The 228,681-nt window shown below is 46.0% G+C and carries 236 protein-coding genes, 11 pseudogenes, 6 riboswitches and 1 other annotated feature (2 of these 254 running past the window's edge); of the genes and pseudogenes, 190 read left to right on the top strand and 57 right to left on the bottom strand.

Annotation, left to right across the window (positions count from 1 at the left end; all coding sequences use genetic code 11):
- The 3 genes from M654_RS08930 to M654_RS08940 form a co-directional block, all read right to left on the bottom strand.
- A protein-coding gene (locus M654_RS08930; RefSeq protein WP_026586572.1) for an MDR family MFS transporter crosses the window boundary here: on the bottom strand, positions 1–942 show its 5' portion. Its footprint begins 486 nt before the window's first position; the window shows 942 of its 1,428 coding nt (coding positions 1–942); it begins with the start codon at positions 940–942; its stop codon lies beyond the left edge, outside the window.
- A gap of 18 nt (positions 943–960) precedes the next feature.
- On the bottom strand, positions 961–1,536 hold the full coding sequence (locus M654_RS08935; RefSeq protein ID WP_026586573.1) for a TetR/AcrR family transcriptional regulator: 576 nt from the start codon (positions 1,534–1,536) through the stop codon (positions 961–963).
- A gap of 239 nt (positions 1,537–1,775) precedes the next feature.
- Positions 1,776–2,183, bottom strand: coding sequence for a regulatory YrvL family protein (locus tag M654_RS08940; protein WP_236251221.1), 408 nt, complete (start codon positions 2,181–2,183; stop codon positions 1,776–1,778).
- Between the two features lie 122 nt (positions 2,184–2,305).
- Between M654_RS08940 and M654_RS08945 the strand changes: the two genes are divergently transcribed.
- Complete coding sequence (locus M654_RS08945) at positions 2,306–2,935, top strand: poly-gamma-glutamate hydrolase family protein (RefSeq protein WP_026586575.1); 630 nt, start codon at positions 2,306–2,308, stop codon at positions 2,933–2,935.
- Between the two features lie 33 nt (positions 2,936–2,968).
- Here the strand turns inward: M654_RS08945 and M654_RS08950 are convergent, their stop codons facing one another.
- Both M654_RS08950 and xre read right to left on the bottom strand, forming a co-directional pair.
- Positions 2,969–3,577 (bottom strand): ImmA/IrrE family metallo-endopeptidase, encoded by a 609-nt coding sequence (locus M654_RS08950; RefSeq protein ID WP_409444773.1) that lies wholly within the window; start codon positions 3,575–3,577, stop codon positions 2,969–2,971.
- A 227-nt stretch (positions 3,578–3,804) separates the two neighbouring features.
- On the bottom strand, positions 3,805–4,161 hold the full coding sequence (xre, locus tag M654_RS08955) for an HTH-type transcriptional regulator Xre (RefSeq protein ID WP_026586577.1): 357 nt from the start codon (positions 4,159–4,161) through the stop codon (positions 3,805–3,807).
- A gap of 229 nt (positions 4,162–4,390) precedes the next feature.
- Here xre and M654_RS08960 point away from each other — a divergent pair, with 229 nt between their 5' ends.
- From M654_RS08960 to M654_RS09175, 45 genes are all read left to right on the top strand, one after another.
- The gene (locus tag M654_RS08960; RefSeq protein ID WP_236251222.1) at positions 4,391–4,558 is read left to right on the top strand and encodes a helix-turn-helix domain-containing protein; all 168 of its coding nucleotides are present in this window, start codon (positions 4,391–4,393) and stop codon (positions 4,556–4,558) included.
- A gap of 28 nt (positions 4,559–4,586) precedes the next feature.
- Positions 4,587–4,892 (top strand): hypothetical protein, encoded by a 306-nt coding sequence (locus M654_RS24195; RefSeq protein WP_077737006.1) that lies wholly within the window; start codon positions 4,587–4,589, stop codon positions 4,890–4,892.
- Positions 4,889–5,695, top strand: a complete 807-nt coding sequence (locus M654_RS08970) for an ArsR family transcriptional regulator (RefSeq protein WP_026586579.1) — start codon at positions 4,889–4,891, stop codon at positions 5,693–5,695. Before M654_RS24195 ends, M654_RS08970 begins: the two co-directional genes overlap by 4 nt.
- On the top strand, positions 5,595–6,395 hold the full coding sequence (locus M654_RS08975; RefSeq protein ID WP_035428014.1) for an ATP-binding protein: 801 nt from the start codon (positions 5,595–5,597) through the stop codon (positions 6,393–6,395). The genes M654_RS08970 and M654_RS08975 overlap by 101 nt, the downstream gene beginning before the upstream one ends.
- Positions 6,395–6,565, top strand: a complete 171-nt coding sequence (locus tag M654_RS23540; RefSeq protein WP_201278492.1) for a hypothetical protein — start codon at positions 6,395–6,397, stop codon at positions 6,563–6,565. The genes M654_RS08975 and M654_RS23540 overlap by 1 nt, the downstream gene beginning before the upstream one ends.
- Positions 6,566–6,658: 93 nt before the next feature.
- Positions 6,659–7,003, top strand: coding sequence for a hypothetical protein (locus M654_RS08980; protein WP_026586581.1), 345 nt, complete (start codon positions 6,659–6,661; stop codon positions 7,001–7,003).
- Complete coding sequence (locus M654_RS08985; RefSeq protein WP_026586582.1) at positions 7,000–7,203, top strand: XtrA/YqaO family protein; 204 nt, start codon at positions 7,000–7,002, stop codon at positions 7,201–7,203. The genes M654_RS08980 and M654_RS08985 overlap by 4 nt, the downstream gene beginning before the upstream one ends.
- 114 nt (positions 7,204–7,317) lie before the next feature.
- A complete protein-coding gene (locus tag M654_RS08990) occupies positions 7,318–7,821 on the top strand; it encodes a sigma-70 family RNA polymerase sigma factor (protein WP_026586583.1) in 504 nt (167 codons plus the stop codon).
- 116 nt (positions 7,822–7,937) lie between these two features.
- Positions 7,938–8,744 (top strand): terminase small subunit, encoded by an 807-nt coding sequence (locus M654_RS08995; protein WP_026586584.1) that lies wholly within the window; start codon positions 7,938–7,940, stop codon positions 8,742–8,744.
- Entirely contained in the window at positions 8,741–10,036 is a 1,296-nt protein-coding gene (locus tag M654_RS09000) for a PBSX family phage terminase large subunit (RefSeq protein WP_026586585.1), read from the top strand. The genes M654_RS08995 and M654_RS09000 overlap by 4 nt, the downstream gene beginning before the upstream one ends.
- A 3-nt stretch (positions 10,037–10,039) precedes the next feature.
- Entirely contained in the window at positions 10,040–11,551 is a 1,512-nt protein-coding gene (locus M654_RS09005; RefSeq protein WP_026586586.1) for a phage portal protein, read from the top strand.
- Positions 11,552–11,558: 7 nt separating this feature from the next.
- The gene (locus tag M654_RS09010) at positions 11,559–12,407 is read left to right on the top strand and encodes an XkdF-like putative serine protease domain-containing protein (protein WP_026586587.1); all 849 of its coding nucleotides are present in this window, start codon (positions 11,559–11,561) and stop codon (positions 12,405–12,407) included.
- A 17-nt stretch (positions 12,408–12,424) separates the two neighbouring features.
- The gene (locus M654_RS09015; RefSeq protein WP_026586588.1) at positions 12,425–13,360 is read left to right on the top strand and encodes a phage major capsid protein; all 936 of its coding nucleotides are present in this window, start codon (positions 12,425–12,427) and stop codon (positions 13,358–13,360) included.
- A gap of 5 nt (positions 13,361–13,365) precedes the next feature.
- A complete protein-coding gene (locus M654_RS24330) occupies positions 13,366–13,542 on the top strand; it encodes a YqbF domain-containing protein (protein WP_142246132.1) in 177 nt (58 codons plus the stop codon).
- A complete protein-coding gene (gene yqbG, locus M654_RS09025) occupies positions 13,536–13,910 on the top strand; it encodes a protein YqbG (RefSeq protein WP_026586589.1) in 375 nt (124 codons plus the stop codon). The genes M654_RS24330 and yqbG overlap by 7 nt, the downstream gene beginning before the upstream one ends.
- Entirely contained in the window at positions 13,907–14,263 is a 357-nt protein-coding gene (locus M654_RS09030) for a DUF3599 family protein (RefSeq protein WP_026586590.1), read from the top strand. The genes yqbG and M654_RS09030 overlap by 4 nt, the downstream gene beginning before the upstream one ends.
- Positions 14,260–14,748: an HK97 gp10 family phage protein gene (locus M654_RS09035; RefSeq protein ID WP_026586591.1), complete on the top strand. Its 489-nt coding sequence runs from the start codon at positions 14,260–14,262 to the stop codon at positions 14,746–14,748. Before M654_RS09030 ends, M654_RS09035 begins: the two co-directional genes overlap by 4 nt.
- Before the next feature lie 12 nt (positions 14,749–14,760).
- Positions 14,761–15,201 (top strand): hypothetical protein, encoded by a 441-nt coding sequence (locus M654_RS09040; protein ID WP_026586592.1) that lies wholly within the window; start codon positions 14,761–14,763, stop codon positions 15,199–15,201.
- Entirely contained in the window at positions 15,202–15,417 is a 216-nt protein-coding gene (locus M654_RS09045) for a YqzN/YkzM domain-containing protein (protein WP_026586593.1), read from the top strand. It abuts the gene before it with no gap.
- Positions 15,417–16,763, top strand: coding sequence for a phage tail sheath family protein (locus tag M654_RS09050; protein WP_026586594.1), 1,347 nt, complete (start codon positions 15,417–15,419; stop codon positions 16,761–16,763). The genes M654_RS09045 and M654_RS09050 overlap by 1 nt, the downstream gene beginning before the upstream one ends.
- Before the next feature lies 1 nt (position 16,764).
- Positions 16,765–17,208, top strand: coding sequence for a phage tail tube protein (locus M654_RS09055; RefSeq protein WP_026586595.1), 444 nt, complete (start codon positions 16,765–16,767; stop codon positions 17,206–17,208).
- A gap of 158 nt (positions 17,209–17,366) precedes the next feature.
- Positions 17,367–17,816 (top strand): phage tail assembly chaperone, encoded by a 450-nt coding sequence (locus tag M654_RS09060; RefSeq protein WP_026586596.1) that lies wholly within the window; start codon positions 17,367–17,369, stop codon positions 17,814–17,816.
- 41 nt (positions 17,817–17,857) lie between these two features.
- A complete protein-coding gene (locus tag M654_RS09065; protein ID WP_142246159.1) occupies positions 17,858–17,995 on the top strand; it encodes a hypothetical protein in 138 nt (45 codons plus the stop codon).
- Between the two features lie 3 nt (positions 17,996–17,998).
- A complete protein-coding gene (locus tag M654_RS09070; RefSeq protein WP_035428017.1) occupies positions 17,999–21,922 on the top strand; it encodes a transglycosylase SLT domain-containing protein in 3,924 nt (1,307 codons plus the stop codon).
- Positions 21,915–22,571 carry a LysM peptidoglycan-binding domain-containing protein gene (locus tag M654_RS09075; RefSeq protein WP_026586598.1) on the top strand — a complete coding sequence of 219 codons (657 nt, stop codon included), beginning with the start codon at positions 21,915–21,917 and terminating at the stop codon, positions 22,569–22,571. The genes M654_RS09070 and M654_RS09075 overlap by 8 nt, the downstream gene beginning before the upstream one ends.
- A gap of 55 nt (positions 22,572–22,626) precedes the next feature.
- Positions 22,627–23,607: an XkdQ/YqbQ family protein gene (locus M654_RS09080; protein WP_026586599.1), complete on the top strand. Its 981-nt coding sequence runs from the start codon at positions 22,627–22,629 to the stop codon at positions 23,605–23,607.
- Positions 23,604–23,912, top strand: a complete 309-nt coding sequence (locus M654_RS09085) for a DUF2577 domain-containing protein (RefSeq protein WP_026586600.1) — start codon at positions 23,604–23,606, stop codon at positions 23,910–23,912. The genes M654_RS09080 and M654_RS09085 overlap by 4 nt, the downstream gene beginning before the upstream one ends.
- A gap of 13 nt (positions 23,913–23,925) precedes the next feature.
- Entirely contained in the window at positions 23,926–24,351 is a 426-nt protein-coding gene (locus M654_RS09090; protein ID WP_026586601.1) for a DUF2634 domain-containing protein, read from the top strand.
- Positions 24,344–25,387, top strand: coding sequence for a baseplate J/gp47 family protein (locus M654_RS09095; protein WP_026586602.1), 1,044 nt, complete (start codon positions 24,344–24,346; stop codon positions 25,385–25,387). The genes M654_RS09090 and M654_RS09095 overlap by 8 nt, the downstream gene beginning before the upstream one ends.
- A gap of 4 nt (positions 25,388–25,391) precedes the next feature.
- A complete protein-coding gene (locus M654_RS24335) occupies positions 25,392–26,294 on the top strand; it encodes a YmfQ family protein (protein WP_410206957.1) in 903 nt (300 codons plus the stop codon).
- 13 nt (positions 26,295–26,307) lie between these two features.
- The gene (locus M654_RS09105) at positions 26,308–26,694 is read left to right on the top strand and encodes a phage tail-collar fiber domain-containing protein (protein ID WP_026586604.1); all 387 of its coding nucleotides are present in this window, start codon (positions 26,308–26,310) and stop codon (positions 26,692–26,694) included.
- Between the two features lie 14 nt (positions 26,695–26,708).
- Positions 26,709–27,974, top strand: a complete 1,266-nt coding sequence (locus M654_RS09110) for a complement C1q domain-containing protein (RefSeq protein WP_051290357.1) — start codon at positions 26,709–26,711, stop codon at positions 27,972–27,974.
- A 25-nt stretch (positions 27,975–27,999) separates the two neighbouring features.
- Positions 28,000–29,010, top strand: coding sequence for a phage tail tape measure protein (locus tag M654_RS09115; RefSeq protein WP_026586605.1), 1,011 nt, complete (start codon positions 28,000–28,002; stop codon positions 29,008–29,010).
- Positions 29,011–29,071: 61 nt separating this feature from the next.
- A complete protein-coding gene (locus M654_RS09120) occupies positions 29,072–29,902 on the top strand; it encodes a glycerophosphodiester phosphodiesterase family protein (protein WP_026586606.1) in 831 nt (276 codons plus the stop codon).
- Positions 29,903–30,104: 202 nt separating this feature from the next.
- Positions 30,105–31,283, top strand: coding sequence for a hypothetical protein (locus M654_RS09125; protein ID WP_026586607.1), 1,179 nt, complete (start codon positions 30,105–30,107; stop codon positions 31,281–31,283).
- A gap of 34 nt (positions 31,284–31,317) precedes the next feature.
- A complete protein-coding gene (locus M654_RS09130) occupies positions 31,318–31,587 on the top strand; it encodes a hemolysin XhlA family protein (RefSeq protein WP_026586608.1) in 270 nt (89 codons plus the stop codon).
- Between the two features lie 14 nt (positions 31,588–31,601).
- Complete coding sequence (locus M654_RS09135; protein WP_026586609.1) at positions 31,602–31,865, top strand: phage holin; 264 nt, start codon at positions 31,602–31,604, stop codon at positions 31,863–31,865.
- A 46-nt stretch (positions 31,866–31,911) separates the two neighbouring features.
- The gene (locus M654_RS09140; RefSeq protein WP_026586610.1) at positions 31,912–32,991 is read left to right on the top strand and encodes a peptidoglycan recognition protein family protein; all 1,080 of its coding nucleotides are present in this window, start codon (positions 31,912–31,914) and stop codon (positions 32,989–32,991) included.
- 499 nt (positions 32,992–33,490) lie between these two features.
- Positions 33,491–34,168, top strand: a complete 678-nt coding sequence (locus tag M654_RS09145; protein ID WP_026586611.1) for a GntR family transcriptional regulator — start codon at positions 33,491–33,493, stop codon at positions 34,166–34,168.
- 11 nt (positions 34,169–34,179) lie between these two features.
- Complete coding sequence (locus M654_RS09150; protein WP_026586612.1) at positions 34,180–35,196, top strand: zinc-binding alcohol dehydrogenase family protein; 1,017 nt, start codon at positions 34,180–34,182, stop codon at positions 35,194–35,196.
- Between the two features lie 21 nt (positions 35,197–35,217).
- Entirely contained in the window at positions 35,218–36,315 is a 1,098-nt protein-coding gene (uxuA, locus tag M654_RS09155) for a mannonate dehydratase (protein ID WP_026586613.1), read from the top strand.
- Complete coding sequence (locus M654_RS09160; protein WP_026588403.1) at positions 36,291–37,139, top strand: SDR family oxidoreductase; 849 nt, start codon at positions 36,291–36,293, stop codon at positions 37,137–37,139. Before uxuA ends, M654_RS09160 begins: the two co-directional genes overlap by 25 nt.
- Before the next feature lie 21 nt (positions 37,140–37,160).
- Entirely contained in the window at positions 37,161–38,174 is a 1,014-nt protein-coding gene (locus M654_RS09165) for a zinc-binding alcohol dehydrogenase family protein (RefSeq protein ID WP_026586614.1), read from the top strand.
- A 53-nt stretch (positions 38,175–38,227) separates the two neighbouring features.
- On the top strand, positions 38,228–39,499 hold the full coding sequence (locus tag M654_RS09170) for an MFS transporter (protein ID WP_026586615.1): 1,272 nt from the start codon (positions 38,228–38,230) through the stop codon (positions 39,497–39,499).
- Between the two features lie 16 nt (positions 39,500–39,515).
- Complete coding sequence (locus tag M654_RS09175) at positions 39,516–39,896, top strand: hypothetical protein (protein WP_163170555.1); 381 nt, start codon at positions 39,516–39,518, stop codon at positions 39,894–39,896.
- 76 nt (positions 39,897–39,972) lie between these two features.
- On the opposite strand, the gene M654_RS09180 is transcribed toward M654_RS09175, so the two are convergent.
- From M654_RS09180 to M654_RS09195, 4 genes are all read right to left on the bottom strand, one after another.
- Positions 39,973–40,137, bottom strand: a complete 165-nt coding sequence (locus tag M654_RS09180) for a type II toxin-antitoxin system SpoIISB family antitoxin (protein ID WP_026586616.1) — start codon at positions 40,135–40,137, stop codon at positions 39,973–39,975.
- 1 nt (position 40,138) lies between these two features.
- Positions 40,139–40,885 (bottom strand): type II toxin-antitoxin system SpoIISA family toxin, encoded by a 747-nt coding sequence (locus tag M654_RS09185; protein WP_026586617.1) that lies wholly within the window; start codon positions 40,883–40,885, stop codon positions 40,139–40,141.
- Between the two features lie 109 nt (positions 40,886–40,994).
- Entirely contained in the window at positions 40,995–41,993 is a 999-nt protein-coding gene (locus tag M654_RS09190) for an inorganic phosphate transporter (protein ID WP_026586618.1), read from the bottom strand.
- A 12-nt stretch (positions 41,994–42,005) separates the two neighbouring features.
- Positions 42,006–42,623, bottom strand: coding sequence for a DUF47 domain-containing protein (locus M654_RS09195; RefSeq protein WP_026586619.1), 618 nt, complete (start codon positions 42,621–42,623; stop codon positions 42,006–42,008).
- Positions 42,624–42,955: 332 nt separating this feature from the next.
- On the opposite strand from M654_RS09195, the gene ggt reads away from it, so the two are divergent.
- The 22 genes from ggt to M654_RS09305 all read left to right on the top strand — a co-directional run bounded on the left by ggt (position 42,956) and on the right by M654_RS09305 (position 72,617).
- A complete protein-coding gene (gene ggt, locus M654_RS09200) occupies positions 42,956–44,707 on the top strand; it encodes a gamma-glutamyltransferase (protein ID WP_026586620.1) in 1,752 nt (583 codons plus the stop codon).
- 135 nt (positions 44,708–44,842) lie between these two features.
- Positions 44,843–45,487 carry a YesL family protein gene (locus tag M654_RS09205; RefSeq protein ID WP_026586621.1) on the top strand — a complete coding sequence of 215 codons (645 nt, stop codon included), beginning with the start codon at positions 44,843–44,845 and terminating at the stop codon, positions 45,485–45,487.
- Positions 45,488–45,501: 14 nt separating this feature from the next.
- Positions 45,502–47,238: a cache domain-containing sensor histidine kinase gene (locus M654_RS09210; protein WP_081692825.1), complete on the top strand. Its 1,737-nt coding sequence runs from the start codon at positions 45,502–45,504 to the stop codon at positions 47,236–47,238.
- A gap of 2 nt (positions 47,239–47,240) precedes the next feature.
- Positions 47,241–48,413 carry a response regulator transcription factor gene (locus M654_RS09215; RefSeq protein WP_026586623.1) on the top strand — a complete coding sequence of 391 codons (1,173 nt, stop codon included), beginning with the start codon at positions 47,241–47,243 and terminating at the stop codon, positions 48,411–48,413.
- A gap of 141 nt (positions 48,414–48,554) precedes the next feature.
- A complete protein-coding gene (locus tag M654_RS09220; RefSeq protein ID WP_026586624.1) occupies positions 48,555–49,853 on the top strand; it encodes an ABC transporter substrate-binding protein in 1,299 nt (432 codons plus the stop codon).
- A gap of 22 nt (positions 49,854–49,875) precedes the next feature.
- Positions 49,876–50,778, top strand: a complete 903-nt coding sequence (locus M654_RS09225) for a carbohydrate ABC transporter permease (RefSeq protein ID WP_026586625.1) — start codon at positions 49,876–49,878, stop codon at positions 50,776–50,778.
- A complete protein-coding gene (locus M654_RS09230; RefSeq protein ID WP_026586626.1) occupies positions 50,778–51,659 on the top strand; it encodes a carbohydrate ABC transporter permease in 882 nt (293 codons plus the stop codon). The genes M654_RS09225 and M654_RS09230 overlap by 1 nt, the downstream gene beginning before the upstream one ends.
- 17 nt (positions 51,660–51,676) lie before the next feature.
- Entirely contained in the window at positions 51,677–52,711 is a 1,035-nt protein-coding gene (locus M654_RS09235; RefSeq protein WP_026586627.1) for a glycoside hydrolase family 88/105 protein, read from the top strand.
- 46 nt (positions 52,712–52,757) lie between these two features.
- Positions 52,758–55,043, top strand: coding sequence for a helix-turn-helix transcriptional regulator (locus M654_RS09240; protein WP_026586628.1), 2,286 nt, complete (start codon positions 52,758–52,760; stop codon positions 55,041–55,043).
- 15 nt (positions 55,044–55,058) lie between these two features.
- Entirely contained in the window at positions 55,059–55,766 is a 708-nt protein-coding gene (locus tag M654_RS09245; RefSeq protein ID WP_026586629.1) for a rhamnogalacturonan acetylesterase, read from the top strand.
- Positions 55,753–56,445 carry a YesU family protein gene (locus M654_RS09250; protein WP_026586630.1) on the top strand — a complete coding sequence of 231 codons (693 nt, stop codon included), beginning with the start codon at positions 55,753–55,755 and terminating at the stop codon, positions 56,443–56,445. Before M654_RS09245 ends, M654_RS09250 begins: the two co-directional genes overlap by 14 nt.
- 14 nt (positions 56,446–56,459) lie before the next feature.
- Positions 56,460–57,071, top strand: a complete 612-nt coding sequence (locus M654_RS09255; RefSeq protein ID WP_026586631.1) for a YesL family protein — start codon at positions 56,460–56,462, stop codon at positions 57,069–57,071.
- A 164-nt stretch (positions 57,072–57,235) separates the two neighbouring features.
- On the top strand, positions 57,236–59,104 hold the full coding sequence (locus M654_RS09260) for a rhamnogalacturonan lyase (RefSeq protein WP_026586632.1): 1,869 nt from the start codon (positions 57,236–57,238) through the stop codon (positions 59,102–59,104).
- 19 nt (positions 59,105–59,123) lie between these two features.
- On the top strand, positions 59,124–60,758 hold the full coding sequence (locus M654_RS09265; protein WP_236251223.1) for a rhamnogalacturonan acetylesterase: 1,635 nt from the start codon (positions 59,124–59,126) through the stop codon (positions 60,756–60,758).
- A gap of 72 nt (positions 60,759–60,830) precedes the next feature.
- The gene (locus tag M654_RS09270; protein ID WP_051290404.1) at positions 60,831–62,660 is read left to right on the top strand and encodes a rhamnogalacturonan lyase; all 1,830 of its coding nucleotides are present in this window, start codon (positions 60,831–60,833) and stop codon (positions 62,658–62,660) included.
- A 125-nt stretch (positions 62,661–62,785) separates the two neighbouring features.
- The gene (locus tag M654_RS09275; RefSeq protein ID WP_026586635.1) at positions 62,786–63,520 is read left to right on the top strand and encodes an MBL fold metallo-hydrolase; all 735 of its coding nucleotides are present in this window, start codon (positions 62,786–62,788) and stop codon (positions 63,518–63,520) included.
- Positions 63,521–63,699: 179 nt separating this feature from the next.
- Positions 63,700–64,344, top strand: a complete 645-nt coding sequence (locus tag M654_RS09280) for a rhamnogalacturonan acetylesterase (RefSeq protein ID WP_026586636.1) — start codon at positions 63,700–63,702, stop codon at positions 64,342–64,344.
- A gap of 2 nt (positions 64,345–64,346) precedes the next feature.
- Positions 64,347–66,335 carry a beta-galactosidase gene (locus tag M654_RS09285; RefSeq protein ID WP_026586637.1) on the top strand — a complete coding sequence of 663 codons (1,989 nt, stop codon included), beginning with the start codon at positions 64,347–64,349 and terminating at the stop codon, positions 66,333–66,335.
- Positions 66,336–66,531: 196 nt separating this feature from the next.
- The gene (locus M654_RS09290; RefSeq protein WP_026586638.1) at positions 66,532–69,135 is read left to right on the top strand and encodes an exo-rhamnogalacturonan lyase family protein; all 2,604 of its coding nucleotides are present in this window, start codon (positions 66,532–66,534) and stop codon (positions 69,133–69,135) included.
- 61 nt (positions 69,136–69,196) lie between these two features.
- The gene (locus tag M654_RS09295) at positions 69,197–70,720 is read left to right on the top strand and encodes an extracellular solute-binding protein (RefSeq protein WP_035428021.1); all 1,524 of its coding nucleotides are present in this window, start codon (positions 69,197–69,199) and stop codon (positions 70,718–70,720) included.
- Positions 70,721–70,758: 38 nt separating this feature from the next.
- The gene (locus tag M654_RS09300) at positions 70,759–71,712 is read left to right on the top strand and encodes an ABC transporter permease (protein WP_026586640.1); all 954 of its coding nucleotides are present in this window, start codon (positions 70,759–70,761) and stop codon (positions 71,710–71,712) included.
- Positions 71,713–71,729: 17 nt separating this feature from the next.
- Positions 71,730–72,617, top strand: coding sequence for a carbohydrate ABC transporter permease (locus M654_RS09305; RefSeq protein ID WP_026586641.1), 888 nt, complete (start codon positions 71,730–71,732; stop codon positions 72,615–72,617).
- Between the two features lie 37 nt (positions 72,618–72,654).
- Here the strand turns inward: M654_RS09305 and M654_RS09310 are convergent, their stop codons facing one another.
- Entirely contained in the window at positions 72,655–73,980 is a 1,326-nt protein-coding gene (locus tag M654_RS09310) for an APC family permease (protein ID WP_026586642.1), read from the bottom strand.
- Between the two features lie 327 nt (positions 73,981–74,307).
- Here M654_RS09310 and M654_RS09315 point away from each other — a divergent pair, with 327 nt between their 5' ends.
- A complete protein-coding gene (locus tag M654_RS09315; RefSeq protein WP_026586643.1) occupies positions 74,308–75,261 on the top strand; it encodes a ring-cleaving dioxygenase in 954 nt (317 codons plus the stop codon).
- Between the two features lie 58 nt (positions 75,262–75,319).
- On the opposite strand, the gene M654_RS09320 is transcribed toward M654_RS09315, so the two are convergent.
- Complete coding sequence (locus M654_RS09320; RefSeq protein ID WP_026586644.1) at positions 75,320–76,624, bottom strand: S1C family serine protease; 1,305 nt, start codon at positions 76,622–76,624, stop codon at positions 75,320–75,322.
- A 304-nt stretch (positions 76,625–76,928) separates the two neighbouring features.
- Positions 76,929–77,261, bottom strand: a complete 333-nt coding sequence (locus M654_RS09325) for a tyrosine-type recombinase/integrase (protein WP_236251254.1) — start codon at positions 77,259–77,261, stop codon at positions 76,929–76,931.
- A gap of 194 nt (positions 77,262–77,455) precedes the next feature.
- On the opposite strand from M654_RS09325, the pseudogene M654_RS09330 reads away from it, so the two are divergent.
- The 10 genes and pseudogenes from M654_RS09330 to M654_RS24350 all read left to right on the top strand — a co-directional run.
- Positions 77,456–77,557, top strand: a pseudogene (locus M654_RS09330) (recombinase RecT); the annotation flags it as partial.
- A gap of 265 nt (positions 77,558–77,822) precedes the next feature.
- Positions 77,823–78,497 (top strand): hypothetical protein, encoded by a 675-nt coding sequence (locus tag M654_RS09335; protein WP_051290358.1) that lies wholly within the window; start codon positions 77,823–77,825, stop codon positions 78,495–78,497.
- A 131-nt stretch (positions 78,498–78,628) separates the two neighbouring features.
- Entirely contained in the window at positions 78,629–78,751 is a 123-nt protein-coding gene (locus M654_RS24105) for a hypothetical protein (RefSeq protein ID WP_268884425.1), read from the top strand.
- Positions 78,752–78,770: 19 nt separating this feature from the next.
- Positions 78,771–79,280 (top strand): hypothetical protein, encoded by a 510-nt coding sequence (locus M654_RS09340; protein ID WP_051290359.1) that lies wholly within the window; start codon positions 78,771–78,773, stop codon positions 79,278–79,280.
- Between the two features lie 166 nt (positions 79,281–79,446).
- Positions 79,447–80,361, top strand: coding sequence for a hypothetical protein (locus tag M654_RS09345; RefSeq protein WP_026586648.1), 915 nt, complete (start codon positions 79,447–79,449; stop codon positions 80,359–80,361).
- A gap of 207 nt (positions 80,362–80,568) precedes the next feature.
- Positions 80,569–80,967: a hypothetical protein gene (locus M654_RS09350; RefSeq protein WP_026586649.1), complete on the top strand. Its 399-nt coding sequence runs from the start codon at positions 80,569–80,571 to the stop codon at positions 80,965–80,967.
- A 137-nt stretch (positions 80,968–81,104) separates the two neighbouring features.
- A pseudogene (gene terS, locus M654_RS24340) lies at positions 81,105–81,815 on the top strand (phage terminase small subunit).
- Positions 81,815–82,140 (top strand): annotated as a pseudogene (locus tag M654_RS09360) (phage terminase large subunit); the annotation flags it as partial. The pseudogenes terS and M654_RS09360, both read left to right, overlap by 1 nt.
- A gap of 65 nt (positions 82,141–82,205) precedes the next feature.
- A pseudogene (locus M654_RS24345) lies at positions 82,206–82,289 on the top strand (hypothetical protein); the annotation flags it as partial.
- A 96-nt stretch (positions 82,290–82,385) separates the two neighbouring features.
- Positions 82,386–82,657: pseudogene (locus M654_RS24350) on the top strand (peptidoglycan-binding domain-containing protein); the annotation flags it as partial.
- A 40-nt stretch (positions 82,658–82,697) separates the two neighbouring features.
- Here the strand turns inward: M654_RS24350 and M654_RS09375 are convergent.
- Together M654_RS09375 and M654_RS09380 are read right to left on the bottom strand one after the other, a co-directional pair.
- Complete coding sequence (locus M654_RS09375; RefSeq protein WP_051290360.1) at positions 82,698–83,216, bottom strand: barstar family protein; 519 nt, start codon at positions 83,214–83,216, stop codon at positions 82,698–82,700.
- Positions 83,217–83,233: 17 nt separating this feature from the next.
- Positions 83,234–84,861: pseudogene (locus M654_RS09380) on the bottom strand (T7SS effector LXG polymorphic toxin).
- Positions 84,862–85,240: 379 nt separating this feature from the next.
- Between M654_RS09380 and M654_RS09385 the strand changes: the two are divergent.
- From M654_RS09385 to M654_RS09435, 11 genes are all read left to right on the top strand, one after another.
- Complete coding sequence (locus tag M654_RS09385; protein WP_026586654.1) at positions 85,241–85,534, top strand: DUF5316 domain-containing protein; 294 nt, start codon at positions 85,241–85,243, stop codon at positions 85,532–85,534.
- A 922-nt stretch (positions 85,535–86,456) separates the two neighbouring features.
- Positions 86,457–87,281, top strand: coding sequence for a M55 family metallopeptidase (locus M654_RS09390; protein ID WP_026586655.1), 825 nt, complete (start codon positions 86,457–86,459; stop codon positions 87,279–87,281).
- Between the two features lie 15 nt (positions 87,282–87,296).
- The gene (locus tag M654_RS09395; protein ID WP_026586656.1) at positions 87,297–88,223 is read left to right on the top strand and encodes an ABC transporter permease; all 927 of its coding nucleotides are present in this window, start codon (positions 87,297–87,299) and stop codon (positions 88,221–88,223) included.
- A 5-nt stretch (positions 88,224–88,228) separates the two neighbouring features.
- A complete protein-coding gene (locus M654_RS09400) occupies positions 88,229–89,188 on the top strand; it encodes an ABC transporter permease (RefSeq protein WP_026586657.1) in 960 nt (319 codons plus the stop codon).
- Positions 89,189–89,195: 7 nt separating this feature from the next.
- On the top strand, positions 89,196–90,188 hold the full coding sequence (locus tag M654_RS09405) for an ABC transporter ATP-binding protein (protein ID WP_026586658.1): 993 nt from the start codon (positions 89,196–89,198) through the stop codon (positions 90,186–90,188).
- Between the two features lie 10 nt (positions 90,189–90,198).
- A complete protein-coding gene (locus M654_RS09410; protein WP_026586659.1) occupies positions 90,199–91,839 on the top strand; it encodes a peptide ABC transporter substrate-binding protein in 1,641 nt (546 codons plus the stop codon).
- A 110-nt stretch (positions 91,840–91,949) separates the two neighbouring features.
- A complete protein-coding gene (locus M654_RS09415; protein ID WP_236251255.1) occupies positions 91,950–92,837 on the top strand; it encodes a S66 peptidase family protein in 888 nt (295 codons plus the stop codon).
- Between the two features lie 24 nt (positions 92,838–92,861).
- On the top strand, positions 92,862–93,956 hold the full coding sequence (locus M654_RS09420) for a mandelate racemase/muconate lactonizing enzyme family protein (protein WP_026586661.1): 1,095 nt from the start codon (positions 92,862–92,864) through the stop codon (positions 93,954–93,956).
- Positions 93,956–94,843 (top strand): C40 family peptidase, encoded by an 888-nt coding sequence (locus M654_RS09425; protein ID WP_026586662.1) that lies wholly within the window; start codon positions 93,956–93,958, stop codon positions 94,841–94,843. Before M654_RS09420 ends, M654_RS09425 begins: the two co-directional genes overlap by 1 nt.
- A 23-nt stretch (positions 94,844–94,866) precedes the next feature.
- Entirely contained in the window at positions 94,867–95,886 is a 1,020-nt protein-coding gene (locus tag M654_RS09430; RefSeq protein WP_026586663.1) for an ABC transporter ATP-binding protein, read from the top strand.
- 62 nt (positions 95,887–95,948) lie between these two features.
- Complete coding sequence (locus M654_RS09435) at positions 95,949–97,682, top strand: patatin-like phospholipase family protein (RefSeq protein ID WP_026586664.1); 1,734 nt, start codon at positions 95,949–95,951, stop codon at positions 97,680–97,682.
- Between the two features lie 7 nt (positions 97,683–97,689).
- On the opposite strand, the gene M654_RS09440 is transcribed toward M654_RS09435, so the two are convergent.
- Complete coding sequence (locus tag M654_RS09440) at positions 97,690–98,556, bottom strand: dimethylarginine dimethylaminohydrolase family protein (protein ID WP_026586665.1); 867 nt, start codon at positions 98,554–98,556, stop codon at positions 97,690–97,692.
- A gap of 181 nt (positions 98,557–98,737) precedes the next feature.
- Between M654_RS09440 and M654_RS09445 the strand changes: the two genes are divergently transcribed.
- The 11 genes from M654_RS09445 (at position 98,738) to M654_RS09495 (ending at position 107,821) form a co-directional block, all read left to right on the top strand.
- Positions 98,738–99,256, top strand: a complete 519-nt coding sequence (locus M654_RS09445) for an acyl-CoA thioesterase (RefSeq protein ID WP_026586666.1) — start codon at positions 98,738–98,740, stop codon at positions 99,254–99,256.
- 405 nt (positions 99,257–99,661) lie between these two features.
- Positions 99,662–100,933: a pectate lyase family protein gene (locus M654_RS09450; RefSeq protein WP_051290405.1), complete on the top strand. Its 1,272-nt coding sequence runs from the start codon at positions 99,662–99,664 to the stop codon at positions 100,931–100,933.
- Between the two features lie 117 nt (positions 100,934–101,050).
- Positions 101,051–101,383: a PadR family transcriptional regulator gene (locus M654_RS09455; RefSeq protein WP_026586668.1), complete on the top strand. Its 333-nt coding sequence runs from the start codon at positions 101,051–101,053 to the stop codon at positions 101,381–101,383.
- 42 nt (positions 101,384–101,425) lie between these two features.
- Positions 101,426–102,133, top strand: coding sequence for an HAAS domain-containing protein (locus tag M654_RS09460; protein WP_236251224.1), 708 nt, complete (start codon positions 101,426–101,428; stop codon positions 102,131–102,133).
- Positions 102,134–102,193: 60 nt separating this feature from the next.
- Positions 102,194–102,715, top strand: coding sequence for a DinB family protein (locus M654_RS09465; protein ID WP_035428028.1), 522 nt, complete (start codon positions 102,194–102,196; stop codon positions 102,713–102,715).
- Between the two features lie 49 nt (positions 102,716–102,764).
- Positions 102,765–102,868: riboswitch (guanidine-I (ykkC/yxkD leader) on the top strand.
- A 60-nt stretch (positions 102,869–102,928) separates the two neighbouring features.
- A complete protein-coding gene (locus tag M654_RS09470; RefSeq protein ID WP_026586671.1) occupies positions 102,929–103,258 on the top strand; it encodes a DMT family transporter in 330 nt (109 codons plus the stop codon).
- Entirely contained in the window at positions 103,258–103,572 is a 315-nt protein-coding gene (locus M654_RS09475; RefSeq protein ID WP_026586672.1) for a DMT family transporter, read from the top strand. The genes M654_RS09470 and M654_RS09475 overlap by 1 nt, the downstream gene beginning before the upstream one ends.
- A 109-nt stretch (positions 103,573–103,681) precedes the next feature.
- Entirely contained in the window at positions 103,682–104,584 is a 903-nt protein-coding gene (gene purU, locus M654_RS09480; RefSeq protein WP_026586673.1) for a formyltetrahydrofolate deformylase, read from the top strand.
- Positions 104,585–104,644: 60 nt separating this feature from the next.
- Positions 104,645–104,863 (top strand) — a binding site (T-box leader).
- A gap of 62 nt (positions 104,864–104,925) precedes the next feature.
- Positions 104,926–106,023, top strand: coding sequence for a glutamate 5-kinase (gene proB / locus M654_RS09485; RefSeq protein ID WP_026586674.1), 1,098 nt, complete (start codon positions 104,926–104,928; stop codon positions 106,021–106,023).
- Between the two features lie 14 nt (positions 106,024–106,037).
- Positions 106,038–107,285, top strand: coding sequence for a glutamate-5-semialdehyde dehydrogenase (locus tag M654_RS09490; RefSeq protein WP_026586675.1), 1,248 nt, complete (start codon positions 106,038–106,040; stop codon positions 107,283–107,285).
- Between the two features lie 110 nt (positions 107,286–107,395).
- Entirely contained in the window at positions 107,396–107,821 is a 426-nt protein-coding gene (locus M654_RS09495; RefSeq protein ID WP_026586676.1) for an organic hydroperoxide resistance protein, read from the top strand.
- 29 nt (positions 107,822–107,850) lie between these two features.
- Here M654_RS09495 and M654_RS09500 read toward each other — a convergent pair whose 3' ends face one another.
- Positions 107,851–108,294, bottom strand: coding sequence for a MarR family winged helix-turn-helix transcriptional regulator (locus tag M654_RS09500; RefSeq protein ID WP_026586677.1), 444 nt, complete (start codon positions 108,292–108,294; stop codon positions 107,851–107,853).
- A 149-nt stretch (positions 108,295–108,443) separates the two neighbouring features.
- Between M654_RS09500 and M654_RS09505 the strand changes: the two genes are divergently transcribed.
- Positions 108,444–108,857, top strand: coding sequence for an organic hydroperoxide resistance protein OhrB (locus M654_RS09505; RefSeq protein WP_026586678.1), 414 nt, complete (start codon positions 108,444–108,446; stop codon positions 108,855–108,857).
- A gap of 86 nt (positions 108,858–108,943) precedes the next feature.
- Complete coding sequence (locus tag M654_RS09510) at positions 108,944–109,594, top strand: hypothetical protein (RefSeq protein WP_026586679.1); 651 nt, start codon at positions 108,944–108,946, stop codon at positions 109,592–109,594.
- 46 nt (positions 109,595–109,640) lie between these two features.
- On the opposite strand, the gene M654_RS09515 is transcribed toward M654_RS09510, so the two are convergent.
- On the bottom strand, positions 109,641–110,111 hold the full coding sequence (locus M654_RS09515; protein ID WP_026586680.1) for a guanine deaminase: 471 nt from the start codon (positions 110,109–110,111) through the stop codon (positions 109,641–109,643).
- 148 nt (positions 110,112–110,259) lie between these two features.
- Between M654_RS09515 and M654_RS09520 the strand changes: the two genes are divergently transcribed.
- A complete protein-coding gene (locus M654_RS09520) occupies positions 110,260–110,889 on the top strand; it encodes a histidine phosphatase family protein (RefSeq protein WP_026586681.1) in 630 nt (209 codons plus the stop codon).
- Between the two features lie 27 nt (positions 110,890–110,916).
- On the opposite strand, the gene M654_RS09525 is transcribed toward M654_RS09520, so the two are convergent.
- The 4 genes from M654_RS09525 to M654_RS09540 all read right to left on the bottom strand — a co-directional run bounded on the left by M654_RS09525 (position 110,917) and on the right by M654_RS09540 (position 115,883).
- Positions 110,917–111,666, bottom strand: a complete 750-nt coding sequence (locus tag M654_RS09525; protein WP_051290361.1) for a hypothetical protein — start codon at positions 111,664–111,666, stop codon at positions 110,917–110,919.
- Positions 111,663–111,977 (bottom strand): hypothetical protein, encoded by a 315-nt coding sequence (locus M654_RS09530; protein WP_026586682.1) that lies wholly within the window; start codon positions 111,975–111,977, stop codon positions 111,663–111,665. Before M654_RS09530 ends, M654_RS09525 begins: the two co-directional genes overlap by 4 nt.
- Positions 111,978–112,186: 209 nt before the next feature.
- A complete protein-coding gene (metE, locus tag M654_RS09535) occupies positions 112,187–114,475 on the bottom strand; it encodes a 5-methyltetrahydropteroyltriglutamate--homocysteine S-methyltransferase (RefSeq protein ID WP_026586683.1) in 2,289 nt (762 codons plus the stop codon).
- Positions 114,476–114,625: 150 nt separating this feature from the next.
- Positions 114,626–114,815: riboswitch (cobalamin riboswitch) on the bottom strand.
- A 123-nt stretch (positions 114,816–114,938) separates the two neighbouring features.
- Positions 114,939–115,883 carry a S8 family peptidase gene (locus tag M654_RS09540; RefSeq protein WP_026586684.1) on the bottom strand — a complete coding sequence of 315 codons (945 nt, stop codon included), beginning with the start codon at positions 115,881–115,883 and terminating at the stop codon, positions 114,939–114,941.
- A 281-nt stretch (positions 115,884–116,164) separates the two neighbouring features.
- Between M654_RS09540 and M654_RS09545 the strand changes: the two genes are divergently transcribed.
- The 3 genes from M654_RS09545 to M654_RS09555 all read left to right on the top strand — a co-directional run bounded on the left by M654_RS09545 (position 116,165) and on the right by M654_RS09555 (position 118,707).
- The gene (locus M654_RS09545) at positions 116,165–116,320 is read left to right on the top strand and encodes a transcriptional regulator SplA domain-containing protein (RefSeq protein WP_142246129.1); all 156 of its coding nucleotides are present in this window, start codon (positions 116,165–116,167) and stop codon (positions 116,318–116,320) included.
- A 139-nt stretch (positions 116,321–116,459) separates the two neighbouring features.
- Positions 116,460–116,625, top strand: a riboswitch (M-box (ykoK) riboswitch).
- A 253-nt stretch (positions 116,626–116,878) separates the two neighbouring features.
- Positions 116,879–118,234: a magnesium transporter gene (mgtE, locus tag M654_RS09550; RefSeq protein WP_026586685.1), complete on the top strand. Its 1,356-nt coding sequence runs from the start codon at positions 116,879–116,881 to the stop codon at positions 118,232–118,234.
- Positions 118,235–118,323: 89 nt separating this feature from the next.
- Positions 118,324–118,707 carry a hypothetical protein gene (locus tag M654_RS09555; RefSeq protein ID WP_026586686.1) on the top strand — a complete coding sequence of 128 codons (384 nt, stop codon included), beginning with the start codon at positions 118,324–118,326 and terminating at the stop codon, positions 118,705–118,707.
- 38 nt (positions 118,708–118,745) lie between these two features.
- On the opposite strand, the gene M654_RS09560 is transcribed toward M654_RS09555, so the two are convergent.
- A complete protein-coding gene (locus tag M654_RS09560; protein ID WP_026586687.1) occupies positions 118,746–119,078 on the bottom strand; it encodes a MerR family transcriptional regulator in 333 nt (110 codons plus the stop codon).
- Between the two features lie 192 nt (positions 119,079–119,270).
- On the opposite strand from M654_RS09560, the gene M654_RS23550 reads away from it, so the two are divergent.
- The 3 genes from M654_RS23550 to M654_RS09570 all read left to right on the top strand — a co-directional run bounded on the left by M654_RS23550 (position 119,271) and on the right by M654_RS09570 (position 120,345).
- Positions 119,271–119,426: a hypothetical protein gene (locus tag M654_RS23550; protein ID WP_201278493.1), complete on the top strand. Its 156-nt coding sequence runs from the start codon at positions 119,271–119,273 to the stop codon at positions 119,424–119,426.
- A gap of 101 nt (positions 119,427–119,527) precedes the next feature.
- Positions 119,528–119,701 carry a Fur-regulated basic protein FbpA gene (locus M654_RS09565; RefSeq protein ID WP_026586688.1) on the top strand — a complete coding sequence of 58 codons (174 nt, stop codon included), beginning with the start codon at positions 119,528–119,530 and terminating at the stop codon, positions 119,699–119,701.
- A 182-nt stretch (positions 119,702–119,883) separates the two neighbouring features.
- Entirely contained in the window at positions 119,884–120,345 is a 462-nt protein-coding gene (locus M654_RS09570) for a MarR family winged helix-turn-helix transcriptional regulator (RefSeq protein ID WP_026586689.1), read from the top strand.
- Positions 120,346–120,353: 8 nt separating this feature from the next.
- On the opposite strand, the gene M654_RS09575 is transcribed toward M654_RS09570, so the two are convergent.
- From M654_RS09575 to M654_RS09585, 3 genes are all read right to left on the bottom strand, one after another.
- Positions 120,354–122,198, bottom strand: a complete 1,845-nt coding sequence (locus tag M654_RS09575) for a DNA ligase D (RefSeq protein ID WP_026586690.1) — start codon at positions 122,196–122,198, stop codon at positions 120,354–120,356.
- Positions 122,199–122,201: 3 nt separating this feature from the next.
- Positions 122,202–123,080 carry a non-homologous end joining protein Ku gene (gene ku, locus M654_RS09580; RefSeq protein ID WP_026586691.1) on the bottom strand — a complete coding sequence of 293 codons (879 nt, stop codon included), beginning with the start codon at positions 123,078–123,080 and terminating at the stop codon, positions 122,202–122,204.
- Between the two features lie 130 nt (positions 123,081–123,210).
- Positions 123,211–124,854 carry a diguanylate cyclase domain-containing protein gene (locus tag M654_RS09585; RefSeq protein WP_026586692.1) on the bottom strand — a complete coding sequence of 548 codons (1,644 nt, stop codon included), beginning with the start codon at positions 124,852–124,854 and terminating at the stop codon, positions 123,211–123,213.
- A 289-nt stretch (positions 124,855–125,143) separates the two neighbouring features.
- Here M654_RS09585 and M654_RS09590 point away from each other — a divergent pair, with 289 nt between their 5' ends.
- The 4 genes from M654_RS09590 to M654_RS09605 all read left to right on the top strand — a co-directional run bounded on the left by M654_RS09590 (position 125,144) and on the right by M654_RS09605 (position 128,909).
- Positions 125,144–125,755, top strand: a complete 612-nt coding sequence (locus tag M654_RS09590; protein WP_142246158.1) for a DedA family protein — start codon at positions 125,144–125,146, stop codon at positions 125,753–125,755.
- Between the two features lie 270 nt (positions 125,756–126,025).
- A complete protein-coding gene (locus M654_RS09595) occupies positions 126,026–126,793 on the top strand; it encodes a TerC family protein (RefSeq protein WP_026586694.1) in 768 nt (255 codons plus the stop codon).
- Positions 126,794–127,086: 293 nt separating this feature from the next.
- The gene (sigI, locus tag M654_RS09600; protein ID WP_026586695.1) at positions 127,087–127,842 is read left to right on the top strand and encodes an RNA polymerase sigma factor SigI; all 756 of its coding nucleotides are present in this window, start codon (positions 127,087–127,089) and stop codon (positions 127,840–127,842) included.
- Complete coding sequence (locus tag M654_RS09605; RefSeq protein WP_026586696.1) at positions 127,839–128,909, top strand: anti-sigma-I factor RsgI family protein; 1,071 nt, start codon at positions 127,839–127,841, stop codon at positions 128,907–128,909. The genes sigI and M654_RS09605 overlap by 4 nt, the downstream gene beginning before the upstream one ends.
- Positions 128,910–128,922: 13 nt before the next feature.
- Here the strand turns inward: M654_RS09605 and M654_RS09610 are convergent, their stop codons facing one another.
- Entirely contained in the window at positions 128,923–129,123 is a 201-nt protein-coding gene (locus tag M654_RS09610; RefSeq protein ID WP_026586697.1) for an alpha/beta-type small acid-soluble spore protein, read from the bottom strand.
- 127 nt (positions 129,124–129,250) lie between these two features.
- Positions 129,251–129,970, bottom strand: a complete 720-nt coding sequence (locus M654_RS09615) for a DUF1836 domain-containing protein (protein ID WP_026586698.1) — start codon at positions 129,968–129,970, stop codon at positions 129,251–129,253.
- A gap of 145 nt (positions 129,971–130,115) precedes the next feature.
- On the opposite strand from M654_RS09615, the gene htpX reads away from it, so the two are divergent.
- From htpX to M654_RS24355, 5 genes and pseudogenes are all read left to right on the top strand, one after another.
- On the top strand, positions 130,116–131,009 hold the full coding sequence (gene htpX / locus M654_RS09620) for a protease HtpX (RefSeq protein WP_026586699.1): 894 nt from the start codon (positions 130,116–130,118) through the stop codon (positions 131,007–131,009).
- Between the two features lie 157 nt (positions 131,010–131,166).
- On the top strand, positions 131,167–132,516 hold the full coding sequence (locus tag M654_RS09625) for a TrkH family potassium uptake protein (RefSeq protein ID WP_026586700.1): 1,350 nt from the start codon (positions 131,167–131,169) through the stop codon (positions 132,514–132,516).
- Positions 132,517–132,627: 111 nt separating this feature from the next.
- Positions 132,628–134,625, top strand: coding sequence for a penicillin-binding transpeptidase domain-containing protein (locus tag M654_RS09630; RefSeq protein ID WP_026586701.1), 1,998 nt, complete (start codon positions 132,628–132,630; stop codon positions 134,623–134,625).
- Between the two features lie 102 nt (positions 134,626–134,727).
- Positions 134,728–134,889: a hypothetical protein gene (locus M654_RS23555; RefSeq protein WP_164470268.1), complete on the top strand. Its 162-nt coding sequence runs from the start codon at positions 134,728–134,730 to the stop codon at positions 134,887–134,889.
- A pseudogene (locus M654_RS24355) lies at positions 134,886–135,032 on the top strand (hypothetical protein); the annotation flags it as partial. The gene M654_RS23555 and the pseudogene M654_RS24355, both read left to right, overlap by 4 nt.
- Positions 135,033–135,116: 84 nt before the next feature.
- Here the strand turns inward: M654_RS24355 and M654_RS09640 are convergent.
- Positions 135,117–136,142, bottom strand: coding sequence for an acyltransferase family protein (locus tag M654_RS09640; RefSeq protein WP_026586702.1), 1,026 nt, complete (start codon positions 136,140–136,142; stop codon positions 135,117–135,119).
- Between the two features lie 284 nt (positions 136,143–136,426).
- On the opposite strand from M654_RS09640, the gene M654_RS09645 reads away from it, so the two are divergent.
- Both M654_RS09645 and M654_RS09650 read left to right on the top strand, forming a co-directional pair.
- On the top strand, positions 136,427–138,637 hold the full coding sequence (locus M654_RS09645) for a PAS domain-containing sensor histidine kinase (protein WP_026586703.1): 2,211 nt from the start codon (positions 136,427–136,429) through the stop codon (positions 138,635–138,637).
- Between the two features lie 4 nt (positions 138,638–138,641).
- On the top strand, positions 138,642–139,139 hold the full coding sequence (locus M654_RS09650; RefSeq protein WP_026586704.1) for a methylated-DNA--[protein]-cysteine S-methyltransferase: 498 nt from the start codon (positions 138,642–138,644) through the stop codon (positions 139,137–139,139).
- 209 nt (positions 139,140–139,348) lie between these two features.
- Here the strand turns inward: M654_RS09650 and mtnA are convergent, their stop codons facing one another.
- The 3 genes from mtnA to M654_RS09665 form a co-directional block, all read right to left on the bottom strand.
- Positions 139,349–140,410: an S-methyl-5-thioribose-1-phosphate isomerase gene (gene mtnA / locus M654_RS09655; protein WP_026586705.1), complete on the bottom strand. Its 1,062-nt coding sequence runs from the start codon at positions 140,408–140,410 to the stop codon at positions 139,349–139,351.
- A gap of 12 nt (positions 140,411–140,422) precedes the next feature.
- Complete coding sequence (gene mtnK / locus M654_RS09660; RefSeq protein WP_026586706.1) at positions 140,423–141,610, bottom strand: S-methyl-5-thioribose kinase; 1,188 nt, start codon at positions 141,608–141,610, stop codon at positions 140,423–140,425.
- Between the two features lie 83 nt (positions 141,611–141,693).
- A riboswitch (SAM riboswitch) is annotated at positions 141,694–141,837 on the bottom strand.
- Positions 141,838–141,919: 82 nt separating this feature from the next.
- Positions 141,920–142,699: a carbon-nitrogen family hydrolase gene (locus tag M654_RS09665; protein WP_026586707.1), complete on the bottom strand. Its 780-nt coding sequence runs from the start codon at positions 142,697–142,699 to the stop codon at positions 141,920–141,922.
- Positions 142,700–142,793: 94 nt separating this feature from the next.
- Between M654_RS09665 and M654_RS09670 the strand changes: the two genes are divergently transcribed.
- From M654_RS09670 to M654_RS09690, 5 genes are all read left to right on the top strand, one after another.
- A complete protein-coding gene (locus M654_RS09670; RefSeq protein WP_026586708.1) occupies positions 142,794–143,984 on the top strand; it encodes a pyridoxal phosphate-dependent aminotransferase in 1,191 nt (396 codons plus the stop codon).
- Between the two features lie 50 nt (positions 143,985–144,034).
- Positions 144,035–144,134, top strand: a riboswitch (SAM riboswitch).
- A gap of 88 nt (positions 144,135–144,222) precedes the next feature.
- Complete coding sequence (gene mtnW, locus M654_RS09675) at positions 144,223–145,440, top strand: 2,3-diketo-5-methylthiopentyl-1-phosphate enolase (protein ID WP_081692830.1); 1,218 nt, start codon at positions 144,223–144,225, stop codon at positions 145,438–145,440.
- Entirely contained in the window at positions 145,437–146,138 is a 702-nt protein-coding gene (gene mtnX / locus M654_RS09680; protein WP_026586710.1) for a 2-hydroxy-3-keto-5-methylthiopentenyl-1-phosphate phosphatase, read from the top strand. The genes mtnW and mtnX overlap by 4 nt, the downstream gene beginning before the upstream one ends.
- Entirely contained in the window at positions 146,096–146,722 is a 627-nt protein-coding gene (locus M654_RS09685; protein WP_026586711.1) for a methylthioribulose 1-phosphate dehydratase, read from the top strand. The genes mtnX and M654_RS09685 overlap by 43 nt, the downstream gene beginning before the upstream one ends.
- Before the next feature lie 19 nt (positions 146,723–146,741).
- On the top strand, positions 146,742–147,281 hold the full coding sequence (locus M654_RS09690; protein WP_026586712.1) for a 1,2-dihydroxy-3-keto-5-methylthiopentene dioxygenase: 540 nt from the start codon (positions 146,742–146,744) through the stop codon (positions 147,279–147,281).
- Between the two features lie 26 nt (positions 147,282–147,307).
- Here the strand turns inward: M654_RS09690 and fosB are convergent, their stop codons facing one another.
- Positions 147,308–147,760: a metallothiol transferase FosB gene (gene fosB, locus M654_RS09695; protein WP_026586713.1), complete on the bottom strand. Its 453-nt coding sequence runs from the start codon at positions 147,758–147,760 to the stop codon at positions 147,308–147,310.
- Entirely contained in the window at positions 147,757–148,065 is a 309-nt protein-coding gene (locus M654_RS09700; protein ID WP_236251225.1) for a YkvA family protein, read from the bottom strand. The genes fosB and M654_RS09700 overlap by 4 nt, the downstream gene beginning before the upstream one ends.
- Before the next feature lie 203 nt (positions 148,066–148,268).
- Here M654_RS09700 and M654_RS09705 point away from each other — a divergent pair, with 203 nt between their 5' ends.
- Positions 148,269–148,514, top strand: a complete 246-nt coding sequence (locus M654_RS09705; RefSeq protein WP_026586715.1) for an aspartyl-phosphate phosphatase Spo0E family protein — start codon at positions 148,269–148,271, stop codon at positions 148,512–148,514.
- A 60-nt stretch (positions 148,515–148,574) separates the two neighbouring features.
- On the opposite strand, the pseudogene M654_RS09710 reads toward M654_RS09705, so the two are convergent.
- Positions 148,575–150,085, bottom strand: a pseudogene (locus M654_RS09710) (ATP-binding protein).
- A 235-nt stretch (positions 150,086–150,320) separates the two neighbouring features.
- On the opposite strand from M654_RS09710, the gene M654_RS09715 reads away from it, so the two are divergent.
- Entirely contained in the window at positions 150,321–150,776 is a 456-nt protein-coding gene (locus M654_RS09715; protein WP_026586716.1) for a MarR family transcriptional regulator MhqR, read from the top strand.
- 24 nt (positions 150,777–150,800) lie between these two features.
- On the opposite strand, the gene motB is transcribed toward M654_RS09715, so the two are convergent.
- From motB to M654_RS09730, 3 genes are all read right to left on the bottom strand, one after another.
- Positions 150,801–151,577: a flagellar motor protein MotB gene (motB, locus tag M654_RS09720; RefSeq protein WP_026586717.1), complete on the bottom strand. Its 777-nt coding sequence runs from the start codon at positions 151,575–151,577 to the stop codon at positions 150,801–150,803.
- Positions 151,570–152,373 (bottom strand): flagellar motor stator protein MotA, encoded by an 804-nt coding sequence (gene motA, locus M654_RS09725; RefSeq protein ID WP_026586718.1) that lies wholly within the window; start codon positions 152,371–152,373, stop codon positions 151,570–151,572. The genes motB and motA overlap by 8 nt, the downstream gene beginning before the upstream one ends.
- Before the next feature lie 196 nt (positions 152,374–152,569).
- A complete protein-coding gene (locus M654_RS09730; protein ID WP_026586719.1) occupies positions 152,570–154,660 on the bottom strand; it encodes an ATP-dependent Clp protease ATP-binding subunit in 2,091 nt (696 codons plus the stop codon).
- Between the two features lie 222 nt (positions 154,661–154,882).
- On the opposite strand from M654_RS09730, the gene M654_RS09735 reads away from it, so the two are divergent.
- The 5 genes from M654_RS09735 to queF all read left to right on the top strand — a co-directional run bounded on the left by M654_RS09735 (position 154,883) and on the right by queF (position 158,523).
- Entirely contained in the window at positions 154,883–155,917 is a 1,035-nt protein-coding gene (locus M654_RS09735) for a YkvI family membrane protein (protein WP_026586720.1), read from the top strand.
- Positions 155,918–156,000: 83 nt separating this feature from the next.
- A riboswitch (PreQ1 riboswitch) is annotated at positions 156,001–156,045 on the top strand.
- Positions 156,046–156,182: 137 nt separating this feature from the next.
- On the top strand, positions 156,183–156,842 hold the full coding sequence (gene queC, locus M654_RS09740; protein ID WP_026586721.1) for a 7-cyano-7-deazaguanine synthase QueC: 660 nt from the start codon (positions 156,183–156,185) through the stop codon (positions 156,840–156,842).
- A 1-nt stretch (position 156,843) separates the two neighbouring features.
- Positions 156,844–157,284 (top strand): 6-carboxytetrahydropterin synthase QueD, encoded by a 441-nt coding sequence (gene queD, locus M654_RS09745; RefSeq protein ID WP_026586722.1) that lies wholly within the window; start codon positions 156,844–156,846, stop codon positions 157,282–157,284.
- Positions 157,277–158,008, top strand: a complete 732-nt coding sequence (gene queE, locus M654_RS09750; RefSeq protein ID WP_026586723.1) for a 7-carboxy-7-deazaguanine synthase QueE — start codon at positions 157,277–157,279, stop codon at positions 158,006–158,008. The genes queD and queE overlap by 8 nt, the downstream gene beginning before the upstream one ends.
- 17 nt (positions 158,009–158,025) lie before the next feature.
- Positions 158,026–158,523: a preQ(1) synthase gene (gene queF / locus M654_RS09755; RefSeq protein WP_026586724.1), complete on the top strand. Its 498-nt coding sequence runs from the start codon at positions 158,026–158,028 to the stop codon at positions 158,521–158,523.
- Positions 158,524–159,310: 787 nt separating this feature from the next.
- Here queF and M654_RS09765 read toward each other — a convergent pair.
- From M654_RS09765 to M654_RS09780, 3 genes and pseudogenes are all read right to left on the bottom strand, one after another.
- Positions 159,311–159,589, bottom strand: coding sequence for a hypothetical protein (locus tag M654_RS09765; RefSeq protein WP_051290362.1), 279 nt, complete (start codon positions 159,587–159,589; stop codon positions 159,311–159,313).
- 218 nt (positions 159,590–159,807) lie between these two features.
- Positions 159,808–160,113 (bottom strand): barstar family protein, encoded by a 306-nt coding sequence (locus M654_RS09770; protein WP_026586725.1) that lies wholly within the window; start codon positions 160,111–160,113, stop codon positions 159,808–159,810.
- Between the two features lie 268 nt (positions 160,114–160,381).
- Positions 160,382–160,585: pseudogene (locus M654_RS09780) on the bottom strand (T7SS effector LXG polymorphic toxin); the annotation flags it as partial.
- A 278-nt stretch (positions 160,586–160,863) separates the two neighbouring features.
- On the opposite strand from M654_RS09780, the gene M654_RS09785 reads away from it, so the two are divergent.
- Positions 160,864–161,985, top strand: a complete 1,122-nt coding sequence (locus M654_RS09785; RefSeq protein WP_026586726.1) for a Rap family tetratricopeptide repeat protein — start codon at positions 160,864–160,866, stop codon at positions 161,983–161,985.
- Between the two features lie 333 nt (positions 161,986–162,318).
- On the opposite strand, the gene M654_RS09790 is transcribed toward M654_RS09785, so the two are convergent.
- The 5 genes from M654_RS09790 to M654_RS09810 all read right to left on the bottom strand — a co-directional run bounded on the left by M654_RS09790 (position 162,319) and on the right by M654_RS09810 (position 165,174).
- Complete coding sequence (locus M654_RS09790; RefSeq protein ID WP_236251226.1) at positions 162,319–162,489, bottom strand: XRE family transcriptional regulator; 171 nt, start codon at positions 162,487–162,489, stop codon at positions 162,319–162,321.
- Between the two features lie 360 nt (positions 162,490–162,849).
- A complete protein-coding gene (locus M654_RS09795; RefSeq protein ID WP_026586727.1) occupies positions 162,850–163,341 on the bottom strand; it encodes a DinB family protein in 492 nt (163 codons plus the stop codon).
- Positions 163,342–163,562: 221 nt separating this feature from the next.
- Entirely contained in the window at positions 163,563–164,354 is a 792-nt protein-coding gene (locus M654_RS09800) for a DUF817 domain-containing protein (protein WP_026586728.1), read from the bottom strand.
- A gap of 102 nt (positions 164,355–164,456) precedes the next feature.
- Positions 164,457–164,681 (bottom strand): helix-turn-helix domain-containing protein, encoded by a 225-nt coding sequence (locus M654_RS09805; RefSeq protein ID WP_026586729.1) that lies wholly within the window; start codon positions 164,679–164,681, stop codon positions 164,457–164,459.
- 10 nt (positions 164,682–164,691) lie between these two features.
- Positions 164,692–165,174, bottom strand: a complete 483-nt coding sequence (locus M654_RS09810; RefSeq protein WP_026586730.1) for a DUF2975 domain-containing protein — start codon at positions 165,172–165,174, stop codon at positions 164,692–164,694.
- 760 nt (positions 165,175–165,934) lie between these two features.
- Here M654_RS09810 and M654_RS09820 point away from each other — a divergent pair.
- The 3 genes from M654_RS09820 (at position 165,935) to M654_RS09830 (ending at position 169,925) form a co-directional block, all read left to right on the top strand.
- Positions 165,935–166,369, top strand: coding sequence for a hypothetical protein (locus M654_RS09820; RefSeq protein ID WP_026586731.1), 435 nt, complete (start codon positions 165,935–165,937; stop codon positions 166,367–166,369).
- A 505-nt stretch (positions 166,370–166,874) separates the two neighbouring features.
- The gene (locus M654_RS09825; protein ID WP_026586732.1) at positions 166,875–167,807 is read left to right on the top strand and encodes a DUF1672 family protein; all 933 of its coding nucleotides are present in this window, start codon (positions 166,875–166,877) and stop codon (positions 167,805–167,807) included.
- 15 nt (positions 167,808–167,822) lie between these two features.
- Positions 167,823–169,925, top strand: coding sequence for an SA1320 family protein (locus tag M654_RS09830; RefSeq protein WP_026586733.1), 2,103 nt, complete (start codon positions 167,823–167,825; stop codon positions 169,923–169,925).
- Positions 169,926–170,028: 103 nt separating this feature from the next.
- Here the strand turns inward: M654_RS09830 and M654_RS09835 are convergent, their stop codons facing one another.
- Positions 170,029–170,217, bottom strand: a complete 189-nt coding sequence (locus M654_RS09835; RefSeq protein WP_026586734.1) for a YkvS family protein — start codon at positions 170,215–170,217, stop codon at positions 170,029–170,031.
- Positions 170,218–170,386: 169 nt separating this feature from the next.
- On the opposite strand from M654_RS09835, the gene M654_RS09840 reads away from it, so the two are divergent.
- The 8 genes from M654_RS09840 to M654_RS23885 all read left to right on the top strand — a co-directional run bounded on the left by M654_RS09840 (position 170,387) and on the right by M654_RS23885 (position 177,310).
- Entirely contained in the window at positions 170,387–170,581 is a 195-nt protein-coding gene (locus M654_RS09840; RefSeq protein ID WP_026586735.1) for a hypothetical protein, read from the top strand.
- A 226-nt stretch (positions 170,582–170,807) separates the two neighbouring features.
- Positions 170,808–171,407, top strand: a complete 600-nt coding sequence (locus M654_RS09845; RefSeq protein WP_026586736.1) for a cell wall hydrolase — start codon at positions 170,808–170,810, stop codon at positions 171,405–171,407.
- A 151-nt stretch (positions 171,408–171,558) separates the two neighbouring features.
- Positions 171,559–172,899, top strand: a complete 1,341-nt coding sequence (locus M654_RS09850) for a polysaccharide biosynthesis protein (protein WP_026586737.1) — start codon at positions 171,559–171,561, stop codon at positions 172,897–172,899.
- A gap of 59 nt (positions 172,900–172,958) precedes the next feature.
- Positions 172,959–173,450 (top strand): endospore biogenesis thiol-disulfide oxidoreductase StoA, encoded by a 492-nt coding sequence (stoA, locus tag M654_RS09855; protein WP_026586738.1) that lies wholly within the window; start codon positions 172,959–172,961, stop codon positions 173,448–173,450.
- A 235-nt stretch (positions 173,451–173,685) separates the two neighbouring features.
- On the top strand, positions 173,686–175,593 hold the full coding sequence (locus M654_RS09860; RefSeq protein WP_026586739.1) for a heavy metal translocating P-type ATPase: 1,908 nt from the start codon (positions 173,686–173,688) through the stop codon (positions 175,591–175,593).
- Positions 175,594–175,752: 159 nt separating this feature from the next.
- Complete coding sequence (locus M654_RS09865) at positions 175,753–176,847, top strand: M24 family metallopeptidase (RefSeq protein ID WP_026586740.1); 1,095 nt, start codon at positions 175,753–175,755, stop codon at positions 176,845–176,847.
- A gap of 109 nt (positions 176,848–176,956) precedes the next feature.
- Positions 176,957–177,133, top strand: a complete 177-nt coding sequence (locus tag M654_RS23880; RefSeq protein ID WP_236251227.1) for a hypothetical protein — start codon at positions 176,957–176,959, stop codon at positions 177,131–177,133.
- A 21-nt stretch (positions 177,134–177,154) separates the two neighbouring features.
- Entirely contained in the window at positions 177,155–177,310 is a 156-nt protein-coding gene (locus tag M654_RS23885; RefSeq protein WP_236251228.1) for a GNAT family N-acetyltransferase, read from the top strand.
- 147 nt (positions 177,311–177,457) lie between these two features.
- Here the strand turns inward: M654_RS23885 and M654_RS24110 are convergent, their stop codons facing one another.
- The gene (locus M654_RS24110; RefSeq protein ID WP_256860431.1) at positions 177,458–177,592 is read right to left on the bottom strand and encodes a hypothetical protein; all 135 of its coding nucleotides are present in this window, start codon (positions 177,590–177,592) and stop codon (positions 177,458–177,460) included.
- A gap of 107 nt (positions 177,593–177,699) precedes the next feature.
- On the opposite strand from M654_RS24110, the gene M654_RS09875 reads away from it, so the two are divergent.
- From M654_RS09875 to splB, 7 genes are all read left to right on the top strand, one after another.
- Positions 177,700–178,671, top strand: a complete 972-nt coding sequence (locus tag M654_RS09875) for a LacI family DNA-binding transcriptional regulator (RefSeq protein WP_026586741.1) — start codon at positions 177,700–177,702, stop codon at positions 178,669–178,671.
- Between the two features lie 113 nt (positions 178,672–178,784).
- Entirely contained in the window at positions 178,785–179,630 is an 846-nt protein-coding gene (glcT, locus tag M654_RS09880) for a glucose PTS transporter transcription antiterminator GlcT (protein WP_026586742.1), read from the top strand.
- Positions 179,631–179,853: 223 nt separating this feature from the next.
- Complete coding sequence (gene ptsG / locus M654_RS09885) at positions 179,854–181,950, top strand: glucose-specific PTS transporter subunit IIBC (RefSeq protein ID WP_026586743.1); 2,097 nt, start codon at positions 179,854–179,856, stop codon at positions 181,948–181,950.
- 98 nt (positions 181,951–182,048) lie between these two features.
- A complete protein-coding gene (locus M654_RS09890) occupies positions 182,049–182,315 on the top strand; it encodes a phosphocarrier protein HPr (RefSeq protein WP_026586744.1) in 267 nt (88 codons plus the stop codon).
- Entirely contained in the window at positions 182,315–184,033 is a 1,719-nt protein-coding gene (gene ptsP, locus M654_RS09895; protein WP_026586745.1) for a phosphoenolpyruvate--protein phosphotransferase, read from the top strand. Before M654_RS09890 ends, ptsP begins: the two co-directional genes overlap by 1 nt.
- 117 nt (positions 184,034–184,150) lie before the next feature.
- Positions 184,151–184,384, top strand: a complete 234-nt coding sequence (locus tag M654_RS09900) for a transcriptional regulator SplA domain-containing protein (RefSeq protein WP_026586746.1) — start codon at positions 184,151–184,153, stop codon at positions 184,382–184,384.
- Between the two features lie 72 nt (positions 184,385–184,456).
- Positions 184,457–185,485 carry a spore photoproduct lyase gene (gene splB / locus M654_RS09905; protein ID WP_026586747.1) on the top strand — a complete coding sequence of 343 codons (1,029 nt, stop codon included), beginning with the start codon at positions 184,457–184,459 and terminating at the stop codon, positions 185,483–185,485.
- 59 nt (positions 185,486–185,544) lie between these two features.
- Here the strand turns inward: splB and M654_RS09910 are convergent, their stop codons facing one another.
- The gene (locus M654_RS09910) at positions 185,545–186,123 is read right to left on the bottom strand and encodes a GNAT family N-acetyltransferase (RefSeq protein WP_081692832.1); all 579 of its coding nucleotides are present in this window, start codon (positions 186,121–186,123) and stop codon (positions 185,545–185,547) included.
- A 307-nt stretch (positions 186,124–186,430) separates the two neighbouring features.
- On the opposite strand from M654_RS09910, the pseudogene M654_RS24360 reads away from it, so the two are divergent.
- The 4 genes and pseudogenes from M654_RS24360 to M654_RS09925 all read left to right on the top strand — a co-directional run.
- Positions 186,431–187,354, top strand: a pseudogene (locus M654_RS24360) (cache domain-containing protein); the annotation flags it as partial.
- 15 nt (positions 187,355–187,369) lie between these two features.
- Positions 187,370–188,296, top strand: coding sequence for a methyl-accepting chemotaxis protein (locus M654_RS24365; RefSeq protein WP_409446670.1), 927 nt, complete (start codon positions 187,370–187,372; stop codon positions 188,294–188,296).
- Positions 188,297–188,393: 97 nt separating this feature from the next.
- A complete protein-coding gene (locus M654_RS09920; RefSeq protein WP_026586750.1) occupies positions 188,394–189,179 on the top strand; it encodes an SDR family oxidoreductase in 786 nt (261 codons plus the stop codon).
- 13 nt (positions 189,180–189,192) lie between these two features.
- Positions 189,193–190,065 carry an NAD(P)-dependent oxidoreductase gene (locus M654_RS09925; RefSeq protein WP_026586751.1) on the top strand — a complete coding sequence of 291 codons (873 nt, stop codon included), beginning with the start codon at positions 189,193–189,195 and terminating at the stop codon, positions 190,063–190,065.
- Positions 190,066–190,116: 51 nt separating this feature from the next.
- Here the strand turns inward: M654_RS09925 and M654_RS09930 are convergent, their stop codons facing one another.
- A complete protein-coding gene (locus tag M654_RS09930; RefSeq protein ID WP_026586752.1) occupies positions 190,117–190,911 on the bottom strand; it encodes a CAP domain-containing protein in 795 nt (264 codons plus the stop codon).
- Between the two features lie 342 nt (positions 190,912–191,253).
- Here M654_RS09930 and M654_RS09935 point away from each other — a divergent pair, with 342 nt between their 5' ends.
- Complete coding sequence (locus M654_RS09935; RefSeq protein ID WP_026586753.1) at positions 191,254–193,365, top strand: peptidoglycan D,D-transpeptidase FtsI family protein; 2,112 nt, start codon at positions 191,254–191,256, stop codon at positions 193,363–193,365.
- A 159-nt stretch (positions 193,366–193,524) separates the two neighbouring features.
- Positions 193,525–195,336 carry a PAS domain-containing protein gene (locus tag M654_RS09940; RefSeq protein WP_026586754.1) on the top strand — a complete coding sequence of 604 codons (1,812 nt, stop codon included), beginning with the start codon at positions 193,525–193,527 and terminating at the stop codon, positions 195,334–195,336.
- On the opposite strand, the pseudogene M654_RS09945 reads toward M654_RS09940, so the two are convergent.
- A pseudogene (locus M654_RS09945) lies at positions 195,317–196,536 on the bottom strand (aminotransferase A). The gene M654_RS09940 and the pseudogene M654_RS09945 overlap by 20 nt on opposite strands.
- 197 nt (positions 196,537–196,733) lie before the next feature.
- Positions 196,734–196,886 (bottom strand): hypothetical protein, encoded by a 153-nt coding sequence (locus M654_RS09950; RefSeq protein ID WP_201278494.1) that lies wholly within the window; start codon positions 196,884–196,886, stop codon positions 196,734–196,736.
- Between the two features lie 171 nt (positions 196,887–197,057).
- Here M654_RS09950 and M654_RS09955 point away from each other — a divergent pair, with 171 nt between their 5' ends.
- The 3 genes from M654_RS09955 (at position 197,058) to M654_RS09965 (ending at position 199,970) form a co-directional block, all read left to right on the top strand.
- On the top strand, positions 197,058–197,585 hold the full coding sequence (locus tag M654_RS09955; protein WP_026586756.1) for an RDD family protein: 528 nt from the start codon (positions 197,058–197,060) through the stop codon (positions 197,583–197,585).
- Between the two features lie 76 nt (positions 197,586–197,661).
- Positions 197,662–198,981: an MFS transporter gene (locus M654_RS09960; RefSeq protein WP_026586757.1), complete on the top strand. Its 1,320-nt coding sequence runs from the start codon at positions 197,662–197,664 to the stop codon at positions 198,979–198,981.
- Between the two features lie 74 nt (positions 198,982–199,055).
- The gene (locus M654_RS09965) at positions 199,056–199,970 is read left to right on the top strand and encodes a chemotaxis protein (RefSeq protein ID WP_026586758.1); all 915 of its coding nucleotides are present in this window, start codon (positions 199,056–199,058) and stop codon (positions 199,968–199,970) included.
- 38 nt (positions 199,971–200,008) lie between these two features.
- Here M654_RS09965 and M654_RS09970 read toward each other — a convergent pair whose 3' ends face one another.
- From M654_RS09970 to M654_RS09985, 4 genes are all read right to left on the bottom strand, one after another.
- Complete coding sequence (locus M654_RS09970; RefSeq protein ID WP_026586759.1) at positions 200,009–200,470, bottom strand: YkyB family protein; 462 nt, start codon at positions 200,468–200,470, stop codon at positions 200,009–200,011.
- A 140-nt stretch (positions 200,471–200,610) separates the two neighbouring features.
- Positions 200,611–201,912, bottom strand: a complete 1,302-nt coding sequence (locus M654_RS09975; RefSeq protein WP_026586760.1) for an MFS transporter — start codon at positions 201,910–201,912, stop codon at positions 200,611–200,613.
- Between the two features lie 86 nt (positions 201,913–201,998).
- Positions 201,999–202,496, bottom strand: coding sequence for a L,D-transpeptidase family protein (locus tag M654_RS09980; protein ID WP_026586761.1), 498 nt, complete (start codon positions 202,494–202,496; stop codon positions 201,999–202,001).
- 187 nt (positions 202,497–202,683) lie between these two features.
- Positions 202,684–203,541: a metallophosphoesterase gene (locus M654_RS09985; protein ID WP_026586762.1), complete on the bottom strand. Its 858-nt coding sequence runs from the start codon at positions 203,539–203,541 to the stop codon at positions 202,684–202,686.
- A 147-nt stretch (positions 203,542–203,688) separates the two neighbouring features.
- On the opposite strand from M654_RS09985, the gene fadH reads away from it, so the two are divergent.
- The 17 genes from fadH (at position 203,689) to rok (ending at position 215,999) form a co-directional block, all read left to right on the top strand.
- Positions 203,689–204,453, top strand: coding sequence for a 2,4-dienoyl-CoA reductase (fadH, locus tag M654_RS09990; protein ID WP_026586763.1), 765 nt, complete (start codon positions 203,689–203,691; stop codon positions 204,451–204,453).
- 62 nt (positions 204,454–204,515) lie between these two features.
- Positions 204,516–205,736 carry an EAL domain-containing protein gene (locus M654_RS09995; RefSeq protein ID WP_026586764.1) on the top strand — a complete coding sequence of 407 codons (1,221 nt, stop codon included), beginning with the start codon at positions 204,516–204,518 and terminating at the stop codon, positions 205,734–205,736.
- 502 nt (positions 205,737–206,238) lie between these two features.
- Entirely contained in the window at positions 206,239–206,481 is a 243-nt protein-coding gene (locus tag M654_RS10000; RefSeq protein WP_026586765.1) for a YkuJ family protein, read from the top strand.
- Between the two features lie 11 nt (positions 206,482–206,492).
- A complete protein-coding gene (locus tag M654_RS23560; RefSeq protein WP_179115733.1) occupies positions 206,493–206,639 on the top strand; it encodes a hypothetical protein in 147 nt (48 codons plus the stop codon).
- A 53-nt stretch (positions 206,640–206,692) separates the two neighbouring features.
- Entirely contained in the window at positions 206,693–207,211 is a 519-nt protein-coding gene (locus tag M654_RS10005; protein WP_026586766.1) for a ribonuclease H-like YkuK family protein, read from the top strand.
- Positions 207,212–207,349: 138 nt separating this feature from the next.
- Positions 207,350–207,529, top strand: a complete 180-nt coding sequence (gene abbA / locus M654_RS10010) for an antirepressor AbbA (protein ID WP_026586767.1) — start codon at positions 207,350–207,352, stop codon at positions 207,527–207,529.
- Positions 207,530–207,709: 180 nt separating this feature from the next.
- Positions 207,710–208,153: a cyclic-di-AMP-binding protein CbpB gene (gene cbpB / locus M654_RS10015; RefSeq protein WP_026586768.1), complete on the top strand. Its 444-nt coding sequence runs from the start codon at positions 207,710–207,712 to the stop codon at positions 208,151–208,153.
- A gap of 155 nt (positions 208,154–208,308) precedes the next feature.
- The gene (locus M654_RS10020; protein ID WP_026586769.1) at positions 208,309–209,184 is read left to right on the top strand and encodes a transcriptional regulator CcpC; all 876 of its coding nucleotides are present in this window, start codon (positions 208,309–208,311) and stop codon (positions 209,182–209,184) included.
- Between the two features lie 134 nt (positions 209,185–209,318).
- The gene (locus tag M654_RS10025) at positions 209,319–209,798 is read left to right on the top strand and encodes a flavodoxin (RefSeq protein ID WP_026586770.1); all 480 of its coding nucleotides are present in this window, start codon (positions 209,319–209,321) and stop codon (positions 209,796–209,798) included.
- On the top strand, positions 209,788–210,681 hold the full coding sequence (locus tag M654_RS10030; protein WP_026586771.1) for a WD40/YVTN/BNR-like repeat-containing protein: 894 nt from the start codon (positions 209,788–209,790) through the stop codon (positions 210,679–210,681). Before M654_RS10025 ends, M654_RS10030 begins: the two co-directional genes overlap by 11 nt.
- 31 nt (positions 210,682–210,712) lie before the next feature.
- On the top strand, positions 210,713–211,165 hold the full coding sequence (locus M654_RS10035; protein WP_026586772.1) for a flavodoxin: 453 nt from the start codon (positions 210,713–210,715) through the stop codon (positions 211,163–211,165).
- Positions 211,166–211,268: 103 nt separating this feature from the next.
- Positions 211,269–211,979 carry a 2,3,4,5-tetrahydropyridine-2,6-dicarboxylate N-acetyltransferase gene (gene dapD, locus M654_RS10040; protein ID WP_026586773.1) on the top strand — a complete coding sequence of 237 codons (711 nt, stop codon included), beginning with the start codon at positions 211,269–211,271 and terminating at the stop codon, positions 211,977–211,979.
- A gap of 67 nt (positions 211,980–212,046) precedes the next feature.
- Entirely contained in the window at positions 212,047–213,171 is a 1,125-nt protein-coding gene (locus M654_RS10045; RefSeq protein ID WP_026586774.1) for an N-acetyldiaminopimelate deacetylase, read from the top strand.
- 62 nt (positions 213,172–213,233) lie between these two features.
- On the top strand, positions 213,234–213,479 hold the full coding sequence (locus M654_RS10050) for a YkuS family protein (RefSeq protein ID WP_026586775.1): 246 nt from the start codon (positions 213,234–213,236) through the stop codon (positions 213,477–213,479).
- Between the two features lie 291 nt (positions 213,480–213,770).
- Positions 213,771–214,313, top strand: coding sequence for a biofilm-specific peroxidase AhpA (ahpA, locus tag M654_RS10055; protein ID WP_026586776.1), 543 nt, complete (start codon positions 213,771–213,773; stop codon positions 214,311–214,313).
- Between the two features lie 89 nt (positions 214,314–214,402).
- Positions 214,403–214,861 carry a TlpA family protein disulfide reductase gene (locus M654_RS10060; protein WP_026586777.1) on the top strand — a complete coding sequence of 153 codons (459 nt, stop codon included), beginning with the start codon at positions 214,403–214,405 and terminating at the stop codon, positions 214,859–214,861.
- 547 nt (positions 214,862–215,408) lie between these two features.
- Positions 215,409–215,999 carry a transcriptional regulator Rok gene (rok, locus tag M654_RS10065; protein ID WP_026586778.1) on the top strand — a complete coding sequence of 197 codons (591 nt, stop codon included), beginning with the start codon at positions 215,409–215,411 and terminating at the stop codon, positions 215,997–215,999.
- Positions 216,000–216,144: 145 nt separating this feature from the next.
- On the opposite strand, the gene M654_RS10070 is transcribed toward rok, so the two are convergent.
- Positions 216,145–217,107: a coiled-coil domain-containing protein gene (locus tag M654_RS10070; RefSeq protein WP_026586779.1), complete on the bottom strand. Its 963-nt coding sequence runs from the start codon at positions 217,105–217,107 to the stop codon at positions 216,145–216,147.
- Positions 217,108–217,268: 161 nt separating this feature from the next.
- Here M654_RS10070 and mobA point away from each other — a divergent pair, with 161 nt between their 5' ends.
- From mobA to moaD, 6 genes are all read left to right on the top strand, one after another.
- A complete protein-coding gene (gene mobA / locus M654_RS10075; RefSeq protein WP_026586780.1) occupies positions 217,269–217,856 on the top strand; it encodes a molybdenum cofactor guanylyltransferase in 588 nt (195 codons plus the stop codon).
- Positions 217,857–217,960: 104 nt separating this feature from the next.
- On the top strand, positions 217,961–218,974 hold the full coding sequence (locus M654_RS10080; protein ID WP_026586781.1) for a MoeB/ThiF family adenylyltransferase: 1,014 nt from the start codon (positions 217,961–217,963) through the stop codon (positions 218,972–218,974).
- 18 nt (positions 218,975–218,992) lie between these two features.
- Positions 218,993–220,285: a molybdopterin molybdotransferase MoeA gene (locus tag M654_RS10085; protein ID WP_026586782.1), complete on the top strand. Its 1,293-nt coding sequence runs from the start codon at positions 218,993–218,995 to the stop codon at positions 220,283–220,285.
- Positions 220,252–220,806, top strand: coding sequence for a molybdopterin-guanine dinucleotide biosynthesis protein B (gene mobB / locus M654_RS10090; protein ID WP_026586783.1), 555 nt, complete (start codon positions 220,252–220,254; stop codon positions 220,804–220,806). The genes M654_RS10085 and mobB overlap by 34 nt, the downstream gene beginning before the upstream one ends.
- A complete protein-coding gene (locus tag M654_RS10095) occupies positions 220,767–221,264 on the top strand; it encodes a molybdenum cofactor biosynthesis protein MoaE (RefSeq protein ID WP_026586784.1) in 498 nt (165 codons plus the stop codon). Before mobB ends, M654_RS10095 begins: the two co-directional genes overlap by 40 nt.
- On the top strand, positions 221,257–221,490 hold the full coding sequence (gene moaD, locus M654_RS10100; protein ID WP_026586785.1) for a molybdopterin converting factor subunit 1: 234 nt from the start codon (positions 221,257–221,259) through the stop codon (positions 221,488–221,490). The genes M654_RS10095 and moaD overlap by 8 nt, the downstream gene beginning before the upstream one ends.
- Before the next feature lie 28 nt (positions 221,491–221,518).
- Here moaD and M654_RS10105 read toward each other — a convergent pair whose 3' ends face one another.
- Positions 221,519–221,899 carry a Rok-like winged helix domain-containing protein gene (locus M654_RS10105; protein WP_026586786.1) on the bottom strand — a complete coding sequence of 127 codons (381 nt, stop codon included), beginning with the start codon at positions 221,897–221,899 and terminating at the stop codon, positions 221,519–221,521.
- 256 nt (positions 221,900–222,155) lie between these two features.
- Here M654_RS10105 and M654_RS10110 point away from each other — a divergent pair, with 256 nt between their 5' ends.
- The 6 genes from M654_RS10110 to M654_RS10135 all read left to right on the top strand — a co-directional run.
- On the top strand, positions 222,156–223,913 hold the full coding sequence (locus M654_RS10110) for an ABC transporter ATP-binding protein (RefSeq protein ID WP_026586787.1): 1,758 nt from the start codon (positions 222,156–222,158) through the stop codon (positions 223,911–223,913).
- Between the two features lie 12 nt (positions 223,914–223,925).
- On the top strand, positions 223,926–225,734 hold the full coding sequence (locus tag M654_RS10115) for an ABC transporter ATP-binding protein (RefSeq protein WP_026586788.1): 1,809 nt from the start codon (positions 223,926–223,928) through the stop codon (positions 225,732–225,734).
- A gap of 94 nt (positions 225,735–225,828) precedes the next feature.
- Positions 225,829–226,506 (top strand): YknW family membrane protein, encoded by a 678-nt coding sequence (locus M654_RS10120; RefSeq protein ID WP_026586789.1) that lies wholly within the window; start codon positions 225,829–225,831, stop codon positions 226,504–226,506.
- A 4-nt stretch (positions 226,507–226,510) separates the two neighbouring features.
- A complete protein-coding gene (locus M654_RS10125; RefSeq protein ID WP_026586790.1) occupies positions 226,511–227,653 on the top strand; it encodes an efflux RND transporter periplasmic adaptor subunit in 1,143 nt (380 codons plus the stop codon).
- On the top strand, positions 227,654–228,343 hold the full coding sequence (locus M654_RS10130) for an ABC transporter ATP-binding protein (protein ID WP_026586791.1): 690 nt from the start codon (positions 227,654–227,656) through the stop codon (positions 228,341–228,343). It abuts the gene before it with no gap.
- Positions 228,340–228,681: the 5' portion of an ABC transporter permease gene (locus tag M654_RS10135; protein ID WP_026586792.1), read on the top strand. 852 nt of this gene lie beyond the right edge of the window; only the first 342 of its 1,194 coding nucleotides appear in the window; its start codon is at positions 228,340–228,342; the stop codon falls past the right edge of the window. Before M654_RS10130 ends, M654_RS10135 begins: the two co-directional genes overlap by 4 nt.

Genomic DNA, 228,681 nt, shown 5'->3' on the forward strand with positions numbered 1-228,681 from the left:
CATGGCCAGTACCAAGCCTCCCGGCAGCATCAAAAGCCCTGTATCCATCGGGGAGAGCTGGAGCGCCATTTGAAAGTACAGCGGCAAAATCAGCATCATGGAAAATTGCAGCATCATGACGATCCACATCAGGACGACTGCCGCGGAAAAGATTTTGGAGCGGAAAGGCCTCATGTCAAGCATCGGCACTTTCATGTTCAGCTGGCGGCGGACAAACAGCAGTAAACCGATGATGCCGGCCGCAAGTCCGATAATCACCTTCGGGTTGCTCCAGCCCGCTTCTTCTCCGGCGTTGCTGAAGCCAAAAACGATCCCTCCAAATCCGACGGTCGATAAGATGATCGACAATATGTCGATATTCGGATAGGTGAGTTCGGTGACGTTTTTTAATTTGAAAACGGCAAAGACGATCATAAAAAGCGCGACAGGGAGCATCATGAAAAAGACGATGCGCCATGAATAATGCTCAACAATATAGCCGGAAATCACCGGACCGATCGCCGGGGCAAATAAAATGACAAGGGTCAGCATCCCCGTGACCGTTCCGCGTTTTTTTGGGGGAACCAATGTCAAAATGACAGTCATCACCAAGGGCAGAATCAGTCCGGTTCCGGAGCCCTGGATGATTCGCCCTGCGAGGACGAGGGGAAAAACGGGAGCCGCCCCCGCCAAAAAAGTCCCTGCTGTAAATAAGACCATGGCGGAAATGAACAGCTGCCTTGTCGTAAACCGCTGCATTAAAAACGCAGTCACAGGTACGGCGATTCCGATCATGAGCATATATCCGGTAGACAGCCATTGAGCCGTATTTGCAGATATGCGGAAGTCGTCGATGATCTTCGGCAATGCCACATTCATGACCGTTTCATTAATCAAAGCAAGGAAGTTGCCGACGATTAAGATTGCGATGATCATGATGGATCCTTTTTTTGTATGTTCCATTTGATTTCCCACCTTTGATTATTGTTGAAGCATATATGGAATTTGTTGAGCAGCCGCGCTCAGCGGCCGGCCGTTTTTTTTCGTCACGGAGAGTACATAAGCGCCTTCTATCATCGCCTGAATTGCAATGCTCAAACAAGCCGCTTTTTCTTTGGAAAAGCCTGATTGTGTCAGTTTTTCCAGATAGACAAGCTGCCAATCTTGATAAACTTGATCACACGTTTTCCGCAGCGTCTCGCTGAAAGACCACGTTTCTGAAGCGACTGAGACAATCGGGATATCATCGTTTTCTTCCATCATGTGCGCTTTTACGCCGTCAGCCATCGATTGCATGTATGTTTGAAACGCTTTTACAGGGTCCGCTTCCCGGCTGAGAGTTGATGATATATAGGTTTTGATCCGTTCACCCGTTAATTTGATGGCTTCGGCGGCAAGCTCTTCTTTGCCTCCGGGGAAGTAGTAATAAATCGATCCTCTTGGGGCTCCGCTTTCTGCCGTTATCTGCGCCAATCCAGTCGCATGGTAGCCCTGTTTGCGGAACAGCCTGGAAGCCGTGCGCAGGATTTTGTCGCGGCTTTTTGTTTGCTCCGTCATTTTATCATTTCCTTTGTATTTATACTGATCGGTCAACATCATGTATTGTAACGAAAAAAAAGGCCCTTCATAAAGGCCTTTTTTCGAAATGGTGTCAAAGGACTATTTTAACGATGATACCACCGATCCATTTGACACACACCATCATAGAATCGGAAATCATGGATAAACCATAAAATGAATCCGATCTCCGCTCCCATGTTCTCATTTTTCGAAAGCGCTGCAAATCTTTTTCCTGCTCAGTCATCAGATCTGCTCCTTTCTTTATTTTCATCAAAGGCCAGCTGGATCACAAATAAAAACAAGCAGGCGATGATTTCAACATCGATCGGGATATTGATCCCGTCCATCATTTCATCGGCTAAATGGATCGCCAGCCAAGTGAAGAAGCAATCAATTGTAAAAGTGACGGCTTTACGTCTGATCAAAAGTCTTAAAAATCTTTCGGGAATTTCAAAGACGACGCCGAGGACAAAGCTCAGGAGAATAAACCAAAGCAGTGAGGCCGGTGATTCATAGGTTACACCGAAAATGGCGAAAAAACCGGCGGTCCCGAAAAAATAAGATCCGAATAAGAGTGCGAAGACAAAGAGGATCAAAAGAAAGATTAAGGTGACTGCGACCATGTTTCCTAGTGTTTTTTTCATTAAGCATTCATTCCTAATCATGCGGTATACATCTGATCATATCAAAAAAATATCCAATTGTAATTTACAAACTTAGTGACTGCGGGTAAACTACTTGAAAAACAGACATTCCGGGGAGAACGATGAAACACAGATTGACAGACCAATACGCCAGTTTTACAGAGCTGTCGAAAAATAAACAGAAGGGGATCGATTATACGGTCTTTTCAAGGGTATCAGAAAGCGGTCTGCTTGTGATGGCTCCGCACGGAGGGGGGATTGAGCCGGGGATCAGTGAAATCGTCCGCTGTTTGGCCGCGGATTTTTCCGTTTATCTGCTTGAGGGGCTGAAAAGATCCGGCAACAAAGAGCTTCACGTTACAAGCGCCCATTTTGATGACCCGCTTGCCGTGCAAATGGCCGAGAGACACCATTACATTTTGGCTTTGCACGGCTATGAAGAACCCTCTCTTTGCCGGACGCTGGTCGGCGGGACTGATCACAAACGGGCCCGTATTTTTGCCGAAGCATTACACAACCACGGGTTTTCCGCTGAACTCCTGGCGGCAGACGCCCATCTGTCGGGGACGAATCCTGCGAGCATCAACAATCGGTGCAAAACAGGTTTAAGCGTGCAATTAGAAATCAGCACAGCCCAGCGAAAGGCGATGTTCGGGCGTTTCAGTTTAAAGGGAAGGGAAGCGTCTAAGAACGAGGTGTTTTTCCGTTATATAGCAGCGATAAAAGAGGGGATTGAAAAAGTGTATCGATGATCCGCAAGCCGGCATTTCTGCCGGCTTTCTCCGTCACTTTTTCAGCATATATGCTGTCTGCCTTTCAGCCGCAAGCAGCTTTTCAGCGCTTTTTCGGGCGGCGTATGGGCGCCTGGTTTCCCGTTTATAGCGTGTCAATTCATCTTCTTGATCCCGTCCTTCAGCATGCTCTCCTGCGATTTGCAGGCTGTCCGTCCACGCTTTGTGGAACTCGATTCCGGTCTGGCGTTTTTCAAATAGTTCGATTCGTTTGGCGGCAAATTCGTCTGTTACATTGAACAGGTCGGCAACCATTTTCACGGCATTGCAGCGCAGTTCGGGAAAATCCAATTTCAAGAGCATGAAAGTAGGCACGCAAAAATGATACATAAATTGATTGGCTTGAAATTCTTGAAGCTCCCTGAACATTTTGTTCATGTTTAATTGATTTCCCGCATGCTTTAAAACGTGGCACAGCTCGTGTGCGAAGTCCTCCCACTGCTTTTGTCTTGAGAGCTTGCTGTTAAGAATGATGCTGTACATTCCGTCATGCTTGATCATCATGCTGTCCATATTTTCATAGTGAATCCAAATATTAAGCCCCGCTGCGACTCTGTTCATATCGATGTGCTGCGGTTCGAAAAAACCAAACTTTAGATACATATTTTTGACGTATTCTTCAAGATGGGTTAAATAAAATTCCAATGCGAGACACCCCTTCGAACGAATGTTCTGTTTTAAGCGGGAAAGAAAAGCCCGGCTAAGGGGCTTTAATACACATGCAGATTATACTATATATCATGAGAAACCGCCTGAGCAAATCTTTCCCTTTTGATGCAGGTCTTATTCATTAAATCGGCGCTCATCAGGGAATGTTTAATAAAAATACCTTATTTATCCGTTTGTTTGTCTTCAGGCTGCCGTTTTTTTTCTTTTTCCTTCAAATATTGAATGAACTCAATCGCCTGCTGTCTGCTTTCAGGGGAAAATTCCCGCATGTCCCGATAGGCAATTTGAAGATCGGGGTCATCAAGGCTGTCTTGAAGCGGCTCCTTTTTTTCCGCACCTGTCAGCAAATAATCGATTGTCACTTTATAGTAATCGGCCAGTTTTTTCAATGTTTCGTAGTCTGGCTCGCTTCTTCCGTTTTCATAATGGGAATAGCGCGCTCGTGATACGCCAATCTGTTTCGCAACTTCTTCCTGTGTCCGTTTTCCTCTTAAGGTTTTCAGTCTGCCGCCCAGCATAGAATGACCTCGCTTCCTTCACTTCGTCATTATAATACCCATTATAGATACAAAATGTATCGAATGAAATAAATGATAAAAAAAGTATCAAAAAAGTATTGATGATAATAAATGTATCAATTATAATCATAGACATACAGATACGAATTGTATCAAAACAGCGGGGTGAAAACATTTGCGAAAACGTTTAATGGAAGAACGCTTAAGGCGGAGATAGACTCGGAAGCAAGTGGCCGAACGATTGGGAATATCTGAGGTCTATGTTCGCAAAATCGAAAATGGGGCACGAAATCCGGGCAGAGAAACGATGCTGAAGTTTGAAAAACTCTATGCTGTTTCGGATCGTGAGCTTTTTCCCGATCTTTTTCAGGTTATTCTCGATACAAAATGTATCTAATGAACACATGAGGAAAGAAGGCGATGTGATGAATCTCGAACATCCTATGATTACACAAATCCGGGCCTATGGTTATCCGCGGGAGGCTGTCGTTCGGCAGCCGGTATGGAAGGCGAAAGCAGGGGCCGTAGAAGGGGGATACAGCATGGAGGCGATTGCCATTCCATACAGCAATGACCGGTTTGACCAATGGAGACTTGGAGAAGCCGGCGGATCGATCTCATTTACAAAGGACGGAACGCCGGTGTTTCAATTTGAAACGAAAGACCAATATGAGCGATATGTGATGCTCAAGCGAGAGAGTGCCTCTACAGCGGAAAGAGGCGGCCGATGACTGAAAAAAGTTACCCGTTCCCGATTTATTCAGGCATTTTAAACCGGAAGCATTACGACAAAATCGGCAGCGCCATCTGGCTGTTTTTATGGTGCATCAGTTCAACGACGAAAGAAATTGAAAAAGAAGACATCACATGGGGAATTGTGCTCGGAAATAAGCCGCTGAAAGCGTCGGAGCTCGCCGCCGTATTCGGTGTGAATGAAAAAACGATCAGAAGGTGGCTTTCCCAGCTCGAACAGAGCGGTTACATTGCTGTGACGCGGGCTCCTTACGGTTTGATTCTGTCTGTCAGACATTCGAAAAAATGGCTGGCCCGAAATGTCCGTTCACAGTCTGCGGAACGGACAAATGAGTCTAGTGATACCGGCAAACCTGTCCGATCTAATCAAGATGTTATACAGATGAAAACAAAACAAAAGCAAATTCAGGCGGTTGCTGAACGTTTCGCAGCTCTCAGGTCTTTGCAGGAAGGAAGGGATGTCCGGCCTGCACAGAGGGATTATGAAGCCATCGCCCGGATTGTCGCCCGCGGTGTCTCATTGCCGCAAACAATCAAATGGCTTGAACAATGCTTTCTCGAGTATGAAAAACGGAGAAAAAGCAAACAGGAAACGATCAAAGTCTTCAGCTACTGTGAAAAATATATCCTGGATCGACTGCAAGAGTCAGGCGCCGGGACAAGGTCAAGGAGGGAAAATAATGGGCAGACGCACGATCGACGATGTCATGAAAGAACTGAGAAAAAAAAGCCGTTCATTACAGGCGGCCAAACCGGACGAATTCGCCGGCAAACGGTTTGACTGCCCCATGTGCAAAGACGAACTCGGGTTTATCGAGCGGCGCGGAGATACGGAAGTATGGGTGGCATGCCCCTGCAGAGAACGGCGCAGGGCGCAAAGGCTTTTAAAGTCCAGTGAGATTACCGAAGCATTTAAAACCCTCAGTTTTGAACATTTTAAGACCGAAGGCAAGCATCCGTCTGTACAAGACGCTTATGATTGTGCCCTTGAATATGGACAAGCTTATCCGGAGATTCGAACAAGCCGGAGAAACAGCATCGCGCTTTTAGGACGTCCGGGATCGGGAAAAACCCATTTGCTTACGGCGGCAGCCAATCATCTGATGCAGAAGCTTTATGTGCCGGTCCTTTATTTCCCTTTTGTCGAAGGATTCAACGATTTAAAACGGGACTTTGCATTGCTTGAGGATAAGCTAAACAGGATGAAGCGAGTTGAAGTTCTGTTTCTCGATGATTTGTTCAAGCCTGCCGGCGGTAAGCCCAGGGCAACGGAATGGCAGATTGAACAAACCTATGCGGTCGTCAATTACAGATATTTGAACCACAAGCCGATTTTGCTTTCAAGCGAGCTTGATATAGAAGAAATCATCGCGATTGATGAAGCGCTCGGTACAAGGCTTGTAGAAATGTGCCGGGACTTTCTCGTCATCCTGAAAGGGAACGCTTTCGACATCAATCATAGACTGGAGGGAATGCTTTAATGTGCCGACTATGTGAAGGAAGAAAAACAGTGCACAGGCAGATCGGCTCCGCTACAATGTTCGCCGCCTGTCCGAACTGCCGGGACAAACGCGGCGATCTGACGGAGACAATCAACAAGCTTGAAGCATTGATGCTCAAAATGAAAGCAAGGGTGAAACAGAGTGCTTAAATGTTTATATGCGCTGATTGTCATTTTTCTGACAGCAGCGAAAAAAGAGGCGCAAATTGAAAAATGGCTTCAGGAAGACGGAAGGTGAAAAAAGTGAAACAAGAAGCTCAAGTTTACAGTCCGCCGCCATGGCGCATCGTCAGAACGAGCTCGGATTTATACATTTATTCAGCATACAGTCAGCAGGAGAAACAGCGCTTCCCGTATTCAAACGGGAGGCTCATCGCCCAAATCGCAGATTACACCGCATTTTCTCAACAAAAAAATGCTCATTTAATCGCCGCGGCACCAGAGCTGTTGACTGCATCAAAACTGGCTCTTGCCTATTTGCGGAGCAAAGGTCCGGCCGCCCCCGAGTCGATCGAGGGTAAGCTGATCCATGTTTTAAATAAAGTCATTTCAAAAGCGGAAACACAACATGAGGAGGAATCAGAATGAAACACCCGACACAAATCCGTTCCTTAGAGGAGACATCTCTCGCAAGCCGCATCACAAAGGGGAAGGTGACGGTGATCGTCCTTGACGGAGTCAAAGGAACGGCATGGCAGACTGAAGCCCCGGAGCACGGAAAAACGGTTGTGGAAACGCGAAAAGGAGACCTGGCCAGGGTCGATTTTGAAATCGGATATAAACTTTAGCAGATTCGAAAATGGAAGATGTCCAAGACGGAAAGCCTGCGGACACTGATCAGAATGCACTGGTTGCAGCTGATTGGTGTCCTTTTTTATTTCGAAAAACGGAGGGAACCGAACATGGAAGATTTACTTTTTCAATATAAAAGAACATTGAAGGCGACAAAAAAATTGTATCAGCCATTACAAGATGAACATGAATTGACGGCTGAACAGCTGAAAGATAAGAAGCTGATCAGAAACATGATCACGGATTTGGAGTATGTGATCGCCTGGCTTGAGAACGGCAGAGAGCCTGGGATCAGACGGGCCATTGACAGGCGGGATTCTTATAAACGAATGCTGATCAAGGACCCGCAAATCATCGATACTTTTTCAGAACGGATGACATTCCAGCCGGCTCAGGAGCTTTCACCGTTTGACAAAGCCCGGATTGAAGCGGCTCTTTCCGTTCTGACGGCAAGGGAAAAGGAAATCTTCATCTTACATAAAGTAGAGCGATTTTCCTATGAGCGGATTGCCGCGATGCTCGGCATCAAAAAGTCAACCGTGCAAACCAATGTGAAACGGGCGCAAACAAAAATGGCAAAGCGAATTGAACAACCGCTGGATGATTTGGCATAAAAACATTCACACTTGTCATACGTTTGCCACCTATAAGTGAAAGAAGGAAACAAACGTTCGCACGAATGGAAGATCAAATATAACAGGCTACAAAAGAAAGGCGGTGAAGACCTGCGATGCCAAGGCCAAGAGACCCGAAAAGAGACGAGGCATTCGAGCTTTTTAAAAAATATGAAGGAAACATTGCAAATCGGGCGATCGCTGATGAGCTTGGGGTTTCAAACCAAAAGATCAGCACCTGGAAAAGCCGCGACCGCTGGAAGGAAGCGTTAAACAGCGGACAGAAACGCAAGGGAAAAGATGCCGGCCTGATTCACAGTGAAGGGCTGAATGAGCGCCAGCGGCTGTTTTGCATTTACTATGTCAAAAGCTTCAACGCCACTCAAGCCGCCGTTAAAGCGGGATACTCGCCTGCGAGCGCTCATGTGACAGGCTGCCGTCTTCTTAAAAACGAAAAGGTTGCCGAAGAAATCAGGCGCATCAAAAAAGACATGGTGGGCGAGATTTTCGTCGAGGCGATGGATGTCCTTCACGTCTATGTAAAAATCGCGTTTGCAGATATAACGGATTATGTAACATTCGGCAAGAAAGAAGTGCAGGCTGTCGGAAAAGCAGGGCCGATCTTTGATGAAGAAAACAATCCCGTCATGAAAGAGGTCAGCTTTGTCGATGTCAAACACTCCGATTTCATCGACGGTACAGTGGTTACAGAAGCGAAGCTCGGAAAAGAGGGAATCAAGATCAAGCTGGCCGACAAGATGAAGGCGCTGGACAAGCTGTCTCAATACTTTGACCTGTTCCCGGATTCGTTTAAACGGAAAATCGAAAAAGAAAAGCTGAAGCTTGCCAGACAAAAAGCGGAAAAAGACGCTGAAGACGGTACGGTTGAAGTGCTGATCACTCGAAAAGGTGATTCGGTTTGATCAGGAAGGAAATCAATCCCCATTTTGAAGATTATGTATTCAACTGGGAGCAGACCTTTCAGTTCCTTGTCGGCGGCTACGGTTCATCAAAAAGCTATCACACCGCATTAAAAATCATGTTAAAGCTCTTGCAGGAAAAGCGAACCGCGTTGGTTGTGCGAGAGGTGTTTGAAACACACCGCGATTCCACCTTTTCATTATGTTCAACGATTATTGAGGAGCTGGGGGCGCAAAAAGCGGTACAAGCGGTTTCTTCACCGATGCACATCAGGTTTGCCAATGGGAGCCGGATCATTTTTAAAGGCATGGACAATCCGTCTAAATTGAAATCGATCAATAATATATCGCTGATCTGGATTGAGGAATGTTCGGAAGTGAAGTATGAAGGCTTTAAAGAACTGATCGGCCGGCTGCGCCACCCTTTTTTGAAGCTCCATATGATCTTGACGACAAACCCTGTCAGCAAAGGCAGCTGGACGTACAGACACTTTTTTAAAGATGAGCTGAAGAAACGGTTTATTTTGGACGACGAAGCCTTATATAAAAAGCGGATTGTCACCGTGGGTGATACGTATTACCACCATTCCACGGCAGAGGACAATTTGTTTCTGCCGAAAAGCTACATCAGGCAGCTTGACGATATGAAGGAATATGATCCGGATCTTTACCGGATTGCCCGGAAAGGCCGCTTTGGAGTGAACGGCACAAGGGTTTTGCCGCAGTTTGAAGTGATGAAGCATGAAACGGTCATGAAACAAATCGACCGCATTTCAAATCCTTTAAAGCGAACCGGAATGGACTTTGGGTTTGAAGAATCCTACAATGCCGTCATTCGTGCGGTGATCGATCCCGAGCAAAAATACCTTTATATTTACTGGGAGTATTACAAAAACAAGCTGACAGACGATATGACGGCGAAGGACCTTGATGAGCTCCGCGGCAAACAGGAGCTCATTAAAGCCGATCCGGCCGAGCCGAAAAGCATCCAGTATTTCAGGCAAAACGGTTTTAATATGATAGGCGCCCGCAAATTCCAGGGGTCCCGCCTCCAATATACGAAAAAAATCAAACGGTTTAAAAAAATCTTTTGCTCCGACCGCTGCATCCATACGATCTATGAATTACAGCCCCTGACCTATGCCGCGGATAAAGACGGACACCTGAAAGAGGACCGGTTCACGATTGACCCGCACACTCTTTCCGCTTTATGGTACGCGCTCGATGACTATGAAGTCACAGATTTAAAAGCGGAACCGGATGTGAAACAACGTCCGAACAGGAAAAGGAGGTAACACATGACTTCTCAGCAAATGGTAAGAGCAAAGGTCATGAAATCCCAGTATCGGGGACCTGTGACAAAACAAATTTATGAAGATCAATTTTCGGAGATTTACGGCGATGACATTCTCGCGCCTCCATACAATCTCAAGGAGCTGAAAATGATCGCCGAATATTCTTCCATTCTCCAGCAATGTATTGATGCCTATAAGACAAATATTGCCGGATTCGGGCTTTCAGCCGAATACGCATTTGATTTTAACGGAGCGGATGTAACACCTGAGCAAAAAGCAGCGGCTGAAGCTGATTGGAGCAAGCTTGAGGAATTTTGCCGCCATCTTCATTTCGATGAATCGGCTGAAACGGTGTTGGGCTATATGATAGAAGACCGGGAAAAAACGGGGAACGGCTTTTTGGAAGTGTTAAGGAACGGCGCGGGGCAGCCGGCGGGAATTGAGTATCTTGATGTGAAAAACATGCGCGTCTGCGGATTGACAGAGCCGGTCGAGATCGAGTTTGCCTATTTAGAAAACGGAACCGTGAAAAAAATGAAAAGGCAGAAAAAATTCCGCAAATATGTTCAGATGATCGACGGAAGAAAGGTGTACTTCAAAGAGTACGGCGACCCGCGCATCATGGATATGACAACAGGCGAATTTAACCGGAAGACGCCTGTTGAAGAAAGGGCGAATGAAGCGGTTCATTTTAAAATCGGCAGCGGTGTTTACGGTGTTCCCCGATGGATCGGAAATATCGTCAATCTCTACGGAGCGAGGAAGGCGGAAGAACTGAACTACATGTATTTCAGACAGGGGCGGCATGTGCCGGCTGTGATCACGGTCGAAAACGGCATGCTTTCAGAGACTTCCTACAGAGAGCTGCAGGAATATATGAATGATTTGGAAGGTGTCGAAAATGCGCATAAGTTTCTTTTGATCGAAGCGGAAGGCATTTCTCAAGAAAAAGATATCCACGGGACGCAAGATATTACCCCGGTGAAAGTGGAGATCAAATCGCTGGCTGAAATCTTGCAGGAAGATGCGCTGTTTCTTGAATATGACGAAAAAAGCCGCAATAAAATCCGTTCATCCTTCAGGCTTCCGCCGCTTTACACTGGAGACGCCCATGAATATAACAGGGCAACGGCTGATACCGCGCGCAAAATAACCGAGGAACAGGTTTTTGAGCCGGAGCGGAAAATCCTGATCGGCAAGCTGAATACGCTGTTTCTGCGCGACTTGCGGATTCATCATGCCCGGCTGCAGTTAAAAGGACCAGACTTTCGCGACCCGCTGGAGATCGCAAAAGTGCTTGGTCCTTTTATTCAGGCGGGAGCGGTTTCCGCGAACGATCTGCGGGATCTGGCGGGAAGGGTGCTCGGCAAAACGCTTGACGAATGGCCTGAAGAAGCTTACAACCGTCCGGCAGCCGGACAGGCCCAGACTCAGGGAGCTTCTGAAATCGCAAGCCTCCTGCCCGAATTAAAAGCGATGATCGAGTCGTTCAACAACAGCCCTGAAAGGAGGTGAACACTGCGTGCCGAGAGAGCTGAAAAATGCAAAAATCAATTTCGTCAGTTATGTCGACAAGGCAGCCAACCAAAAGAGATTCTTTTTAACCAAATCAAAGCAAACGCCGACCTTTCAAAAGGAAGTCAAGCTGATCGCAAAAGCGGAGGATGAAAAAAAGCTCGTCTACGGTGTGGTCTATGAACCGAATGTCATCGATGCCCACCAAGATTTCATGACGGCTGAGGAAATCCAAAAAGCGGCTCACGGTTTTCTGAAAGACGCCCGCAAGATTGACAAAGACCACAATTTTCAGGGCGGTGTCGGCGAAGTTGTCGAATCCTATATCGCTCCGGCCGATTTTGAAGTGAACGGCGAAACGATTGCCAAAGGCTCTTGGGTTCTGGTCACAAAAGCGTGTGATGAAGTCTGGGAGCAGATCAAAAAAGGAGAAATAACAGGCTACAGCATGGCCGGCACCGCTGAAACGCTTGACCATCAATCAGCACCCGGCGAAAAAAACGATGAGGCGGGCAGCTTCATTCAGATGTTTAAGCATATTTTCGCAGGAAATAAACAAAAAACGGGAGAGGAAGAAAAAGAAATGAAACGAGCAGAAGTCCAGGGAACGATCGAATCTGTCTTGGCCCCGCTTCTTAAGCGCCTTGACGCATTGGAAGAACAGACGGAAGCAAACGAAAATCAAGAGCAATCAGACATTGACAAACATGTGAAAGACATCGTCCAAAAAATGCTCGAACCCCTTATTGCACGCATTGAAGCACTGGAGAAGACGAGAGGCGCTTCAAAGCAGACGGCAGATGAAAAAGGCGAAGCAGAAGAAGTGAAAAAATCGATTTGGAGCGGACTGCTTTAATTAAGAGGAGGAAAACAATGAGAAACCAAGATATTATTCAGAAAGCTGAAATGTCGCTTGCATCGCTGAAAAGCGGAGGATTGATGAATCCGGCGCAGGCTTCCGCATTTATTCGCATGGTGCAAAATACGCCGACGATTTTCAATGAATCACGCGTCATCCAAATGGAGAGCGATTCACAGAAATTTGAAAAAATCGGATTCGGCCAGCGAATTTTAAGGGCAGCCGATGAAGGAAAAACACTGACTGATGATCAATTAACCGTTCCTGTGACAAGCACCGTTCAGCTGAACACGAAAGAAGTCATCGCAGAAGTCAATATTACGTATGACACGCTTGAAAACAACATCGAAAAAGACGGTCTTACAAATACGCTGATGCAAATGCTGGCCGAACGGGCTGCCGTCGATATCGAAGAACTGATTGTCAACGGTGATGTCACATCGTCCGATCCGTATCTCGCCCAGCTTGACGGCATCAGGAAGCAGTCCGTTTCCCACATCGTCGATGCCGGAGGCGAACAAATCAGCCGCCAGCTTTTTAAACAGGGGCTCACAGCAGTACCTGCGAAATACATGCGCGTTCCCCAAGAATTCAGGTTCTATACATCGATCGGTCAGGAAGTGGAATGGAAGGACCGCGTCGCAGACCGGCAGACCAATCTCGGGGATGCGGCCGTTCAAGGCGGGCTGTCAACCGCATTCGGCGTGCCTGTAAAAGGGGTATCAAACATTCAGCCGTATACCTATGGGGAAGGGGATGCAGCAGGAGAAGCTTCGGACATCATTTTGACGCATCCGAAAAATATTATTCTCGGTTTCTCGCGGAATATCAGAATCGAAGTTGATAAAGACATTCGCGCCCGCAAATTTATCATCGTCCTGACTGCAAAACTGGACAGCAAATTCGAAGAAGAAGATGCCGTGGCAAAAATCATGAATGTGAAAGAGTAGCAGCAATGTATAGCGCAAGACTCGTAAAAGGCAAAACATATGATGTGAAAGGCATAAGGTTCAGCTTTCAAGAAGAACAGCCCATTTCCAGAGATCTTTACAGGTATTTAAAAGGAAACCCATGCTTTGAAGTGAAGGAAACGCGCCGGAGGATGGCGGGAAAGGATGAACGAAAATGCTGATCACACCTGATGATATCATCCAGTATTCCGTGTTTGAGGCTGTGAAAAAACGTTCTCCCGAGTTGCTGCGCCAGGATATTCTCGAAGCCGAAGCAGATGTCAGACAGATCACGGGCCACCTTTTCACTGATGAGACATATCAGCCGCTGCCGGACAAAGCAAGGCTCGCGTTGCTGAAGCTGGCGCAGTATCATGCGTTAAAAAACGGTGATGAGTCATTCATGAAGGGCTATCAATCCGAGAAGTTAGGAGACTATTCTTATACCCTCTCCGGCGGCGGGGGCATGGTGAAGCCGGATGTTTACAAACTTCTTGAAGAATATATTTCCGATTACGAATCCGCCCGCTTCAAGGTGCGTGCGATATGAGCTACCGGCATTTATTGAGCGACCGCTGTGATATCTATCACGTCAAAAAAGAACAGGCGCCGGAAACGAAATACGGCGTTCCGGCGGCGGACCTTCAGCCGCTTCGCACATACGGAGAAACCCCTGATCACGTCGATGTTCCCTGCTATTTTGCAGAAAAAAATCAGTCGCTTGTGCAAAAGGATCCGGAACAGGTCATTTATCATTCTTATTTGGTGCATTTTCCGCGGGATGCGGATGTCCGTCTGCATGATCAAGTCGTCTGGAACGGTATCGGCTACACACTGCAAAAACCGCGAAACATCAAAGATCATCATTGGGAAGTGCTCGCAGTAAGGGATGAAAAACTATGAAAATCACAGGCTTGAAACAGCTGTCAGAAGCGCTTGACGAAGCGGCAAGCGGAGGCTTTCAGAAACAGGCGGCCGCCTGGCTGGAACAGGCCGGACTCGATTTTTTAGAGCTCATCAGCCGGGAAATCATTCAGGCGGAATCTGTTGATACCGGCCGGCTGCTGCGCTCATTCCGGCGGGGAGCCGAGGAAAATATTTGGATAGTAGAAAGCGGCGGGCTGTCGCTTGAACTAGGCACTGAATTGGAGTATGCCTCATTTGTAAATGACGGCCATTGGACAGGAGCAAAGGACGGAATCAGGTGGATTCCCGGAAGGTGGCAGGGCGGCCGCTTTTTCTATGATCCCGGATCAACGGCCGGTATGGCCTTGAAACGCAAATGGGTGGAAGGGACAGGCTATTGGGAGCACGCGTTTTCGATATTTGCGCGTTTATTTGAAGAACGCCTGTCTGAAAGGCTGGAAACTTGGCTCGATTCCTTGTAAGGAGGTGATGATGTGAACGATGAAACGGGATCTGTCATGAATTTCTTTTATCAAACATTTCCTGCGGTATGCTATGAAAAAGAAGTTCCCGATCATTTTCAAATCCCGTCGCTTTATTTTCCGCCTCCTCGTGTCTTTGATGAAAATGATACAGTCTCAACGTTCAAGAAGGTGTTCACCTTGAATGTCAGACTGTTTCATCATGACTCACAAGCGGCCCTCGATCAAGCGGAACGGATCGCAGACGCCGTAAGAGAGGCACGTCATATGATCCCGCTGATTGATCAGTCGGGCGCCGGCACCGGGGAAAGCTTGAGAATCAACAGAATCGAGACAAGGATCGGGGATCGCGGGACGGCCTCCATTATTGTGCAATGGAACAGCCGCTACTGGTATAAAAGAGAGGCTCAGCCTTCACTTGAAACAATTGATGTGACAAACGGGGTGAAATAATTGACAGTCAGCAAAAAGACGAAATCAGCAGCAAAAAAGGCGCCACAGGAAGCGCTTTTTTACATTGAGGATCTGCGGGAGCACGCGAAAGAGCTTTTCGGTGTAAAGCCGGAAGTGCTTGACGGTGCTCTTTTTCATGTGAAAGAAAGACAGATTGCAAAAACCGAAGCAAGTCAGCTTATCCAAACATTTTTAGCCAAGGAGGTCATCAATTAATGAACGGCGGAACATTCACACCAGGCAAAGAAAAAGAGCGTGCCGGCATTTACTTTAATTTCAAAACGACAGCAGAGGAACGGGTCTCTCTCGGAAACCGCGGCACTGTGGCGCTTCCTCTTGTCACCAGCTGGGGAGAGCCGAAAACATTCGCAGCCATTTCAAGCATCGAGGATTTAAACAAAAAAGTGGGATTGAACATTGATGATCCGTCTCTTCTGTTATTACGCGAAGCGAAGAAAAACGCGGAGACGGTCCTTTTATACCGATTAAATACAGGTGTTCCAGCCAAAGCTCAAATTGGCGAAACACTGACGGTCACTGCAAAATACGGCGGTGAAAAAGGGAATAACATATCCATCCGCATTTCCGAGAATGTTCTCGATCCAAAAAAATATGATGTGACGACGTTTGTCGGTACAGATGAAGCAGACCGCCAGACCGTTACGACAGGTGCAGAGCTCACGGCAAATGCTTATGTCATTTTTCAAGGTGAAGGCGCACTTGAGCTGACAGCCGGCACGGCGCTGTCCGGCGGTGAAAACGGTACAGCAAGCGTCGCGGATTACACGGCTTTTTTGGATGCTGCCGAAAAAGAATATTTTCATACGATCGCTTTGCCTGTCGCTGACAACGAGCAGCTGAAAGCGACATTTGCAGCTTTCATTAAGCGTCTGCGCGACAAACAAGGCCAAAAAGTTCAAGGTGTTGTCGCCAATTATGCCGCTGATCATGAAGGCATCATAAATGTGACAGGAGGCGTCGTCCTTGAAGACGGCACGGAAATCACTCCTGACAAAGCAACGGCATGGGTGGCCGGAGCCAGCGCGGGCGCGACTTTTAATCAGTCATTAACCTTTGTCGAATACGAAGGTGCTGTTGACGTTCTTGACCGCCTGGACGAAGACCAGGTGATTGAGCGCCTCAAAAAAGGCGAGTTCTTATTTACCTTTGACGCCCGCGATCAATCGGTCAGCGTCGAAAAAGACATCAACTCTTTAACAAGCTTTACGGCGGAAAAGAACAAGAAATTTTCGAAAAACAAAATCATCCGCGTCCTCGACGGGGTGAACAACGACTTGACCCGTGAATTGAAGACTTTAATCAAAGCCCGTAAAGCAAGCGGCAGCGACATTCCTGCTTCCGAGGACGGATTGCAGTATGTCAAAACATTGATCATCCAATACATGACGGCGCTTCAGGAAGCGGGCGGCATTTCCGGTTTTGATTCGGAAAACGACATTGCCATTGCACTGAACGAAGACCGCGACGGATTTTTAATCGATGCAGCCATTCAGCCGGTTGATGCAGCAGAAAAATTCTACTTTAATGTGGAGGTAAAATAATATGGCATTAAAAGCGCAAAACACGATTTCAGGAAAAGAAGGACGCCTTTTTCTTGACGGTGAGGAAATGGCGCACATTAAAACATTTGAGGCGAATGTTGAAAAAAATAAAGCGGAAGTCAACATCATGGGACGCCGGATGACCGGCCATAAAACAACAGGCGCAAATGGTACAGGAACGGCGACCTTCTATAAAGTAACGTCTCAATTCGTCACTTTAATGATGAACTATGTGAAAAAAGGCGATGATCCGTATTTTACTCTTCAAGCCGTCCTTGACGACCAGTCGTCAGGCCGCGGAACAGAACGCGTCACCTTGTATGACGTGAACTTCGACTCCGCCAAAATCGCCAGCCTTGATGTCGATTCAGAGGCGCTTGAAGAAGAAGTTCCGTTCACATTTGAAGATTTTGATGTGCCGGAAAAGCTGAAAGACACCTTTTAAATAAAAACAGGCTTAAAGGTGCTGGTCGCACCTAATGAAGCACGTTCGCCGGTCCTGCCATAGAAACAGATCGGCAGGAATATTTAACCAAGTGCTCTCGCTCATCCGAGGGCGCTTTTTATTGTGCAGAAATGAAAATTCAGGAGGAGCAATCAACCATGAGCGAAAAACAAGAAGAAAAAGTATACGATCTTTCCTTTTTTATGCCTGGCCAAACCGTTGAAGCCGAGGAAATAAAAGTGCCGATTTCAAAGCGGTTCGCTGATAAAAAGGGCAATGTCATTCCGTTTGTGTTCAAGCCGATTACAACAGAGCGAATCGATGAGCTGGAAAAAGAAAATACAACATATAAAAACATCAAAGGCAGAGGCCGTGTCAAAGACCTCGACACCCAGCGTTTTTATGCGAGAATTGCGATCGAATCCACCATCTATCCTGATTTCCGTTCAAAAGAATTAAGAGACGCATATCAAACAGCCGATCCTGTCGAAGTCGCCAAACGCGTTCTCTCCGTCGGCGGAGAATACGCAAACTGGCTCAATAAGGCGATTGAAATCAACGGCTTTGAAGACGATCTCGAAGACCTGGAAGAAGAAGCAAAAAACTGATCAAGGATGGGAATAAAGAAGCGGTGTATCTCTATTTTGCGATGCATGACCTTCATTATTCTCCATCCGAGCTTCTCGAGCTTTATGAGGCGCCAAAACCTTTTAAAGCTTTATTGTACGGCTTGATCAGCTACAAGCTTGACATCTTGGAAAAAGAAGCACGGAAAGGAGGTACATAATCCATGGCTAAACTGACTGCACGTTTTGAGCTGGAAGACCGGGTGTCGAAGAAGCTGCGGCGGATTCAAAAGGGTTTTAAGAATTTAGAGAAAAGACGAAAAATGCTCAGCCGTCCACTGACTGTTAAGGTCAGGGCTGACAAGGCCGCGAAAACATTGAACAAACTTCATCTTACATTAAAAGCAAATCTGAGCTCATGGCAGCTGAAGATATCGGCTGTTGACCTGGCAAGCAGCACCATTCAAAACATCTCGGATCAGCTCCAAAAGAACCTTCCCGAGAGGTTTCAATTCACGATCTCTGTTCATGACCAGGCGACAGCGGGCATTCGTAAAATTAAAAACATGCTTTCCGCTCTCGCATCTCATGAATATACGATCACCACAGCCGTCAATGACCGAGTGACCGGAGCCGTGCAAAAAATCACCGGTTACATGAAGGCGACATTGCAAAAAGGATTTACCGCAACCCTGTATGTGATCGATAAAGTAACAAAAACAGTCAGCCGGATCTCATCATTTATCAGCAGCCATTTTGCAAAGGAACATCAAGCGACCCTCACACTTAATGACCAGGCAACAGGCAAACTCCAAGCTCTTCGGAAAAAACTGAATGACATAGAGGCGAAGAAAACGATTGAAGTCAATGCAAAAGTGGAAAAGCCGGGCGGTGAATCCTCAGAGGGAAAAGAAGAAGCGATATGGACGGCAATCCTAAATGCAGGTAAAGATAAGTTTGTAAAATGGGTAGAGGGTCTTCCCGAAAAGATTATGGATAAGTCGTTTGATGCAGTGCTCGGAAAGTTCTTCAAGGGAGAAGATGGTGGCGGTGGCTGCTGCTGTGAAGGCGGCGGTTCTCTGATCAATGAACCGGCGACAAGCAGCAGGCCTGGAAGTGAAGAAAGCTCTCCTGCAGGAGGGAGAGGTTCCGGGAGAAATCCTTCTGGAAATGGTTCCGGAGGCAGATGGAAGAGAGGCCTTAAAGCATTGGGGAAGGGGGCAGGAAAACTTCTCCCTTATGCAGGGGTTGCATTATCTGCTACTGAATTAATGGACATGAACAGCGAAAATGCAGGTCAAAAAATCGGTTCTGCAGGCGGTGGAATTGGAGGCGGGCTAGCCGGTGCAGCTGCGGGAGCGGCACTCGGAACAGCCATTCTTCCAGTAGGCGGGACGGCAATTGGAGGCGCTATCGGCGGCATCGTCGGCAGCATGGGCGGCTCAAGTCTCGGTGAATATTTTGGGAAGATGTTAGACGACAACGGCGGCGTCATGAAGACATGGGATTCCATTGTGAAAAAATCAGAAAAAACATGGGGTAAAATTCAAAAAACATGGGAGAAGGTGTCTGACTGGTTCACAGATAATGTGTCAGATCCAATCTCTAAAGCTTTTGATGATGCCCTCACTTGGATCCAGGACACATGGTCAAGCATAACAACTTGGTTTCAGGACAACGTTTGGACTCCTTTGATCGAACCCGTCGTTGATTTTGCTATTAAGGTCTGGGAATGGTTTGTTCAAGCGTGGAATTGGATTCAAAATACTTGGAATACCGTATCAACATGGTTTAATGATAACGTTTGGATTCCCTTCTACAATATTGCAGTAAGAGTGATAAACAATGTCGTCGGTTTCTTTGCAGTTGCCTGGTCCGTCATCCAGTTGGTATGGGGGGTAGCCTCATCTTGGTTCATGGAGTATGTGTGGAACCCGATTCTTGGACCGGCGGTTCAAACGGCAATCAGCATCTGGAATTGGCTTGTTAAAGCATGGAACTGGATTTCTGAAACGTGGTCCACCGTTTCAACTTGGTTCGTCGAAAACGTTTGGGACCCAATTCTTGTTCCGGCCATACACACGGCAACCGCCATTTGGGACTGGCTTGTTAAAGCATGGAATTGGATTCAGGAAACATGGAACACCGTATCAACATGGTTTATTGAATATGTTTGGGATCCCATTTTAAAACCTGTCATCAAACTTGCAATGGATATCTGGAACAAGTTTGAAGAGGCTATAGAAAATATTAAAGAAACGTGGAAGGGAATAGATAAGTGGTTTCATAAGCTTTTAGATCCCGTTTTAGACCTCGCCAAAGAAATCGGTACGGCATTTAAAAATGCATTTGGTTGGGCCGGAGACCTCTGGAAAAAAGCACAAGATTTTGGAGGGTCTGTAAAAGATGGCTGGAACAATCTTATATATGGTGACAATGAAACAGCCTTTGAAAAAATCGGTAAAGAAAAGACTGGTTTCGAGCGGAAGAAGAAACCAGATACAAAGGCTACGGGCGGCTATATCACCAAACCAACCATCTCCTGGATCGGGGAAGCCGGAAACGAATTTGTCATTCCAACTCAAAACAACCGCGGGCGCGGAAAAATGTTGTTGGCACAGGCAGCAACTCAGCTTGGCATGCAGGTTGTCGATGATATTGGTTCGGCATCCGCTGATGCAGGAACTGTAACACCTATTTCAAGTGCGGCTTCTTATTCTGCCTCTGTCTCACCATCGATGAATACGGGCGGCGATGTTACGAATCAAGCATCGTCATTTGGTCAGCAATTCACAGATGGTTTTGATGAAGGATTAAATTCAAACGTTGTTTCTATGGCAGAATGGAAGCAGAAAAATATTCAGACGCCATTTAATAGTTTGAGTGCCTTATCTCCATCCTTCGGGAAAAATGTGGTGACTGGATATGCTACAGGGCAAAATGCGACTGCGACCGGTACGGATGGCTTCCTGCAGTCCAAAGTCAAAGCGCCATTTCAAAATACGGTTAATTCAGCATCTTCTTGGGGTGTGAATACTGTCAAAGGATTCGCGGCTGGCCAGAATTCTACGCCTACAGGTACAAACCAATTTGTCAGCACTCATATCAATAAGCCATTCCTTGATGCGAAACAGTCATCAACCGGCTGGGGAAATGGCATGATTGGCAACTTTATAACGGGTATGAATTCAAAGGGCAGTGAAGTGAAAGAAGCTGCCAAAGAGCTGGCCAAGAAAGTGGAACAAGCCTTCCGCGATGAATTGGATATTCATTCTCCATCCCGAGTCATGATGAGTCTCGGGCGTTTTGCGTCTGTCGGTATTGTGAAAGGGCTAAGCTCTGTCGATGTGAAGAGCTTCGCCGAAAAACAAGCCGGCTCTCTAGCTGCAGCATTCGCAGGGATGGGAGCAGTCGGCGGAAACGTAAAAGATTGGCTACTCAAAGCCCTTATGATTACAGGCACGCCGATGAGTTGGCTTGGTCCATTATCTCAAATGGCTATGCATGAATCAGGTGGAAACCCGCGGGCTGTTAACTTGTGGGATAGCAATGCCCAACGTGGCACGCCATCCAAAGGGTTAATGCAAACGATTGATCCAACCTTTAACGCCTATAAGATGAAAGGGTTAAATGATATCTGGAATCCGATTCATAATGCTGTGGCGGCCATTAATTACATTAAAGCTCGTTACGGTTCAGTTTTTAACACGCCGGGAATGAGAAGTAAGCGAAATGGCGGCGGCTACAGGGGTTATGCCAATGGCGGCCTCATCACAAACGAACAAATTGCCCGCGTCGGCGAAGGCGGAAAACGGGAGTGGATCATTCCCGAAGAACGCGGCATTCGCGGCCGCTATCTGCTGCAAAAGGCTGCAGATGCGCTCGGAATGGAAGTCCATGATCCGGTTTCTGAATCGTCCGGCTCTATATCAAGCGGCCAAGCGGCAGCTGCAACAACAGGCCAAAGCCGTATAGAGCAGCCGCCTGCAAAAGGCGCCAAAGAGCTCAATATTTATATTACCGGTGATCATCACTACCACAATGAGCAGGATCATGAGACATTGATTGCCAAAATCAAGCGTGCCCTTGTCGACGAGCTTGAACGAGACATCAATATCGGAACGAAAGGAAGCGTAGCGTATGACTAAATCCGTGTACGAATTTTGGCTGACGCAAGGCAAGGAAAAGCTGCGCCTTCCCGTTCTGCCGGAGCAGCTTGAAATCAGCGATAATCTTGGAAACGAGTCGGTAAAGGTGGCGAAATTCGGCGAAATCACCTTTATTAATGAACCGGGTGCGAAAACGATTTCGTTTTCGTCGCATTTTCCGAAACAATATTCTTCACTTGCAGAATACAAAGGGTTTCCATCACCGGAGAATGCGATTCTTAAGATTGACAAATGGCTGAAAGCAAAAAAGCCGGTTCAATTTCTCGTGACTGGGACGAAGATCAATCTCACATGCAGCATTGAAAGCTTTTCCCATCATGAAGGGGAAAAGGACATCGGTGACCGCGATTTTGATATCACCTTAAAGGAATACAAAACAGCTTCGCCCCGAAAAATCAAACAAAAAAAGAAAACAAAAAAGAAACGGCCGTCAAAGGCGGCTCCGAAAGTTTACACCGTCAAAAAAGGAGATACGCTCTGGCATATTGCAGGGCGCTTCTATGGAAACAGCCAAGAGTGGCGGAAAATTTGGAATGCCAATAAACAGGTAATGATTAAACGCAGCAAGCGCAACATCAAGCAGCCGGGCCATTGGATTTTCCCGGGGCAGAAGCTGAAAATACCGTAAAATAAAGCACCGGCGTCTCCGGTGCTTTTTCGTAAATCAAAAGCAGGGGATAATGATGATCGAATTATTTGTCATAAAAGAAAGCGAATGGTATGAGCTTGTCACAGAAAGCGTCTCATTAGAAGGGCAAAGATTTCAGGCGCCGCGTTCGATTGAGGCGCAGATCGTGATCAAGCAAGGGACGCAGCAGTACTACAGCGTACAGGAAGGTGATACCGTGCTGTTCAAGTGGAAGGGAAAGGAATTGTTTCGCGGGATCGTTTTCAGCAGGGTGCCGAAAGAATATACGATGACGTTTAAAGCGTATGATATGCTGCAGTACTTAGTCAAAAACCAAGACGTATATGTTTTTTCCAATAAGTCGGCCGATGAGATTGTCAAACGGATTGCAAGCGACTTTCAAATTCCTAAAGGTCCGATCGCCGAAACGGGGCATACGATCAAAACGCTTGTATTCAAAGATAATACCAGCCTGTATGACATCATTTTAAAAGCGTTGAAGGAAACGAAAAAACAAACGGGCAGACAATACCAGCTTTATTCAGAAAAAGGCAGGCTCTGTTTAAGAGCATGGCCGGATCCTGAGGAGGTTTGGGTATTGGAAACCGGCGTCAACATTACGGATTACAGCTACAGCACATCAATCGAAGAAACGGCAACCAGGGTGAAATTGAGGAAACAGAAGGATAACAAAACCTACACTGCCGCCGCGAGCGATGAAGCTGCCATGAAAAAGTTTGGCGTTCTTCAGTATACAGAAACGGTTTCCGACGATATTAACCAAGCTCAATTGCGCGATCGGGCAAAGAGGCTGCAGGCAGAAAAGAAAGGCGTCAAAAAAGAACTGAAAAGCATACAGGCCATCGGTATTCCCGGAGTCCAAAGCGGTCTGCCGGTTTATATTTCGATTCCGGAAGCCGGTGTCAAACAGACTTACTGGGTTGATAAAGATAAACATCATTTTTCCGGAACGAAGCATATCATGACGATTGATGTCGTAGCCAACAATCATCTACCTGAAGGAGCATCCTCATGAGATTAAGCGATGCGATCAAAGAGCTGGCTCTTGGAGCCGTACATTATGAATCACCTGTTGATATCATGCCCGCGGAAGTCATTTCTGCCTCTCCGCTCAAGCTTAAACTCCGCGATCATGAAAAGTTGGTGATTCCGTCCGACTTATTGGTGGTAGCCAGGCATTTAACCGATCATACGATGCAGATACGGGTTGACGGAGAAGAGAAAACCATTCGCTTTTACAATCAATTACACGAAGGCGACCGCGTCATGATTGCCGCCATGCCGGGCGGGCAATCTTTTTTTGTGATCGACCGGATATAGGAGGTGGTTTGGTTTGGCTCTTTCACCTGAAATAGCATTCGAAGATATTGAGGATAGCAGCGAAGCTGTTGAAACATCAAAGACGTACAAAATTGATTTTCAGACCGGACGGATGACAGGCGACATTATTTCCGGACTTGAAGCCATTGAACAGATGGTCTACATGGCGTTGAGAACGGAGCGCTATGCTTATGCCGTCTACAGTCATAACATTGGCAATGAGCTTCAGGAAGTTCTCTCAGACAATGAAACAACAGACGCTTATAAAGAAATGGAGATTCCGAGGCTGATAGAAGAGGCCCTTATCTATGATGAACGGATCGACGCTGTCACAGACTTTGAGATTGAACGTCAAGGCGATGCTTTTCACGTGTCATTTACAGTGGAAACCGACGAAGGAACACTGGATATAGAGGAGGTGATAGGGGAAGATGTTTGAAAACCAGACATTTGAAGAGATCATGGAACGTATGCTTGACCGGGTTTCCGCTGATATTGACAAGCGTGAAAACAGCGTGATCTGGAATGCGCTTGCCCCGGCGGCGGCTGAGCTGGCCGTTTCATATATTTGGCTGGATCAGGTGCTGAATTTGGTATATGCGGATACAGCTGAAGGGGAGTATTTGGACAGAAGGGCCGCCGAAGCCGGCATAGCGCGCTATCAGGCATCGAAAGCAATCTGGTCAGGCGAGTTTACAGAGGGTGTTTCAATTCCCCCCGGAACCCGTTTCTTTCTGGAAGACTTGTACTTTACGATACGGGAGGACGGAAAACTTGAATGCGAAACCGCGGGGACAAGCGGCAATGCAAACCTCTCAGGCCAACCGCTGCTCCCGCTCGATACCATCCCCGGCCTTGAGAAAGCGGTCATGGGGACTCTTGAGATTCCCGGCCGGGAGGAAGAGACGGACGAATCCCTTTACGAAAGATATTTGGTCCGGGTCCGCCGGGAAGCGGTCAGCGCGAATCAGCTCCATTACAAACAGTGGGCGGAGGAAGTCGAAGGTGTCGGTAAAGCAAAGGTTTTTCCGCTCTGGAACGGTGAAGGAACCGTGAAGATTGTGATTACAAGCGCCAAAATGGAGCCTGCCTCACAAGCATTAATCGAAAGGGTTAAGCAGTATATCGATCCTGAACCCGGACAAGGGGAGGGGATGGCGCCGATCGGCGCTTATGCAACTGTTGAAAGCGCAGTATGGAAAGACATTCAGATCTCGGCGACAATCATTCCGGCAACGGGGCGGACGATTGATGATGCCAAACAGGAGATTGAGGAAAAAATCATTCAATTGTTTAAAGAGAATGCGTTTAAAGAAACTGTCATCCGTCTGTCGCAAATCAACAACATCATCTATGAATCATCCTCTGTCAGCGACTATTCTGACGTTGCCATAAACGGCGAGGCGAAAAATCTCCAGCTGGCAGAGACCGAAATTCCGAAGCTGGGGCAGGTGACAATCATTGAGCAAACTTGAAGACATGACATTTTACCTGCCTCCCTATTTAACGGAAATCCGGGAGATGAGTGAGATTTTAGCTGCAGAAGCCCCGGAGTTTGAAAAACAAAATGAACAGATATTTGATGTGACAGACCAGCTTTTTGTCACGACGGCAACCTGGGGGCTTGATCGGTGGGAAACGATTTTGAATGTCAGGCGGGAAGCTTCGGACGGCATCGACATTCGCAGGGCGAGGTTATTGACGAAAATGTCCAATATCCCGCCTATTACCTCCCGCTCAATCGAGCGTGCGGTCAATGCTTTTTTAAAACACCCTTCCGCAGAAGTCAGACTGACCGCGGGAAGGTACCATTTCTTGCTGACTGTAAACGGGGAAGATTTGCAATATATTCCTTCCATCATTCAAACCGTTGACCACATGAAGCCCGCCCATTTGGCCTACACGTTTCGGGGCGGGTTTTATTATACATTCCGGCCTCCGAAAAACGATCACAACAGACTTGTGTTAAGAAGCAAAAACGGTTTTTTCGGGACGATTCCGGTCTATTTAGACGGCCAGTATCAGCTTGATGATTCATTTTATTTGAACGGCTTCCGCGAGATCGACGGTTTGCCGCGAAGATTCAGACAGCAGCTCTTATTGCGGCATAAAAAACAGCAAAACATTTTGGCTGCTTCACATCTTGTGATAAGGAAAAAGGCGGAAATGCAAACAGAGCAAAAACCGACCGTGCGGATGAAAACCGGTCTAAGCAAACGAGATGAAAAGCGCCATGCCCTTACACTGACCTTTAAATGCGAGCATGAAGTGAAGCAAACAGGCACGCTTGAAATGAAGGAAAAATGGTGGACGCTCAACGGCGCATTTTTGCTAGACGGTACAAAGCAGCTGGCAGCGACAACGGAAAAAATTGCAATATAAAGGAGAATGAAACATGGCGGAACAATTAACGGTGACAACGCTTTATGCGAGGCAGCAAATGGCGAAAGCCAGAGCGGAAGGCGGAACGCTTACGAAAATCACAAAAATGGCTTTCGGAAACGGCGGAACGAATGACCAGGGACAACCGATTTCATTGCAGGGCACGGAACAGGCGCTGAAGAACGAACTTTTGCAAAAAGAGATCGACGGCTTTGTCTTCATGGAACCGGCCAAAGTCCGCTATACATGTACATTAGAAGAAAGCGAACTGGCCGGGGAAGTCATTAACGAGCTCGCTCTTGTCGATGAAGACGGAAAATTCACCGCAGTCAGAACGATGACTGACAAGCATAAAGACGGCGACATTGAGTTTGTCTTTGAAATCGACGACATTTATTAAGGAGGTTTTCACAGGTGGACATCCAAAAACCGAGACGCTTTGAAACTTCAGACCGCGCCCATGCCGATATCTTCAATGAAGTGCTTGATCAATTGAATGAAAATGATGAACTGGTTGGACAGCGCGCTGAAGAGGCGGAAAAGAATGCGAAGGATTATACGGATCATGGGATCAAGCAATTGAAAGCACTTGCCCAGCTCGTAAAAATTACCGATGACACCGGGGTTGAAAAGCTGCATATTCAAGACGGAGATGCATTGGCGCAGCTTTTCGATTTAGGGGCGGGTTTTCATACGTTTGCCATCAATACAGCCGCCTCCAACCGGCCGCCAGGCTCTGCTGGATATGTGAGGGGGACATTCTTAAATTGCGGTTCTGATGGGTATGGGGTTGTGATTGCGACGGACACAACCGGAACGATTTTTACAAACACCATTAATAGTAGCGAATGGAAAGGTTGGCGGACATTAGAAACCGAGTCAAACTCTCAGGTAAAAGCAGATAAAGCGTTGCTAGATGCTAAACATTACGTCGATACAAATTTCACCAATGAAAAATTAACTGTTTTAACTAATGTGATTGGAGATGCAACAGCAAGCGGGGACAATTATCCTGTTGGAATAACATTTATGAATATAAACAACAATCAAACAGGATATCCATTAAGCTACGGTTTTTTGAAAAATGAGAAATGGTCAAATTACCGTTTCACCCAATATTTTTATGGAAACGCAAACTATTCAGGAATTGGATCGTGGATTCGCCATTGGTACTCTACTTCAGGCTGGACGAATTGGGAAAAGATATCAGGGTTTGCTCATGCCAGCTTAACCATGTCAGGCAGACAGGGGCTTGAAAAGCAAACGACTCCGAAAATAAAATTCAATAAAAAGGTGATCGATAGCCATAATGCCTTTGATACGACCTTAAATCGGTTTACCGCACCGAATGACGGAGTCTACTATGTAAGTTCAGGCTTGTTTTTGGAAAACTGGGAAACATATTTTAATTTCCATCTGTTTATCTATAAAAACGGCTCACTGTATAAACCAATAGATCATTACAGAGAGAGCACCGGCGGCGGAACCGCAAGAGAAGGAAATGAATTTTTTATTAATGTAAACGGCTCGGCCGTCGTTCCGCTGAAAAAAGGTGATTACATTGAAATTTTTATGTATGTCGGTTATGACGGGACAAAGCCGCGAGCTGTTTCTGATCAACATCCTCACTATAATTATCTGGACATCAAGGAAGTCAGCGGATTGAATTTCTTGACTTGATGCTTAGTAAATCAGGGGGTAAGGTATGGATTTAATAAAACCAAAGCCTTTTCATACAACGGACCGTGCTCATGCCGATCTTTTTAATAATGTGATTGATCAGCTAAATGAAAATGATGAACAAATTGCCAAACGGGCCGATGAAGCGGAGCAAAATGCGAAAACATATATTGAAGAGCATACAAGCAATCAAAACAATCCGCATGCTGTGACGAAGACTCAGATTGGACTTGAACATGTAGACAATATCAAGCAAGCGTCAAAAACGGAGTTTGATTTACACGATCAGGATGCTGTTCGACATATTACCGATCTTGAACGTAATAAATGGAATGGCGCTCAATTATTTAAAATTACTTCTGATTCAGGAATACACAAAATCAATTTGACTTCAGGCTCTTTCTACGAGGCTTTAAAAGATCTCGGGACCGTCACTTTTTATGGAACGAATGCCGTAGAAGATACCCCGTCAAAAGGAAGCCTCCGCGGGATGCAACTAGTCGGCCAAAAAGGAATTGGCATGGGTTATGCTGTTGATACAGCAGGAAATGCCTGGTGGTTTTACTACAATACAGTTCATACCGCAATGAATTGGTTTCCGATTGAATCTGCGGCCGCAAGCCAAGCGAAGGCGGATAAAGCTTTAAGCGAGGCTAAAAAATATACCGATAATCTCGGGGCTGATTTAACAAAATTAATCTGGCATTATCCCGCACTGCAAAATGGCTGGGTCCATTATTCTGACGCATATAAAGTGCGGTATACAAAGGATGTAACTGGAACGGTTTTTGTCGAAGGAGCCATCGCCAAAGGAAAGATCGGCTTTGAAATACCTGCATTCGAGCTTCCAGCCGGTTATCGGCCTTTACGGCCTTTCCAGTTTGTCGGTGTAGCTTCTCAAATAGGGATGTCAGGTGTGCCTCAGCATCACCGGCTGCTTGTTGACACTAATGGCAAAGTCATCATTGAAAACTGTTCAAATACGGCAAATCCAAATGAATTTATCAGTTTGGGCTTTAGCTTTAAAACTGTTTAAAACATGGATTCTCTTTGTATGGTATTTGCAGTTGGTGGGAAATTATGATATTTTTGTCCTTATGAAAAACATTAGTTACTTTCTCATCATAGGTCTAGTGATTTTGATAAGCGGCTGTTCGGATGCTGAAACATCGACAAAAGCAGCTTCTAAAAGCATTTACAACCCTTTATTGATTGCCCATCGGGGGGCTTCAGCTATAGAGCCGGAGCATACGCTTTTATCCTATGAGCGCGCCATCACAGATCAGGCTGATTTCATTGAAATCGACTTAAGGCAAACGAAAGACGGCAAGCTGGTCGCCATTCATGACAAAAGTGTTGAAAGAACAACGAATGGAAAAGGAAATGTACAGGATTTAACGTTGTCCCAATTAAAAAAGCTTGATGCGGGCAAAGGGCAAAAAATATTGACCCTTGAAGAGATCATCCAAAAATTCGGCCGATCAACAAAGTATTATATTGAAACAAGGGAAGATGACCACAACCGTTTGATCATGGAGGAACAGCTTGTTGAGATCCTTGACAAGCACGGCTTAATTGCCGGAAACAAGGTCGTTGTCCAATCTTTTAGCGGGAGGAGCCTGGAGAAAGTCCACTCACTCGACAAGAATATTCCGCTTACCCGCCTTCTGCGGGATGATGAGGCGAGCCATTTAAACGCCGATGTGTTAAACAAAATCAAAACTTATGCTACTGCTGTCGGGGTGAACGGCAAGCTGGTCAATGAAGATATGGTTCATAAGATTCACAGGGAAAACCTGCAGATCCATGTGTTTTTTGACGCAGATCAAGAGAAGAAACTGACGAAAAAAATGCTTCAATTAAAAGTCGATGGATTGTTCACCAATGATCCAGCTTACACAAGAAAACAAAAAAACTCGTCTAATTAGGCGGGTTTTTTATTTTGCCTTTAGTATAAGGGCGGGAGACGTTTTTAGTACATTTGCCTAAACACCCCCAATGTGGATCAAGCACCGCCGTCAGCCATCACCTTTTTCTGAGCTACACTGCTCAGAAAAAGGTGAAATGGCCAGAGCGAAAATGATCATTTACAGCAAGAGACATCACACTTAATTTGGAGGCGAAGACTGGGTGGATATTGAAAAAGCAAGACGCTTTGAAACAACAGACCGTGCCCATGCCGATCTTTTTAACAAAGTTGTCGACCAACTGAATGATAATGATGAACGGATTGCAAAGCGTACTGACGAAGTAGAACAAAAGGCAACAACAAAAATGGAATTCAATTCCCACCTCAAAGATCATACAAGGCACATTACAGAAAATGAACGAACAACATGGAATAGCAGTCAAATTTTTAATATTACGGGAGAGGACGGACAAGAAAAAGTCTACATTGGTGCAACCGATGATTTTCATGCCGTTCTTCCCCAATATACGGGGTTTATCCATTTTACAGCTGCAGCGGGCGCGCTAAATGGTCCCGGCACAGACGTAAGGGGCATTTGGACATGTGATGATAAAGGCAGCTACGGCCAGGCTATCGCATTTGACCATGCGAATAGAACATACCGAAAAACCATTTCCGAAGGGAACTGGTCTGAGTGGGTGGAGCTGGAATCAGTCTTAGGGGCTCAATCAAAAATCGATGCTCACGCGACTGATGCGGCTCTCCACATCACTAGAGAAGAACGTGAAAAATGGAACAGCGCCCAATTATACAAGGTGACGACTGATAATGGATCAAGGGCGAAGCTGGCGAATGGAACAGATCTTTTAACATTGCCCACAGGATGTTATTTTGCAGCAGGGCATGTTGTACAAAATAATCCAGTACCTGATGACAGTTCTTGGTTTAATTATGATGTCATTGAGACAGATGCAGGCAGAAAAACCATTTACGCCTGGAGAAGCTATGACAATACATTATGGCATAGTACCGTTCATACGAATGGGATCTTCAAGGGATGGAAGCGAGTCGTAACAGCAAATGATCTTGAGCCTTCATGGACGGATGTTCCGCTTAAAAACGGAGCGGCACACGGCGACCGAAAAGTGCGTTGTGCATTGATGGGCGGACTTCTTTTATTAGAGGGGGAAATCGTGACAAAAAGGGGTGTTGTCTTTGGAACTCTCCCTCCGGCATATAGACCGTCTAAATTTCGCAGCAGGATCGTTCCGATTTTTGGTACAACGGGTATGACCAAGCTTTATATAGAAACAGACGGAAATATGAGACTTGAAGGACAAATTGCGGACAGCGTTGATAACATCACATCTTATGGTTTAGATGAAGTGATTCCGCGCTAAACATATGAGCTTGCGGGAAGGAGGGAGCATGCAGATGCCGCAAACAAATGAAATCGGTATTTTTCAAAAAGAAATCACGGAAATCAAAGCAGATCAAAAAACGCTTGAGAAGCGGGTCAGCACACTGGAAAGAACATCTGACCGCCACGATCAGCAAATCATCTCGATTAACGAAAAGCTAAACAAAATCGAAGAAAACACAACTTGGATCAAACGCAGCATCACAGGCGCGATCATCACAGCGGTCAGCACCGGCATCATCGGCGGGGCGATCGCTGTTTTTTATAATTTACTGCAAAAATAAGGGAGGAACATATGATGAAAAATGTTGACAAAGGCACGGTCGTCCGGACGGTGCTTCTTTTTATGGCATTGGTAAACCAGACGCTGATGATGTTCGGCAAACCTGTCTTGCCGGTCAGCGAGGATCAGATCAATACATTGGCGGATGCTCTGTATACGGCAGGCTCTGCGGCTTTTACAATCATGACCGCGCTTATGGCCTGGTATAAAAACAACTATGTCACCGAAAAAGGAAAGCTGCAAAAAGAAGCATTGAAACAAAAAGGATTGGCGAAATAAGGAAGCCGGCCGGCAGTTATTTTAATCAGAATTGGAGTTGAGGTAAATGGTTAAAGTTGTGGAAAACTTTGTGAAAGTCAATCAATACACCCGACCCGGCCTGAAATTGCCGAAGGTGAAAGGAATTGTCATGCACTGGACGGCGACGCCCGGCGCATCGGCATTAAATGAGCGGAATTATTTCAACGGCACCTGCATAGCCGATCAGCGTTATGCATCCGCACATTACTTTATTGATCGACATGAGGTGCAGCAGATTATCCCTGAACATGAGGTCGCATACCATGCACATGATAAAAACCGCTGTTATGTGAGTTTCTTAAAGCCGAATGCCAACACGACAGCCATCGGTGTTGAAATGTGCGTCGAAAAAGATGGCGAAATCCATAGCGAAACCGTTCAAAACGCAGCTGAATTAGCGGCCGATCTCTGCAAGCGTTACGGATTATCGACTGACAACATCGTCCGTCATTATGATGTGACACAAAAGAACTGTCCGGCCCCCTGGGTGAGCGATTCAAGCCGGCTCGCGGCATTCCGGACAACAGTCGATCGCCTGCTCGGAAATAAAACCGTCTCTAAAACAGCGGCGTCCACGAGCCAGGCAAGCCATGCAACAGGCACGATCTTGAAAAAAGGATCGTCAGGTTCTAAAGTAAAAGCGCTGCAAAAGCGTTTGATCGCCGCGGGCTTCCCGCTGCCAAAGTATGGGGCCGACGGCTCTTACGGAAATGAAACGGTACAAGCCGTTCAATCCCTGCAAAAGAAAGCGGGAATTGCAATTGATGGCATATATGGGCCGGCGACAGAAAAAGCACTCGCGGCCATTGAAGTGAAAAAGAAAGAGTCAGCATCAAGCGGTAAAAAAACACCATACAAGCTGCCCTCCGGGATTTACGAAGTCAAAAGTCCAATGATGAAAGGAACGGCCGTCCGACAAATTCAGGAGGCTTTAGCGGCCCTGTATTTCTACCCGGACAAAGGCGCGAAACATAACGGTATTGATGGCTGCTACGGGCCGAAAACAGCGGATGCGGTCAAACGGTTTCAATTAATGCACGGGCTGGGTGCCGACGGAATTTACGGACCGAAGACTAAGACGAAACTTGAAGCGTTACTGCAGTAATCAAAACAGCCCTTGTAGCAGAGGCCTTTCAGGCTATCGAAATTTTTTCGATAGCCTGCCGTTAAATGAAAGCAGGCTTATTGGTGAATCTAAGTCAGTTACAGTGTATACAACCTGTTGTTCATTTTATAACAAAGCCTGTGGAAAACAGGGGTTTATCTACAAGCCGAGGTTCCCTCTATTGCATTTTCTTTATCTCCATCTCCAATGTATTTCATGAACTTCGTATATCCCCGGCAGCGATATGCCAACTTCCTCATCGACAATAAACCAATAACCATTCTTACTAAAGTTTTAGATTCGAAGATTTTCATACAGCAAATCCTTTCTCAAATCATGATCAGCTATGAATTGAACACTATAAGGATAATAATAATCGGATTAATCCTGTCTATCCATGATGAAGGGACGAAACCATTATTGTTTAGAATTTTCGAAAAACATCTACCACACTACCATACAAGTATGGTACCATAATCAGGGAAGGGAGGTGGCATCTGTGACTATTAAACAATCGAGCATCCGATCTGCACGAGATCAGGTTTATGATTGGCTGAAGGAAGATATTATGAAGTTTCGCCTCACACCAGGGACGCACATCTCGGAAAAAGAAATTTCAGAAAGGTATGAAGTCAGCCGAACGCCGGTCAGAGAGGCTTTTTTGCAGCTGTCGCGCGAAGGTCTTTTGGAGATCTATCCGCAAAAGGGAACCCGGGTATCTTTAATCGATCTTCATCTGGTGGAGGAAGCACGCTTTATGCGGGAAAATCTTGAAAAAGCCGTTGCCGAACTGGCGTGCGAAAATTTTCCGGAGCAGGCGGTGATTGAGCTGGAGCATAATTTGAACATGCAGCAATTATCAATGAAACAGAAAAATTACGAAAGCCTGTTTGATTTAGACGAAGCGTTTCACAAAACGATTTTTGACGGCTGTCAGAAATCCAACATTTGGTCTGTGATTCAGCAGATGAATGTTCCATTTCGAAGGATACGGTTTTTAAGGCTTGCTGCCGATTTCAACTGGGATACGATTTACAGCCAGCACGCGGCTATTCTGGAAGCAATCAAGTCAAAACAGCCGTCTGAAGCCCGCAGGATTGCCGAGGAGCATTTGCAGCTTGTGATCGTTGACAGGGAAATGCTTATCGAGGAGTTTCCGGGCTATTTCAAAGCATAAGGAGTGGTGATGTGAAAGCTGCGGTGATGACAAAACCTTTTTCCATTGATTTTCAAGAGCTTCCCTGTCCTGAACCAGACGCCCATGAAGTCCTCGTCAGGGTAAAGGCCGCCGGGATTTGCGGGAGCGATGTTCATTTTTATGACGGCACAAATCCTTACGGGCGCTATCCGCAAATTTTCGGACATGAGCTCTCAGGGGTGATAGAAAAAACAGGGGCAAAGGCAGACAAAAGACTGGAAGGGAAACGCGTCGTCATTGAACCGGCCATTTCTTGCGGGCGCTGCTATCCTTGCCGAAAAGGAAGGACGAACGCCTGTGTCAACATTGAGATGATCGGATCGGTGCGGAGAGGAGGATTCGCGGAATTTCTCACCGTTCCCGAATCACATGTCCATCCTATTCCTGATGAAATGGACGATGTAACAGGTGCATTATGCGAGCCGTTTGCCATCGGCGCTCAGGCGCTCAGGCGCGCCGATCTTGAAAACGGCGAAGCGGTTGTCATATTGGGAATGGGGCCGATCGGGCTAACGATTTTAGCCCAGGTGAAAAAGCGGTTTGATGTTGAGGTTATCGCGATCGACCCCGTCCGGGAGCGATTGGAGCTTGCCAAAACGTTCGGAGCTGATCATGTCATCCATCCTGATCAAGAAGATGCAGAACGGGAAGTCTTTAACCTGACCAATGGGGAAGGCGCCGGCATTGTATTTGAAGCGGCCGGGGTCCCCGCAACAATCGAGCAGTCGCTTCGGCTGGCAGCTGCCGGAGGCCGGATCGTCATCGTCGGATTAACGGGAGACGATGTGACACTCCCCGGACTTCAGCTCACAAAAAAAGACATTGAAATCCATGGCACAAGGCACAGCGTCAATCAATTTCCCGGAGTGATTCGATTTTTAAATGAACATCCGGAGCTTGTCCGTTTCTTTGTGACTGACATCATGCCGTTTACGGAAATCGAAAGGGCGCTGAAAAAAGCCAAGCATCATCCAGAGCAGATCACAAAAGTGGTATTGACTTATTAAATCGGACTGGAGGATCCCGTGATGAGAATGGTTTTTAGATGGTACGGAGAAGGAAATGACACTGTCACCCTTGAGCAAATCAAGCAAATACCCGGTGTTGAAGGAATCGTGTGGGCGCTTCACCATTTTCCGGCCGGTGAAGAATGGCCGCTGGAAGACATTATGGAGGTCAAGCAGGTTTGCGGGCGGCACGGTTTTCACATCGATGTTGTTGAAAGCGTTAACATCCATGAGGATATCAAGCTCGGTCTGCCGACGAGAGACCTGTATATCGAAAGGTACAAGCAGACGATTGAAAATTTGTCTAAAGCCGGTGTAAAGGTGATCTGCTATAATTTTATGCCTGTTTTTGACTGGCTGCGGACCGAATTATACAAAGAAGCCGAAGACGGCTCGACCGCTTTGTTTTATGAGAACGCAAAAGTTGATCAGATCGATCCTTTTGAGCTTGTCGAAAAAATCGCCAACAATCTCGATTATACGATGCCGGGCTGGGAGCCTGAACGGCTGGAGCATCTGACAGCGCTTTTTGAAGCCTATCAAAACGTGACAGAAGAAGATTTATGGAGCAATCTGCAATATTTTTTGGAGCAGATTATTCCAACCGCTGCGCGCTGCGGGATTAAGATGGCGATCCATCCTGATGATCCGCCATGGCCGGTCTTTGGGCTGCCCCGCATCATCACTTCTGCCAAAAACATCGGGCGCCTGCTTCGTCTGATCGACCACCCATCCAATGGTGTCACCCTTTGCAGCGGTTCATTGGGCGCCAATCCCGATAACGATATCGCAAGCATCATCAAAACGTATTCTGACCGGATTCCATTCGCACATATTCGAAATGTTAAAGTCTATGAAAACGGGGATTTTATCGAAACATCGCATCGGACGAAAGATGGTTCTGTGGACATTTGCGGCATCGTCAAAGCCTATCACGAGGCGGGCTATTCAGGGTATGTCCGTCCAGATCACGGCCGCCATATCTGGGGTGAAAACTGCAGGCCTGGATACGGCCTCTATGACAGGGCGCTGGGAATCATGTATTTATGGGGCATTTGGGACGCACTTGAAAGAGAAAAACGGGGGGCTTCACAATGCTTGAAATCCATGAACATTTAAGAGGAAAAACGGCGGTCATCACAGGCGGAAGCGGTGTCCTCTGCAGTGCGATGGCAAGGGAACTCGGACGGCAGGGCATGAAAGTGGCCGTCTTAAACCGGAATGTCGAAAACGGCGAGCTTGTGGCTGAAGATATCCGAAAGATGGGGGGAGAGGCCGTAGCGGTGGAGTGCGACGTCCTCAGCCAACAAAGTGTTGAGCGAGCAGAACGTTTGGTTACACAGCTTTACGGCGGGTGCGATCTATTGATTAACGGAGCCGGCGGCAATCATCCCGGAGGTACGACATCGAATGAAACCCTTCATCCCGACGACCTCATCAATGATAACGAAACCACATTCTTTGATCTGAAAAGCAGCGACGTCGGCTCTGTGTTCAATGTGAACTTTCTCGGATCTTTCATAACTTCCCAAGTATTCACGAAAACGATGCTGAACAAAAAAGGGGCTTCAGTGATCAACATCTCTTCAATGAGCGCACACATCCCCATGACAAAAGTGCCCGCTTACAGCGCCGCAAAAGCCGGCATCGAAAATTTCACAAAATGGCTTGCCGTCTATTTGGCCGAAACAGGGATCAGAGTCAATGCGATTGCCCCCGGCTTTTTCTTGACGAGACAAAATAAACGGCTTCTTCTTGATGAAAACGGGGAATGGACGGAAAGGGCGGGGAAGATCATTTCCCATACGCCGATGAAGCGGTTTGGCAGCCCGGACGATTTACTGGGGACAATGCTTTGGCTGGCGGACGCAGGCATGTCCGGATTTGTCACAGGCATTACAATCCCTGTAGATGGCGGCTTTATGGCGTACTCGGGAGTCTAAACACGAGAGAGGGGCGGAGGAATGAAACAGATTGTGTGTGAAAAACCTTACCGTTTAAAAATGGCGGAAGCCAAAGCGCCGGAACCGGAAAAAGGAGAAGCGCTCCTGAAAATCAAGCGGATTGGGATTTGCGGTACAGACTTTCATGCCTATTGCGGCAGACAGCCGTTTTTTTCATACCCGAGGGTGCTCGGGCATGAACTCTCGGGGGAGATTGTCAGTGTTGATGATCCGTGCGGAGTGTTGCAGCCAGGCGACCGGGCTGCAGTCATTCCCTATTTGGAATGCGGAGCGTGTGCCGCCTGTCGGATGGGGCGGCCCAATTGTTGTGTGAATCTGAAGGTGCTGGGTGTTCATACAGACGGCGGGATGCAGGAGTATATGAAAATCCCGGCAGACCACTTGATGAAGACAGAGGATCTGACATACAGCGAAGCAGCCGTTATAGAGTGTTTGAGCATCGGCGCCCACGCTGTCGCCAGGGCCGATGTTCAAAACGGCGAGTCGGTTCTGGTGATTGGGGCAGGGCCTATCGGGCTCAGCGTGATGAAGTTTGCCAAACTGAAGGGTGCGAAAGTGATCGCAATGGATGTCAGAAAGGAGCGTCTTGCCTTCAGTAAGATGTGGGCGGACGCTGATGAGACCGTTCTTGCCGGGGAAAGTGCAGCTGATGCGATCAAGCGAATGACAGAAGGGGATTTCCCCAGCGCCGTTTTTGACGCGACCGGCCATTCCGTTTCCATGAATCAGGCTTACCAATATGCCGCTCATGGGGGGCGGATCATATATGTCGGACTTGTCAACGATCACCTGTCACTTTTCGATCCTGAATGCCATAAGCGGGAGCTGGACGTTTTATTTAGCCGAAATGCTTTAAAAAGCGATTTTGAGTCGGTTATTGAAGCCATTGGAAAAGGCGTTGTTGATGCCAAACGGTTTGTGACCGGATATCTTCCGTTCAGCGGTGTGGTTGACGGGTTTGAAGAGGCGCTTGCACCTGAGAAAAATCCGGTGAAAGTGTTAATCAGATTGTAAGGCTGATGCAATGAGAAAGCGCTTACGAATTATGACGGAAAGAGGGGTTGTCAATGTTTGCAAACGGCCGGGGGTTTGTGATTGTCATGCTCTTTTTGGCAGGGGTTATTAATTATTTGGATCGCTCGGCGCTGTCAGTCGCCGCTCCGTTCATTCAGGAGGATCTGAACATCCGTCCTTCTCAGATGGGGATGCTCTTCAGCAGTTTTTTCATCGGGTATGCGGTATTTAATTTCATTGGCGGCTGGGCTTCAGACAGATTTGGAGCAAAAAACACATTATCGCTGGCGATGATTGTCTGGTCTGTGTTCAGCGGAGCGATCGCACTGACCTACAATTTTGTGTCGCTTTTTATCATCCGCGTCATCTTTGGGATGGGGGAAGGTCCGCTGTCAGCTTCGACAAGCAAGGCGGTCAACAACTGGTTCCCGCAAAAAGAAAGGGCAAGGGCGCTCGGCATGACGATGTGCGGAACTCCGCTCGGCGGCGCGATTTCAGGGCCGATCGTCGGGCTGATTGCCATCCATTGGGGCTGGAAAGCTTCTTTTGTGCTGATTATGATGATCGGGCTGATTTGGGTTTGGTTTTGGATCAAATACATGAAAGAAAGACCTGAAGAATTCCAAAAAGACGCCCGTGAACATGAACACTCGAAAAAATCCGCTCCCATCCCGCTGTCTTTTTATTTAAAACAGCCGACTGTCCTTTTCACCGCTTTCGCTTTTTTCTCATACAATTATATTTTGTTTTTTTTCTTAACCTGGTTTCCCAGCTATTTAACGACGGCCCGCGGGCTGAGTATCCACGATATGAGCATTGCCACGGTTATTCCATGGATTGTCGGGTTTATCGGCCTTGCGCTTGGGGGATTTATTTCCGATTACATTTTCAGGATCACCGGCAGGCAGATGTTTTCACGAAAAGCGGTTCTTGTCATATGCCTTTTGGCTGCTGCTGTATGCATCGGGTTTGCCGGGGTGGTCTCCACCGCCGTCGGAGCGGTCGCATTAGTCGCTTTGTCCGTTTTCTTTTTGTATTTGACAGGTATCACGTACTGGGCGATTATTCAGGATATCGTTCATCCTGAGAGGGTCGGCGGTGTCAGCGGCTTCATGCATTTTCTCGCCAATACGTCCGGGATCATCGGTCCGACTGTCACCGGCTTCATCGTCGAGTACAGCGGCGCCTTTACAAGCGCGTTTCTGCTGGCTGGGGGGCTCGCAGTGGCAGGCTCGCTTTCCGTTGCTTTCTTTGTCAAACCGATCGGTTCGGATAAGCTGCCGCCAGCTGTTTCAGGTGATGAACAGAAACCGTTTTTATCTTAGGCGAGAGACGGAATCGGTGCGGGCAAACAAAAACCCCTTCCTCATCAAGGAAGGGGTCAGCGTGTCGACAAACCCTCGCATTCGTTGTCAGGCCTGCGCGTCGGTGCTCACGAATTACAACATTCGCTGTGCTCCGATGCTCGGCCTTCCTAGACTGCAAGGGTTTTCAATGAAGGATGACAAAATCCCAAAACTAAAAGCCGTTTTGGGATTTTGTCAACAATCTGCCCCCTTCCTCGTCAAGGAAGGGGTGCTGCTATTTCTTTTTTTTCTTGTTGAGCGCTTTAATCAGGTTCTCGCTTCTTTTTCTGAGGAGGGCGGTATAGTCCGACAGGCCGAATTTTGCGAAGTCTGTATGTTTGACTTGTTTTTTTTGTTTTTTCACGGTATCACCTAATCTGTGTTGATTGGTTTATTGTATGTATCAACTGGGAAAATGGGATAAGGACGGGAAAATTTTTCCCCGTCCCATTTCAGGCTTTTTTCCGTTTATACTCGCCTATCAGCCGTTCGTTTTGTTTGAAAATCCGTTCGGTGTGGGGGCTGACTTCGTATTTTGCGATACTGGTTTTCGATTGCTTTTTAAACATTTTAAATGAAAGGCGCTTCTTTGCGTTTTCCTGAAAAGCAGGCTCCATCTCAATCGTCACCTTCCTCTTCGTTTGGTAGCAGGAGATCATAGACGCTTGTTAAAGAAGTAAACAGGAGGTAGTCGAATTCTGTGACAAGATCCTCTGAGGTTAATTTCATCACATAGTCATAATCATGGATCGAAAATGGAATCAGGACCATTTTTCCGTTTTCTTCGTAATAGACGTCTTTCCGATCCAGCTTTTCTTGAACGGCGAACCGGTTTTCCATGTGTTCAAGCAAATGATCCTTGCTCTCGTTTGAATTATATTCACATAAGGCGGCAGAAATATTCATTTTTTCGCCAAAGCGGCTGATGAGTTTTTCAATGCCTTCAGCATAAGCTTCTATACTTCCATAATAGATGTGGATCGGTTCGTTTTTCAATAGGTATTGGTACGTTTTCAGCCTGTTTTGATAAGTGTGAAGCAGGTCGTTGTTTTCTTCGAGAAGCATCCTTGTGTCTGTGGCGAGTTCAGAACTTCCGAGTTTTTTAAAATAGGCGTTTAAAAAAATAAAAGCATCGGTGAGCGTGAAGAAAACGGCGACGATCAGGTAATGAAGCGGATTCGTGAAAATCGACTGCGGATCGTGCGTCCAATAAATCACGGCGCCGATAACATAAAGCAGGTACCACGTTTTTCTGATCGCGACCGTTTTTTCGGTGAGCTTTTTTTCAAAACGCCACACGGCAGCCACGTACAGAGCCAGCGCCAAAACAATGAGCCAAACAAGGAATTGATAAAATAGCAGCATAACTTGTTTCCCTCTTCCCGAGAAATAGTGCAGTTCCTATTCTATTGTTATGCCGGCTTTCTTTTAAACATGAAAACTCCCGTCCTAGATTCGGACGGGAGTGTGCTGATTAAAAGAATAAATCAAGTATGAAATAGGCAAATGCACCGATGGTTGCCGAAATAGGAAGGGTAATGACCCATGTGATCAACATCCGCTTTGCGGTGCCCCAGTTTACGCCTTTCACCCGGTGGGAAGCACCCACACCTAAAATGGATGAAGAAATGACGTGTGTCGTGCTGACAGGCAAATGGACGATCGTCGCACCAAAGATGATGAGGGCTCCCGTCAAATCTGCAGAGACACCATTGACGGGACGGATCTTCATGATTTTTCCGCCGACGGTTTTGATGATTTTCCAGCCGCCGACAGATGTTCCGAGACCCATAGCCGTGGCGCATGCAAACTGCACCCAGAACGGGATGTCAGTTGTACTGTGCAAGTTACCCGCAATTAAAGCCATCGTAATGATACCCATCGCTTTCTGTGCATCGTTCGTGCCGTGCGTATAGGACTGAATGGCAGCTGTCGCGATTTGAACGCGCCGGAACCGCTTATTCGTTTTTGCCAGATTGCTGTTCTTAAAAATGACTTTGACGATGCTGTAGATCAAATATCCTAAAACAAACGCCAAAATGGGCGATAATATAAGTGCTTCAATAATTTTAATAAATCCGTGGTATTTAATCGCGGCGAATCCTTCCGATGCGATGACAGCTCCGGCAATCGCTCCGATGATCGCGTGGGATGAGCTGCTGGGAATTCCGAAATACCAGGTCACTAGGTTCCATGTAATGCCGGCGATAAGAGCTGCAAGGATCACGATCGATCCGTTTTCCAGCTTGAAAGGATCGGCGATGTCGCTCGTAATTGTTTTGGCGACGCCTGTGAACGTCATGGCGCCGGCGAAGTTCATGACAGCGGCCATAATAATGGCGTGCCGTGGTTTTAACGCTTTTGTCGATACCGAGGTGGCGATCGCATTTGCCGTATCATGAAAGCCGTTGATAAAGTCAAATGCCAAAGCAAAGATGACAATCAATATGGTTAATACAAATAAAAGATCCATTATAATCCCTCGTTACGCATTTTTCATTATGATGGTTTCTAAATTGTTTGCTACACTTTGGCATGAATCTGCGATTTCTTCAAGCGTCTCATAGATTTCTCTGTACTGGATCACTTTAATCGGATCTGTCTCTTTACCGAAAAGATTTTTCAGCGATTTGCGGTGCAGGTTATCGCAGTTGTGTTCGTATTCTTTAATTTTGATGGCATGCGGCTGAATTTCTTTCAAGCGATTGTCCGCCATCAATTCAATGGTTATTAAAATTTCTTTTGCACATTCTCTGATGTAGCCGCTGAATTTATCAATATGCTCGTCTGAAGAGGTGATCGAGAAAATTTCCATCATCGCCGAGAAATGCTCGATGCCGTCGAGTACATCGTCAAGACTGTTCGTCAGCTGCAGGATATCCTCCCGCTCGATCGGCGTGATAAAAGCCTTATTCAGCTCCTTAATCATCGTATGTACATAATTATCTCCTTTTGTCTCATACTCTTTTAAGGTATCTGCAAATTCCTTTAGGGTTGTTTGATTTGTCACTTTATAATGAACAAAATATTCGGCTGTTTCATCCAGGTTTTTTGCAATTTCCATCAAAAGCACGGAAAACTTGTCTTTTTTTCTTTTCAACATTTGTAACCCTCCATTGTTTAAATGAGACAATGCACACATCAAAATATTATATAACTTTTTGTCGAAAAAAAACAGGTGCAGTCGAAAAAAACAATTTAATTTTCAGGCAGTTGCCACATATTAACGGATGTGAGGCCGACATGTTCATCGTGTTTTTTTGACAATTCATAGTTGTTTTCTCCTTATATGTATTTGTGTCTAAAGAATGAATTATCCGGGAATTTTTCTATGAATGGGATTTTCGGTTTAAAAATATCGAAAATTGAGATTTTTTCTTATTTTCAGTTCCCTTTCCTGATATAGTAGTAATAAACTGGAAAGGGAGTGAGCTGATGAGACGGTTAGCTTTCTTGGTTGTTGCTTTTTGTTTCGCGGTTGGTTGTTTTTTCAGTCCAGTGTCGAAAGCTGAAGGTGTAAGTGGCAGCGGAGAAAAAGTCGCAGTCGGTAAGGACGGGATGGTGGCGACGGCTCATCCATTGGCATCAAAAATCGGTGCAGAGGTTTTGAAAAAAGGCGGAAATGCGATTGATGCGTCCATCGCCATCCAGTTTGCCCTCAATGTGACAGAGCCGATGATGTCTGGTATCGGCGGCGGCGGATTTATGATGGTCTATGACGGCAGCACGAAGGAAACCTCGATTATCAACAGCCGTGAGCGGGCTCCACAAGGCGCTGAACCCGATATGTTTTTGGATGAGGACGGGAAGGTGATTCCTTTCTCCAAAAGGTCGAGGCACGGAAACGCAGTCGGTGTCCCGGGGACGTTAAAGGGGCTGGAAGCGGCGCACGAAAAATGGGGAACGAAGAGCATGAAAGAACTGATCACACCTGCCATCAAGCTTGCGGAAGACGGATTTGAAATCGATTCAGTGCTGGCGGAGGCGATTCAGGACAATGAGGCCAAACTGAGCAAAACGGCTGCGAAAGATATTTTCCTGCCGGACGGCGAGCCGCTGAAAGAAGGCGATAAGCTCGTGCAAGAGGATTTGGCGAAAACCTTTAAACTGATCCGGAAAGAAGGGTCACAAGCCTTTTACAAGGGTGAAATCGGCAGTGCGGTCGCAGACGTCGTCCAGGATTTCGGCGGATCGATGACATCTGATGATCTGGCGCGTTATGATGTAACAACAGACAAGCCGATCTGGGGAGATTACCACGGCTATGATATTGCAAGCATGCCGCCCCCAAGTTCGGGAGGGGTCTTCATGCTGCAAATGCTGAAGTTAATCGATGACTTTCATTTGTCACAGTACGATCCGAAGTCATTTGAAAAATATCATTTATTAGCGGAAACGATGCACCTTTCATATGCGGACAGAGCGGCGTACGCCGGCGATCCCGAATTTGTCGATGTTCCGCTGGAAGGATTGCTTGATCCGGAATATATTCAAGAACGGCAAAAATTGATCAGCCTTGACGAGGTCAACCGCGATGTGAAAGAGGGGGACCCGTGGAAATATGAAGAAGGGGAGCCGAACTATGACATCGTGCCGCAGGCCGATGATAACGAAACAGGCGAAACCACTCATTTTACTGTCGCTGATCAATGGGGAAATGTCGTTTCCTATACAACGACGATCGAACAGCTTTTCGGTACGGGCATTTTAGTACCGGGATACGGTTTCTTTTTAAATAATGAACTGACCGATTTTGACGCGGTTCCAGGGGGCGCCAATGAAGTGCAGCCGAATAAAAGGCCGCTGTCCAGCATGACCCCGACGATCGTCTTTAAAGACGACAAACCGGTATTGACCGTCGGATCGCCTGGCGGGAAAACGATTATTGCCTCCGTTTTCCAAACGATCCTGAATTACTTTGAGTACGACATGAGTCTCCAGGATGCGATTGAAGAACCGAGGATTTATACGAACAGTCTGTCTTCTTACCGTTATGAATCGGGCATGCCGGAAGACGTCAGGCTGAAGCTCAATGAATTCGGCCATGATTTCGGATCGAGTCCGCAGGATATCGGCAATGTCCAAAGCATTTTCATTGACCGGGAGCACAAATCCTTTATGGGGGTCGCCGATTCAAGCCGGAACGGCACGGCGGTCGGCGTCAATATCAAACATTCAGCAAAATAAAGGAGGATGGGCTTGGTCTTGCAATGTAGATCAAGCCCTTCTTCGTCTGGACCCGCCATAAAAGAGGATTTTTTTAAAAAGAGGAGAAATATATTTTTTGTAAGCGTTTACTGGTCGAAATGAAGGAGGTTTACCATGATTCACACATTGACAAACGGATTTAACCGTTTTTGCGAGTGGGTGATGAGGCTGGCATATCTTAATCTGCTGTGGATCGGCTTTTCTTTGGCGGGAGCGGTCATCTTCGGATTAGCGCCGGCGACTGCCGCCATGTTTAGTGTGACGAGACAGTGGGTGAAGGGTGAAACAGATATTCCTGTTTTCCAGACTTTTTTTCAGGCGTTCAAAAAGGAATGGGCCGGTTCAAGCATTCTCGGCTTCATTTTAGCGGCAATCGCCCTCGTGTTATATGTTGATTTTCAAATTGTTTCCATATATTTTCAAGGTCAGCCTGCCGTATTGAGCTTGTTTATCAGTTTGTTTATCATTTACGCCATCATCTTCTTATACACTTTTCCAATCTATGTCCACTATCAAATGAAACGAATCGATGTTCTGAAATACAGCTTCATGATCGGATTTTCCCGTCCGCTCATCACTTTGCTGATGATATTGAGCGCATTTGGAATGGTGCTGGCCGCTTTATTTCACGTCACATTTCTCTTGTTCTTCAGCGGCAGCGGGTTAAGCTTGCTCCTGACAAAATTGGCGTCCAGCGCATTTTTCGCCATTGACGGCCGCGGCAATGACAAACAGACTGCCGTCCCGCGCGTGAAATGAAGGGTGTTTTTTTAGTGAACCGGTATCATCATTTGAAAATTAAAGATCAGTTGTTTATTTTGATCACGCTCATTATGGCGGTTTCACTGATATTGATTTTGAGCGGTGTTCAATACGCGTTTCGCGTGTATGATCAGCAGCTTTACAGAAAATCGTCCCAGGTGCTGATGATGTCTTCCAAAGCGATTGAAGATGAACTAAAAAAAATTGAAGATGTTTCCTATCAAATCGCGACCGACACAAACATTCAAACCAACCTCTTAAAAGCCGGCCGCAATCAGAACACATACGGCCGGTATCGCATCAAAAAAGAAATTTGGGACAAGCTTGCCGAATTCACCGGTTCTAAACGGTACATTAAATCGATTCATTTGTTCGATGCCTTCGGGACCGAATACTCAGCAGGGGCCAGCTCTGCCGAGGCTATAATAGAGCGGAAAGACGAGCTTGCCTTAAAAGCGTCGCGTCAAAAAGGCGGCAATCTATGGACGACGATGCCGGATGTGCGTGGTGAGCTTTTATCCGTCAGGGAAATCCGTTCCTATCAGCATTTAAACCTCGATCACCTGGGGACGGTGCTGATTGTGTGTGATCTGCAAAACATTATCGCCGACCTTCCGAAAGATATGGGGGAAGGCGCAGGCAAAATCGCCATGTCTGACGGACGACACGCGTTCTTTTCAGAAATCCCTTTAAGCCGAATCGATGTGCTCCGCTTATCTTCTCCGGATCAAAACGGATACGACATTGTGAAAGAAAACGGCCGGCGTTTTTTCATTTCATATGTCAAGTCATCGTATGGGAACTGGACATACTGGAGTCTGATTCCTTTTGACACCATGTTCTCCAAAATATCAGCGATGAAATCTATACTCATTTCCCTTTTCATTCTCTTCTTTTTCATTGCCGTCTTCTTCGGAAGAAAAATGGCCAGGGGCATAACAAGTCCGATTGAAGGGCTGGTGGCTGCCATGAAAAATGTGCAAAACGGCGATTTCAACATACGGCCGCCGCTTTCTGCATCATCTGAGCATCAGGACGAAGTCAGCGTGCTGAAGTGCAATTTTGTGACAATGATTGAACGGATCAATGAATTAATCGCGGAGAACTATGAGAAGCAGCTGATGATCAAAGAAACGGAATTTAAAGCGCTGCAGGCGCAAATCAATCCCCATTTTTTATACAACACACTCGAATCGATCAATTGGCTCGCCAAAATGAATCGGCAGCCGCAAATTTCAAAGATGACCGAATCTCTCGGATTTTTGCTGCGGAGTGCGATGAATCTGAAAACCGATTGTTTAACGATTGAAGAGGAAGCAGAGATTGTCCTTCATTATTTTACGATTCAGCGGTTTCGCTTTGACGAAAGGCTCGTGTTTGATGTGGAGATCGATCCGCTTGTCAAAACATGCCCGGTTCCAAAGCTGATCCTTCAGCCTTTGGCGGAAAACGCCATTCACTATTGCCTTGAGCCTGTCATTGAGCCTTGTCACATTCGGATTCAGGCGTTCAGAAAGGGAGAATCCGTTTATTTAACAGTCGCTGACAACGGTCCCGGCATGGATGAAGACTTTTTGGAGAAAGCGAGAAAGGGGCTTGTACGGACAAAAGGCAGAGGCATCGGGCTTACAAATATTGATGAGCGGATCAAGCTGATGTTTGGCAAAAGGTATGGAATCACCATTTCAAGCGAAAAAAACAAGGGAACAAAGGTGAATATTAAAATACCATTTCAAAGCGGGGTGTGATGATGTATAAAGTGCTCTTGGCAGACGATGAACGGATCATTCTTGAAGGGATTTCAAAGATGATCGAGTGGAATTCAGTCGGCACATCTTTAATCGGCGCGGTGCAAAACGGCGCTGACGCCTATCGGCTGATTGTGCGCGAGCGCCCGGATATCGTGATCTCAGACATTAAAATGCCGGGATTGGGAGGATTGGAGCTGATTGAAAAAGTGTCCCGCAAGTACCCATCGACCCGGTTTATTCTCCTTACCGGATTCGGCCAGTTTGAATACGCGAAAAAAGCGATGACATACGGTGTCAGGCATTATTTGCTGAAACCTTGCAATGAGAGCCATATTACAGAATCGCTCAAAAGCGTTGTCAGCGAGCTGAAAAAAGAAGAGTCTGCCAAACAGGTCAAAACCGATTTGGAGATGATCAGGCCGCACCTTGAAAAACACGTGTTCAAAGAGCTGATCACAGGCGAGAAGTCAGACGCAGAAAGGTATTTGCACTTTTTTTCAGAAAGCGGAAACATGAAGCTCGTCCTCCTTTCATTCCAGGAGCAGGGAGGGAGAAGGTGTTTGTCTGATCTCGAACAGATCGCCTGTGATGTCTTCAAAAGCGGCATCATCACCTCCATCCGCCATAAAGGTGTGCTCGTCCTCGCAGTCAAAGCCCGAATGGAAGATGAACAGCTAAAAGCAAATCTGGAAAGGATTAAAAGGCTTTCACGCCAGCGCTTACAGATGGAGCTGGCGGCAGCATTCAGCGGAAGCGGTGACATCGGGGAGGCCGCTGTTTTATATGGCCGCGCGCGGGCCGAGTTTGAAAGCCTGGTCAGCGGGGGGCAGACATCGGTTTTGGTCAGGCAAATGATTGAGCTGATCCAAAAGGAAGCCGCCAATCCGAAGCTGTCATTAAAATGGGCGGCCCGAAACATGCTGTATATGAATCCCGATTATCTCGGCAAGGTTTTCAAACAGGAGACAGGTGAACGGTTTTCCAGCTATGTGACGAAGGTCCGGATTGAAAAAGCGATCGCCAAAATGAAAAAGACAAACGATATCACGATCGGCGCTCTCGCAGAGGAGACGGGATTTGGCGATAATCCGAAATACTTCAGCCTCGTCTTTAAAAAGTATACAGGCTGTACACCGTCTGAGTACCGGAAAAAAGAAGAACACCTGCTGTAAAGCCGCCGGAGAAAGTCCGGCGGCTTTTTCTTGCGACGCGATCTCTGTTTTTTTAACATTCTTCTCTGTTTTTTGAGTTTCTGGGACGAAAATGCGTCATTAAAATAAAATGTAAGCACTTACAAAAAGAGGGGGATGTCGATGAGGAGATTCATGCTTGTCTCGTTATGCGCATTGCTGCTGTCCGGGCTTTACGGATGCAGTTCAAACAGCGAAGAGGCGGGGGGCTCAGGCGGAGAAAACACGATCACGCTGAGGATCGCCTGGTGGGGCGGACAGCCGCGACATGATTACACAACGAAAGTGATTGAGATGTACGAAAAGGAAAATCCGCATGTCAAAATCGAAGCGGAGTTTGCCAACTGGGACGATTATTGGAAAAAGCTCGCACCGATGTCCGCGGCGAACCAGCTGCCTGATGTCATCCAGATGGATTCCGCATATTTATCACAATACGGTGAAAAGGGCCAGCTGGAAGATCTCTCGGCGTATGTGAAAGACGGGACGATCAACACAGATGCAATTGATGACAAGACGCTCGAGGGCGGGAAAATCGGCGGCAAGCTTTACGGTTTTCCGCTCGGGATCAATGTGCTGTCCGTCATTACAAATGATGACCTTTTAAAAGAAGTCGGCGCCGAGATTGATGATGAGAACTGGACATGGGACGATTTTGAAACATTGGCGCTCAAGGTGCAGGAGAAGACGGGAAAATACGGCTCAAACGGAATGCATCCGCCTGACGTCTTTTTCCCGTATTATCTCAGGACGAAGGGCGAGCGCTTTTATAAAGAGGATGGAACAGGTCTTGCCTATACGGATGACAAGCTGTTTGTCGATTACTTCAAAAGACAGGTCAGACTTGTCGAGCAGAAGGCTTCTCCGACACCTGATGAAAGCGCGCAAATCAAAGGGATGGAAGACGATTTTATCGTAAAAGGCGAAACGTCTGCCACATGGAATTATTCCAACCAATACTCGGCGTTTGCCCAGCTGACGGATGCGCCGCTTTCACTCCATCTGCCGCCGGAACAGGCGAAAGAAAAAGCGCTGTTTCTCAGACCGAGCATGCTGTTTTCGATTCCGAAAAGCTCCGAACATAAAAAAGAAGCGGCAACATTTATCGATTTCTTTATCAATAATGAAAAAGCCAATGCGCTGATCAAAGGTGAGCGCGGTGTACCCGTTTCAGCGAAAACGGCCGAAGCGGTAAAGTCGGAACTGAATGAAGAGGAAAAAAAGATTTTTGAATATGTCGAGCGGGCAAAAGAACATGCAGGTCAGGCGGACCCGCCTGAACCGATTGGCAGCGCTGAAGTGATCAAGCTGCTGAAGGATACGTCAGACCAAATTTTGTTCAAAAAAATCACACCGGAAGAAGGAGCCGCCAAGTTCAGAAAAGAAGCGAACGACATCTTGAAACGAAATCAAAAAAGGTAATGCCTGAAAGGGGGATGCGACCGTGAAGAGCAAACGACTGAATGACAACCTGGCGGGTTATGCCTTTATTTCTCCATTTGTAATCGGCTTTTTCTGCTTTACCGTGATACCGATGGGCGCTTCACTGTTTTTGTCTTTTACCGATTATGATCTGTTTACTTCTCCTAAGTGGGTGGGCCTTGACAACTACAAAACGATGCTGACGGATGATGAAAAGTACTGGGGATCATTGAAAGTGACATTTTACTATGTTCTCTGCGGCGTACCGCTCAGGCTGGCGTTCGCGCTTTTCATCGCGGTGATGTTGAACAGATCGCAAAAAGGAGTAGGTATTTACCGGACGCTTTTTTATCTGCCGTCGATCATCGGCGGCAGTGTGGCGGTGGCGATCATGTGGCGCAATGTCTTCGGGAATGACGGTGTCATCAATGCGCTTCTGTTTTTTATCGGGATTGAAAAGAAGATTTTCTGGTACCAGGATCCGACGAGTGCGTTGTGGACGCTGATCCTTTTGTCGGTTTGGCAGTTCGGTTCTTCGATGCTGATTTTTTTGGCCGGACTCAAAAACATTCCGCCGATGTATCAGGAAGCAGCCAGCATTGACGGGGCAAACAGGGTGCAGCGGTTTTTCCTGATTACGCTTCCGCTGCTCAGCCCGATTATCTTCTTTAATTTGGTGATGCAGACGATATCCGCGTTTATGACCTTTACACCGGCTTATATTATTTCCAAGGGGGAGGGCGGACCGCTTGACGGAACGCTCCTATATTCCCTGTATTTATTCCAGCGGGCCTTCAACTTTTTCCAAATGGGCTATGCCTCAGCCATGGCCTGGGTGATGCTCCTATTGATCGGCCTTGTGACATTCATTTTATTTAAAACATCATCCTTATGGGTGCATTACGAATCAAAGGAGGGATCATGATGGAGCCGGTCAAGGAAACGGCGCCTGCACGCGTTCCTGTAAGGAGCGGGAAAAGCCGGACGGGTCAGATCGCTTTTCATATTGCAACAGCCGGTTTGGCGGTTTTTCTTCTCTATCCTGTCATATGGCTTGTTGTCAGTTCTTTTAAAGAGAGCGCCAGCATTTTCGCCACTTCTCATTCGCTCGTTCCCGATCCGTTTGTCATCTCCAATTATGCGGATGGATGGAAGGGAATTGCCGGACAGCCGTTTATCACATTCATCAAAAACTCGCTGATCATCGTCGGTTTATCGACCGCTGGCGCCGTCCTGTCGTCAGCTTTTATCGCCTACGGGTTCGCGCGGATTTCGTTTAAAGGCAAATCGTTTTGGTTTGCCGCTATGATGGTGACGATGATGCTGCCGCATGAAGTGCTGATGATTCCGCAGTACATCATCTTTGCGAAGCTTGATTGGCTGAATTCCTTTAAGCCGATCGTCGTTCCTCAGTTTTTTGGACACGCGTTTTTTATCTTTTTGATGATCCAGTTTATCAGAACGATTCCGGTTGAACTCGATGAAGCGGCGAAGATTGATGGTTGCAGCCGTCTCGGCATTTTTTTCAAGGTAATCCTGCCGCTGATCGCCCCGGCGCTTGCGACATCGGCGATCTTTTCATTTTACTGGAAATGGGAGGAGCTGATCAATCCGCTCCTTTATTTAAACAAGCCCGAGCTTTATCCGGTTTCCCTGGCGTTGAAGCTGTTTTTGGATACGGAGACGGCGTCAAACTGGGGTGCGATGTTTGCGATGTCCGTCGTTTCGCTGCTGCCTGTCGTGATCGTGTTTTTTGTCTTTCAAAAATCGATCGTTCAAGGCATCAGCATGAGCGGATTAAAATAAAAAAGGAGTGAATGCGGGTGGCAAAACTTGTTTTTGATGAAGAAAAGCTGAATGACATGATCGACAGAATCGTCAAGCGGACATTTGCGATGGATTTTGAATGGGATTGGCCCGGCGGTGTGGCGTTTTACGGCGTGGCCGAGGCGTATGATGCGACGGAAAAGGAAGAATACCTTCAGCTTCTGAAAAACTGGACGGATGAAAAGCTTGAAGACGGCCTGCCGAAGCTTTCGATCAACGGCGTCTCCATTGGCCACACCCTTTTATCGCTCTATCAGGCAACAGGTGATGACCGTTATCTTGAAACAGCCAGGGAAATGGCAGACTATGTCCTTCATGAAGCGCCGAGGTTTGCAGACGGCATCCTCCAGCATACCGTCAATTCAGAGAAAAACGTCTTCCCGGAGCAGGCGTGGGTCGATACGATGATGATGGCCGGCTTGTTTCTTCTCCGCATCGGAAAGCTTGTCGAGAGTGAAGAATACTTTGAGGATGGCCTCCGCCAGTATCATGGTCATGAAGAACTTTTGCAGGATATGGATACCAATCTGTATTATCACGGCTGGGACAATGTGGCCAAAAACCATATGTCAGGCATATTTTGGGGGAGGGGAAACGGCTGGGCCGCGCTGACCATGGCCAAAGCGCTGCCGCTGATTGATGTGACCCATCCGTCTTATATGATCATCGACGGCTCATTGAGAGATCTGTTGAGCGCGCTTGTCAGGCTTCAGCATCCTTCCGGGTTATGGCACACCATCGTGACAGACCCCGGCTCATATCTTGAAGTCTCGGGTTCCGCCGGAATTGCCTCCGGTCTTTTATCAAGAGGCTCTTTGTACCACGAGTCGGTTCAGAGAGCGCTGGCGGCCATCACAGAATCCGTCGCGCCGGACGGCAGGGTCGAACGCGTTTCCGCGGGAACGGCGGTCATGCGGGACGCCGGGGGGTATAAGGATGTCCCGTATAAACGGATTCAAGGCTGGGGGCAGGGGCTTGCGCTGACCTTTTTGGCAGATGTCATCCGCTCAAAATCGCGAGCATTTCAATAAAAATTGAAAAAGAAACATTCTTTTCATTTGCAGTGGGGGGAGAGGCATGAAAAAGCTGCATCAAAGACATGTTTCACGGCGGAAGGGGACCTATTTCAAAAAGAGTTTTGTGCTGATCTTGCTGATTGCGTGCATCCCGGGTCTGTTGACGGGTGCGGGCATCTATTTTTTCTCAGCCGCAAAAATCGAACACGAGCTTCAGCATCTGCATGAAAGCCAAGTCAGACGCCAAATCATGCAAATGGATGACAAGCTGGAAGGGCTCGAAATCATGCTCTCCCAGCTGGCGTATGACACACGGCTGATGAGCGGGCTGGCTCATACGGATTTAAAAAAAGACTTTCAAACGACATACCGCTTGTCAAAGTCGCTGTTTGTTCTCCAGGACCAAAATCCGCTCATTCAGCGGGTTGAATTATTCATTCATGAAGGTGAGCCCCAGCTTTTAAATCCGGAATACAGCGCGCTGACCGATCGAAATCGTTTAAAATCCTACGATTCACTGCTTTCCGGCAATAAAAACGTCTATTGGAAAAAATGGCGCGGCAGCACTGGAGGCATGGCCCTCGTTCATAAAATTCCGGGGGGCATTTCAGAGCCGTTCGGCGCCCTGATTGTAACGATAGATCGTAAAGAAATGAAGCATTTGCTGGAAAGCCTTTCCCCATATTCAAAAGGAACCGCGCTGCTTTTCAGCAGGGACGCACCTTTTGGAAAGGAAGGCGAAGAATTTGAAAGCGCATTAAAGAAGCGGGCTGAAAAACAGCGGAGCAAACAGGGGGCCTTTTTCATGAAGTGGAGAGGTGAAAACTATTCCGTCTCCTTCGGACAGATGGATCGACTCGGCCAGGAATGGACTTATGTTTCCGCATCGCCAATGTCGTCCATTACCTCTCCTGTCCTGTTTTTATCAAAGCTCGTCGCATCCGTCAGCATGACCGGGATTGTGCTGGCTTTCATTCTCACCTGGTATGCCTCAAATAAAATCTATTCACCTGTCGAGAAGCTGATCCAGCTTTGTTCAGCAGAACAGAAAACCGCCGCTTTCGGCCGCGATGAATTTCAGTGGCTCCAAAAGCGCTGGGAGGACATGTCGAACGAAAGCGGGAAGCTGAAACAGCAGATGACGGCTCAAGTTTCTCAAGTGACAAGCGGATTTTTTCAGCGGCTTCTCCAAGGAGGCTTTGCGGGAGAAGCGGAGAAAAGCTTGAAAAACCGTCTGAAGCGCTGGGGCTGGGAAGCGAAAGACAAGGTGTTCATCATCATCGATATCCAGATGACCGGCCTTTATGACGGGGCCGGCTCTTTTTCCAAAAAAGACGAAAGCCTCGCCAATTTTATGCTGGCCAACATCGCCCGCGAACTGGCCGAAAAAGTATTCCGGCGGGCGTATATCAGCGATGCCCGCGCTTTATCGCTCGATGCCCTTTTGATGTTTAGCGGTCCTCGCGCACAGCAGAAAACCGCCGCGCAATTTGTCCGCGAGCTGACAGATACGATTCATACACTATGCGGGCTTCACATTACGGCTACAATCTCAAAGCCGGTCGGCATGGTAAAGGACATTCCTGTCATATATGAAGAGGTGAAAGCCGGGAAGCTTTACAGACAGTTTGAAAATTCCAGCCAGCTGATCGATTTAAGCCGGCGGAAGGAGAAGACACAGGCTGATGCTTATTATCCGTTTGCCCTGGAAAAAAGGATCGTACAAGCGATCCGCCTCGAAGAAAAAGATGAAGCCGAACGCCTGATCGCGCTTTTTATGAATGAGCTTGCGGAAAGAGGGAAAACAGAGGCCCGTATCCAGCCGGGAATGATTCAGCTGTTTGCCAAAATTCAGGAAGAGATTTTTCATTCGGGTCTTCACCCTTATGAATTATTTTCCAATAACGATCTGATCCGGGAGCTGTCAGAACTCAGAGAGCCGTCACACGCGGTCGCCTGGATGATGGAACGCGCTGTCGGTCCTTATCTCAAAGAACTTGAGGGGAGAAACAACAGACAGCAAAAACGGCTTGTCGAACGGGTGCTTGCGATGATTCACGAAAATTACATGAATGATATTTCACTTGAAAGCTGCGCAGATGAAGCGGGAACGAATTCATATACGCTGAGCAAGGCGTTTAAACAGATCACCGGCATCAATTTTATCGATTATGTCACACATTTGCGAATTGAAAAAGCGAAAGAGCTGCTTCTCGAAACGGATCAGAAAATACATGACGTATCAGAGGCTGTCGGCTACAGACACAGCTATTTCAACCGGATTTTTAAAAAACAGGTCGGGGTTCCGCCGAGCCGCTTTAGACAGCTTCATCAGGAAACTTCGTGAAAAGGAGAGGAAAACATGAACGAAAAACCGAAAGTCACCGTGTTTTTGGCTGGGGATTCGACCGTTGCCGAGTGTCCGCCGCATGAAGCGCCGATGGCCGGCTGGGGTCAAGCGTTTCCATTGTTTTTTACAGATGAAGCAAGAATCGTCAATCTGGCCAAAGGCGGCGCCAGCTCCAACCGCTTTATCACCGAGGGGCGTCTCGCTGACATCGCCGGCCGTCTCACAGCAGGGGATTATGTGTTGATTCAATTCGGTCACAATGATCAAAAGCCGTATGGAACAGATCCGTTTACATCGTATCAGGACAATCTTTTCCGCTATGTCGAAACCGTGCGGGCAAAAGCGGCGTTTCCGGTTTTGGTTACTTCTGTCCAGAGGCGGCATTTTGATGAAAGCGGAGCGATCGTTAATACGCTTGGCGATTTTCCAAAAGCGATGCTTGAGCTTGCGCGGAGGCTAGAAGTGCCGCACATCGATTTATGGTCGAAGACAAAAGCGCTCTATGAATCTTTCGGAGTGGAAGGGTCAAAGCAGCTGTTCGTTCACTTTCAGCCTGATGAGCATCCTCATTATCCAGGCGGCATCGAAGATAACACCCATTTCTCCGCATACGGCGCTCGTCAGGTTGCAAAGCTTGTCACAGAAGGCATCAAGGAGCTTGGGCTTCCTCTTTCCGCCTATCTTCAAACAGAAAGGAGCGGTCGCCATGCAAAGTTTTGACAACAGGGAGGGCCTCATGATCTATCAAAATCGTTTATCATCTCCTCAGGATCTCAGCGGCTGGGTCATGGAAGGGAAAGGAAAGGACAGCTTTCCTGAGGGAAGGCTTCATCTGGAAAATGAGCTTGATCCGGAGCTTTACGGAGATGACGCACACTTTGTGTACTGGTGCCCGGAGACGTTTCCTGATGGGATCATCATCAAATGGGATTTCTACCCTATCAGAGAACCCGGGCTGTGCATGATCTTTTTCGCGGCTTCCGGACGGAATGGAGAGGATTTGTTTGATCGGAAGCTCGCAGAAAGAACAGGCAAATATCCGGAATATCATTCAGGTGATATCAATACGCTGCATCTCTCTTATTTCAGACATAAGCATGCTGATGAAAGAGCCTTCAGAACATGCAATCTCAGGAAAAGCCGCGGTTTTCACCTTGTCGAGGAGGGAGCCGATCCGCTGCCGCCAGCAGCCGACGCTCTTCCGCCTTACCGGATGAGGCTCGTTAAAGACGGTCCATACATTCACTTTTCGATCAACGGGCTTTCCATTCTGGAGTGGACGGATGACGGCCGCCGCTTCGGCCCTGTATACGGAGGAGGAAAAATCGGCTTCAGGCAAATGGCTCCGCTGAAAGCGGCCTACAGCAATTTTGAGGTTCGCACGCTTTTGCGCGGCTAAAGGGGAGGTGCATCATGCGTGAAAAAGGCGTAATGGCGATGATTTACAACGGCTGTGAAGCAGCCGTTAAGATCGCCATGCTGAACGGTTTGTGGATTTTGTTTACAGTATGCGGAGGCATCGTTCTCGGCTGGGCTCCAAGCACGGCCGCGATGTTTACAGTCGTACGCAAATGGCTTTTTGGTTATACGGATCTGCCGCTTTTCAAAACGTTTTACCAAACATACAAAAAGGAATTTGCCAAAGCAAACGGGATCGGTCTTATCCTTGCGGCGGCCGGTTATATTTTATTTGTTAACTATCAATTTTTTCATATTCGCGAAGACTTGTTTTCGATCATGATCAGCTATACGACATTGCTTGTCGGGCTGGCGTATGCGATGGTCCTCATTTATATTTTCCCGCTCTACGTTCATTTTGAGCTGCCGTTTTCCCGCTATTTTTCCCAGGCTGTACTGATCGGTCTTCTTCGCCCTTTGACAACGGCCGGGATGGCCGCGGCGGGCGGGCTGGTCGTCTGTGTGCTCATAACGGTGCCGGGGCTGATCCCGTTTTATGGTGTCAGTTTATTTGCTCTTGTTTTTATGTTTATCACACACAGGTGTTTTATGAGGCTGGAAGCGTGAGAAGTAAGGCAAAAAAGTACCAATTTTAATAAAAAAGCTGCCGCCGGCGGCTATTAGTCAGCTATTTGCCCCTCGCAAAAAAGTGCAATTGAATAAAAATGGAAGTCATAATAGAATCCCTTTTAAGTAAGCGCTTACAAATTATCTTGTGAAGGGAGACTATTATGAGGAAAAGGAAAAAAAGGTGGGGAAAACGGCTGGCGGCCTCAGCTTTGTTTTTGATCATGGCAGTTCCACCCGTTGCGGAACAGGCGGAAGCCGGGAAAGTCCATGCGGATGAAGCGCGACAAATGGAGTCGCTGAAACGGGGGCTTGTCGCTGTCAAAACTGGAAGCGGTGTGTTTTTGAGCTGGCGGCTCCTCGGTACAGAGCCGTCATCCGTTTCTTTTAATGTGTATCGAAACGGCCGGAAACTGAACAATTCTCCGATCACATCAAGCACGAATTATCAGGATGCGGGGGGAAATGCCAATGATTCTTATGCAGTTCGGGCTGTTTTAAACGGCAAAGAACAGGCGCCTTCTGAAACGGTTGGGGTTTGGGGTGAGAATCACAAAGCTGTTCCGCTCGAGAAGCCGGCCGGCGGGAAAACGCCTGATGGCCAGTCATATACCTACAGTGCCAATGATGCGAGCGTCGGTGATCTTGATGGTGACGGTGAGTACGAGATCATTCTCAAATGGGACCCATCCAACTCAAAGGATAATTCACAGGACGGGTATACAGGAGAAGTGTTGATCGATGCTTATAAACTAGACGGTACGAGAATATGGAGAATCGGGCTGGGTAAAAACATCCGCGCCGGCGCCCACTATACACAGTTCCTCGTCTATGACTTCGACGGCGACGGAAAAGCGGAAATCGCGATGAAAACGGCTGACGGAACGACGGACGGAAAAGGAAAAGTGATCGGCAACCGCAGCGCCGACTATCGGAATAGCCAAGGCAGGATTTTGGAAGGGCCTGAGTATTTGACGATCTTTAAAGGTGATACAGGAAGCGAGCTGCAGACGATAAACTACGAGCCGGCCCGGGGGAATGTAGCGGACTGGGGTGACAGCTACGGAAACAGGGTTGATCGTTTTCTCGCAGGTGTCGCATATCTTGACGGAAAACGGCCGAGTCTTGTCATGGCGCGCGGCTATTACACGAGAACCGTCCTTGTCGCTTATAACTTTAGGGATGGAAAGCTGACTAAGCTGTGGACATTTGATTCAAAAGCGCCGGGCAATGAGAGATATGCCGGACAGGGCAATCACAGCTTAAGTGTCGCAGATGCAGACGGGGATGGAAAAGATGAAATTTTATACGGTGCGATGGCTGTCGACCATGACGGCAAAGGTCTTTATTCAACAGGCTGGGGCCATGGAGATGCGATGCACGCCGGAGACCTTGATCCGGCAAGAGCCGGGCTGGAAGTGTTTCAAGTGCATGAAAACAGCAGTTCTCCATACGGATTGTCCTTTCGTGACGCGGCCACCGGACAGCTGATTTGGGGCGTCCATGCCGGCAAGGATGTCGGACGCGGGATGGCCGCTGATATTGATCCGCGCTATGAGGGGGTTGAAGCGTGGGCAAACGGGGGGCTTTACACGGCAAAAGGAGAAAAGATCGGCAGCACACTGCCTTCGTCAACCAATTTCGGCATCTGGTGGGATGGAGACCTTCAGCGAGAGTTGCTTGACAGCAACAGGATCGATAAGTGGGACTATCAACATGCGAAAACGATCAATTTGCTGACAGCGGCCGGAGCTTCTGCGAATAATGGGACAAAAGCGACGCCGACTTTGCAGGCCGATATTCTCGGAGACTGGCGCGAGGAAGTGATTTGGCGCACAGATGACAGCAGTGCACTGCACATCTATACGACGACAGATATGACCAATCATCGCATATATACGCTGATGCATGACGCTGTCTACAGGCTCGGCATCGCCTGGCAAAATGTCGGCTACAATCAGCCGCCGCACACCGGCTTTTATTTAGGGGAAGGCGTGGCGGTCCCCGAGAAGCCAAATATTGATACGCGCTGAGCGAAAGGAGGCTGAAAACATGAAGAAAGATCTTCGTTTCACCGCGGCTCTTCCCCTGCTCATCCTTTTGCTGGCGGGTTTTATCGGACTGATGCATCCGCAGAAGGCCGCTGCGCAGACCGACCGGCAGCTGTTTCTGTTCGATTTTGGAAAAGGGCCCGCAGAAGAACATTATACAAAAATCGGGAAAACCTCGATTTACAAAAAAGACACAGGATACGGCTTTTCGCATGGGAAAGGCATCAAATGCAAACGGACGAAAAGTCATGAAACCTTGCGCAAAGACTATTGTATTGTAAACGATGCTGCATTCTTAGCAGACCTTGCAAACGGAAAATACCGGATAACCGTATTTGCCACAGCTGCCGAGGAAACGGCACTTTATGCAGAAGGTGAGAAGGTCGGAGCGATTCCTGCCGGAGCAAACCGAAGCGCGGCTGAAACGGTATTTACGGTTTCGGTAGAGGACGGACGGCTTGACCTCGGCTGGCAAGGCTCGCCAAAGGTGTATGCCATCGAAATTTCGCATATGTATCAATTCGATTTCGGCAACGGACAAGCAGCCCCCGGATTTATCCCGGTTTCCGCCCAATCGGCTTATTCGCCTGAAAAAGGCTTCGGATTTGACGACTCATCCAAGGTATCCTGCACTGACCGCGGCACAAACGACCCGCTTCGCTCAGACTTCTGCATTCCCGGCGGCACCGCGTTTTCTCTCGATCTGCCAAACGGAACATACGAAGTCAAGATCATAACCGGAGACGACCTGGCAAAAACAAATATGGATGTACGGGCGAACGGCATGCTTCAGCTTTATTCGTTTGGCGCCGGCGCCGGTTCTTACAACGAAAAAACGTTTCCGATTACGATTACAGACGGCCGCCTTTCCATCCAATGTCTGACGGCGAGAACACTGCCGCACATCAATGCCGTCATCATCACGAAAACGGCTTATCATGTAACAGACGACAAAACGACGGTTTTTCTGGCGGGAGACTCGACCGTATCCGACTATGAGCCGGGATACGCGCCAATGGCCGGCTGGGGGCAGTTTTTGGACGATTATTTTACGGGCGACATTGCCATCGATAATCAGGCCAAACGGGCGAGAAGCGCGAAAAGCTTTGTTGATGAACGTTCCCTTGATACGATTATGAACCGCATGAAGCGGGGGGATTATCTGTTGATCATGTTCGGCATTAATGACGCCGGCCCGGACCCGGCCCGCCATACAGATCCTTATACGACATTTCAGGATTATTTGCGAATCTATATCGAACGCACAAGAGAAAAAGGCGGCCATCCGGTGCTCGTCACTTCGCAGAGCAAGCGGACATTCAATGAAAACGGCGTTTTCTATAACAGCATCGGAGACTACCCTGAAGCGATGAGGCAGCTTGGGCGTCAGATGAATGTGCCCGTCATCGATCTGAACAAAAAAAGCATCGCCTTTTACAATGAAATCGGTGTTGAAGCGACGAAAAATGTGTTTATGTTTCTCGAGCCTGGAGAAAGTCCGAACTATCCGGACGGAATCGAAGACAGGGTTCATTTCCAAGAGTACGGGGCCAATCAATTGGCAAGGCTCGTCACAGAAGAGATCGCAGATCTGAACCTTTATCCGCTGAAACGAGAGTTGAAAAAATCGTTCTGATGGAGCATTGTCTTGAAAGGAGAGCAGACGATGAAGCGTACACAAGAGAGCGGACCGGCTCATGAACAAAACATGACGGCGGCGCCGAGGCAAATGGAAGCATTAAACCGCGGTCTTATTGCCGTGAAAACGGAAAGCGGCGTTTTTCTCAGCTGGAGACTGCTCGGGACAGACCCTGAGAAAACAGCGTTTAACCTTTACCGCAACGGTCGCAAAATCAATTCCCGTCCAATCGCCTCATCTACTAATTTTCTAGATGAAAACGGCGATCTTGAATCAATCTATGACGTCAAAACCATCCTCCGCGGAAAAGAATGCGAAAAATCGAAAGATGCGCCGGTTTGGAAGAAGCCCTATCTGGATGTGCCGTTAAATAAACCGGAAGGCGGGTTCACTCCTGACGGCGAGCCGTATACCTACAGCGCCAATGATGCGTCGATCGGGGATCTTGACGGTGACGGCGAATATGAAATCGTGCTCAAATGGGATCCGTCCAATTCGAAAGATAATGCTCACCACGGCTATACAGGGGAAGTATTCATTGACGCCTATAAGCTTGACGGAACACATTTGTGGAGAATCAACCTCGGGAAAAACATTCGTGCGGGAGCCCACTACACCCAGTTTATGGTTTATGATCTTGACGGTGACGGAAAAGCGGAAATCGCCATGAAGACCGCTGACGGAACGATTGATGGAACGGGCCGGGTAATCGGTGACAAGGAGGCCGATTACAGAAATGAGCAAGGCCGGATTTTATCGGGGCCGGAATACTTGTCCATTTTTGACGGTGAAACTGGCGGGGAATTGGTGACGGTCGATTATGAACCGCCGCGCGGAAAGCTTGAGGACTGGGGGGACGGCTACGGCAACAGAATGGACCGGTTTCTCGCCGGCATCGCCTACTTGGATGGGGAGCGGCCGAGCCTGGTGATGGCGCGCGGCTATTACACAAGAACAGTGCTTGTCGCCTACCATTTTCGCAATGGGATGCTGACCAAACTATGGACATTTGACAGCGACAAGCTTGAATATGCCGCATATGCGGGGCAGGGGAATCACAGCCTGAGCGTTGCTGATGTTGACGGCGACGGGAAGGATGAGATCATTTACGGGGCGATGGTCGTTGATCATGACGGAACAGGGCTTTATACGACTGGGCTTGGACACGGGGATGCGCTGCATGTAAGCGACCTTGATCCCGACAGGCCGGGGCTTGAAGTGTTTCAAGTCCATGAAGATCCGCGCCTGCCATACGGCCTGTCCTTTCGCGATGCGGGAACCGGCGAGATTCTTTGGGGGGTACCCGCCGATACCGATGTCGGACGGGGAATGGCGGCCCACATTGATCCGCGCTATAAAGGTGCGCTGGTTTGGGCGATCGATCCTCCGGGGACAGAAGGACATTCATACGGGCTCTATACGTGCAAGGGGGAAAAAATCAGCGATACTGCTCCGGCTTCGGCCAATTTTGCGATATGGTGGGACGGCGATCTCCTTCGGGAATTGCTTGACCATGATTGGCAAGAGCCGAACGGCATCCCGAAAATTGATAAGTGGGATTATCACAATGGAAGGCTGATCAATCTCCTTACCGCTGAAGGAACACTATCAAACAACTGGACGAAAGGGACGCCTGTTCTTCAGGCCAATATGTTCGGCGACTGGCGGGAAGATGTCGTGTTCAGAATAGAAACAAGCGAGGCCTTGCGCATTTATACAACGACAGAGCTGACGGAGCACCGTTTTTACACATTCATGCATGATCCCGTCTACCGCTTGGCGGTGGCCTGGCAAAACGTCGCTTACAATCAGCCGCCTCATCCCGGCTTTTATTTGGGAACGGGGATGAAAAAACCGCCCCGGCCCAATATTTATACCGTTTCAGTGAAAAAGAATTAAAAAACATTGACTGTAATTTAAAATTGTGATATAATAAAATATTTATTTGACAAATGATGATCTCGCTATTAATCTAGTTGATGTAGAGCAAGCTGTATCAACTTTGAGTAAGGAGCGGATCAATGATGAGAATATCAGATGGTGTTGAAATGCTGGAATTGGAAAGTGAAGCTTTTGGCCAAAAAGCCGCGCTTCACCCGGTGCTTGTGTGGGATGAGGAAGACGCCGTTTTAATCGACACCGGCATGCCGGGGCAATTGGGACAACTCCGCCTGGCGCTAGAACAATGCGATGTCCCCTTCAAGATGCTGAAGGCGGTTGTCTTGACACATCAGGATATCGATCATATCGGCAGTCTTCCCGGTATTTTACAGGAAGCCGAAGGTGTGAAAAGCTATGCCCACAAGCTGGAAAAGCCGTATATAGAAGGCGAACGCCCGCTTTTCAAGACAGATCCGAAGCAGATGAGCGATGAGGAAAAGAAAGCCTTGCCAAAAGATCTGCTTGCCATTTTCGCAAATCCGCCGAAGGCAAGGGTCGACTGTCTGCTGGAAGACGGGATGGAACTGCCGTTTTGCGGAGGCATTCAGGTGATCTCCACACCGGGGCATACGGAAGGCCATGTCAGCCTTTATTTGAAGAAAAGCAAAACGTTGATTACGGGCGATGCTTTAGTATGTGCCGAAGGCCGTTTACAGCCGCCCATTCCCCGCGTGACCCCGGATATGAAGCAAGCGATCAAGTCGCTGGAAAAGCTTTTGGCATTTGATATCAAGACGGTGATCTGCTATCACGGGGGCGCTGCTATTGGCGATCCAAAGAAGCGGATCAGGGAAATCATTCATCAGGCAAGCTTGTAATCTATTGCAAAAATAAACAAAATGGCCGGGGCGACGGAGCTCTCCCTCGGCCTTTTCGAAAAACAAAAAAGTATGATTGTAGACAAAAAGCTAGCTCCGCTAAAATAAATAGTAAGCGATTTCACCGCGGAAGGCAGGGAAAACAGGGTGACACGAAGAGATGAAAAGGAGTGATCGGTTTGACAATCAGCATTTATTTGGCCGGTGATTCGACCGTGCAAAACTATAGGGCAGACTCGCCGCAGGGAGGCTGGGGGGAATTTCTGCAAGTCTATTTGACTGGAGATGTACAGGTGATCAACCGGGCGATCGGGGGGAGGAGCTCAAAAACCTTCGTTGAAGAAGGGAGGCTCGCCTCGATTTTGGATGTGATTCAAACAGGGGATTGGCTGTTTGTGCAGATGGGGCATAATGATGCCTCAAAAGATAAACCGGAGCGTTACACAGAGCCGTATACGACGTATAAAGAATATTTGAAAATGTATGTCGAAGGTGCGCGACAAAAAGGAGCGGAACCGCTTCTCATCACACCGGTGGCAAGGCTTCATTACAAAGACGGCGTCTTTTTGAACGATTTCCCCGACTATTGCATCGCCATGAAGCAGGTGGCCCATGAAGAACATGTCCGCTTGATCGACTTAATGGAAAAAAGTCTTCAGCATTTTGCCGAAAAAGGCTACAGCGAAATATTTCAATATTTTATGATTTCGGAAAATGTAAACGATTACACTCATTTCACGAAAAAAGGTGCCCGGGAAATCGCAAAGCTCGTCTCGGCCGGGATCCGGGAACTCGGTTTGCCGTTTGTCGAAGAGACGGTGTGAGCATGAAGAAAAAGCTGTATCATGGCGCCTGTTTTTATCCCGAGTTATGGGATGAAGCAACGCTTGAAGAAGATATCAAGCTGATGAAGGAAACAGGGATCAATGTCGTGAGAATCGGTGAATTTGCCTGGTCGACAATGGAGCCTGAGGAAGGAAAGATCGATGTCGGTTTTTTTGCCGATGTCATCAAAAAGCTAGATGACAACGGGATTGACACGGTGATGTGCACGCCGACCGCGACTCCGCCGATTTGGCTTACCCACGGGCATCCGGAAAGAATGTATGTCAATGAAAAAGGGGAGACGATGGGGCATGGCTCAAGACAGCACGTCTGTACAAACCATCCGTATTTCCGGAAGCGGGCCAGGCTGATCACCGAGCAGATCGCGGAAAAAATCGGCAGGCTCCTGGGACTCATCGGCTGGCAGCTTGACAATGAATTCAAATGCCATGTCGCGGAATGCATGTGTGAAACATGCAAAACGCTGTGGCACAAATGGCTGAAGGAGCGATACGAGTCGATTGCCAGTCTCAACGAAGCCTGGGGAACCGATATTTGGAGCGAAACCTATCAGCGCTTTGAGCAAATTCCGCAGCCCGGTCCGACGCCATTTTTGCATAACTCGTCGTTAAGGACGATGTATCAGCTGTTTTCCATGGACAAAATCGCCGAATTTGCATTTGAGCAGGCTGAAGTGATCAGGGCGTACTCCGATGCGCCGATTACCCATAACAGCAGCATCATGTTCGGCGTCAACAATGAAGAGCTGTTTGGCGGACTTGATTTTGCCTCATTTGATACGTACGCCACGCAAGAGAACAGAGCGGCCTTTTTGTTGAACTGCGATTTATGGAGAAACATGAAAAAAGACCGGGCTTTTTGGGTGATGGAGACGAGCCCTTCTTACAGCGCTTCATTGGAAAGCTATGCATTGCCGCATCAGGACGGCTATTTGAAAGCGGAAGCCGTATCATCCTACGCCTTGGGCGGAGGCGCGTTCTGCTATTGGCTGTGGCGGCAGCAGCGGGCCGGTTCCGAACAGCCGCACGGCGCTGTCCTCAGCGCTTGGGGAGCGCCGGATGTAGGGTATGGGAATGTGCTTGAAGTCGAGCGCGCCAGAAAAGAGATCGAAAACATCATGCTCGCAACGGCTCCCGTCCAGGCTGAAACGGCTCTTGTCTACTCGGACAGGGCGAAGGTCTTTTTCAAAACGGAACCCCACCGAAAGCTTCATTACAGGTCGCTCATCACCGTGTTTTACGACAGGATTCTCTCGCTCGGCATCCACAGGGACGTCATCCCGGAAGGAAGCCCGCTTGACGGCTATAAATTGCTGTTTACACCGTTTATCCATTATCTTTCTCCTGAATATATCCAAAAAGCGGCTACCTTCACAGAAAGCGGCGGAATCTGGATCGCGGGGCCTCTGGCAGGAGGAAGGACAGAGCATCATACGATTCACACCGACCGCGGGTTGGGTGAATTAGAAAAATGCGCCGGGGCCAAAACCTTGTTTACTTATCCGATGGATGAACGAAACACGGTCGGTGCAGCCTTTGGCGTTAAGGCGCCGCTCAGTTTATGGAGCGCTGTTTTTGAACCGGACGATTCCGAAGCGGTCGGCATCATCGAAGAAGGAGCGGCACCTGGGAAGGCATTTATAACTGAGCATAAACGGGGGAAAGGAAAAATCGTCATGCTCGGTTCCTTGCCGGCGGGTGAGGCCGGTGATATCATGTTGAAAAAGCTGATCAGCCACTATGCCGAAGAAGCGGGTGTCACACTGGGAACAGATGTTACACCGGGCACGATCGTCGCCCCGCGGAGGGGAATGGACGGCCTTGTCTGGGTGGTCGTCAATATGGACGGCAAAGGCGGACAAGTGACCCTGCTGGATCGCGGAACCGACTTGATATCCGGCGAGCCGATGTCCGGCTGTTTAATGCTCAAACCGCATGAACATCGCGTTATTTGTTTTTCTGGAAAATAGGACTTTGAAGAAGAACCGCCGCCGGCAATGCCGGCGGCTTTTCTTTTGCCTGATACGGCTGCAAAAGAAGGGCAGCCCTGCAAATAAGGAGAAATCCCGGCCAGTTCCCAAGGCAAAAAAAGAACATTGACGGTCAAAAGAATGGAAAGGGAAAATACAGACTGATCAGACAAATGCAGAAAGAGGAGGAGCGCTTGTGAAAGCACAGGCTGAAGTGAAATGGCTGAAGGCGCCGCCCCGGGCGGGTGGCGTCACATGGGGAGTTCCCTGGGAAAAAGGTGTGCTGCAAAAAGGGGAGGCAGTCACCATCGCCGATCAGAACGGTCAGGCGCCTAGCTTACAAACATGGCCGCTTGCCTATTGGCCTGACGGATCGCTGAAATGGACAGGGCATGCGGCGGTTTTCACAGAAGAGAGCGGCGGCCGTTTTTGGCTGCAAAAAGGGTGTCCAAAACCACCTGAAAACACCGTACACATTTCAGAGCAGGAAGACAGCATCACAGTGGACACCGGGGAGATGGTCTGCAAGCTGGAGAAAACAGGCTCGACCTTGTTCAGCTCGATTTCCATTTCCGGGGAAATGATGGCGAAAAACGGACGGCTCATCGCCTTAAAAGAAAAACGGACTGCCGCAGATTTTCACGAGACTTATCAAATCACACGATTTAAAAGCATGATCAACAGGGTGGTTATTGAACAAAACGGGCCGGTAAAAGCGGTGTTGAAAGCAGAAGGTGTCCACCGGAGCGAAGACCGGGGCAACCCTTGGCTTCCTTTTGCCGTCAGACTGTCTTTTTACGCCGGGGTATCGGCCATTCGGATCATGCATACCATTTTCATCGACGGAGATCCGCAAACTGAATGGATCAAAGGGCTCGGCTTGGAGTTTTCCGCGCTTTTCAAAGGTGCCCCTTGGAATCGGCACATTCGTTATGCGGCTGACAGCGGCATTTACGGGGAGGCGGCCCAGCTGCTTGTGACGAGAAGATTTAACGAATCAAACGGGATTTATGAAAAACAAATTGCCGGACAGCCGGTCCGTGAGACACCAGAAACATCGGCCGTGGTTCAGGATGCCCGCCGGAATGCGGTTTGGCATGACTTTCAACTCGTTCAAGACGCTCCGCATCACTACCGTTTGCAAAAACGGACGGATAAAAGCTGTGCCTGGGTGCCCGCCTTCCGCGGAGAGAGAGCGAAAGGGCTGATGTATGCAGGAGGAGAAACGGGTGGAATCGCTTTAGGGCTAAAGGATTTTTTTGAAAAATATCCGTCCTCACTTACAGCGGCAAATCTCGCCTCTGATGAAACGACATTGACGGTCTGGTTTTGGCCTCCGGAAGCGGAAGCGATGGATTTCCGCCACTATTCAAAGGACACCCATGTTGAAAGCTCATATGAAGGCTTTGCGGAAATGCGCTCTACTGCTTCAGGGATTGCCAATACGAGCGAAGTCCATCTCGCCTGTTTGACAAAGCCGCCAAGCGATGAAGAACTGATGAGACTGGCGGATGAATGGCAAAATCCGCCGCTTTTGCTTTGTGAGCCCGACTATTATTACAACACCCGCGCACTTGGGATTTGGAGCTTGAAAGATACAAGCCGTCCGCTAGAAGCGATGCTTGAAGAACAGCTTGACGAAGCTTTCCGGTTTTACAAAAACGAAGTCGAACAGCGAAGCTGGTACGGGTATTGGCATTATGGTGATGTGATGCATACGTATGATCCCGTCCGCCATATGTGGCGGTATGATCTTGGCGGTTACGCATGGCAAAACACAGAGCTTGTACCGAATCTGTGGCTTTGGCAGTCATTTCTCCGGTCGGGCAGGGAGGATGTCTTCCGAATGGCCGAAGCGATGACGCGCCATACAAGCGAGGTTGACTGCTACCACTTCGGAGAATATCAAGGTCTCGGTTCAAGGCACAATGTCCTCCATTGGGGCTGCGGCTGCAAAGAAGCGAGAATCAGCATGGCCGGGCTCCATAAAATGTACTATTTTTTGACGGCCGATGAACGCACGGGTGAGATTCTCGCTGAAAGAAAGGATGCCGACAAAGCAGTCGCGACGTTGGACCCGATGAGAGCTTATTATCCGAAAGGCGGGTTTCCTGCACATACAAGAGTGGGCCCTGATTGGGCGGCGTTTTGCTCGAACTGGCTAACACAGTGGGAACGGACGGGGGACACTGCATATCTTGCAAAAATCAAAAAAGGGATCAGCCAGCTGAAAGCATTGCCGCTTCGTCTTTTGTCAGGGCCGACGTTCGGCTATGATCCGGCGGATGCCGCTTTGTTTCACATGGGAGACGGGAACGAAGGCGGCTACCATATGGTGATCGCATTTGGCGCTCCGCAAGTATGGATGGAACTTGCCGGACTCCTGGAAGATGAAGAATGGAAGGAGATGCTTAGTGAATTCGGCGAATTTTATTTGCTGAGCGATGAAGAGAAGCGGCGAAGGAGCGGGGGAAAGCTTCATAACGGTTTGTTCCATTGGCCGATGTTTGCTGCTGCAATGGCCGCATATGCTGCACACCGGCGCCGGGATCGGGAGCTTGCCGAAAAAGTGTGGCGCCTTTTGCTGGATGAAACGCAAAGCCATACACCACTGCCGATTACACCAAAGCGGACGAACAGCTGGAGAGAACTGACGGAAATGCCTTGGGTGACGACAAACTGTGTATCGCAATGGTGTTTAAACTTAATCGCAGTATTGGAGCTTCTCGGCGATATGCCGCCCAGTCGGGAGCTTCAGGAAAAGGTGATGTCACACATTCAAGCGACAGGCAAAAAATGAAGATTGCCGGAAAAATGAAAGCGCTTTAAATTTATTGTTAAATCATAAAGGGGGAATGAAAATGCCGGTAGTAAAAAGCAAGGGGAAAAAATGGCTGGCTGCCTCCGCCGCCTTTTTTCTTCTCATGGGCTGCAGCGCAAACGAATCATCCAGCCAAAACGAAAAGGACAAGCAAAAGGATGTGATCCACATCATGGCACCGCTTCTATCGCCGGAAAGTCCGGGGCAAAACAGCCCGTCATTGAAAGCGCTTGAAACGTATACGCAAAAACAAATTAACGTGACATGGGTTCCGAACTCTTCCTACAATGACAAATTCAACATTGTCATGGCGTCCGGAGATTTGCCGCACGCGATCGTTATCACCGACAAATCACCAGGATTTATCAAATCGGTTAAAGCGGGCGCGTTCTGGGAGCTGTCTCCATACTTAAAAGATTACCCGAATCTCAGCAAGGCTGATGAAAAGATCATGAAAAACAGCTCGATCAACGGCGAGATTTACGGCATATACAGGGCGAGGGATCTGATTCGGGCTTCGATCATCATCAGAACCGACTGGCTGGACAACGTCGGGCTCGATATGCCGAAAACGATCGATGATTTTTATGAAGTGTTGAAAGCATTTAAAGAAAAAGACCCCGACGGGAACGGGAAAGACGATACGTACGGCATGGTTGTGCCGAAATGGATGGGGCTTGGAAACGGGAGTCCGTGGGATATTATGCAGACTTGGTTCGGCGCGCCGAATCGCTATGGCGTAGATGAGAACGGCGAGCTCGTTCCCGATTTTACGACAGAGGAGTATATGGAGGCATTGCGGTTCTTTAAAAAACTTTATGATGAACGGCTGATCAATAAAGATTTTGCCGTAATGGATTCGGCGAAATGGAATGACCCCGTCGTCAAAGGGAAAGCGGGCGTGATCGTCGATACAGGTTCAAGGGCTTCACAAATCCAAAGCGCTCTTGAGGAAGCCGACCCCGCCAACAAGGGTGTGATCGATGTCGTCGGTACGGTAAAAGGGCCGAAGGGGACCTATACATTCCCCACGTCTGGCTATGCCGGAATGATTGCCATCCCGAAGGCAAGCGTCAAAACGGAGAAAGAGCTGAGGGAGGTTTTGAGCTTCCTGGACAAAATGAACGATAAAGAGGCTCAGATCATTGCCAACAACGGTATTGAGGGGCGTAATTATAAGCTCGAAAACGGAACATTCACATCTCTAGAAAAAAATAACAAAAAACTGCTTTACGAACACGAAGGGCTCGCCCAGTTCAGCATGGGGATTCCGGAACAAAGATATTACATTGAAAAACAAACGTCAAAGCTGTTCAAGCACCGTGAACAGATCATCAAAGAAGGAGAAAAAATCGCCGTCTTCAACCCGGCAGAATCGCTCGTTTCAGATGTGTACACGCAAAAAGGCGCACAGCTCGACAACATCATCCTTGACGCCAAAACACAATTTATCATCGGAGACATTGATGAAAAAGGTTTTCAGGATGCCGTTGAGCTTTGGTATAAAAGCGGCGGCGAGGATTTGATGAAGGAGCTTAATCAATTGTACCGGCAGGCTGAATAGCCCATCTCCGCCAATGCACACGAAAGGGGGGTTAGGACATGGAAATCGCCACAAAAACGGAGAAGGCTGCTGTCAAGGCGGCTAGAAAAACAAATGGGCTCTCGGCCTTTAAACGGGACAAATGGCTTTATCTTCTGCTCGTTCCCGGTGTTTTATATTTTCTCATCTTTAAATATTGGCCGATGTGGGGCGTATTGATCGCTTTTAAGGATTATTCCCCATATCTCGGCTTTTGGCAGAGCGAATGGGTCGGATTCGAGTATTTCAAGGATTTTTTTATGAATCCCGATTTCTTCCGGCTCTTGCGCAACACGCTGATGCTGGCCGCTCTCGACTTGCTTTTCGCCTTTCCGGCGCCATTGATCGTGGCGCTATTGCTGAATGAATTAAGGCATGCGATTTATAAACGATGCATTCAGACGTTTATTTATGTGCCGCACTTTGTCTCATGGACGATCGTCGTCAGCATCACATTTGTCTTTTTTACGGTTGATACAGGGGTTATCAATAAAATGCTGCAGCATGTAACGGGAGGGGAGATCTCATTTCTCTCCGATCCCGAATGGTTCAGGCCGATGATCGTGCTGCAAAGCATGTGGAAGGAGACGGGCTGGGGAACGATTCTGTTTTTGGCGGCGCTTGCCGCCGTTGACCAGGAACAGTATGAAGCGGCGGTGATGGACGGGGCCGGGCGCTTCAGGAGAATGTGGCATATCACGCTGCCCGCGATCAGAAGTACGATTGTCGTGCTCCTTATCTTAAGAATCGGCAGTTTTTTAAACATCGGCTTTGAACAGATCTTTTTAATGACCAATTCATTAAACCGGAGCGTCGCCGAAATCTTTGACACGTATGTCTATGTGGTTGGGATTACCCAAGGGGCTTACAGCTACAGCACGGCAGTCGGCCTTTTTAAATCAGTCGTCGGCATCATCCTGATTTTCGGTGCCAATTATGTCGCGAAAAAATTCGACCAGGATGGTCTGTTTTAATGAATGGAGGTGATGGGATGTCCGCTTCAGAATCGCTCCATAATACGAAAGCCGGGCGGGTGTTCGATGTGTTTAATATTGTCTTTCTTGGCTGCCTGGGGCTTGTGACGGTGCTGCCATTTCTGTACATCATCGCCGGGTCTTTTGCAACAGAAGCCGAGCTGTCGGAAAGGAGCTTCTTTATCTTTCCGGAAACCTTTTCACTGGATGCGTACCGCTACATTTTTTCTACGCCGACCTTTATCAGAAGCATGGGGGTTTCCGTGTTCATTACGGTTGTGGGAACTTTTGTTCAGCTGTTGTTTACGTTTACGATGGCCTATCCCCTTGCGAAACGGAACCTCAAAGGCCGGAATTTGCTTTTAAATCTCGTGATTTTCGCGATGCTTTTCAGCGGGGGGATGATTCCGACCTATATCGTCGTCAAAACACTCGGACTGCTCGATTCCTATTGGGCTTTAATTTTGCCGATGGCGATTAATCCGTTTAATTTGATCATTATCAAAAACTTTTTTCAGCAGCTGCCGAAAGAACTCGAGGAATCGGCGAAAATAGACGGCTGTTCAGAAATCGGCGTATTCCTGAGGATCGCCCTTCCGCTGTCAAAGCCGATCATCGCCACCTTTGCCCTGTTTTATGCGGTCGGCATCTGGAACGACTTTTTTCATGCCCTGCTTTATATCAATGACAGCGCCAAATGGCCGCTGCAGATGGTGCTGCGCCAGGTGACGATCCTGTCCGACTTGACCGGGACGACCAATGAGATGATGGAGAGTGCGGTGCCGCCGGAACAGTCGATCAAACTGGCCGTCATTGTCATAGCGACACTGCCGATTTTAGCGGTTTATCCGTTTTTGCAGAAACATTTTGCAAAAGGGATATTGATCGGGTCTGTCAAAGGATAAAAAAAGCTGCCGGACATCTTCGGCAGCAGCGGGCGGCTTATACATGGGAGCCGCCTTTGTTTCGTTTTTTCATCCACACATAAACAGGGAGTCCGGCAAGGCCGATCAAGATAGACCAGAGGCAGCTGTAAAAGTCTGTGATCAGGGTGCTGAAAAGGACAAACAGCGATCCGGCAATAGCCGCAATCGGCATGTAAGGGTAAAGCGGCACACTGTAGGATCTTTCCTGTCCGCTGTTTTTCTTCCTCAGAATAAACACCGCGAAAAATGCCATCACATAAAAGATATAGATCATAAAAATCGAAACCTCAGACAGCTTTTCCGGATTGCTGATCATCATGAGGACGACGGCAATCATGATCTGTACGGTGACGGCAATCCAAGGCGTATGGAATGTCGGGTGGACATGCGAGATACAGCGCGAAAACGGCAGCTGTTTTTTTTCCGCCATCGCGAAAATAACGCGCGGGAAAGACAGAACTTTTCCGTTTAAACAGCCGAAAATGCTGACGATAATACCGATGGAGATCAATTTTCCGCCGAGCGGTCCAAACAGCATCGAAGCGGCGGTGCTTGTCGCATTTTCACCGAGTGCGACAATCTGTTCTGCCGGCAGAATATGCAAGAGCGCCAGATTGATAAACAGATAGCACGCCGTCACAATCAAAATGCCTCCGGTCATCGCTTTTGGAAGCACCTTTTCCGGGTTTTTCATTTCTCCGCCGAGTGCGGCAAGAAGAATCCAGCCGTCGTAGGCAAACAATGTCGCCAGCACCGCCGCTCCGAAATTCTCTCCGCCGAAGCTTTTGACTTCGCTGAAAATATGTTCATCACCTTGCCAGAGCCCGAAGACAACAATACATACAATGGGGATCAGTTTTCCGACCGTTGTGATCGTCTGGACCGCTCCGCCGTACTTTGTCCCGATGATGTTGATGATGCACAAAAACGCGACGGAAATAATGCCGATCAGTGCGGTCCATGATTTGTCCCAGGAAAACAAGTTGGCCACAAGCGACCCGAAATATAGCCCAAGGGCGCCGATGATCGCCGGTCCGTAGATGATGATCTGCACCCAGCCGCACAAAAAGCCCCAAAACTCTCCGTAGATTTCTTCCAGATACGTGTACAACCCGCCCGTTTTCGGAATTTGCGTGCCGATTTCGGCGATCGTCAGTCCGCCCGCAAGCGTCAAAATGCCTCCGAGAAGCCAGGCGAAAAGGGCGATCTGTGCATTCCCGGAATAAGAAAGAACACTGCCGGGCTTCATAAACACGCCCGAGCCGATGATCGTGCCAATCACAAGAGAAAGCGCAAATAACAAGCCAATCTCTTTTTTTAGTCCGTTTGTGTCTGCATTCATTTGCTACGCCTCCTGTTGTGTCATTCTTTTTGTAAAAAACTATTTTTATATTGTAATACCTTTTTTTCAAAATAAAAATAAAATAAATTTTCAGATTTTCGTATTTCCTTTGAAGGTCATTGTTTTTCACAGAGTAAAACTAAAAAAATGCGGTTATAAACGAACTATGTAATCTATTAAAAGTTATATTGTTAGTGTTTTGCTTACCCTTAGAAACGAACCGGATCGAAAGCCGTATTGGTTGACTTTTCATCTGAAATCACCTATTTTTGAAGAAAAGAAAATATCTCGAATTCGAGATATTTAATTGAGAGGAGATTATACAAGATGAAAGTGAACGGCATTCACCACGTATCCGCTTTAACGGCCAACGCGCAAAAAAATCTCGACTTTTACGTCAAAGGGCTTGGCATGAGACTGATCAAGAAAACGGTCAATCAGGATGATCCGACAATGTATCATTTGTTTTACGGTGATGAGGTTGCAACCCCTGGTTCAGATTTGACGTTTTTCGAGATTCCGATGCTGGCCCGAAAGATACAAGGAACAAACTGCATTTCATCAGTGTCCCTCAGGGTTCCGAGCGAGGAAGCCCTCGGTTTTTGGCAGCGGCGCCTTGATGAACTCGGCGTCAGGCAAGACGGGATCATGCAGCGTGCGGGACGGAGCGTTCTCCGCTTTTTCGATCATGAAGGGCAAACGATCATTCTTGTAGCGGACGCTGAAGGTAAAGATCATGGGGTGCCAGTGAAAAACAGTCCTATTCCGGAAGAGTTTCAGATCAGAGGACTTGGGCCTGTCGAGCTGTCCGTTCCCGATAGAGGCCCGACTGAAGAAGTGCTGACAGAACTTCTCGGCTTTAAGCGTGTTGCAAAAGAGGAGCTTGATGGAAGCGGCCGGGAGCTGGTTGTGTTTGAATCAGGAGACGGCGGAGCCGCCACAGAGGTTCATCTCACAGAAACGCAAGACATGAGAAGAGAGCGTCCCGGAAAAGGCAGTGTCCACCATGTCGCATTCCGCGTCAAAAATGAAGACGAACTGCAAAAATGGCATGAAAAAATCAGTGCGCACGGTTTCACGAATTCCGGCATTGTTGAGCGCTATTATTTTAAAGCGCTCTATTTCAGAGAGCCGAACGGCATCCTCTTTGAGCTTTCCACCGACGGACCCGGCTTTCATGTTGACGAAGGACTCGATGAGCTGGGACAAAGCCTTGCGCTTCCGCCATACCTTGAAAACAGGCGAACAGAAATCGAAGCCCGTCTTACACCGATCAAATAAAAAACAAGGCCCGTGTTAAGGGCCTTGTTTTTTGTTATATCAAACAGGGGGGATTGATTTAAGAAGATGCTTCTTCTTTTTGATCAAGTTTCACTTGCTTGGTCATTGTCTTGCCGTTTCTGATGATTTTCACTTTTATCGTATCGCCGATTTGCGTATCTTTGTACAGGATGTTGCGAAGGGTGCTGCCGGCAGCGGTTTCTTTGTCGTTCAGGCTGACGATCACATCATTTTCTTTAAGCCCCGCTTTTTCGGCAGGAGATCCTGAAGCGACTTGGCCGATGTAGACGCCTTTGTTTAATTGGCTGCTCTTTAAACCGAGTGTTCCGGTTTGATAGTTTTCCGGAACCTGGCTCAGATCCATCATGCTGATGCCGATGTATGGACGTTCGATTTTGCCTTTGGACATCAGCTCTTCTGCAATCGGTTTGACATCATTGCTCGGAATCGCAAAACCGATGCCTTCCACGCCTGTTTCACTGATCTTCATGCTGTTGATGCCGATCACTTCGCCTTTCGTGTTCAACAGAGCACCGCCGCTGTTACCAGGATTGATCGCGGCATCCGTTTGAATGACGTTCATTTCCGTTTCGCCGGCAGATGTGTTGACGGATACGGTCCGGTCAACACCGCTGATGATTCCTTGTGTGACGGTGCGGGAAAGGTCTTTGCCGAGCGGATTGCCGATGGCGACGACCGATTCGCCCGCCCTTAAGCTTGACGAATCTCCGAATGACGCCACTTTTTCGACGTTATCCGCAGAAATTTCGACAACGGCAAGGTCTGTCAAGGAGTCGCTTCCGACCAGTTTGCCCTCGACTTCTTTCCCGTTTGAGAGAGAAACCTTCAGCTTGCTTGCGCCTTCGACGACATGGTTGTTCGTAATGATATACGCTTTTCCGTTCGCTTTTTTATAAATGACGCCTGACCCCGTGCCTGTTTCTTCCTCGGTTGAGCTGCCGCTGTTCGTGTTATCGCTGCTCTCAAAGCCGAACATACCATTCTCTGTCTGTTTTTGATAGTTTGAGATGCCGACGATGGCCGGCGATATGTTCTCAACCATTGCTGACACGTCGGAAGAGCTTGTAGATGACAGCTTTTCCGTCTTCGTCTCGTTCGCTGACGAAGAAGTGGATGTTTGATTGGTTTGTGTCTGAGCGGACGAATCGACTGTCTGGTCTTTTGAGTGCTGATAAGTCGACACGCCGAGGACGAGGCTTCCGCCGATGATGCCGCTGATGATCGGCGTCATCCATGATAGTCTCCGCTTTTGTTGTTCTGGTTTTAATTTTTGATTTGGCTGTTTATCAGAGACGATGATTTCGTTTTCGGTTTGAGGTTGATTTTCCCTGTTATATTCCATTTTCTCCACGCTCCTATTGTTATCATATCCTTTGATACACCCATCATAAACAAAGACTGTGGGATAAACATGAAAAGAATGTGGGAAATTGTCAAAGGAAAAGGATAGAATAGATATGGATGCTTTTTTCTTACAATACGACATTCCAGAGGTGTTGACGAACATTGAACAAAATCGGTTTTATCGGATACGGGAGCATGGCGCGGATGATTTAGTAAATCAATCGAAATCCTTATTGTATCAAGGGTTTTCACGATTTTATTTTCCTTTCTCATTGAAAAAATAACATTTTAATAACATTTATTTATGAAATCCCGATATTAAGGATGTCACCAAAAGTCTCCTGAACTTTTTGCGAAGCATCTTTTTTCATTTTATTGGTGATATGTGTATAAATTTTCATCGTAGTTTTCATATCATCGTGCCCTACCTTATCCATGATTGTTGGAAGATCAACACCGGCTTCAGTCAACATGCTGATATGTGTATGTCTGAAAATATGGGGTGTAGCATGTTTCTTGATAGATGTTTTTTTCAATATTCTTTCCATGCGATCGATCAGAGTATTTTGTAGGGTAGGGTATCCTTTTGATCTTGCGAAAACAAAATTTTCGTTATGGTATTCTTCCGGGGGAATACGTGATCTTAATCTTCTTTTTTCTGTTCAATTTGGAAATCCTTTAGCATTTCCATGATCTGTTTATCGATTTGAATGGTCCGGATTGAACCGACGGTTTTGGGTGGCGCTAACTCATATTCTTTCATATTGCCCTTTTCTGAATATATCGTCTTGGTAATTCGGATTTCATTTGTTTCGAAATTCAAATCAGACCATTGAGCGTTATTTCTTCAGCTATAGTGGCAGCTACACTTGATCTGCCAATAGATAAAAACTTGAGTTATGCCTGGATTGTCCCGTATGGGGAAACGGCGGCGAATCCTCGTTTTCACCCTGGGATTAGTGTTTGCGACGGAGATCAGTAACTAGTTTTTCGGATTACTCTTCGTGCTTATCAGCGGCTTTGCCATATGCGTCAGCGATGTCCCTCCATGTGGCAGAGTAAGATTTAAAATATAGGAAGATTGACTTATCTAAAAGTGCTAAAAAATTAAACTAAAACCCTTTAGTTTTTCTAGCAATATACAGTAAAATATATTTTGGATCGTTTTGAATTTAATGCTAAAGGGAGTTAGGAACTTGCTTGATTTTCTGAAAGGTTTTATGCTTGTCTTTAAACAATTTCTGTGGTTATTTTTAATGATATTAGGATTAGTTCTTGTATCGATTATTTGTTGGAATTTAAAGTTATATACACCTATTTTTTATATAATGGTCATTGGGGCTTACTTTTTCGTTTGGTATGTTCCTTATGTTGTTTTTCTAAGTCCTTTAAGAATAAAGAGAGATAACCTGTATCTTTGGTTAGATCAACCAACTGACAGAGAGTTGGTTTCTCAGCTTTCAGATATTGATGTTAAAGGTTTGATGGAAAATTTAGAAGCAGTAAGTAAGTGTTTAAAAGTCTATGCTGGTTTTGATGTTTTTAAGTTGAGATTATTAAAAGGATATTTTAAAACAAAGAATTCAGAAGGACATATGGAAATCCTATCACGATCAATTATTACTGTTTTAACGGGTCCGATATTATTGTTTGCTATCAATAATAGAGAGACATTGGAGGTACTTAAACCTAGTGATTTTCCAGATGTTAATCCAATGTTCCTTACTATATTAAACTTTATAACTCTCGGATGGTATTTTATGAGCATTCTTGCGGCTTTAACAACTGATTATGCAATAAATAAAAAAAGAAATCGTTTACTGGAAGAGATACTTGACGCATGTATAAGTGATTTAGAACAAAAAAAATAAGTCCAAGACGGAAAGCCTGCGGACACTGAACTTACAGCATTTACGCTGTTGGTTTGGTGTCCGTTTTTTATTTTTTCTCCCGGCCGTAGCCTTATTGAAAGAAAAAATTTAAGGCGGGGGGTGATTGATAAATGAAGCAGCAAAACAAGAAGCCAGCCAAAAAGCTGGAAAAGCTCACTGAACGGGATTTAAGAAACATGATGGATACAAACAGACCCATCTATAAAAGAGCCAAAGGCGGGGCATTCAGGTAACGATAAGGGGGCATGGATTATGAATAAAAAAGAAATTGAAAAGCTGATCAGTAGTTATTATTGGATGGCAAAAGAGGTTCAGAGATTGCAAAGGGTGCTTTATGGTTCTGACATTCCTATGCGGAGCTGGGGTGTTGCTCAGTATGGATTGGAGGCGGCTATGCCAAAGGGAAGCCCGGGGAAAAGCCAGGCCGAATTAAAGCAAATGGACTTGAGAGAAGAACGCCTTTACAAACGTCTGGAGTATTTTGAGGCACGCGTATATGCGATTGAAGCGGCAGCAAGAAATATCGAAGGGAAACAGCATAAAGTCAATTATGATTGCATGATGGAAGGAATGAGCTATCGAGCCATTAGCCTTCATCTCGGCATATCGCTGGAAACCGTAAGGCGAATGAAAGACGAAATCATCAACCAGTTGTGCCAAAATTGCCGCATTGTGCAGTTGTTGAACCCAGAAAAATCCGTCGTGCAAAATGGAAGACAGGACGGGGAGGCAGATAATCCCGAGTCACGACGCAAAATATAGTGAGTAAATGCGACTCTGTAATTATGCGGAGTCGTTTTTTAACTTGCAATTTATTAGCAAGGACATCTTTTCATTTAGACCTCATAAATATTCGACGGGAAGTCTAATTGCTTATTTCTCTATTTTTTTTTATGTTGTAATATAAGCTTCAGGAGGTCAATTTTCAATGAGATATTTATTACTGCAAAATTTAATCGCATTCTTAGTCCCGTATTTTATACTGATATTCTTGGGGATTCTTTTTAAGAAAAGTGTAATAGAAAAAAATGAACTTATAATTAAACATTATATTTTAAAAAATACTAGGGAAAGTTCTCAGGAAGGTTTGCTAAAATTTTTCTCGAAATTTCATATAATTGATGTATTAAGCATACGCAGAATGAAAACCATAAAGAGTTGGTTAATAAATAACCATAGTATAGATGATTTAAAAATGATTAAAATTGCAACAGAAGATGAGTTTAAAAGGAAAGAGAATTTCTTATCACGTGCCACATTTGTTAATTTGTTTTTTTTGCCTTTCTTTACTGGAGTTGTATCTTTTGTAGTTCCGCTCTTTACATTTATCTTTAGTTTAACTGCTTTTGGTATTCAACAAGAATATATAAAAGCATCAAAGTCTAATCCTACTAGGTCTTTTTTTGCTTTTTTTGATCTTACGGATCCAGATAATAATCAGTTAGAAAGGTTTATAAATCCAATATTTAACATGGTATATTATGATACTGTTGGATTCTTTTTTCAAGCATTTGCCTTTATAGTTTTAGTAGTGGGCTTCAGTTTATTCTTAAGGAGACTTTCTTTAAGAAATACTTCTAGACTACATCTAATCACTCAACAAGCTTATGAAGAAAAACTTAAAAATGTTGAAAAATTGACTAGTGATATAAGAGAGATTAAAAAGAAGTTAGCTCTTAATTGGAATATGGTAACGTTAAATAACTCAAATGAAAATCTTGAAATAATATTTATTTCTCCGGATAAGGCAGACTGCTTTCTTCTTGAATCAAACGAAGAGAAAGACATTGTGGAACTTAGAACTATTATAAAAGATATTGACAGTAAGTTTAATGAATCTTAGGCATCCATCTGGGTGCTTTTTTATGTTCTCTGTAAACCGTGTCCAGTGAATCTCAGAATAGACAATCGGCGGCTAAAGAAGGCCCCTGAGTGTGGGCGGAATATGAAGAAACTGTGTGAAAACATAAAAACCAATTAATTAAAAGTATAAAATGTAATTAAATGTAAATTATAATAGCGTAACTTTATTAACGAAGGAGGATTCTTTATGTGTTATGGTCCAGACAACACTAAAGAATTAATTTCAAATCAGATAGGGTGGGTTAAAGTTCCATGCGGATTTAGGGCACAATTTCGCTTTTCAAGTGATGCTCATTTTGAAAATGCAATATGTATCTACCCACAAAATAGCGACCGCAAATTAGTGGAACGAGGAAATTATAATAGATCGCTAAATGATTGGGCAACGCCTGAAAACAACACTGCACAAGATGAGTGGTATAGAGTGACAGGGTGGCATAAATCTTCTCCTCCAAGTGCCTCTAAACCTTGGATTATGAGTGCAATTAGAAATGAATCAAATGCAAATCAATATATATTTGGATTTGAAGATGCTGGTGGCGAAGAATATGATGATATGAGGTGTTATGTAGATATTGTTCAATAAAACCTTAAAAAACACGTTGGGATAGCCTCTAGGGTTGTCCTTTTTTATTTTCCCAAAAAAACAAATCAGAAGGGGGCGGCGGGTGAATGTAGACTGCCGAAAAGCACATTCAAGCACAAAAAGATTACGTTAAATGAATAAAATACAAGGACCTTGCCGAAAAGTATGGGGTGTCAGTCAACACCATCAAGTCATGGAAAAGGAGGCATGGTTAGGAAAGAAAAAAAGGGTGCATCCATTGAAAAAAGTGTGCACACAAAAAAGTAGTTGCGCCTCCCGGCAATATAAATGCACTCGGGAACAACGGCGGCGCACCGAAGGGAAATCAGAATGCTGTGACTCACGGCTTTTTCTCCAAGTTTCTCCCGGAGGAAACCCTCGAGATCATGGAAGAGATACAGGAACATTCACCGGCTGATATGATGTAGGATCAAATTCAGATCCAGATCCAATACGCGGCCATTATCCGGGCGCAGTGCATCATGTTCGTTCAGGATAAGGACGATCTTGCAAAAGAGATGAAAAAGGGAAAATACTCTTTTCATTTGGAAGATGATGAAAACGGCAATGAGCAATTACAAAAAACCGTTGATGAGGAAGAATATGAAATTCAGTTCGCCTGGGATCGTCACGCAACCTTCCTGTATGCTCAATCTCGGGCTATGGGTGAGCTTAGGAGCCTGATTAAGCAATTTGACGCAATGGCCCATGAAGAGGATGAGCGGCGGCTTAAAATGGAGCAAATGCAATTGAACATCGAGAAAACGAAAGTCGAAGTCGAGCGACTGAACGACAATGAAAATGACTCAACGTTTGAAATTATCATCAAGGATAAAGGTGATCGATGATGGAAAAAGAAGTGAATCCTCGTTTCAGGGACTTTCTCTTTGATTGGTCGCAGAAGTTTTATTTTCTCGTCGGCGGTTATGGATCATCTAAGAGCTATCATGTAGTCCTCAAACTGATTCTGAAACTACTGCAGGAAAAGCGGACAGCCTTAGTCGTCAGGGAAGTTTACGACACCCATAGGGATTCGACTTTTTCCCTGCTTGAAGAGATCATTACAGACTTAGGGCTTGATCACAAAATCCGATGTGTCAGCTCACCGATGTAAATTAGGTTCCAAACGGCAGCAAAATCATCTTTAAAGGGATGGACAAGCCGGCAAAGCTATATCCACCGGCACGATCTTGAAAAAAGGATCGTCAGGCTCCAAAGTCAAGGCTTTGCAAAAGCGTTTGATTGCTGCAAGCTTTTCGCTGCCGAAGTATGGGGCTGATGGTTCTTACGGTAATGAAACTGTGCAGGCTTTCAAATCCTTTCAAAAGAAGGCCGGAATTGCGGTTGATGGAATATACGGACCAGCAACAGAAAAAGCACTGTCTGCCAGTGAAAAGAAAAAGTCATCTTCAAATGGAAAAAAATCATCTTACAAGCTGCCGTCCGGCATCTATAAAGTGAAAAGCCCGATGATGAGATGATGAAAGGAACGGCTGTCCGACAGATTCAGGCGGCGCTGGCTGCTCTTTATTATTACCCGGACAAAGGGGCCAAGAATAACGGTATTGACGGGTATTACGGGAAGAAAACAGCTAACGCGGTCAAACGGTTCCAGATGGTTCACGGGCTGTCTGCTGATGGTATTTACGGACCGAAAACGAAAGCAAAACTCGAAGCGAAATTGAAATAAATAAAGAAGGCGCCAGTTGAGGCGCCTTCTCTTAAAAAACTTATATTTGAATTTTCTCGAATTTATTTATATTTTTATTTGATAAAATTGAGTCCAATTTTTCCTCGTTTTCTTTTTCACAATGTAATACTACATGAAATGGAGTAGGAGGAGTTGGAAAAGAATCGTATTCTCTCCCTGATACCCACTCATTTATTGCCGAATTTAAAATATCCACAAACACATTAAACTCTTCATTTTGCAGTAACAACTTATCGGAATTTCTAATAAATAAAACATATTTTTCAGAATCTAACCAATCTAAATCATTAATACATTCGTCGAATGCTGCCCAATTTTCTCCGAAATAATTTGGGAACTTTAGTTTTTTTGCAAATTCTTTCATTAAGTGTTCAGGAGTTATACAATTATTACCCTCAATTACAGTTAAAAATACTTCGCTTTCATTGTTTGTCGCATAAGAATTTTTTTCTGCGATTTCATCGAATGATTCCTGTTCCCCAACAAGTAAATGAATATACGGTTCTTGCAACATTAAAATCCCATCTAACATTTTCATAATATGATATATCTCTCCTATCTCATTCTAACGAATGTTTTATAATGATCATTTGTATACCAGGCTGAACCATCTTCCCCAATTACAATTCTCTCTGCACCTCTATCCTGGCCTTTAACTTTAGGGTTAACATCATACTCCTTATAGGTAGTGCCCGATGGTAATTTCTGCCCGCCGTATTTACCACTGTTTTCAAAAGGCTTTCCGCCTTTGTAGCCTTTTGGAGGTGTTCCGTTTTTCTTGGTTACTTCTTCAAGTACATGCTTTGCTTTCGAAGGAATTTCAATTTTGTTTGTCCCTTTAGCACCGGACTTGTCTTTTTCATCAATTTTACCAACATCTTCGGTTGTTTTCCCGCCTTTTTCAGCCTTAGAAGCTTGCTCAGTTGATTTCGCACCTTTCTCAACCTTTGCAATTTTCTTTGCTGATTCCTCACCTTTGAATAATTTGTAACCGCGTTTTCCGTATTTAAATGCTTTTCCAAAAGGTGTGACATAAAATCCAGCTAAAAAACGATCTTTGACTGAAACGATTTCACCTGTTGCAAGGTCGTACCCAAATCCGGCTCTTACTGCATCATAAACTCCTGCAAATTCCAAACCGGTCTCTAGATATTTTTCCCATTCGCTTTTTTCAACATCTTCAGGAAGGGTGTAAGTAGGTTCTAACTTGACGATTATATTACCATCTATATAAGCTCGGTACACTGTGTCATTATAAACAGTATATTTCTTTTCTAGCTTTTCTAACTCCTCTTCACTATACACTTTCTTAGAAACTTTTTGTGTCGCCAATTTTTTTGTTCGGTCAGGGTCGGCGAGAGTATTCATTTCAGTGTCTTCTTTGTCTCCGACTTTTTTCAACATAACACCCATCGCTGTTTCTTGATTTCCACTCAGGGTATCCATCTCCGGCTTTAAAATCGCGCCTTTTTGTTGATAGCCGGTTATTTCAATTTTTGGTCCGGTATACATCTTTTCGAGCCGCGCAATGTATTTCTGCATCGTCTCAAGGTCGTTTTCAGCCGTTTTGAGGGCGTTTGTTTGCTCGCGGTCAAACGCATGCAGCTTTTCAAGAGTCGTGCTGATTTCCTTTAACGCTTTCTGATTCTGTTCGTGAAAATCGCTGTCGTTCAAATCCGGCAGATCAACGATATGACTGACTTTTGCGATTGTCGCGTTGGTCTTGGAAACCAAATGTTTCGTTGTTCGATCAGCAGCATTTAAACCATTCTCAAGTTCGTGCTCGAGAAAGGACTGTGAAATAAATCCATTATGGTTTGGTTCCAGGGAATTCAACGCGTTTTTCATTTTCTTCAGCGCGGAACTGTATTCCTCTATGAAAGTATCATAGAACTGTAGAAAAGGGGTGTGGCATTCCTCGTAAAATTCAGCGCACTTTTCATTTTCTTTAGCGTGGAACTGTATTCCTCTATGAAAGTGTCATAGAACTGCAAAAAAGGGGTGTGGCATTCCTCGTAAAAGGCACGGATCGCGTCGCCGCCTTTTCCCTTTAAAGCATCATCAAGTGATGTGATGTCCTTAACGGCTTTTTTGACTTTGGCGATTTCGTCTGATTGTTGTTTTAATTGTTCCAGCGTTTTGTCAATTGCATGGTGCAACGCCTGAACATCCAAGGTTTTCATGGCATTCTCCTCTAATACTAATGGTTACAATCAGTATAGAGTTTACCACTTTACGGAAAGATATTGGTGAAAAAATCCTGCCTATCCACGAAAATGAATCATTTGTTTTAGGTTATTATACCTATTTTATTGAGGGTTTTTTTGAGAAAAGGAGGACGTATTTTTATCTTAACTATAGACCGTGGTCTACACCTTTGGGGCCATCTCCGGCAATTTGCAGTCACCAAAAGCTATACCGAGTCTCTTGGTGGTACAAGCTAAGTCACACTTAAAAGAAGATCATCTACTTGGAGGCTTCAGCTCGTAAATGACACTTTGGCTTCCTAAAACACGAAAAGTACGGTATCGTATTTATAAAAATACGAAGGCGTGAATTAAAATGAAAAGATGGATTTGGTTCTTAATTGGTCTTGCCTGTTTAGCTGTGAGCTTAATTGTCTCAGTTTTTACACAAGATCACAGCCTGATCATCAAGGTTTCAGGAACAGTTGGAATTATTTCTATTCTCGTCTCCGGGATCTTTTTGGGAGCCTTTGTAAATGGCGACAAACAACGGGCCAATTATTTTTCTGAAACAAAAGAACACAGAGACACAAGAACAAAAATGTCAATTAACATTCTGCTGCTCGGGTTGCCTCACATCATCGCCAGCATAGCTTTTTTTATCATGTAACTCGCCCGGCAGAGCCGCTACCTTGGCGATTTTGGAAGTGAAAAGCAGGCCGTCGGTCATGTTTTATCTGTTTCAGTTTTCTTTAGTCTACTCTTCATGATCCCCATGAACAAAATGTGCAACAATATAACAATGAAAATATACACAGGGTCAATTCTCCAAAAGAAAGTATTAAAAGTCATCACGAAAACCATGAGTAGTGTTGTAATCCACCATATAGACTCATATTTTTTTTCGCGCTGCTCTTGATTCCTCTTACGTTTAACTAGGTCAAATATCAAACAAACAGCCATAAAAACCAATAAAATAATTGTTGGCACAGTAGACTAGAAATTTTCTTTGATAGTATTCATTACTATCCCAAACAAAGCAAACCCTAGAAAAATCCAAAGAATTCTCATAAAAGTATCATATCCTTCTTAATTTCCACTTAATTGTTATTAAATCACATTAAAGGCATTCCAAAAAGGTCTATTTTTGCTTATAGTCGTATTTATATACATGTTTTGACATGAAAGGACGTTCAAGAAAGTATGAAGGTAATACTTTCTCTTGCAGCGGAACAAACCACAATGGACAGAACAATAATGTAGGAAACACCGCTGTTCCTAATTGTACTTACCATTCTTTCTCAAGATCATGTCATCTTGTTCTTCAAGTTAAAAAACAGGGATTCAGAAAATTCCAGGAGACGAATAAGAACGCGTGCAAAATTGTCAAAACAGAAGAACGGGGCAATGTAACCAATACAAACTGGGATAATACAATTATACTTGCCCTTCTCGGTGTTATCAGCTTGTAATTCCATTGTTATCTAAAATTCCCAATAAATATTGAAATCTTGTTCGAATTCTAATATAATTTGTTAGAATATTCTTAAAATAATAAAAAATTTGAGATGTTTTTGATGAGGGGGAATTTTGTGAAGCTGTACATGTCCGTTGATATGGAAGGAATTTCTGGACTTCCTGATGATACGTTTGTCGATTCAAGCAAGCTGAACTATGAGCGGGGAAGGGCGATCATGACGGATGAAGCCAATCATGTGATTGAAGCAGCGTTGCAAAACGGCTGTTCAGAAGTGCTTGTCAATGACAGCCATTCAAAAATGAACAATATTTTGATCGAGCGCCTCCATCCTGAAGCACAGCTTATTTCAGGGGATGTCAAGCCGTTTTCGATGGTTCAGGGACTTGATGAAACATATGGGGGAGCGGTGTTTCTCGGCTATCACGCGCGGGCGTCGATGAGAGGCGTGATGTCGCACAGCATGATCTTCGGTGTTCGGCATTTTTACATAAACGATCAGACGGTCGGCGAGCTCGGCTTTAACGCTTATGTAGCCGGCTATTACGGCGTTCCGGTCATCATGGTGGCCGGTGACAGTGAGGCCGCGGCTGAAGCGAAGGAGCTGATCCCGAACGTGACGACCGCGGCCGTGAAAGAAACGATTTCGCGTTCGGCCGTCAAATGTCTGACACCTGAGAAAGCGGGGCGTCTTTTAAAGGAACAGACGGCTTATGCGCTGCAAAACAGGGACAAGGTCAAGCCCCTCACACCTCCGGACAGGCCGGTGCTCAGCATCGAATTTGCCAACTACGGCCAGGCGGAGTGGGCGAACTTGATGCCCGGCACTGAAATCAAACCGGGAACGACGATTGTCCGCTATCAAGCGAAAGATATTTTGGAGGCCTACCAAGCGATGCTTGTCATGACAGAGCTGGCGATGCGGACGACATTTTCCTAGGAAGGTGTGATGGACATGGCGGGTTACATCATGAAGCGGTTTTTCTCGATGCTTGTGACCATTTTGGTGATCACAACATTGACCTTTGTGATGATGAAAGTGATTCCGGGTTCTCCTTTTAATGAGGAGCGAAACACCAATGAGGCGGTTCAGCGAAACCTTGAAGCTTATTATCACTTAGATGAGCCTCTCATTGTGCAATATGTGATCTACTTGAAATCGATCATCACCTTTGATTTTGGACCGTCGATCAAACAGTCTTCGCAAAGTGTGAACGACATGCTGGCAAGAGGCTTCCCTGTTTCATTTGAACTGGGGATGACGGCGCTCGTGCTGGCGGTCATATCAGGAATCGCCCTCGGCATTTTTGCGGCGCTGAAGCAAAACGGGATCATCGATTACTTGGCGATGACAATCGCCGTCCTCGGGATTTCTGTGCCGAACTTCATTATGGCGACCCTCTTGATTCAGCAATTCGCCGTCAATTGGAACATCTTTCCGCCTTCGACCTGGACGAGCCCGATGCATATGGTGCTGCCGACAACGGCTTTGGCGATGGGACCGATGGCGATAATCGCCAGATTGACGCGGTCGAGCATGATTGAAGTGCTGACCCAGGATTATATCCGCACGGCAAGGGCGAAGGGACTCTCTCCCTTTAAAATCGTCATCAAGCATGCGCTTAAAAACGCGCTGATGCCCGTTGTTACGGTGCTTGGCACACTTTCAGCCGCCATTTTAACAGGGAGCTTCGTCATTGAAAAAATCTTCGCGATTCCAGGCATGGGAAAATACTTCGTCGAAAGCATCAACTCCCGCGATTATCCCGTGATTATGGGAACCACCGTTTTCTACAGCATCATCCTCATCGTTATGCTGTTTTTAGTCGATATGGCATACGGAATCCTTGATCCGCGCATTAAACTGCATAAGAAAGGGTGAGAGATATGAGCCTTCCGGTTCGCCGGGAAAATGGGACTCCGCATGGCGGGCCTATCCCGAATGAATGGTTTGCCCCGAAGAAACAGGTAAGGGGTGAAAGCGAATCTGTTGTCAGGCCGAGCCTTTCATACTGGCAGAACGCCTGGCGGATTTTAAGAAAGAACAAGCTGGCGATGACTGGCTTGAGTATTTTAATCTTTCTCTTTATCATGGCGGCTCTCGGGCCGACTCTTTCTCCCCACAGTGTCACACAGCAGTCGCTTTCCCAGCAAAACCTGCCTCCGTCCGGAACGCATTGGTTCGGAACCGACGAGCTGGGCCGCGATGTTTTTACAAGAACATGGTATGGAGCGAGGATTTCGCTTTTTGTCGGCCTTATGGCGGCGTTGATCGATTTTGCGATCGGTGTTATCTACGGCGGTGTTGCCGGCTATAAAGGCGGTAAGACCGATCATGTGATGATGCGGATCATCGAAGTCTTGCACGGGCTTCCATACCTTTTGGTCGTCATCCTTCTGATGGTCTTGATGGGACCGGGACTCGGGACGATTATCGTTGCGCTGACGGTCACCGGCTGGGTCGGCATGGCGAGAATTGTCAGAGGGCAGGTGCTGAAGATCAAACACGATGAGCACGTTCTTGCATCCAAAACATTTGGGGCGAAAACGATGCGGATCATTAGGCGGAACCTGCTTCCGAACATGATGGGGGCGATTATCGTGCAAATGACGCTGACGGTGCCGCAAGCCATATTTGCCGAAGCGTTCTTAAGCTTCCTCGGCTTAGGGATTCAAGCCCCGTTTGCCAGCTGGGGCGTGATGGCCAACGACGGTCTGCCGGTCATTTTGTCGGGGGATTGGTGGCGGCTGTTTTTTCCGGCTTTCTTTATTTCATTGACGATGTTCGCCTTTAATGTTCTGGGAGACGGACTCCAGGATGCGCTGGATCCGAAGCTGAGGAGGTGATGGATGTTTGCGGAAAAAAGTGCTGGATGTTGAAAATCTGCATGTTTCATTTGCGACACACGGAGGGACGGTGAAAGCTGTCCGCGGTGTCAGCTTTGCTTTATATGAAGGGGAAACGTTTGCGGTCGTCGGTGAATCGGGCTGCGGGAAAAGCGTAACATCACAAAGCATCATGCAGCTTTTGCCGAAGTATTCCGCCTCCATCACCGACGGTTCGATCCGCTTTAAAGGAAGGGATTTGCGCTATCTGTCTGAAAAAGAGATGCGGAAAATCCGCGGCGCCGAGATTTCGATGATTTTTCAGGATCCGATGACTGCCCTGAATCCGACGTTAACGATCGGCGACCAGCTGACAGAAGCGGTTTTGGAGCATCGAAGAATTTCAAAGGATGCCGCGAAAAAAGCCGCCCTCTCCATGCTTGAGCTTGTCGGAATCCCGAACCCGAAAGAGCGTTTGCGGCAGTATCCCCATCAATTCAGCGGCGGAATGAGGCAGCGGATCGTAATCGCGATGGCGCTGATCTGCGAACCGGAGATCCTGATTGCGGACGAACCGACAACAGCGCTTGATGTCACCATTCAAGCGCAGATCCTTGAGCTCTTTAAAGACATACAGCGCAAAACCGGGGTCTCGATTATGTTGATTACCCATGATTTGGGCGTTGTCGCGCAGACGGCCGATAGAATCGCGGTCATGTACGCCGGAAAAATCGCGGAGACGGGGACGAGAAAAGACATCTTTTATCATCCGCAGCATCCATACACAAAAGGGTTGCTGAAATCCGTTCCAAGGCTTGACATTGAAGAAGCGGAGCTTGTCCCGATTGACGGGACGCCGCCTGATTTATTTTCACCGCCTCAAGGGTGTCCGTTTACCGCCCGCTGTTCATCTGCAATGGAAGTGTGCGAAAAGCTCCACCCTGTGAAAACCGAACTTACAGCCGGGCATGATGTGTGCTGCTGGCTTCAGGACGAGCGGGCCGTATTGGTGAGAAAGTGATAAGGATCAAATGAAACGGGGGGATTTGATGAAAAGGTTGTGGAGCAGTTTGGCCGCTATGATGATTGTTGTGATGCTGTTTGGGTGTACGGCGAATGAGCAAGCCGGTCAGGAGACGGAAAAGAAAGGAAAGGAAGCTGAAAAAGAACAAATCCTGCGGCTGAACAATGAGAATGAGCCGACGTCATTCGATCCGCCGATCGGCTTTAACAATGTGTCATGGCAGGCGCTGAACAACATTATGGAAGGGCTGACACGGCTTGGAAAAGATCATGAGCCTGAGGCTGCATCAGCCGAAAAATGGGACATTTCCGCTGACGGAAAGACATATACATTTACAATTCGAAAACAGGCGCAATGGTCAAACGGGGATCCGTTGACAGCCGGCGATTTCGAATATGCGTGGAAGCGGCTGCTTGATCCGAAAACGGGTTCATCCGCCGCGTTCCTCGGCTATTTTATCGAAGGAGGAGAGGCGTTTAACACGGGAAAAGGCGCAAAAGATGATGTGAAAGTGGAGGCTTTGGATGACAAAACATTGAAAGTCACACTGGCCCATCCGCAGAAATCGTTTTTAAGCATTGTCGCCAATCCGGCCTTTTTCCCCGTCAATCAAAAGGTCGCCGAAGAAAATCCGAAATGGCACGAAGAAGCAGACACATTTGTCGGCAACGGACCGTTCAAGCTGACAGAGTGGAAGCATGATGAAAGCTTCACGATGGTAAAAAGCGATACGTATTGGGATAAGGATGCCGTCAAGCTTGATAAAGTCACATGGGCGATGGTTGATGACAGAAATACGGATTACCAGATGTTCGAGTCCAATGAGCTTGATACATCCTATGTGCCGGCAGAGATGAGCGAGAAGCTGAGGGGCTCTGACCAGGTGAAAGTGTTCGAGCAGGCGGGCCTTTATTTTTACAGGTTCAACGTCAATATGGAGCCGTTTAAAAATGAAAACATCAGAAAAGCGTTCGCGATGGCCATTGACCAGCAGGAAATCGTCGACTATGTCACAAAAAACGGTGAAAAACCGGCGCGGGCCTTTGTCTCTCCTGGTATTAAGGGACCTAGCGGCAAGGACTTTCGCGAGGAAGGCGGCGATTTGGTCAAATATGATCCCGAAGAAGCGAAAAAGCTGCTGGAAAAGGGCATGAGGGAAGAACACTATCAAAAGCTTCCCGCTGTGACATTGACATACAGTACAAAGCCTGAGCATAAAAAAATGGCAGAGGCCATTCAGCAGAAGCTGAAAAGCACGCTCGGCGTCAATGTAAAGCTCGCAAATATGGAGTGGAATACATTCCTTGAAGAGCAAAAAGCGCTGAAATTTCAGTTTTCCCAAAGCTCTTTCCTAGCCGATTACGCAGATCCCGTCAATTTTCTGGAAAGCTTTCAGACCGGCAATGCGATGAACAGAACCGGGTGGAGCAATAAAGCGTATGATCAGCTGATCAACGCGGCGAAAAAAGAAGCCGACGAACAAAAGCGGAACGAGCTGATGCATCAGGCTGAAAAGCTGTTGTTTGAAGGAATGCCGATCATTCCCATCCACTTCTATAATCAAGTTCATTTGGAAAAAGAGAACGTAAAAGGCATCATCCGCCACCCTGTCGGCTATATCGAGCTCAAATGGGCCGAAAAAACATAAACCGTGTCCGCCTGTGATCTGTGCAAGCTTAGCACAGGGCCGGGCGGATTTTTCTAAAAGGGGGTACTCTTTTGTTGAAAATAACGCCTCAACGGCTGAAAAAAGGAGATATGGTCGGAGTGATCGCACCGGCCAGTCCGCCTGATCCGGAAAAGCTGGATGCCGCCGTCGCTTTTTTACAAGAGCTGGGCCTTCGTGTCAAACTGGGCCGGGCCGCGGCAAAAAAACACGGCTATCTCGCAGGACGTGATGAAGAGCGGCTGAGCGATTTTCATGACATGTTTTTAGATCCTGCCGTCAAAGCGGTGATCTGCGCTTGCGGCGGATATGGAACGGCAAGAATCGCCGGAAACATCGACTATCAGATCTTGAAAAACAACCCGAAAATTTTCTGGGGCTACTCAGATATTACTTTTTTGCATACAGCCATCAGGCAGCAGACGGGGCTTGTCACTTTTCACGGGCCGATGCTCAGCTCGGACATCGGCCGGGATGACGTCGATCCGCTGACAAAACATTCGTTTCGACAGCTTTTTCAAAAATCGGCGCTTACTTTGACGGATGACACCTCGCCTTTGAAGACGGTTGTGAAAGGGAAGGTGAAGGGGGAGCTTGCCGGCGGTAATCTCGCCCTTTTAACGACCACGCTCGGAACTCCGTTTGAAATCGATGTAAAAGGAAAGCTTTTGTTTATCGAAGATGTCGATGAGGAGCCTTATCGCATTGACCGGATGCTGAATCATCTGCAGATGGCGGGAAAGCTTTCCGACGCCGCCGGGATGTTGATTTGCGATTTTCATAACTGCACACCGAAAAAACGCGAGCAATCGCTGACACTGAAAGAGCTGATCGAAGACTATATCGTCCCCGAGGGAAAACCGGCGCTGTCCGGCTTTAAAATCGGCCATTCATCACCGAACATCGCCGTGCCGATCGGGGCGGAGGCCGTGTTGGATGCCGATCGGAAACAGCTGACGATCGAGCCGGGAATTTCTTAAAACTTAAGAGAAAGGAGGGCCGGCATGCAGATCACCGACATCACCACATACCGTGCCAGCGTTCGCCTGAAAAAACCGTTTAAAACCGCGCTTCGAACCGTACATACCGCAGAGGCTGTCATCGTGAAAATCACAGCTGAGAACGGGGCGATAGGCTGGGGAGAAGCGCCTCCGACCGCCGTCATCACCGGCGAAACGCTTGAAAGCATCGAAGGGGCGATCAAACAGGTCTTCGCCCCGGCGCTGATCGGCCAAAGTTTACTGAGAGCGGACGCCATTTTTCATACAATCGAAAAGCTGATGATTGGAAACACAAGTGCGAAAGCGGCCGTTGATATGGCTGTTTATGACTGTTTAGCGCAAATGTGCGGCCTGCCTCTTTATCAATTTTTGGGGGGATACAGGCGGGAGATGGAGACGGACTTTACCGTCAGTGTCAACGACCCCGAAGAAATGGGAAAGGATGCCGCACGCTATATAAAAGAAGGCTATCACACCTTGAAAATCAAAATCGGAAAAGACGACATCGCAACAGACCTGGCCCGTATCCGCGAAATCCGCAAGGTAAGCGGGTCCGGGGTTAACATCCGGCTCGACGTGAATCAAGGCTGGACAGTGAAGCAGGCGATAGGAGCCATTCGCAAGATGGAAGATGAAGGTCTTGATATTGAGCTTGTGGAGCAGCCTGTCCACAGACACGATCTTGAAGGTTTGAAGCAAGTAACAGATGCAGTGGATACGCCGATCATGGCGGATGAAAGCGTCTTTACAGCAGAGGAGGCGTTCCTGGTTTTGAAAACAAGAAGCGCCGACATGATCAATATCAAGCTGATGAAAGCGGGCGGCATCCGCCAGGCGCTGACGATCAATGCGATGGCAGAAGCCTGCGGTGTGGAATGCATGGCTGGAAGCATGATCGAAACGAGGCTCGGCATTACAGCCGCCGCGCACTTTGCCGCAAGCCAGAAAAACGTGACAAGATTTGACTTTGACGCACCGCTTATGCTGAAAGAAGACATCGTCCAGGGCGGCATCATTTATGAAGGCAGGAAACTGACGATTCCGGAAGTCCCGGGACTCGGGATTGATTATATCAAAGGTTTAAGGGGAGATGACTGATGACGGTCTATACAGCCGCCGTCGCGGTAGCCAATGTTTGGACACATCCCGAAGCACCGCGCCGTGCAGATGAAATGATGCTCTCAAAACCCGCTCCTATCAGACATTGGCTTGAGTCACTAGCATATGAAGACCGCCTTGCGCTGTGTACGGAAAACCTTCTGCAAACACAGGTTTTATTCGGCGAAGATGTCGAGGTGCTCGAGGAAAAGGACGGCTGGGCATCTGTCGTCATTCCCGGCCAGCCATCTGCGAAAAATGAGCGTGGTTATCCGGGCTGGATTCCCGCAGCCTGCCTGGTCAGAAAAACAGATCCCAAGACCGAAAGCTGCGCCGTTATTCAAAAACCGACTGCTTTTTTATATGATCAAAAGAAAACAAAAGAACTCGAATTAAGCTTTCTCACAAAGCTCGCTGTTCTATCGGAGGAGAGCGGCTGGTTTGAAGTGGCGACGCCATTGGGACGAAAATGGCTGAAAAAAGCAGATGCGACAATCAAAGGACATCGCAAAGGCTCCGGCAAAGACATCGTGCAAACGGGAAAAGCGTTTTTAAACCTTCCGTATCTATGGGGGGGAATGAGCGGATTCGGCTATGATTGTTCAGGGTTTGTCTTCAATATGCTGAAAGCCAACGGACACCTCGTCCCCCGCGATGCCGGCGACCAGGCAAAAGGAGGCAAGGACGTTTCCTTAAGCCATCTGGAGGAGGGGGATTTGCTGTTTTTTGCATATGAAGAGGGCCAAGGCCGGGTCCATCATGTTGGCATTTACTGTGGGGAAGGGCGGATGCTCCACTCGCCGAAAACGGGAAAATCGATTGAAATCATATCTCTTAAAGGCACGGTTTATGAAAAAGAGCTGTGTGCGGCAAGGCGCTACTTTTAAACAAAAACGAAGGGGAGATCGCCATGAAAATAGACACACTCCTAAAAGTCAGCCGGCTGAAAATGCATTTTGACGCCGGGAAAGGCAAAACGGTCAAAGCGGTCGACGGGATTTCCTTTGAGATCAAAGAAGGAGAGACATTCGGGCTTGTCGGTGAATCAGGCTGCGGCAAATCGACTTCAGGGCGGGTGCTGCTGCGCCTTTATAAACCGACCGAAGGCGAGGTGACATATCGGGGCGTCAATATCCATCAATTGAATGAGCAAGAGGCGTTTCAGTACAATCGCAAAATCCAGATGATTTTTCAAGACCCGTACGCATCACTGAATCCGCGCCTGACGGTCAGGGATATTATGCTGGAGCCGATGGAAATCCACGGTTTATACGGGGGAAATAAAGGGCGCCTCAAAAAAGCGGACGAGCTCTTGGAAGCCGTCGGCTTGCACAAAAGCTTTGCCGATCGCTATCCGCACGAATTCAGCGGCGGTCAGAGGCAGAGAATCGGCATTGCCAGGGCGCTCACGCTTGAACCGGAATTCATCGTCTGTGATGAACCGATCTCAGCTCTTGACGTCTCCGTACAAGCGCAGGTCGTCAATCTCCTGAAAAAACTGCAAAAAGAAAAAGGGCTCACCTTCCTGTTTATCGCTCACGACCTTTCAATGGTCAAGCATATCAGCGACCGCATCGGTGTCATGTACCTCGGAAACATGGTTGAAATCACAGACAGCGGCAAGCTCTATCGAGAACCGCTTCACCCGTATACACAGGCCCTTTTATCCGCAATTCCGATCCCCGACCCGGACATCGAAGATAAGCGGAAGCGAATCATTTTAAAAGGCGAGCTCCCGAGCCCGATCGACCCGCCGAGCGGCTGTGTGTTCAGGACAAGGTGTCCGGCGGCAATGGACATATGCGCGCTGGAAAAGCCCGTGTTGAAGGAAGCGGACACAGGCCACTTAGTCGCCTGCCATTTGTATGATGGAGACGTGAGAAAAGATGAAGAAGCGGGCGGCCCGAAATTGACGATGCAGGCTAGATAAAAAACAGTCAGCATAAATGTTGTTCTCCTAAAAAATAATAACCGTAAAAAAGGAGACTGATCATGCTGGAAGAAAAAGAAAGTAAACTTGGTGTGGCTCTTTCCGGCGGCGGATTTCGCGCCGGTTTTTTTCATATCGGCGTTCTGACGAGAATGGCCGACATGGGGCTGCTTCGCCATGTTGACGTGATCTCAACTGTATCGGGAGGCTCAATTGTCGGCGCGTTTTATTATCTTCATCTGAAAAAATTAATTGAATGCAAACAAGGCTCTGAGATAACAGATGAAGAATATCAAGAGATGATGGCAACCATTCAAACCGAGTTTCTTCAAGCTGTTCAATGCAACATACGGCTGAAAACTTTTGTGAATCCATGGAAAAACTTGAGAATGTGTTTGCCCAATTACTCGCGCAGCGACTATATCGGAGAGCTTTTTGAAAAATTTTTATTCAATGGTATATGTTCTCAAAAAGAAAAAAAGAAATCCATTCACATGCAGGATCTGACCATTGACACGACTGTTAAAAATGCGAAAGTCCCCATATTGCTGATGAACGCGACTGTATTAAACAACGGGCATAACTGGGTGTTCACTCATGCTGGAATGGGCGAGACGGATCGAGACAAAAGCCTGATGCTCATTGACGGAAATTTCAAGCTGGAAAAAGTGAAGTCTTATGATGATCTTTGTGCAAAGGATGACTCTGACAACTGCAACAATAATAAACAACAGAAACAGGGGCCGTGCAAGCATAGATATTTCAGATTGGGGCATGCGGTAGCCGCTTCTGCAAGCGTTCCGGGTGTCTTTGTTCCGCTTGCCGTCAGCAATCTTTATGATCAGGACATCCGTGTTCAACTGGCTGACGGAGGAGTTCATGATAATCAAGGCATCAGCACGCTGGTGAAACACAAGCCGGAGTGTACTCATTTCATTATCAGTGATGCCTCTATACAAATGGAAAACGAAAAAGAGCCGTCTACGTATACTCCCGGCGTTGTGCGGCGAAGCGTCAGTATTCTGGCCGATCTCGTCCGCGAGAAACAGCTTTCAGTCCATATGAGAAAATATCATCGAACGACCGCTTTGCTGCACTTGAAAAAACGTCTCCCGATCGAATCTATTCCTGTTAAACATCAAGAATACCGGAAAAATTGCACCTTCAAAGGACCGTTTGAAACGTATGGTGTGAATGAAGAAGTCCAAACCCTGCTTTCCCGTGTTCGAACAGACCTTGACTCTTTTTCAGATGCGGAAGCCTACTCGCTCATGCTCGACGGCTATAAAATGAGCGAATACGAATTCAGCCGCCAAGAAATCAAGAATCTTGCTGCGAAGCACCCCATTAAACCAAAAAAATACTGTTTTTTCGAAATGCAAAGCTGGCTTTCATCACCGAAAGTTGATCCGTATTACAAAAAACTTTTAATGGCTTCAAGCAAAACTTTGTTTAAGCCTTTTAGAATCAGCCTATCATTAAAAATCATCGGTATCATGATTATAGCAGCATTGACCAGTTTGTCGCTTTGCAGGCTACCGTTTTTAAATTTCGCTATTCCAAGTTGGATGCTGCTGCCCGCCGTTGTTTACTTCCTATTCTTAAAGGCAATATATATGGGGCGAGTGAAAAACCCTACGGTTAAAGTATTGGTGAAAATCGTGCCTGCAGTATTCATAGCTTTGACTGGATGGATATTCATCAGAATTTATCTCGCTACAGCTGATAAACTTTTCTTATACTTAGGAAGCATGGAAAGGCTAAACAGAAAAGCAGAAAAAAAGAAGCAGGTCTAGGAAGTCCTTACCTGCAGCTTCTCACGATCGGCATCGTACAGCATCTAAATGATCCGCCGGATTTGATAATCTCGGACAGATCGATTTCAATCACTGTATAGCCCCGGTTCCTAAGCTGATTGTTGACATTTTTGTTATCGGGGAGGCTGATGACGTTTTGATTGCCGATGGACAGGACGTTTGTTCCGAGTGTGAACTGTTCATCATCCGTTATGTCGATCAGATCGTAGTGTTTCCCCAGTATCTGGTATTCTTGTTCTCCCAAGGCTTTTGGATAAACGAGCGCTTCTGTTGGAGAAAGAATGTTAAAGACGCAGTCCAGGTGGAGAAATGTTTCTTCAAACGGAATCGGAATGACTTCATATGAGGGAAGCTGCCGTTTAAGCTCCCGAACAGCTGAAAATGTCGTTCTGTGGCTGATTCCGGCGAAGACGGTGTTTTGATCAATCAAAATGTCTCCGCCTTCAATTTGATATCCTTCGTTAAAGGTCTTATAGGATATGTTTTCCTTGCCGAGCCATTCCTGCAACACGTTCTCTTCACCTTGGCGGATATCGGCGGAAAGCTGAGCGGAGAAAACGGTCTCGCCGATGATAAACCCGATGTCCCTCGTGAATATCTGCTCAGGAAATTGGCTCAGCGCAGGCAGAAGCACCACTTCAACACCGCGTTTCTCCAATTCCTCAATCAATCTGTTATGCTGCTGGACGGCCAGCGTTTTATCGATGTTTTCTTTATGGTAGTATTTTTGTGTAGCATTGATGACTTCAGCAATTTCCATGTATTCGGGTCTGCATAGCACAACTTTTTTTAAAAGATCATATTCGCTGCTGCAGCTTGCTTGATAATCTTTTTTCGGCGTTGCTGAGTCCATATTTCTCTCCCCCATCTTCCTTTCATACTTTCATTATTCCCTTCGCAAGATTGGAAATAAACGTTTTAGCAAGAAAATCTCACAAGTATCCGGATAAAAAACTTTAGACAAATGAATTCTAATAGTGTTTAATAAAGAACATTCACCTTATAAACAATCAGACATCAAAGGAGTAATGGACATGACAGGACCAGAAAAAAGATACTGCCGGGAATCAAAAGTTGTGAAAACAAGCCGGGTGTTTCCGCTTGATACAAACAACCACAACACACTGTTCGGGGGAAAGCTGATGAGTTATATCGACGATATTGCATCGATATCTGCAGCAAGGCATTCCAGGTGTGAAACGGTCACCGCTTCAATGGATTCCGTCGATTTTCTTGAGCCGATCCGGCAGGAGGATTCCGTGTGCCTTGAATCGTATGTGACATGGGTCGGTAAAACATCAATGGAAGTGTTTGTGAAAGTGATTAAAGAACATTTGCTGACGGGCGAACGCAAGCTTGCGGCAACATCCTTTTTAACATTTGTGGCTCTTGACAAAAACGGAAATCCCCAGCCTGTTCCACAGGTCGAGCCGGAGACGGAAGAAGAGATCATGCTGCACAAAACAGCCGAACAGCGGGCGGAAGAACGCAAAAGCCACCGGAAGCACAGCAAAGCTCTCGCTCAGGCCCTCGCTGTAGACAAGCCATGGTAATCAAAGCCGCCAACACTCGCCTGTTTAATAGCAGCCGGGGTCTTGGCGTTTTTTTGTAAGGACGGTTGAACCGTCCTTATTGCTTTTCTTCAGCCGAAAGCTCCTCGCCTCGAATCACACTCACCAAGTTAACCTGCGGAAAAGCTCAAACATCTCCGTTCACCGATTAGCCACAATTTTATTTATTATTCTGAAAAATCAATCTGCCATCATCTTCATTTCAGCTGCCTTCATATTTAGGTAAGTTTTGCACTATGTCCTTGGGGAATTCGTCATACATCTCTTGGTAAATGACGAAAAAAATAGGAGGAAAATCTGTTGTTTTATGTATTTTTATAGAATATATTAGTTTTTGTGAAAAAATTTAGATGGAAGGTGCAAGTATTGAAAAAATTTTTTTGTAGCATGATGATTTTTCCTCTGCTGATGTTCGGCTCGTCTTTTTCCGTCCAAGCAGCAGACCACGGACGAGAAACATTGGGGGCCAAAGACGGCTGGGGCGCATATGGAGATGGAACAACCGGCGGTGCCGACGCTTCTTCAGACCATGTGTACACAGCTGAAAACCGGAAGCAGCTTGTTGAAGCGCTCGGAGGGAACAACAGCAAGAACGGCACGAATGACACGCCGAAAATCATCTATGTGAAAGGTACGATTGATCTCAGTGTCGATGATCAAAACAAGCCTCTGGGCTATGATGATTATAAAGATCCTGACTACAGCATTGAAGAGTATTTGAAAGCTTATGACCCGAAGAAATGGGGCAAAAAAGAACCGTCAGGAAAGCTTGAAGAAGCAAGACTCCGCTCTGAAAAGAACGAGAAAGAACGCGTTATCATTCGCGTCGGTTCCAATACGACGATCATCGGATTGGGCGATGATGCGAAAATCATCGGCGGCGGCCTTTATATCAAAGGTGTCGAAAATATCATTGTCCGCAATATCGAGTTTGAAAATGCCTATGATTTCTTCCCCGGCTGGGATCCGACCGACGGAAGCAGCGGGAACTGGAACTCTGAATTTGATAATCTGTTAATCGAGTCATCCAAGCATATCTGGATCGACCATTGCTCATTCAATGACGGAAATAAGCCTGATGAGGAAACCGAGACTTATTTCGGACGCGAATTTCAGCACCATGACGGACTGCTTGATATCAAAAAACAGTCTGACTTCATCACTGTTTCCTACAATGTGTTTGCAGGTCATTCGAAAAACACGATTGTTGGATCAAGCGACAGTTATAAAGCCGATAATGGCCATCTGAGAGTGACATTCCACCACAACATGTACGAAAATATTAAAGAGCGTGCGCCGCGTGTACGTTACGGTAAAGTGCACATCTACAACAACTATTTTAAAAGCACGAAAAACTACAATTATTCATGGGGTGTCGGCTACTCTTCAAAAATATATGCGGAAGACAACTACTTCGAGATGCCTGAAGGAACAAAGCCGCAGAAGCTGATGAAGGTCTTTAAAGGAGACGAGCTCTATGAACAAGACACGCTGCTGAATGATCAAAAAATCAGTGTTGTCTCCGCTTATAATGAAGCGAACGATGCGTCGATCAAAACAACAGTAGGCTGGACGCCTGAGCTCTATGAAAAAATCGACGATGCCGCCGATGTGCCTGAGATTGTACAAGCACAAGCCGGTGTTGGAAAACTGCAATAATATCGTAAGCGGGCATGTGGCATGCCTGCTTTTTTTACGTCTGCTATCTTGCATAACAAAATAGTGTGTGGTAAGGTGTAAGTATCTTGTATGACAAGATACCGAAGGGAGAATATGATGAGTTCGACGCAAATGCTGAAAGGGATTTTAGAAGGATGTCTGCTTGCTGTCATCTCGAAAGGGGAAATCTACGGCTATGAAATGACAAAGGTTTTGTCGTCATACGGTTTTTCAGATATAAGCGAAGGGAGCATCTATCCGATTCTTTTGCGGATGCAAAAGGAGAATTGGGTCAAAACCGAGCTGAAAGCATCGGCGAGCGGGCCGAAGCGAAAATATTACACGCTTACACCTCAAGGAGAAGAGGAGCTCCAATCATTTATCACGAAATGGAAAACGCTGTCTGAGAGCGTAGACGCATTGCTGGACAAAAAGGTTGAGGGGAAGTGAAAAAAAGTGTTGTCAAAAGGCATGCAGGAAGTTTTAGATGATATGAGACTGTATTTGGTATCTAAAGGAAAAAGTGATAGAGAAATTAAAGGCATTATGGATGAACTAACGGTTCACGCAGCAGAAGGCGAAAAAGAAGGAAAAAGCGTGCGGCAAATTTTCGGGGACTCTCCGAAAGCATATGCACAGGAGGTCGCAAAAGAGCTTTCGACAAAACCGAGGGAGAACGCACGGCTGGTGTTTTTCATTTTGCTCGGGGCGATCTCCCTGTTTATTTTCAATGATGCTGTAAACAGCAGTCTCAACTATTCGCCATATGCGCTGATAGGCTATCCGCTTTACATTTTGCTCGGGATCATCATGACACCTGTTCTCGGACGCATTTCGGCATTTAAAGGAAAGAAAAGAACGGCCGTGTACATATCGATTTATTCCATTTTCATGTTTTCTTCCATCTTGGCTATCATCTTGCTCGACCGCTTCTGGGGCGCTCCGGTTCTCACGATTGACGGTTCTGGGCGCTGGCTGGTCATGGCGGTTGCCTTCATCGTCATCGCCCTGCTCTCTTTTTGGATGAAAGTGAAATTTCTGGCGGCACTGCCCCCATTGATCGCGGGCGTACATGTTTTGTTCCAGTGGCTTGAATGGAATTCACCGGGAGCGATGCTGGCGGAAGCGTATATTCCTTATCTCGGCCTGATTTTGCTTTCCGTCTTTGAAGCAAAGGGTTTCAAAAAAACGGCTCCATAAACATACCACTCATTTAAAGGGCCGGATTTTCTCAGTACGAAAACCAATAGGAGTGACAGAATGACATTTATAAAAGATTTACACACAAATGAACAGATGGCGCCTGTCACCGGAATTCTGTTCTCTGCCGCCAACGAAAATATTGAACGGCTGAAATCGATCGTCTCCGGCATCAGCCAGGAGGAACTGGAATATAAAGGGGAACGCGGCGATCAAAACAGCATCGCCCAGCTGATCTATCATTTAATCAATGTCGACATCCGCTGGGTTTACAGATTGAGAGAAGAGGCGTTTCCAAGGGAGCTTGAAGATCGCTACGGACCGATGACAGATGAAAACGGCCGGTTGCCCGACGTAAAAGGTGTCCAGCTATCTGCTTTGCTCGAGCAGTATGATGAGGTGCTGGAATTATTGAAACATACCGTTAAAAGGTTTTCGGAAACAGACTTGCAGAAAAAGGTTCCATATGAAACAGGCGCTGCCACGATCCGCTGGGGGATTTGGCATCTGTCGGATCATAACCGCTATCATCAGGCGCATATTCAGGCATTGCTGAAAGAATTCCGAAAGCGTGAAAGTTGATTTTGGATGATGCGTTTGGTATGATGCTAGATAGCAAAATATGATATCGCTTAAAGTTTTCTAGGGTTCCGCACATCGGCATGTGGTCTGGTCCGAGAGAAAACACATATGACTTCGTTCATATGCACACGGAGGGAAAAAAGCCCGGGAGTATCGTTTTCATCGATAACCCGGGCTTTTTCGTTTGCTAAATGATGATTGGAGGGAACGAATATGAGATGGGGCAGTGTTGTGCTGGCGGCCATGTTTGAAATTTGCTGGGTGATCGGGCTGAAGCATGCCGATACAGCGATTGAATGGACAGGGACGGCGGCGGCCGTCGTTGCGAGCTTCTATATTTTGATTAAGGCCGGTGAAAAGCTTGCGGTCGGCACCGTTTATGCGGTATTTACCGGACTTGGCACAGCGGGAACGGTGCTGTGCGAGATCATCTTGTTTCATGAACCGGCCGACATCGTCAAGCTTGTACTGATCGGTGTTTTGCTGTGCGGTGTGATCGGGCTGAAGCTTGTGACTAATGAAGAGAAAGGAGAGGCTTCGTGATGGCATGGATCTATTTAGTCGCCGCCGGCGTCTTGGAAATGCTCGGTGTGACGATGATGAACCAGTTTCATCAAGATAAACAGCTTAAATGGATCTTTCTGTTGATTGCCGGGTTTGCCTCCTCATTTTGCCTGCTTTCTCTTGCCATGGAGACGTTGCCGATGGGAACGGCTTATGCGGTTTGGACCGGAATCGGCACCGTTGGCGGAACGCTTTCCGGCATCCTTTTCTACGGAGAACCGAAAGACGCCAAACGCATCTTTTTTATCGCGCTTATATTGGGGGCAGCCGTCGGATTAAAGCTGATCAGCTAAAAACTGTCCCCGGTTATAAAATAGGCGTACACAAATTGATTTTTCAATCAACTCAAGTATAATGAAGAGATAGTTTACGAATTACAAGACAAAGAGGGTTTTAATCAAAATGAAAGCATATATGAAACAACAGTTAGAGCATTATCAGGAAATCAATAACGAGAAAGCGCGCCTGCTCGTCAGCTGTCCGGATCAGCCGGGCATTGTCGCGACCGTTTCCGCGTTTTTATATGACAACGGCGCCAATATTATTGAATCGAGCCAGTATACGACAGATCCGGAAGGCGGCCGTTTCTTTCTCAGAATCGAATTTGAAGCTGCGGGAATCCGCGAAAAAATCGACCGGATGAAAGAAACATTCGCATCTGTCGCAGCGTCTTTCCAAATGACATGGAGCATCACACCCGCAAGCGAATTAAAACGGGTCGTCATCTTCGTGTCCAAAGAGCTGCACTGTCTCCATGAGCTGTTGTGGGAATGGCAGAGCGGCAATTTGATGGCGGAGATCGCCGCGGTGATCAGCAACCATGAGGATGCCAGAGAGATCGTTGAATCGCTGAATATTCCGTTTCTTTATATGAAAGCAAACAAAGACATCCGCCAAGAAGTCGAAAAACAGCAGCTGAAATGGCTTGAAGAATATCGCGCAGATGTCATCGTCCTTGCCCGTTACATGCAGATTTTAACCCCTGAGTTTGTTTCGGCGCATCCGAATAAAATCATCAATATCCACCATTCATTCCTGCCTGCTTTTATCGGCGCCAATCCGTATAAGCGCGCATATGAAAGAGGGGTCAAGCTGATCGGAGCCACATCCCACTACGTCACAAACGAATTGGACGAAGGCCCGATCATCGAACAGGGTATTGAACGCGTTGACCACAGAGATAATGTGGAGGCTTTGAAAAACATCGGCCGGACGATTGAAAGAAGCGTTCTTGCCAGAGCGGTCAAATGGCATCTGGAAGACCGGGTTATCGTTCATGGAAATAAGACCATCGTTTTTAATTAAAAATCGCCGGTGAGAAAGCTCTTGACAGCGGCATTTTTACTGGGCATAATAATAAAAAATCAGCGAGCGTTGAAGAGGACCAGTAAGCAGACCTTTCTGTGAAAGAGAGTGAAATGACATGCTGAAACATTTCACCACATGAAACCTGCCGAACCTGCCTCGGAGTCTTAGGGGAAAAACCTAGGCGCAAACCCTGCGTTACAGGGGAAAGCGGAATGTGCAGTTTTTTGCGCATTCAATGAAGGTGGTACCGCGGAAAAAGCTCTTTTCGTCCTTTTCTCTAAAGACGAAAGGGGCTTTTTTTATTGGCTTCCGCCTGGATCATCTCGGAGGGAAGAAACGTGAAAAAACAACGGATTGTCATCAAAATCGGAAGCAGTTCATTAACGGACTCAAAAGGCGGGATAGATGAGGCGAAAGTCCATGACCATGTTCGGGCGATTACCGCTTTGAAAAAAGAAGGCCACGAAGTGATTTTTATTTCTTCCGGCGCTGTCGCCGCCGGCTTTTTTCAGCTCGGCTATCCAGCAAGGCCGGTTACTATAAAGGGGAAGCAGGCCGCAGCAGCCGTCGGGCAAAGCCTGTTAATGCAGCAATATATTCAGCAGTTTGCAGCGCATGATTTGCTGCCGGCACAGATCTTGTTGACGCGAAATGATTTTGCCAAAAGGGAACGTTACCGCAATGCATATGCGACGATCACGGAGTTGATTGAGCGAGGGCTTGTGCCGATTATTAATGAAAATGATTCCGTTTCCGTGGAAGAATTGACATTTGGTGATAACGATATGCTCTCCGCCTTAGTGAGCGGTTTGATCCATGCTGACAAATTAATCATTTTAACGGACATCAACGGCCTTTATGAGGCAAATCCGGCCGAACATCCTGATGCCCGCCGCTTTGATTATATCGCCGACATTACAGAAGACCTTTTAAGCTATGCCACATCGATCGGTTCGAAAGTCGGAACGGGCGGAATGAAATCAAAGCTTTTAGCTGCAAAAACCGCTCTTTCTCTCGGTGTCAATGTATTTATCGGCACAGGAGCCGGTGAAGAAAAGCTTATAGAGATTTTAAAGGGGAATGGCGACGGAACCTATATCGGCCAATCAGACCTGTCTTCGGTCAATAATCATAGACAGTGGATCGCCTTTCATTCACCTGTTTCAGGAAAAATCTTGATTGATGAAGGGGCGGAACTGGCGATGACGGAAAATGGAAGCAGCCTGCTCCCGGCTGGCGTCACCAAAGTATACGGAGATTTTTCAAAGGGTGCGGTCGTAGAAGTGTACGGCCCGAATGGGTTAGCCGGCAAGGGCCAGACGCTGTACTCAGCGGAAGAACTCTTGCGAATAAAAGGAAAACGAAGCGATGAATTTCATTATGATAAAGGGATTGAGGTCATCCATCGAGATGATTGGATTAGCATAAAAGAATAAGGGGATGAAACGAAATGAATGAAGTGATCGAAAAAGCGAAAAAGGCGAAAAAAGCGGCCGAAGAGCTCGTTCATCGGACGACGGAAGAGAAAAACAAGGCGCTTTCACTGATTGCGGAAGCGATTCGCTCCAATCAGGAATATATTTTGGCGGAAAACGAGAAAGACATTGCACTCGGAAAAGAAAAAGGGTTCTCACCTGCGCTGTTGGACCGGCTTTCTCTTGATGCAAAAAGGCTCGGCGACATCGCGGACGCGATTACCCTTCTCATGACGCTGAATGATCCGATCGGGGACAATCTTGAAACAATCCGCAAAGACAACGGGCTCTTGATCGAGAAAATCCGCGTGCCCCTCGGCGTTGTCGGGATGATTTATGAGGCGCGGCCCAATGTCACGGCTGATGCCGCAACACTTTGCCTGAAAACGGGCAATGCTTGCGTACTCCGCGGAAGCTCCTCTGCGCTGAATAGCAATCAAGCTTTAGTCCGTGTGATTCGGGAGGCTTTGGAAGCGTCTGCGCTTCCAAAGGAAGCCGTCCAGCTGATCGAAGATACGCGCAAGGAAACGGCAAAGCAGCTGTTTACATTAAACGAATATCTCGATGTGCTGATTCCAAGAGGCGGAAAAAACCTCATCGATATGGTTGTCCGGGAATCGACGGTACCTGTACTTGAAACAGGGGCCGGCAACTGCCACATCTTTATCGATGAATCGGCGCAAGCTGATATGGCGGAGCGGGTAGTCATTAACGCGAAGACACAGCGCCCGTCCGTCTGCAATGCGATTGAAACAGTGCTCATTCATGAAGACTGGCCGGAGGAAAAATCGAAGGCCCTGCTGCAAAAGCTTGCGGAAGCAGGTGTTGAAATCAGAGGGGACCAGACGGTATGTGAGCTGCTTCCTTCGGCTGTGCCCGCCGGCGAGCTTGACTGGGAGACGGAGTTTTTGGCGCCTGTCGTAAGCATCAAAACCGTCCGCAGCCTCGATGAAGCGATCCGCCATATCCACCGCTATGGAACACGGCATTCAGAAGCGATATTGACCGAAAATGAGGAAAATGCCCGCTTTTTCTTAACGTCTGTTGACGCAGCGGCGGTTTACCACAATGCGTCGACAAGGTTTACCGACGGGTTTGAATTCGGGTACGGCGCGGAAATCGGCATCAGCACGCAAAAGCTCCACGCAAGAGGCCCGATGGGTCTTGAGGCGCTGACATCCTCAAAATATATCCTGAAAGGAAATGGACAGATCCGCATTTAACATATGGACATCCTGCCTCATCTAAAGGGGCGGGATGTTTTTTTATTGCACAATTCAATTGTATTTTGTAAAATTAAATTGTGCAAAATAGAAAATAAAGGAGAATGAATATGACGAAACCGATGTTTACCGCTCAAGCAACCGCCAAAGGAGGAAGAGACGGACAAGTGACCTCTTCTGACGGCGCATTGGCGCTGGAGCTGGCCATGCCGGGCACGATAAAAGCGAAAGAACAAGAAAAAGCGACCAATCCTGAACAGCTGTTTGCCGCCGGATATGCGGCATGCTTTGACAGCGCGCTGCAATTAACCGCTAAGAAGAAGCGCCTGCACATCGAAACAGAAGTAACGGCAAATGTCAGCCTTCTGAAAGATGAAGCAGACGGAGGATATCGGCTCGGCGTCGCACTGCAAGTGAAGAGCGCGGATATTGACAAAGCCGAATTGGAAACACTTGTTCACGAAGCACACACAGTCTGCCCGTACTCAAAAGCGATTTCCGGAAATATAGAAGTGAGTCTTGCGGTCATTTCATAAAAAAGGGCGCCTTCATATTTGAAGGCGCCTTAATTTTCTTTCGTCAATGTGGCGAGGAGCGATTGAAGCGCATGTTTTAAATCGTTGAGCTCTTCAGCCGTCAATTTGGTCTGTTTTAGCATGTCAGCGGGAATGCAGCTTGCTTTCTCACGGAGGGCTCTGCCGTCTGCCGTCAGCTTTACGATCACAGAGCGTTCATCCTTATGGGAGCGCTCCCTTGTCAGCAGGCCGCTCTGCTCCATTCGTTTCAGCATCGGAGTCAGCGTGCCTGAATCGAGATAAAGGAGCTTACCCATTTTTTTCACGCTCAATTGACCATGCTCCCACAGTAAAAGAAGTGCAAGGTATTGGGGATATGTAATCTTCAGCTCGTCCAAAAGCGGCTTGTACAGTTTTGTCATCTCGCGCGAGCCGGCATACAGGAGGAAACAGAGCTGCCTCTCAAGCTTCATATGTTCGAATTCATTTGTCATCGGTTCACCAACTCTTTCTTTGTTCCATTTCATTGTATAAAATTTTTCGTCCTTTTCCTATTATTTCACTAAAAAAGGCTGTCGGCATGTTTAAAAAGCGGATTTTGTGAAATATAAAGAGTAAGGGAAAACGTAAGGAGGAAAGAATCATGACGACATTATTCACAGCGAAAGTAACGGCAAAAGGCGGACGATCTGGACATGTCCAATCAGATGATGGTGTTCTCGATTACAACATTGTCATGCCGAATGAAAAAAAGGAAGGCGAATCGGGAACAAATCCTGAACAGCTGTTTGCGGCGGGGTATGCGGCATGCTTCGGCGGCGCTTTAGAACATGTCGCCAAAGAGCAGGGCATTGACTTTGACTCTGAAGTGGAAGGCCGCGTCAGCCTGATGAAAGATGAAAGTGACGGCGGCTTTAAGCTCGGCGTCCAGCTGATCGTCGCAGCCAAAGGTCTTGAAAAGGAGAAAGCCGAGGAGCTCGTCAAGGCCGCACACGATTTTTGCCCGTATTCAAAAGCGACGAGAGGAAATATAGATGTCAGCCTTGAAGTAAAATAAATCGGGCGTTTAGCTGGAAAGCAAACAGGAGTGTTTGCTTTCTTTTTTAGAGGATGAAAGTAAAACAAGATTGAAAGGAGCAGCATATGAAGCATATCAAAAAAGCAATTGTGCTCGGCGGGCTGATCGTCATCGCGCTTGCCGCAGGCTGCGGAGGCGGAGCACAAGAGGATGACGGCAACCATAAATCCGCTGAAACAGCGAACCGAAAACAGGGTGACTTAAGAAAGTATTCCCATGACCAAAACAGACGGTCAGAAGCCGATTTTGATTTGATAGGAAAGCTTATTCTAGCAGAAGATGACCAGATAACCTTGAAAATCAAAGACCGGGAATTGATCATTCCAAAAAGCAGGCAGTTTAAAAGTGAAGAGGCACACGATGATTTAATCGGGAAGCTTGTCAAGGTCGAAGTGGACGGCAAGGCACAGGAGGCCGAAGAGGCGGAGCTGATGCCTCAGGCAAAAGCGGATCAAAACGGCGTCTATGAACGCGAGGATGACGGCGGACAGCACATCATTGCAACGCTTGTCAGCGAGTCTGATCACGATATCACAATCAAGACTGAAGCGGGGGAGAAAACATATCAGAAAGTATCCGACTTTGAAAGAGATGTAGCTGAGGCTCCCGAAAAACTGCAAGGCAAAACCGTAAGGCTTGAGATACAAAAGGATGGAAAAGCGGAAAGCCTTGATTTTGAACCGGAAGATCAAGCGCTTGACTGGTATAAGGAATGAGCGGATTAAATGGTAAGGAGCTTTCCAAAATGGAAAGCTCCTTACATTAATATTCTATTTTATCATCCGTGTTTTCCCACGTCTGAAAAGGCTCAAGTTTAGCGTGAAGCTCCATTTGATAAAAAGGAATTTTCCGGTCGGCCCGGTTTTTCATGATTTCATCATAAATAAACGTATCGTCAAAGCCGGCTTGTGCGGCATCTGAATGCCTGGCGGCAAAATACACTTCTTTCGGCCTCGCCCAGTATATCGCCCCTAAACACATTGGACACGGTTCACAGCTTGTATAAAGAACGCAGTCGTGTAGCTGGTAATCGCCAATTGCTTCACAGGCCAGGCGTATGGCCGTTACTTCCGCGTGTGCGGTTGGATCATTGCTCGTTGTTACATTGTTTTTTCCTTCGGCGATGATGTTGCCATCCTTGACAATCACAGCGCCGAAAGGCCCCCCTGTTCCGGATTCTACGCTTTCGACTGCAAGATCGATTGCGCGCTGTAAGAATGCTTCGTGATTCATGTCTGTATCCTCCTTGGTTGTCTTGCCTTTCTATTATAGCTGATGCTCCCGGCAAAATAAACGTTGTTTTGAATATTCTGTATATTTGCTTTGGACGTGTTGTTAGCATACAATGGACGCGAGAATCAAAAAAATGGGAGAGGATTGTTTGCTAACTTTATATATGGCAAGACACGGCCAGACGGAGTGGAATATCGAAAAGAGAATGCAGGGTTGGGCGAATTCTAATTTGACACCCTTGGGTTTAGCCAATGCGAAAGCGCTCGGAGAGAAGCTGAAAAGTATTCCATTTCAAGCGGCATATGTGAGCACCAGCGGGCGCGCAGTCGATTCGGCAAGGGCGATACTCGGGGACCGCACCATCCCGTTTATTGAGGACGACATCTTTAGAGAAATCAGCCTGGGTTCTTGGGAAGGAAAAACGTATGACGAAATCAAACAGCAAGATCCCGGCATGCTGGAAGCCTACTTTCAAGCATCTGAACGGTATATTCCAAGCGGCGGGGAGAGTTTTCAAGTCTTTGAAACACGGGTAAAGCGGGCGTTTGAGCAGATTCGCGCAAAACACCGGGAAGGAAACGTTTTATTGGTCAGCCATTCTGTGTTCATCTTAATGCTTTTGAATATTTTGAAAGAGCGCCCCCTTCATGAATTATGGAACTCAAGCTATGTCCATGATACGGCGCTTGCGGTTATCGCCATTCCCGAACAAGGAAGCGCGGTCATCATCAAAGAAGGCGACGGGGAGCATAGAATCAAAGAGAATGTGTATTGGTAGATACATATAAAAGCCTGATCTCAAAGATCAGGCTTTTGTAGAAGCAAGCTCGTCTTCATTCCGTTCCTGTTTTGCTTGTTCGCTGAACCCGGCTAGGGCAGAGGCGGAAATTTTTTGGCTTCCGTGAAGACAAACGGTGTTGAGGTCGGATGCGTCCGCCTCGGCCGCTTTTCTGGAAAATGCAGAACCCGTATATGAAAGCGGGCCTTTTGCTGCCTGCTGATAGGCCAAAAGGCAAAGATTCCTTGCGATTTTGCGGCTTAACAGGCGCCGAACCGACCACAGCTGCCGTTTTCCCCGGTCATCAAATTGAACATATGATGCAGTCCGTTTTCCCGTAAACAGGCCCGACAGGCCGTTTTCTTTCAATTGTTTCAGTAAAATCAGAGGTTCACACGTTAGCGAAGCTGTCATCTTGAAGTTGTCAGCCGAATGTTTGGAGGCGGCCAAAAAAGACATGATGTGCGGATAGCCGGCGAGATGGCCGCCGCTCTGAAAAAGCCGGGCGGCAAGCATTTGATCCGTTTTTTTCATACGGATTTCGGTGTGCCGGAGCAAATGCTCCAGGTCATCAAGCGTATGTAAAAATCCTTTGAGTTCATGTTCCATTTCGGATTGGGCCTGATCGATTTCGCTAATCTTTGCTGCTGACACACTTGAGAGCAGGACATGAAGGTGACGATGCAAAAGAAGCATCAGATCACTGATTTTCTGGTGTGAATGGCGAAATTGACGGGAAAGGGCATGCAAATCATGGACATTCAGCCGAATGCTCATATCAGTTCCTCGGCTTCCAGCTGAAGCCGTTCCATCTCCTCAGCCGCATGCTGTTTGACGAGTCTCAGCTTGTCGTATACACGGAATTCCGCGCGGTCAAGGTCGTCCAAAAGAGCGTCATACATTTTCCGCGCCTGGCCCCGCCAGCCGTTTATGTACATTTGATGAGCTTTTAAAATAGCGGAGCTTTCATGCCTCAGCTCGCCTATGGCAGCATTCAACTCTTTTACATAATGTTGAAGAGAATGAATGTCTTCATAACATGTTTTTTTGTATAATTCCCGTTCCAGGGCTTTTCCATCGTCGATCACTACATATTTTCCTTCCCTTCCATCATCTACTATCCATATGTTAAAAGAAAAGCATCCGGAAGAAAATCGTACGAATGAATCAAAAGTCATAATATTTTCCTGCTGAACAGACCTTGTACCATGATTCTTTTGAACTATGACGGGCCGCGGACAAGAGAAAGAACCATCCGAATCACCGGATGGTTCTGTTTTTTGAACGTATTGTGAATTTAAACAGTCTGAGCCAGCTTATCCCTTGCCTGTTTTGCGGCTTCCACCATATTTTTCAAAGCAGCGATCGTTTCTTCAGGCTGCCGTGTTTTTAATCCGCAGTCAGGGTTGACCCAGAAACGATCAGCTGGACAAACTTTCAAGGCATCTTCGATAATTGTCAGCATTTCATCGGTAGGAGGGACGCGCGGGCTGTGAATATCATAAACGCCGAGTCCGAGTCCTTTTAAATAAGGGTGTTTTTCAAGATATTCAAGGAATCCGCCGTGGCTTCTGCTGTGTTCAATCGTAATCACATCTGCATCCAGGTCTTCGATCGTATCGACGATATCCTCAAAGTTGCTGTAGCACATATGTGTATGGATCTGTGTTGTGTCTTGAACAGATGAAGTGGACAGTCTGAAAGCTTCGGCAGCCCACGTCAGATATTCATTCCAATCGCGTTCTTTAAGCGGCAGGCCTTCCCTTAATGCAGGTTCGTCAACCTGGATGATTTGGATTCCGGCTTTTTCAAGCGCTTCGACCTCTTTGCGTAGAGCGTGCGCGATTTGGAAGGCGATTTCTTTTCTCGGCAGATCATAGCGGGCAAAAGACCAGTTTAAAATCGTGACAGGACCTGTCAGCATGCCCTTTACTTTTTTAGAAGTCAGAGACTGCGCATAAACCGTTTCTTTTACCGTCATCGGCTCTTTAAACTCGACATCCCCATAAATCACAGGCGGACGGACGCAGCGGGAGCCGTAAGACTGAACCCAGGCGTATTTCGTGAATGCAAATCCGCCGAGCTTTTCACCGAAATATTCCACCATGTCCGTCCGTTCGAATTCACCGTGGACAAGGACATCAAGTCCGATCTCTTCCTGGATGTCAATCCATTTCTTCGTTTCCTCTTCGATAAATGATTCGTATTGTTCATTTGACCATTCCTGCTTGCGCCATTTTTGCCGGGCGCTGCGCACTTCAGCGGTTTGCGGGAAGCTTCCGATCGTTGTCGTCGGAAGAAGGGGAAGGCCAAGGGATTCATTTTGTATCCGAAGCCTTTCTTCAAAAGCCGTCGGACGCTTAAAGTCATCCTCTGTCAGCCGGTCTCTTTCTTCGGCGAATGCGGTGTTGGTGGCAGCGCCGAATTGCTTCAGAGCTTGCAGGTGTTCGTTCGCTTCAGTGATTTGGCTCTGTACGGCCGCTTTCCCGGAAATTAAGCCTTCCTTTAGCAGTGTGAGTTCGACAAGCTTTTCCTTGGCGAAAGATAACCCGTTTATTAAATCATTGGCAAGCTGTTCATCAGGGTGTTTGGCCACAGGAACATGAAGCAGGCTGTTTGAAGGCTGAAGCCAAACTTCGCGTACCCCAAGGCCGCTCAAAAGCTCTGTCGTCCAGTCGAGCCGCTCTTCAAGATTGGCTTTCCAAATGTTTCGGCCGTCCAAAATTCCTGCGGCAAGCACCTTGTCTTTCGGGAAGCCGTGCGTTTTTAAATACTCAAGGTTCTTGCCTTTGTCATGGACGAAATCAAGGCCGATTCCGTCAACTGGGAATGAAACAAGCTCTTCATAGGCGTCAACTGAATCAAAGTATGTCTGCAGCAGCACATTCAATCCTGACACGTTTTCTTTTATTTTCTCATAGATTTCTTTTGCGGCAGCCGCTTCGGCCGGTGATGCCGTCACGAGGGCAGGCTCATCGATTTGCACCCATTTGACGCCTTCCTGCTCAAGCTCTTTCAGAAGCTGGATGTAAAGCGGGATCATTTGATCGTAAATATCTTTTATCTCCTGCTTGTCATAGCCTTTTGCCAGCGACACGAAAGTATAGAGGCCGACAATAACGGGCTTGGTTTCTACACCAAATGCCGCTTTTGCTCTCTTGTAATCGTCAAGCGGCTTATTTTTCGTCAAGCGGTATTGCGCGTTTTTCTCGTATTCAGGCACGATATAGTGATAGTTGGTGTTGAACCACTTTGTCATTTCGCATGAGACGGCATCTTTCGTACCCCGCGCCATTGCGAAGTAAGTATCCAGCGGATCGTTTACATTCTTGAACCTTTCAGGGATCCAGTTGAACATCACCGCTGTGTCAAGAACATGATCATAGAACGTAAAGTCGGAAACCGGTATGATATCGATTTGCTGGTCAAGCTGGGTTTTGAGCGCCCCTAAAAATTGTTCGTCCATTTCCTTGAGAAAGGTCTCGCGATCCGTTTTTCCTTTCCAATAAGCCTCAAGCGATTTTTTCCATTCCCTGTTCAAGCCGATTCTTGGAAATCCTAAGCTGCTTGTCTTTACATTTGTCATTTAACGTTTCCTCCTTATTATGTTCAATAAAAAAAGACACTCACTCTCCGGACAATTGAAGGTGAATGCCTAAAACAGCATTTTTGCGAACGAGAAATAAACGTAGCCAATTGTTACGTCAACTCGAACACCTCCTATCGACCGTAGGTATGTGGTGCGTTAGAACAGGCAGGTCTCCTGGCTCATGAATCAACAGTTATTTCACCCTTCCCGTATAGAAACAGTGGGTTTTACGAAACAACCTCCTCATTTACAGTGGCGGGACCGCGTTGGCTTTTCACCAATCTTCCCTTTTAAAATCTAACCTTGAATTAGATTACCATGCTCCCGGCGATGAAATTGTTTAGTAGATTATATACCGTCATGTTCTTTTAGTCAAAATAATTTTTGAATTCTTACTATTAAAAAGATTTGATGAAGCCGCACAACAAAAAAGCCGCCGACAATGTCGACGGCCTCAGGTTTAAAGGGAAAGAAGCTTTGCTTCGCCAGCTTTTTCGGCTAAAACCTCGGGTGCCGATAAATATAAAAAGCCGTTGCCGATCAGGGCTTTTGAGTAATCGAGCGGCAGGGTCCGGCGGATCAGTTGAGCATATACTTCAGGCTCTGTCAATTTCCGCTTAAATGCGTCCTCTTCCAGTGATTTAATAAGAGCAAGCGCCCCGCTGACGTGAGGGGTTGCCATCGAAGTGCCCGTCAGCTTCCCGTACTTTTGGTTCGGCAATGTGGAGAGGATTTTCTCCCCGGGTGCGACGAGATCAATTTCTTTATTGGCGTTTGAAAACTCGGATGATTCACGCGTCAATGAAACGGAGCCGACAGCGATGACTTCATTGTATGCCGCCGGGTAAGAGTATTCCTCTGTGCGATCATTTCCATCTCCTTCATTTCCGGCTGCACAGACGACTAGAACACCGCTTTTCACCGCATTCTCCACGGCTTCTTTCAATTCGGGAACATCGGCCGGTCCGCCGAGCGACATGGAAATGATGTCGGCTTTTTGCTCCACGGCGTAGTTGATGCCGTTAATAATCCATTCATAAGCACCGCTGCCGTCTTCACCGCCAAGAACCTTGATAATTAAAAGGTTGGCCTCAGGGGCGACACCCGAAATCCCGCCGTTTGCCGCAATTGTACCCGCAACATGTGTACCATGTCCGTTATAATCAAGAAACAGATCTTCTTTTCCGTTGTCATCATCAGTAAAGTTTTTGCCTCCGATAATTCGATCCGCTAAATCAGGATGGGACGTGTCACAGCCTGTATCAAGCACTGCGACAGTGACATCTTTTCCTTTAAAACCTTGTGACCACAGCTCCGGCGCCTTAATCGCATCGATTCCTTCCGGCCGTTCATTCGCGTCCATCAGCTTTGCATCAGTGACATAAGGAATTAATCGCATTTGCATTTCAAAGCCCTCCCTGTTTTGTGCTGCTTTAGATGGGTTACAAGGTGTGTGGTAATATTGTAAAACAATTGTTCTGTTAAAAAAAGGTTCATTTGTATGAATTTTAAGAAAAATCTAAAAATATTGAGAATAGGTGATAAAAGTCGAATAATAGAATAAGCTGACAGAGTTATGAGTGAAAAGAACCAATTTAATGAGAAAAAAGAGAGGAACTGACTAGATAAATGAAGCCTCATATTATTTCCGGAAAAAGGCATCCTATGAAAAAGGAGGTGACAGATGTGAAAGAGAAAGAAGCCCATCAAAGAGGAGAATTGTCAATCGAGCAGGCGGAATATGTCCCCCATCCGAAGTATGACGGGGAATATGCGCTTTTGCTGCATGAGAACTATCATTTCTTGTCAGAGGAAGACATACCAAATGACAGTGAAAAATAGCGGGAGAAACGCCGCACTTGACGAAAACCGGTTTGTTTGTGACGAAAAAGGGAATCCACGCATATAAGAAGGTAGGAAAAATTGTTTTTCTTATTGACAGCTCTCCTTTTTTTCTGTAATCTCAGTGTGTCTGGTAAATACAGCTCTTCGTTAGGTGAGGCTCCTGTATGGAGATACGCTGCTGCCCAAAAATGTCCAAAGACGCCAATGGGTCAACAAGAATCATCGACATAAGGTGATTTTTAACGCAGCTGGCACTTTTGCCTATGCCATACAGTGCTAAAGCTCTACGATTGGGAGGCGTTAGGGTTTGATTTTGTATGGCTTTTAACACCTTCATTTTAATGAAATAGGTGTTTTTTTATTTTTTGAGGAAAGTAAACCTTTCCTCCATGATACAAGGAGGTGTGAGTATGGATTCTCCCCATTCGAGGCGGTTTAAACATTTGAAAAACAAGAAGAAAGACATAATGCTGATCGACGATGAGGAGATCCCTGCCTATCACCCCTTTTGCTATGGTGATATAAGGATCTCCTGAAAAGGAGGTACAGGTTGCCATGGTACAAAACATGACATATGATGAATTGATTTTACGAATTATTATTTTACTCAGAGACGGAAAACGCAAGGAATTTCAAAGTGTTTTGGAAGAATTGCAGCCATATGATATGGCGATTTTGTTCAAGGAGTTGCCTGAAAAGCACCGCGGACGCTATCTGTCTTTTTTAACAGTTGAAGACATCACCGATTTGATGGGTGAACTCGACAAAGAAGAGCAGCTTGCTGTGTTGAACAAGGTCGGCAAAGAGAAAGCGATCCATGTCATGAACAAGATGGATAATGATGATCTTGCCGCGCTTCTGGAGGAAATGGATCCGAAGCTGAAAGATCAGCTTCTTTCGAGCATGGAAGCGGAAGAATCAGAAGCGGTCCGCGTGCTGATGAACTATCCGCCGGAAACTGCGGGAAGAATCATGACAAACCGCTATGTGTGGATTCCGCAGCATTACACGGTCAAAGAAGCTGTCGTCAAGCTGAAAAGCTTTGCCGAAATCGCCGAATCGATCAACTATCTATATGTGATCAATGATGACAAACAGCTCGTCGGCGTTTTATCCTACCGCGATTTGATTTTAGCCGAACCTGATGAAAAAGTTCAGGATCTCATGTTCACAAGGGTTATTTCCGCAGAGGCCCTGCAAGATCAGGAAGAGGTCGCCAGGCTGATTGAACGCTATGATTTTCTGGCGATACCCGTTGTCGAAAAAAACCATAAGCTTGTCGGAATCGTCACGGTCGATGACATCATCGACATCGTCATCCAGGAAGCGAATGAAGACTATGAAAAATTCGCTGCTTCAGGTAAGGCGATCACATTTGATACAAAGTCATATGTAGCCGCATACCGGCGGCTCCCTTGGCTGATTCTGCTGTTGTTTATCGGCTTGATCTCCGGAAGCATCATGAGCTATTTTGAAGATACGCTTCAACAGGTTGTCGCATTGGCCTTCTTTATGCCGATGATCGCCGGAATGACGGGAAACACAGGGACCCAGTCTTTAGCCGTTGTCATCAGAGGCCTTTCAAAAGAAGAGCTCAACAAAAAAACGATTTTTCGTCTGATTTTCCGCGAACTCAGAGTCGGCATCATCATCGGTCTTGTCTGTGCTGTCGTGATTACGGGAATCGCGATTGTGTGGCAGGGTAATCTTTTGCTCGGGTTTGTCGTGGGCACTTCGCTTTTGGCGACGCTGATCATCGGAACGATGGCCGGTACAATCGTCCCGATTATTCTTCACAAATGCAATGTCGACCCGGCCATCGCTTCCGGACCGCTGATTACAACCTTGAATGACATCTTGTCTCTGTTGATCTACTTTGGAATTGCAACCGCATTTATTCATGCATTATAAAAACAGCCCTCCTGATAAAGGAGGGTTTTTTCTTGCCAGACGCCCTGAAAGTTTATATATTTTAGGCGAGAGAACAGGGAGGTTGGGGTATGCAGAGAATGGCTGCTGTTGTGATATGTTTGGCTTTTGCGGTGATGGCCGGGTGCCAGCATGAGGATGAGGGGAAAGACCGGCGGCTTGTTGCCGTGGAAAACATGCTGGAGGCCATACTGGAGAACGACCTGTCCGGCATGAAACGGCTCTACGTAGAAGGGGCTCTTCCTTCCCCGGAAACAATCCTGAACGAAAAACAGAAATGGGGGATAGCCGGGCTTGACGAGGATGATTTTCAAATATATGAAGCGAGCATCCACGTCTTCCATGCCGCCTACAAGGCGAAACCAAGCGGAGAGCCCGGAGCGATCGCGTTTCGTATTCGCGACGATCCCGACAAGGGCATCATGATTGATTTTATCGGACATACCGATCGGTAGCAGTGAGGCGAATCATTCGACGGGGATGATTCGTTTTTTTAACGGTTTCTGTATTTAAAATGAGCGTTAAGCTGTCCCTGGAGCATCTTTTTTCTCAGCTGCTGATCGTTTTTTAAGCTCTGTTCTTTTTTGCGCATATCCTTGAGGATTTCCGCCGTCTGAACGCCGTCCTCGCGTTTATTGGCAATATCCATCAGCCGTTCTACATCCGCAAAGGAGTATTTCCGCGTGCCTCTTGAGGAACGCTGCGGGTAGATCAGCTTCCGCTCTTCATAATAGCGGATCTGCCTGACCGACAAGCCTGTGAGCTCGCTGACGATGCCGATTGATATCACTTTTTTATCTTTATAAGAAAGGTCTTCGACTGTCATTTTCCCACCCCTAAGATGACTTTTTTTGTATTATATATGAAAACGCGGGAAAAAACCTGACATCTGTAAGAAAATCTAACATGCATATTATTTTTTTTGAAAAAATGCGGAAGAAAAGTTTACAGAAGAAGTGCAGCGGGAAGATATCTCTTGTATGCTGTGGATACAGAGATGATGAGGAGGAATTGATCAATGAAGGAACACCAGGCTGTCACACTTGCTAAAGAAATCGTCGCTTTAGACAACAAAAGGGATGAACTGTTCGAGGCATTAATGAAGCTTGCCGGTCATAACGCCTTTCCGCTCCTGAGAGCAGTGCAAAACGGCCTTCATCAAAAATCCTCCTAAAAAAGAGGAGGTGTCATTCAATTTTTACGCAATCTTAATTTAAGGTTAACAAATGTGGCGTATTCTGATCATAAGGATACATGAAAACGAAAGGAGAAGCCATGAGCAAATTACTAAAAAACGCATTGGAAAAAGAAAGAAACCACTATTCGAAAAAATTGATTTCGCTTGGGGTATACAAACAGGATCATTTACAGGGGATGACGATTACAGAGCTGAGAAACGAATATTTTTATTTTTTTCGAAAAAATAAAGCCCGCCCGTTTTCAAAGTAGGCCGTTCCTGAAAAATGCGGGCTTCTTTTTTAATATCTTCAAAAAATAAGAAGGAATTTTCTTTCGTATAACGAAAATATATACATATAGAATATAGGAAAATAATGACCTTTGTTTTTCAACTTTGTAAGGGTTTTCATTTTCCTGGGTTCATTAAGAAAATAGTATAAGAGGTAGATGATATGAGACTTTCGTTTAATGAGGAAGAAGTTCACCGTGCTATGTCATTGTACAAGGTTTTTGCCAGGGCTTTTAAAAGCGTGTCTGAACATAGTATTAGGGACAGCAAAGAACATGGCTTTAATCCTACGGAATTTGCTGTATTGGAGCTTTTGTATACAAGGGGAGCCCAAAAGCTGCAGCAAATCGGCTCCAGACTGCTCCTTGTAAGCGGCAATGTGACGTATGTGATCGACAAATTAGAAAAAAACGGTTTCATCAAACGAGAGCAAGACCCAAAAGATAAACGGTCTGTTTACGCGAATTTGACGGAAAAGGGCAAGGCTTATCTCGATGAGATTTATCCCATCCATTCGATGAGAATCGCACGGGCTTTTTCAGGCTTGACAAAAGAGGAGCAGGAGCAGCTGATGGCGCTTCTGAAAAAAGCCGGCATTCACAGTCAGCACCTATTATTCCGCTAAAACCGGGATCATTCCGGACGGCCGTTTTCTTTTAAATGGCCGAGAATGGCTTTAAACTGTTCATCCTGAGGCTGTCTGAAAAAGCGTTCGAAAGGGCAGCCGATTTCTTTCGTTCGCTTCACGACAGCCTCCATTGTAAAATCGGCAGGGGACAGATTCGGCCCCACTTCATCCCAAAAAAGCGGTGCGGCTACTGTGCCAAGCGCATTGCCTCTCGTCGAATACGGGCAGATGATCGTTTTCCCTGGAGCATGCTGCACATAGTCGATATAAAGTTTTCCGCCTCTGTTTTTAATGAGCCGCTCTGTTGTGAACAGATCCGGAAAAAGCGAGACGCAATAGGTAGCGGCAAAGCTTGTAAAAATCCGGGTCTCTTCGTAGGTAAACGCGTTTTTTGAAATCGGAATATAGAGCTGTATCCCTTTATTTCCCGACAGCTTGGGAAAAGAGGTGAGGCCAAGCTGTTCAAACAAACGGCGGAGTTCTGTTGCCGCGCGCACGGCCAACGGAAATTCCGATGGCGATGGCGGATCGAGATCGAAAACAATTTCGGTCGGCCGGGCTGTATCAGCCGTTTGAAACGGGATATGAAATTCCAATGCAAGCTGATTGGCAAGCCACAATAAAACAGAATAATCCTCACAAATGATATGGTCGTGCTCTTCATCCTTTATCGAAGAAATAAAGTCGGGAGCATAATCAGGCTTATTCTTCTGAAAAAATGATTCTCCGCTGGAGCCGTGGGGAAAGCGGATGACGGTGAGCGCCCGGTTTTTTAAAAAAGGGAGCAGAAAATCGCCGATTTCATTCAAATAGCTGATGAAATCCGCTTTTGTTTTTTGGCTTTGCGGAAAAATGATCTTATCAAGGCTGGTGAGCTGCAAATCAGGGTGGACGTTTCTCGAATGCAAAAGCAGTCGTGTGTATGTGCAGTCCTGCCACGCTATATCAAATTCAAATGATGCGAACGATACCTCCCGCAATGTTCCGTAGTGGATCGTCAAGTAATTGACGGTCATGCAAATGGAAGGAGCAATCGTGTATTCGCCTGTCCTTACAGGGGTTCCGTGTTCCTGTACAACAGCGAGAAGCGCGCTTCTTTCCTGTTCTCCCAGTCCGTGGGAGACCGAGCCCATTTCTTTAATCCGGCCTTTGTCGACAACAGCTATCGTCACATATCCGTTGGCCATATTGTAGCCTGTCATAAATACGGCGGCTTTTTTGTAATTTTTGATTTTAAGCCATTCGGCCGTTTTTTTATTTGCCATCCAGCGACTGTCTTTTTTCTTCGCAACGACTCCTTCACCGTCAAGCTTTTTGACTGAATCCCAGAAAGAATGAAAATCTTCTGTTTCAGGAATATATTGAATTCGTTCTTTTGCTGCCGGGTCTGGAACCAGGGGAAAAGCGAGATCTTCAAGCAGCTCATACAGCTTTTGCTTCCGCTCTTGATACGGCAGTGAAGTGATTGTTTTCCCTCTGTATTCAAGCAGATCAAAGGCGAGAAATTGGCACGGTTTGTTTTCGGCCGCTTCCTCGATTAAATCGGCTTTTTTTGTCAGTCCCCGTTTTTGCACATATTCAAAATTTGAGCGGTAACGGTTTGTCAAAGATGCGATTTCACCGTCAAGGGTGAGGGGCAGATGCTCTTCAAGTGAAGCCAGCTTTTCTTTGATATTTGCCGTGATTTCCGGAAACATGCTGTCCAAAGGCTGGCCGTTTCTGCTGATCAGGGAGATCCCGGCCTCGGAGACGCTTAAAAGCGCCCGGTATCCGTCATATTTGACCTCATAGCGCCAATTGCCGCTGGAAGGGGGAGATGATGTGAGAACGGGCTGCATTGTGTTTCCCATCTTTTACTTTGCCTCTGACGCCTTTTTTCGCGACGTTTTTCGCTTTTTCTCTTCCGTTCCCTTTGCTTCAGCGGTTTTGGTTTTGGCCTTTTCCTGTTTTTGCGGAGCTTTCGTTCGCTCGATGCTTGCCTGGAGGGCGCTGACCAGATCGATGACATCCTCGCGCGGTGCAGCGGCTGCAGCAGGTGTGACACCTTCGTTTTGCTCGATCTTTTCTTTGATTTTGTCCAGCACGGCTCGTCTGTACGTATCCTCATACTGTTCAGGTGCAAAAGACGTTGTCAGTTCGTCTATCAATGAAATGGCTGTCTGCAGCTCTTTTTCGTTGACTTCTGTTTGCTCCGGCACGCCGGGGACATGTGCAACATTGCGGACTTCATCCGGGTAATGGATCGATTCCATCAAAATGCAGTTTTCATATACACGGAGAATGGCAAGCTGTTTTTTTGATCGAATCGTCATATGGGCAATCCCGATTTTTTCTGTTTTTCTGAGCGCTTCCCGAAGCAGGGTGTATGCTTTTACACCGTTATCTCCAGGCCCGACGAAGTAGGAGCGGTTGAAATAGATCGGATCGATCTCCTTCAGCTGGACAAAGTCAACAATCTCAACCGACTTGTCTTCCTGTTCCTCTTTAAGCTGTTTCAGTTCCTCATCTGTTAAAACGACATACTTGCCTTTTACATATTCATATCCTTTGACAATCTCGTCAGGAGAAACTTCTTCGTGGCAGTTCGGACATTTTTTTTCATATTGGATGGGGGTGCGGCATTCTTTATGAAGTGACCGCAGTTTCACGTCCTTGTCTTCGGTTGCTGCAAACAGTTTGATCGGGATGTTGACAAGGCCGAAGCTGATTGAGCCTTTCCACATTGTATGCATCGGTTCGGTTCAACTCCTTTTCTTTTAGTGATGCCTCTGTGCAGATTGTTTCATGAATAGCAACTTATGGATTCAGTTAGAGAAAAAAAGCATTCAGGATTACACCTGAATGCGGCTTTTTTTCTCTTGATTAGGTTTCCATCTTGAACGGCGGCCCGCTCTCTTTGTTGAGCGAAGGGGAAAAGTACTGGTATCTGCTTCGATTTTCATCTTTGGCGGCATACATCGCGATGTCGGCTTTTCTCATCAGCTCTTCGCCGTCTGTTCCATCCGTCGGCGAAATCGCGATGCCGATGCTCACGGATGTTTTCAAGCTGTGTTTTTGAATGTAAAACGGGGCTTCAAACCGTCTGATTAACTGCCGGGACAGTTGTTCAGCCTCTTGGACCGGGGTGATGATGATAAATTCATCACCGCCTAAACGGGCAATAAACCCTTCGGCAGGCACACATTCCGCCAGCCGTTTGGCTGCTTCCGCCAACAGCAGATCCCCGATGTTATGTCCGAGTTCATCGTTAAAACCTTTGAAACGGTTCAGGTCCAAAAACAGCACGGCCGTGCCTGACGTCTGTTGATGAAGGACTTTGGTCAAATGCTGGACTGCATATCTTCTGTTCGGCAAATCCGTCAACGCGTCATAATGTGCCATTCTATGAATTTCCCGTTCGGCTTCACGCTGCTTTGTCATATCTTTGGAGATCACATATATGCTGTCAAGCTTCTGTCTGACATAAACGGGTATCAACGTCAGGTTCAAATCGAACGATTGGTCTGCTGCCGTGATTTGGATATCGCGGTTGATCGCTTGTTTTTCGTTTTGAACTTGAAGGAACCAGTCGAGAAGTTTTTTGTGTTCCTTCAGATGAAAAACGGTTGAAAAATCATTTGACTCAATCCCCATTTTTTTCAGCAGACGATGACCTGAAGAGTTTGCGGAAAGCATGTCCCCGTCAAGGGAGAACACATAGATCGGATCAATATTGTGCTCGATAAGAGACTGAAACCGCTCTTCGTTGTCTTTTACTTTTTCGCTCTCGATCAGCAGTCGTTTGTCTGTAAATGCTCCGAAGATCATGAGGCCTTGCAGCATAAGGGTAATCAGCACGATTGCAATGCCGAGCTCGACCGTGTCCAGTCCGGGGTGGCCGGCATGCCGGCCGGCGCTTTTATACAATGTCGCTGCCGCCATTCCTGTATAATGCATTCCTGAAATGGCGGCTCCCATTAACAGCGCGCTTCCGATTTTCACGGCCAACAGCCGGAAAGAGCGTGTTTTTTTCGAAAGTGTAAATGAAAGCTTCAAGGCAACATAGGATGCTGAAATGGCAATCGCGAAAGATGCCCCGTAAAGAACGGGGTCGTAAACGATCGCCATGTTTTCCATCGCTTCCATCCCGACAAAGTGCATGGAGGCGATGGCGCAGCCCATTGCAATCGAACCGGCGAATAGCCTCAGGTTGGAAAGATTGCGTCCGTTTACGACATAAAATGAAATGAGTGATCCGCCAAAGGCGGCAATGATCGATAGCAAGACAAAAACGAGATCGTATGTCATTTCTTCCGATGTTTGAAATGACATCATGCCGAGAAAATGCATAGACCATATGCCGAGCCCCATCGTCAAAGAGCCGGCAAACAGCCAGCCTTTGTTTTTCCATCCTTTTGTGTGCACGACCCGTTCTGAAAGGTCAAGGGCCGTGTAAGCTGCCAAAACAGCAGTGATATAAGATAAAATAATCAGCCATCCATTATATTCACCGATAACTTCTGTCACTTTTTTCTCCGCCTTTTGATTTTAGATGTAGAGTTTCCATTCAGATTACCGTTGTCATGAAAAAGCGGTATTTCTTAAAAATAAGCGGTATAATTTGTGCATTATACTACATATCATGATATTCGCCAATGTCCAATGATATCCTGCCGGATGAGGACGGGGGAAGGCTTTTCGCATTTTTCTCTGCAATGATCGTGAAATGTGTTAAAATCAAGTTTGTGAGTTCTTGAGAACTTGAAATAATCAATCGTTAAAGGTTGTGGTGGATATCGAAGAGCTGATTTTATCAATGGCAGAGGCGTTTAAAAGCCTCTCGTATTTCGGCATTTTTCTGGCGCTTTGTATTGAGTTCGTGCCTGCCGAAATCGTTCTTCCGCTTGCGGGCTACTGGGTGTATCAAGGTGATATGTCACTTTTCGGAGTCGTCGCTGCGGGTTCTTTGGGCGGTGTTGTCGGTCCGCTGACACTTTATTGGCTGGGCCGATACGGAGGAAGGCCGTTTTTGGAGCGGTACGGCAAATATTTTTTGATCAAGCCTGAAGCACTTGAAAAATCGGATCGCTTTTTTGAAAAGCATGGCGGTTTTGTTGCGTTCAGCGGCCGCTTTATTCCGGGAATCAGAACGCTGATTTCGATTCCTTGCGGGATGGCAAAGATGAATGTCTGGGTCTTTTCCCTTTATACCTTTATTGCCATAACACCGATTACGTTTGTTTACGTCTACTTAGGCTTTTCTCTCGGGGATAATTGGAGTGCTGTCGGCGGCATACTGGACAAGTACCTTCTTCCGATCGGGATTGGAATTGTCGTCTTGTTTGTTCTTTATCTTGTCGTGAAAAACAGACGAAGCAAGATGAAAACGGAAAGCGTTTCGGCTTTTTTAAACAAAAATAAGGATTGACAGCTGATCTGCGTCAGGTTAATATTATCTTATAATTCAATATTTTCTTTTATCCCAAAGGGGAGTAGCGTCCGGATGTTGCATCCGGAAACAAAGTCGTCAATTCATGGATGTTCTCCATCGGCTTTGTTGGCATGTTTTAATCGATGATAACCATGTCTAGCAAGACCTTTGCCTAATGTTGGCAGAGGTCTTTTTTGCTTTCAGAAAATACCCTGCTGCATTAGCGGGAATAAGAGAAAGAGACAATCACATAGGAGGAATTAAAAAATGGATGCAGCATTGTTACTTGAATATGGTTGGGTTCTTCTCATTTTAGTCGGGCTGGAAGGCATTTTGGCTGCGGACAATGCGCTCGTCATGGCGGTCATGGTTAAACACTTGCCTGAGAAACAAAGAAAAAAAGCGCTCTTTTACGGATTGGCCGGCGCGTTTGTGTTGAGGTTCGGCGCTTTGTTTGCGATCTCTTTCCTTGTCAACGTCTGGCAGGTACAAGCGCTCGGAGCCATCTACCTGCTCTACATTTCAATTCATCACATTTTAAAAACGCACGTACTGAAAAAAGATGAGAAAGCGAAGGAAACAAAGAGAGGCGGTTTTTGGCCGACCGTTATCAAAGTCGAGCTGGCCGACATCGCCTTTGCCGTAGACTCCATTTTAGCTGCCGTGGCGCTGGCGGTAACACTTCCCGCTACAAACATGCCTGAGATCGGGGGGCTTGACGGCGGACAATTTCTCGTCATTTTGGCCGGAGGTGTCATAGGTCTCATTATCATGCGTTTTGCTGCAAGTGCTTTTGTGAATTTGTTAAAGAAACGTCCGAGCCTGGAAACGGCGGCCTTCGTCATTGTCGGCTGGGTCGGTGTTAAACTGATGCTTTACACGCTGGCACATCCGCAGATCCATATCGTATCTGAGCATTTTATTCATTCAGGCACATGGAAGTTCATCTTCTGGGCGGTGCTGCTCGCTATTGCCCTTGGAGGATGGTTTTTGTCAAATCCGAAAAAACAAGAACAAAAGGCTGCGCAGGAATAGCGACAGCAGCCTGACAAGAAACGCCGGCAACCGCCGGTGTTTTTCGTCATCTGGGGTTGAAAATGCGGAGATTGAAGTCGATATGAAACGAAACAACATTTCATTTTAATAACAGAGATGTTACAAAAAGAAGGGGAAAACCCCCTTAATCGTCAAAGAAACAACGAATTGTTCTAGAAGAATAAAACAATCGATGTCATAATTGAAAAATAAGAAATGAATTCCTTGTTTTCTCCTTTGCGAATCCCTATCAAATTAGCTATCATTAATGAGTAGTATAGGGAGGAACTGAGGTGAAACCAGTGCTTAGCCTTTTGTTTAAGACAGGAAAAAAGAAACCCACATTAGAAGAGTCTGTAATCAGCATACAAAAAGGAAATCAGCAGTTGCAAAACGAGCTTATTGAACAATATAAGCCTTTTGTGGCTAAAACGGTTTCATCTGTGTGCAAACGATATATTGATGAAAAAGATGACGAATTCAGCATCGGCTTGATTGCTTTTAATGAAGCCATTGAAAAATATTCTTCCGAAAAAGGAAATTCTCTGCTTGCATTTGCAGAGCTGATTATTAAGCGCAAAGTCATTGACTATATAAGAAAAGAAGCAAGAAATGCACAAAACATCAACATGGAATTACAAGAAGGAGAAGAACAGGAATCCTCGCAAAGCATGATTGAAGCTGAGCTCTCCATTCATGCATTCAACCGCCTCCTTGAACAGGAGCAAAGGCGGGAGGAAATCCTTCATTTTAAAGAAAGATTAAAAAGCTTCGGCCTGTCTTTTTCCGACTTGCTGGAGCATTCTCCTAAACATACTGACGCCAGGCAAAACGCCATCAAAGTGGCTTATACGCTCGTCGAGCACGAAGAATTGAAGGAGATGCTGTTTCAAAAGAAGCAGCTTCCTGTGAAACAGCTTGAAAAGCTCGTGGCTGTAAGCAGAAAAACAGTAGAAAGAAACCGCAAGTATATCATCGCCATGGTCATCATCATCACGGGCGATTACGTTTACCTTAAGGATTATCTAAAAGGGGTGCTCAACTCATGAGAAGAGGGATTATCGTTGAAAAAAATAAAAAATTCGTCACATTGCTTACCCCTGACGGACAATTTTTAAAAGCGAAAAAATCAGAGGAAGATTATGAAATCGGTCAGGAGATCGCCTTTCCCGAGGAGACGAGAATGGCGAGAAGGCGCGCTGGCTTTTTTGATCTGCTCTCGCTTCGTCCGCTGAAAGCAGGCGTGTTTTCAATTGCCGCGATCATGCTGATCGCGTTTATGATCATCCCTGATGCTTTGCACAACAAGGCATATGCCTATATGACGATAGACATCAATCCCAGCTTCGAGCTGACGCTCAACAAAAACTGTGAAGTTGTTGATTTGGTCCCGTTGAATCAGGATGGAAAGGACTTGTTAGACAGTATAGAAAATTGGGAAAATTCGGATATTAAAGTCGTTATCAGCGAAATCGTTGAAAGCAGCAATCAGCACGGCTATGTCAAACATTCTAAAGAAGTATTGATTGCAACCGTTTATGAAAATAATGACGATGATACATATAAAGCGACGGTCAAAAGCGAGATTGCAGATGTAACAAAAAAGTACGAGAAACAGAGCTACAAGATGCAAGCGGTCGAATCAGACTTGGATACGCGCGCCAAAGCGCAAAAAGAAGGGATATCAACAGGACGCTATATCCGCAAGCATGAAAATGAATTGGATGATGAAACAACCGATGATCAACAGGAAGACAAACAAGACCATCAGGATGAAAACAGAGAGGAAAATGAAAAAGAAAAAGCTGTAAAAGAAGAAGATCAGTCTGACGATCATAAAGATACCGAAACCGAAGAAGGCCAAAACGGCGATCAATCTTCAAATCAAGATCAGACGGAATCTGATCAGGACACCAAGCAAGAAGAGGAGACAAATACCCCAAACCATCAAAACCCTCAAGAAAATAATGAAAATGACAAAAACAGCCAGCAGACAGAGGACGGGACAAAAAGCGATTCTCAGACTGAAAACGGAGAGAAAATGCCTTATCAAAAGGAAAAAAAACCGTCTGAACATATAGATCAAGAATATCCGCCGAGCGGTCCCGGCGAATAATTTGAAAGGTGATTTATTTGTTGTCAGTTTGTCCATTTAGCTGAGATTGTGCCTGCTGTACGAGACGTTTTGTCATTTCCCCGCCTACAGATCCATTCGAGCGAGCGGCTGAATCCGATCCGAGCTGGACGCCAAATTCTTGAGCAATTTCATTTTTGAATTGGTCTAAGACCTGCTCTGCCCCGGGAACAACCAGTTTGTTGGTTCTTACCATGAAGTTTCAACTCCTTTTTCTAATGTACTGCTTGTTTAGTTTGAAATGGACAGATGTTTTTTATGCTGGCAATTGTTGCGTACGATAAAAACGCCTGGCTTTCATGAAGCCAGGCATGTCTTAAAACTCATTTCATGTCATATTTGCTGAAAACGTTATCGATCATGATTTGCGCCGTTGCCTGAATATGAGAGGCAAGAACGGAAAGCACGGTGACCGCTGTGATGTCTTTGGCTTTTTTCCACTCGGCGTCGGGAAGGTCTTGATAAAAGTTCCGGAGATGCTCTGTCTGCTGCATGACGGTCGTTTCCAGAGCCGATTCTTTCAGCGTATAATCTTTGATCCGGTTGACCTGTTCAAGCACCCGCCCATAGCCTTCATAAAAGCGAAGGGGGCTGACAACATCGTCGGAACGATCCGTTATCGTATTGAACACCGTTTTTAAAATTGGACGAATCGTTTCAAAGTCATAAACTGATTTTAAGTCTCGTACAATAAGAAGGATAACGGCTTGGTCGATCGAATACTTTTTCCCGAGCTCAGGATGACCCATCAAATCTTTGATGTCCCGTTTGATCCAGTTTTGGATGGCTGTCGATTTTAAAGAAGTCAGCTCACACAAGTTGCCGAGCTCCACGATTTCATTTGTGGAAAGCCCATGCTCTGTTTTTTGCTTTTTCCGTTCATAGCGGGTGATGAACTCGGGGATGTCGAGCTCGCTTTCGGCTTCTTTCATCGCCATATCGGCTGATTTCAATAAAATGGTCAGCGGGCTGACATCGAGCTGTCCTTTTAATGCATGCATCAGTTTGGCCATTTCCAGTCGAGTCAATCTAAAAGGTTTCATATTACACCTCATTATGTATGTATTAAAAATAAAATAGACAATATTATAAACATTATCTTACGGCTTATCACTTGCATTTTCAAATGAATGTCTTATAATTTTATTATACAAGTTCATTTGATCTTATTATAACATGGAGGTTATTATGGCAAAAAGAATCCTTCTTTTTCTTTTATCGAACATTCTGGTCATTACGACAATCGGAATCGTCTTGTCCATTATCGGGTCATTAACAGGTGTCGGAACGTATTTCACCGCCGGCGGCGGCATTGATATCGTCGCGCTTCTCGTATTTAGTGCGGTTGTCGGTTTTGTCGGTTCCTTTATGTCGCTTCTTATGTCCAAGTGGATGGCGAAAATGGCGATGGGCGTTCAGGTGCTCAATCCTGAGAAACAAACGCTCTCGTATGAAGAGCAGCAGTTGGTGGACCGTGTTCACAAACTGGCTCGCGCCGCTGGATTGACCAAAATGCCTGAAGTCGGGATTTACAATTCCCGTGAAGTGAATGCATTTGCGACAGGGCCGTCTAAAAACCGCTCGCTTGTCGCCGTATCAACCGGCTTACTTCAGGAAATGGACGATGCTGCTGTTGAAGGTGTGCTTGCCCATGAAGTCGCGCATATCGCAAACGGCGATATGGTGACGATGACCCTGCTGCAAGGAATCGTCAACACGTTTGTCGTCTTCTTTGCGCGGATCGCCGCTTGGGCGGTTTCTCGGTTCGTCCGCGAAGAGCTTGCACCGATCGTTCACTTTATCGCAGTCATCATTTTCCAAATTGTCTTCTCGATTCTCGGCAGCCTTGTCGTTTTCGCATATTCGCGGCACCGCGAATATCATGCAGACAGAGGCGGAGCAGACCTTGCCGGAAAGGACAAGATGATCCATGCCCTGCGTTCCCTTGAGCAGTATACATCGAGAATCAAAGAAGAACAGGCTTCTGTCGCTACATTAAAAATCAACGGGAAAAAGCATACATCACTGTTTTCCACACACCCTGATTTACATGAAAGAATTCGTCGTTTGGAAGCCAAATAATATAGGTCTTACAGCCCCCCTTTTAATGGGGGCTGTTTTTTAAATTCAAAAAAACAAATCCGTCTGTACATTGGACCATGTTTCCTTTAAAATGGTACACGTTATACACAAGCGATCACATACACTGACTAGTGAATCGAGAAAAGAAGGAACGATTATGAAGGTTTTACTAAGGAAACTTTTGCGCGTGCTGTCGCCAGTACAGCTGATTGCGCTCTATTATTTTTTGGCGGTTACAGTATCGGTTATTTTGCTGAGTCTTCCCGTTGCACACCAAAAGGATGTGGAATGGTCTTTTATCGACGCGCTTTTCACCGCGGTCAGCGCTGTGAGTGTGACAGGCTTGACGGTGGTCGATACCGCTGATACATTCAGCACGGCGGGGATATGGATTTTGGCGTTCGTTTTGCAGTTTGGCGGTATCGGGATTATGACGCTGGGGACTTTTGTCTGGCTGATATTTGGAAAGCGGATCGGCTTAAAAGAGCGGCGCCTGATCATGACCGATCAAAACCAGACGAATTTATCGGGGCTTGTCAAGATGATGAAGCATGTACTCGGGTTGATCCTGATCATCGAATGTTTTGGCGGACTGATACTCGGCACTTATTTTCTCAAGTATTTTGACTCTGCCGGTGAAGCCTATATACAAGGATTTTTTACCAGTGTCAGCGCGACAACCAACGCTGGATTTGATATTACAGGCAATTCGCTGATCCCGTTTCAGCACGACTATTTTGTCCAGTTTATCGTTATCATGCTGCTGATCCTGGGTGCGATCGGATTTCCCGTCCTGATCGAAGTGAAGGATTTTCTGTTGAGCAAAGAACGGACATTTTCCTTCAGCCTGTTTACAAAATTGACCTCGGTGACATTTTTTCTTTTGGTTGTTGGAGGAACGATTGCCATATTTGTAATGGAAGCGCGCTTTGCATTTGCAGGAAAATCGTGGCATGAAATGTTATTTTACTCGCTGTTTCAATCGACGACGACACGAAGCGGCGGTCTCGCTACAATAGACATCAGCCAGTTTCAGGATACGACGATATTGTTTATGTGCCTGCTCATGTTTATCGGCGCTTCGCCAAGCTCAGTCGGCGGAGGCATCCGCACGACAACCTTTGCTTTAAATTTGCTGGCGTTGTTCCATTTTGCCAGGGGGAATAAGTCGGTAAAGATTTTTAAGAGGGAATTGCATCAGTTTGATTTAATGAAATCATTGATTGTGACGCTGATGGCAGTCATCCTCGTTTTCTGTTCCACACTCATTCTGTCGGCGACGGAGAATCATACGTATCTTGAACTCTTGTTTGAAGTATGTTCAGCATTCGGAACAACCGGATTATCGCTTGGCATTACACCTGATTTGAGCACTATCGGCAAAAGCGTCATCATCATTTTGATGTTTATCGGACGCATCGGCATTGTGACGCTTCTTTATTTAATCGGAAGAAAAGAAATTGAAGCGAATTACCATTATCCGAAAGAAAGAATTATCATCGGATAGAAAAGACAGTCTTAAGCGGCTGTCTTTTTTTATGATCGTAAAGTCGGTCACTGTATATATATGTATGATATAATGCTTAAATGGCGGACTTGAAAAAAAGGGGGAAACACGATGAAAAAGCGAATCGTCCATTTGTTTATCGCCGCCGGATTTCTATTGCTCGCCGGAGCTTGTTCAAACGAACCGACGGCAAAAGAAAGCATGGATCAATATGTAAACAAATGGAACAAGCAAAATTTTGAACAGATGTATGATCAGCTGTCGACTAAAGCACAAAAATCAATTTCCAAAGATGAGTTCATCAAACGGAATCAGTCGATTTACGAACAGATCGGAGTTTCTGATTTGAAGGTTTCAACAGTTGATGAAGATGAAAAAGATGAAGACAAAAAAGATTCGGAAACGATTCCCTATAAAGTCAGTATGAATACTTTGGCCGGACCAGTTTCTTTTGAAGGAAAAGCAAAGCTTGTAAAGGAAGAAAAAGACGGCAAAACATCATGGAAGATCAACTGGAACCCGTCGTTTATTTTTTCTCAGCTGAAAGAAGGAGAAACCGTCCGGATTACCGCAAAAGCACCGGTGCGGGGCAGCATTTACGACCGAAATGGAAAAGCGCTCGCCACAAACACGACAGTGCCTGAAATCGGCGTCGTTCCCGGACAGCTTGGAGAAGATAAAGAAGCGGTCTTGAAAAAGCTTGCAAAAATGCTTGATATGGAAATGAAAGACATTGAAAAACAGCTTTCTGCAAGCTGGGTGAAAGATGATTCATTTGTCCCTCTCAAAAAAGTAAAGCCAGACAATACCGACCTGCTGAAAAAAGCGACCTCTTTACCGGGTGTATTGAAGCAGGACACTCAATCCAGGTATTATCCTTATGGGGAAAAAGCCGCTCATCTAACAGGGTACATAAGGCCGATTACCGAAGAGGAATTAAAGCAGGATAAAGAAAACTACAGTGAACATTCGATGATTGGAATCGTCGGTCTCGAACATGTCTATGAAAAGCAGCTGAGAGGGGAAATCGGCTGGACGATTTCGATACCTGAATCAGGTGCAACGGTCGCTTCAAAGGATTCCAAGGATGGAACGGATATCCATACAACGATTGATATCAAAAAGCAGGAAGAGCTGTACAGCCAATTAAAGGACGATTCCGGTGCAGCGGTGGCGCTGAATCCGCAGACCGGGGAAACATTGGCGCTTGTCAGCGCGCCTTCCTATGACCCGAATGGATTTTTGTTCGGCTGGAAAAAGGGAGAATGGGAAAAGCTGAACAAAGACAAAGAGGCGCCATTCACTTCCAAATATAATAAGACGTATGCACCAGGGTCAACCATCAAACCGATAACCGCATCCATCGGCCTGAAAAACGGAGCGATTAAAACGGATGAGGCGAAAAAAATCGTCGGGAAAGAATGGCAGAAAGATTCGTCATGGGGCGGCTATAAAGTGACAAGGGTGTCCGATCAATTGAGCGAAGTCAACCTGGAAAACGCGCTGATCACTTCAGACAACATCTACTTCGCGCAGACCGCTCTTGATACCGGAAGCGACAAATTTACCGAAGGATTGAAATCATTCGGCTTTGAAGAAAAGCTTGATTATGAGTTCCCGACAAAAGCTTCCTCGATATCAAACGAAGGAATCGATTCCGAGATCCTTCTGGCCGATTCCGGCTATGGCCAGGGACAGATGCTCATGTCTCCGATACACCTCGCCGCAAGCTATACGCCGTTTTTAAATAACGGGGATTTGATCAAGCCTTACCTCATCAAAAAGGATGGAGATGAGAAGGAAATCTGGCACAAAAACGTTGTCCCGGCAGACGGAGCAGAGACGATTACAAAAGGTCTCAGAGGCGTTGTTGAAGATCCGCGCGGCTCAGCATATAAACCGGTTGTAAAAGGTCTTTCAATCGCAGGGAAAACCGGAACTGCGGAGCTGAAAACGAAAAAAGACGAAAAAGGCAAAGAAAACGGCTGGTTTACAGCCTATGACTATAAAAATAAAGACCTGTTAATTACGATGATGATCCAGGATGTTTCAGACCGCGGGGGCAGTTCATACGTCGTCAATAAAGTCAAAAATGTCTTCAAAAAATAAGCGCCGTTTATCGGCGTTTATTTTTTTCCGGTAAATGGATGTGTGGTCTGTCTGTTTTAGGAAAGGATATCGAATGAGAAGACAAAAGAAAGGAATGTCATGATGAAGAGAAAAGTTGCCAGAAATGAAGCCGCTCTTAACAATAAGACACCTGCAGAAAGCATGCATGACCATCAATACATCACACAGTTTGATGCCGAAAACGGGGACAGAGGCGCCAACCGCAATTCGAAAAACGGCAAGCAGGGAGAGTCGCGGCAGTGAAGAAGCATCTGAAAAGCGGGGAGCGGCAAAATCATAAAAAACCGATGAACAAAGAAGTGCTTCAGGAAGAGTTTTCCGGTGAACTCGGCGATATCAACGCCTATAAATGGATAGATGTCACCGAACATAATAAAAAAAGAAGGACGATAAAGCTGACGCTCAAAAGGAACAGCGCCAAAAGGATTAAAAAAACTCCCCTCCGCGGATTGTTAGGAGGGGAGTTTCGTTTATTTGATATAAGCTTTATATCCGCCGTCTTTTTTAAGCCAGCGCATTAAATTCGTCATTCTCAATTCGATGACCGGCTGAGCCAGCGTTTTCACAAAGCCGCTCGATAAGCAGAAGGTCAAGATGGCGGTTGCGATTATCAAAACGGTCAGGCTCTGATAGTCGGCCAGCCATTCTTCTGCACCGGTATTTCTGAATGTTTTGATGATGAAGCCGTGCAGCAGGTAAACGTAAAATGTCCGCGTTCCCCAAAGGGTGAAGAAGTACCGCCTTTCAGGGACAAGCGCCAGAAAGGCAAATGTCGAGGCAAATGTTAATACAAGCAGCGCCACGCGGTTCAGTCCGCTCTTCATCCCGACAGCGCCGAATTCTGAATACGGTTTGGAGCCGAACAGCCATGAATAATCAAAATCAGCGAAAAAATAGAAAACAAACGTTGCCGTCAACACGATGAGAGCAGCTTGTTTGCCTCTCCAGCCTGTCAGCATTTTAAAATGGTCTTTTTGTAAATAATAGCCCGCCAAAAAGACCGGGAAGAAGACAAATGTCCGCGACAGGCTGAGCGTGTTGCTGACAATATCGACATATCCGACAAGAACAGAGATCAGAAAGCTTGCGGCAAACGCCCATTTTGCCGGAATTTTTGTAAAAGGAAACAGCAGAAGGTTCCAAAAAAACAAGCTCAATAAAAACCAAAGCGACCACTGCGGTTCAAACGGATTTGCGGCAGACAGGCTTTGATCATCGATAAAAGAATAGAAAACCGTATAAATGCCTTGAAAAATCAAATAAGGGACAATCAATTTCCAAGCGATTTTTTTGACATATCCGGGCCGATTGAACCCTTTTGCAAAGTAGCCGGATATGAGGATAAAAGCCGGCATATGAAACGTGTAAATAAATTTATATATATGAAGAAACACATCATTATCATTGATATAAGAGCGGATTATATGTCCGAATACGACAAGGAAAATCAAAAGGAATTTTGCATTATCAAAATAACTGTCACGTGAATTCGTCATAACATCACCCTTTTTTAAGCTTTTTTTGCGAGTCTAAAAAAGCGCGCTGACAACGCCTTCTACAAGTATTGCCCCGCTTATTCAATTCTAAAATAGAAAGCCGGTTGTTCTCTATGTATTAAGCCTCATTGTTAGGACGATGTCATTAAAAAGTAAGGAACTTTTTGATCGTCATCTTTCTGTAAAACGGGTGGAAAGCTTGTAAAAGTTTGAAACATATGAAGGAAGATGTGCCGGTTTGTAGAATTAATGGAGGATAGGTGTTCAGGGAAGGAGTGTAGCTAATGGAGGAGACTCTTGATTTGGAAGAATCCTTGAATCTGAAAAAACAGCTGGAGAAATTTCGAAAAGAAAACGAAAAGCTAAAAGCGGATTTGCACCAGTATGAGCTGTTGTTTAACGGAACGCTTGACGCCATTTTTATTTTAGATCGGCAGATGAACATCGTTCAGGCGAACGATGCGGCCTGCAACATCCTGCAAAGCAAAAAAAAGAATTTGCTGAACCGCCCGGCGCTCGATTTTGTTCACGCTGTACCGCCTGATGAATTAAATCAGAACATCAGCCGTTTTTTGGAGCGGGGATATGCGAAAAAAGAGGTCGCGATCAGACTTGATAACGGCTCCGTCAAATACATAGAGTTTACTGCCAGTAAAGGAATCGGTGAAGACTGTTTTTTTGTGGTCATGAGGGACATTTCCTCAAAAAAGATCCTTGAACGTGAACGCACGATCAATGAAAAGCTATTTAAAGATTTATTTCACAGGGCGGTCGAAGGGATCGTCATTTTTGATAAACAAGGCTGTTTTATCGATGCCAACCATTCTTTCTGCCAAAGCTTTGAGATCAAAAAAGACGAGCTTTCCAAATTGCGGCTCTCACAGTTCGTCTCCACGGAAAACAGCGGCAGGCTCGAAAAAATCTGGAGCGCCCTTTTTCGCAAAGGAAAAGCAAAAGGAGAGCTGCCGGTCCGGCTCAGATCAGGGGAAAACAGGCTGTTTGAACTGACGATCACATCGAATATTTTAAACGGCTTTTATATGTCGATTATGAGGGACATTACCGAAAAACGCTCGATGGAAAAACAGTTGTTCAAAAGTGAAGAACGGTTTAGGGAAGTGTTTGAAAATGCGATGGACGCCATTGTCCTTATGGGCACTGACGGGCGGGTCGTCAAGGCGAATCAGTCGGCATGCAAGATCTTTGAAGTGCCGATGGATGAGCTGATCAACAAAAAAATGACCGATTTTGTTGATAAAAATGATAAGCGCTATCATTCCATTATGAAACGGTACAGTGAAAAAGGAGAAATCCGGGAAGAGCTTCTGTTTCGCATGGGCAACGGACAATATAAGGAACTCGAGTTTACGGCGAAGCGCATCATGTTTAACAGCCAGCACCTCACCATCCTAAGAAATGTGAGCGACCGGAAGCGGATGGAGAAAGAATTGCGGGAAAGCGAGCTCAAATTCAGAAAAGTATTCAACGGTTCAATGGACGGGATTGTCCTTTTCAATAATCAGTATGAGATTATTGACGCGAATCCCCTGGCCGGAAAGATCCTCGGCCTCCCCCTTGACGAGCTGAAAACAGCGAGCCTTCTTGACGTCATTTCCGCCTACAGAATAGAAAATGCAGCCTCTCCCGCAGCAGCGATCTCCTTTGAGGAAATGGACAATGATATTCCGTTTCTGTTAACCGATCAAAAACGAATTTTGGAGTTTTCATTTAAGCGCAACATTATCCAAAACATGAATTTGGCAATGCTCAGAGATGTGACTGAACGGAGGGAGCTGGAAGAACGGCTACGCAAATCGGATACGCTTCATGTGGTGGGAGAGCTTGCGGCAGGAATCGCCCACGAAATCCGCAATCCAATGACGGCTTTAAAAGGGTTTATCCAATTGCTGAAAGGCAGCATCAAAGAGGATCACTCGCTCTATTTTAATGTGATCACCTCTGAATTAAAGCGGATTGAATCAATTATTACGGAATTTTTGATTCTGGCAAAGCCGCAGGCGATCATGTACGAAGAAAAAAATGTCGTCAAAATTATGCAGGATACAATGGATCTTCTGCATGCGCAGGCCAACTTGGACAATGTGCAGATGCACCTCACCTGTGACGGCCGAATTCCGCTGATTTACTGCGAGCCGAATCAGCTGAAACAGGTTTTTATCAACATTTTGAAAAATGCGATCGAAGTAATGCCGGACGGCGGCAATGTCTATGTGTCGATCAAGCCGAAGGGGAACGATCATATCCTCATATCGCTTGCCGACGAAGGGATCGGCATGACGGAAGACAAATTGAAGCGGCTTGGCGAGCCTTTTTATACAACAAAAGAACGGGGCACTGGACTTGGCCTGATGGTCAGCTATAAAATTATTGAAGAACACAAAGGAAAAATTGAGGTCGAAAGTGAGGAGGGAAAAGGCACGACCTTTCACCTGACACTTCCGATCAGACAACAGCATGAGGAGGAGGCTTTATAACATCGTGAGTTTTTATATTGAGTTCAGTTCGCCCTTTGGACAAGCATATATCGTCGAGGAGAACGGCCGCATTACACATGTGCTTTTGAATCAGGAGGAATTGGAGAATCTGCGGGAAAAAGATGCAGAGCTCATGCCCAAAAAAACGCCGCTATTGCTGGATGCGAAGCGTCAGCTTGAAGAATATTTCCGGGGCGAGCGCCAAACCTTTTTACTGCCGATCGATCAGGAGGGGACGGTTTTTCAGAAAAAAGTGTGGAAAGCGCTGGAGTCCATTCCTTACGGTGAAGCACGAAGCTACCACGATATTGCCTGTGCCATCGGAAATCCGAAAGCCGTCCGGGCAATCGGCCAAGCAAACAAAAAAAACGCGCTGCCGATTTTGATTCCCTGCCACCGCGTCATTGGAAAAAACAAGACGCTGACAGGGTATGCGGGAAATGAAACAGATAAAAAAGCGGTGTTGCTTGAGCTCGAGAATATTCCTTATAAAGGAAAATAATGCAAGCGCGCCGTTGCTTTTTTTTGTCGGCGACATATAATTTTATTAAGCTAAAAATGTTGGTCTTGGTAAAAAAGGAGGACGAATCAATGAAAACAAACCGCCCGCAAAAAATTGTCGGCTACACCGAATTGTTCGTCAAACTGCATGTCCTGACAAAAGAACAAAAAAAAGACATTATGAAATTCATCAAAATCCGCTAAAGCTGCCTACACGTTAGCTTTAGCGGAAAAAAGCGCTTCGATTTCTTCTGTATAATGGCCTGTGATGATCCCTTTTTCTGTAATGATCCCCGAGATCAGATGATTCGGAGTGATATCGAAAGCCGGATTGAACACAGGCACCTCCTGCGGCGCGATCCGTGTCCCTGCGATCTGTCTGACTTCATCTGGATCGCGTTCCTCAATCGGAATGGCGTCTCCGCACGAAATCGAAATATCAAAAGTTGACAGGGGAGCGGCAACGAAAAACGGAATTTGAAAGGCATTGGCGAGTATCGCCAGCCCATAGGTTCCGATTTTATTGGCTGTGTCTCCGTTTTTTGCGATCCGGTCTGCTCCGACAATGACAGCAGAAATGTTTTTTTCTTTCATCGTATGTGCGGCCATGCTGTCGGTGATCAGCGTGACGTCGATCCCGCCCTGCATGAGTTCCCATGCCGTCAGGCGCGCGCCCTGTAAGACGGGCCTCGTCTCACAGGCGTAAATATGAAGGTCAAGATCTTTTGTTTTGGCCAGATAAAACGGGGCAAGAGCCGTTCCGTATCTGCTTGTCGCGATCGATCCGGCGTTGCAGATCGTCATGATATTGTCACCGGATTTAAACAGCTGCAAAGCATTTTGCCCGATCTGCCGGCATGTTTCCTCATCTTCAATCTGAATCTGAATCGCTTCATGGATGAGATCGGTTTTTGCTTCATTCACAGACCGGGCGCCTTCAGCGCTTTTCATCAGCCTGTTTAAGGCCCATGATAAATTGACGGCTGTTGGTCTCGCGCCGTTTAACACATTTTTGATTTCGGCAAGCTTTCGTTGGAATTCGGAAACATCCGCCGTTTCGATTTGTTGGGCGCAAAGCGCAAGCCCGAACGCCGCTGTGATGCCGATGGCCGGAGCTCCCCGCACCTTCAGCGACCGGATCGCATCATAGATGTCTTCCTGTGTCGTCAAATTGAGATATTCCGTTTTCTCGGGCAGCTTTTGCTGATTTAAAATTTTTACCGATGTTTCTGTCCACTCCACAGAGCGGGGAACTGCAAATTGTTCTGGCATGTTAGTCACTCCCTAAAGCAAGCTCTGAAACGCTTCAATGATATCTTTAGGCGTCCGGAAACTGCTGCGTTTTTCAATTAATGCCGCGCCTGTTCTCAATGCGAGCGTTTTTTGCCGGATCTGTCTGTCAAATGGGGCGATCGTATCCAGATCGGCGACATGGGAAAGCCCGATCGTCCGGCGTATCAGTTCGCAGCCGGCGAAGCCGGCGGCGTCCTCCAGCGCTTGTTTCAGTGTTGCTTCCAGTCGTCCGGGCGCGTGTTTGTACTGATCAAGGCTGTCTTTTTCCCATGCTTCGCTGAATGTGCGGCTGAATGTGTTCCATACGGTTTCAACATGGCTGTACAGCGGGCCGCGTCTGTTTTCTTCGCGGGCCAAAGCATTTAAAAACAGATTGGCGATAAACTGGCCGATATCAAAACCGATCGGACCGTAACATGCAAATTCAGGATCGATGACTTTCGTTTCGGCATCACCGGCAAAAATGCTTCCGGTATGCAAATCGCCGTGAATGAGCGTTTCCGACGAGGTTATAAAACGCTTTTTCAGCTTTGCCGCTTCAAGCTTCAAGGCACCATTGCCCCATAACTTCTCCGCTTCACCGCGCAGCTCTTCCTCAAAATCATTTGTTTCATTGTCGAAGAATGGATCTGTGAAAACAAGGTTTTCTGTAATGTCGCATAAATCAGGATTGATAAACTGCTTGCACAAACGCTCTTTTACTTTTGGATCCAATACATAGTCAGACGAGTAAAACAGCGTTTTTCCGAGAAATTCACCGATATCCTCTGACAAATGCGGATAATCGTACCCTTCGATCAGTCCTTTTCTGGCGATTGTCAAATGGGACAGATCCTCCAGCACGGTGACGGCCAGCTCTGTATCCGAGTAATACACTTTGGGCACAAGGTGTGGTGCGTGCTCAGCCTGCCGGATCAGTGCGCTGCTTTCAATTCTCGCCCTGTCCAATGACAGCGGCCAGCTTTCGCCGACGACTTTCGCATACGGAACGGCCTGCTTGATGATCAAGCCTTTCTTTTGCTCCTGATCATACACGCGGAAGACGAGGTTCAGGTTGCCGTCGCCGATTTCCCGGCATGTCAAAGTGCTTTTGCTTGAAAAAAGTCCGAGCCGGACGGCGAGCGCGGCCGCAGAGCTTTCTGTCAGGATTTCGTAGGTTGCGGTTTTCGTTACGGTCATTTTAAAATTCCCCCTCAAAGTCGTTAACAAAATAAAAAGCCTCTTTCTCATCGAGAGAAAGAGGCTGATCGTCGCGCACGCCTCTCTTATCTCTCAGAATGCAAATCTGATGGAATTAGCACCGTGCCCTAGCGGCGCAAAATGCTCGCGCCCCATTTCACAATGGTATTACGGTCGGTTGCTGTTGGGATCATAAGGCCAGTCCTTCACCCAACTCTCGATAAGAGAAATCAATATAAAATTTTGAAATTTCAGTTCGGTCAGTTGCTGAACATGTTACCAGTATCATTGATTATTTGTCAATACTTTTTAATATAAATCTTTGCGGATGTCTTCAAAAACCGGAATGTGCCCTCTCGTTTTTTCGATGTCCTTAAGATCGATTTCGGCGCTGATGACCGTTTCTTCGTGTCCTGCTTCTGCAAGAACCCGTCCGAGCGGATCGATGATCATGCTGTGGCCGGCAAATTCGTTTTCCGGATTTTTCCCCGAACAGTTGCAGGCGGCGACAAAACATTGGTTTTCAATAGCTCTCGCGATTAGAAGGCTCCGCCAATGATCAAGCCTCGGCCGGGGCCATTCCGCCGCCACGAAGAGGATGCCCGCTCCTTTTGAGGTGTGTTTTCTGATCCATTCCGGAAAACGGATGTCATAGCAGATGACACCGGCGGCAGGTGTGCCTTCAATCTCAAAGCCGCCGTCGGCGGAACCGGCGGATAAATAGAGATGCTCATCCATCAGCTGAAAAAGGTGGACTTTGCTGTATTCTTTGATCAATTGCCCGTGTCTGTCCGCGATATACATCGTATTGTATACGCCGTCCTTTTTCTTGACGGCGACTGATCCGCACACAATATGGACATGGTTGGCCTTTGCCGTTTTCCTGAGCCATGCTTTCGTTTGTTCGCCTTCATCGTCGCCGATTTCATCGAGTTTTTTTAAATCATAGCCTGTCGTCCAAAGCTCGGGGAGAACGAGGATATCCGCATGCCGGCTTTCCGCTTCGATCAGCCGCTCCGCTTTTTTGAGATTTTCCGAAGGATTGCCGTATGCGATATCGAATTGCAGGCAGGAAATCGTCCGCTTCACTCTTATTCACCTCATTTTTTGCTTTACAATTTACCTTTAACAATATATGATGATGGACTATCATTTCAAGAATTTTTCAAAGCGGGTGAAAAAAATGAAATTTGAGTTTTCTGATGTGCTGAAACAGCTTCCGGAACAATTTTTTGCATCACTGGTCAAAAAGGTGAATGAAAAGATGGCAGCGGGTCATGATGTCATCAATCTCGGCCAGGGAAACCCTGATCAGCCGACACCGGATCATATTGTTGAAGCGATGGCAAAAGCCGTGCATCATCCTGAAAATCATCGCTATTCTTCCTTTCGCGGGAGCCGCAAGCTGAAAGAGGCGGCAGCCGAATTTTATCAAAGGGAGTATGGTGTTTCCCTTGATCCTGAGCGGGAAGTTGCCGTATTGTTCGGCGGAAAAGCGGGCCTTGTAGAGCTGCCGCAATGCCTGTTAAATCCGGGGGATACCGTGCTCGTTCCCGACCCGGGATATCCGGATTACTGGTCGGGTGTTGAGCTGGCCAAAGCGAAGATGGAAACGATGCCGCTTACCGCGGACAATCATTTTCTGCCCGACTACAGCGACATTCCCTCTGAGCTAAAAGAAAAAGCGAAGCTGATGTATTTGAACTATCCGAACAACCCGACCGGAGCTCAGGCCACACCGGCGTTTTTTGCAGAAACCGTCGGGTTTGCCAAAGCGCACGGCATTTGTGTCGTTCATGATTTTGCCTACGGGGCGATCGGCTATGACGGCCAAAAGCCGGTGAGCTTTCTGCAAACAGACGGCGCTAAGGAAGCCGGGATCGAAATTTATACGCTGTCCAAAACCTACAATATGGCGGGATGGAGAGTCGGATTTGCGGTCGGAAACGCCTCTGTGATCGAAGCGCTGAATCTCTACCAGGACCATATGTATGTCAGCCTTTTTAAAGCGGTGCAGGATGCAGCCGCCGTCGCGCTTCTCGCAGATCAAAGCTGTGTGAACGTGCAAAATGAACGATATGAAAAACGGCGGAACGTCTGGATCAAGGCTGTCCGGGATATCGGCTGGGACGCCCCGTTTCCGGAAGGCTCCTTTTTTGCCTGGATGCCCGTCCCCGAAGGCTTTACATCTGAAGAATTTTCGGATTTGCTGCTGGAGAAGGCTAATGTCGCGACAGCGCCGGGCATCGGATTCGGTCCGCATGGTGAAGGCTATGTACGAGTCGGTCTTCTTACAAGTGAGGAACGCTTGCGTGAAGCGGCAAGCAGGATCGCCAGGCTGAACATTTTCAAAAAATCGGCAGTCCCTCATTGACAACTAAGGAAAACGGTGGGATAATTCAAAATAATTTATAAAAATCAATATTCTTATCAAGAGCAGGTGGAGGGACGAGCCCGATGAAGCCCGGCAACCGACTTTTTAAGCACGGTGCTAATTCTTGCAGCTGGCGCTGAGAGATAAGGATTCGAAGTGAGAAACGAAACCTCTTTTTAGCACAGCCGCAAAAAGAGGTTTTTTTGTATGCATGGGAAACAGGAAGGAGCTAAAGAGCATGAGTGAACTTTTGGCAACATATGTCCTGACAGATCCCGGAGGCGATCCAAAAATACGGGCGGAGCAAATTGCGCTCGGCCTGACGGTGGGATCCTGGACGGATTTGCCGCAGCTGAAACAGGAACAATTAAAAAAGCACAAAGGACGCGTCGTCCGCGTTGAAGAAACGGAAGGCGCCCGCGGGGAGAAACAGGCGGTGGTCACGATCGCCTATCCGGAAGCCAATTTTACGAGGGATATTCCGGCTGTCTTGACGACCGTTTTTGGCAAGCTGTCGCTTGACGGGAAAATCAAATTGACGGATCTTTCGTTTTCAAACGACTTTAAGCAATCGCTGCCGGGACCGAAATTCGGGATCTACGGCATCCGCAAAAAGATCGGCGAATTTGAAAGGCCGCTTCTGATGAGCATTTTCAAAGGCGTCATCGGCCGCGATATGGAAGATTTGAAGGAGCAGCTGAGGCAGCAGGCGCTCGGCGGTGTCGATTTGATCAAGGATGATGAGATTTTGTTTGAAACCGGGAACGCTCCTTTTGAAAAGCGGATCACCGAAGGGAAAAAAGTGCTGCAAAGCACCTATGAAGAAACCGGACACAAAACGCTTTACGCCGTCAATCTGACAGGAAGGACGATGGAGCTGAAAGACAAAGCGAAAAAGGCCGCTGAGCTTGGGGCCGACGTTTTGCTGTTCAATGTGTTTGCCTATGGGCTGGACGTCCTCCAAAGCCTGGCCGAAGACGACGAAATTCCGCTTGCGATCATGGCTCATCCGGCCGTCAGCGGCGCATTGGCTTCTTCGCCGTATTACGGTTTTTCCCATTCGCTTTTGCTGGGAAAGCTGACCCGTTATCTGGGGGCGGATTTCAGCCTGTTTCCTTCCCCGTACGGAAGCGTCGCGCTCGAAAAGCGGGAAGCGCTCGCCATTCATGATGAATGCACGAAAGAGGATGTTTTTCAGCCGTCATTTGCCGTGCCGTCGGCCGGCATACACCCAGGCATGGTTCCGCTTTTGATGAAAGACTTCGGTATTGACCACATCATCAATGCGGGCGGCGGAATTCACGGCCATCCAAACGGAGCAACAGGCGGGGGCAGGGCGTTTAGAGCGATCATAGAAGCCGTTCTTCAAGGCGAACCTGTCGAAGAAAAAGCAAAACGGTCCCGCGATTTAAAGCTCGCTTTGGATAAATGGGGGAAAGTGGAGATTCCCGTATGAGAAAGCCGCTGATCATCTGCGATTTTGACGGGACGATTACAACGAACGACAACATCATCAGCATCATGAAACAATTCGCTCCAAACGAATGGATTGCCTTAAAAGACGGTGTTCTCTCCAAGGAAATATCGATCCAAGAGGGAGTCGGCGGCATGTTTGCCCTTCTGGAGAGCAGCCTCAGGGAAGAGATGACGGCATTTGTACTCGAGCAAGCGGAGATCCGCGCCGGTTTTAAGGAGTTTGTTGCATTCCTTGATGAGTGCGGGATTCCCTTTTACGTCGTCAGCGGAGGCATGGATTTCTTCGTCTATCCTTTGCTTGAAGGGATCGTGGAAAGGGAGCGCATCTATTGCAACAAGGCGGATTTTACTGGCGAGAGCATCGCGATTGATTGGCCGCATCTGTGTGATGATAAGTGCGAAAACGAATGCGGCTGCTGCAAGCCTTCCATCATTCGAAGGCTGAAAGGGGAAGATGACTTTCTCGTGATGATCGGGGATTCCGTCACGGATGTTGAGGCTGCAAAGCGTTCTGATTTGTGCATGGCCCGTGATTATTTGCTGAAGGAATGTGAGGCTCTGCATTTGAACCATCTCGCGTTTCAGGATTTTCACGATGTGAAGCGCGCCCTAGAAGAAACCCGGGAGGTGAAGGAATGGCTGTTAGAGAACAGCGCAGGCAGGAGCTTGCCGAAGTAAAAAGGGAGCTCGCGGCAAGAGACTGGTTTCCGGCGACAAGCGGCAACCTTTCAATCAAAGTAGCGGAGGCTCCGCTTCGCTTTTTGGTGACGGCCAGCGGAAAAGACAAACGAAAAGAGACGGACGAGGATTTTTTGCTGGTGGATCAAGAAGGCAATCCTGCAGAAAGCGGCCACTCCCTGAAGCCGTCGGCGGAAACGCTGCTCCATGCGTATGTCTATCAAAAAACAAACGCAGGCAGCTGTCTTCATGTTCATACCGTCGACAATAACGTGATTTCAGAACTTTATGCAAAAGAGCAGCAAATCACTTTTAAAGGGCAGGAAATCATTAAAGCGCTCGGGATATGGGAGGAAAACGCCGCAGTCACCATTCCGATTATCGAAAATACCGCCCATATTCCGGACTTGGCGGCTGATTTTGCCGCTCACCTGACAGGCGATTCCGGCGCCGTCTTGATCAGGAACCACGGCATTACCGTCTGGGGGAAAACGGCATTTGAAGCAAAGCGGTTTCTTGAAGCTTATGAATTTTTGTTCAGCTGGCATTTAAAATTAAAAGCTTTCAGACATGCGTATGTTTGAAAAAGGAGGAGAAACGCACATGGCAACAATCCGTATCCATGATGAGCAAAACACGGTGATCGAAAACAGTGAAGAGGTGAAAAAGTACCTCGATCAGCAGGGTGTGATTTACGAACAATGGGATATCACGAAACTGTCTGCAGGTTTAAGGGAAAAATACGATTTAACAGACGCGGAAAAACAGGAGATTTTAAATAGTTTTCAAAGTGAGATCAAAGACATTTCCGAGCGGCGCGGCTATAAGGCGCAAGATGTCATCTCGCTCTCTGATGAAAATCCAAAACTGGATGAACTTCTGAAAAACTTTAAACAGGAGCATCACCACACAGATGATGAGGTCAGGTTTATCGTCAGCGGCCACGGCATCTTTGCGATTGAAGGAAAAGACGGCGTATTTTTCGATTGTTTATTGAGCCCCGGCGATTTGATCTCTGTTCCGGAAAACACCCGCCATTACTTCACGCTTCAAGAAGACAGGAAAGTCGTAGCCGTCAGGATATTTGTGACGACCGAGGGCTGGGTGCCGATCTATGAAAGAGAACAGGTTAAACAGTCATAAAAACAGCGCCGCTTAGGGCGCTGTTTTTATTTGTTTTTATCGTATAGCGCTTGAATATGGCCCTCATGAAATGAAAGGTGAGGCTTTTCTGTTTGATAGTATTCGAGTCTGTCGAAGACAGAGCCGGTGTGGAGCTCGAATTTGTGTCCGTCCGGATCGGAAAAATAAATCGAATCTTTATCACCCTGATGGCGTTTTCTCCCTTTTAACACATTCACGCCCAAATCTTTTAATTTCGTCTCCCAATGATCGAGATCTTCCTCTTTGATCGAAAAGGCAATGTGTGTGTATGAGTCGCGGATTTCAGTCCGTTTAATATCCTTTTCCTCGTTCAGAGCGAGCCAGATGCCGTTTAGATCAAAGTACGCGGTTTTCTCGCCTTTGACGAGCCATTTTGCATCAAACACATTTTCATAGAAAGCGATGGACGCCTTTAGGTCGGAGACTGAAAATAACAGATGATTAAGACCATCAATCATTTTGCGCCGCCTCCTTTCTCGTGCAGGGCGTCAAATTCAGCCAGTTCTTTGGCGATTTGTCTGAAAAGAAAGGCAAGAACAGCCGCATCATCAAGCCAGCCAGCCCCTGCGATAATGTCCGGAATCAAATCAATCGGTGACAGCACATAAATGAAAGCCAAAGCGGCCAGAAAAATCGTTCTTTTAGGAAAAAGCGGATATTCTCCTTTTCTCCACGCTTTAAAGGCGCTGAAAAACAGGATCAGACCGGAGCGCGCTTCTTTTACAGCGAAGAAAGCCGTTAGTTTTGAAATAGGTTTTTTCATCAAAAGACCTCCTTTAAAAGGAAAAAACATTTCGGTGTTTACCATATTTCATTCAAGGGAATGATTCAACAAATCTATTATACTTGATTTCAAAATATTTTTTCGGAAAATAGGTTTACAAAATAAGTATAATCTGTAATAATGCTCAAGTACGCAAAATCTGGATGAATCTCGAAACTTTAACGCGGTAAGGGGTGAAGCGTATGCAAAGGTATTTAGAGAAAGAAGCGCTGTTGGCCTCCATCAATGAAAAGCGGCAAATGATGGTCGAAGCTGCTGAAGTCTACGGATATACAGGGGATGAGACAATTAAACAGAGTCAGGAATTAGACCAGTTGATCTATCAATATCAAAAAATGACAATGAATGATCATTATTCATCAGACAAGCCATTGCCCCATGTTTTAGACGGCATCAGCTGTCTGATCCTTGAAAAATATACGGCATGATCCAAGTCCATGAAAAAGAGCTGCCATTAACGGAAGCTCTTTTCGCGAGCGGTAAGCATATCAGCCATTTTGATCTTTTGATGTCGGAAGCGTGATTGTGACGGTTGTTCCTTTATGCCGTTCGCTCTCGATATGTATCGTTCCCCCATACATGGAGATGATTCGCTTGCACACGACAAGGCCGAGCCCTGTGCCTTTATCTTTAGACGTGACAAAAGGCTGGAAAATCTTCTCCATCATTTCTTTCGGAATGCCTTCTCCAACATCTTTCACCACAATTTTCGCAGCCTGTTGATCCTGATCCATTTTGATCAGCAATTTCCCGCCGTTTTTCATTGATTCCAATGCGTTTTTAGCGACATTTAAAACGACCTGCTTAATATGGTCCTTCTTACAAAAACGAAAGACGGGCCTTCCGCAAGATCTTTGAATTCCACCTCAACATTATACAGGTTGGCTTCAGAATGAATGATCGGCATAATTTCGTCAATCATTTCATTCAAGGTGTTTAACTGCCACTGCTCGGCAGTCGGCTTCCCAAGCACCAGAAACTCACTGACGATCTGATTGATCCGCCGGATTTCCTGATCGATGATCGAGAAATACATTTGATCTTCAGCAGATTGATATTTTTTCTGAAGCAGCTGGATGAACCCGCTGATTCCGGTCAGCGGATTTCTGATTTCATGAGCGGTGCTCGCCGCCAGTGTGCCGATCAATTCAAGCTTTTGCGCTTCATTCTGGGCGCGTTCCTGCTTCGTCCGCCTTTTAAGCAATACATATTGGAGCAGCACGAATAAAATATTGAGCAGTATAAAGATGCTTAAAAAGGACAATAGAAGGCTGTAAACAATTTCGTTTAGCTGGACGGGTTCAGGATAGACTTCAAGCTTCCAGTCGATCTGGTCCAAAAAAGCATCGACAGTACCGCCTTCCGGCTTTTCAGGGGGTGAGTGCCCGGCTGTGAAAAGGACCTGGTTTTTCTGATTCAAAATTTTGATATAAAGCTCGGGGCTTAGCACATTCATAATGTTTTTCAAATAATCGATGCGAATCGAGGCTAATAAAAAGTTTGTCGTCTTCCCTTTGTCATTAAAGACCGGAGTAAAAATATTCAATTCCAGCTTGTCCGTCATGATGCTTGCGTCATCGGTAATCACGGATTTCTTGGAGCTTTTCGCCTTTTGGAGAATGTCCTTGTACGACACCGGCTTCTTTTCTTTTACGGGCATCGTACTGACCATGACATCGCCGTTTTCATTTAATAGATACAATGCTGAAAAGCGCGGCTCTTTTTTGTATGTTTCCGTCAGGATATGTTTGATATGTTTTTCGTCGACAGGATGGTTGAGAGCCGTTGCTAGGGAACTGAGCCTTGCTTCGGTTTCACCGATCAAATAATTGATCTGGTTTCGATGGATATTCAGCATAAGCGTTGCCGTCTGGCGGTGTTTATCAGTAATGTTTTCACGCTCTTGTTCGTATATAAAAAAGCTTATAATAAAGGCCGGAATCAAAACAAGGATTAAATACAGCCTGATTTTCTTCCATATCTTTTTTAAATTGCGCATGTTTTACTCTCTCCCAATCGATACAGGAATAGAGGTATTATATCACTAGTAAGAGCCGATTTATAGAAAAGATAACCAATACATTGAAAATAGGACACAATACCGGGGAATTTCCGAAAATATCTATTTGAGGTTCATTTGCTATCATCATAACATGGTTTGAATGTTAACAGTTGACATTTTCCTCATAGTTTATTAATGTTTTCCTGTAGTTGTTTCTTTGGAGATGAGAGATATGAGCAATAGAGAACAGGAACAGTCATTGAAATTATTCATTGTATTATCACGAGCGTACAGATCAATTAATGATCATATGAATAAACATATTCATAAGCATGGTCTGAATCCGACAGAATTTGCTGTATTAGAGCTTCTCTATCACAAAGGGGATCAGCCCCTGCAGCAAATAGGGGATAAGATTCTTCTGGCGAGCGGGAGCATTACATATGTGGTTGACAAGCTGGAGCAAAAGCAGCTGATCGCAAGAAGAGCCTGTACAACCGATCGAAGGGTCACTTATGCGCAAATCACCGACAAAGGCATCAAGCTCCTTGAGCAGATTTTTCCCGGACATGCCGAAGAACTGCATCAAATGATCAGTGTCCTGAGCGCTGAAGAAAAGGAAGCCTGTATCGACATGCTGAAAAAAGTAGGTCTGAACGCAAAGCACTTTTATCAAAACAAAGAATAAGGAAGCTGCCCAATCGCAGCTTCCTTATTTTTCGTTATTTACATTTTTGACATCGATCGGCAGGATCAGAATTTCAACACGCCTGTTTTTTCTTCTTCCTTCCTCCGTGTCATTTGGAGCGATCGGTTTATATTCTCCGTAGCCTTTAGCGCTGAATATCTTCGGATCGAGCTTTGGATTTTCGATCAAGAGGCTCATGAAGTTGACAGCGCGCATGACGCTTAAATGCCAGTTTGATTTAAATTGAGAATTTTTAATCGGCACGTTATCCGTATGTCCGCTGATGACGATATTGCGCGGCGGATTGAGCACGAGAAGGTCGGACACTTCCTTGGCAAGCTGGACATCCTGCGGGCGAATCTCGGCTTTCCCTGAATCGAAGAAAATATTGTCCTCGATTGAGAGAAGAAGCCCTTCGTCTGTCAGCTTTGTGTTCACCTGTTTTTCAAGGTTTTTCTTTTTGATGAACTGGTTGATATGGTCCTGAATTTTTTTCAGCGACTGCCTGTCCTTTTCTTTTTGGATTTTCGCTATATCTTTCGGCTCATCAGGGCTTTTCCCTTCCTCGGTTGTGCTTGTTTTCGGCTCTGTGAAGCTCGAATAATCCATCATTCCTGTACCGCCTGTAAACACGGCATTGAACGATTTGGACAGCATTTCGAACTTTTTGGCGTCGATCGAGCTCATGGCAAACAGTACGATGAAAAGGGCCAAGAGAAGTGTGAGCAAGTCGGCATAGGGGATGAGCCAGGACTCATCTACATGTTCTTCATGGTCTTTATGCTTCTTTTTTCTAGCCATTATTCGTTTCCCCTTTGTCTCCCTCAGGAATCACGATGCTGGAGCGCTCGCTAGGAGAGACATACATGAGAAGCTTTTGTTCGATGACTTTTGGAGCCTGTCCTTCCAATATGGAAAGAATTCCTTCGATCATCACTTCGCGGACTTTCACTTCCTGTTTGGATTTCCGTTTTAATTTATTGGCAAAAGGATGCCATAACACATAGCCTGTAAAAATCCCGAGAAGGGTGGCGACAAAGGCTGCGCTGATCGCGTGTCCCAGCGCTTCAGTGTTGCTCATGTCCGCAAGCGCGGCTATCAGCCCGACAACGGCTCCCAAAACGCCCAATGTCGGTGCATATGTGCCTGCCTGGGTAAAAATGCCCGCCCCGACCTGATGCCGTTCTTCCATTGCTTCCACTTCCTCGGTCAGAACGTCCCTGATGAAATCAGCGCTCTGTCCGTCTACCGCCATGCTCATGCCGTTTTTCAAAAATTGATCATCGATTTCATTCAGGTTCGCTTCCAATGCGAGAAGGCCTTCGCGTCTGGCGATTTGCGCCCATTCAGAAAACATGGGGATCAGCTCGTTGATTTCGATCGACTTTCTTTCTTTAAACAAGATGCCGAAGAGCTTGGGAACCCTTTTTAATTCGCGCATTGGAAAAGCGATGGTAACCGCGGCGATTGTCCCGACAAGTATGATCAGCCATGCCGCCGGGTTGACCAGAACGGACGGGCTGACACCTTTCATCACCATGCCGACACCTACTCCGATGATAGCTAAAATGATTCCAATTAACGATGTTTTGTCCATTTTTTTCACCAATTCCTTTTAACTAACTTTTCTATCGTTAATATCGGTGCCGGTCGATCGGAACTTTAGAGCGTTTCAGAAATTGTTGAGAAATCAAGCTGAAACGGGACTTTAGGATGAATAGATGGAAAAATTTTTAATTTAGTGGAGTCTTATGTATTATAAAAAGCGGCTTCCAACATGGAAGCCGCATGTGTTATACGGATTGCACCGCAATATCGCCGTTTTCCGCTGTAACGTGAAAACCGGAAATATTTTCTTCTTCAAGCAGCAGGTCGGTCATTTGATCTTCGACTACTGTCTGAATCGTTCTTCTTAAAGGACGCGCACCAAATGCAGGGTGACATCCGATTTCGGCGATTTTTTCTTTTGCTTCGTCTGAAACCGTAAGTGTCAGCTCCTGATCGCTTAATGTTTCTTCAAGCTCCTTCAGAAGCAGGTCGACGATTTTGACAAGATCTTCTTTTTCAAGAGGCTTGAATTCGACAATACTGTCAAACCTGTTCAGGAATTCAGGTTTGAAGTAGCTGCTTAACGAATCGATCAATGATTGTTCACCCAGCAGCTGTTCTTCTCTGTTGAAACCGACTGTTGTCCGTTTTTCGGAAACGCCGGCATTGCTTGTCATGATGATGACGGTGTCTTTAAAGCTGACCGTCCGTCCCTGGCTGTCCGTCAGCCGTCCGTCTTCCATGATCTGCAGGAACATGTGCTGTACATCAGGGTGAGCTTTTTCAATTTCATCGAGCAGGACGATGCTGTACGGGTTTCTCCGGACTTTTTCTGTCAACTGTCCGGCTTCATCATGACCGACATATCCCGGAGGAGAACCGATGAGCTTGGATACGGCGTGTTTTTCCATATATTCGCTCATGTCGAGGCGGATGATGGAATCTTTCGTGCCGAACAGCTCTTCGGCAAGCCTTTTGGAAAGCTCTGTTTTACCTACTCCTGTCGGACCGACAAACAGGAAGGAACCGACAGGCCTGTTTTTTGATTTTAGACCGGCTCTGCTTCTTCGCACGGCTTTTGCCACTTTTTTCACAGCCTCTTCCTGTCCGATAACACGGCTTGCGAGATTGGCTTCAAGCTCTTTCATTTTTTTCTGGTCGTCATGCTGCAGTTTGCCGACCGGAATGCCTGTTTTTTGTTCGATGATCGCCTGGATGTCTTCGGCTCCGACGATGGCCTGTTTTGCTGCTGTTTTTTCTTCCAGCTTAGCGTGCAATGCTTCTTCTTCATCGCGGAGCTTTGCCGCCAGCTCATAGTGTTCATCCTGAAGCGCCTTTTGTTTTTCCGCTTCGATTTCTTTCAGGCGTTTTTCCGCTTCTTCACCGCTGACCGTATCGATTGTAAGGTTTGCCTTTGAACCGGCTTCATCGAGCAGGTCGATCGCCTTGTCGGGAAGGTGGCGGTCCTGAATGTAGCGGCTGGACAGAACGACACATGCTTTAATAGCTTCATCTGTATAGGAAACGCCGTGGTATGCTTCATATTTCTCCTTCAGGCCGTTCAAAATGGCTGTCGTCTGTTCAATGGTCGGCTCATGCACCATGATCGGCTGGAAGCGTCGTTCCAGAGCGGCATCCTTCTCAATTTGACGGTACTCTTTCAGAGTCGTCGCACCGATGATTTGCAGTTCGCCTCTGGCAAGCGCAGGTTTCAGAATGTTGCCCGCGTCCATAGATCCTTCCGCAGAGCCGGCGCCGACTAAGAGGTGGATTTCGTCAATGAAAAGAACGGCGTTTTTTCGTTCTTTCAGTTCTTTCATCAGCTGCTTCATTCTTTCTTCAAATTGTCCCCTGATTCCCGTGTTCGCCACAAGGGAGGCGACATCAAGCAGATAGAGCTCTTTGTTTTTCAGCTTGTCTGGCACATTGCCTTCAGCGATTTTTAAGGCAAGTCCTTCTGCAACGGCTGTTTTACCGACGCCTGGTTCACCGATTAACACCGGATTGTTTTTGTTTCTCCGGTTTAAAATTTCGATCACCCGGGCCACTTCATCTTCGCGGCCGATCACAGGGTCAACAAGCCCAGTTCGGGCGGCATTCGTTACATTGACCGCCAGTTCATCGAGCTGCCCTTTTTTGCGAGCGGTTTGCTGCTGTTGTTGTGCAGGCTGACTGAAGAAAGACCCTCCTCCAAAAAAGTGGGTTCCGGAATACATGGAAGGCTGAGTCAGCTCTTTATAGCAGTTTTCACATAAATCCATTTGTTTTTTTGTATGGTTTATTTGCATGTTTAGGCGAATCGTCGCTTCATTTGTTTGACAATGTTGACAACGCATTTGCCAAAACCCCTTTCAATATAATTTGACCTTTTTTGACCAATGGTGTTTGAAAAAATGGTCGCTTCATTTGACCATCTTTGACTATAGTATACCTTGACCATCTTTGACTTTCAAGTATCATGCTTTTTCCTTTTTGTTCCTGCGTCGTGAAGTTGTCCTTCTTTTTAAGGGACGTGCCTCATATGATGAAGCAAGGGAATTCGTTTACGGGGGAGAGTTATGAGCCAATCACAAGGATCAGCTTTTCAGCTGGCATTTGTATACGTCGGAACTGTCGTCGGAGCCGGATTCGCGACGGGAAGAGAGATCGTTGAATTTTTTTTAAGGTTCGGCTGGACAGGTTTGGCCGGGATTTTGATCAGCGGGCTGATGTTTACTTTTCTCGGCGCGAAAATCATGCTGATCTCCATCAGAATTAAAGCGAAATCTTATCAGGAGCTGAACAAATATTTGTTCGGCGAAACGCTCGGAAAATTCGTCAACGCCTTCATGCTGATGGTACTGCTTGGCGTGACGTCCGTGATGCTGTCGGGAGCGGGAGCGCTTTTCAAAGAACAGCTCGGACTTTCCAATCAGGCGGGGATGCTCGTGACGATCGCCTTAAGCCTGTTCGTGATGATGACGGGTGTAAAGGGGATTTTCGGCGTCAATATCGTCGTCGTTCCTTTATTGCTGCTGTTTTCATTGATCGTTCTGTTTGATTCGTTTATCTTCGGCGGGCCAAGCGTCAATACTTTGCCGTCGACGTCGGGTCATACGGAGTGGATCTTGTCGGCCGTGTCATATGGCGCTTTCAATTTGTCGCTCGCACAGGCTGTTCTTGTGCCGATCGCCTCTGAATTAAAATCGGAAGAGCTGATTAAAAAAGGGGCGTTTATCGGAGGGACGCTGCTCACACTTGTCTTAATCGCCAGCTTTTTATCACTTTCAACATTGCCTGATGTTCTTTTATATGAGATTCCGATGGCGCAGGTCGTCTATATTGTCCAGCATTCTGTCCATATCATCTACCTGTTTATCATTTTCGGCGAAGTGTTCACATCGGTCATCGGCAATCTATACGGTCTGGAAAAGCAGATCAATGAATTTCTTCATATAAAAAGTGTTTACATCTTCATATTCATTCTCTTGACGATTTACTTAACCGGGCAGATCGGCTACGGAAAATTGATTTCCACCATTTATCCGCTCTTCGGCCAGCTCAGCCTTGTCTTTATTTTCTTTCTGATCGTCAAAAAAGTGCCAAAACGCTAAACGTCAATGTCCGGGGCTTGGCGAGCGCCCGGATTTGTGATAAGATGGCGAAGGAAAATTGAACAAAATCCGCTCTTGAAACCGCGGGAGAGGTTCTAGCGAAACCCTCTATAAAAAACTAAGGAAAGCTGTATCCTTGGGGTATGGCCTTTTTTATTGTTTTTTTGCTAGAACACCTTTCCTACAAAAGAAAGGTGTTTTTTCGTTGGCTTAAGATCGAATCTCTTCTTTTGAATACATTGGCGAAAGCGGAGAAGGAGGAACCATGAAAAAGGAAAAAGCGATCGTTGTCTTCAGCGGCGGTCAGGACAGCACCACATGCCTTTTATGGGCGTTGCAACAATTTGAAGAGGTGGAAACGGTCACCTTTCATTATAACCAGCGGCACAAGCAGGAAATCGAAGTGGCGAAAAGCATTTCTGAAAAGCTGGGTGTCAAACATCATCTGTTGGATATGGCGCTTTTGAATCAGCTGGCGCCAAATGCTTTAACAAGGGATGACATCGACATTGAAGCAAAAGAAGGCGAGCTTCCGTCCACATTTGTTCCCGGACGCAACCTCGTGTTTTTATCGTTTGCTTCCATCCTTGCCTACCAAGTCGGCGCCCGCCACATCGTGACCGGTGTATGCGAAACGGATTTCAGCGGCTATCCCGATTGTCGTGACGCGTTCATTAAATCATGCAATGTCACCGTCAACCTGGCGATGGAGCGCCCGTTTGTCATCCACACGCCGCTCATGTGGCTGAATAAAGCGGAAACATGGGAGCTGGCAGATGAGCTGGATGCCCTTGACTTCGTCAAACATGAGACGCTGACTTGCTACAACGGAATCATCGCCGACGGCTGCGGCGAATGTCCGGCTTGCAAACTGCGCGCGAACGGCTACAACGAATACATGAAAATGAAAAGGGAGAGAGCTTAACATGCTGACGCAAATCTACCCGCAAGCAAACCACCCGTACGCATTTGAACTCAATAAAGATATGCAAATGTCGGCCGCTCATTTCATTCCGAGGGATGATGCGGGCGCATGCAGCAGGGTCCACGGCCATACGTATACGATCAACATCACGATTGCCGGAGATGTCTTAAATGAATCCGGTTTTCTCGTCAATTTCAGCACGATTAAAAAACTGATCCATGGGGAATATGATCATACGCTTTTAAATGATCACAACGAATTTTCCGGTGACAGCCCTGAACAAATTCCGTCGACTGAAGTTGTCGCAAAAACGATTTATGAAAAAGTCGAGGCTTATTTACGGGAGCTTGAAAACCGCCCGCATTGTGTTCAGGTGTTTGTCAGGGAAACCCCGACAAGCTATGTCGTCTACCGTCCAACATCAGGTGGTCAACATGGCTAAGCCGATTCCGGTATTGGAAATTTTCGGTCCGACTGTTCAGGGGGAAGGCATGGTCATCGGCCAAAAAACGATGTTTGTGAGAACCGCCGGCTGTGATTATTCATGCAGCTGGTGTGACTCGGCCTTCACATGGGACGGTTCGGCCAAAAAAGATATTCAATGGATGACGGCGGAAGACGTATACGAAAAGCTGAAAGAAATCGGCGGAAACGCTTTTTCGCATGTGACGATTTCGGGCGGAAACCCGGCGCTTTTAAAACAGCTGGATGCCCTGATCTCCCTTTTGAAAGAACACGATATCCGGACGGCGCTTGAAACCCAAGGCACATTTTATCAAGACTGGTTTACGGATATCGATGATTTGACCATCTCACCGAAACCGCCAAGCTCAAACATGAACACCGACTTTAACAAGCTTGACCATATCATCGGCAAACTGAAAGACCACGGCAGATTGGCCGCGGCAAGTCTGAAGGTCGTCATTTTCACGGCGGACGACCTGCAATTTGCCAAAAAAGTCCACCATCGTTATCCAGAGATCCCGTTTTTTCTCCAGGTCGGAAATGATGACGTTCAGACCGAGGATCAGAGCCGGCTTGTTGAAAAACTGCTGCAAAAGTATGAAGAGCTGGTAGAAGCGGTCACGCGAGACCCTGAACTAAACCGCGTCCGCGTCCTTCCGCAGCTTCACACCCTCATCTGGGGAAATAAACGCGGCGTGTAAAGAAAGGAAGATGAAACATGACGACAAGAAAAGAATCAGAACTGGAAGGCGTAACCCTTCTCGGCAATCAAGGGACCAATTATTTGTTCGACTACTCTCCGGAAGTGCTCGAGTCATTTCCAAATAAACACGAAAACAGAGACTACTTCGTCAAATTCAATTGTCCCGAATTCACATCCCTGTGTCCGAAAACAGGGCAACCCGATTTTGCGACCATTTACATCAGCTATATTCCGGATAAAAAAATGGTAGAAAGCAAGTCTTTGAAACTATATCTCTTCAGCTTCCGCAACCACGGCGATTTTCACGAAGACTGCATGAACATCATCATGAACGATTTAATTGAACTGATGGACCCACGCTACATCGAAGTCTGGGGCAAATTCACCCCGAGGGGCGGAATCTCCATCGACCCGTATACAAACTACGGCAAACCGGGCACGAAGTATGAGAAAATGGCTGAGTACCGGATGATGAATCATGATTTGTATCCGGAGACGATTGATAATCGGTGATTTAAGTGTGGCGGAGTGTGACCCGTGAAAATAAGGTATTTTTATAGTGAAATGGTTAAAAAATAGATGGGGAGATTGATTACGGTTGTGACCGAGACGCGTACTGTTACGCGTCTTTTTTTGTTCGAAATTTCGACGAACAATGATCAATCGTATTGGTCGAATGCTAGTCCAGGTATAGGAAACGCGATTCAATTCGTTAATCGAAGGGTGATTTTTTCGTCGTAGTCCAAAACAGTTTTTAATCAAAGAGCAGTGAGTTTCTAAGATGTAAGCTATCAAAGAATCCGAAGCATATTCGTTGGTTCAATAAGAAAGAATTAGCGGCTGTGATCGGAGTAACGCCGGATACGCTTGGCAGACGACTTGAGCAGAGGAAAATTTGACGGGGGTTTCGTTGTTGCGCGAATAAAGGTCGGTAGCGAAACGGAACGATATGCGTTTAATCCTAATGTGTTTTATCGACAGTCCAAGGCGCCGGATAAGATGCTGTTTGCGATGTTTAACGTTAAGAAACCGTAGAAATGAAAAAGGGCGCCTGATCGGCGCTTTATTTTTATTTCATGCTGATTTTTCTTTTCTGAGGACTTTGTCTAAAATAAACGAGAAGAGCGCTAACAGTAAGGACATTACCACCATATCGATAATAGTCACGCCAGTATCTTTTTTAATGACAAAAAACAAAATCAATTACAGCACCAAAGTAATTATAAAGAATGACCCGTATTTAGCCATGTTCATGTGATAACATCCCCTTTGTTTTCTTTATTTTCCGATGCACGGCACACTAAACCATGCAAGACTTCCAGCCAATCCAAGGACCGATTTTTTCTTTAAGGCATCCCCACCATGAAGACGTATGAAATTGACTAGAATTAGCTGTGGGATCGGGGGCGCCTTTTAAATCCTCAGCTGTTAGTTCCTCTCCATTAACAAGTTTAACAAATTCTGCCGCTTTAGAAACGGACGATTGACCGAATTTTTCCGCATTGACAACGAACTTGCTGTCGATCTCCGTAGAAGCAATGAGCTTGATAATTCCGAGCCAAGTTGCGATGATTGCCACTACGTCAATTAATTATGTTCACCTCCTTTCGTTTTCACGACACTAAAAAGGCGCCAACCTATTCGTCAGCGTCTTCAGTCAAGTCATTAAGCTCCCGTATGTCCGTTATATTCAACGCAGTCGCAACGCAAAAAATGGCTTCGGCCGTTTTAAGGAATTTTTCGTTACGTAGAACGTTGTGTTTGTACAGAAAGACGCCGATTTGGCTTCTTTGAAATTCATTTTTTATAAAGTACTTCACATTCCATATAAGGATATTCTTCATTAAATTCTTTAAAAATGTTAACCAAGGTTTGTGAATCTGTTGGTAGTTTTTCTTCGATATTGTCCCAACCTTCAAAGATTATGGTTTTAGGAAGTTCGACAAGTCCTGTAATAGCATCCCAGAACGCATCCCAATTCATTCCGTAAAAATCCGGGAACTCAAAATTTTCTTTTAATGTGTTATGGAGTTCGTTGGAATCTTGAATATTGCTTACATCTAAAGTGATCTTCTCTTTTCTTTCTTCGTGTAATGAATCCATTGACTATCATCCTTTACTTAAAAGTTCCAATATAGTGAACCGTTTTATAGTGATCCGTGGTAATATACATTTTACCGTCATTGGAATACAGTAGTCTTGTGCCAGCCTGTTTACTTCTGGACATAGTATTACTTAAAGCAACATCAGCCTCATACCAAACTCACCCCGGAGCTTTTGGCAACACATTTGCAGTATTTTTAAAGATATCCCCGCCAATTTGTCCGCCTGATACATAATTATTCAGTGCTTTTCCTGGCCGCCAACCGTTTTCGTAGAACCGTAGGAAAGGGGTATGGGATACCTCATAAAAGGAACGAATCGCGTCCCCGCCTTTTCATTTTAAAGCATCATCAAGGGACGTGAAGCCTTCGACGCTTTTTTTAAGGTTGACGATCTCTTCCGATTGTTTTTGCAATTGTTCCAGCGTTTGATCAATTGCATGATGCAACGCCTGAACAGCTAAGGTCTTGATGGTATTCTCCTATAATACTGCGTAACATTTATTCAGTATAGAGTTCACCATTTTACGGAAAAGAATTGGTGAGTAAATCCTTGCAGTCCATGAAAATGAATCTTATTGATCAGGACTAAAAACATAACCTACTCTATTTGTTTACATATTAGATGTTTTATAGGTGTGTTAACAATATATGGTTGTGAAAAACAGGGTTATTTTGTAGAATTATTACTATTAAGATAAAGAGACGCTTTTAACTTTCTGAAAATTTAATGAAGAAAGGGAGAGGGCTTATGGATGTCATTCCTTATGATCTGGTTGCGACGAAAATGAATTTTTGGTATACGGCTTTGAAAAACAATTGGCCGGGCCAAGCGGAGGATACCAGGAAAGAAGTTAAAAGAGAATTAGAGCAAATGGAACAGAACCAAGACGTAGTTGTCTATTATAACTTATTGTTATTTCGACACAATCTTCAATTTGATTATATGTATTCTGATTCCGGCGGTAATTTAGCTAGACGATTTGGGGAGTTCAAAAAAATTCGTGATCAAAACAACCTTGAGGGAATGTTGGAATATTATTATCAATTCTTCGCAGGAATGTATCATTTCAGGCAAAAAGAACTGATACTCGCGTTGAATTTCTATAGGAATGCCGAAAAACAACTTGATTCTTTTGAGTGTGATGAGCTAGAGAAAGCTGAATTTTATTTCAAGGTATCAGAAGTGTATTACCATATGAAACAGACATTTTTTTCGATGAATTATGCGAGCCGCGCTTATAACATTTATAAAAAGTACGATACTTATGGAGAACGCAGAGTTCAATGTCAATTCATTCTTGCTGGAAATCATCGAGATCAAATGCTTCCTGAAAAAGCTTTACCAAGCTTAAACCAAGCATTAACTGAATCAGTAATTTTGGACTCTGTTCATTTAATTGGCTCATCGCATTTGAATCTTGGAATATGTTACAATCAACTTGAAGAACTTGAAAAAGCTTCCGATCATCTCCAAAAAGCCCTTGAAGTGTATAGAGAGGTTAATCATAGTTTTTTACCAAAAGCCTTTTTTAACCTTGCACATGTTAGAGCAAAGCAATCTGAGTTGGTAACAGCCCATGACCTTTATTGTGAAGGAAAAGAATCTGCCGGAAAAATTTGTAATTCATATGACCTTGCAAAGCTCGAAATGTTAAAAGGGCTTTACTTGATTAATGATCTGGATTTAGTTAGGGAATCTTTTAAGTTCTTCAAAGAAAACGGTTTGTATGCAGATGTGGAAGATTACGGAATCATCACTGCGCAAGTTTTGCAAACTGAAGAAAAGATTCGTGATGCCTGTGATTTTTACCGTATTGCATGTGACGCAAGAAGACAAATTCAAAGGAGTGGTTATGTAAATGAAAGCTAAATTTTTGATTTGCGCTGTTTTATTATTGGGGACAGTAAGTGTGGTTAGTTCCACATATGTTCAAACAGATAACACTTCTTTTAAAGTCGCAGAAAGGTTCGCATCTTAATTTAGAAATATCGCGATTCCGTTTTGCTAAGAAAAAATAGCACTAAAAGCCCAACTATAATGAGAAGGGCTTTTTTATTTGAGATTAATTATTCAGCATTATCTTCTACGCGTTCAACTGTACGACCTCTTGGATCGGGCAATCCAAGTATTCGCCATATTTGCGCGACCACCTTCAAGGCAACAAACTCTCCGCCAGTCATCTCCACTTTTATTTTCCCTCTTCTATTTCCTCGACATGAAATAATTCTTCGATTGGCACATTTTACCCCTTGCTAATAATGAATAGTGTCGTGATTTCATGTCTGTATTCGTTTTCAATCTGCTTTTCGTGGCCTCGGTAGTACCAACTAACTCAGCCAATTCCTTCTGGCTTTGGATTCCTTTCTCTTTCATAACTTCATTCAACCTAGATCTAACTATATCTATATCCGACTTGTAAAGAATGATGTCGTCTATTGTGAATGACTTCGCTTCCGAGAAATCATGTAATACATTTAAGATTTCAAGTTCGATGCAGGCGGAATTGGTCGGAAAATTGGACGAGTGATCGATAGAGAGTGACAGCAGTGTGACCTATTAACGGATAACCGTTAAGGAGATTGCTAAGTTTGTGACCTAGACGTGCGTAATTGCACGTCTTTTTTTTAAGGCCGGCCAGCAATTCCTTTCGTTTATACAGCGGCTTAGACGTAACCGGAAAGCCGTCTGCCCGTTAGTTTAATAACTCATGATCTCTTATTTATGTACAGCAAATTACTTTTCAGGCAGCCCTAAAATGTCTGTATTATTAGGAGTATAGCCAAGCAACCGCAGCATGGCTACAATTTGCCCCTTATGATGAAATTCATGTGTGATAGAGTGGATTAGTAATTGCTGCGGCGTTTTTCTTACAACCCCGCTGCCTGCTTTCCAAGAAGGCTCTTTTTCGATCATTTCATCAAATTTATCAGTGAATTCTTCAAATACAGTGTCTACATATATATTCGCCTGTTGAAAATAACGTTGAATATCCTCTATCTGCATATCATTGATTGCTTCCTTTGTTAATAGTGGTGTAGCTGTTTTTGAAAGCACAAAGGAACCCAGCCAAGCATGATAACAACCCGCCACATGAACTAAAGAATCTCTTATACTTTGAAAACCAAATCCCAACTCTTTTGTGAAATCATTTTCCTTCAATTCTTTACACTGGTCTAGCAAAATCTGTCTCGTTTGTTTGACCCACTCATATTCGTGTTTTTCCATCACTATCCCACCCCGCAGAAATAATAAATACCAGAATATTCTTCTAATTATACACAAATGGGTACCATCATAAAACACCTGATTTAATCCTGTTTTCGCATTCTATTGTTTCGTATTCGTTCTTAACCTCCGCTATACAAATGCGACACATTAGACCAATCAAGTCAACGCCATTTATGAAACGGAGTAGGCCGATTTTTTTGAAATAAGGTTATTAACAGTTATAAGATTGGACTAGTATCTATCTTGGTGGAGTTTTTCCCCTTCACCTGTTTTAACGTCGCAACGATAAGAAAGCTGACAATCACCAATAAGAGCCATGAACTCACCTTTCCTAGATGAACGAGACTCCATGCTTCGGTTTGGTTTGGATATTCCCAAGCCCCAAAAAACGTTGCGATATTTTCGGCTACCCATATGAAAAATCCGATGAGCACAAAGGAAAGGGCGAGCGGCATACGGTAACGAGTTCCATTCACCTCGTATGTGACCCATGACTGCCAAAAGACGATCATGACAAGTCCGGATAACCAAAAGCGGATGTCAATCCAAAAATGGTGGGTGAAAAAATTCAAGTAAATCGCAGCGGCAAGAGGGACAACTGCCAAAAACGGCGGCCACTTAATCAGCTCAACCTTAAGGCGCCTCCAGGCCTGGCAAAGATAACTGGCAACACTTGCGTACATGAAGCCGCTATACAAAGGCACTCCGAAAAATTTGGAGAATCCTTCCTCGGGATAAGACCAGGAGCCCATATGTACCTTGAAAAGTTCAAGATTAAGGCCAATAAGATGGAACAATGTGATCACTTTTAATTCATCCCGTGTTTCAAGACCGGAACGCACCATCTGCCACTGCATGAGAAGGCAGATGATGAGCAGCCAGTCATACCGCGGCAGGAAGGGAAGAGGGATAATTTTGGTCATCGCCAAAGAGGCAAAAATAACGACAGGAAACAAACATGATAGGGCCTGTTCCCAACCAAAAAGAACGAGCTGTTTTAGTGCTCTCATGATTTGTGCCTCCAAAGTTTTTTTCTGAAAAAGGCCTCAGAATAGTTGTCAATAGCCTTACGGTCATATGCGTAGGATCATCGCTAAATAACTTTCTCATTCTTATTCATCCTGGGTGTCTTCCTCGCTTAAATATTCCAAAATATCTCCGGGTTGACATTCTAAAGCTTTACAAATCGCCTCTAAAGTTGACAATCGAATCGCTTTTGCCTTTCCATTTTTCAATATTGAAAGGTTCGCCATCGTGATTCCGACCCTCTCAGAAAGTTCCGTGACGCTCATTTTCCTTTTAGCCAGCATCACATCGATATTGATTATAATTGCCATTGTTTTCACCTCAGACTGTTAAATCATTTTCTGATTTTATATCGATCGCTTCTTGCAATAGCCTTTGGAGAACAGCGGCAAAGACTGCGATAACCATTGAAGCAAAAATAAGGACCAATCCGATTAGTATGATACCTGGAGCATCGTCCCTCTCCGCGATGAGATAGAAGAGTGGCATGCCTGCCGCAAATAAAATACTGATGGTGATTGCACAGGATTTTATATTCTTTAAAGCCCTGACGGATAATTCCGAGAAAGCTTTATTCTGGTCAATATAGCTTAAAAGTTTAAAGGCTTGATACAGAGCAAAGTAAAAAGGGACCGCCGCTAAATACAAATCGATATAAACGAGATATTTCAGATAAGAAATATCTGGATACAATTCCGCTGTAAAGTTTGCTATTTCCGGCACAAAAAAAATGCACAAAGCAAGAACCGGGATTCCAATAAGAATAACAGCTATCTTTAAAAAGAGTGTTGATCCTTGTTTCATATGAAGCACCTCACTTATTTTTGTCAATATTGAATTTATCACATCATTTATCGTTTTACAATAAAAAAATATTGAAATAGGTTATTTTGTTATTGATTTTAAACAAGATAAAAAAGCATTCCTCATTACAGGGGAATGCTTTTTAATGTAGTTAAAGGCTTATCAAGACACTTTCATTTTCCTCAATGGACTTTTCGGTTCATCCTTCATCGATTTTGAGCTTTTCCTTCGGCTTACCAGCAGCCTCGGCTGTATTTTGCGCGATTCTCAACCTTTGTCATGTTCTTTACCTGATTCCTTAAGATTTGTTTGTAAATATGATGTAATGTTTTATGCTGATTATTCCCTATGTCACAAAGGGTTGACAGCTTTTCGTCAGAAATCGTTTTGATGATATGAACAATTTGCTTGTTGAGCGATTGGAAAAGACTTACGATTCATCGAGTGGTATATCATTCTGAACCATGACCCTTGGTCTTGATGATACATTTGAATAACATATACCGATTTTTCATATTGAATTTTGATAGACCTTTCAATATTATTGACGGCCGAGTCACATAAATGTCCTAAAATCTCTTTTTTAGACCATTTATTTGCGCCGATCGATTGGAAATTTCTTGTTCAAACATAGAGTTGCACACTTCCGGCAATCTTTTGATCCAATAATTGATTGTGAAATCATAGCGACAAGAATCAAAACTTAATTTCCTTTTTATTCAATCTGGGTTATAATATGGTAAAATCGGGAGGGGTGCTGATGAAAAAATTATTGGCTTGCACTGTGCTGACACTTTTATTAGCGTTAACTTTGAACGTACAACAGGCACTGGCAAAGATCACAAAAGACGAGAAAAAAGAGAGCTTTACAATGACAGAGGAAAACAAAGGCTTTTTTATGTCTGATGATACGAATCCAAATTATTACCCAACCTGGCTTTATTACAAATTTACGATATTCAATGCGGAAGGATGCACGCTCAACTTCAAGTTACAGAGAATTTCATTAAGCGGGAATCAGTATACGTTAAGCGAGAAAGAATTCACTGGCAATCAACTCAACTTAAGTGCTGCCGACAAAGTAGCGGGAACACCGTACAGAAATCATTATTTAGAGATCACTAAAGTGTCCGGGTGCGGGGACGTGATCATCAAAGGATTTTATGGTTTTGAACATGAGGAGCCGGACTGGTAATTTAAAAAAGGGAAACATCGCCCGCTCAGGCTGAGTCGGGTCTTTTTTATATGGTCTTACCACAAGGCATCTCCTGAGACACCGTCCTGATCAAGTGAACAACCATAGAAGGTTTGATCAGGCAGAAAAACCAAAGAACAGTCCGATTCGAATAAACGGGCTGTTCTTATTCTGTAATTCCTCATCTTGATCCATGTCATTTAGACTTCTGAATGTACAGGTGTTAAACAAAAAATGAATATATATACCTAATTCCGAAGTCTTCGATTATTTCGATCAAGAGGTGTTCTGTTAGTTCTAATGTCTCATTTACTTTATCCCTACCTTAAAATACGCATCAAATGATTCAAATGGGATGTCTCTTGATTTATAATAAAGCGATTCCTGATCAATGGGAAAATTTTCTTCGATCGGGATTGAGAAGCGTCCGGCCTCGGTATTGAGGTTTCAAAGGACGTATAAGATGATTTTGAGAAACACAAACCTCATCAGAGGAGGATGAATGATGAAATACAAAAAAATCATAACGCTCAGTATTGGTATCCCAATACTTCTGGGAGGATGCATGAACTTGGATCTAGGAAATCATGACAAAAACGGTGGAAAAACAGAGGCTAACAGCCAAGCGGAGTATAACCAAAATTTAATCAGTGTACAAGATTATACAGGGCAAGGCTATGAACTGGACGGTGGAGAAGAAACGACTAAAATCGCCGAAGCGCATCGTGAGGAAATTGAAAAAGCCGTCAAGACATTTTTCCTGGACAAATATAAGACGAAAGTGAAAGTACATCATATTGTTGGAGCGCTTAATGCGGCTTCTGTATTTGTTGAATCAGAGGGTGAGCCGCATTTTCATACATATGCGGTTGTTCCGATTGATGTAAAGGCTGAGGAGGTATTGACGGATAAAGTATGGTCACAGGAAGGTCAAGTTGAAAGTGCAATTAATAGTGGTATTTATGCAATGGTTTTTGATCAAGAACTAGGGAAGCTTGATGATTATCTGGCGAAGACTGCGAAGCAAGAGCCTGTTGTCGGCATGAGGCAAGAAGCCGTTAATAATGTAATGGCATCAGGGTTTCATACGATTTATTATTATATAACAACTTTTGATGATAGTTTAGATAAGGTTTATTTGAAATATTTAAAAAATCCAAATAAAAGTAAAGAAGAATGGAAACGCGAGATCAAGCATTCTAAGACAGACCCGGAATCGTTTTATGTCACTATACATTTATTCATGGAAAAACCTAATACAGAACCAGACAAATCTATTTTCGATCAAATTGTAAAAGACATGGAAAATATGGAGGGGCTCGCACCAGGGCAATACAGTGTCTTTTTACATGACAATACGATTAACAAAAAAGCGGGTTCGAATTCACAGGAAAATACTCTTGAAAGGTCCGACCCGACTTATATTATGAAAGATTAGGAGCACTATTTCATAATGGCTAATGAAGAAAAAAATAATAAAACACTCAGTGAAGATAAAAATTTAGTAGAAATCGCAGGATTTCATTCCTATAAAAATCCGCATGAAACAGATACATTTAAGGTCAATGGCTATAAGTATTTAGTGGTAAATAAAATATATGAAGACCCAACCGGCCTTGATGTGATAACGGTCAAAAACATAGAAACAGGCGAATACACAGTCGTCTACCAAGGAACGGACGCGGGAAAAACAAACGGCATACAGGACATTCTCACCGACGCGCAGATGGCCGGTGATGTAACACCGGAACAAGTCAAAGCTGCCCGCGACTACTACGACAAGATGAAAGCCAAATACGGTGATAAACTAAACTCAGTCTGCGGAAACTCGCTTGGCGGGGGATTGGCGAATGCGGTGGCGGTGGAGCATCCCGATGTGAAGGCTGTGACGATTAATCCGTCGATCCTGCCGGAAGGGGAAGTGGACCGGGACCAAGACTATCCCAATATCACAAACTATTTCAGTAAGTATGATCCGCTGACATTGGCGGAAGAAGGCGTGCTGCTAGGGGACCGGATTCCGGGAAAAGTGATCGAAATTGATAATGGCGTTCCGCTCGTTTCCGCCTTTATGTCCAACCACATGGGCTATAGAATGGGGGAAAATACAGAGGAAGGCCAATCGGTCGAAATCGGTGAAAAAGGAGAACCGGGTCACGGCCGAATTTATGTTTCTGCTGGCGATCATATCGTGACAAGCATTTGGACGGGGGAGCCTCTATACGGAAACATCGGTTCCAACAAGATTGAGATCAATAAAGAAAATCTTGACCTGCTGGCAGCTGCATTGGAAAGCGATGTGCTTAGGCGGTTGGGATATGTTTCAGAGTACCTGGATCATTCCAATGATATCGTCGAACACGAAAAAAAGCTGAAACCAAAACGTTTAGCCGATCTTCGTGAAACGTTTACCGACATGTTTGAAAGCGCCTTTGGCAATCCGTTATTTATCGGAATATCGCAAGCGGGCAATCTCTTAAAATATTTGATCGACGGTTTAATTGCATTGCTGGATACGGCTGAAGAAAAGTGCCGTTCGTTAAATGTGCTATTGAACTCGCCTCCGGCTGAACTGTTTGAATATGTTTTTCAAACAAATATCAGTGTGGAAAGTATGACAGGTGAGATTAGGGGATATTTGAACGGTCTTAAGCATGATATTGACAGTCTGACCAATGCGCTGACAAACATGATCAGACAGGAGATATCCGATATATTCGTCAACCCTGCAATGGGATTTGCCGATGCTGTTGCGGATGAAATCTACAGTCATTTTGTCATTGTCGGAAAGAATGAAAAGGGCTTGAAAAAACAGGTCAAGACATTTATCCGCCAGGTTCAGACGGCGGGGGAAGGCTTTCAAACGAGCGACCGCGGCGCAGCGCAAGATATTAAAAACCGAAAAGCGCCCATGCAGCAAAAGACATCGATTCCGGCATCTGTTCAATCTCAATTTGAGGAGTCCGACTATTTAAAAGATCGCCTGAAATTGAAAGACCGCCATGTGAATAGCTCAGCGGCGACGATGGCGGGCTCTTTGAACGCAAGCCTCGTTCCTGTTGTAAACATCCTATTTGATGCATTGCTGGCGGTGGAATTTGCCCTGGAGGCTGCGTCGGCTGCCGTAAAGGGGACGGCGAATCTATTTTTAGGCTTGGCCGTTCCGGCGAAATTAGTCGGGATGTTTTCTGATTGGGATGAGAAAATAAAAAGTGCGATTGACCATGTGGTGAAGCCGCTGGATGAAATGGCGGGGACGATAGAAGGAGTCCGTAAAGCGGTCGGCAATTTAATTTCCTTCCTGCCTGTTTTTATACATAAGTTCAAACCGTACATTGACAATGCGGTGTTTGAACAGGTTCACTTCCACAACATCAACCTTTACAATACGGCCGCCGTCTCGATTCTGGAAGAAACGGAGCTGCTTTTTCAAGACATTGTTTTTCAGCTGTCAAATCAAAAAGCGAAAACCATTACGGCACTGTGTGATGCTGCAAAAGACATTCTGAGCAATATCAAACTTCTTCGCGCTGATGTGAAACGCGGCACAATGTAGGAGAAGCAGGGAAAAAACCGCCGGATGTTCGGGCGGTTTTTCCTTATGGAAGAACTTTGTGGAATTTTTTAAACCTGCGTGGAATCTGCTGAAGAATGGATGATCAATGAAAGGAGTCTTTAATAATTTTATAGTTTTTATGGTTGACGACGGTTAAGGAGTCCAATTCCAAGTCTCTGTAATTTTCCATAATCGTGACATCGACGATAACCGAATTTTCGTTTACTTTTTCCACGATTCCGGTGAGTCCGTTTTTAAATTCGATGACGTTCCCGACTTTTGCAATCTTCAAATGACTTCCTCTCCTTTAAAGTGAATTAACCCATTGAAAGTATTTTGCAATATTTTCTTTTAGAAGTAAAGCGATATGGGAAGCAACAGCACTATTGTTGTACATGCTGCTGCTTAGTGGTATAGTTAATTAGTTAAAGGTGATTTCAGAAAAGAAGGAGAGAGGCCAGTTGACAGATGAAAATGCCATTGACTTGATCGAACAGCTGCGGTCGGGGAGGATTCACGAAGTTCGCGTGAACAAAGATGATTTTCTTTCTTTTAGAGCCATCTTAACAAAACAGGAAGATTTTAAATATTTTCGGGGCATCGCCCAGCACGGGGGAGACATTGTTTTTCAATATAAGGAAGAACCCAGAAGCTAAAAAGGCTTTCTCATTACTTTTGAGAAAGCTTTTTTATTTGCTGTGCAATCCATGTATTGCTGGGTTTTTTGCCTTTTTCCGGAAAAAACAGCGCGCTCTATACAATTATATGCCAGTGGAACGGTTTGATGGAAAGCATGGTAAAAATTTAACAATGAAATCGATGTTTTGTCTTGTTACTGTAAGACATATGTTTGTCGAAGAGGATATGGCAAGGAGGATTGAAATGAAAGCAAAGTTAGCTGCGTTAGCTGCTTTTATCATCTGCATGCTGCCTGCGGCAAAAATCGAGCATGCTCAGGCCGCCCTGCCGTTTTCGAAAAAAGAAAAACAGGCGAAGGAGCGGGTGTTGGAAAGCTTGAGTCCAGAAGAGTACTCGTCTTTCACTCATTTGACAGATGAAAAAAGCTTCATCGAAATCATGCCGCAGCCTGACGCTGAGGATATAGAAGAAGAGGAAGCACCGGAATTGACGGGTGCAGAGAAAAGGCTGCTGTCAAGACTCGTTCATGCAGAAGCGAAAGGCGAACCGTTTGAAGGGAAAGTGGCGGTGGCCAATGTCGTCCTGAACCGTGTCGAAGACGACAGATTTCCCGACAGCGTCAAAAGTGTCATCTACCAAAAAAACGCATTTGAGCCTGTTCTTAATGGAAGCATCAGGAAAAAACCGGACCGCCAATCAATTAAAGCTGTCGAAGAGGCGGTTGATGAACATAAAAAAGAAACAGACGCGTTATATTTTTATAATCCCGAGTCCGCTACGGATGACTGGATTAAAACGAGAAAAGTCATCGAACGCATCGGCAATCATGTCTTTGCAGTTTAATCTGAGTCAAGGCTTCCCCAAGCCTTGGCTTTTTTATTTCTCCATACTCTATCTTTAACACTATCACCTTTTTCAGCGAATGAAAAGAAATAATTTTTAGACTTGTCTCATATGAATGGGATATAACCAGCCTAAGACAAGGAGAGACCTCATGAACCGTTTTGTAAAAGGAATCGTTCTTCTTTCGCTAGCAGCTTTTTTTGCAGAATGTCTTGAGTTTGTCATCAATATGATTCTTGCACGGGAGCTTGGCGAGCATGGCATGGGGCTCTATATGAGTGTGCTGCCTTCGATATTTTTGGTCGTCGTCATCGCAAGCCTCGAGCTGCCAGTTTCAATATCAAAGTTTATTGCGGAGTCCAATCAAAAGCTGCATGAAAGCATGCTGAAACATGCCTTGAGGCTGACCGCGGTCTGCACGGTCTTTTCTACGGCGGCTGCGGTTATCATTTTGCCCTTTATTCCGATATTCGATTCGTATCACCCGTTAATCAGGGGCATCGTCATCGGTATGATCCCGACGGTTGCATTTACATCTGTTGCCCGGGGATATTTCATGGGTGTCCAGCAAATGGGGAAAATCGCAACGGCAAATGCATTGAAAAAAATCTTGCAGCTGATCGGCTTGTTTTTATTTTTTCAGTGGTATTCCTTTGATCTGGATACATCGGTATTGATCTCGCTGTTTGTTCTGTTCGCCAGTGAAGTCGTTGTCTTTGTGTATTTATATTCCCAGTTTATTTTGGTGAGACGGGCTGCCGCTAAAGGACAGCATGTCCATTTGCGTCGGAATGATGTGTTAAAACGGCTGCTTACCGTTTCGATTCCGACGACAGGGCTGCGTGTTTTTCATGCTGTTACAAATGCCGTCGAACCTTTTTTGGTCAAAGGGACGCTGCTCGCCGCCGGCGTTTCGAGAACAGCGGCGATTGAGCAGTTCGGTGTGCTGTCAGGGGTTGCCATGACGATCGGATTTTTCCCCGCTTTTATCGCCCATTCGCTTATGGTTGTCATGATCCCGAGCATTTCTGAAAGCTATGCCTATGGACAAATTGACCGTGTCATCAAACGGATCAAACAGTCGATCTTCATCACGCTCCTTTACGGGATCCCGGCGGTGCTGGTGATGTATCATTTTGCAGAGCCTTTGACCCGCCTGTTTTTTGATACGGCAAATGCCGCCTTCTATCTGAAATTGCTTTGGCCGTATTTTTTGTTTCATTTTTTCGTCATGCCTTTTCAGGCCTGTTTAATCGGGATGGGGCTTGTCAAGGATGCTTTTTATCATAATGTTTGGGCCAGTGCAATATCGTTTTTGATGATGTATATGCTCGGTTCAATGGAGAGTTTGCAGATGACGGGCATCATTCTGGCGATGAACACAGGCATGATTTTGCTGACATCTCTGCATTATGTGACGATATGCAAAGAGCTCGGTGTCACCTTGTTATTAACGACGAAAACGGGATCGCCGAGAATTGAAAGCCGCTGATCCCCTTCATAGTTTCCGCTCTTTCGGGGAAGCTAAAATCAAAAAGAAGGGGGGATAAAATGAAAAGAATAGCCGCCTTTTGCATGTCATTGATTTTTTTGCTCTGGACAGGTCTGTTGCCGCCGACTGCTTACGCGCAAAACGCTGCACCTGCGGTGATGCATATGAAAACGATGGAAGGCCAGCGTGTGATCATCCCTTCTGAAGGCCAGAAGACGATCATTCATTTTTGGACGACCTGGTGCCCTCCGTGCCGGGAGGAGCTTCCCCGTTTTCAGTCCTATTATGAAGAAAAACAGCCTGATGTGAAATTGATCACCGTTAATTTGCTGAATGCAGAAAAAAACGAGCAGACGGTCAAGCGATTTATCAAAGCGAATAAGCTTTCATTTCCGATTATATTTGACGCGAAAGGCGAGATGATGAAAGCCTACAATGTGATGACGATTCCATCGACGTTTTTCATCAATGAAAAAGGAGAGCTGGAAAAATCGATCGTCGGGCCGATTACGGTTGAACAAATGAAGGAATGGGCAAGGAAAAAAAGCTGAAATCGAATTTTTCAGCTTTTTTTATGGATGAATGTAAATGATAATTAATATCAAAAGAAAATTATAATAATTATTACTTGAAAAGTGGTGCTGTCGTGCTATAATGAACCTAAGAAGACCGAAAAATCTTTTATATAAGCGAAAAACACTGATGATCTTGCTGCCGTATGGCAGCAATTTCTGTTTTAAAAGGAAATTGACGATGAATTACATTCTCAATTAGGGGGATTTGAAGATGCAATTAGATATCCGCAATCAATCACAGCCAAAATATCATATGTTACATTTAGACAATTGGAGACAGCATGGCGAACTGGCCGCTGCGCTGTTGGCAGGCGTGCTGATCATAGCCGGCTGGCTGTCGTCCGGTAATGAGACATTGTCCGTCAGCTTGTTTTTGGCAGCTTTTTGTATCGGGGGCTTTGCCAAAGCAAAAGAGGGAATTCAAGAAACGCTTCTGGAGAAGACGCTGAATGTCGAGCTTCTGATGATCTTTGCTGCGATCGGATCGGCGATCATCGGCTACTGGGCTGAAGGCGCCATTTTGATTTTTATCTTTTCGTTGAGCGGCGCTCTTGAAACTTATACGTTAAATAAAAGCAAACGGGACTTGACGTCTTTAATGAAATTGGAGCCTGAGGAAGCTGTTTTGCTGGGAGAAGGGGGCGCCCGAAAAGTGGCGGCGGCTGAGCTTGCCTCCGGCGACTTGATCATGGTCAAGCCGGGGGAACGAATCGCCGCCGACGGTGAAATTGAATCAGGGAAAACAAGCATTGATGAGTCTGCTCTCACCGGTGAATCAATACCCGTGGAAAAAATCTCCGGTGACGCCGTATTTGCCGGAACGGTTAATTTGAGCGGATCGTTGACTGTTCGCGTTTCCAAGGCGAATGAAGATTCGCTTTTCAAAAAAATCATCAAGCTGGTTGAATCTGCGCAAAACAGTGTTTCCCCTTCCCAAGCGTTTATTGACCGTTTTGAAAACCTGTATGTGAAAGGCGTCTTGCTGGCTGTCGGCCTTCTCCTTTTTCTACCTCATTATGTGCTGGGGTGGGGCTGGAGCGAGACGTTTTACAGGGCGATGGTGTTTATGGTGGTTGCTTCTCCTTGCGCTCTTGTCGCTTCAATCATGCCGGCTGCTTTATCACTGATATCAAATGGAGCAAGGAACGGACTGCTAGTCAAAGGCGGCGTTTTCCTTGAAAAGCTCGGCAACAGCAAAATCGTCGCCTTTGATAAAACGGGAACGATCACAAAGGGGAAGCCCGCTGTAGAAGACATGCTTTTAGTTGAAGGCATGGATGAAAGCGAGTGTCTCGAAGCGGCAGCTGCTATTGAAAAACAGTCGGATCATCCGCTAGCCAAAGCGATTGTCGCATATGCCGAAGCTAAAGGAATTCGCGCGGCGGAACATGTATCGATAGAAGAGACGTCAGGTTTTGGCGTCAGGGCCCAATACCGCGGGGAGACATGGCTGATTGGTAAAGCGGGATTTGCCGGTGACAAAGAAGCTGACCAATGCCTTGGAGATTCGGTTCAAAAGCTTGCTGAACAGGGGAAAACGATTGTTTATTTGAAAAAAGGAGACCGCTTGGCCGGCTGCTTTGCATTAAAGGATCAAATCAGGCCGGAAGCGAAAGCGGTAATCGGCGATCTGAACGCGCTCGGTATTCAGACCGCGATGCTGACCGGTGATCAGCCGGAAACGGCAGCGGCGATCGCCCGGGAAGCCGGACTCAAATTCGTCGTTTCTGAATGCCTGCCTGACAGCAAAGTGGAAGAAGCGCAAAAGCTTAAACATACGTATGGAACGGTTGTCATGGTGGGGGACGGGATCAATGATGCGCCGGCTCTTGCCGCCGCCGATGTCGGTGTGGCAATGGGAGAAGGAACAGACGTGGCCTTGGAAACGGCTGATGTCGTGCTCATGAAAAACGATTTGACAGGTTTGACGAACATGATTCGCCTCTCCAGGAAAATGAACAGGATCATCAAACAAAATGTCATTTTTTCATTGGCTGTGATCTGTTTGTTGATTTGCAGCAACTTCCTGCAAATTCTCGACTTGCCGCTCGGCGTTATCGGGCATGAAGGCAGCACACTGCTCGTCATCTTAAACGGACTCCGCCTCCTAAAATCGTAAGCAGGCAAAACGGCTGTCATGCTGAAAAGGCAGCCGTTTTGTTTTGATCTTCAACCGATTTCGCTTTGAGCTTTAGCAGAAGCCGGGAAAAACTGATACAATATAGTTGGTGCTTTACATAGGATATGAACGGAAACTGTGATTAGGAGTGGACTTAACGTGGAAAGAATTGAACAAATTTCTGCCTGGCTGCAGGAAAATGATATTTCGTCAGCTTTTATTCATTCAAAAGAAAATGTTTTTTATTTGACTCGCTTTTACACAGAGCCTCACGAACGGCTGATGGGTGTTTTCGCATTTCAAACAGGGGAGCCGTTTTTTGTCTGCCCGCTGATGGAGAAAAATCAGGCCAAAGCGGCGGGCTGGCCGCACGACATCATCGGTTATGAGGACCATGAAAATCCTTGGGATCTGATCGCGGAAGCCCTCAAAAAAAGAAATCTCAAGCTATCCAAAGTAGCGGTTGAAAAAGAAACGCTCTCCCTTTCCCGCGCTGAAATGCTGAAGGCTGTTACAAATGGAGCAGAGCTCGTTTCTGCAGAACAGAAGCTGAACGAGCTTCGGGTTGTAAAGGATGAACATGAAATCCGCATTCTCCGCGAAGCGGCAAAGCTTGCCGACTACGGAGTGGAAGCGGGCGCTGCTGCTTTGCAGGAAGGCATTTCAGAAATCGAGGTTGTCGCCACGATTGAATACGAACTGAAGAAAAAAGGGATTCAAGGCATGTCTTTTTCAACGATGGTCCTGTTTGGCGAAAAATCGGGGCAGCCGCACGGAAATCCTGGAACCAGGACGCTGAAAGCAGGCGATTTCGTCCTCTTCGATCTCGGTGTGATCACGGACGGGTACTGCTCTGACATTACGCGGACGCTCGTCTATAAAGAGGCAAGCAGCCGCCAGAAAGAAATATATGACACGGTTCTCCAGGCGGAAACGGCGGCTCTGGAAATGAGCAAACCGGGTGTGAGGATCGGCGATCTTGATTTAAAAGCGCGGGGCATGATCGAACAAGCAGGCTATGGGGAATACTTCCCGCACCGCCTCGGCCACGGGCTGGGAATTTCCGCGCACGAATACCCGTCCATGAGCCATAACAATGATGAACGATTGAAAAAAGGAATGGTTTATACGATTGAGCCCGGCATCTATATCCCGGAAATCGGCGGCGTTCGAATTGAAGACGATGTCCTTGTCACTGAGGACGGCGCGGAAGCTTTGACATGTTATCCGAAACAGCTGACCGTGATTTTTTAAGGTTTAGTAAATTCAATGTGGTTTGTTCAGCAGGTGATCAAAGGAGCATCACCTGCTCTTTTTCAGCAAACAGGTCAAGAGGTGTAAAAAACATAGCGAGGAGAAAACGTTGGAAATCAGACAATTTAATGCTCAGGACGCTGATCTAAGGCTTGAAGCGCTGCAAAAAAACCGGAAGCATTTGCACCAAGTGATCAAGAAGAGAAGCATCAATCTGCGGAACAATATCGAGGCTTGCGGGGGTTGTCACATTAGTCAAAGAAACAAAGATGAAATTGAGGCATAGAGCAACGATAGCGGCGATGATGTGATACAAGAAAAGCGCGGATATAGCCTTGGAAAGGCATTGTTGACTGAATCGGTCGAAAAGGCGAAAAGCATAGACGGAATTGAAAATGTGTACTTAACCGTTGGGTCAACGAATCGATCAGCTAAAAAACTGTCCGCTTTATTAGGGCTTTGAGGTATTTGGGACGGATCGCAAGGCTTTAAAATTTGAATCAAACATATGTTGATGAAGGCCGACGGTGTTAGGAATGTGGCGGGTGGCAGCAGGAAAAAAGCCTGCAGGCTCTTTTCCTTTAAATCGATGCCTGTTCCGCCGATGATGTCAGTCCTTTGAAATGAAAAAATCGTCAAAACTGCGGAATGGTTTGACCTTATGCTTTTCTTTGAGCGGTGCCATCGCCGCTTTTGAAGACAATATGATAACGATACATAAGAGGAACAGAATCAAGATACCCATTTTTCTTCTCCTTTCGAAAATGAAAACGTGATCAGAACCGATGTTGTTTTCATTCTAAAGTATGAAACGCTTTCCATATCAAGAGTGAAATGAAAGAAGGGAAACCAATGGCGAATATCAGAGAAATAGCTAAAGCGGCGGGTGTGTCAATCACGACTGTTTCAAGGGTTCTCAACGGCCATCCCTATGTTAAGGAAGAGAAGCGGAAAAAAGTTCTTGAGACGATTGAGCGGCTTGAATATGCGCGGAATATGCACGCCGTTCACTTGTCGAAAGGCTTTTCCAATATGATCGGGGTTGTCTTGCCGACGATCAGCCTGCCGTATTTCAGCGAATTAATTGAAGGAATTGCCGAAGAGGCGGCCCAAGCCGGGGTCCACTTTGCGTTGTACCAGACAAATTACCAAGTGGAAAAAGAAATTTTTGCATTGGAGCAGCTGAAGCAGCGGCAGGTGGACGGCTTGATTTTTTGCTCAAAAGCAATGTCTGATGAGGAGCTCTTGAACTGGCGCGAGACAGGGCCTTTCATCCTTTGCCAGGATTCAAAGGAAGAGCATTTTTCAACGGTCAGCATCCCCCATCAGGAAGCGTTCCGCCGCGGTTTGGATTTTCTGATTGAAAAAGGGCACAGAAAAATTGCGATCGGCTTGGCAAGGAAAAATGGGGTCAACAGCCACTTCCGTCTGACGGCTTATCAAGAAGCGCTCTCATCCATCGGGGAAGCCTATCGCGATGAGTGGGTGTTTGAACGGTCCTTGACGATCACCGATGGGCAGAAACTGTTTTCGAGGTGGAGAGGGATGAAGGAGAAACCGACGGCGGTGTTTGTCGCCAATGACCAGGTGTCGGCAGGCCTCTATCTTGAAGCTTGGCATCACAGTGTTGATGTTCCCGGAAAGCTCGCGATATTAAGCTGTGATAATCAGCCGATCAGCCAAGTACTCGGTATTTCAACGATCGAAATCAAGATAAAAGAGATGGGCAGACACGCCTTCCGCCTCCTGCAAAAAAGAATCAGCGGAGCAGGTCCTGAAAAGCAGGTTATCTCCTACAAACTGATCGAAAGATCGACAGTATAAAAAATAGACAATCATTTTCGACATTTTTCTTTCAAAAACGTCAAAATAAATTGACGCCCTTTCGTGAGTTTTGTACGATATGAGAGATTGATGACAAAAAGGAGCTGAGGATCGTGAAAAGATCCTTTACCGTTGAAAAGGTACTCAACAACAACGTTTTAATCGCACTCCACGAGGATTACAGAGAGGCGGTCCTGATTGGAAAAGGGATCGGATTTGGCAAAAAGCGCGGAGATCTTATCGAACATGAGAACTATGAAAAGATGTTTGTCTTGGAAAATGATAAAGAACAATCCCAGTATAAAAAGCTCCTCACATATGTCGATGAAAAAATGGTTGATATCGCAAGTGACGTCATCTACCATATCGCGCAGAAAATCGGCCAGCCGCTGAACGAGCATATCCATGTCGCTCTCACAGATCATATCGCGTTTGCCGTCAAGCGCCTTGAACAGGGATTTGATATGAAAAATCCGTTCCTGCTTGAGACGGAATCGCTTTATCCGAAGGAATACGAAGTGGCCAATGAAGCCATCAAGATGATCAACGAACAACTGGGCGTCGAGCTTCCTGAAGGTGAAATCGGTTTTATCGCGCTTCATATTCACAGCGCGATGACGAATCGGCCGCTGTCTGAAGTCAATCAACACTCACAGCTGATCTCCCGGCTCGTCCAGGTCATTGAAGACTCGTTTCAGATGAAGGTGAACAGAGAAAGCGTAAACTACTTGCGTTTGATCCGCCATCTGCGGTTTACGATTGACAGGATCAAACGGGACGAACCCATTCAAGAACCGGAAAAATTAATGTTGTTGTTGAAAACCGAATATCCGCTATGTTACAATACTGCTTGGAAGATGATCAAGATCTTGCAGCAATCGCTCAAGAAACCTGTTCATGAGGCAGAAGCTGTTTATTTGACATTGCATTTGTACCGTTTAACAAATAAAATTTCATAACGCCTTTATAACGTGTTACTGATTCGATCAGGCATGAGTGAAAAAAGGGAAGAAATGAAGACGCTGTCTTTTGTTTCTTTGTGTACCCGCTTTCACCATGCCTTTTTTGTCGTTCTAGAAACGAAATGTAAACGGTTTATCTTGAAAAAAAGAGGCCTACCTGAACGAAGTTGTCATGAATTTTTGCTGTAAGGTCAAACTATCCTTAGAGGGGGTAAAAACAATGTTTAAATCGCTATTTGGCGTCCTGCAGAAAATCGGACGGGCGCTGATGCTTCCAGTAGCAATCTTGCCGGCGGCAGGAATTCTGCTCGCCTTGGGTAATGCCATGCAAAACCCGCAAATGATTAAGGTCGCGCCGTTTCTAACGAATGGCGGCGTTCAAATGGTTGCGAAAGTGATGGAAAGCTCAGGGGATGTTGTCTTCAGCAACCTGGCTCTCTTGTTCGCAGTCGGTGTTGCAATCGGCCTTGCCAACGGTGACGGTGTCGCTGGAATCGCCGCTATCATCGGCTACCTCGTCATGAATGTGACGATGAGCGCGGTGCTGATTCAAAACGGCTCAATTCCGAGCGATGCAGTTGAAAGAGCGCAATTTTTCGCCGAGAACCATCCGCAATATACGACAGTGCTCGGGATTCCGACATTGGCGACCGGGGTATTCGGCGGTATTATCGTCGGTGTCCTCGCCGCTGCCATGTACAATCGATTCTTTAAAATCGAACTTCCGCAATACTTAGGATTCTTTGCCGGAAAACGGTTTGTTCCGATTATTACATCCATCAGCGCCCTGATCCTCGGATTGATCATGCTGGTGATCTGGCCGCCGATTCAAGGGGCGTTGAACAGCTTTTCGACAAACCTGCTTGCTGCCAACGAAGCGCTGGCCGCTTTGGTCTTCGGTATTATCGAACGCTCGCTGATACCGTTTGGTCTGCACCATATTTTCTACTCGCCATTCTGGTACGAATTTTTCAGCTACACAAACAAAGCTGGAGAACTTGTCCGCGGTGACCAGCGAATTTTCATGGCGCAGATTAAAGACGGCGTTCAGTTGACTGCCGGAACATTTATGACGGGTAAATATCCGTTTATGATGTTCGGTCTTCCTGCCGCAGCGCTGGCGATTTATCATGAAGCAAAGCCGCAAAACAAAAAGCTTGTCGCCGGTATTATGGGTTCAGCCGCGCTGACATCTTTCTTAACAGGGATTACTGAACCGATCGAATTCTCATTCTTGTTCGTTGCACCTATCCTGTTTGCGATTCACTGTGTATTCGCCGGATTGTCATTCATGATGATGGACATTCTGAATGTCAAGATCGGAATGACGTTCTCAGGCGGTTTGATCGACTACTTCCTGTTCGGTATTCTGCCAAACCGCACGGCATGGTGGCTTGTGATCCCTGTCGGTCTCGTGCTGGCTGTGGTCTACTACTTCGGATTCAGATTTGCGATCCGCAAATTCAATTTGAAAACGCCGGGCCGCGAGGATGAGGCTGCAGAAGCTCCTGAACAAGGCAAAGAAGCAGCCGGCGATCTGCCGTATGAAATTCTTGAAGCCATGGGAGATCAAGAAAACATCAAGCACCTTGATGCATGTATCACAAGACTTCGCGTGACAGTCAACGACCAGAAGAAAGTTGACAAGGAGCGCTTGAAAAAACTTGGCGCATCAGGCGTACTTGAAGTCGGCAATAACATTCAGGCGATCTTCGGACCGAGATCAGACACCTTAAAATCACAAATGCAGGATATCATGTCAGGACGTACGCCGCGCCCTGAAAAAGCTCCGGAAGCCGCTGAGGAAGTCGAGCAGCAGATTGAAGAAGTCATGGTCGAACCTCTTCAAAATGAAGCGGGTGAGGAAGTCTTTGTTTCACCGCTGGCAGGAGAGCTTCATCCGATTACTGATGTACCTGACCAGGTATTCTCAGGAAAAATGATGGGCGACGGCTTCGCGATTCTTCCTTCAGAAGGCACGGTCGTTTCTCCTGTAAGAGGAAAAGTGCTCAACGTCTTCCCGACAAAGCATGCGATCGGCCTGCAATCTGACAGCGGTAGAGAGATTCTGATCCACTTTGGAATTGATACCGTCAGCTTGAAAGGCGAAGGGTTCACATCGTTTGTTTCAGAAGGAGACCGCGTTGAACCGGGCCAGAAGCTGCTCGAAGTCGATATTGACAAAGTGAAGGATCAGGTGCCTTCCTTGATGACGCCAGTCGTTTTCACAAACCTTGAAGAAGGCGCTGCTGTAAGCTTAGTGGCGGAAGGAAATGTCAGCCTGAAGCAGGATGAAATCGTCCGCATCGAAAAATAAATTCACAAAATGGCCGTACTTGTCAGATGACATGTACGGCTGTATGATATAATATTGTGAATGTATTAAAGCTTTAAATTAAAAGGAGATTGATAAAAATGGCACAAAAAACGTTTAAAGTAACTGCAGACTCTGGTATCCACGCGCGTCCAGCGACAGTTCTTGTACAAACTGCGAGCAAATATGATGCAGATATCAATTTGGAATATAACGGAAAAACCGTAAACCTTAAATCTATTATGGGTGTTATGTCACTTGGTATTGCTAAAGGTGCTGAAATTACGATTTCTGCTTCAGGCGCTGACGAAAATGATGCTCTTTCTGCACTGGAAGATACAATGAAAAGCGAAGGACTCGGCGAGTAATGCTTGAATTGAAAGGAATAGGAGCTTCAGCCGGTATTGCGATCGCAAAAGCATATCGGCTTGAGGAGCCTGATCTCACGGTTGAAAAGAAAAACATCTCTGATTCTGAGGCGGAAGTAAATCGTTTTGAAGAAGCCGTCGAGCAGTCGAAAAAAGAGCTGGAAACCATTAAAAACCACGCTTTGAAAGAGCTTGGCGAAGATAAAGCTGAAATCTTTTCAGCACATCTTTTAGTATTAAGCGATCCTGAATTGTTAAACCCGATCAAAGACAAAATCAAATCAGATTCCGTCAATGCGGAGTTTGCTTTGAAAGAAACGGCTGACATGTTTGTCACGATGTTTGAGTCAATGGACAATGAATATATGAAAGAACGCGCTGCAGACATCCGCGATGTCACAAAGCGGGTCACAGGACATCTTCTCGGTGTTGACATTCCAAACCCGAGCCTGATTTCCGAAGAAGTCATTATCGTTGCCGGAGACTTGACTCCATCTGACACAGCGCAGTTAAACCGTCAGTTTGTTAAAGGGTTTACAACGGATATCGGCGGACGGACTTCCCATTCAGCCATCATGGCCCGCTCATTGGAAATTCCTGCGGTTGTCGGAACAAAAGCGGCGACGAAGGAAATTCAAAACGGCGTAACGGTGATCGTAGACGGCATCAACGGCGATGTGATCGTTGATCCTGCTCAAGACGTCATCAGCCAATACGAAGAAAAGCACCAAAAGTTTTTGGAGCAAAAAGCGGAATGGGCCAAGCTTGTCAACGAACCAACTGTCACAAATGACGGACACCATGTTGAACTTGCCGCAAATATCGGCACACCTGATGATGTGAAAGGCGTCCTTGAAAATGGAGGCGAAGCCGTCGGACTTTACCGTACAGAGTTTCTTTACATGGGCAGAGACCAGCTTCCAACTGAAGAGGAGCAGTTTGACGCCTATAAAACGGTGCTTGAGCGTATGGAAGGCAAATCCGTTGTCGTCCGTACCCTTGATATCGGAGGAGACAAAGAGCTTCCATATCTTGAACTGCCGAAAGAAATGAATCCTTTCTTAGGATACAGAGCCATCCGTCTTTGCCTGGATGAGCAAGAGATTTTCAGAACGCAGCTGCGCGCGTTACTTCGGGCAAGTACATATGGAAACCTGAAAATTATGTTCCCGATGATTGCGACGGTCAATGAATTTAGACAAGCTAAAGCGATTCTAATAGAAGAAAAAGAAAAGCTGCAATCTGAAGGCCAGAAAGTATCCGACGACATTGAAGTCGGAATGATGGTTGAAATTCCGGCTACAGCGGTAATCGCTGATCAATTTGCGAAAGAAGTCGACTTCTTCAGCATCGGAACGAACGACCTGATTCAATACACAATGGCCGCAGACCGGATGAATGAACAGGTATCTTACCTTTATCAGCCATACAACCCTGCGATTCTTCGCCTGATTACGCTTGTGATTGAAGCGGCTCATAAAGAAGGCAAATGGGTTGGCATGTGCGGTGAGATGGCCGGCGATGAAATTGCGATCCCGATCCTTCTCGGCCTTGGCCTTGATGAGTTCTCAATGAGCGCAACATCCATCCTTCCGGCGAGAACGCAAATCAGCAAGCTTTCTAAAAAAGAGACAGAGTCATTTAAAGAGAAGATTTTGTCAATGAGTACGACAGAGGAAGTTGTTCAATTCGTTAAAGAAACCTTCACTCTCTCATAAATCAAACCTGCAAGCCCGGGCGGTATATTCCGTCCGGGCTTTTTGTATTGCACAGAATGAGGCTTGTTTTGACGGGGATACTACAAGTTAACATCTGATAAAATGGAGGCTTTTTGTATGTCAAAACAACAGGTCAAGGCAGGGGATCAAGTATATGTCATTTATCGCAATCCGCATGCTGCAAATGTTGCCCATATTAAAGAAGCGGAGGTTGTCGAGCATCCGCTCCATGAAGGCGAACTGGCGCTGTTTCTGTTTGATACATACCACGCGTTCGCCGAGGATGACGCCGTTTTTTCCTCATATGAAGAGGCGGAGCGGCTTTATCGTGAATTGTTTGACGAGGCCTAGCATTTCCCCGTATATCGTACATCGTTCATGCAAAAAGTATGGGAAACGACAAAAAGGATGTGTCTCTTTTTAATGGTTAAACCGTTTGTCCCCCAGCTTGTCTACATTGAACCGAGAGCGTTGGAATATCCCCTCGGCCGAAAACTGAAAGACAAATTTGCTAATATGGGCCTGGAGATTAGAGAAACCACTTCCCATAATCAGGTGAGGAATATCCCGGGAGAAGGCCACCTGCAAAAATACCGGAACGCAAAGTCAACCCTTGTCATCGGCGTCAGAAAGACGCTGAAATTCGATTCATCAAAACCGTCCGCAGAATATGCCATCCCCTTTGCGACTGGATGCATGGGTCACTGCCACTACTGCTACCTGCAGACGACGATGGGAAGCAAGCCTTATATCAGAACATATGTCAATGTTGAAGAGATTCTTGATCAAGCTGATCAGTACATGCAGGAACGGGCACCGGATGAAACTCGGTTTGAAGCTTCTTGCACATCTGATATCGTCGGAATCGATCATCTGACACATACGCTAAAACATGCAATTGAACATTTTGGGAGGTCTGATCTCGGCAAACTGCGCTTTGTCACAAAATTTCATCATGTCGACCATTTGCTTGATGCAGAACATAATGGCAAAACGAGGTTCAGGTTCAGCGTCAATGCCGACTATGTGATTAAACACTTTGAACCCGGTACATCTCCTTTGGATCAACGGATCGAAGCCGCGGTAAAGGTGGCGGAGGCGGGCTACCCGCTCGGATTTATCATAGCGCCCATCTACATTCATGACGGCTGGCAGGAAGGATACAGAGCCTTGCTTGAAAAGCTGGATTATGCTCTGCCCCGGCATGTCAGACATGACATCACATTTGAAATGATTCAGCACAGATTCACCAAGCCGGCCAAACGTGTCATTGAAAAGAATTACCCGAAAACAAAGCTCGAACTTGACGAAGAAAAACGCCGCTATAAATGGGGAAGATATGGAATTGGAAAATATATTTATCAACAGGATGAAGAAGCCGAACTGCGCACTGCGCTCGAAACTTATATCGACAAGCATTTTCCTGAAGCGAAAATCGAATATTTCACATGACAGAGCATAAAATGAGAAAATCAAACTGGGAAACTCCTGAAAATCAGGAGTTTCCCAGTTTATGATTTAAAAAAAGGATTTTTCCACTCCATTAACACGCCGTAATGAAGCGATTCTTCATCTTCAAGATAGTCCGGGATTACGCAAAGAGGCGAACGGCCGCATTGAAGAAGAAATGAAAGGACGGGATCGCGTTTTTCTCCCCGCAACACCGCCTGCACATATTGTTCCGGAGACAGCTGCTCGGCAGACTTGTGGTAGTGTGGTATGCGTCCGCCTCCCAACAGCCGCTCAAGCCCTTTATCAACCGTCAATTCATACATCGTCTGCATCAGCCATTTCCCGATTCCAAGCTTCCGATGATCTGGAGAGACGGAAATATCAACGACATAAAGCGAGTTCCCATTGTTTTGGTGTGTGCGGATGTATCCGCTGTCTGTCACCTCATCCCAGTTGTGATGCGGTCGGCTCGGGTCAAAGTCGATGATAAGCCCTGTCATGGAGCCGATAAGGCGGCCTTCTGCAACAGCGCATACAGCTCCTTCCGGAAAAATATCAATATGGGAGCGAAGCTGTTTTCCATTCCATAAAAGGTCTGCGGGAAAAGGTGCGGGAAAGCATTCTCTCTGCAAAGACATCAGCGCAGGAATATCCTCAGGCCGATAATTGCGGATTTCAACCTGCTGAAAAGAAGTACCGTTATCAACGTAAAATTGTTTATGGATCCCCCATCACTCCTTTGCTTATTTCCTTCATTATATAGCGTTTTGACCCCTGTCTTAAACAATCAATAATCCAAGCCGATAAAAAAAGTATGAAAGTGTGTGTAAGGGAGGGATTCGCATGTTTAAAAAACTGCACATTAAAATTGCTGGATTCGTTGCTGTCATCCTGATTGTGACGGTGATCGTTCTCCAATTGTCAACCACGTTCATTTTGAAATCCATGCTTCAAGAAGAAGCGAAGGACTCCACTTCTAGTCTTCTCAACGCGATTAAAGGAAACATCGAGCTTCAACTAAAGAACTACGAAATCGCCTTATCCCGTATGAGTGACGGCCAAATGAGCCAGTCATTTGTCGGGGAAAACGGTAAGGAATTAAAAAATCTTGTTCTCGATGAATTAAAGCAGATAAAGGATAAAAACGAGCATGTCAACTTTGCATATATCGGGACAGAGCAAAAAGAAATCTTTATATATCCGGAAACATCATTTGATAAAGATTTTGATCCGACAACCCGCCCGTGGTATACATTAGCGGAAAAAACACCGGATCAAGTCGTTTGGACTGAACCGTATCAAGATGTCGTATCAGGAGACATGACGGTAGCCGCAGCAAAAGCCATCGTTGTCAACGGCAAAGTAAAAGGCGTCATCAGCTTTGACATTTCGCTAAAAGCATTAAACGAAATCATCAATGATCAAAAGGTCCCTTATGACGGCTACGCCTTTTTGATCGACCAAAATGGAACCATGCTGGCTCACCCGTCAAAACAAGGCAAAGATATGTCAAAAGATAAGATGTACAAAGACATTCCTTCCGCAAAAGACGGGATCAAGCTTGGCAAAGACAATGTCATCGCCTATCAAACGATCGACGGCACAGGCTGGAAAGTCGGCACGCAGTTCCAAACCGATAAACTGCTCTGGGTCGCTCAGGAAATGAACAAAATTGTGCTCATCATCTCAGGTTTAGCCTTGGTGGTTGCGATTGTTCTGAGCTACTTCCTGGCCAAAACCATCACGGGACCGATCAAACGCCTGATCGCCCAAACAAAAGCGGTCTCTGACGGAGATTTGACTGTGCAGACGGCGGTTAAGTCGAAAGATGAAGTCGGCACGCTGACAAAAGACTTTAACAAAATGGTCGAGCACATGAAAGAGATGATCTTGAAGGTCAGGTCGTCATCCGGTAAAGTATCGGAAACAACGGATCAATTGAGTTCCGTATCTGAAGAAACGGTATTTGCGAGCGAGCAGATCGCCAAAGCGATTGATGAAGTTGCAACCGGTGCGACAGAACAGGCTGCAGAAGTAGAAAACGTCAATGAAAAATCCGAGCGGCTGTCTGTGAAAATTAAAGAAATCGAACACCATGCCGACAGCATTCAAAAGCTTTCCAGAACATCTGAAGATGCAAGCTATAAAGGAATTGACGCGCTCGGACAGCTTTTGGCGAAATCAAACGAAGCAAATACGGAAACGAAAAAAGTGGAACAAATGCTTCAGCAGCTTGAAGAAAAAACGAAGAATATTGAAGATGTCGTCACGGCGATTTCGGCCATCTCGGATCAGACCAATCTTCTTGCCTTGAACGCCAGCATTGAAGCGGCCCGGGCCGGAGAAAGCGGACGCGGCTTTGCCGTCGTCGCGGAAGAGGTTAGAAAGCTCGCTGAGCAATCGGCATCCTCTTCACAGCATATCAGTGAAACGGTCAAACAGATTCAGCTTGAAACAAAGGATGCCGTTTCCGCCATGACGGAAGCAAGCAAGCTGAACGAAGAGCAAAATGACATGATCCATGAGACGGGAGAAGCGCTCAGCAAGATTACGGCGGAAATGCAGGCGCTCGTCAAATCGATTGATCACATTTACTCAGAGATCTCAGATATGAGCGGTGAGCAGCAAAAAATGACGGATTCGATCCAAAGCATTTCCGCCATTTCCCAGCAATCCGCCGCGGCGGCAGAGGAGGTCAGCGCCTCTACCAACGAGCAGCTGACGACGCTTGAATCGATCGCCAAATCAACTGAAGCACTCAGCAGTGCGAACAGAGATTTATTGGAAGCGATTGAAAAATTTAAAGTATAGCGACAATGCCCCCTCAAGAGCCAGAGGGGGCTTTATTTAAGCTGTGAGATCCTAATTTTCATGTTAAACTAGAAAAAAGAAAGGAGTTGATGCCCGCATGGATTTAAAGATGAAAGGCAAAACCGCGCTTGTCGCCGCAAGCAGCAAAGGTCTCGGAAAAGCGATCGCTTTCGCTCTTTGCCGGGAAGGCGCCAATATTATGCTGTCCGGTCGAAATGAAGAAGTGTTGCACAGGACAGCAGAAGAGCTGAGAGGCCTTTCGGGCGCCGCGGTCACTTATGAAGTATGCGACCTTGCCAACGGAGAAGAGATCAAGGCGCTTGTGCACAAGACGGCCGAAGTGCACGGAACGGTGGACATGCTTGTCAACAATGTCGGCGGACCTAAAGGCGGCAGCCTGCTGGAGCTTACCGATGATGATTGGACATCATCGTTTGAACTTCACCTGCTCAGCTATATCCGCTTGATCCGTGAAGCTCTTCCATATTTAAAAAAGGATGGCGGACGGATCATCAATATCGCTTCATCATCAGTCAAACAGCCGATCCCCGGTCTATTGCTTTCCAATACGTTTCGGATGGGGATCGTGGGTCTTACGAAGTCTCTCGCTGAAGAGCTGGCCGAGCACCGTATTTTGATTAACACGCTGGCTCCGGGAAGGATCGCGACCGACCGCGTGGCAGAACTTGACAGGCAAAAAGCCGAACAGACAGGCCTTTCCGAAGAGCATGTGAAAGAATCTTTCGAAAAACAAATACCGCTCGGCGCCTACGGGAAGCCTGAAGACTTTGCACAATATGCAAGCTTTCTTTTATCAGAGTGCAATACATACATGACGGGACAAACATTACTGATCGACGGCGGAATGGTAAAAGCGATATAAGGGGGAAAACAGCATGAAAAAAACAATCGGATTTATCGGGCTTGGCGTCATGGGAAACAGCATGGCCGCACATCTTTTGGCTGAAGGCTATCCGACAGCCGTCTTTACGAGAACGAAACAGAAGGCGGACAACCTGGTCGAAAAAGGAGCGGAATGGAAAGCATCTGTCAAAGAGCTGGCACAAGCGGCAGATGTGATCATCACGATGGTCGGTTACCCGAAAGATGTTGAAGAGGTCTATTTTGGCAGCGGGGGCATTATTGATAACGCAAAGAAAGGCTCATACCTCATTGATATGACGACTTCGAAGCCGTCTCTTGCCAAAACAATTGCACCGGCCGCCAAAGAGAAAGGGCTGTATGCTTTGGACGCCCCGGTTTCCGGCGGAGACATCGGCGCCCGCAACGGCACGCTTGCGATTATGGTCGGCGGTGAACGCGAAGCGTTCGAAGAGTGCTTGCCGATCTTTTCAATCATGGGAGAAAATATTCAATATCAAGGGCCGGCAGGAAGCGGACAGCATACAAAAATGTGTAATCAGATTGCGATTGCCGCCGGAATGATCGGTGTTGCTGAAGCCATGGCTTACGCGAAAAAATCGGGGCTTGATCCGGAGAATGTTTTAAAAAGCATTACAACCGGAGCTGCGGGAAGCTGGTCGCTGTCCAATCTCGCGCCAAGAATGCTGAAAGGCGATTTCGAACCGGGCTTTTATGTCAAGCATTTCATTAAAGATATGGGGATCGCCCTTGAGGAATCGGAGCTGATGGGTGAAAAAATGCCGGGCCTTGAACTCGCCAAAACCTTGTATGACACGCTTGCGGAAAAAGGTGAAGAAAACAGCGGCACCCAAAGCTTATACAAGCTTTGGACCGAATACCGGTAAACAAAAAACCACTTGCATTTCAATGAATGCAAGTGGTTTTTTTGATCAAGCTTATTTTCCGATGAACTGCTGAGTCCAGTAGTTGCCGTCTTTCACATAACCTACACCGATATGTGTAAAGTTAGGATTCATAATGTTCTTTCTGTGACCTTCACTGTTCATCCAAGCTTTGACAACTTCTTGAGGTGTTCTTTGACCTTTCGCGATGTTTTCACCGGCTGTACGGTATGTGATACCGAATTTCTTCATCATATCAAACGGAGAACCGTAAGTCGGGCTGTTGTGATCAAAGTAATTGTTGTCTTTCATATCTTGAGATTTTGCGCGGGCTACTTTGCTCAAGTTTTCGTCCAATGTCAGCGGTTTTAGCCCTTGTTTCTTTCTTTCGGCATTTGTCAGCTCAACGACTTCTTTTTCGTATGCGCTCACTGAAGAAGAAGCTTGAGTTGAGTTTTCCTTTTTCTCAGTTGTCTGCTCTTTTGAAGCAGCAGGTTTTGAAGCTTCCTGTTTTTGAGTTTGAGTGTTTTCAGGTTTTGACGTTTTAGGCTGAGATGCCTTTGGCGCAGAAGCTTTAGGTTGATCTGCTTTTGGCGCAGAAGCCTTAGACTGCTGACCTGCTTGTTTCATATATGATTGAAGCAGAGATTGAATTTTTTCCTGATCAGCTTGAGAAAGCTTGTTCAGATTTTGAACATTCAATTGATCTGCAAGATTAGAAATTTTTATATTAGAATAGAAGGCTTTCACTTGAATTGGCTGCTGTTCCTTGGCGTCTGCTTGTTGAACACCGCTGAAAGTAAAGATCGATGCAGCGGCAACTGCTGATAAAAGAAAAGCTTTTTTCATAAACTGTTTTCCTCCTAAATGTTGTATTTTGTTTCGTACACTAGCATCATAACACGGCTTTTTTGAAATAATTGAACCAGTAATTTCCTTTGACAAGCGATTGTTGTTAATTTTGACATAAAAAAATAAAAAACCTTTGCTATCAAGGTGTAACCAAACCTCTATTTTACACGTCTTGTCATAAACGTACCAAATTTTAAATATGTTAGTTAAATTTTAATATAAAAAGAGATTGACAGCTTTTTATATAACTTTAGATTGTAACAACCATTACAAAAGTGTTACAATATGATCGGTTAATTAATGTGAAAATTGAATATTGTGAGAGGAGAGAATGTTTCAGTGACAGAATCTCGACATGATCCGGCTGAAGTGAAAAAAAGCAGACGATCACGGATGTGGCGGATCAACCTGTATTTCTTTGCGGTGTTCACCCTGTTCGCGGCACTGATTGTCAAGCTGGGCCTCGTGCAAATCGTCAAAGGAGAAGAGTATGAGCAGCAGGCTTCAAAAACAGAAGCCAAAATCGCGTCTTATCCTGCACCGCGGGGCAAAATGTATGACAGATACGGGCGGGTGGTTGTCGACAACCAAAGCGTACCCGCGATCACATATACGGTGATGACGAGCACCAAGACGGAAGACAAAATCAAAACAGCCAAAAAGCTTGCAGAATTGATCAATATCGATACATCATTTCTGAAAGAAAGAGATTTGAAAGATTACTGGCTTGCCAAACATCCGAAAAAGGCGGCTGCTCTCTTGAAAGACGGAGAAAAAACCTTGAAGTCTGACAAAACATACAAGCTTCAGGTCGACCGTGTTCCAGAAGAAGAGATTAAAGCGCTCGAAAGGGATAAAGAGGAGCTTGAAGTCGCCGCTATTTTCAGAAGATTTTCCGGCGGCTATGCCTATGAGCCGCAAATCGTTAAAGCCATGAATCCGAAAACCGCTTCGAAAGACGATGCGAAGCTGCTGGATGAAAAAGATTCAAAACAGCTGCCTGCCAACGATTTGACCTATGAGGAAGTCTCCCGGGTATCCGAGCATTTGGAAGAGCTGCCAGGGGTCGATGTCATCATGGACTGGACCCGCAAATACCCTTATGAAAAGACGCTTTACTCTATTTTCGGAGGCGTCACAACGCCTGAACAAGGACTCATCAAGGATAGGGAGGACTTCTACCTGACAAGGGGATATGCCCGGAATGACAGAGTCGGAAAAAGCTACCTCGAGTATCAATATGAAGAATATTTAAATCCGAAAAAAGCAAAGGTTCAATATACGGAAAACCGCTCAGGCGAAGTCATCAGCCAGGAAACAATTGATGAAGGAAGGCGCGGCTACGACCTGCAGTTGACCTTTGACATGGAGCTGCAAAAGAAAGTCGAAAAGATCATTGAAGATGAACTCAACACATTCCGCGGTTCAAATTACATGCTTGACAGGGCGTTCGTCGTCATGATGGACCCGAATAACGGAGACATTCTGTCAATGGCCGGCAAACGGATCGTCGACGGCAAAATAACCGATTACGCCATCGGTACGTTTACGACCCAGTATGAAATGGGGTCGGCGGTCAAAGGCGCGACAGTGCTTGCCGGATACCAAAGCGGCATGCCGCACGGGCAACACTATTTAGACACAAAGTTATACTTTGCAGGCGGTGTTGAAACAGGATCCTACAGAGGGAACAGCATTGGCTGGACCGATGAAGTCAGGGCTCTTGAAAAAAGTTCGAACGTATATATGTTCCATGTTGCGATGTATATTGCAGGTGTTACCTATAAACCGCATGGCGCCCTTCCGGCGGATCAGGAAGACTTGAATAAAATGAGAAATTACTACAGCCAGTTCGGGCTGGGCGTGAAAACAGGCATAGATCTACCGCAGGAGTCGGCCGGAATGCAGACGACCCCGGATTTAGTCGGAGGGCTGATCCTCAATGAAGCCATCGGACAATATGATACGTATACACCTTTGCAGCTCGCTCAATATATGTCTGCGATTGCAAATGGCGGGTACAGGGTTCAGCCAAGGGTCGTGAAAAGCATCCGCCAGCCTGAGAGCGAAAAGCTTGGACCTGTCATTGAGGAACGATCCGCCAATGTGCTGAATCAAATCAACAACTCGAAAAGTGACATCGAAATCGTCAAGCGGGGATTAAAAAGAGTAACCCAGACGGGAACTGCCGCCGGGACATTCGGTTCGCTTGACGTATCGGGCAAAACCGGAACTGCTGAAACGAAATATTACGGCACAAATAGAAGCTGGTGGGGAAATGATACCTACAACTTAACCTTTGCGGGCTACTATCCTTCAGAAAAACCGGAAATCGCGTTCAGCGTTGTCGTTCCATCCGTCATCAACGATAAAACAGGAATCAACAAAAACATCTCAGCCAAAATCGTCAAAGCCTACGTCGAGTTGCAAAAAAAATATAACAAGGATTAGACAAAAAAGAACACGGATTTTTCCGCGTTCTTTTTTTGTTATCAAAATTTGACGAATGCTAGATGTTTTGAAGGAGATTCCTCGCATTTTAGCGAATCTTTTTAAACAAAATCGTTTTAAAGAATGCTGGTGATGAATAGGGTATAAAGGAGGGATATGATGGAACAGAAAACAAAGCGTTTTGAGCAATATAAACCTCATATGAATTTACAGGCAGTCCTTTCAGCAAACGGCCGCTTTATATACATATCTGCAAACTGCAAAGAACTGTTGAGCTATCAGCAGAGTGAGCTGATCGGTACGTATTTGAAGGACTATTTGCACGAAGACGATCTTTTTCTGGTAGAAAGCTATTTTTACAATGAACATCATTTGCTGCCATGCACCTTCAGATTTGTGAAAAAGGATTACACAATGATCTGGGTCGAGGCATCGATTGATTTTGTTACGACCCATGTTGGAGAAAAAGAACGGGAAATTGTACTCAAAATGAAAGTTTTTGAAGACCGTCCCTCTAAGAAGAGCAGCTCGAAAAAAGAGGAAAGCGATTTGAAAAAAGCGGCCGAGCCGCCGGCGAATGAGGAATTTAAAGCGATGGTGGAAGGCTTGCCAAATCCTCTGTGTATCAGCGTTCAAGGGGAAATCGTTTATGTGAATGATGCCATGGTCACCCTGCTCGGGGCAGAGCATAAACAGCAAATTATCGGAAAGTATTCCTATGATTTTATTGAGAAAGAATACCATGACATCGTCAAGAACCGCATTAAAAGAATGCAGCAGGGGCTTGAAGTCGGGATGATTGAGCAGACGTGGAAAAAGCTGGACGGCACACAAATCCATCTTGAGGTGAAATCAGCGCCGACCATCTATCAAAACCAAAAAGCCGAACTTCTGCTGCTTATTGATATTTCTTCGCGAAAAAAATTCCAGACGATTTTGCAAAAAAGCAGAGAACGCTACCAGCTCCTGATTCAAAATTCTATCGACACCATCGCCGTCATTCATAACGGAAGATGGGTTTTTATGAATGAATCAGGGATTCGTCTGTTTGAGGCGAAAACATATGAAGACCTCATCGGCAAGGATATTTATGAACATCTCCATCATTGTGATCATGAAAATGTGAAAGCCAGGCTGAAACGGATCACCGACCGCAAGTCTGATTCAGAAATCATCAAACAAACGTGGTACACATTTGAAAAGCGGCTCATCTATACGGAAATGGTCTGCATTCCGACGACATTTTTCGGAGAGACAGCTGTACAGGTCATTTTGAGGGATATTTCGGAGCGCAAGCAGACGGAAGAGCTGATGGTGCGCTCGGAAAAGCTGTCGATTGCCGGTCAGCTCGCAGCCGGAATCGCCCACGAAATCCGCAATCCGCTGACAGCGATTAAAGGGTTTTTGCAGCTGATGAAGCCGACGATGGAAGAAAATGAACATTATTTTGATATTATCTTTTCCGAATTAAGCAGAATCGAATTGATTTTAAGCGAGCTTTTGATGCTCGCCAAGCCGCAGCAGAACGCTCTGAGTGAACAGCTTGATCTGATCAGGCTGATTCGCGAAGTCACGGCTCTTCTAGAAACACAGGCCAATTTGAACGGCATTATGATTCATACCAATCTGCCAAATGACAAAATTCATATCAAAGGGGACCCGAACCAACTAAAACAAGTGTTTATCAACCTGATTAAAAACGCTGTCGAATCAATGCCTGATGGAGGCACTGTTCATTTGAGCGTCAAGGAAACGGATGAGTCTGTCACAGTCGAGGTTCAAGATGAAGGAGAAGGAATACCGGAACACGTCCTCGAACGAATCGGCGAGCCTTTTTTAACGACGAAAGAAAAAGGAACGGGTCTCGGTTTGATGGTCACCTTTAACATCATCGAAAATCACAATGGAACAATCGAGGTGGACAGCAAAATGGAAAAAGGCACAACATTTGTCATTTCCTTTCCGAAATAAAATAAAAAACAACGGCGTAAAAGCCGTTGTTTATGTGGTTTGAACCGACTGCCTCTTATTGAACACAAACGTCTCCAGCCGGTCCAGTCCCTCCCTCAGTGTATCGGGAGAATATGCGTAAGAGATCCTCACATAGCCTTCCCCATATTCAGAAAACGAGCTGCCCGGCACAATCGCCAGTCCCTCTTCCTCTAAAGCGCGAGTGCAAAATTCAAAGGAAGACATTCCAAACGATTTAATAGAAGGGAAGATGTAAAATGCCCCCGACGGTTTAATGACATCGAGCCCCATTGTCACGAGCCTGTCGTATACGTAATCAAGCCGCTTTTTATATTGCTCTCTCATGATCAGCGCATCATCAACCCCATTGGTGACGGCTTCCAAAGCCGCTTTTTGGGAGATGGAAGAAGCGCATGATACGTTGTACTGATGAACTTTTAAAATATGTTTGGCGATTTCCTTTGGAGCGAATAGGAAACCGATTCGCCAGCCGGTCATACTGTGGGACTTGGACAGTCCGCCGATGACAATCGTCTGATCCCTTAAAACGGATGCGATTGAATGGTGTGGTCTGTCAAAGGTCAGTTCGCTGTATATTTCGTCAGAAAGAACAAACACATTTCGCCCTTTTAAAAGAGAAGCGATTTCCTTCAGTTCGTCCTCTGAAAGCGTCATTCCCGTCGGATTTGACGGATAAGGGAGAACGACACACTTTGTTTTTGGCGTCAGGGCTTCTTCGATTAATTTTGCTGTCAGCTTAAAGCCGTGAGACGTCGTATCGATGATTAAAGGCGATGCACCGCACAGTTTGATGATCGGTTCATATCCGGGATATACGGGACCTGGAAGAATCACTTCGTCACCGGGTGATAAAATCGTCCGAAAAGCGGCGTCAATCGCCTGGCTGGCTCCCGTTGTGACAATGATCTCGCTTTCTGCATCATAATTTAAATCGGCCTTTTTTTTCATGTACAGCTGGACTGCCTGTCTCAGCTCCGGATACCCTGCATTGTGGGTATAAGCTGTATGATTTTCATCTATCGCTTTTTTGGCAGCTTGTTTGACATGATGAGGCGTGAAAAAGTCAGGCTGGCCGATTGTTAAAGAGATTACATTTTCATACTGAGAGACAAGATTTGAGAATTTGCGGATTCCTGAAATTTCAATTTCTTTCACATTCGGATTAAGCAAATGTTCCATGTTTTCATCACCTTAGAAATGTTATGGTTTATCTTATTTTACCATCATCAGATGAATTGTCATCTTTTAATCAATCAATTTTTTGATTCTAAAACCAGTATATGCGGCCGGCTGGAATGACATGCAGACAGGCTGCCGGCTTTTCTTTGAATAGAAAAATAAGACAATCCCACAGATTGCCTTATCGAAAGATCAGCTCAATATCCATAATCTGAATCAAGATGTTCTTTCCAAGATATGTAAACGCGATCACTATCTGAAACGTTCTTTTCCATTTCTTCAAAATCAGCTTTGCTTACGTCCTCTAAAACGGTCAATTCATGATTTTTGATCAGCACAATCGTTCCCATCGTTAACACCTTTCTTCTAAAATCCTTGACCATTGTAACACGATAAACCTGAAAGTCAATGAAAAGCTTGTGATCTGTACATTAATTTAAGTTTAAAAAAGCGCATTTCATATTGATAACATTCGGCATGTCTTAGTAGTATATAGAAGTCAGATGTTAGGAGGAAATACCTTGGAATTAAGCAAACATGAAACAGCTCCTGCAGCCGGGAGCAACTTGGCCGGAATCGGTTCGCGTTTTTTGGCTTCTTTTATCGATAGTATCATTCTCGGTATTCCGATGTATATCGTCACCCTTGTGATTTCTATTCAATTGTTCATGGGGGATGTTGAATTCATGAGCATTATTGAAAGAGATCCCGAGAAGGTCACAAACCAGGAATTCTTCACTGTTTTGTCCTCGGTTTTTAAAGTCGCGGGGATTATGGCAGCCCTCTCATTTATCGTTTATTTTCTGTATTTCACACTGATGGAATCATCCAAATGGCAGGCGACGCTGGGCAAGAAAATCATGGGCATTCAGGTTGTGGAAGCGGAAGCTGAGGGCGGAAGAATCTCATTCGGCCGTGCAGCCGGACGATTTTTTGCCAGAAGCTTCTTATCTCCGATATTAATGATCGGCTATATTTTGGCGTTTTTCACAGAGAAGCGGCAGGCGCTTCATGATCTCTTAGCCGGTACCATCGTCGTAAAAAATTAACGGATGACAAAGACAGCACGCTTTCAGCTTGAATGCGTGCTGTCTTGTGCAAAAAAACATGAGGAGGCACATCCATATGGATATTCAGCCGGAACAGGAACAAGCTTTAAAGCGGGCGCAGAGAAATGGAATCAAGTTGTTTTTGACATTGCCGATCATTTCCTGGGCTTTATACGATTTTGCCAATACGATTTTTTCGTCAAATATCGTGACGATCTTTTTTCCTTATTATTTACAGGAGGCGGTCGGTGATAGCGATGTTATGAACCAGGTGGCCAGCACATTTATTTCATACTCAAATGCTGCGGCAAGTTTTTTGCTCGTCATTTTTACGCCATTATTCGGGGTTTTGATCGACCGTACAGGAAGGAAAAAGAGATATATCGGCCTGTTTACGATGATCTGTGTGGCTTGCACCATTTTAATGGGGGTTTTTGCGGGCGCTTCTTTTCAGCAAAAGGTTTACGGCCTTCCTTTATCATTGATTCTCGTTGTCGTTTTATTTGTGACAGCAAAGTTTTTCTATCATTCAAGCCTTGTGTTTTACGATACGATTTTGCCTGATTTAGGAACAAAAGATGAAATCCCGCTGCTCTCCGGATTTGGCATTGCGGTCGGGTATATCGGCACATTGGCCGGTTTAACCGTCTATTTGCTGGTTGGTAATCATGATTTTCATAAAGCATTCATCCCGTCCGCCCTGTTGTTTCTGATCTTTTCCCTTCCTTACCTTATCTTCACAAAAGAGCGCAGAAAACCCGAGGCAATAGAGAAGAAATCGTTTTTCAGCGGATACAAGGAAATTGCCGAGACGTTTAAGGATATTCGTTTGTACCGCCCGGTTTTCTTATTTATGATCGCATACTTTTTTCTTAATGATTCCATCTCGACGACGGTGGCGATGATGTCGGTCTATTCAACAGCCATTATCGGTTTTACGAAAGGGCAGTTTCTTATCCTTTATCTTGTCTCCACCTTATCAAGCATCATCGGTTCATTCATTCTCGGCTATGTAACAAAGCGGGTCGGGGCCAAAAGAGCGGTCAGCATTGTGGCCGTCATTTTGATTACCGCGCTTGCGATCGCTGTGTTTACGACATCAGCCGCATTGTTTTGGGTGGCGGGCAGCCTGTTTGGAATCGCGCTTGGCGGAACATGGGTCGCGTCAAGGACACTGATTATTGAACTGACACCGGAGCATAAAAGAGGCGAGTTTTTCGGCTTGTTCGCTTTGTCAGGAAAAATTTCTTCCATCTTCGGACCGGTCCTTTACGGATCGATCACACTGGTGTTTAAAGACATGGGAAATGTCGCGAGCAGGATGGCCTTCGGATCGCTGATGATACTGGCTGTCATCGGACTGATCATTCACCGATTTGTAAAAGTAAAAGCTTGATTTAGAACATCAACTTTTCATGAAAGACGCCGATATAAAAGATACAATATCATCTAGGATAGAGAGGGATATCAGTGTCTTTAAACCAGGAAATTTTATTAAGTTCCGGAACCAATGAATTAGAAATCGTAAAGTTCGAAGTTGGTCACAACATTTTCGGCATAAATGTAATGAAGGTCAGAGAAATTATTCAGCCGGTCGAGATTACGAAAGTGCCTCATTCCCATCAGCATATGGAAGGAATGATCACGCTGCGCGGGGAGATTCTTCCCGTTATTGATCTTTTCTCTTTCTTTGGAGTGGAGCATGGAGAAGAAAAAAACCAGGAGAAATACATTGTCACTGAATTCAATAAGCGGAAAATCGTGTTCCATACAGGCCCGGTTTCACAGATCCACCGGGTGTCATGGGAGGAGATTGAAAAGCCGACAGCTTTGAATCAAGGGATGGAAAGGCATATGACCGGGATCATTAAGCTTAACGGCCTAATGATATTCCTGCCTGACTACGAAAAAATTATTTTTGATCTTGAATCGGCATCAGGCATCGATCCTTTTCAGATGAAAAATGAGAAGTTTGACGAGAGGCGCACCGACAAAAAGCTTGTCATCGTTGAAGATTCTCCTCTGCTGCTCCGCCTTCTGGTCGAAAAGCTGAATGAAGCGGGCTACAATAACATCGATTCGTTTGAAAATGGAAAAGATGCGTATGACCACATGCTTCAGCTGATGGAAGACGGCACCGCTCTTCGCGAAAAAGTCGACCTGATGATCACAGACATCGAGATGCCGCAGATGGACGGGCATCGCCTGACAAAGCTCCTGAAAGACAACCCGTTAAGCTCTGATCTGCCGATATTGATTTTCTCTTCGCTGATTACAGATGACCTTCGCCATAAAGGGGAAAGGGTCGGCGCGGACGAACAAATCAGCAAACCTGAGCTTAACGAACTGATTGAAAAGCTGGACAAGTATATTTTCCAAAAATAAAAAAAGACCCTTAATGAGGCTTTTTTTATTTTGTCTGATCAGAAATAGCTTTCACCAAGCTTTTTGAATACGGGTTTTTGAGAAGGGCGCTTTTTGTTTGTGACAAGCGGCTTTTCTTTCAGCCCCGTGTAGTTTTGCAGAAGCTGCTTGGCTATATTCAAAGACATATGAGCTTTAGGGTTCCGATACGTATGATTTAATGTACCTAAGTGCGGAAGGTTGACGAAGTCTTCTTTAGTTGGAGGCATGTGAAAAAAGTAGTCTCCAAGAGAAATGAGCACATCTGACTGCTGCTGGCTGAATCTTGGATTTTTTGAAAAATGAAGTCCTATCTTTTTACCCTTTCCTTCATTGACGAGCTTTTGCAAAGCTTTCTTTTTCAGGAGATACAGGTATTTGGGATTAGTCGCGGTCTTCGCGTGGCGATTCACTGTATAAATCGCTTTTGACAGGTTCTCGATCGTTGGTTTTATGTCTTTCGTATGATTATGGTCGTCCATTTTTTCTCTCCTATTCATTCTTTCCTTACCACCTCCTAAGGATGTAAGGCTTATGTCTAAATTATACGAAATAGAAGAGAAAATGCAAATATATCATAGAAAAAACGCGCGAATTTTTAATCAATCGCGCGTTTTCACCTTTATAAAACAGAGTTTATTTTCGCTTTTGTATTTTTTTGTCTTCTCAATTCCGCTTGGACGTCGATTTCAGCCGTCTGGGCGCTGAATTTAGGCAAGGCGATAAAGTAATACAGGGCGGTCACTAGAATAACTCCCGCCAAACCGTAATATATATAATCAACCTTGGCAATAAATGCTGGAAATAAAACAGCGATCATCCCGAGCGCCGAGGATTGGGCGAGCATTGTGAGCGGATCCGTCCAGCCGCTGACCCTTCCCATCAGCCTTGGATGGACGATTTTAGGAATCCAGCCTCCAAGAGCGGTATTGACTGGGCCGAGACAAATCCCGGCCAAAAAAGCAGCCGCATAATATACAGGCAATTGGTCCGTAAACCCGAGCAGAATGATAAACACTCCTGCAATAAAGATCGGTACGGACATCAGGTATTCCGGCTTCACTTTTTTTTCAAGCAGAGCGCCGACGGCGATCCCTGTCAAAAGTCCGATGCCGAGAACGACTGTAAAGAGCGATGTGTGCCACTCGTAACTGTCGGGGGACAGTTCATACTTCATTTTAAACATCGGCAGAACACTCAGTCCGCCGCTTACAAGTCCAAACGCAAAATATCCGAATACGAGGGAAGCGAGCAATTTGTTTTTTAAAATGTACACGATCCCTTCTTTAAAATCGTGCAATGAATTTTTGACCGTGACGTTTTTCCAGCCTTTTTCACCGTTTGGTTTCCTCGCTTCGAGGGAAATATCACAGGAACGGATTAAAAGGGCTGAAATGATAAAGCTGATAAAATCGAGAGCGATCGCTCCATGCAGGCCGATCGTCTTATACATAAAAGCTCCCAGTCCTACGCCGAATAAGAGAAACAGGCTGAACAGCATTTGATTGAGCCCGGCCGCTTTGGCATATTGGTCCTTTCTTAATATCGCCTGAACCAAGCTTGCTTCGGCAGGATAGAAAAATTTTGTCACCGCGCTTCTGATAAACAGAACGAAAAACACAAGCGGTATGATTTTCAGATATAAAACAAAAAAGAGAACGACGGTCAGTCCCGCCCTGATCCAATCACAGTTTTCGGCCACTTTCTTGCGGTCAAAACGGTCAGCGACCACACCGACGATAAAGAACACAAAGACCGTCGGCAACGAGTACATGAGCTCGGCGATCGTCGTATAAGCCGGCTGGCTGCTGAACCGGTCGAGCAAGAAAAAAGCGAAAGCCATATTTCCAACTGTCGTTCCCATTTGAGAAGCGAAAGCTGCGAAAAAAAGTCGGACGAAGTTACGATTTTTAAAAAGATCCATATATACGCTCCTTACCCTAAAGGTCCTACTATATCTTAATATAATACGGTATATTGTTCAAATTTGTTTTGTCTGGAATGTACTGTTTATGGCGTAATGGACACTCGGGTTCCGTTTGGCACGATCGAAGCTAGTTCCAGAACATCCCGGTTGTGCATGCGGATACATCCCTTTGAAACAGCTTTGCCAATTGAGGCAGGGTTATTCGTTCCGTGGATGCCGTAGTGTATTTTTGACAGGCTTAACCAATAGGCACCGAACGGCCCGCCCGGGTTCGGCTGCCGATTGACAATATAGAATTCGCCTCTCGGCGTCTGTGAGAGGATTTTACCGACTGCAACCGGATAGGTTTTGATCAATCGTCCCCGATCAAACAACTGCAGGGTTTTGGCGCTAAGCGACACGACAATCCGGTAAGGGATTGTGTCCGGATTTCTGATTCCCGGGATCACGATGGTCTGACCAGCATAAAGCGGGCCGCCGTTCAAACCTGGATTTGCCTGAACCAGCGCCGTGCGCGACGTTCTAAAATCGCGGGCGATGCTTTCCCATGTTTCTCCCGGCTTTACTTGATACATCAGCAATGTCTTATGAACATCTCCTTTTTAAAACGAAAAAGGAGCCTTTTCCGCTGCTTTATATTAGACGGAAAGAGGCTGTGGAAGTTTCGTTTTCCTGAGTTTGGAATGAGGTGAAAAGGAGCGGGCGTTTTTTCTATTTGTCTTAATGTATGCAAATGTTTCCTTTTTTGAGCCAAAAGACCGGAGCGATTTATCTTGATTCCAATTGAAATACGGTGATTTCAGGTTTCGACAAAAAACGGAGCGGCAGCCTTGTTGTCCCGATGCCGCGATTGACGTAAATTTTCATCCCGTTCAGCTCGTACATTCCTTCCGTATAAATTTCACCGTACGGAGGGGTGATCAGAGGGCCGAATATCGGGAGCTGAACCTGGCCTCCGTGGGTGTGTCCCGAGATTTGCAGGTTGACGGGATAATTCTGTGCCGTTAACGCGGCATCCGGTTCATGGACCAGCAAAATCGAAAAGGCCTTTTCGCTGAGGTTGGAGAGGACGGCTTCATAGTTGGGACGGCCGAGCATTAAGTCGTCGAGAGAAGCCAGTTCAATCCTGCTGCCGTCGATCAGCTCAAGGTTCATAAAACGGTTTCGAAACACGTTAAATCCGGCTGAAGCCATAAGCGTCTGATAGACTTTTGTTCCGTAGCCCCCATGATCATGGTTGCCGTAGATGGCAATCTTTCCGTAAGGGGCGCTAAGCTTTTTCAAGGCTGAAACAACCCGGTTATGATCTTTGTAAAGATGAGGTTTATCAATGAGATCTCCGCTGAATACGATCAAATCAGGCGAGAGGTGATTCACTTGTCCGACGATATGTAAAAGCTCGTCTGCAGTAAAGTACTCGCTCAAATGGGTGTCGCTGAACTGGACGATCCGAAATTTGTCAAATCCTTTAGGGATAAGGGCATGTCTGATCGGAATGAAATTTGTTTCTAAGCTGTGCGGTTCAAGGTAGCGGGCATACCCGTAGCCTCCCGCCGCTGTTGAAACACCAGCCGCGGCAAGACCCAACACCCCTTTTAAAAATTGTCTTCTGGAAAGCTTTTTCATGATCAACCAACCTTTTTTAGGAATCCTTACATTATATCATCCGTCCAAGGAAATCAGGACAATCTGCGAGTTTTGTTAATTTTTTTTAACGGATATGGTAAACTGTCTATTGAATGAATGCTCATTCACGAAAAAGGGGGATGGAAAATGGACAGAAAAGTTGTGATCGTGACCGGCGGATCAAGCGGAATGGGGAAAGCAATTGCCAGAAAGCAGGCCGAACAGGGCTGGAATGTGATGATTACCGGGAGAACAAAAGAAACGCTTCTGGCGGCCAAAGAAGAGATCGAAACATTCGCCGGGCAGGTAGCGATATGTCAGATGGATGTCAGGTCGGTTGAACATATGGAACACATGATTGATGAAACGGCGGCCCGCTTTGGGACGATAGATGCTCTCGTGAACAATGCGGCCGGCAATTTTATTTGTCCGGCAGAAAAGCTGTCCGTCAACGGCTGGAAGGCTGTCATTGACATCGTGTTGAACGGGACATTCTATTGCAGTCAGGCGGTCGGGAGATATTGGATGAAACATAAAAAAGAAGGCCAGATTTTAAACATGGTGGCGACCTATGCATGGGGAGCCGGGGCGGGTGTCGTACATTCCGCTGCGGCCAAAGCGGGTGTCCTCTCATTGACAAGAACGCTTGCCGTCGAATGGGGGAGAACCTACGGGATCAGGGTTAATGCGATCGCTCCGGGGCCGATTGAAAGGACGGGCGGTGCGGAAAAACTGTTTGAATCAGAAGAAGCGGCGCTTTCAACGATCAAAAGCGTTCCGCTTGGAAGGCTGGGAACGCCTGAGGAAATCGCGGGGCTTGCATCATTTTTGCTGTCCGAACATGCCGCATATATAAACGGAGAGTGTGTGACAATGGACGGCGGTCAATGGCTCAACCCCCGTCCGTTTTAACGATGTCAAGGTGTGATGCGGTATGGTATAATCATACAAAGATGAGAAGCAGGTGATATGCCATGTTGGATCCACTCGACATTTTAACAAACATTGAAAATGTCATTCCTTATTATCAGCCAATCTTCAGCGCTGAAGAGCAGAAGGTCATCGGCTATGAAGTGCTGGGGCGAATCGAGGTTGAATCCGATGTTCAGAGCCTCGGGCCTTTTTTCTCTGATCCATCAATTCCTGAAGAATATAAAACAGAGGTTGATTTCAGAGTGATCCGCCAGGCGCTTGACCATTTTTTAGACAGCGACCCGGACCTTTTGATCTTTATCAATCAAGACGCCAATGTGCTGATGATGGATCACGGAGAATCGTTCCTCGAGCTTTTGATGGAGTATCGCGATAAAGGGCTCGAACTGAACCGCTTCGTCATTGAAATCACGGAGCAGCATTTTGAAGGGGATATTGAGCAGCTGCACCATTTGCTGACGTATTACCGTACATACGGCATTAAAGTCGCTGTTGACAACATCGGAAAAGAAAGCAGCAATCTCGACAGAATCGCCCTGCTTTCCCCGGATTTGTTAAAGATCGACCTTCAGCCGCTCAAGATGTCCTCGCCTTCGCCTTCCTATGAATATGTACTTTACAGCATATCGCTCTTAGCGAGAAAAATCGGCGCAGCCTTGCTGTACGAAGATATCGAAGCGAACTTTCAGCTTCAGTACGCATGGCGAAACGGAGGCCGCTATTTTCAGGGACAGTATTTACAGTTGCCGAGGCCGCAGTTTGTTGAACGGGATTTATTGAAGGACCGGCTTCAGGCTGAATTTCATCAATTCATCGCCCATGAGAAAAAGAAGCTCGAAGTGTTGTATGACCACTCGGAACAATTTTATAAAAGGGTGCATCAGCTTGTGACATCGTTGAAAAAAACGAGTCAAACAGATGATGACTTTCTCTTGCACCTTGGAAAAGAGCTGACCGACTGCAGCTTCAGAATCTACATGTGCAATGAAGACGGCTTTCAGCTGACAAAAAACGTGTATAAACATGATGGAACATGGCTGTTTCAGCCGGAGTACATCGGCAAGAACTGGAGCTGGCGTCCGTATTTTCTTGAGAACATTATGAGAATGCGGACGATGAGGAAAGGGTTTTTCAGTGATTTGTACAGCGACATCGAAACGGGAGAAATGATCAGAACGTTTTCCTATCCGATGGATGAAGAGCTGTATCTGTTTATTGATCTGCCTTACTCCTATTTATATGAACAGGATGGTTTAATTTAAAAAGCGGCCGAGAGAGCCGCTTTTTTTTGCACTCTGTGCTTGAGAGTCCGCGTGAGGAGTGCTGGACTTTCACATTTTTAAAAAAATTCGCAGAAAACAGTTGACAATGATAGTGATAATCATTATCATTTAACCATAGAGAGATAAACCTCTCTGTTCCCCAACCCCTCTATCAGATCAAGATTTAAAAAACTTGGCGCTGCCCCCGCCAAGTTTTTTATTTGCGCGAAAAATTCTGGGTTTGGAATAAAACAACCCGCATGGTCAATAAATAAATGATGACACCCGAAAACGGAAATATGCTGCCTGATTCGTCTGCAAAATTTTTTTATGTATGACATTCAAAGGAAAACTCAAACTATAAAAAGCGGTTTTCTTTTTCTGATAGGAAAAGGAAAAATGCCATCGCCTGATACTTTGTGGTATGATGCGTGTAGAACTTGTATTATAATTAATACTTGTTGATCCTGAAGTTGTTTTTTTGAAAGGAGTCTTTTTTAGAATGTCACAATTAATGGGTATCATCACGAGACTGCAGAGCCTTCAAGAGACTGCGGAGGCTGCCGGCGAACCGACGCAGCGCTATTTCGAAGTAAACGGGGAAAAAATATGCAGTGTAAAATACTTTGAAAAAAACCAAACGTTTGAGCTGACAGTTTACCAACAAGGAGATAAGCCTACAACGTTTCCGTTCGACAATATCGATATGATTTCAATCGAGATCTTCGAACTGCTTCAAGCATAAGGAGGATATGAATGAAATTTCCAGGCGTTATTTGTCCGCATTGCCACAGCGTGCAGCATATGGATCAGGTCCTGACAGCACAGTCCAATCAAAATCTCATATACAAATGTGACAGCTGCGGATTCAGCTTGAAAAATATACCGACGAAAAAAGGGTAGCAGGCTTTAACGTTCATCTTCGGTTCAGATCATAATTGAAAAGGGGCATTCCAATGGCGGATTCTTTTCTTTTTTACAATCTTTCTGAAGATCAAATGACTTTTCCTGAAGTGATCGAAAAGCTCAAGACGTTCATTCTTCATGACCCGCGCTCAATCTATCTGCTGTCGGTCGGAACGGACTCTCAGATCCATCAGGACTATACGAAGTTCATCACTGCCATTCATTTGCACCGCAAAGGCAAAGGTGCATGGGGCTGTTTAAAAAACACCATTGTGAAAAGACCGATACATAGCCTCAGAGAGAAAATATCGCTGGAAACGGCTTACAGTCAGGAAATTGCCGCATATCTTCTGAATGACTATTTCACCGAAATCACGGATCTGCTTCTTCCGTTTACAGACGAGGGAGCAGATTTGACCCTTGAAGTTCATTTGGATATCGGAAAAAAAGGGATGACGAAGGATTTAATTCAGGAAATGACAGGGCGGATCACCTCGATGGGGATCTGCGCCAAAATCAAACCCGACTCCTATACAGCTTCCAGTTATGCAAACCGATATACAAAATAATTGTTTGCAAGAAAATCGCACAGATGTCGAAATGTGCGGTTGACGATTAAATTTTTATTTCATATTCTAGCCCTATAGAAACTAGAGAGAAGATATAGCTTCTGACTCTAGCTAAATCAATTAGGGGGCTGGTTAAGAATGGAACGCTTTTCAGAAGAAGAGAGAAAACTGTTGCTGAACGTACTGTTGAACCATGAATACGCCGTAGAGCTGTTAAGCAGTGAGATCAATGATATAGAGACGGGTACAAAAAACGTGGATAGCCACACATATAAACAGCTGGTAACCTTATATGACCGTGTCCGGTCTGACAATTAGGCCAAATTATATCAATTGATACTCATCTGAGTATCTTTTTTGTTTCATAGCGCGTTTTTAAGTGGGAAACTGATCTTTGAAAAAAGGAAAGTTTTCGACAAAAACTGATAATGTTTATATTATAGTAGTATAGGGAAAACATGCGTTGATGGATTACAGTTGAAAGGGAGTCGAAAAATCATGATTAGTTTGCAATCAGATGAGCTTCTTGAAGCGACAGTGGGTCAATATATGATTGATGCTGATAAAGTAGCCCATGTTCAAGTCGGAAACAACCTGGAACACGCCCTCCTCGTTCTGACGAAAACCGGTTATACAGCCATCCCTGTACTTGATGCGTCTTTCCGTCTCCATGGATTAATCGGGACCAACATGATCATGGATAAAATTTTCGGACTCGAAAGAATCGAATTTGAAAAGCTTGATCAAATGCATGTTGAAGATGTGATGCTGACAGACATTCCCCGCCTGAAGACAGATGATCCGATCTTAAAAGGGTTCGGATTGGTGATCAACCATGCGTTTGTTTGTGTTGAAAATGAGGATCAGGTTTTTGAAGGCATATTTACGCGGCGGGTCGTTTTAAAACAGTTGAACAAACACCTTCGGACATTTAATAAATAGGCGCGAAAAGCAGCCTATTTTTCATTTGCAAGGTTTTTTCACTCCCCACCATTTCCCCCGCAAATATTTCCAAAGTGTTTTTTCCTGCTTGATGAAGAAACAGCCATTTGCGTAAAATGAATGATAAGAAAAACTTATTGAAAAGAGGAGTGTCAATGCAGCTTCAGGAACTTTATATGCTTGTCGTACTGGCGGAGGAATTAAACATGAGAAAGGCGGCTGAACGTTTGTTTGTTTCCCAGCCTGCTCTCTCACAGCGGCTGCAGACGATCGAGAAGTCATGGGGGACGAAAATCTTTTTAAGATCGCAAAAAGGCCTCACCGTCACAAGCGCAGGAGAAAAAATCATCCAGTTTGCCAGAGACGTGACACTGGAACAGGAAAAGGTCAAGGAAAATATTGATGAGCTGGAAGGGGAAATTCATGGCACACTGAAGCTGGCAGCCGCTTCTATTATCGGCCAGCACTGGCTTCCCAAAGTCTTAAAAACGTATGTCAAACAATATCCGAACGTTAAAATTTCGCTTATCACAGGCTGGAGCAGCGAAATGCTGAAAAGCCTTTATGAAGACCACGTTCACATCGGGATTATCAGAGGGAATCCCGAGTGGAAAGGACCGAAGCATTATGTGATGAGAGACGAATTGTACCTCGTTGACACGGAAATCCAAAACATTGAGGATATCGCCAAAACCGAGCGGCCCTTTATTCAGTTTAAAAGCGACAGCACCTACTACCAGGAAATTCAGCATTGGTGGCATCAAAAATTTAAAACATCACCGAAGCAGACGATCATTGTCGATCAAATTGAAACCTGTAAACAAATGGCTTTTCACGGAATCGGCTATGCGATCCTTCCTTCCGTAACACTTGTTGGCAGCGGAAGCCATGTTCATAAAATGCCATTGCTTGACTCGAAGGGACAGGCTATCGGAAGGGATACTTGGCTGTTGGGATATGAACCGGCATTTCAGCTTAAACAAGTTCAGGCGTTTTTAGAGGTTGTCAAAGCTTGTTCATCAATGGAATAAACCATCAAAAAGGCAGTGCTTCCTTAAGGAAGGCTGCCTTTTTGATATCTTTTGTTGACATTGATAATCATTATCATTTAAAGTGTATCTATATAATAATGAAAATCATTATCAATTACTCTGAGGTGGTTCAGTTGTCTAAAGCATTGATTGCATTCGCCAGTATGTCTGGCAATACAGAAGATATCGCGATGATCATCCGGGATGTGTTCACAGAGCATTCCCTTGACGTCTCCTGTCAGGAGATGGATGATGTCGACATCGATTCACTGCCTGAATTTGATTACATTTTAATCGGCTCATACACATGGGGGGACGGTGATCTTCCTTATGAGGCCGAAGCGTTTTATGAAGAGGTCTCAGCCATGGACTTAAAAGGGAAAAAAGCGGCCTGCTTTGGTTCAGGGGACTATGCATATCCGCAGTTCTGCGAGGCGGTAAACACATTTTACAGCATGCTTGAACAGACGGGAGCCGACCTTTTTGCCGAAACCTTAAAATGTGAGCTGGCCCCTGAAACAGCTGAAGACAAAGAGTGCTGCAGAGAATTTGCAGCAGGCTTTATCAGATGGGCGGAACATCAAAAGCGGCAGGCTGAGCCACATGTTTCATAAAGGGGCTACAGCCGTCGCATCCGCAAAACATTCGGGCTATTTTGTCGCCATTAAACGGGAAGGGATTTTTCATTATTCTTTTGAACACGGCTGGAAAAAGCTTTTTCCTTTGAAACGCAAAATCTGTTCGATCACCTATATCGGCGATTATTTGTTTGGTGTTGGGGAATCCGGCACTATTATCAGATCGTCTGACCAGGGGCTGACATGGTCTTTGTCGAGTTTTCCGACAAACGCAACGATATGGTCCATTACAGGGCGGAATGACGGATTTGTGTGTGCTCACGGCAAACATTGCATCTACATATCCGATGATTTCGGAGTGTCCTGGAAGATCGTCAAGCCGTTTTCAGAATTTTATAATCCGCCGGTGATCCGTTCGCTTTGTCTCCATGAAAACCGTCTGTTCATCGGCACGAGAATCCATGAGCTTCACGGCGGTGTATGGGCCTATGATTTCAATCAAGACACCGCTTTTCTAGTGAAAAAGGAAGCGGAGCGGATGACTGCATCCATGATCGCCATCGGCGGAAAATGGCTGGTTTGTGCGATGGGATCAAAAAAAGGAAAGCATGGAGCTGTCGACATGCTCAATATCCACACACATGAGGAGATACGCATCAGACCGGACATCGATGATAAAGAAGAAACCTTTCTTGATGTATCGGAGGACAACGGGATCATTTATGTCACATCAGCCCAGGATCGGGACGGATTCTCAAGAATCTATCAGCTTGACTTTTTTGAAAAAGAGCTGAAATGGTTTGACACCATTAAAGGGCACGGCTTCAGAGTGGCCAATCAGAAGGAAAATTTCTTTTGCGCGGGACTCTATGAATGCAAATTTGTCAGACCGTATGAGGAGCCTCAAGCAGCTCACTGAACTTACATTGTGTTTAGGAGGAATCATCACCATGGGGAAAGTTTTACTTGTTTATGCAAGCATGTCCGGAAACACGGAAGCGATGGCGGATTTAATTGAGAAAGGCCTTTTGGAAGGAAAGGCCGATGTTGACCGCCATGAAGCAATGGATATTGACGCGGCGCTTTTTAATGACTATGAGCATATGATTTTCGGCGCCTATACTTGGGGGGACGGAGAGCTCCCAGATGAGTTTTTGGATATATATGAAGATATGGAAGGCCTGGACTTCAGCGGCAAGACGTTTGCCGTGTTCGGGTCGGGTGATACATCCTACGAACATTTTTGCGGGGCGGTCGACATCCTTGAAGAAAAAATCAAGGAGCTTGGCGGAGAAATCGTGATTCCGTCTGTCAAAATCGAGATGAACCCGGAGGGCGAAGAAGAAAATCAGCTGCTGGATTTCGGCAGGGAATTTGCAAAAAAGTGCGAGGTGCCGGCTTGATAAGAGGCAAAAAGGAAACGGAGCCGCCGGTTCCTTTTTTTCTTGTTTTTACACCTTTCCTTTGATACAGTAATGAGAGAAAAAAAGAAGGAGGACTTACATAATGAAAATGATGGATGCAAATGAGATTATCTCATTTATTCAAAATAGTAAGAAATCAACACCTGTCAAAGTGTATGTGAAAGGCGATCTTGAAGGAATCGATTTCGGTGCTTCCGCACAAACTTTTATTACGGGAAACACGGGCGTTGTTTTCGGAGAATGGGACGAGATTCAAGCTGCGCTTGAAGCGAACAAAAGCAAAATCGAAGACCATGTCGTCGAAAACGACCGCCGCAATTCAGCGATTCCGATGCTTGATTTGAAAAACATCAAAGCGCGCATCGAGCCCGGCGCGATCATCCGCGATCAAGTGGAAATCGGCGACAATGCCGTGATCATGATGGGCGCTTCCATCAATATCGGATCTGTGATCGGCGAAGGCACGATGATCGATATGAACGTCGTGCTCGGGGGACGAGCCACTGTCGGCAAAAACTGCCACATCGGAGCCGGGGCTGTGCTTGCCGGTGTAATCGAGCCTCCTTCCGCAAAGCCTGTCGTCATTGAAGATGACGTAGTCATCGGCGCAAACGCGGTTGTCCTTGAAGGTGTGACAGTCGGAAAAGGCGCGGTGGTCGCTGCCGGCGCGATCGTTGTCGAAGATGTTGCGCCGTACACGGTAGTCGCTGGAACACCTGCGAAAAAAATCAAAGATATCGACGAAAAAACAAAAGGCAAAACAGAAATTAAACAGGAATTGCGCCAGCTTTAATCAGCGGCATCAAAAAGTGCGTGGATTGAAAATCCACGCCTTTTCGTATAGGCGGGAGGTTAAGAAAATGAAATTGGAGCAGCTATCAGCCATTCGCAGAGATTTGCATCAAATTCCGGAACTCGGATTTCAGGAATATAAAACACAGGCCTACCTTCTGAACCTTTTGCAAAAGTATCCCGAGAACAGGCTTGAGATTGAAAAGTGGAGGACCGGCTTGTTTGTGAAGATTAAAGGAACCGCGCCTGACAAGATTTTAGCGTACAGAGCGGATATGGACGGGCTTTCTATCGAAGAAGACACGGGATATTCCTTCGCTTCTGTTCATCCGCAAAACATGCATGCGTGCGGACATGATTTCCATATGACGATAGCGCTTGGCATCATCGATCACTTCGTCCATCATCCGGTCAAACAGGATCTTCTGTTTTTGTTTCAGCCGGCCGAGGAAGGTCCCGGGGGAGCGGAGCCGATGCTTGAAAGCGATCCGTTTAAAAAGTGGGCGCCGAGCATGATAACGGCGCTGCATATCGCACCTGAGCTTCCTGTCGGAACGATCGGGACAAAAAGCGGGCTTCTGTTTGCCAATACGTCAGAGCTTGTCATCGAGCTTGAAGGAAAGGGCGGGCATGCGGCATATCCGCATCTTGCCGAGGATATGGTGGTGGCCGCCAGTTCGCTTGTCACGCAAATGCAGTCGATCGTCGCCAGAAACGTGGACCCGCTGGACAGTGCGGTGATCACCATCGGGACGATCACGGGAGGATCTGCGCAAAACATCATCGCCCAAAAAGCAAAGCTTGAAGGTACGATCCGGACGCTTTCACCCGCATCAATGGATGAGGTGAAAAGAAGGATCGAAGCGATGGTAAAAGGTCTGGAGACTGCCTACCATTGCAAAGGAAAAGTCAGCTATCCCGCGGCATATCATCAGGTTTATAATTCAAGCGAACTGGTCGAAGACTTCATGCAGTTTGTTTCAGAAAACGGACTGGCTGAAGTGATCCGTTCCAAAGAAGCGATGACGGGCGAAGATTTTGGCTATATGCTGAAAAAATATCCGGGCTTTATGTTTTGGCTCGGTGTCGATTCTCCGTACGGGCTTCATCATGCCAAACTCCAACCGAAAGAAGAAGCCCTTGAGACAGCCGTACGCGTGATGACCGCTTATTTCTCAGCCCGCGCCAATTAGATGCACAAACTGGTATAAAATCCAGGCAAATGTGGCATCTTAAATGATGGAGGTGTTTCTTCATGTCGAAAAAAATCGGAATCGAACAATCTCTTTCAGATGTTGAGGCTGCATTAAAGGAAAAAGGGTATGAGGTTGTCTTGATGAAAACCGAAGATGATGCTAAAGGCTGCGACTGCTGTGTTGTCACAGGCCTTGATCACGACATGCTCGGGATCTCGGATACGATGACCGGGGCATCCGTCATTCAGGCCACCGGTTTGACAGCCGATGAAATTTGTCAGCAGGTTGAGCAAAAACTACATTAATCAGGGATAAAACCGAAGTTCAAGCTTCGGTTTTAACTTGTTCACGTGCAGAAGCTAATGATTTGTTTCCTTTCCTGAGGCGTGGTACACTCTTTTTAGAAAATGAAATGTCAAGATCTAGCAAAAAAGATGCCACTAATTTAAATTCATTATCAATTAATATTGACTAAAAAAACGACAACCATTATAATTAAATATGTGATGTTATTAACTAAGTGAGAATTTTTAATTTGGATTCTCATTTTGATATGGGTAGCAGAACCCAAAAATATTATTGGAGGGATACATAAAATGGCAGAACGCATGGTAGGAAAACAAGCGCCTCGTTTTGAAATGGAAGCTGTGCTTCCAAACAAAGAATTCGGTAAAGTTAGCTTGGAAGAAAACATGAAAAATGACAAATGGACTGTGCTTTTCTTCTATCCGATGGACTTTACTTTCGTGTGTCCGACAGAAATCACAGCGATGAGCGACCGCTATGACGAGTTTGAAGACCTTGATGCGGAAGTGATCGGCGTATCAACCGACACAATCCACACTCACCTTGCCTGGATCAACACAGACCGCAAAGAAAACGGTCTTGGCCAGCTGAAATATCCGCTTGCAGCCGACACAAACCATGAAGTTTCCCGTGAATACGGTGTGCTGATCGAGGAAGAAGGCGTCGCTCTCCGCGGATTGTTCATCATTAACCCGGAAGGCGAAATGCAATATCAAACTGTTTTCCATAACAACATTGGCCGCGATGTTGATGAAACATTGCGCGTTCTGCAGGCGCTGCAAACAGGCGGACTTTGCCCTGCAAACTGGAAACCTGGTCAAGCAACGCTTTAATTTCGTCTCTTATAGATGAAACGAGATTGGAAAGGTCTAACATTTGTTAGGCCTTTTTCATCGACTACAATCACAATGGAGGAAAAAACATGAAACTACGTCAGCCTATGCCAGAGCTCACTGGCGCAAAGGAATGGTTAAACGGAGAAGTGACAAAGGAACAGCTGATCGGCGAAAAGCCGACATTGATCCATTTTTGGTCAATCAGCTGCCACCTGTGCAAAGAGGCGATGCCGCAAGTCAACGAATTCCGCGACAGATATAGTGATAAACTGAACGTTGTCGCCGTTCATATGCCGCGTTCAGAAGATGACCTGGACATCAACAAAATTAAAGAGGTAGCGGCTGAGCACGATATTACACAGCCGATTTTTGTTGACAGCGAACATAAATTAACGGATGCTTTTGAAAATGAATATGTCCCTGCTTATTATGTATTTGACAAGACCGGCCAGCTTCGCCATTTTCAAGCCGGAGGCAGCGGAATGAAAATGCTCGAAAAACGCGTCAACCGCGTTCTTTCTGAAACAGAACAATCTGCCGAATGAGATCAAAAGCCCCTTTGCCGGGGGTTTTTTATTTAGCAGGGCGGCCCTTTCAAAAAAAAAATCAAAAAAATTTCCGCTTTCCGCCCCTCTCTATAAATAGACCATAAGACACTGTTTCTTTCTTAGGATAAGCCTAACGTCCCACTTTTCACTAAAAAGAATTCCGGCGCGCTTTCCCGCATAAATATACCCTGTTTCGACAGAGGAAATCTGCCAATTTTGAATATTCTGGATTTATAAGCCGGAATGATCAGCGATTTCTCACACTTTCCATTAATGTTGGGCAAAACCTTCAACCTTTAAATTATGTTCTTGTAAAAAGTATTTTTCTAGGTTTCTTCATTATTTACCATAATTCGACACAAGGTGTAGAGTAGGTCAAAATGCTTCAAAAACTCCCGCGGCTCTAACTTTTGTGGAAATTTAGTTCTATTTTCTTAACGGGAAATAGCAGTAGAAAAACGAAAAAATAATTGATAAAATTAGTTTGGTAATCTAATATTTTTATTAGAAGGTTTATTTATTCTGATAGGAGGGTATAAACGGTATGTTTAACGAGAGGGAAGCATTGCGTTTAAGATTAGAGCAGCTGAATGAGGCTGAGATTAAGGTCATTAGGGAGTATCAAATCGAGCGTGATAATATTTATGCCAAGCTGCGCGAATTGGATCGCCCATCCAGCTTTAACGATACAAAAAAAGATTTTCGAACAGAGCGAAAAAGCGAATCACTCCCGGTTTTAGCTGAATTGGCTGCACAAGAGATGAAAAGCTACCAGCAGCAACAGCAGCCCCATACATCTCAAAAAAACCAGCAGCAGACTTCTCCGCAAGCCTCCGCACTGCCTGCCGGAATTCCAGACGGAACGACAAGGCGCAGAAGGGGAACAGCCCGTCCGGGGTCAAAGGCTGCAAAACTGCGTGAAGCGGCGATTAAAACATTAAAACGCCACAATGCGGCAATCAAAAGCTCCGAACTTCAAAAAGAAATTGAAAAAGAAAGCGGACTTGAGATCCCGAATATGACAACCTTCATGCAAAGCTTGATCAAGATGTACCCGGAAGTCAAAAAACCATACCGCGGACAATATATACTAGAGGGCGAAATCTCTACCGAGACTGAGACTGAACAGCAATAGATTTAATCCTTGCTTTTTCCAGATAGCGCTTGCATTTTCAAAAAAAAACGGCGGTCGATTGTCGATCCGCCGTCTGACCAAACTGCTTGAGAAAACGTCTCAAGCAGTTTTTTTGTAAAAACCATTTTTTTACTTAAAGTGGTATTTAATTTAATGGTTTTGATTCTTTGTCTTTTCTGCTGATTTTGTAGACCCATTTTTGCGGGGAACTTTCCTCTTTCGTCTGGTTTTTCCACTCTTCGATTTTTTGCTCCATTTTAGCGTCATTGGCTTGAATGAGGCTCAGCTGTTTTTGCAGCATGTCAACTTGCTCTGTTACCGATTGCAGGACCGTCTCCACCTGTTCTGAACGTGCGAATACATCACTCACTTTGTCTTTTTCAAGCGCTTGCTCCGTTTCCCGGAAGGTGTCAATATCAGCAAAATGAGAAGCAATCCACTTATCGCTTTCATCAAGCTGCCTTTTGTAGGAAAGAATCGTTTCGTAAAACAATGCTTCTTTCGTTTTTTCGGCTTCCAACAGACGCTTTTTCGTTGCTGCCACCCGTTCTTTTAATAAAGCCACATCGGATTCAATCTCCTTCAGCTGCAGGTTTTTAGCATGAAGTTCATCTTTCAGTCTGCTATTTTCTTCAGCGATATTTTTCAAGTTGATTTCGGTTGTTTCCCTGAGCTTTCTTTCTTTTTCTACATTGAGTTTCTCGTTTTCTATTTGTTTATGTAAGCCTTTTTTCTCCGCTTCGGATTTGATTTTTGCCAAGTGAAGGCGGTGTTTTTCTTCGATTTCTTGTTTCCGCTTAAACGTTTCTGTTTGAAGAAGCTCATGGAGCACAACGATTTTATTCAATAATTCGCTCTTGATGCGGCTGAGTGCATCCCCCGACTCTTCCTCCCGGTTGGCTGAAACCCGTTTAAGCTCCAGTGTCAGCTGCTGCAGTTTCTCCTTCATTGCGGCATTTTCCTGATTGAGCTTATGGTTTTTTTGGTGAAAATAGCTTGCTTCAAGCTCGTGAATCAATTGATGGCACCTGGCCAGCTCCGCTTTTAAAAAGAGATTTTCCTGTGATAAATCATGAAAGTAAGGCAGTGAACCCGGTGTTTTTTTCATGGTGATTTTAGCCTCCTAAAAATGTTACAACTACAATATGCAAAAGCCGGACCGATCATGTCTCCCCAAAAAATCCGTTTTGTAAACTTGTTCGTCTTTCCGCACTTTTGCTATGCTTTTGAAGAGGGTTGTTGCTTTGAAAAAGAAAGGCTGTGAAAGAAATGAAGCCCGTTTATGTTGTTTTATCAGGCGGATTATCACGCCGGTTTGGAGAACCGAAGGCGTTTGCAATGTGGAAAAATAAGCCTCTTTATCAATGGTGCAAACAGGCAGTTGGCGGTGAAGCGCTGATATTGAGCCATCCCGGCCTGACCGAACGGTTCAAGTCGTACGGAGAAAAAACAGTATGGGAAGATATAGAGCCTTTCAGAGGGAAAGGCCCGCTCGCCGGCATATATACGGCGATGGAGCATGAGGAAGGGGACATATATGTTGTGTTGGCCTGTGACACACCCCTTATCCGCCACGCGACAATCAAGGCTTTAACCGAACAGCTGACGCCTGAGAGCGACGCCGTTGTCGCGGTTGCAGACGGAAGGGCGCAGCCGTTTGCGGCCGTCTACCACAAACGGATCAAACACATCATATATGAACAGCTTCTGCAAGATGAGCTGAAGATCAAGAGCTTCCTCGACCGCATTCGTGTCAAGTATATTGAAGCACAAGCGATCGGCGCAGAATCTTGGGAATTTCTAAATGTCAATAAAAAGTCGGATTTAAAAAAGATAGAAGCGTTTTTTCCGGAATGAAATGTTTTATCATAGATTGCAGGCGTTTTTAAAGGCTGCGGGAAAAGATGTTCGCGGCAAAACATGATATGATACTAGAAAAGGAAGTAAAGGAGTTTATCCTGATGCATGAACGGTATTCGAGGCAAATCAGATATCAAAACATCGGCCAAGCGGGGCAGGATCAGATAAGGAAAAGCCATGTTTTGATTGTCGGAGCCGGAGCGCTCGGCACAGCAGCTGCCGAAGGGCTTACCCGGGCGGGTGTCGGCGCGTTGTCCATCATCGATCGCGATTATGTCGAATGGAGCAACCTGCAAAGACAGTCGCTCTATGCTGAACAAGACGCGGAAAAACGGCTGCCTAAAGCGATTGCGGCGAAAAAGAGGCTTTCAAAAATAAATCGAGATGTCAGGCTTTATACATATGTTGCAGACGGCAACCCCGAGACGCTGAAGCCGCTTATTGAAGAGGCCGATGCCGTCATTGATGCAACAGACAATTTTGAGACGCGCATGGTCATTAATGACTTGGCACAGTTGACGGACACGCCGTGGGTTTACGGGGCCTGTGTCGGCAGTCAGGGCATGTACATGACGATCGTTCCGAAAAGCACGCCATGTCTTGCCTGTTTGTTCGGGGAAATACCGATTGGGGGAGCGACATGCGATACGTCGGGCATTATTTCCCCTGCCGTGCAAATGGTGTCGGCCTTTCAGCAGGCTGAAGTATTAAAGATGTTGACGGGTCGCCATGAAGCTCTCCAAACTAATTTTGTCACGTTCGATTTATGGGCAAACACTCATTTTAAGATGAAGATAGACAGGAATGAGGAATGCCCGTCATGCGGCAAAACGCCGGATTATCCCTTTATTCAGGACGCCAGCCAAAAGAAAGCGGCTGTGCTTTGCGGAAGGGAAACCGTCCAGATTCGCAGCGACATGCTGAAGCGTATTCCGAAGCAGGAGCTTAAAGAAAGACTTGCCGGGATCGGAAAGGTTGAGGCGAATGACTATCTGCTTCATGTCGCATATGAAGCGTTTCGGATCGTCATTTTTCACGATGGAAGGGCTCTGGTTCACGGCACAAACGATATTAAAGAAGCCAACTCAGTATTGGCGCGAGTCATCGGAATGTAGAAACAGGAGGTCTTTTGAATGTTGGAAAAAAGAAAACCGATCGCCGTCTATGAAGCTGCACAGCTTGTCTCACAGTTTCAAAAACAGGGGGAAACGGAGTGGGTTCACCTTGAAGAAAGCCTGCATCGATATTTAGCTGAAGATGTATTGGCCGACCACCATGTCCCGGCATTTGACCGTTCGCCATACGACGGTTTTGCCGTCCGTGCGGCCGATACTGCCGGCGCTGCCAGGGAACATCCGCTCAAATTTGAAGTCATTGATCATATCGGAGCAGGGGCAGTGTCTGAAAAGAAACTCGGTCCTTTTCAAGCCGTCAGAATTATGACGGGAGCGCAGATCCCAAAAGGTGCGGATGCGGTTGTCATGCTCGAGCTGACGAAGGCATATACAGAAGGCGGCAGGAACTACATGGAGCTGAAGCGTTCATTTAAGCCTGGGGACAACATTTCAAAAATGGGAGAAGACGCGGAAAAAGGCTCTGTTCTTTTAACGAAAGGAACGCGGATTACATCGGGGGTTGTCGCTTTGCTTGCGACGTTTGGATATGCCTGTGTTCCCGTGATCAAGAAGCCTGTGGTCGGCATTATCGCCACTGGAACAGAGCTCTTGAACGTCAGCGATCCCCTCGTTCCCGGAAAAATCCGCAACAGCAACGCGAGCATGGTCGCTGCTCAAGTGGAAGAAGCGGGAGGGCGGCCGCTTTATTTCGGAAAGATCTCAGATCATTTTGATGAAAGCTTTGAAGCCGTTGAAAACGCTTTGGATAAGGTTGATTTTCTGATGACAACCGGCGGAGTATCCGTGGGTGATTTTGATTTTCTGCCGGCCATTTATGAGAAGCTCGGCGCTACAGTGCTGTTCAATAAAGTGGCGATGCGCCCCGGGAGCGTCACGACAGTCGCCCAATTAAACGGAAAATTGCTTTTTGGGCTGTCAGGAAATCCGTCCGCCTGCTTCGTCGGTTTTGAGCTGTTTGTGAAGCCATCCATAAAAACCACGCTGCTTGATCCGAAACCGTATCCTTTGTGTGCAGAAGCGGTTCTGACCAAAGATTTTCCGAAACCGAATCCGTTTGCAAGGTTTGTACGTTCTGTTGTCTCCATCAAAGAAGGGACACTTCACGCCGAACCGGTCGGCCTCGATAAATCGGGTGCTGTCACATCGCTAGCTGATGCCAATGCCCTCCTGGTCTTGCCAGGAGGAACAAGAGGCTATGAAGCGGGAATGCGGGCACATGTGCTTTTATTTCGCGATGAGAACGGAAGTGACCAGCTATGGCCGCACATTTTCCAATCCTCCAGATCGTAGGGTATCAAAACAGCGGGAAAACGTCGTTTGTGGAAATGCTTGCTGACAAGCTTGAACATTCCGGTGTGAAGGTCGGCTGCCTGAAACACCACGGTCATGGAGGTGAACCGGAAGCTTTGACAGAGGGAAAGGATTCCGACCGGTTTTGGCGCGCCGGTGCAGCGGTTTCCGGTGTTGAAGGCGCGGGGGTGCTTCAGCTTAGCGCCCGAGGTGATTGGACGCTGGAGAAGCTGATTGCACTATACAGCCTCATGCCGATTGACTGCCTGCTGATCGAAGGGTTTAAACAAGCAGCCTTCCCAAAAGTAGTCATGGTCAGAAATGAAGCAGACGGCCATCTGCTTGAACAATTGTCGGGCACCATCGCCGTCATTTACCGGGACAGTCAGCCGCGTGAAGTGCCGAACGGTGTACCATCCTTTCATATTGCGGATCCCGGTGCAATGTCGTATATATTAAACCACTTAAAGGAGGAAGGCGTTTGTCTGAACGATTCGTCATCACCCAAGAACCGATTGTGATCGAAGATGTCGTCAAAAAAGTCGAGAAAAGAGAAGCCGGAGCTATTACGACATTTATCGGTACAGTCAGAGAATGGACAAAAGGAAAGAGGACGCTCTATCTGGAATATGAGGCCTATGTTCCGATGGCAGTCAGCATGCTCGCTCAAATAGGAGAAGAAATCAAGCAAAAATGGCCGGGGGCAGAGGCAGCCATTACCCACCGGATCGGAAGGCTGGAAATATCGGAAGCTGCTGTTGTCATCGCGGTTTCTTCCCCTCACCGGAAAGCGGCCTATGAAGCCAACGAATATGCGATTGAAAGAATCAAGCAAATCGTGCCAATATGGAAAAAAGAGCATTGGGAAAACGGTGAGTCCTGGATCGGCGACCAGCTTGAAACAACTGCATACCCGGAGGGAAAACCAGACATTGAAGCTGCTGCTTCAAACGATAAAAGAGGTGCTGAACATGATTAAAATATTGCTGTTTGCCCACCTTGCGGAACAGGCGGGCGCACAAAGCATTGATCTGGACGCAGAGGAAACAACGACAGACCGAATCAGGCAGTTTTTGAAGGAAACATACAGCCTCAGAGGAACAGACCGGGCGATGATCGCTGTCAATGAGGTGTATACAAGGGGCAACAGTGAAGTGAAATCAGGTGACACAGTTGCTTTCATACCCCCGGTCAGCGGAGGGTGAAACAGCCGGCAGCCGGTTATAGCTTGTTCTATAACCGGCTGCCGTTTTTGTCTGAGTTGTTTCCGAGATAGAGAAAACACCCGCGCCTTTCTTTTGAAATGTTTGGTTCTAATTTTTGAATGAGCTCATAAAGCTCACTAATACGGTGAACGTTGAAGTTGGTTCTTTCCTTGAGTTTCATCTTCAGTTCTTTCGTTGTGACAATTTTTCCTTTTTGCTGTTTAATAATGTCTACGCAATGTGCAGCATAATACTCTTTATTGGAACGTCTATGTCGCTGGATCTGCCTGTCGAGTTCTCCCAATCTTTCATAGATCCCTTCACGCTCTTTCCTGATGTCTTTCCAGATTTTCTGTTCCAATTCACCTAAGAGGAGAAGCCGTTTTTTCAAAGCCTCTCTTTTCGACATTGCAATCAACTCCGTCATTCATAATTTGATAACATTTTCTATTATTTTACATCAAATTCCTTCATTCATCAAAAAATTTCCTTTATATAAGCTTCATATTTTTTAAGATGTCAAGAGAGGTAAATTTCAAACGTGAGAGGTGAAAAGTCTCCATAATAAGTCTGAATTTTTTAAAATCGGTGGAATTTTATTTCGGAAATCGATATATTAAATGATGTGTCCTAGTTTTACATGAATTGGAAAGGTGCTGGTGCGAATGGAGTCTCTTAAAAAACTGAAATCCTTTTATTGGCCTTATAAAAAAATGTTTGTGCTGTCGCTCGTTTCAATGCTTTTAATGACCGCGATCACTGTGATTTATCCGATCATGCTGCAGCTGACGATTGATGAAGTGATACTCGGCGGCGAATACGGCTTGGTCATGTGGATTAGCTTAGGATTTATCGCAGTCATGACGGTAAAGGGGGCAGCTACTTTTTTTCATCAATATCTCGGTGATATGTTCGGCATCCGCTCGGTCTACAGCTTGAGAAAAGAGCTGTATGCGAAGCTGCAGCGCCTCTCGTTTAAATATTATGACAGCGCAAAAACAGGGGATCTCATGTCGCGGCTGACCGCTGATGTCGAAGGAATCAGATTCTTTTTATCTTTCGGCTTTGCAGAAGCGATTCGCTTCATCCTGCTTGTCAGCTTGAGCCTTTCTGTTATGTTTTCTTATTCTGTGCCCCTTACGCTCGTAACAATCGCATCGCTGCCGTTTCTCGGCGCTGCGGTTTACCGGTTTGATCAAAAAGTGCATCCTGCTTTTCGAAAAATTAGAAAATCATTCGCCCGTTTAAACACAAAAGTCCAGGAAAACATCAGCGGAATCAACACCGTCAAATCCCTATCAAAAGAAGACTTTGAAATTCAGAATTTCACTCATTCAAACGAACACTTTCGAACGAAAAATTTACATGCTTCATATATCATGTCAAAGTTCTTCCCTTTGATGGAGTTTATCGGCAACATCTGTCTGGTTGCTCTGTTGTCGTTCGGCGGCTGGCTTGTCATTCAAAATCGGTTAAACCCGGGGGAGCTCGTCGCTTTTTTCAGTCTTGTCAATTATATGATGTGGCCGATTATGAACCTTGGGTATGTGATCAACTTGTTTTCACAAGCAAAAGCGTCAGCAGAACGCTTGTTGGAAATTATTGACGAAGACGAGGAAATCACCGACCGAGGCCAACCGGAACAAAGCGGACGGCTGAATGGGGATGTCGTATTCAGCAATGTATCCCTTCGATATACAAAGGATAACGCGGAAGCTTTGCATGACGTTTCCTTCCAAGCTCCCCGCGGGAAAACGATTGGTTTAATCGGGGCGACGGGCTCCGGGAAAAGCAGCATTATTCAATTGTTGAGCCGTTTTTACGAACCGACAGCGGGAATGATCACGATTGATGACAAGCCGCTTTCCAGCTATTCATTAAAGATGCTGCGCTCCAATATCGGTATCGTGCCTCAGGAATCGTTTTTGTTTTCATCCACCATCCGCTCGAATATTGCATATGGAAAACCGGATGCCTCGATGGATGACATCATTGAAAGCGCGAAAAGGGCGCAGGCCCACGACTTTATTATGGAGCTTCCAGACCGATATGAGACGATGCTCGGCGAGAGGGGGCTCGGGCTTTCGGGAGGCCAAAAACAGCGGATTGCAATCGCGCGGGCGATTTGCCTCAATCCGAGCATTCTGATTTTGGATGATTCGACAAGCGCCGTCGATATGGAGACCGAACACCGCATCCAGCTTGCGCTCAAGGAAGTCATGCGGGATCGGACGACTTTCATTATCGCCCACAGAATCTCGTCTTTGAAACATGCCGACGAAATTCTCGTTTTGGACGGCGGCAAGGTAAAAGAAAGGGGAACACATCAAGAGTTAATCGAGAAAAACGGTTTGTATAAACGGATTTTTGATTTGCAGTACAAAGACCAGCAATTGCTGAATGAACCGCATTTTGCAGGATAGGGGGCTGTTGTCATGGAACAGGAAGCCAAAAAACAAACATTGATGAACCGGTTTTTTTACACCTCAGACCAAATCATTGAAAAGCCGTTTAACTGGGCGCAAATGTGGCGGCTGCTCAAATATTTAAAGCCGTATCGGAAAAATTTGCTGCCGCTGTCCTTTTTAACGGTGATCATCGGTGCGGCCATCCGGCTGACGGTGCCGATATTGATCGGGGTGTATGCGCTTGATCAAGCCATCGCGGGAAAAGATATGAACCTTTTGGTCACATTAATCATCGTGATCAGCATCATGTATTTGGCAAATTACATTGCGAACGTCTTGAGGATCCGCTGGATGAACAAGCTTGGACAGCATGTGATCTACGATTTAAGGCAGCATTTGTTTACGCATGTCCAGCGCCTGTCACACCGGTTTTTTGACGAACGTTCGGCGGGTTCGATTCTCGTCCGCATTATGAATGATATCAATTCTCTGCAGGAGCTGTTTACGAGCGGAGTCATCAATTTGCTGATGGATATCCTTTTGCTTTTGGGGATTATTGTGATTCTGTTTTCGCTCAGCCCGGAATTGACCATCGCGATCATGGTCACATTGCCTGTCATGTTCTTTATTTCTACCAATCTTCGAAGAAAAATCCGCCGTTCATGGCAAAAAGTCCGTCTGAAGCAGTCGAAACTGAACTCCCATTTGAATGAAAGCATTCAGGGCATAAGGGTGACGCAAGCGTTTACCCAGGAAAAAGAAAACATGATGTATTTTGCAGGTGTCAATGGCGAGAACTATGAAGCGTGGAAAGAAGCGACGAAAAAAAATGCGACATTTCGTCCGCTGGTGGAAATGACAAACGCTGTCGGCACAGCCATTTTAATATGGTACGGCTCTACATTGATCATCAATGAGACGATCACGATCGGTGTTTTTGTATCCTTCGCTTTTTACCTCGGGATGTTTTGGGAGCCGATTTCAAGGCTTGGCCAGGTCTATAATCAGCTCCTGATGGGGATGGCTTCATCTGAACGAATCTTTGAATTTCTTGATGAAAAGCCGGTTGTTGCCGATAAAGAAAATGCGGTCAACATCAAAGAATTAAAAGGCCGGATTGAATTTGACGAGGTTGAATTTTCTTACGACGGGAAGCGGAAAGCGCTCAACAAGGTTTCGTTTGAGGTTCCGGCGGGGACATCGCTTGCGCTTGTCGGACATACGGGATCCGGCAAGACGACGATTGCGAGCCTGATCAGCCGCTTTTATGACGCGACAGGCGGAACGGTGAAAGTCGACGGAATTCCGATTACCGATATCTCGCTTGCCGATCTCCGTTCGCAAATCAGCATCGTCCTTCAGGATACATTTATTTTCTCAGGAACGATTTTGGAAAATATCCGCTTCGGGCGCCCGAACGCAACAGATGAAGAAGTCGTCGCAGCGGCTAAAGCCGTCGGTGCCGATTCTTTCATTTCAGCGCTCCCGAACGGCTATGCCACAGAGGTGGAGGAGCGCGGCAACATTTTATCAGCGGGGGAACGCCAGCTGATTTCGTTTGCAAGGGCGCTGTTGGCTGATCCGCGCATTCTGATCCTTGACGAAGCAACGGCAAGCATTGACACGGAGACGGAAGTCAAGATTCAGACTGCGCTTAAAACACTGCTTCACGGCCGCACGGCCATTATGATCGCCCACAGACTTTCGACGATTAGGGATGCCGATCAAATCATCGTCTTGGATCACGGCAAAAAGATGGAGGAAGGCAGTCATGTGCAGCTAATGGAGAAGCGCGGGATCTATTACGGCTTGATCAAGAAGCAGTCAAGCCGCTGATGAAAGCCGGATCATATTCGTGTAAGAAAATGAAACCTTTTATCTGAACGAATCGTATTGACAACCAGAACATATATTGGAGGTTTTTTAAACAATGGAAACAAATTTAGAAAAACATGCAGTCACAAAACCCTCTATATTTGGGGTGATGACAAGTCCAGGCGTGCAGTTTGAAAGAATCAGAGAAAAGCCCTCTATATGGGGGCCGCTGTTTTTGGTGCTCGTTTTAACTGTGATCGGCGCTGTATTAACGGCGTTTGGAATCAATTATGACGCCGTATTGAAAGAGACAGGATTACAGTCCGCTGACGAACTGCAAATCGCCAAGTCGCTTGCCATCGGATTGGCGATATTTGGCACAATTATTTTTGTGCTCGCGACGATTTTTATTGCACCGCTGATTTATTGGCTCTGTGTGAAAATATCCGGCGGGGAAACGACATATCCAAAAATGCTGTCGATGACCCTGTTCATGACATTCATTTCAAGCATCGGCACGCTGATCAACGGAATTTTCGTGTATGCTACCCATTCGTCCACAGCGTATAATGTGACATCGCTTGCGAGCCTGATTCCGGCTGATCAGCCTCTTGTCAATGTATTGAATCTTTTTGAGGTTTTCTCCATTTGGAGTTATGTTCTTTTAGCCATCGGTCTTGAAAAGGCGGGCGGGATTTCTAAAAAAGCGGCATGGATCAGCACAGCTGTCTTATTCGGCATTGTGCTGTTGTTCTCGTTTTTATCCGGATTGTTAGGTGCGGCAGGTGCGTAACAACATGAAAAAAATATGGATCGGAATTGGCATTGTCCTCATTATCGTTCTTTTTATCGGAATCAACTTGTACCGGTCCGCTGCTCAAACAGGAGGCAGCGCAATCACCGATGTGAAAGTCGGAAAACTGGAAGAAAAGGAAATAGCGGCAACCGTTATGGTTCCCGGAAAGCTAAAATTCAAAAACGAGCAATCTGTCTATTATGAATCAGAAAAAGGCGAGCTTGATAAGGTGGAAGTAAAACCGGGCGATAAAGTGAAAAAAGGGACGGTTTTACTCACCTATGCGAATGAACAGTTAAAGCTTGAACAAGAGAAAAATGAACTGGCTTCAGAAGCAAACCGCTTAAAAATCGAGCAAATCAGCGACAAGAAAAAGGCGTTAAACAACAAGGAAAAAGAGCTTCAGAAAGAACTTGGAGAACAAAAAGCACGCGAGCAAATTGAATCCGAGCGGTCGGAGCTTGACATGGAGGAAAAAACGGCGCAACTCGAACTCAAGCAATCGCTGCTTGAGGAAAAATCGCTTGAACATCAACTGGATCGTCTCGAAGTGAAAAGCGATATTGAAGGCACTGTCATTTCAGTCGACCAAAAAGCGGCATCTGCCAAATCCGATATTCAGGAACCGGTCATACATATTGGCGATACGGATCATCTCATCGTTGAAGGGATGCTGTCTGAATACGATACGTTGAAGGTGAAAAAAGGTCAAAAAGTAACATTGACATCAGACGTGATACAGGATTTAACATGGAAAGGCACCGTTTCATCGGTCGGGCTTGTCCCTGACCAGCAAGCCGAAACAGCAGCGGCGGCTGCTTCAACCGCGGAGCAGGCCGTGCAGTATCCGCTCGAAGTCAAAATTGCCGGCAAGCTTCCACAGGGCAAGCCGGGATTCAAGCTGATCATGGACATTGAAACAGATAAGAGAAAAGCAAAGACACTGCCGCAGAAAGCCGTAAAAAAAGACGGCGACCAGTATTATGTCTATACAATAAGAGACGGCAAGGCAAACCGGGTTGATGTAAAGATCGGCGAAACGGCGGATGATCAGATGGAAATCAAGGAAGGCCTCTCAGGCGATGACCAGGTGATTTTAAATCCTTCAGACGATATAACCGACGGAACGGATGTGAAAGCTTAAATGATTCAGCTTTCCAAAGTGAAAAAAAGCTATCAGATCGGAAAAGAGACATTTGATGTCCTTCATTCCATTGATGTTGTGATTGAACGCGGCGAGTACCTGTCCATTATGGGGCCGTCCGGTTCCGGAAAATCAACGCTCATGAACATCATCGGCTGCCTTGACCGCCCGTCATCAGGCATCTATAAACTGGACGGCGAGGATGTTTCTTCATACAAAGATAAGGAGCTGGCGGCGGTCAGAAATCAATCGATCGGCTTTGTTTTTCAACAGTTTCAGCTTTTGCCGAGACTGAACGCGAAAAAGAATGTCGAGCTTCCGATGATTTATGCAGGCATCGGCAAAAAAGAGCGGCAAGAACGGGCCGAACGGGCTTTGGAAAAGGTCGGGCTGAAAGACCGAATGCTGCATATGCCCAGCGAGCTTTCCGGCGGGCAAAAACAGCGGGTCGCCATCGCCCGCGCGATTGTCAATGAACCAAAGCTGATTTTGGCTGATGAACCAACCGGAGCATTAGATACGAAAACGAGCATTTCGATCATGGAGCAATTTTCCGAATTAAACGCTGAAGGGACAACCGTTCTGCTGGTCACTCATGAACCGGAAATTGCCGATTATACGAATCGTGTCATTATGGTGCGTGACGGTGAGATCGTTGCTTCTGAAAGGCAAAGGAGTGTGGGGGAATGAGCCTGTTGGAAAATCTGCGGATGGCTCTCAGCTCTGTTTTAGCCCATAAAATGCGGTCGATCTTAACGATGCTCGGCATCATCATCGGCGTCGGCTCAGTCATTGTCGTCGTGGCGGTAGGACAAGGCGGGGAGCAGATGCTCAAGCAGTCCATCAGCGGTCCCGGCAATACAGTCGAATTATTTTACTCTCCGAGTGAAGAAGAGCTTGCCAAAAATCCCAACGCCTATGAAGAAGCGAACTTTACCGAAGCTGATATTAACAGTTTGAAAGAAATCGAAGGTGTGAAGCAGGTCGTCGCTTCGACAACGGAAAATATGACGGCCCGGTACCGAAAA

The organism is Bacillus sp. NSP9.1 (assembly GCF_000465465.2).
Classification (GTDB): Bacteria; Bacillota; Bacilli; order Bacillales; family Bacillaceae; genus Bacillus; species Bacillus sonorensis_A.

What these genes read in the sequence shown, in the direction of transcription:
- M654_RS23555 (WP_164470268.1), top strand. Translation starts at nt 134,728, where the DNA reads ATGAAGAGAAAAGTTGCCAGAAATGAAGCCGCTCTTAACAATAAGACA.
- M654_RS09970 (WP_026586759.1), bottom strand. Translation starts at nt 200,470, where the DNA reads ATGGACGACCATAATCATACGAAAGACATAAAACCAACGATCGAGAAC.
- M654_RS08935 (WP_026586573.1), bottom strand. Translation starts at nt 1,536, where the DNA reads ATGACGGAGCAAACAAAAAGCCGCGACAAAATCCTGCGCACGGCTTCC.
- M654_RS09260 (WP_026586632.1), top strand. Translation starts at nt 57,236, where the DNA reads ATGAGGAAAAGGAAAAAAAGGTGGGGAAAACGGCTGGCGGCCTCAGCT.
- mtnK (WP_026586706.1), bottom strand. Translation starts at nt 141,610, where the DNA reads ATGACCGTAACGAAAACCGCAACCTACGAAATCCTGACAGAAAGCTCT.
- M654_RS09035 (WP_026586591.1), top strand. Translation starts at nt 14,260, where the DNA reads ATGAAAATCACAGGCTTGAAACAGCTGTCAGAAGCGCTTGACGAAGCG.
- M654_RS24365 (WP_409446670.1), top strand. Translation starts at nt 187,370, where the DNA reads ATGATCTTGAAGGTCAGGTCGTCATCCGGTAAAGTATCGGAAACAACG.
- metE (WP_026586683.1), bottom strand. Translation starts at nt 114,475, where the DNA reads ATGACAAATGTAAAGACAAGCAGCTTAGGATTTCCAAGAATCGGCTTG.
- M654_RS10045 (WP_026586774.1), top strand. Translation starts at nt 212,047, where the DNA reads ATGAAATTGGAGCAGCTATCAGCCATTCGCAGAGATTTGCATCAAATT.
- M654_RS09940 (WP_026586754.1), top strand. Translation starts at nt 193,525, where the DNA reads ATGGAACAGAAAACAAAGCGTTTTGAGCAATATAAACCTCATATGAAT.
- M654_RS09440 (WP_026586665.1), bottom strand. Translation starts at nt 98,556, where the DNA reads ATGGACTCAGCAACGCCGAAAAAAGATTATCAAGCAAGCTGCAGCAGC.
- M654_RS09515 (WP_026586680.1), bottom strand. Translation starts at nt 110,111, where the DNA reads ATGAATCACGAAGCATTCTTACAGCGCGCAATCGATCTTGCAGTCGAA.
- M654_RS09255 (WP_026586631.1), top strand. Translation starts at nt 56,460, where the DNA reads ATGCGTGAAAAAGGCGTAATGGCGATGATTTACAACGGCTGTGAAGCA.
- M654_RS09505 (WP_026586678.1), top strand. Translation starts at nt 108,444, where the DNA reads ATGACGACATTATTCACAGCGAAAGTAACGGCAAAAGGCGGACGATCT.
- M654_RS09095 (WP_026586602.1), top strand. Translation starts at nt 24,344, where the DNA reads ATGTTTGAAAACCAGACATTTGAAGAGATCATGGAACGTATGCTTGAC.
- M654_RS09470 (WP_026586671.1), top strand. Translation starts at nt 102,929, where the DNA reads ATGAGATGGGGCAGTGTTGTGCTGGCGGCCATGTTTGAAATTTGCTGG.
- M654_RS09800 (WP_026586728.1), bottom strand. Translation starts at nt 164,354, where the DNA reads ATGAGAGCACTAAAACAGCTCGTTCTTTTTGGTTGGGAACAGGCCCTA.
- M654_RS09690 (WP_026586712.1), top strand. Translation starts at nt 146,742, where the DNA reads ATGGCAACAATCCGTATCCATGATGAGCAAAACACGGTGATCGAAAAC.
- M654_RS09230 (WP_026586626.1), top strand. Translation starts at nt 50,778, where the DNA reads ATGGAGCCGGTCAAGGAAACGGCGCCTGCACGCGTTCCTGTAAGGAGC.
- M654_RS09590 (WP_142246158.1), top strand. Translation starts at nt 125,144, where the DNA reads ATGGCAGAGGCGTTTAAAAGCCTCTCGTATTTCGGCATTTTTCTGGCG.
- ptsP (WP_026586745.1), top strand. Translation starts at nt 182,315, where the DNA reads ATGCTTGAATTGAAAGGAATAGGAGCTTCAGCCGGTATTGCGATCGCA.
- M654_RS08945 (WP_026586575.1), top strand. Translation starts at nt 2,306, where the DNA reads ATGAAACACAGATTGACAGACCAATACGCCAGTTTTACAGAGCTGTCG.
- M654_RS09180 (WP_026586616.1), bottom strand. Translation starts at nt 40,137, where the DNA reads ATGGAGCCTGCTTTTCAGGAAAACGCAAAGAAGCGCCTTTCATTTAAA.
- M654_RS09670 (WP_026586708.1), top strand. Translation starts at nt 142,794, where the DNA reads ATGAAATTTGAGTTTTCTGATGTGCTGAAACAGCTTCCGGAACAATTT.
- M654_RS09135 (WP_026586609.1), top strand. Translation starts at nt 31,602, where the DNA reads ATGAAAAATGTTGACAAAGGCACGGTCGTCCGGACGGTGCTTCTTTTT.
- M654_RS09995 (WP_026586764.1), top strand. Translation starts at nt 204,516, where the DNA reads ATGTTGGATCCACTCGACATTTTAACAAACATTGAAAATGTCATTCCT.
- M654_RS09400 (WP_026586657.1), top strand. Translation starts at nt 88,229, where the DNA reads ATGAGCCTTCCGGTTCGCCGGGAAAATGGGACTCCGCATGGCGGGCCT.
- M654_RS09960 (WP_026586757.1), top strand. Translation starts at nt 197,662, where the DNA reads ATGGATATTCAGCCGGAACAGGAACAAGCTTTAAAGCGGGCGCAGAGA.
- ptsG (WP_026586743.1), top strand. Translation starts at nt 179,854, where the DNA reads ATGTTTAAATCGCTATTTGGCGTCCTGCAGAAAATCGGACGGGCGCTG.
- M654_RS09205 (WP_026586621.1), top strand. Translation starts at nt 44,843, where the DNA reads ATGATTCACACATTGACAAACGGATTTAACCGTTTTTGCGAGTGGGTG.
- M654_RS09050 (WP_026586594.1), top strand. Translation starts at nt 15,417, where the DNA reads ATGAACGGCGGAACATTCACACCAGGCAAAGAAAAAGAGCGTGCCGGC.
- M654_RS09265 (WP_236251223.1), top strand. Translation starts at nt 59,124, where the DNA reads ATGAAGAAAGATCTTCGTTTCACCGCGGCTCTTCCCCTGCTCATCCTT.
- M654_RS09310 (WP_026586642.1), bottom strand. Translation starts at nt 73,980, where the DNA reads ATGAATGCAGACACAAACGGACTAAAAAAAGAGATTGGCTTGTTATTT.
- M654_RS09795 (WP_026586727.1), bottom strand. Translation starts at nt 163,341, where the DNA reads ATGGAAAAACACGAATATGAGTGGGTCAAACAAACGAGACAGATTTTG.
- M654_RS09295 (WP_035428021.1), top strand. Translation starts at nt 69,197, where the DNA reads ATGCCGGTAGTAAAAAGCAAGGGGAAAAAATGGCTGGCTGCCTCCGCC.
- ahpA (WP_026586776.1), top strand. Translation starts at nt 213,771, where the DNA reads ATGGCAGAACGCATGGTAGGAAAACAAGCGCCTCGTTTTGAAATGGAA.
- M654_RS09055 (WP_026586595.1), top strand. Translation starts at nt 16,765, where the DNA reads ATGGCATTAAAAGCGCAAAACACGATTTCAGGAAAAGAAGGACGCCTT.
- M654_RS09615 (WP_026586698.1), bottom strand. Translation starts at nt 129,970, where the DNA reads ATGAAACCTTTTAGATTGACTCGACTGGAAATGGCCAAACTGATGCAT.
- xre (WP_026586577.1), bottom strand. Translation starts at nt 4,161, where the DNA reads ATGCTGGGCGGCAGACTGAAAACCTTAAGAGGAAAACGGACACAGGAA.
- mgtE (WP_026586685.1), top strand. Translation starts at nt 116,879, where the DNA reads ATGGTACAAAACATGACATATGATGAATTGATTTTACGAATTATTATT.
- M654_RS08985 (WP_026586582.1), top strand. Translation starts at nt 7,000, where the DNA reads ATGAAACACCCGACACAAATCCGTTCCTTAGAGGAGACATCTCTCGCA.
- M654_RS09715 (WP_026586716.1), top strand. Translation starts at nt 150,321, where the DNA reads ATGAGCAATAGAGAACAGGAACAGTCATTGAAATTATTCATTGTATTA.
- M654_RS10035 (WP_026586772.1), top strand. Translation starts at nt 210,713, where the DNA reads ATGGGGAAAGTTTTACTTGTTTATGCAAGCATGTCCGGAAACACGGAA.
- M654_RS09305 (WP_026586641.1), top strand. Translation starts at nt 71,730, where the DNA reads ATGTCCGCTTCAGAATCGCTCCATAATACGAAAGCCGGGCGGGTGTTC.
- M654_RS09810 (WP_026586730.1), bottom strand. Translation starts at nt 165,174, where the DNA reads ATGAAACAAGGATCAACACTCTTTTTAAAGATAGCTGTTATTCTTATT.
- M654_RS09790 (WP_236251226.1), bottom strand. Translation starts at nt 162,489, where the DNA reads ATGAAAGAGAAAGGAATCCAAAGCCAGAAGGAATTGGCTGAGTTAGTT.
- M654_RS09975 (WP_026586760.1), bottom strand. Translation starts at nt 201,912, where the DNA reads ATGGATCTTTTTAAAAATCGTAACTTCGTCCGACTTTTTTTCGCAGCT.
- fosB (WP_026586713.1), bottom strand. Translation starts at nt 147,760, where the DNA reads ATGATTGATGGTCTTAATCATCTGTTATTTTCAGTCTCCGACCTAAAG.
- M654_RS09705 (WP_026586715.1), top strand. Translation starts at nt 148,269, where the DNA reads ATGCAAAGGTATTTAGAGAAAGAAGCGCTGTTGGCCTCCATCAATGAA.
- M654_RS09240 (WP_026586628.1), top strand. Translation starts at nt 52,758, where the DNA reads ATGAAAAAGCTGCATCAAAGACATGTTTCACGGCGGAAGGGGACCTAT.
- M654_RS09005 (WP_026586586.1), top strand. Translation starts at nt 10,040, where the DNA reads ATGACTTCTCAGCAAATGGTAAGAGCAAAGGTCATGAAATCCCAGTAT.
- M654_RS09275 (WP_026586635.1), top strand. Translation starts at nt 62,786, where the DNA reads ATGAGAATATCAGATGGTGTTGAAATGCTGGAATTGGAAAGTGAAGCT.
- M654_RS10085 (WP_026586782.1), top strand. Translation starts at nt 218,993, where the DNA reads ATGTTGGAAAAAAGAAAACCGATCGCCGTCTATGAAGCTGCACAGCTT.
- stoA (WP_026586738.1), top strand. Translation starts at nt 172,959, where the DNA reads ATGAAAAGAATAGCCGCCTTTTGCATGTCATTGATTTTTTTGCTCTGG.
- M654_RS09165 (WP_026586614.1), top strand. Translation starts at nt 37,161, where the DNA reads ATGAAACAGATTGTGTGTGAAAAACCTTACCGTTTAAAAATGGCGGAA.
- M654_RS09030 (WP_026586590.1), top strand. Translation starts at nt 13,907, where the DNA reads ATGAGCTACCGGCATTTATTGAGCGACCGCTGTGATATCTATCACGTC.
- M654_RS09475 (WP_026586672.1), top strand. Translation starts at nt 103,258, where the DNA reads ATGGCATGGATCTATTTAGTCGCCGCCGGCGTCTTGGAAATGCTCGGT.
- M654_RS10005 (WP_026586766.1), top strand. Translation starts at nt 206,693, where the DNA reads ATGGCGGATTCTTTTCTTTTTTACAATCTTTCTGAAGATCAAATGACT.
- M654_RS09500 (WP_026586677.1), bottom strand. Translation starts at nt 108,294, where the DNA reads ATGACAAATGAATTCGAACATATGAAGCTTGAGAGGCAGCTCTGTTTC.
- M654_RS10060 (WP_026586777.1), top strand. Translation starts at nt 214,403, where the DNA reads ATGAAACTACGTCAGCCTATGCCAGAGCTCACTGGCGCAAAGGAATGG.
- M654_RS09460 (WP_236251224.1), top strand. Translation starts at nt 101,426, where the DNA reads ATGAGACTGTATTTGGTATCTAAAGGAAAAAGTGATAGAGAAATTAAA.
- M654_RS09525 (WP_051290361.1), bottom strand. Translation starts at nt 111,666, where the DNA reads ATGAGCATTCGGCTGAATGTCCATGATTTGCATGCCCTTTCCCGTCAA.
- fadH (WP_026586763.1), top strand. Translation starts at nt 203,689, where the DNA reads ATGGACAGAAAAGTTGTGATCGTGACCGGCGGATCAAGCGGAATGGGG.
- queE (WP_026586723.1), top strand. Translation starts at nt 157,277, where the DNA reads ATGGCTAAGCCGATTCCGGTATTGGAAATTTTCGGTCCGACTGTTCAG.
- M654_RS08990 (WP_026586583.1), top strand. Translation starts at nt 7,318, where the DNA reads ATGGAAGATTTACTTTTTCAATATAAAAGAACATTGAAGGCGACAAAA.
- queF (WP_026586724.1), top strand. Translation starts at nt 158,026, where the DNA reads ATGACGACAAGAAAAGAATCAGAACTGGAAGGCGTAACCCTTCTCGGC.
- M654_RS09825 (WP_026586732.1), top strand. Translation starts at nt 166,875, where the DNA reads ATGAAATACAAAAAAATCATAACGCTCAGTATTGGTATCCCAATACTT.
- M654_RS08995 (WP_026586584.1), top strand. Translation starts at nt 7,938, where the DNA reads ATGCCAAGGCCAAGAGACCCGAAAAGAGACGAGGCATTCGAGCTTTTT.
- M654_RS10020 (WP_026586769.1), top strand. Translation starts at nt 208,309, where the DNA reads ATGCAGCTTCAGGAACTTTATATGCTTGTCGTACTGGCGGAGGAATTA.
- M654_RS09185 (WP_026586617.1), bottom strand. Translation starts at nt 40,885, where the DNA reads ATGCTGCTATTTTATCAATTCCTTGTTTGGCTCATTGTTTTGGCGCTG.
- mtnA (WP_026586705.1), bottom strand. Translation starts at nt 140,410, where the DNA reads ATGCCAGAACAATTTGCAGTTCCCCGCTCTGTGGAGTGGACAGAAACA.
- M654_RS09430 (WP_026586663.1), top strand. Translation starts at nt 94,867, where the DNA reads ATGAAAATAGACACACTCCTAAAAGTCAGCCGGCTGAAAATGCATTTT.
- M654_RS24105 (WP_268884425.1), top strand. Translation starts at nt 78,629, where the DNA reads ATGAAGCAGCAAAACAAGAAGCCAGCCAAAAAGCTGGAAAAGCTCACT.
- M654_RS10050 (WP_026586775.1), top strand. Translation starts at nt 213,234, where the DNA reads ATGTCGAAAAAAATCGGAATCGAACAATCTCTTTCAGATGTTGAGGCT.
- uxuA (WP_026586613.1), top strand. Translation starts at nt 35,218, where the DNA reads ATGAGAATGGTTTTTAGATGGTACGGAGAAGGAAATGACACTGTCACC.
- M654_RS09465 (WP_035428028.1), top strand. Translation starts at nt 102,194, where the DNA reads ATGACATTTATAAAAGATTTACACACAAATGAACAGATGGCGCCTGTC.
- M654_RS08975 (WP_035428014.1), top strand. Translation starts at nt 5,595, where the DNA reads ATGGGCAGACGCACGATCGACGATGTCATGAAAGAACTGAGAAAAAAA.
- M654_RS09645 (WP_026586703.1), top strand. Translation starts at nt 136,427, where the DNA reads ATGGAGGAGACTCTTGATTTGGAAGAATCCTTGAATCTGAAAAAACAG.
- ggt (WP_026586620.1), top strand. Translation starts at nt 42,956, where the DNA reads ATGAGACGGTTAGCTTTCTTGGTTGTTGCTTTTTGTTTCGCGGTTGGT.
- M654_RS09805 (WP_026586729.1), bottom strand. Translation starts at nt 164,681, where the DNA reads ATGGCAATTATAATCAATATCGATGTGATGCTGGCTAAAAGGAAAATG.
- M654_RS09950 (WP_201278494.1), bottom strand. Translation starts at nt 196,886, where the DNA reads ATGGGAACGATTGTGCTGATCAAAAATCATGAATTGACCGTTTTAGAG.
- M654_RS09250 (WP_026586630.1), top strand. Translation starts at nt 55,753, where the DNA reads ATGCAAAGTTTTGACAACAGGGAGGGCCTCATGATCTATCAAAATCGT.
- M654_RS09085 (WP_026586600.1), top strand. Translation starts at nt 23,604, where the DNA reads ATGAGATTAAGCGATGCGATCAAAGAGCTGGCTCTTGGAGCCGTACAT.
- M654_RS09845 (WP_026586736.1), top strand. Translation starts at nt 170,808, where the DNA reads ATGAAAGCAAAGTTAGCTGCGTTAGCTGCTTTTATCATCTGCATGCTG.
- mobA (WP_026586780.1), top strand. Translation starts at nt 217,269, where the DNA reads ATGAAGCCCGTTTATGTTGTTTTATCAGGCGGATTATCACGCCGGTTT.
- M654_RS10130 (WP_026586791.1), top strand. Translation starts at nt 227,654, where the DNA reads ATGATTCAGCTTTCCAAAGTGAAAAAAAGCTATCAGATCGGAAAAGAG.
- splB (WP_026586747.1), top strand. Translation starts at nt 184,457, where the DNA reads ATGGTTAAACCGTTTGTCCCCCAGCTTGTCTACATTGAACCGAGAGCG.
- M654_RS08950 (WP_409444773.1), bottom strand. Translation starts at nt 3,577, where the DNA reads ATGTATCTAAAGTTTGGTTTTTTCGAACCGCAGCACATCGATATGAAC.
- M654_RS09850 (WP_026586737.1), top strand. Translation starts at nt 171,559, where the DNA reads ATGAACCGTTTTGTAAAAGGAATCGTTCTTCTTTCGCTAGCAGCTTTT.
- M654_RS10000 (WP_026586765.1), top strand. Translation starts at nt 206,239, where the DNA reads ATGTCACAATTAATGGGTATCATCACGAGACTGCAGAGCCTTCAAGAG.
- M654_RS10125 (WP_026586790.1), top strand. Translation starts at nt 226,511, where the DNA reads ATGAAAAAAATATGGATCGGAATTGGCATTGTCCTCATTATCGTTCTT.
- M654_RS10120 (WP_026586789.1), top strand. Translation starts at nt 225,829, where the DNA reads ATGGAAACAAATTTAGAAAAACATGCAGTCACAAAACCCTCTATATTT.
- M654_RS09490 (WP_026586675.1), top strand. Translation starts at nt 106,038, where the DNA reads ATGAATGAAGTGATCGAAAAAGCGAAAAAGGCGAAAAAAGCGGCCGAA.
- M654_RS09730 (WP_026586719.1), bottom strand. Translation starts at nt 154,660, where the DNA reads ATGCGTTGTCAACATTGTCAAACAAATGAAGCGACGATTCGCCTAAAC.
- M654_RS09120 (WP_026586606.1), top strand. Translation starts at nt 29,072, where the DNA reads ATGAAAAACATTAGTTACTTTCTCATCATAGGTCTAGTGATTTTGATA.
- M654_RS09315 (WP_026586643.1), top strand. Translation starts at nt 74,308, where the DNA reads ATGAAAGTGAACGGCATTCACCACGTATCCGCTTTAACGGCCAACGCG.
- M654_RS09420 (WP_026586661.1), top strand. Translation starts at nt 92,862, where the DNA reads ATGCAGATCACCGACATCACCACATACCGTGCCAGCGTTCGCCTGAAA.
- mobB (WP_026586783.1), top strand. Translation starts at nt 220,252, where the DNA reads ATGGCCGCACATTTTCCAATCCTCCAGATCGTAGGGTATCAAAACAGC.
- M654_RS09375 (WP_051290360.1), bottom strand. Translation starts at nt 83,216, where the DNA reads ATGAAAATGTTAGATGGGATTTTAATGTTGCAAGAACCGTATATTCAT.
- M654_RS09510 (WP_026586679.1), top strand. Translation starts at nt 108,944, where the DNA reads ATGAAGCATATCAAAAAAGCAATTGTGCTCGGCGGGCTGATCGTCATC.
- M654_RS09140 (WP_026586610.1), top strand. Translation starts at nt 31,912, where the DNA reads ATGGTTAAAGTTGTGGAAAACTTTGTGAAAGTCAATCAATACACCCGA.
- M654_RS09080 (WP_026586599.1), top strand. Translation starts at nt 22,627, where the DNA reads ATGATCGAATTATTTGTCATAAAAGAAAGCGAATGGTATGAGCTTGTC.
- M654_RS09160 (WP_026588403.1), top strand. Translation starts at nt 36,291, where the DNA reads ATGCTTGAAATCCATGAACATTTAAGAGGAAAAACGGCGGTCATCACA.
- dapD (WP_026586773.1), top strand. Translation starts at nt 211,269, where the DNA reads ATGAAAATGATGGATGCAAATGAGATTATCTCATTTATTCAAAATAGT.
- M654_RS09700 (WP_236251225.1), bottom strand. Translation starts at nt 148,065, where the DNA reads ATGAAAAAACCTATTTCAAAACTAACGGCTTTCTTCGCTGTAAAAGAA.
- motB (WP_026586717.1), bottom strand. Translation starts at nt 151,577, where the DNA reads ATGGCTAGAAAAAAGAAGCATAAAGACCATGAAGAACATGTAGATGAG.
- M654_RS09320 (WP_026586644.1), bottom strand. Translation starts at nt 76,624, where the DNA reads ATGGAATATAACAGGGAAAATCAACCTCAAACCGAAAACGAAATCATC.
- M654_RS09350 (WP_026586649.1), top strand. Translation starts at nt 80,569, where the DNA reads ATGTGTTATGGTCCAGACAACACTAAAGAATTAATTTCAAATCAGATA.
- M654_RS09190 (WP_026586618.1), bottom strand. Translation starts at nt 41,993, where the DNA reads ATGGATCTTTTATTTGTATTAACCATATTGATTGTCATCTTTGCTTTG.
- M654_RS09075 (WP_026586598.1), top strand. Translation starts at nt 21,915, where the DNA reads ATGACTAAATCCGTGTACGAATTTTGGCTGACGCAAGGCAAGGAAAAG.
- M654_RS09920 (WP_026586750.1), top strand. Translation starts at nt 188,394, where the DNA reads ATGGATTTAAAGATGAAAGGCAAAACCGCGCTTGTCGCCGCAAGCAGC.
- cbpB (WP_026586768.1), top strand. Translation starts at nt 207,710, where the DNA reads ATGATTAGTTTGCAATCAGATGAGCTTCTTGAAGCGACAGTGGGTCAA.
- M654_RS09385 (WP_026586654.1), top strand. Translation starts at nt 85,241, where the DNA reads ATGAAAAGATGGATTTGGTTCTTAATTGGTCTTGCCTGTTTAGCTGTG.
- motA (WP_026586718.1), bottom strand. Translation starts at nt 152,373, where the DNA reads ATGGACAAAACATCGTTAATTGGAATCATTTTAGCTATCATCGGAGTA.
- M654_RS10070 (WP_026586779.1), bottom strand. Translation starts at nt 217,107, where the DNA reads ATGAAAAAAACACCGGGTTCACTGCCTTACTTTCATGATTTATCACAG.
- M654_RS09495 (WP_026586676.1), top strand. Translation starts at nt 107,396, where the DNA reads ATGACGAAACCGATGTTTACCGCTCAAGCAACCGCCAAAGGAGGAAGA.
- M654_RS09860 (WP_026586739.1), top strand. Translation starts at nt 173,686, where the DNA reads ATGCAATTAGATATCCGCAATCAATCACAGCCAAAATATCATATGTTA.
- M654_RS24195 (WP_077737006.1), top strand. Translation starts at nt 4,587, where the DNA reads ATGAATCTCGAACATCCTATGATTACACAAATCCGGGCCTATGGTTAT.
- M654_RS23560 (WP_179115733.1), top strand. Translation starts at nt 206,493, where the DNA reads ATGAAATTTCCAGGCGTTATTTGTCCGCATTGCCACAGCGTGCAGCAT.
- M654_RS24330 (WP_142246132.1), top strand. Translation starts at nt 13,366, where the DNA reads ATGTATAGCGCAAGACTCGTAAAAGGCAAAACATATGATGTGAAAGGC.
- M654_RS09270 (WP_051290404.1), top strand. Translation starts at nt 60,831, where the DNA reads ATGACGGCGGCGCCGAGGCAAATGGAAGCATTAAACCGCGGTCTTATT.
- M654_RS09910 (WP_081692832.1), bottom strand. Translation starts at nt 186,123, where the DNA reads ATGTCTTTGCAGAGAGAATGCTTTCCCGCACCTTTTCCCGCAGACCTT.
- M654_RS09285 (WP_026586637.1), top strand. Translation starts at nt 64,347, where the DNA reads ATGAAGAAAAAGCTGTATCATGGCGCCTGTTTTTATCCCGAGTTATGG.
- M654_RS09300 (WP_026586640.1), top strand. Translation starts at nt 70,759, where the DNA reads ATGGAAATCGCCACAAAAACGGAGAAGGCTGCTGTCAAGGCGGCTAGA.
- M654_RS09565 (WP_026586688.1), top strand. Translation starts at nt 119,528, where the DNA reads ATGAGCAAATTACTAAAAAACGCATTGGAAAAAGAAAGAAACCACTAT.
- M654_RS10110 (WP_026586787.1), top strand. Translation starts at nt 222,156, where the DNA reads ATGGAGTCTCTTAAAAAACTGAAATCCTTTTATTGGCCTTATAAAAAA.
- M654_RS10030 (WP_026586771.1), top strand. Translation starts at nt 209,788, where the DNA reads ATGTTTCATAAAGGGGCTACAGCCGTCGCATCCGCAAAACATTCGGGC.
- M654_RS09820 (WP_026586731.1), top strand. Translation starts at nt 165,935, where the DNA reads ATGAAAAAATTATTGGCTTGCACTGTGCTGACACTTTTATTAGCGTTA.
- M654_RS09130 (WP_026586608.1), top strand. Translation starts at nt 31,318, where the DNA reads ATGCCGCAAACAAATGAAATCGGTATTTTTCAAAAAGAAATCACGGAA.
- M654_RS09930 (WP_026586752.1), bottom strand. Translation starts at nt 190,911, where the DNA reads ATGAAAAAAGCTTTTCTTTTATCAGCAGTTGCCGCTGCATCGATCTTT.
- M654_RS09575 (WP_026586690.1), bottom strand. Translation starts at nt 122,198, where the DNA reads ATGGGAAACACAATGCAGCCCGTTCTCACATCATCTCCCCCTTCCAGC.
- M654_RS09245 (WP_026586629.1), top strand. Translation starts at nt 55,059, where the DNA reads ATGAACGAAAAACCGAAAGTCACCGTGTTTTTGGCTGGGGATTCGACC.
- M654_RS09625 (WP_026586700.1), top strand. Translation starts at nt 131,167, where the DNA reads ATGAAGGTTTTACTAAGGAAACTTTTGCGCGTGCTGTCGCCAGTACAG.
- M654_RS10105 (WP_026586786.1), bottom strand. Translation starts at nt 221,899, where the DNA reads ATGTCGAAAAGAGAGGCTTTGAAAAAACGGCTTCTCCTCTTAGGTGAA.
- M654_RS24335 (WP_410206957.1), top strand. Translation starts at nt 25,392, where the DNA reads ATGACATTTTACCTGCCTCCCTATTTAACGGAAATCCGGGAGATGAGT.
- M654_RS10080 (WP_026586781.1), top strand. Translation starts at nt 217,961, where the DNA reads ATGCATGAACGGTATTCGAGGCAAATCAGATATCAAAACATCGGCCAA.
- M654_RS09830 (WP_026586733.1), top strand. Translation starts at nt 167,823, where the DNA reads ATGGCTAATGAAGAAAAAAATAATAAAACACTCAGTGAAGATAAAAAT.
- M654_RS09015 (WP_026586588.1), top strand. Translation starts at nt 12,425, where the DNA reads ATGAGAAACCAAGATATTATTCAGAAAGCTGAAATGTCGCTTGCATCG.
- M654_RS09345 (WP_026586648.1), top strand. Translation starts at nt 79,447, where the DNA reads ATGAGATATTTATTACTGCAAAATTTAATCGCATTCTTAGTCCCGTAT.
- M654_RS09070 (WP_035428017.1), top strand. Translation starts at nt 17,999, where the DNA reads ATGGCTAAACTGACTGCACGTTTTGAGCTGGAAGACCGGGTGTCGAAG.
- M654_RS09215 (WP_026586623.1), top strand. Translation starts at nt 47,241, where the DNA reads ATGTATAAAGTGCTCTTGGCAGACGATGAACGGATCATTCTTGAAGGG.
- M654_RS09610 (WP_026586697.1), bottom strand. Translation starts at nt 129,123, where the DNA reads ATGGTAAGAACCAACAAACTGGTTGTTCCCGGGGCAGAGCAGGTCTTA.
- M654_RS09220 (WP_026586624.1), top strand. Translation starts at nt 48,555, where the DNA reads ATGAGGAGATTCATGCTTGTCTCGTTATGCGCATTGCTGCTGTCCGGG.
- htpX (WP_026586699.1), top strand. Translation starts at nt 130,116, where the DNA reads ATGGCAAAAAGAATCCTTCTTTTTCTTTTATCGAACATTCTGGTCATT.
- abbA (WP_026586767.1), top strand. Translation starts at nt 207,350, where the DNA reads ATGGAACGCTTTTCAGAAGAAGAGAGAAAACTGTTGCTGAACGTACTG.
- M654_RS09170 (WP_026586615.1), top strand. Translation starts at nt 38,228, where the DNA reads ATGTTTGCAAACGGCCGGGGGTTTGTGATTGTCATGCTCTTTTTGGCA.
- M654_RS09425 (WP_026586662.1), top strand. Translation starts at nt 93,956, where the DNA reads ATGACGGTCTATACAGCCGCCGTCGCGGTAGCCAATGTTTGGACACAT.
- M654_RS09640 (WP_026586702.1), bottom strand. Translation starts at nt 136,142, where the DNA reads ATGACGAATTCACGTGACAGTTATTTTGATAATGCAAAATTCCTTTTG.
- M654_RS09115 (WP_026586605.1), top strand. Translation starts at nt 28,000, where the DNA reads ATGGATTTAATAAAACCAAAGCCTTTTCATACAACGGACCGTGCTCAT.
- M654_RS08970 (WP_026586579.1), top strand. Translation starts at nt 4,889, where the DNA reads ATGACTGAAAAAAGTTACCCGTTCCCGATTTATTCAGGCATTTTAAAC.
- M654_RS09540 (WP_026586684.1), bottom strand. Translation starts at nt 115,883, where the DNA reads ATGCAAATGCGATTAATTCCTTATGTCACTGATGCAAAGCTGATGGAC.
- M654_RS10115 (WP_026586788.1), top strand. Translation starts at nt 223,926, where the DNA reads ATGGAACAGGAAGCCAAAAAACAAACATTGATGAACCGGTTTTTTTAC.
- M654_RS09450 (WP_051290405.1), top strand. Translation starts at nt 99,662, where the DNA reads ATGATGATTTTTCCTCTGCTGATGTTCGGCTCGTCTTTTTCCGTCCAA.
- M654_RS23540 (WP_201278492.1), top strand. Translation starts at nt 6,395, where the DNA reads ATGTGCCGACTATGTGAAGGAAGAAAAACAGTGCACAGGCAGATCGGC.
- queD (WP_026586722.1), top strand. Translation starts at nt 156,844, where the DNA reads ATGCTGACGCAAATCTACCCGCAAGCAAACCACCCGTACGCATTTGAA.
- M654_RS09595 (WP_026586694.1), top strand. Translation starts at nt 126,026, where the DNA reads ATGGATGCAGCATTGTTACTTGAATATGGTTGGGTTCTTCTCATTTTA.
- M654_RS09685 (WP_026586711.1), top strand. Translation starts at nt 146,096, where the DNA reads ATGGCTGTTAGAGAACAGCGCAGGCAGGAGCTTGCCGAAGTAAAAAGG.
- M654_RS09630 (WP_026586701.1), top strand. Translation starts at nt 132,628, where the DNA reads ATGAAAAAGCGAATCGTCCATTTGTTTATCGCCGCCGGATTTCTATTG.
- M654_RS09985 (WP_026586762.1), bottom strand. Translation starts at nt 203,541, where the DNA reads ATGAAAAAGCTTTCCAGAAGACAATTTTTAAAAGGGGTGTTGGGTCTT.
- M654_RS09890 (WP_026586744.1), top strand. Translation starts at nt 182,049, where the DNA reads ATGGCACAAAAAACGTTTAAAGTAACTGCAGACTCTGGTATCCACGCG.
- M654_RS09065 (WP_142246159.1), top strand. Translation starts at nt 17,858, where the DNA reads ATGCATGACCTTCATTATTCTCCATCCGAGCTTCTCGAGCTTTATGAG.
- M654_RS09875 (WP_026586741.1), top strand. Translation starts at nt 177,700, where the DNA reads ATGGCGAATATCAGAGAAATAGCTAAAGCGGCGGGTGTGTCAATCACG.
- M654_RS24110 (WP_256860431.1), bottom strand. Translation starts at nt 177,592, where the DNA reads ATGGGTATCTTGATTCTGTTCCTCTTATGTATCGTTATCATATTGTCT.
- M654_RS09415 (WP_236251255.1), top strand. Translation starts at nt 91,950, where the DNA reads ATGGTCGGAGTGATCGCACCGGCCAGTCCGCCTGATCCGGAAAAGCTG.
- M654_RS09900 (WP_026586746.1), top strand. Translation starts at nt 184,151, where the DNA reads ATGTCAAAACAACAGGTCAAGGCAGGGGATCAAGTATATGTCATTTAT.
- ku (WP_026586691.1), bottom strand. Translation starts at nt 123,080, where the DNA reads ATGCATACAATGTGGAAAGGCTCAATCAGCTTCGGCCTTGTCAACATC.
- M654_RS09195 (WP_026586619.1), bottom strand. Translation starts at nt 42,623, where the DNA reads ATGTTGAAAAGAAAAAAAGACAAGTTTTCCGTGCTTTTGATGGAAATT.
- M654_RS09555 (WP_026586686.1), top strand. Translation starts at nt 118,324, where the DNA reads ATGCAGAGAATGGCTGCTGTTGTGATATGTTTGGCTTTTGCGGTGATG.
- M654_RS09785 (WP_026586726.1), top strand. Translation starts at nt 160,864, where the DNA reads ATGGATGTCATTCCTTATGATCTGGTTGCGACGAAAATGAATTTTTGG.
- M654_RS09735 (WP_026586720.1), top strand. Translation starts at nt 154,883, where the DNA reads ATGAGCCAATCACAAGGATCAGCTTTTCAGCTGGCATTTGTATACGTC.
- M654_RS09410 (WP_026586659.1), top strand. Translation starts at nt 90,199, where the DNA reads ATGAAACGGGGGGATTTGATGAAAAGGTTGTGGAGCAGTTTGGCCGCT.
- queC (WP_026586721.1), top strand. Translation starts at nt 156,183, where the DNA reads ATGAAAAAGGAAAAAGCGATCGTTGTCTTCAGCGGCGGTCAGGACAGC.
- M654_RS09570 (WP_026586689.1), top strand. Translation starts at nt 119,884, where the DNA reads ATGAGACTTTCGTTTAATGAGGAAGAAGTTCACCGTGCTATGTCATTG.
- M654_RS09560 (WP_026586687.1), bottom strand. Translation starts at nt 119,078, where the DNA reads ATGACAGTCGAAGACCTTTCTTATAAAGATAAAAAAGTGATATCAATC.
- M654_RS09435 (WP_026586664.1), top strand. Translation starts at nt 95,949, where the DNA reads ATGCTGGAAGAAAAAGAAAGTAAACTTGGTGTGGCTCTTTCCGGCGGC.
- M654_RS09060 (WP_026586596.1), top strand. Translation starts at nt 17,367, where the DNA reads ATGAGCGAAAAACAAGAAGAAAAAGTATACGATCTTTCCTTTTTTATG.
- M654_RS09925 (WP_026586751.1), top strand. Translation starts at nt 189,193, where the DNA reads ATGAAAAAAACAATCGGATTTATCGGGCTTGGCGTCATGGGAAACAGC.
- M654_RS09455 (WP_026586668.1), top strand. Translation starts at nt 101,051, where the DNA reads ATGAGTTCGACGCAAATGCTGAAAGGGATTTTAGAAGGATGTCTGCTT.
- M654_RS09445 (WP_026586666.1), top strand. Translation starts at nt 98,738, where the DNA reads ATGACAGGACCAGAAAAAAGATACTGCCGGGAATCAAAAGTTGTGAAA.
- M654_RS09395 (WP_026586656.1), top strand. Translation starts at nt 87,297, where the DNA reads ATGGCGGGTTACATCATGAAGCGGTTTTTCTCGATGCTTGTGACCATT.
- M654_RS09770 (WP_026586725.1), bottom strand. Translation starts at nt 160,113, where the DNA reads ATGGATTCATTACACGAAGAAAGAAAAGAGAAGATCACTTTAGATGTA.
- M654_RS09105 (WP_026586604.1), top strand. Translation starts at nt 26,308, where the DNA reads ATGGCGGAACAATTAACGGTGACAACGCTTTATGCGAGGCAGCAAATG.
- M654_RS09605 (WP_026586696.1), top strand. Translation starts at nt 127,839, where the DNA reads ATGAGAAGAGGGATTATCGTTGAAAAAAATAAAAAATTCGTCACATTG.
- purU (WP_026586673.1), top strand. Translation starts at nt 103,682, where the DNA reads ATGAAAGCATATATGAAACAACAGTTAGAGCATTATCAGGAAATCAAT.
- moaD (WP_026586785.1), top strand. Translation starts at nt 221,257, where the DNA reads ATGATTAAAATATTGCTGTTTGCCCACCTTGCGGAACAGGCGGGCGCA.
- rok (WP_026586778.1), top strand. Translation starts at nt 215,409, where the DNA reads ATGTTTAACGAGAGGGAAGCATTGCGTTTAAGATTAGAGCAGCTGAAT.
- M654_RS23550 (WP_201278493.1), top strand. Translation starts at nt 119,271, where the DNA reads ATGAAGGAACACCAGGCTGTCACACTTGCTAAAGAAATCGTCGCTTTA.
- M654_RS08940 (WP_236251221.1), bottom strand. Translation starts at nt 2,183, where the DNA reads ATGAAAAAAACACTAGGAAACATGGTCGCAGTCACCTTAATCTTTCTT.
- yqbG (WP_026586589.1), top strand. Translation starts at nt 13,536, where the DNA reads ATGCTGATCACACCTGATGATATCATCCAGTATTCCGTGTTTGAGGCT.
- M654_RS09340 (WP_051290359.1), top strand. Translation starts at nt 78,771, where the DNA reads ATGAATAAAAAAGAAATTGAAAAGCTGATCAGTAGTTATTATTGGATG.
- mtnX (WP_026586710.1), top strand. Translation starts at nt 145,437, where the DNA reads ATGAGAAAGCCGCTGATCATCTGCGATTTTGACGGGACGATTACAACG.
- mtnW (WP_081692830.1), top strand. Translation starts at nt 144,223, where the DNA reads ATGAGTGAACTTTTGGCAACATATGTCCTGACAGATCCCGGAGGCGAT.